General features: G+C 60.3%; 194 protein-coding genes, 1 tRNA gene, 1 rRNA gene and 2 pseudogenes (1 of these 198 cut by a window edge). 117 read left to right on the top strand and 81 right to left on the bottom strand.

All coding sequences use genetic code 11. From position 1 onward, the window contains the following. Window positions 1–82 (top strand): 5S ribosomal RNA (rrf, locus tag Q8X48_RS09425); the annotation flags it as partial. A gap of 131 nt (window positions 83–213) precedes the next feature. Here rrf and Q8X48_RS09430 read toward each other — a convergent pair. From Q8X48_RS09430 to Q8X48_RS09465, 8 genes and pseudogenes are all read right to left on the bottom strand, one after another. Next, window positions 214–579 carry an NIPSNAP family protein gene (locus Q8X48_RS09430; protein WP_126049464.1) on the bottom strand — a complete coding sequence of 122 codons (366 nt, stop codon included), beginning with the start codon at window positions 577–579 and terminating at the stop codon, window positions 214–216. Window positions 580–636: 57 nt separating this feature from the next. Then, window positions 637–1,589, bottom strand: a pseudogene (gene tnpC, locus Q8X48_RS09435) (IS66 family transposase); the annotation flags it as partial. A gap of 18 nt (window positions 1,590–1,607) precedes the next feature. Then, window positions 1,608–1,784 (bottom strand): hypothetical protein, encoded by a 177-nt coding sequence (locus Q8X48_RS09440; protein WP_407802660.1) that lies wholly within the window; start codon window positions 1,782–1,784, stop codon window positions 1,608–1,610. A gap of 61 nt (window positions 1,785–1,845) precedes the next feature. Further along, window positions 1,846–2,061: an IS66 family insertion sequence element accessory protein TnpB gene (tnpB, locus tag Q8X48_RS09445; protein ID WP_407802662.1), complete on the bottom strand. Its 216-nt coding sequence runs from the start codon at window positions 2,059–2,061 to the stop codon at window positions 1,846–1,848. 93 nt (window positions 2,062–2,154) lie between these two features. Further along, entirely contained in the window at window positions 2,155–2,487 is a 333-nt protein-coding gene (tnpA, locus tag Q8X48_RS09450; protein ID WP_205347564.1) for an IS66-like element accessory protein TnpA, read from the bottom strand. A gap of 149 nt (window positions 2,488–2,636) precedes the next feature. Continuing rightward, the gene (locus Q8X48_RS09455; RefSeq protein WP_407802661.1) at window positions 2,637–5,009 is read right to left on the bottom strand and encodes a TOTE conflict system archaeo-eukaryotic primase domain-containing protein; all 2,373 of its coding nucleotides are present in this window, start codon (window positions 5,007–5,009) and stop codon (window positions 2,637–2,639) included. A 349-nt stretch (window positions 5,010–5,358) separates the two neighbouring features. Continuing rightward, window positions 5,359–5,688 carry a hypothetical protein gene (locus tag Q8X48_RS09460; protein ID WP_015093616.1) on the bottom strand — a complete coding sequence of 110 codons (330 nt, stop codon included), beginning with the start codon at window positions 5,686–5,688 and terminating at the stop codon, window positions 5,359–5,361. A gap of 160 nt (window positions 5,689–5,848) precedes the next feature. Further along, window positions 5,849–5,933 (bottom strand) — tRNA-Leu (locus tag Q8X48_RS09465). Window positions 5,934–6,040: 107 nt separating this feature from the next. Here Q8X48_RS09465 and queA point away from each other — a divergent pair. The 6 genes from queA (at window position 6,041) to Q8X48_RS09495 (ending at window position 12,141) form a co-directional block, all read left to right on the top strand. Next, window positions 6,041–7,105 (top strand): tRNA preQ1(34) S-adenosylmethionine ribosyltransferase-isomerase QueA, encoded by a 1,065-nt coding sequence (gene queA / locus Q8X48_RS09470; protein ID WP_407800586.1) that lies wholly within the window; start codon window positions 6,041–6,043, stop codon window positions 7,103–7,105. Between the two features lie 14 nt (window positions 7,106–7,119). After that, window positions 7,120–8,235, top strand: a complete 1,116-nt coding sequence (gene tgt, locus Q8X48_RS09475; RefSeq protein WP_162139258.1) for a tRNA guanosine(34) transglycosylase Tgt — start codon at window positions 7,120–7,122, stop codon at window positions 8,233–8,235. Between the two features lie 43 nt (window positions 8,236–8,278). Beyond that, window positions 8,279–8,614, top strand: coding sequence for a preprotein translocase subunit YajC (yajC, locus tag Q8X48_RS09480; RefSeq protein WP_007956696.1), 336 nt, complete (start codon window positions 8,279–8,281; stop codon window positions 8,612–8,614). Between the two features lie 64 nt (window positions 8,615–8,678). After that, window positions 8,679–10,547, top strand: coding sequence for a protein translocase subunit SecD (gene secD, locus Q8X48_RS09485; RefSeq protein WP_015093620.1), 1,869 nt, complete (start codon window positions 8,679–8,681; stop codon window positions 10,545–10,547). Window positions 10,548–10,556: 9 nt separating this feature from the next. After that, window positions 10,557–11,471, top strand: a complete 915-nt coding sequence (gene secF, locus Q8X48_RS09490) for a protein translocase subunit SecF (RefSeq protein WP_126049479.1) — start codon at window positions 10,557–10,559, stop codon at window positions 11,469–11,471. Window positions 11,472–11,592: 121 nt separating this feature from the next. After that, a complete protein-coding gene (locus Q8X48_RS09495) occupies window positions 11,593–12,141 on the top strand; it encodes a glycine zipper 2TM domain-containing protein (protein WP_407800587.1) in 549 nt (182 codons plus the stop codon). A gap of 261 nt (window positions 12,142–12,402) precedes the next feature. Here Q8X48_RS09495 and suhB read toward each other — a convergent pair whose 3' ends face one another. Next, window positions 12,403–13,221 (bottom strand): type III secretion system regulator SuhB, encoded by an 819-nt coding sequence (suhB, locus tag Q8X48_RS09500; protein WP_007974015.1) that lies wholly within the window; start codon window positions 13,219–13,221, stop codon window positions 12,403–12,405. Window positions 13,222–13,367: 146 nt separating this feature from the next. On the opposite strand from suhB, the gene trmJ reads away from it, so the two are divergent. The 21 genes from trmJ to Q8X48_RS09605 all read left to right on the top strand — a co-directional run bounded on the left by trmJ (window position 13,368) and on the right by Q8X48_RS09605 (window position 32,315). Continuing rightward, entirely contained in the window at window positions 13,368–14,138 is a 771-nt protein-coding gene (trmJ, locus tag Q8X48_RS09505) for a tRNA (cytosine(32)/uridine(32)-2'-O)-methyltransferase TrmJ (RefSeq protein WP_007974014.1), read from the top strand. 2 nt (window positions 14,139–14,140) lie between these two features. After that, window positions 14,141–14,917 (top strand): serine O-acetyltransferase, encoded by a 777-nt coding sequence (gene cysE / locus Q8X48_RS09510; protein WP_407800588.1) that lies wholly within the window; start codon window positions 14,141–14,143, stop codon window positions 14,915–14,917. Between the two features lie 263 nt (window positions 14,918–15,180). After that, on the top strand, window positions 15,181–15,672 hold the full coding sequence (gene iscR, locus Q8X48_RS09515) for a Fe-S cluster assembly transcriptional regulator IscR (RefSeq protein ID WP_007974010.1): 492 nt from the start codon (window positions 15,181–15,183) through the stop codon (window positions 15,670–15,672). A 50-nt stretch (window positions 15,673–15,722) separates the two neighbouring features. Then, window positions 15,723–16,937, top strand: coding sequence for an IscS subfamily cysteine desulfurase (locus tag Q8X48_RS09520; RefSeq protein WP_007974008.1), 1,215 nt, complete (start codon window positions 15,723–15,725; stop codon window positions 16,935–16,937). Between the two features lie 101 nt (window positions 16,938–17,038). After that, window positions 17,039–17,425, top strand: coding sequence for a Fe-S cluster assembly scaffold IscU (gene iscU / locus Q8X48_RS09525; protein ID WP_007974006.1), 387 nt, complete (start codon window positions 17,039–17,041; stop codon window positions 17,423–17,425). A 28-nt stretch (window positions 17,426–17,453) separates the two neighbouring features. Beyond that, window positions 17,454–17,777 carry an iron-sulfur cluster assembly protein IscA gene (gene iscA, locus Q8X48_RS09530; protein WP_007974004.1) on the top strand — a complete coding sequence of 108 codons (324 nt, stop codon included), beginning with the start codon at window positions 17,454–17,456 and terminating at the stop codon, window positions 17,775–17,777. Between the two features lie 8 nt (window positions 17,778–17,785). Then, window positions 17,786–18,307 (top strand): co-chaperone HscB, encoded by a 522-nt coding sequence (gene hscB / locus Q8X48_RS09535; RefSeq protein WP_007974002.1) that lies wholly within the window; start codon window positions 17,786–17,788, stop codon window positions 18,305–18,307. 51 nt (window positions 18,308–18,358) lie between these two features. Continuing rightward, a complete protein-coding gene (gene hscA, locus Q8X48_RS09540; protein WP_407800589.1) occupies window positions 18,359–20,221 on the top strand; it encodes a Fe-S protein assembly chaperone HscA in 1,863 nt (620 codons plus the stop codon). Window positions 20,222–20,223: 2 nt separating this feature from the next. Next, window positions 20,224–20,565 (top strand): ISC system 2Fe-2S type ferredoxin, encoded by a 342-nt coding sequence (fdx, locus tag Q8X48_RS09545; RefSeq protein ID WP_015093626.1) that lies wholly within the window; start codon window positions 20,224–20,226, stop codon window positions 20,563–20,565. Between the two features lie 14 nt (window positions 20,566–20,579). Beyond that, window positions 20,580–20,780, top strand: coding sequence for a Fe-S cluster assembly protein IscX (iscX, locus tag Q8X48_RS09550; protein ID WP_007973999.1), 201 nt, complete (start codon window positions 20,580–20,582; stop codon window positions 20,778–20,780). Window positions 20,781–20,868: 88 nt separating this feature from the next. Beyond that, window positions 20,869–21,294 carry a nucleoside-diphosphate kinase gene (gene ndk, locus Q8X48_RS09555; RefSeq protein ID WP_007903599.1) on the top strand — a complete coding sequence of 142 codons (426 nt, stop codon included), beginning with the start codon at window positions 20,869–20,871 and terminating at the stop codon, window positions 21,292–21,294. 28 nt (window positions 21,295–21,322) lie between these two features. Further along, entirely contained in the window at window positions 21,323–22,471 is a 1,149-nt protein-coding gene (gene rlmN / locus Q8X48_RS09560; protein WP_015093627.1) for a 23S rRNA (adenine(2503)-C(2))-methyltransferase RlmN, read from the top strand. 12 nt (window positions 22,472–22,483) lie between these two features. Continuing rightward, window positions 22,484–23,242 carry a type IV pilus biogenesis/stability protein PilW gene (pilW, locus tag Q8X48_RS09565; RefSeq protein ID WP_407800590.1) on the top strand — a complete coding sequence of 253 codons (759 nt, stop codon included), beginning with the start codon at window positions 22,484–22,486 and terminating at the stop codon, window positions 23,240–23,242. Then, on the top strand, window positions 23,242–24,276 hold the full coding sequence (locus tag Q8X48_RS09570) for a RodZ domain-containing protein (protein ID WP_407800591.1): 1,035 nt from the start codon (window positions 23,242–23,244) through the stop codon (window positions 24,274–24,276). The genes pilW and Q8X48_RS09570 overlap by 1 nt, the downstream gene beginning before the upstream one ends. Window positions 24,277–24,279: 3 nt before the next feature. Further along, window positions 24,280–25,389, top strand: coding sequence for a flavodoxin-dependent (E)-4-hydroxy-3-methylbut-2-enyl-diphosphate synthase (gene ispG, locus Q8X48_RS09575; protein ID WP_003185136.1), 1,110 nt, complete (start codon window positions 24,280–24,282; stop codon window positions 25,387–25,389). A gap of 37 nt (window positions 25,390–25,426) precedes the next feature. Next, the gene (hisS, locus tag Q8X48_RS09580) at window positions 25,427–26,716 is read left to right on the top strand and encodes a histidine--tRNA ligase (protein WP_126049487.1); all 1,290 of its coding nucleotides are present in this window, start codon (window positions 25,427–25,429) and stop codon (window positions 26,714–26,716) included. Between the two features lie 41 nt (window positions 26,717–26,757). Further along, a complete protein-coding gene (locus tag Q8X48_RS09585; RefSeq protein WP_015093630.1) occupies window positions 26,758–27,399 on the top strand; it encodes a tetratricopeptide repeat protein in 642 nt (213 codons plus the stop codon). Further along, window positions 27,392–28,543, top strand: coding sequence for an outer membrane protein assembly factor BamB (gene bamB, locus Q8X48_RS09590; protein ID WP_015093631.1), 1,152 nt, complete (start codon window positions 27,392–27,394; stop codon window positions 28,541–28,543). Before Q8X48_RS09585 ends, bamB begins: the two co-directional genes overlap by 8 nt. Before the next feature lie 240 nt (window positions 28,544–28,783). Then, the gene (gene der, locus Q8X48_RS09595; protein WP_007973987.1) at window positions 28,784–30,256 is read left to right on the top strand and encodes a ribosome biogenesis GTPase Der; all 1,473 of its coding nucleotides are present in this window, start codon (window positions 28,784–28,786) and stop codon (window positions 30,254–30,256) included. 131 nt (window positions 30,257–30,387) lie between these two features. Further along, window positions 30,388–31,536 carry a pyridoxal phosphate-dependent aminotransferase gene (locus Q8X48_RS09600; protein WP_407800592.1) on the top strand — a complete coding sequence of 383 codons (1,149 nt, stop codon included), beginning with the start codon at window positions 30,388–30,390 and terminating at the stop codon, window positions 31,534–31,536. Continuing rightward, window positions 31,524–32,315 (top strand): amidohydrolase, encoded by a 792-nt coding sequence (locus Q8X48_RS09605; protein ID WP_407800593.1) that lies wholly within the window; start codon window positions 31,524–31,526, stop codon window positions 32,313–32,315. Before Q8X48_RS09600 ends, Q8X48_RS09605 begins: the two co-directional genes overlap by 13 nt. Window positions 32,316–32,522: 207 nt before the next feature. On the opposite strand, the gene leuA is transcribed toward Q8X48_RS09605, so the two are convergent. From leuA to Q8X48_RS09625, 4 genes are all read right to left on the bottom strand, one after another. Next, window positions 32,523–34,202: a 2-isopropylmalate synthase gene (gene leuA / locus Q8X48_RS09610; protein ID WP_095964827.1), complete on the bottom strand. Its 1,680-nt coding sequence runs from the start codon at window positions 34,200–34,202 to the stop codon at window positions 32,523–32,525. Between the two features lie 452 nt (window positions 34,203–34,654). After that, window positions 34,655–35,476 carry a peptidoglycan DD-metalloendopeptidase family protein gene (locus tag Q8X48_RS09615; RefSeq protein WP_407800594.1) on the bottom strand — a complete coding sequence of 274 codons (822 nt, stop codon included), beginning with the start codon at window positions 35,474–35,476 and terminating at the stop codon, window positions 34,655–34,657. A gap of 3 nt (window positions 35,477–35,479) precedes the next feature. Beyond that, on the bottom strand, window positions 35,480–36,859 hold the full coding sequence (xseA, locus tag Q8X48_RS09620) for an exodeoxyribonuclease VII large subunit (RefSeq protein ID WP_008053235.1): 1,380 nt from the start codon (window positions 36,857–36,859) through the stop codon (window positions 35,480–35,482). A 42-nt stretch (window positions 36,860–36,901) separates the two neighbouring features. Then, a complete protein-coding gene (locus Q8X48_RS09625; RefSeq protein WP_407800679.1) occupies window positions 36,902–37,792 on the bottom strand; it encodes a LysR family transcriptional regulator in 891 nt (296 codons plus the stop codon). Window positions 37,793–37,892: 100 nt separating this feature from the next. Between Q8X48_RS09625 and Q8X48_RS09630 the strand changes: the two genes are divergently transcribed. After that, a complete protein-coding gene (locus Q8X48_RS09630) occupies window positions 37,893–38,660 on the top strand; it encodes a sulfite exporter TauE/SafE family protein (protein WP_095964830.1) in 768 nt (255 codons plus the stop codon). A gap of 139 nt (window positions 38,661–38,799) precedes the next feature. On the opposite strand, the gene Q8X48_RS09635 is transcribed toward Q8X48_RS09630, so the two are convergent. From Q8X48_RS09635 to Q8X48_RS09645, 3 genes are read right to left on the bottom strand one after another with little or no spacing between them, the layout of a single operon-like run. Next, entirely contained in the window at window positions 38,800–39,207 is a 408-nt protein-coding gene (locus Q8X48_RS09635; RefSeq protein ID WP_407800595.1) for a DNA polymerase III subunit chi, read from the bottom strand. An 8-nt stretch (window positions 39,208–39,215) separates the two neighbouring features. Beyond that, window positions 39,216–39,644: a DNA polymerase III subunit chi gene (locus Q8X48_RS09640; RefSeq protein WP_015093639.1), complete on the bottom strand. Its 429-nt coding sequence runs from the start codon at window positions 39,642–39,644 to the stop codon at window positions 39,216–39,218. A gap of 60 nt (window positions 39,645–39,704) precedes the next feature. Then, window positions 39,705–41,195, bottom strand: a complete 1,491-nt coding sequence (locus tag Q8X48_RS09645) for a leucyl aminopeptidase (protein ID WP_102674875.1) — start codon at window positions 41,193–41,195, stop codon at window positions 39,705–39,707. Window positions 41,196–41,621: 426 nt separating this feature from the next. On the opposite strand from Q8X48_RS09645, the gene lptF reads away from it, so the two are divergent. The 8 genes from lptF (at window position 41,622) to pdxJ (ending at window position 50,015) form a co-directional block, all read left to right on the top strand. Beyond that, window positions 41,622–42,740: an LPS export ABC transporter permease LptF gene (gene lptF, locus Q8X48_RS09650; RefSeq protein ID WP_407800596.1), complete on the top strand. Its 1,119-nt coding sequence runs from the start codon at window positions 41,622–41,624 to the stop codon at window positions 42,738–42,740. Further along, on the top strand, window positions 42,733–43,794 hold the full coding sequence (gene lptG / locus Q8X48_RS09655; protein WP_095964833.1) for an LPS export ABC transporter permease LptG: 1,062 nt from the start codon (window positions 42,733–42,735) through the stop codon (window positions 43,792–43,794). The genes lptF and lptG overlap by 8 nt, the downstream gene beginning before the upstream one ends. Window positions 43,795–43,965: 171 nt before the next feature. After that, complete coding sequence (gene lepA, locus Q8X48_RS09660) at window positions 43,966–45,765, top strand: translation elongation factor 4 (RefSeq protein ID WP_007973962.1); 1,800 nt, start codon at window positions 43,966–43,968, stop codon at window positions 45,763–45,765. A 5-nt stretch (window positions 45,766–45,770) separates the two neighbouring features. After that, on the top strand, window positions 45,771–46,625 hold the full coding sequence (lepB, locus tag Q8X48_RS09665) for a signal peptidase I (protein ID WP_015093643.1): 855 nt from the start codon (window positions 45,771–45,773) through the stop codon (window positions 46,623–46,625). 185 nt (window positions 46,626–46,810) lie between these two features. Next, complete coding sequence (rnc, locus tag Q8X48_RS09670) at window positions 46,811–47,500, top strand: ribonuclease III (RefSeq protein ID WP_007973960.1); 690 nt, start codon at window positions 46,811–46,813, stop codon at window positions 47,498–47,500. Further along, complete coding sequence (era, locus tag Q8X48_RS09675) at window positions 47,493–48,395, top strand: GTPase Era (protein ID WP_007973959.1); 903 nt, start codon at window positions 47,493–47,495, stop codon at window positions 48,393–48,395. The genes rnc and era overlap by 8 nt, the downstream gene beginning before the upstream one ends. A gap of 131 nt (window positions 48,396–48,526) precedes the next feature. Continuing rightward, window positions 48,527–49,216: a DNA repair protein RecO gene (gene recO, locus Q8X48_RS09680; protein WP_407800597.1), complete on the top strand. Its 690-nt coding sequence runs from the start codon at window positions 48,527–48,529 to the stop codon at window positions 49,214–49,216. Between the two features lie 52 nt (window positions 49,217–49,268). After that, window positions 49,269–50,015 carry a pyridoxine 5'-phosphate synthase gene (pdxJ, locus tag Q8X48_RS09685; protein ID WP_407800598.1) on the top strand — a complete coding sequence of 249 codons (747 nt, stop codon included), beginning with the start codon at window positions 49,269–49,271 and terminating at the stop codon, window positions 50,013–50,015. A gap of 128 nt (window positions 50,016–50,143) precedes the next feature. Here pdxJ and mltF read toward each other — a convergent pair whose 3' ends face one another. After that, complete coding sequence (gene mltF / locus Q8X48_RS09690) at window positions 50,144–51,604, bottom strand: membrane-bound lytic murein transglycosylase MltF (protein WP_407800599.1); 1,461 nt, start codon at window positions 51,602–51,604, stop codon at window positions 50,144–50,146. A 285-nt stretch (window positions 51,605–51,889) separates the two neighbouring features. Here mltF and purL point away from each other — a divergent pair, with 285 nt between their 5' ends. Further along, window positions 51,890–55,786, top strand: a complete 3,897-nt coding sequence (purL, locus tag Q8X48_RS09695; protein WP_407800600.1) for a phosphoribosylformylglycinamidine synthase — start codon at window positions 51,890–51,892, stop codon at window positions 55,784–55,786. Between the two features lie 5 nt (window positions 55,787–55,791). Further along, window positions 55,792–56,103 (top strand): Nif3-like dinuclear metal center hexameric protein, encoded by a 312-nt coding sequence (cutA, locus tag Q8X48_RS09700; RefSeq protein ID WP_102674876.1) that lies wholly within the window; start codon window positions 55,792–55,794, stop codon window positions 56,101–56,103. Between the two features lie 186 nt (window positions 56,104–56,289). Here the strand turns inward: cutA and nagE are convergent, their stop codons facing one another. From nagE to Q8X48_RS09735, 7 genes are all read right to left on the bottom strand, one after another. Continuing rightward, a complete protein-coding gene (gene nagE, locus Q8X48_RS09705) occupies window positions 56,290–58,005 on the bottom strand; it encodes an N-acetylglucosamine-specific PTS transporter subunit IIBC (protein ID WP_407800601.1) in 1,716 nt (571 codons plus the stop codon). Between the two features lie 40 nt (window positions 58,006–58,045). Further along, entirely contained in the window at window positions 58,046–60,562 is a 2,517-nt protein-coding gene (gene ptsP / locus Q8X48_RS09710; protein ID WP_407800602.1) for a phosphoenolpyruvate--protein phosphotransferase, read from the bottom strand. A gap of 150 nt (window positions 60,563–60,712) precedes the next feature. Continuing rightward, window positions 60,713–61,723, bottom strand: a complete 1,011-nt coding sequence (locus Q8X48_RS09715) for an SIS domain-containing protein (RefSeq protein WP_407800680.1) — start codon at window positions 61,721–61,723, stop codon at window positions 60,713–60,715. Continuing rightward, window positions 61,716–62,822 carry an N-acetylglucosamine-6-phosphate deacetylase gene (nagA, locus tag Q8X48_RS09720; protein WP_126049513.1) on the bottom strand — a complete coding sequence of 369 codons (1,107 nt, stop codon included), beginning with the start codon at window positions 62,820–62,822 and terminating at the stop codon, window positions 61,716–61,718. The genes Q8X48_RS09715 and nagA overlap by 8 nt, the downstream gene beginning before the upstream one ends. A gap of 34 nt (window positions 62,823–62,856) precedes the next feature. Further along, window positions 62,857–63,588 (bottom strand): GntR family transcriptional regulator, encoded by a 732-nt coding sequence (locus Q8X48_RS09725; RefSeq protein ID WP_126049515.1) that lies wholly within the window; start codon window positions 63,586–63,588, stop codon window positions 62,857–62,859. Between the two features lie 470 nt (window positions 63,589–64,058). Beyond that, on the bottom strand, window positions 64,059–64,562 hold the full coding sequence (locus tag Q8X48_RS09730; RefSeq protein WP_007973946.1) for a L,D-transpeptidase family protein: 504 nt from the start codon (window positions 64,560–64,562) through the stop codon (window positions 64,059–64,061). 121 nt (window positions 64,563–64,683) lie between these two features. After that, a complete protein-coding gene (locus Q8X48_RS09735; RefSeq protein WP_108228019.1) occupies window positions 64,684–65,235 on the bottom strand; it encodes an NUDIX hydrolase in 552 nt (183 codons plus the stop codon). A 147-nt stretch (window positions 65,236–65,382) separates the two neighbouring features. Here Q8X48_RS09735 and Q8X48_RS09740 point away from each other — a divergent pair, with 147 nt between their 5' ends. The 8 genes from Q8X48_RS09740 (at window position 65,383) to guaA (ending at window position 72,816) form a co-directional block, all read left to right on the top strand. Further along, window positions 65,383–65,982: a CoA pyrophosphatase gene (locus Q8X48_RS09740; protein WP_007973942.1), complete on the top strand. Its 600-nt coding sequence runs from the start codon at window positions 65,383–65,385 to the stop codon at window positions 65,980–65,982. Window positions 65,983–66,027: 45 nt separating this feature from the next. Beyond that, window positions 66,028–66,552: a gamma carbonic anhydrase family protein gene (locus Q8X48_RS09745; RefSeq protein WP_095964847.1), complete on the top strand. Its 525-nt coding sequence runs from the start codon at window positions 66,028–66,030 to the stop codon at window positions 66,550–66,552. After that, on the top strand, window positions 66,549–66,764 hold the full coding sequence (locus Q8X48_RS09750) for a DUF1289 domain-containing protein (protein ID WP_126049517.1): 216 nt from the start codon (window positions 66,549–66,551) through the stop codon (window positions 66,762–66,764). The genes Q8X48_RS09745 and Q8X48_RS09750 overlap by 4 nt, the downstream gene beginning before the upstream one ends. Window positions 66,765–66,989: 225 nt before the next feature. Continuing rightward, the gene (locus Q8X48_RS09755) at window positions 66,990–67,457 is read left to right on the top strand and encodes a VUT family protein (protein ID WP_217837302.1); all 468 of its coding nucleotides are present in this window, start codon (window positions 66,990–66,992) and stop codon (window positions 67,455–67,457) included. Window positions 67,458–67,534: 77 nt separating this feature from the next. Continuing rightward, window positions 67,535–68,716, top strand: a complete 1,182-nt coding sequence (purT, locus tag Q8X48_RS09760; protein ID WP_007982831.1) for a formate-dependent phosphoribosylglycinamide formyltransferase — start codon at window positions 67,535–67,537, stop codon at window positions 68,714–68,716. Between the two features lie 185 nt (window positions 68,717–68,901). Continuing rightward, a complete protein-coding gene (locus Q8X48_RS09765) occupies window positions 68,902–69,450 on the top strand; it encodes a hypothetical protein (protein WP_007973932.1) in 549 nt (182 codons plus the stop codon). 219 nt (window positions 69,451–69,669) lie between these two features. Then, window positions 69,670–71,139: an IMP dehydrogenase gene (gene guaB, locus Q8X48_RS09770; RefSeq protein WP_095964851.1), complete on the top strand. Its 1,470-nt coding sequence runs from the start codon at window positions 69,670–69,672 to the stop codon at window positions 71,137–71,139. A 99-nt stretch (window positions 71,140–71,238) separates the two neighbouring features. Further along, a complete protein-coding gene (guaA, locus tag Q8X48_RS09775; RefSeq protein ID WP_008053207.1) occupies window positions 71,239–72,816 on the top strand; it encodes a glutamine-hydrolyzing GMP synthase in 1,578 nt (525 codons plus the stop codon). Between the two features lie 108 nt (window positions 72,817–72,924). Here guaA and Q8X48_RS09780 read toward each other — a convergent pair whose 3' ends face one another. Then, window positions 72,925–77,571 (bottom strand): membrane-targeted effector domain-containing toxin, encoded by a 4,647-nt coding sequence (locus Q8X48_RS09780; protein WP_407800603.1) that lies wholly within the window; start codon window positions 77,569–77,571, stop codon window positions 72,925–72,927. Between the two features lie 192 nt (window positions 77,572–77,763). On the opposite strand from Q8X48_RS09780, the gene Q8X48_RS09785 reads away from it, so the two are divergent. Then, window positions 77,764–79,140, top strand: a complete 1,377-nt coding sequence (locus tag Q8X48_RS09785) for a multicopper oxidase family protein (RefSeq protein ID WP_407800604.1) — start codon at window positions 77,764–77,766, stop codon at window positions 79,138–79,140. Beyond that, window positions 79,140–79,637, top strand: coding sequence for a tRNA adenosine(34) deaminase TadA (tadA, locus tag Q8X48_RS09790; RefSeq protein ID WP_116581923.1), 498 nt, complete (start codon window positions 79,140–79,142; stop codon window positions 79,635–79,637). The genes Q8X48_RS09785 and tadA overlap by 1 nt, the downstream gene beginning before the upstream one ends. A gap of 135 nt (window positions 79,638–79,772) precedes the next feature. Here tadA and cmoB read toward each other — a convergent pair whose 3' ends face one another. From cmoB to Q8X48_RS09830, 8 genes are all read right to left on the bottom strand, one after another. Beyond that, window positions 79,773–80,729 carry a tRNA 5-methoxyuridine(34)/uridine 5-oxyacetic acid(34) synthase CmoB gene (gene cmoB / locus Q8X48_RS09795; protein WP_407800605.1) on the bottom strand — a complete coding sequence of 319 codons (957 nt, stop codon included), beginning with the start codon at window positions 80,727–80,729 and terminating at the stop codon, window positions 79,773–79,775. Continuing rightward, complete coding sequence (gene cmoA / locus Q8X48_RS09800) at window positions 80,726–81,469, bottom strand: carboxy-S-adenosyl-L-methionine synthase CmoA (protein WP_217837307.1); 744 nt, start codon at window positions 81,467–81,469, stop codon at window positions 80,726–80,728. The genes cmoB and cmoA overlap by 4 nt, the downstream gene beginning before the upstream one ends. A 254-nt stretch (window positions 81,470–81,723) precedes the next feature. Further along, window positions 81,724–82,359, bottom strand: coding sequence for a lysoplasmalogenase (locus Q8X48_RS09805; protein ID WP_407800606.1), 636 nt, complete (start codon window positions 82,357–82,359; stop codon window positions 81,724–81,726). Window positions 82,360–82,361: 2 nt separating this feature from the next. Next, window positions 82,362–82,754 carry a protease inhibitor I42 family protein gene (locus Q8X48_RS09810; protein WP_407800607.1) on the bottom strand — a complete coding sequence of 131 codons (393 nt, stop codon included), beginning with the start codon at window positions 82,752–82,754 and terminating at the stop codon, window positions 82,362–82,364. Between the two features lie 181 nt (window positions 82,755–82,935). Then, window positions 82,936–83,394, bottom strand: a complete 459-nt coding sequence (locus Q8X48_RS09815; protein WP_407800608.1) for a hypothetical protein — start codon at window positions 83,392–83,394, stop codon at window positions 82,936–82,938. Between the two features lie 186 nt (window positions 83,395–83,580). Next, on the bottom strand, window positions 83,581–85,998 hold the full coding sequence (lon, locus tag Q8X48_RS09820; protein ID WP_095964857.1) for an endopeptidase La: 2,418 nt from the start codon (window positions 85,996–85,998) through the stop codon (window positions 83,581–83,583). 316 nt (window positions 85,999–86,314) lie between these two features. After that, entirely contained in the window at window positions 86,315–88,726 is a 2,412-nt protein-coding gene (locus Q8X48_RS09825) for a glucose/quinate/shikimate family membrane-bound PQQ-dependent dehydrogenase (protein WP_015093669.1), read from the bottom strand. A gap of 282 nt (window positions 88,727–89,008) precedes the next feature. Next, window positions 89,009–90,391 (bottom strand): carbohydrate porin, encoded by a 1,383-nt coding sequence (locus Q8X48_RS09830; RefSeq protein ID WP_407800609.1) that lies wholly within the window; start codon window positions 90,389–90,391, stop codon window positions 89,009–89,011. Window positions 90,392–90,740: 349 nt separating this feature from the next. On the opposite strand from Q8X48_RS09830, the gene Q8X48_RS09835 reads away from it, so the two are divergent. Continuing rightward, window positions 90,741–90,971, top strand: coding sequence for a VF530 family DNA-binding protein (locus Q8X48_RS09835; protein WP_007975135.1), 231 nt, complete (start codon window positions 90,741–90,743; stop codon window positions 90,969–90,971). 2 nt (window positions 90,972–90,973) lie between these two features. Next, the gene (locus tag Q8X48_RS09840; RefSeq protein ID WP_407800610.1) at window positions 90,974–91,615 is read left to right on the top strand and encodes a Pr6Pr family membrane protein; all 642 of its coding nucleotides are present in this window, start codon (window positions 90,974–90,976) and stop codon (window positions 91,613–91,615) included. A 174-nt stretch (window positions 91,616–91,789) separates the two neighbouring features. Here Q8X48_RS09840 and Q8X48_RS09845 read toward each other — a convergent pair whose 3' ends face one another. Both Q8X48_RS09845 and Q8X48_RS09850 read right to left on the bottom strand, forming a co-directional pair. Further along, complete coding sequence (locus Q8X48_RS09845) at window positions 91,790–92,575, bottom strand: siderophore-interacting protein (RefSeq protein ID WP_407800611.1); 786 nt, start codon at window positions 92,573–92,575, stop codon at window positions 91,790–91,792. Beyond that, the gene (locus Q8X48_RS09850; protein WP_015093673.1) at window positions 92,572–93,147 is read right to left on the bottom strand and encodes a PadR family transcriptional regulator; all 576 of its coding nucleotides are present in this window, start codon (window positions 93,145–93,147) and stop codon (window positions 92,572–92,574) included. Before Q8X48_RS09850 ends, Q8X48_RS09845 begins: the two co-directional genes overlap by 4 nt. A 519-nt stretch (window positions 93,148–93,666) precedes the next feature. Here Q8X48_RS09850 and Q8X48_RS09855 point away from each other — a divergent pair. The 6 genes from Q8X48_RS09855 (at window position 93,667) to Q8X48_RS09880 (ending at window position 100,681) form a co-directional block, all read left to right on the top strand. Then, on the top strand, window positions 93,667–94,143 hold the full coding sequence (locus Q8X48_RS09855) for a CS1 type fimbrial major subunit (RefSeq protein WP_015093674.1): 477 nt from the start codon (window positions 93,667–93,669) through the stop codon (window positions 94,141–94,143). Between the two features lie 110 nt (window positions 94,144–94,253). Further along, entirely contained in the window at window positions 94,254–96,776 is a 2,523-nt protein-coding gene (locus Q8X48_RS09860; protein ID WP_407800612.1) for a CS1-pili formation C-terminal domain-containing protein, read from the top strand. After that, entirely contained in the window at window positions 96,777–98,030 is a 1,254-nt protein-coding gene (locus tag Q8X48_RS09865) for a hypothetical protein (protein ID WP_407800613.1), read from the top strand. 59 nt (window positions 98,031–98,089) lie between these two features. Beyond that, window positions 98,090–98,833, top strand: coding sequence for a pilus assembly protein (locus tag Q8X48_RS09870; RefSeq protein WP_041474987.1), 744 nt, complete (start codon window positions 98,090–98,092; stop codon window positions 98,831–98,833). Window positions 98,834–98,896: 63 nt separating this feature from the next. Then, window positions 98,897–99,391: a CS1 type fimbrial major subunit gene (locus Q8X48_RS09875; RefSeq protein WP_218485942.1), complete on the top strand. Its 495-nt coding sequence runs from the start codon at window positions 98,897–98,899 to the stop codon at window positions 99,389–99,391. A 36-nt stretch (window positions 99,392–99,427) separates the two neighbouring features. Next, complete coding sequence (locus Q8X48_RS09880; protein WP_407800614.1) at window positions 99,428–100,681, top strand: hypothetical protein; 1,254 nt, start codon at window positions 99,428–99,430, stop codon at window positions 100,679–100,681. Window positions 100,682–100,744: 63 nt separating this feature from the next. Here the strand turns inward: Q8X48_RS09880 and Q8X48_RS09885 are convergent, their stop codons facing one another. The 3 genes from Q8X48_RS09885 to Q8X48_RS09895 form a co-directional block, all read right to left on the bottom strand. After that, complete coding sequence (locus Q8X48_RS09885) at window positions 100,745–105,397, bottom strand: dermonecrotic toxin domain-containing protein (protein WP_407800615.1); 4,653 nt, start codon at window positions 105,395–105,397, stop codon at window positions 100,745–100,747. 171 nt (window positions 105,398–105,568) lie between these two features. Further along, window positions 105,569–108,691, bottom strand: coding sequence for a transglycosylase domain-containing protein (locus tag Q8X48_RS09890; protein ID WP_407800616.1), 3,123 nt, complete (start codon window positions 108,689–108,691; stop codon window positions 105,569–105,571). A gap of 288 nt (window positions 108,692–108,979) precedes the next feature. Next, window positions 108,980–109,438: an REP-associated tyrosine transposase gene (locus Q8X48_RS09895; RefSeq protein ID WP_407800617.1), complete on the bottom strand. Its 459-nt coding sequence runs from the start codon at window positions 109,436–109,438 to the stop codon at window positions 108,980–108,982. Between the two features lie 526 nt (window positions 109,439–109,964). On the opposite strand from Q8X48_RS09895, the gene Q8X48_RS09900 reads away from it, so the two are divergent. After that, a complete protein-coding gene (locus Q8X48_RS09900) occupies window positions 109,965–111,386 on the top strand; it encodes an amino acid permease (protein WP_015093682.1) in 1,422 nt (473 codons plus the stop codon). A 147-nt stretch (window positions 111,387–111,533) separates the two neighbouring features. Here Q8X48_RS09900 and Q8X48_RS09905 read toward each other — a convergent pair whose 3' ends face one another. Continuing rightward, window positions 111,534–112,658: an OpgC family protein gene (locus Q8X48_RS09905; protein ID WP_407800618.1), complete on the bottom strand. Its 1,125-nt coding sequence runs from the start codon at window positions 112,656–112,658 to the stop codon at window positions 111,534–111,536. Between the two features lie 245 nt (window positions 112,659–112,903). Between Q8X48_RS09905 and Q8X48_RS09910 the strand changes: the two genes are divergently transcribed. From Q8X48_RS09910 to Q8X48_RS09920, 3 genes are read left to right on the top strand one after another with little or no spacing between them, the layout of a single operon-like run. Next, window positions 112,904–113,278 carry a GtrA family protein gene (locus tag Q8X48_RS09910; protein WP_407800619.1) on the top strand — a complete coding sequence of 125 codons (375 nt, stop codon included), beginning with the start codon at window positions 112,904–112,906 and terminating at the stop codon, window positions 113,276–113,278. Continuing rightward, window positions 113,275–114,216, top strand: coding sequence for a glycosyltransferase family 2 protein (locus tag Q8X48_RS09915; RefSeq protein WP_407800620.1), 942 nt, complete (start codon window positions 113,275–113,277; stop codon window positions 114,214–114,216). Before Q8X48_RS09910 ends, Q8X48_RS09915 begins: the two co-directional genes overlap by 4 nt. 1 nt (window position 114,217) lies before the next feature. Beyond that, a complete protein-coding gene (locus Q8X48_RS09920) occupies window positions 114,218–115,726 on the top strand; it encodes a glucosyltransferase domain-containing protein (RefSeq protein ID WP_407800621.1) in 1,509 nt (502 codons plus the stop codon). A gap of 27 nt (window positions 115,727–115,753) precedes the next feature. Here Q8X48_RS09920 and Q8X48_RS09925 read toward each other — a convergent pair whose 3' ends face one another. Together Q8X48_RS09925 and Q8X48_RS09930 are read right to left on the bottom strand one after the other, a co-directional pair. Next, the gene (locus tag Q8X48_RS09925) at window positions 115,754–117,373 is read right to left on the bottom strand and encodes an FMN-binding glutamate synthase family protein (RefSeq protein WP_407800622.1); all 1,620 of its coding nucleotides are present in this window, start codon (window positions 117,371–117,373) and stop codon (window positions 115,754–115,756) included. A gap of 165 nt (window positions 117,374–117,538) precedes the next feature. Continuing rightward, complete coding sequence (locus Q8X48_RS09930; RefSeq protein WP_407800623.1) at window positions 117,539–118,339, bottom strand: helix-turn-helix transcriptional regulator; 801 nt, start codon at window positions 118,337–118,339, stop codon at window positions 117,539–117,541. Window positions 118,340–118,463: 124 nt separating this feature from the next. Here Q8X48_RS09930 and Q8X48_RS09935 point away from each other — a divergent pair, with 124 nt between their 5' ends. From Q8X48_RS09935 to Q8X48_RS09960, 6 genes and pseudogenes are all read left to right on the top strand, one after another. Then, the gene (locus Q8X48_RS09935) at window positions 118,464–119,285 is read left to right on the top strand and encodes a carbon-nitrogen hydrolase family protein (protein ID WP_407800624.1); all 822 of its coding nucleotides are present in this window, start codon (window positions 118,464–118,466) and stop codon (window positions 119,283–119,285) included. 235 nt (window positions 119,286–119,520) lie between these two features. After that, window positions 119,521–119,799: pseudogene (locus Q8X48_RS09940) on the top strand (amino acid permease); the annotation flags it as partial. 35 nt (window positions 119,800–119,834) lie between these two features. Beyond that, window positions 119,835–119,966: a hypothetical protein gene (locus Q8X48_RS09945; RefSeq protein WP_256589444.1), complete on the top strand. Its 132-nt coding sequence runs from the start codon at window positions 119,835–119,837 to the stop codon at window positions 119,964–119,966. A 155-nt stretch (window positions 119,967–120,121) separates the two neighbouring features. Further along, complete coding sequence (locus tag Q8X48_RS09950; RefSeq protein ID WP_126049566.1) at window positions 120,122–120,556, top strand: NUDIX hydrolase; 435 nt, start codon at window positions 120,122–120,124, stop codon at window positions 120,554–120,556. Between the two features lie 23 nt (window positions 120,557–120,579). Further along, window positions 120,580–121,218, top strand: coding sequence for a LysE family translocator (locus Q8X48_RS09955; RefSeq protein WP_095964880.1), 639 nt, complete (start codon window positions 120,580–120,582; stop codon window positions 121,216–121,218). Window positions 121,219–121,220: 2 nt separating this feature from the next. Beyond that, window positions 121,221–121,718, top strand: coding sequence for a GNAT family N-acetyltransferase (locus tag Q8X48_RS09960; protein ID WP_407800625.1), 498 nt, complete (start codon window positions 121,221–121,223; stop codon window positions 121,716–121,718). Between the two features lie 177 nt (window positions 121,719–121,895). Here Q8X48_RS09960 and metR read toward each other — a convergent pair whose 3' ends face one another. Beyond that, window positions 121,896–122,813, bottom strand: coding sequence for a transcriptional regulator MetR (gene metR, locus Q8X48_RS09965; protein WP_015093694.1), 918 nt, complete (start codon window positions 122,811–122,813; stop codon window positions 121,896–121,898). A gap of 108 nt (window positions 122,814–122,921) precedes the next feature. Continuing rightward, on the bottom strand, window positions 122,922–128,156 hold the full coding sequence (locus Q8X48_RS09970; protein ID WP_407800626.1) for a dermonecrotic toxin domain-containing protein: 5,235 nt from the start codon (window positions 128,154–128,156) through the stop codon (window positions 122,922–122,924). Between the two features lie 218 nt (window positions 128,157–128,374). On the opposite strand from Q8X48_RS09970, the gene Q8X48_RS09975 reads away from it, so the two are divergent. Next, window positions 128,375–129,409: an alpha/beta fold hydrolase gene (locus Q8X48_RS09975; protein ID WP_407800627.1), complete on the top strand. Its 1,035-nt coding sequence runs from the start codon at window positions 128,375–128,377 to the stop codon at window positions 129,407–129,409. Window positions 129,410–129,608: 199 nt separating this feature from the next. Here Q8X48_RS09975 and Q8X48_RS09980 read toward each other — a convergent pair whose 3' ends face one another. The 7 genes from Q8X48_RS09980 to Q8X48_RS10010 all read right to left on the bottom strand — a co-directional run bounded on the left by Q8X48_RS09980 (window position 129,609) and on the right by Q8X48_RS10010 (window position 138,169). Next, window positions 129,609–130,937: a sigma-54-dependent transcriptional regulator gene (locus tag Q8X48_RS09980; RefSeq protein ID WP_015093697.1), complete on the bottom strand. Its 1,329-nt coding sequence runs from the start codon at window positions 130,935–130,937 to the stop codon at window positions 129,609–129,611. Next, window positions 130,934–132,847, bottom strand: a complete 1,914-nt coding sequence (locus tag Q8X48_RS09985; RefSeq protein WP_407800628.1) for a sensor histidine kinase — start codon at window positions 132,845–132,847, stop codon at window positions 130,934–130,936. Before Q8X48_RS09985 ends, Q8X48_RS09980 begins: the two co-directional genes overlap by 4 nt. 159 nt (window positions 132,848–133,006) lie before the next feature. Beyond that, window positions 133,007–133,741, bottom strand: a complete 735-nt coding sequence (locus Q8X48_RS09990) for an amino acid ABC transporter ATP-binding protein (RefSeq protein ID WP_015093699.1) — start codon at window positions 133,739–133,741, stop codon at window positions 133,007–133,009. After that, the gene (locus Q8X48_RS09995) at window positions 133,738–134,409 is read right to left on the bottom strand and encodes an amino acid ABC transporter permease (RefSeq protein ID WP_102699059.1); all 672 of its coding nucleotides are present in this window, start codon (window positions 134,407–134,409) and stop codon (window positions 133,738–133,740) included. Before Q8X48_RS09995 ends, Q8X48_RS09990 begins: the two co-directional genes overlap by 4 nt. Beyond that, on the bottom strand, window positions 134,409–135,155 hold the full coding sequence (locus tag Q8X48_RS10000; protein WP_007975080.1) for an amino acid ABC transporter permease: 747 nt from the start codon (window positions 135,153–135,155) through the stop codon (window positions 134,409–134,411). Before Q8X48_RS10000 ends, Q8X48_RS09995 begins: the two co-directional genes overlap by 1 nt. A 193-nt stretch (window positions 135,156–135,348) precedes the next feature. After that, a complete protein-coding gene (locus Q8X48_RS10005) occupies window positions 135,349–136,263 on the bottom strand; it encodes a glutamate/aspartate ABC transporter substrate-binding protein (RefSeq protein ID WP_046041277.1) in 915 nt (304 codons plus the stop codon). Between the two features lie 277 nt (window positions 136,264–136,540). Then, on the bottom strand, window positions 136,541–138,169 hold the full coding sequence (locus Q8X48_RS10010) for a glucan biosynthesis protein D (RefSeq protein WP_407800629.1): 1,629 nt from the start codon (window positions 138,167–138,169) through the stop codon (window positions 136,541–136,543). 419 nt (window positions 138,170–138,588) lie between these two features. On the opposite strand from Q8X48_RS10010, the gene Q8X48_RS10015 reads away from it, so the two are divergent. Then, window positions 138,589–138,774 carry a hypothetical protein gene (locus tag Q8X48_RS10015; RefSeq protein WP_007975077.1) on the top strand — a complete coding sequence of 62 codons (186 nt, stop codon included), beginning with the start codon at window positions 138,589–138,591 and terminating at the stop codon, window positions 138,772–138,774. Between the two features lie 306 nt (window positions 138,775–139,080). Here Q8X48_RS10015 and Q8X48_RS10020 read toward each other — a convergent pair whose 3' ends face one another. Continuing rightward, window positions 139,081–139,593, bottom strand: coding sequence for a BRO-N domain-containing protein (locus Q8X48_RS10020; protein WP_407800630.1), 513 nt, complete (start codon window positions 139,591–139,593; stop codon window positions 139,081–139,083). Between the two features lie 438 nt (window positions 139,594–140,031). Between Q8X48_RS10020 and Q8X48_RS10025 the strand changes: the two genes are divergently transcribed. Together Q8X48_RS10025 and Q8X48_RS10030 are read left to right on the top strand one after the other, a co-directional pair. Further along, the gene (locus Q8X48_RS10025; protein WP_015093707.1) at window positions 140,032–141,282 is read left to right on the top strand and encodes an AAA family ATPase; all 1,251 of its coding nucleotides are present in this window, start codon (window positions 140,032–140,034) and stop codon (window positions 141,280–141,282) included. 3 nt (window positions 141,283–141,285) lie between these two features. After that, window positions 141,286–141,912: an RloB family protein gene (locus Q8X48_RS10030; protein ID WP_102699055.1), complete on the top strand. Its 627-nt coding sequence runs from the start codon at window positions 141,286–141,288 to the stop codon at window positions 141,910–141,912. A gap of 40 nt (window positions 141,913–141,952) precedes the next feature. On the opposite strand, the gene Q8X48_RS10035 is transcribed toward Q8X48_RS10030, so the two are convergent. The 9 genes from Q8X48_RS10035 to Q8X48_RS10075 form a co-directional block, all read right to left on the bottom strand. Then, window positions 141,953–143,815 (bottom strand): NAD(P)-binding protein, encoded by a 1,863-nt coding sequence (locus Q8X48_RS10035; protein WP_407800631.1) that lies wholly within the window; start codon window positions 143,813–143,815, stop codon window positions 141,953–141,955. Window positions 143,816–143,877: 62 nt separating this feature from the next. After that, on the bottom strand, window positions 143,878–145,362 hold the full coding sequence (locus tag Q8X48_RS10040; RefSeq protein ID WP_407800632.1) for an APC family permease: 1,485 nt from the start codon (window positions 145,360–145,362) through the stop codon (window positions 143,878–143,880). 275 nt (window positions 145,363–145,637) lie between these two features. Beyond that, window positions 145,638–147,062 (bottom strand): gamma-aminobutyraldehyde dehydrogenase, encoded by a 1,425-nt coding sequence (locus tag Q8X48_RS10045; RefSeq protein WP_407800633.1) that lies wholly within the window; start codon window positions 147,060–147,062, stop codon window positions 145,638–145,640. 164 nt (window positions 147,063–147,226) lie between these two features. Further along, entirely contained in the window at window positions 147,227–148,036 is an 810-nt protein-coding gene (locus tag Q8X48_RS10050; protein ID WP_015093712.1) for an ABC transporter permease, read from the bottom strand. Then, window positions 148,026–148,973 carry an ABC transporter permease gene (locus tag Q8X48_RS10055; RefSeq protein WP_015093713.1) on the bottom strand — a complete coding sequence of 316 codons (948 nt, stop codon included), beginning with the start codon at window positions 148,971–148,973 and terminating at the stop codon, window positions 148,026–148,028. The genes Q8X48_RS10050 and Q8X48_RS10055 overlap by 11 nt, the downstream gene beginning before the upstream one ends. Before the next feature lies 1 nt (window position 148,974). After that, window positions 148,975–150,012: an ABC transporter ATP-binding protein gene (locus Q8X48_RS10060; RefSeq protein WP_095964999.1), complete on the bottom strand. Its 1,038-nt coding sequence runs from the start codon at window positions 150,010–150,012 to the stop codon at window positions 148,975–148,977. Window positions 150,013–150,228: 216 nt separating this feature from the next. Continuing rightward, window positions 150,229–151,380, bottom strand: coding sequence for a putative ABC transporter substrate-binding protein YdcS (gene ydcS / locus Q8X48_RS10065; RefSeq protein WP_126049592.1), 1,152 nt, complete (start codon window positions 151,378–151,380; stop codon window positions 150,229–150,231). Window positions 151,381–151,464: 84 nt separating this feature from the next. Continuing rightward, window positions 151,465–152,952: a gamma-aminobutyraldehyde dehydrogenase gene (locus tag Q8X48_RS10070; protein WP_407800634.1), complete on the bottom strand. Its 1,488-nt coding sequence runs from the start codon at window positions 152,950–152,952 to the stop codon at window positions 151,465–151,467. A gap of 102 nt (window positions 152,953–153,054) precedes the next feature. Next, window positions 153,055–153,969: a LysR family transcriptional regulator gene (locus Q8X48_RS10075; protein ID WP_007975056.1), complete on the bottom strand. Its 915-nt coding sequence runs from the start codon at window positions 153,967–153,969 to the stop codon at window positions 153,055–153,057. A gap of 183 nt (window positions 153,970–154,152) precedes the next feature. On the opposite strand from Q8X48_RS10075, the gene Q8X48_RS10080 reads away from it, so the two are divergent. From Q8X48_RS10080 to Q8X48_RS10150, 15 genes are all read left to right on the top strand, one after another. Beyond that, entirely contained in the window at window positions 154,153–154,845 is a 693-nt protein-coding gene (locus Q8X48_RS10080) for a tellurite resistance TerB family protein (protein ID WP_407800635.1), read from the top strand. A 310-nt stretch (window positions 154,846–155,155) separates the two neighbouring features. Beyond that, window positions 155,156–156,778, top strand: coding sequence for a methyl-accepting chemotaxis protein (locus Q8X48_RS10085; protein ID WP_407800636.1), 1,623 nt, complete (start codon window positions 155,156–155,158; stop codon window positions 156,776–156,778). Beyond that, window positions 156,778–157,314: a chemotaxis protein CheW gene (locus Q8X48_RS10090; RefSeq protein ID WP_217837343.1), complete on the top strand. Its 537-nt coding sequence runs from the start codon at window positions 156,778–156,780 to the stop codon at window positions 157,312–157,314. Before Q8X48_RS10085 ends, Q8X48_RS10090 begins: the two co-directional genes overlap by 1 nt. After that, window positions 157,311–158,582 (top strand): CheR family methyltransferase, encoded by a 1,272-nt coding sequence (locus tag Q8X48_RS10095; RefSeq protein WP_407800637.1) that lies wholly within the window; start codon window positions 157,311–157,313, stop codon window positions 158,580–158,582. Before Q8X48_RS10090 ends, Q8X48_RS10095 begins: the two co-directional genes overlap by 4 nt. After that, window positions 158,579–159,259 (top strand): chemotaxis protein CheW, encoded by a 681-nt coding sequence (locus Q8X48_RS10100; protein WP_126049604.1) that lies wholly within the window; start codon window positions 158,579–158,581, stop codon window positions 159,257–159,259. The genes Q8X48_RS10095 and Q8X48_RS10100 overlap by 4 nt, the downstream gene beginning before the upstream one ends. Then, window positions 159,256–161,550, top strand: coding sequence for a hybrid sensor histidine kinase/response regulator (locus Q8X48_RS10105; RefSeq protein ID WP_407800638.1), 2,295 nt, complete (start codon window positions 159,256–159,258; stop codon window positions 161,548–161,550). The genes Q8X48_RS10100 and Q8X48_RS10105 overlap by 4 nt, the downstream gene beginning before the upstream one ends. Further along, window positions 161,547–162,557 carry a chemotaxis response regulator protein-glutamate methylesterase gene (locus tag Q8X48_RS10110; protein ID WP_407800639.1) on the top strand — a complete coding sequence of 337 codons (1,011 nt, stop codon included), beginning with the start codon at window positions 161,547–161,549 and terminating at the stop codon, window positions 162,555–162,557. The genes Q8X48_RS10105 and Q8X48_RS10110 overlap by 4 nt, the downstream gene beginning before the upstream one ends. Window positions 162,558–162,605: 48 nt before the next feature. Further along, window positions 162,606–163,607: a response regulator gene (locus Q8X48_RS10115; RefSeq protein WP_126049610.1), complete on the top strand. Its 1,002-nt coding sequence runs from the start codon at window positions 162,606–162,608 to the stop codon at window positions 163,605–163,607. A gap of 208 nt (window positions 163,608–163,815) precedes the next feature. After that, window positions 163,816–164,911, top strand: a protein-coding gene (prfB, locus tag Q8X48_RS10120) for a peptide chain release factor 2 (RefSeq protein ID WP_095965010.1) whose coding sequence is annotated in 2 segments (ribosomal slippage) — window positions 163,816–163,887 and window positions 163,889–164,911 — 1,095 coding nt in all. Because the reading frame shifts where the segments join, the coding sequence is not laid out codon by codon here. Window positions 164,912–165,006: 95 nt separating this feature from the next. Continuing rightward, window positions 165,007–166,509, top strand: coding sequence for a lysine--tRNA ligase (gene lysS, locus Q8X48_RS10125; protein ID WP_407800640.1), 1,503 nt, complete (start codon window positions 165,007–165,009; stop codon window positions 166,507–166,509). A 99-nt stretch (window positions 166,510–166,608) separates the two neighbouring features. Continuing rightward, window positions 166,609–167,325, top strand: a complete 717-nt coding sequence (locus Q8X48_RS10130) for a TetR/AcrR family transcriptional regulator (RefSeq protein ID WP_041474790.1) — start codon at window positions 166,609–166,611, stop codon at window positions 167,323–167,325. Between the two features lie 158 nt (window positions 167,326–167,483). After that, window positions 167,484–168,038: a hypothetical protein gene (locus Q8X48_RS10135; protein WP_407800641.1), complete on the top strand. Its 555-nt coding sequence runs from the start codon at window positions 167,484–167,486 to the stop codon at window positions 168,036–168,038. A gap of 32 nt (window positions 168,039–168,070) precedes the next feature. Then, window positions 168,071–169,348, top strand: a complete 1,278-nt coding sequence (locus Q8X48_RS10140; RefSeq protein ID WP_015093729.1) for a flavohemoglobin expression-modulating QEGLA motif protein — start codon at window positions 168,071–168,073, stop codon at window positions 169,346–169,348. Window positions 169,349–169,492: 144 nt separating this feature from the next. Beyond that, window positions 169,493–170,407: an alpha/beta hydrolase gene (locus tag Q8X48_RS10145; RefSeq protein WP_126049612.1), complete on the top strand. Its 915-nt coding sequence runs from the start codon at window positions 169,493–169,495 to the stop codon at window positions 170,405–170,407. Then, window positions 170,404–170,733 (top strand): hypothetical protein, encoded by a 330-nt coding sequence (locus Q8X48_RS10150; RefSeq protein ID WP_008051386.1) that lies wholly within the window; start codon window positions 170,404–170,406, stop codon window positions 170,731–170,733. The genes Q8X48_RS10145 and Q8X48_RS10150 overlap by 4 nt, the downstream gene beginning before the upstream one ends. A gap of 128 nt (window positions 170,734–170,861) precedes the next feature. Here the strand turns inward: Q8X48_RS10150 and Q8X48_RS10155 are convergent, their stop codons facing one another. From Q8X48_RS10155 to Q8X48_RS10165, 3 genes are all read right to left on the bottom strand, one after another. Then, the gene (locus Q8X48_RS10155) at window positions 170,862–171,659 is read right to left on the bottom strand and encodes an OmpA family protein (protein ID WP_407800642.1); all 798 of its coding nucleotides are present in this window, start codon (window positions 171,657–171,659) and stop codon (window positions 170,862–170,864) included. A 46-nt stretch (window positions 171,660–171,705) separates the two neighbouring features. Then, window positions 171,706–172,119, bottom strand: a complete 414-nt coding sequence (locus Q8X48_RS10160) for a DUF4398 domain-containing protein (RefSeq protein WP_126049616.1) — start codon at window positions 172,117–172,119, stop codon at window positions 171,706–171,708. Between the two features lie 315 nt (window positions 172,120–172,434). After that, window positions 172,435–172,779 (bottom strand): hypothetical protein, encoded by a 345-nt coding sequence (locus Q8X48_RS10165; RefSeq protein WP_015093732.1) that lies wholly within the window; start codon window positions 172,777–172,779, stop codon window positions 172,435–172,437. A 201-nt stretch (window positions 172,780–172,980) separates the two neighbouring features. On the opposite strand from Q8X48_RS10165, the gene ppc reads away from it, so the two are divergent. The 6 genes from ppc to Q8X48_RS10195 all read left to right on the top strand — a co-directional run bounded on the left by ppc (window position 172,981) and on the right by Q8X48_RS10195 (window position 179,646). Beyond that, the gene (gene ppc / locus Q8X48_RS10170) at window positions 172,981–175,611 is read left to right on the top strand and encodes a phosphoenolpyruvate carboxylase (protein ID WP_126049618.1); all 2,631 of its coding nucleotides are present in this window, start codon (window positions 172,981–172,983) and stop codon (window positions 175,609–175,611) included. A gap of 287 nt (window positions 175,612–175,898) precedes the next feature. Beyond that, complete coding sequence (gene adk / locus Q8X48_RS10175; RefSeq protein WP_015093734.1) at window positions 175,899–176,546, top strand: adenylate kinase; 648 nt, start codon at window positions 175,899–175,901, stop codon at window positions 176,544–176,546. Window positions 176,547–176,640: 94 nt separating this feature from the next. Further along, a complete protein-coding gene (gene tsaB, locus Q8X48_RS10180; protein ID WP_407800643.1) occupies window positions 176,641–177,315 on the top strand; it encodes a tRNA (adenosine(37)-N6)-threonylcarbamoyltransferase complex dimerization subunit type 1 TsaB in 675 nt (224 codons plus the stop codon). A gap of 308 nt (window positions 177,316–177,623) precedes the next feature. After that, window positions 177,624–177,929, top strand: coding sequence for a hypothetical protein (locus tag Q8X48_RS10185; RefSeq protein WP_407800644.1), 306 nt, complete (start codon window positions 177,624–177,626; stop codon window positions 177,927–177,929). Next, window positions 177,929–178,789 (top strand): DUF72 domain-containing protein, encoded by an 861-nt coding sequence (locus tag Q8X48_RS10190; protein ID WP_407800645.1) that lies wholly within the window; start codon window positions 177,929–177,931, stop codon window positions 178,787–178,789. Before Q8X48_RS10185 ends, Q8X48_RS10190 begins: the two co-directional genes overlap by 1 nt. A 35-nt stretch (window positions 178,790–178,824) precedes the next feature. Next, on the top strand, window positions 178,825–179,646 hold the full coding sequence (locus Q8X48_RS10195) for an isocitrate lyase/PEP mutase family protein (RefSeq protein WP_407800646.1): 822 nt from the start codon (window positions 178,825–178,827) through the stop codon (window positions 179,644–179,646). Between the two features lie 3 nt (window positions 179,647–179,649). Here Q8X48_RS10195 and Q8X48_RS10200 read toward each other — a convergent pair whose 3' ends face one another. After that, window positions 179,650–180,270 (bottom strand): energy transducer TonB, encoded by a 621-nt coding sequence (locus Q8X48_RS10200; protein WP_126049628.1) that lies wholly within the window; start codon window positions 180,268–180,270, stop codon window positions 179,650–179,652. A 93-nt stretch (window positions 180,271–180,363) separates the two neighbouring features. On the opposite strand from Q8X48_RS10200, the gene Q8X48_RS10205 reads away from it, so the two are divergent. Then, complete coding sequence (locus Q8X48_RS10205) at window positions 180,364–181,146, top strand: class I SAM-dependent methyltransferase (protein ID WP_007995774.1); 783 nt, start codon at window positions 180,364–180,366, stop codon at window positions 181,144–181,146. 138 nt (window positions 181,147–181,284) lie between these two features. Here the strand turns inward: Q8X48_RS10205 and Q8X48_RS10210 are convergent, their stop codons facing one another. After that, window positions 181,285–181,923: a TetR/AcrR family transcriptional regulator gene (locus Q8X48_RS10210; protein ID WP_217837355.1), complete on the bottom strand. Its 639-nt coding sequence runs from the start codon at window positions 181,921–181,923 to the stop codon at window positions 181,285–181,287. A 93-nt stretch (window positions 181,924–182,016) separates the two neighbouring features. On the opposite strand from Q8X48_RS10210, the gene Q8X48_RS10215 reads away from it, so the two are divergent. The 3 genes from Q8X48_RS10215 to Q8X48_RS10225 all read left to right on the top strand — a co-directional run bounded on the left by Q8X48_RS10215 (window position 182,017) and on the right by Q8X48_RS10225 (window position 187,491). Continuing rightward, a complete protein-coding gene (locus Q8X48_RS10215) occupies window positions 182,017–183,117 on the top strand; it encodes an efflux RND transporter periplasmic adaptor subunit (protein ID WP_407800647.1) in 1,101 nt (366 codons plus the stop codon). A 6-nt stretch (window positions 183,118–183,123) separates the two neighbouring features. After that, window positions 183,124–186,189 (top strand): efflux RND transporter permease subunit, encoded by a 3,066-nt coding sequence (locus Q8X48_RS10220; RefSeq protein WP_407800648.1) that lies wholly within the window; start codon window positions 183,124–183,126, stop codon window positions 186,187–186,189. Between the two features lie 1,020 nt (window positions 186,190–187,209). Continuing rightward, a complete protein-coding gene (locus tag Q8X48_RS10225; RefSeq protein ID WP_218486295.1) occupies window positions 187,210–187,491 on the top strand; it encodes a DUF6124 family protein in 282 nt (93 codons plus the stop codon). 66 nt (window positions 187,492–187,557) lie between these two features. Here the strand turns inward: Q8X48_RS10225 and Q8X48_RS10230 are convergent, their stop codons facing one another. The 4 genes from Q8X48_RS10230 to plsB all read right to left on the bottom strand — a co-directional run bounded on the left by Q8X48_RS10230 (window position 187,558) and on the right by plsB (window position 191,778). Further along, window positions 187,558–188,247 carry a DUF4197 domain-containing protein gene (locus Q8X48_RS10230; RefSeq protein ID WP_407800649.1) on the bottom strand — a complete coding sequence of 230 codons (690 nt, stop codon included), beginning with the start codon at window positions 188,245–188,247 and terminating at the stop codon, window positions 187,558–187,560. A gap of 29 nt (window positions 188,248–188,276) precedes the next feature. Continuing rightward, window positions 188,277–188,675: a YbaY family lipoprotein gene (locus tag Q8X48_RS10235; protein WP_407800650.1), complete on the bottom strand. Its 399-nt coding sequence runs from the start codon at window positions 188,673–188,675 to the stop codon at window positions 188,277–188,279. A 99-nt stretch (window positions 188,676–188,774) separates the two neighbouring features. Beyond that, window positions 188,775–189,116 carry a YbaY family lipoprotein gene (locus tag Q8X48_RS10240; RefSeq protein ID WP_217837360.1) on the bottom strand — a complete coding sequence of 114 codons (342 nt, stop codon included), beginning with the start codon at window positions 189,114–189,116 and terminating at the stop codon, window positions 188,775–188,777. Window positions 189,117–189,285: 169 nt separating this feature from the next. Further along, window positions 189,286–191,778 carry a glycerol-3-phosphate 1-O-acyltransferase PlsB gene (gene plsB / locus Q8X48_RS10245; protein WP_407800651.1) on the bottom strand — a complete coding sequence of 831 codons (2,493 nt, stop codon included), beginning with the start codon at window positions 191,776–191,778 and terminating at the stop codon, window positions 189,286–189,288. 236 nt (window positions 191,779–192,014) lie between these two features. Here plsB and Q8X48_RS10250 point away from each other — a divergent pair, with 236 nt between their 5' ends. Continuing rightward, window positions 192,015–192,224 carry a cold shock domain-containing protein gene (locus Q8X48_RS10250; RefSeq protein ID WP_007954750.1) on the top strand — a complete coding sequence of 70 codons (210 nt, stop codon included), beginning with the start codon at window positions 192,015–192,017 and terminating at the stop codon, window positions 192,222–192,224. 146 nt (window positions 192,225–192,370) lie between these two features. Here Q8X48_RS10250 and Q8X48_RS10255 read toward each other — a convergent pair whose 3' ends face one another. From Q8X48_RS10255 to Q8X48_RS10270, 4 genes are all read right to left on the bottom strand, one after another. Then, window positions 192,371–192,748, bottom strand: coding sequence for a hypothetical protein (locus tag Q8X48_RS10255; protein WP_007978418.1), 378 nt, complete (start codon window positions 192,746–192,748; stop codon window positions 192,371–192,373). An 84-nt stretch (window positions 192,749–192,832) separates the two neighbouring features. Beyond that, the gene (locus tag Q8X48_RS10260) at window positions 192,833–193,642 is read right to left on the bottom strand and encodes a putative RNA methyltransferase (protein ID WP_407800652.1); all 810 of its coding nucleotides are present in this window, start codon (window positions 193,640–193,642) and stop codon (window positions 192,833–192,835) included. Further along, complete coding sequence (gene dapE / locus Q8X48_RS10265; RefSeq protein ID WP_407800653.1) at window positions 193,642–194,793, bottom strand: succinyl-diaminopimelate desuccinylase; 1,152 nt, start codon at window positions 194,791–194,793, stop codon at window positions 193,642–193,644. Before dapE ends, Q8X48_RS10260 begins: the two co-directional genes overlap by 1 nt. A gap of 237 nt (window positions 194,794–195,030) precedes the next feature. Further along, window positions 195,031–197,622: a glycosyltransferase gene (locus tag Q8X48_RS10270; protein WP_407800654.1), complete on the bottom strand. Its 2,592-nt coding sequence runs from the start codon at window positions 197,620–197,622 to the stop codon at window positions 195,031–195,033. Between the two features lie 209 nt (window positions 197,623–197,831). Here Q8X48_RS10270 and tcdA point away from each other — a divergent pair, with 209 nt between their 5' ends. Further along, window positions 197,832–198,650: a tRNA cyclic N6-threonylcarbamoyladenosine(37) synthase TcdA gene (gene tcdA / locus Q8X48_RS10275; protein WP_015093753.1), complete on the top strand. Its 819-nt coding sequence runs from the start codon at window positions 197,832–197,834 to the stop codon at window positions 198,648–198,650. Between the two features lie 118 nt (window positions 198,651–198,768). On the opposite strand, the gene Q8X48_RS10280 is transcribed toward tcdA, so the two are convergent. The 4 genes from Q8X48_RS10280 to Q8X48_RS10295 all read right to left on the bottom strand — a co-directional run bounded on the left by Q8X48_RS10280 (window position 198,769) and on the right by Q8X48_RS10295 (window position 201,944). Next, complete coding sequence (locus tag Q8X48_RS10280) at window positions 198,769–199,173, bottom strand: SufE family protein (RefSeq protein ID WP_407800655.1); 405 nt, start codon at window positions 199,171–199,173, stop codon at window positions 198,769–198,771. Next, on the bottom strand, window positions 199,170–200,375 hold the full coding sequence (locus Q8X48_RS10285) for an aminotransferase class V-fold PLP-dependent enzyme (protein ID WP_407800656.1): 1,206 nt from the start codon (window positions 200,373–200,375) through the stop codon (window positions 199,170–199,172). The genes Q8X48_RS10280 and Q8X48_RS10285 overlap by 4 nt, the downstream gene beginning before the upstream one ends. A gap of 139 nt (window positions 200,376–200,514) precedes the next feature. After that, the gene (gene dapD / locus Q8X48_RS10290; RefSeq protein ID WP_407800657.1) at window positions 200,515–201,549 is read right to left on the bottom strand and encodes a 2,3,4,5-tetrahydropyridine-2,6-dicarboxylate N-succinyltransferase; all 1,035 of its coding nucleotides are present in this window, start codon (window positions 201,547–201,549) and stop codon (window positions 200,515–200,517) included. A gap of 32 nt (window positions 201,550–201,581) precedes the next feature. Beyond that, entirely contained in the window at window positions 201,582–201,944 is a 363-nt protein-coding gene (locus Q8X48_RS10295; RefSeq protein WP_007978403.1) for an ArsC family reductase, read from the bottom strand. Between the two features lie 316 nt (window positions 201,945–202,260). Here Q8X48_RS10295 and Q8X48_RS10300 point away from each other — a divergent pair, with 316 nt between their 5' ends. Beyond that, complete coding sequence (locus tag Q8X48_RS10300; protein WP_407800658.1) at window positions 202,261–203,892, top strand: Na+/H+ antiporter; 1,632 nt, start codon at window positions 202,261–202,263, stop codon at window positions 203,890–203,892. 45 nt (window positions 203,893–203,937) lie between these two features. On the opposite strand, the gene Q8X48_RS10305 is transcribed toward Q8X48_RS10300, so the two are convergent. The 4 genes from Q8X48_RS10305 to map form a co-directional block, all read right to left on the bottom strand. After that, window positions 203,938–204,669 (bottom strand): M12 family metallopeptidase, encoded by a 732-nt coding sequence (locus Q8X48_RS10305; protein WP_407800659.1) that lies wholly within the window; start codon window positions 204,667–204,669, stop codon window positions 203,938–203,940. 154 nt (window positions 204,670–204,823) lie between these two features. Continuing rightward, window positions 204,824–206,023 carry a succinyldiaminopimelate transaminase gene (dapC, locus tag Q8X48_RS10310; RefSeq protein ID WP_015093759.1) on the bottom strand — a complete coding sequence of 400 codons (1,200 nt, stop codon included), beginning with the start codon at window positions 206,021–206,023 and terminating at the stop codon, window positions 204,824–204,826. 195 nt (window positions 206,024–206,218) lie between these two features. Then, complete coding sequence (locus Q8X48_RS10315; protein ID WP_407800660.1) at window positions 206,219–208,921, bottom strand: [protein-PII] uridylyltransferase; 2,703 nt, start codon at window positions 208,919–208,921, stop codon at window positions 206,219–206,221. A 41-nt stretch (window positions 208,922–208,962) separates the two neighbouring features. Beyond that, window positions 208,963–209,745: a type I methionyl aminopeptidase gene (gene map / locus Q8X48_RS10320; RefSeq protein WP_015093761.1), complete on the bottom strand. Its 783-nt coding sequence runs from the start codon at window positions 209,743–209,745 to the stop codon at window positions 208,963–208,965. A gap of 371 nt (window positions 209,746–210,116) precedes the next feature. On the opposite strand from map, the gene rpsB reads away from it, so the two are divergent. The 18 genes from rpsB to tilS form a co-directional block, all read left to right on the top strand. Beyond that, on the top strand, window positions 210,117–210,854 hold the full coding sequence (gene rpsB, locus Q8X48_RS10325) for a 30S ribosomal protein S2 (protein ID WP_007978390.1): 738 nt from the start codon (window positions 210,117–210,119) through the stop codon (window positions 210,852–210,854). 189 nt (window positions 210,855–211,043) lie between these two features. Next, window positions 211,044–211,907, top strand: coding sequence for a translation elongation factor Ts (gene tsf, locus Q8X48_RS10330; RefSeq protein ID WP_095965037.1), 864 nt, complete (start codon window positions 211,044–211,046; stop codon window positions 211,905–211,907). 209 nt (window positions 211,908–212,116) lie between these two features. Beyond that, window positions 212,117–212,860: a UMP kinase gene (gene pyrH / locus Q8X48_RS10335; RefSeq protein ID WP_003222124.1), complete on the top strand. Its 744-nt coding sequence runs from the start codon at window positions 212,117–212,119 to the stop codon at window positions 212,858–212,860. After that, window positions 212,857–213,414: a ribosome recycling factor gene (gene frr / locus Q8X48_RS10340; protein ID WP_007978385.1), complete on the top strand. Its 558-nt coding sequence runs from the start codon at window positions 212,857–212,859 to the stop codon at window positions 213,412–213,414. Before pyrH ends, frr begins: the two co-directional genes overlap by 4 nt. Window positions 213,415–213,427: 13 nt before the next feature. Then, entirely contained in the window at window positions 213,428–214,183 is a 756-nt protein-coding gene (gene uppS / locus Q8X48_RS10345; RefSeq protein WP_095965038.1) for a polyprenyl diphosphate synthase, read from the top strand. Beyond that, window positions 214,183–214,989 (top strand): phosphatidate cytidylyltransferase, encoded by an 807-nt coding sequence (locus Q8X48_RS10350; protein WP_015093764.1) that lies wholly within the window; start codon window positions 214,183–214,185, stop codon window positions 214,987–214,989. Before uppS ends, Q8X48_RS10350 begins: the two co-directional genes overlap by 1 nt. After that, entirely contained in the window at window positions 214,986–216,176 is a 1,191-nt protein-coding gene (gene ispC, locus Q8X48_RS10355) for a 1-deoxy-D-xylulose-5-phosphate reductoisomerase (protein WP_126053022.1), read from the top strand. The genes Q8X48_RS10350 and ispC overlap by 4 nt, the downstream gene beginning before the upstream one ends. A gap of 53 nt (window positions 216,177–216,229) precedes the next feature. Next, complete coding sequence (gene rseP, locus Q8X48_RS10360; RefSeq protein ID WP_015093766.1) at window positions 216,230–217,582, top strand: sigma E protease regulator RseP; 1,353 nt, start codon at window positions 216,230–216,232, stop codon at window positions 217,580–217,582. A 72-nt stretch (window positions 217,583–217,654) separates the two neighbouring features. Continuing rightward, window positions 217,655–220,030 (top strand): outer membrane protein assembly factor BamA, encoded by a 2,376-nt coding sequence (gene bamA / locus Q8X48_RS10365; RefSeq protein WP_015093767.1) that lies wholly within the window; start codon window positions 217,655–217,657, stop codon window positions 220,028–220,030. A gap of 45 nt (window positions 220,031–220,075) precedes the next feature. Beyond that, a complete protein-coding gene (locus Q8X48_RS10370; RefSeq protein WP_015093768.1) occupies window positions 220,076–220,579 on the top strand; it encodes an OmpH family outer membrane protein in 504 nt (167 codons plus the stop codon). Between the two features lie 3 nt (window positions 220,580–220,582). Then, on the top strand, window positions 220,583–221,638 hold the full coding sequence (gene lpxD, locus Q8X48_RS10375) for a UDP-3-O-(3-hydroxymyristoyl)glucosamine N-acyltransferase (protein ID WP_095965041.1): 1,056 nt from the start codon (window positions 220,583–220,585) through the stop codon (window positions 221,636–221,638). Between the two features lie 252 nt (window positions 221,639–221,890). After that, entirely contained in the window at window positions 221,891–222,331 is a 441-nt protein-coding gene (fabZ, locus tag Q8X48_RS10380; protein WP_007978374.1) for a 3-hydroxyacyl-ACP dehydratase FabZ, read from the top strand. Next, a complete protein-coding gene (gene lpxA / locus Q8X48_RS10385) occupies window positions 222,328–223,104 on the top strand; it encodes an acyl-ACP--UDP-N-acetylglucosamine O-acyltransferase (RefSeq protein WP_007978373.1) in 777 nt (258 codons plus the stop codon). The genes fabZ and lpxA overlap by 4 nt, the downstream gene beginning before the upstream one ends. Window positions 223,105–223,106: 2 nt before the next feature. Next, window positions 223,107–224,237, top strand: coding sequence for a lipid-A-disaccharide synthase (gene lpxB / locus Q8X48_RS10390; RefSeq protein ID WP_407800661.1), 1,131 nt, complete (start codon window positions 223,107–223,109; stop codon window positions 224,235–224,237). Window positions 224,238–224,248: 11 nt separating this feature from the next. Then, window positions 224,249–224,875 (top strand): ribonuclease HII, encoded by a 627-nt coding sequence (rnhB, locus tag Q8X48_RS10395; protein ID WP_407800681.1) that lies wholly within the window; start codon window positions 224,249–224,251, stop codon window positions 224,873–224,875. A 77-nt stretch (window positions 224,876–224,952) separates the two neighbouring features. Then, window positions 224,953–228,474, top strand: a complete 3,522-nt coding sequence (dnaE, locus tag Q8X48_RS10400) for a DNA polymerase III subunit alpha (protein WP_407800662.1) — start codon at window positions 224,953–224,955, stop codon at window positions 228,472–228,474. Window positions 228,475–228,613: 139 nt separating this feature from the next. Next, window positions 228,614–229,561: an acetyl-CoA carboxylase carboxyltransferase subunit alpha gene (locus Q8X48_RS10405; RefSeq protein WP_007978369.1), complete on the top strand. Its 948-nt coding sequence runs from the start codon at window positions 228,614–228,616 to the stop codon at window positions 229,559–229,561. A gap of 133 nt (window positions 229,562–229,694) precedes the next feature. Beyond that, a protein-coding gene (gene tilS, locus Q8X48_RS10410) for a tRNA lysidine(34) synthetase TilS (RefSeq protein ID WP_407800663.1) crosses the window boundary here: on the top strand, window positions 229,695–230,686 show its 5' portion. Its footprint extends 337 nt past the window's final position; only the first 992 of its 1,329 coding nucleotides appear in the window; the start codon lies at window positions 229,695–229,697; the stop codon falls past the right edge of the window.

Raw genomic sequence — 230,686 nt, forward strand, 5'->3', positions numbered from 1 at the left:
CCATCCCGAACTCAGCAGTGAAACGATGCATCGCCGATGGTAGTGTGGGGTTTCCCCATGTGAGAGTAGGTCATCGTCAAGATTAAATTCCGAAACCCCAATTGCGAAAGCAGTTGGGGTTTTGTTTGTCCTTGAAAAAAGGTAACCGTCCGGCCAACACATCTTCCTGATCCCCGCGTTTAAGGCTACGGGGTCTGCCTTTGTCGATGTCAGCTACGCGGATCGAGCTTCGGCTCTAGATCGATCTACGGAAGCTCTGATGGCATCAATTACGTCTTGAGCGAGCGCCATAACTGTCGTTGTACTGATTTCAATCCGACTGATAATGTCTTCTCTCGGGCCCTGTTTCCAGGCAGCGCTTGCGTAAAAAGCATCTTGAGATACTTGGCGATGGTTCTCGCTTTCATAGGAACGAATCAGGTGATAGCTGTCACAATCATGTAATGAGCTGCCATAAGAAACGACATCTATGCCAGCTTCTAGGTGAAGTGGAACACTTACATTCTGCATTATTTGATGAAAGTCCAATCCCGATCCTGGCTTTAAGGTGTACATCAGGATTTCAATAATTCGAGTCATTCCAAGTCTTCCATGTGGAGTTTCAACGTGAGCATCCGTACATCCCAGCTTACGTTATTAGACGGGAGTCCAGCTATGCGGTAGCAGTTGCGTAATCTCACTCGCTCGCTGCGTCGGCAGGCGCGTAAGGACGTCCTTCAAATAAGCATACGGTTCATGCCCGTTGAGCCGCGCAGACTGGATTAAGCTCATGATCGCCGCCGCCCGTTGTCCGCTGCGTAGCGACCCTGCGAAGAGCCAGTTCTTGCGTCCAAGAGCCCACGGCCGGATCTGGTTCTCTGCCCAATTATTGTCAATGGGTACGACCCCGTCATCAAGGTAGCGCGACAGCGCTGCCCAGCGTTTCAGGCTGTAATCCAATGCTCTGCTGATGGCTGAGCCTTCAGGCACGAGATCACGCTGGGCAATCATCCAGGCATGCAGCATATCCATCACCGGTACCGCTTTTTCTTGCCGTTTTCTGCGCCGTAAATCCGGCTCTAGATCGTGGACTTCACGTTCGATTTCGTAAAGCAACTGGATATAACCAGGGCCTGTTCGGCGAGCTGGCTCTTGTTGGTGGCGTGCAGCTCGAAAAACTTGCGCCGCGCATGGGCCATGCAACCGATCTCGGTGACGCCGAGTTCAAAACTGGCTTTGTAGCCGCCAAAATCGTCGCACACCAGCTTGCCCTTCCAGTCTTGCAGGAAGTTACGTGCATGTTCTCCGGCGTGGCTGGGGCTGAAGTCGTAAACCACCGCTGCCAAGTCCGAGAACTGGCTGGTGGCGTAGGCCCAAACATAGGAACGGTGGGTTTTCTTTGAGGCTGGAACGAGCATCTGCACGGGTGTTTCATCGGCATGAATAACCTGCTGCCCGAGCACTACGTCCCGCAGCGCATCGACCAGAGGCTGTAACTGCACGCCAGTCACGCCAACCCATTGAGCCAAAGTTGAACGTGGAATCGCCAAGCCAGCTCGACCGAAAATCGATTCCTGACGGTAAAGAGGCAGATGGTCAGCAAACTTCAAGCGCTTGAGTTGTGCGATCTAGTGGGTCAGCTTCTCGATAACCGTTTGGTCGCGGTTGATCTTCTGGCCCATGGTCTCGACCGTCTTGCCCATCGTCTCGACTTGCTGGTCGAGCGTCTCGACACGCTGTATCAACTGCGCCGCCAACGCGCGCAGTTGTTCAGGATTCAGGTGGTCGGGATTAGGGAGAGTCATGGTGCCGATTTTGCCAGAGCAGGCAGTTCGCGGCGATGGATCGATAGGATAATGGCAGCCGTTAAAGCAGTGTGATCGCGCCTCTGGAGCCCGCGCGTTGCCATGGCAGGCCCAATACCAGGGCTTGAAGTTGTTCGGTATCTAACTGCATTTCAGAGCCATGGTGAATGCCTAGCCAGTGGAACTTGCCTTGATTCAACCGGCGAGCAGCCAGCCAGATCCCGAAGCCGTCATGCACCAGAACTTTCATTCGAGTGGCGCGGCGGTTGGCGAACAGATAAGCACAGTGCGATCACTCTGGCCAACGCCGTCTCGGTACCGGCGCGCATGTCCATAGGCTCGGTGGCGAGCCAGATGGAGTCGATGCGAATCATCGCAGCAGGTCTCGAAGAAAGGTCGCGCAGGCAGCAGCACTTTCGGTTGGCCAGTTCACTTTGACGGTGCCGCGTGGGTGCTGGATCTCAACGCAGATATTCGATGATGCTGCGTGCGAATTAGCTCCGGCCAGCTGCATGGGTAACGGGATAAATGCAGGTTGCAGCGCTGTTTTTTTCTGCGCTTGCACCCGAATCCATTTGTGGACGAGGTTAGCGTTGAGGCTATGGCTGAGTGCGATACTGGCAATCGAAGCGCCGGGCTGGGCACACTCCTGAATGACCTGGGCCTTGAAGGACTTGGAGTAGGAACGGCGTTGTGGCTGCATGAAATACCCGCTTAAAAGGCTAGAACTGGTGCCCACTTAAATTTAAGTGCACACCATGTCCGGGCTTTGCGGGGCCGGGTAGATGACTTGGCCGGACGGATACGAAAAAAACATCCTGAGACTGGTGCGGAGGTTGACCGTCAACCACGTTAGAGTAGGTCCATGGTGGCCATGGAGTCAGCCATGCGGTAGCCCATCGCTTTGTAACCCGCCTGGCGCTTATCCCACATTCTCAGCAGCGCGACATTTCCCCCGTCAACGAAGTCAATCACTCGCACGTCGGCCTTATCGGCATGCGATCGATGCAACCGCCCCGCATATTGCTGAAGGATTCCCTTCCATGAGATGGGCATTGCCAGTACCAGCGTGTCCAACGGCGGGTGATCGAAACCTTCACCTACTAGTTTTCCTGTTGCCAGCAGCACCCGTGGAGCATCAGGGGGAAGGGACTCAAGCTCATGCATACGGGAAATGCGCTGTTTCTTAGGCACTCGCCCATGAAGCGTGAAAAGGTTATGCACGCGCTGCTTCAATTCTAATTCAAGGGCATCCACATGTTCCGTCCGTTCCGTTAGCACTAGAATTTTTCTACCCTCGTTGTACGCCAGTTCAATCTCCGAGACGATTTTGGCTGTCCGCTCAAAGTCGTCGGCTAGACGCCGAAAAATGTCCTGAATCCCAAAGCCGTCGGGAACCACTATTGGTTTGGACAGCAATCGAGGCACGACAGATAGGTCATGAGGCGCACTCGCTGGCCGAGCAGCAGAATGTCGGATCGGTCCGCACTGCATGAAAATAATAGGCTGTTGCCCATCTCGGCGCACTGGGGTTGCGGTGAGTCCCAGTACGTACCGCGCGGTCGCGCTCCTCAGTAGCGCCTCGAATGATACGGCTGATAGGTGATGACACTCATCAACGATGATCTGGCCGTAGTTTTTTACCTGATCGCTGATCTCGCCTTTTCGCGATAACGACTGCATTACGGCAATGTCGATGATGCCGGTAAGCTTCGCTTTTCCGCCCCCAAGGGTACCAACGACACCATTCTCGACTCCCAGGAACGCCTGCAAGCGCTCTTGCCACTGCCTTAACAGTTCCGTCCGATGCACAAGCACCAACGTGTTAATGCCACGAGCGGCAATCAATGCAGCAGCACTCACCGTTTTACCGAAAGCTGTCGGTGCGCAGAGGATACCGGTGTCATGACTTAGCATTGCGCTGACAGCAGCCTCTTGGTCAGAACGCAGGGTCCCGAGAAAACTCACGTCGATGGGGTCGCCCACGAAGCGCTCGTCTTTAAAAATAGGGGTAACCCCGTTTTCCTCTAAAAGCTCCAGCGCAGCATCCAAACAGCCACGCGGTAACGCAATATGTTTGGGGAAGTTCTGGGCGCAGCCGATAATCCTTGGCTTGTTCCACACTGACATGCGCATGGCCTGAGCTTTGTAGAACTCTGGATTTTGAAAGGCAGCGAGCCGGACAAGCTGGTTTGCCAATGGCTGTGGCAATTCCGACTTTTCAAAGTAAATTAAGTTAGCCAACGTGATGTTGACAGCAGCAGGCAACGGGCATGTCAATTTACGTGATCTCGATTCACGATCTTTCCAGGGTTCTGCATCACCTTCGTCATCGACATAGGCGACCCCTAGAGGGTCTCGATTACCCATCGCCTGGATAATAACGGGCTGGATATCTTCTGGACTCATGCGCTGAATCGATGCCAGAAAGGCCCATTGATCAGGATGAGGATCAAGCGTGTCGTCTACAAAAACGCTGTTGTTTTGGGCCCTGGCGCGCTTTTGCAAAGGGAGCGCGATGAGATTTCCAAAGCCGCCTTTGGGCATATAGTCCTGGTTTGGAAACAGTCGATCATAGGAGCTGAGCGCCAACTGGTGGGTGCGCTCACAGGCATGACTGATGATTGCGGCACCGAGGCGGCGCGCATCGCAGGCAGGAACATTACGCTCAAAGAAAATCCAGCCATGAGCCCCTTGGCCTGAGCGCGATATTTCCAGCGCCACCGGGACGTTCAGCTCATGGCATGACTGCACAAAAGCTTTGGAATCATCACGCCATTCGGCCTCATCGAAGTCGACCGCCAAAAAATAACAAGTGTCATCAGAGAGTAGGGGGTAGATACCAACGACCACTTCGCCCGCCAGATGGCGATAGACCACCTCATCTGTCAGCGGAAGCAGCTGGCGGTTACCGCAGTCGCCACATTTGATTTGGGGCTTCTCACAAACGCCTGGTCTCCATTCGTTTGCGCAAGCGGGTGCGTATCCTGATTTGCCTGTCTTGCTTTCCCAACGGATGGGGTAGACGTCCGTTCTACCGCGAAACAAGCTTCGGAATAGGGCAAGCTTTCCTTCAGTATCGAGTTGCTGTGATTGCTCTGCTTGGACAATCGCTATCTTGACTGGCTCAGCAGGCGGGCGCCAATCGATGCCATGAGCATCCAGCAAGGCAACCAATCTTGCATTCTCAGCCCTTAGTTGCGCCACCAGACTAGTGTCTATCACCGCCTTGAGCCTCTACGTCTCAGGTGAAGCCTGTAGCCTCGAGCTACAACCCTCAGTCCATCAGTAAAACATAGAGGTTAACAAACAACAGAGGTTCGGTTCAGGAGCTCAAGAGGTCCGCCCTAGTCCCAATCAAATCGTTGGCTGGCTCAATCTGCCGGTGAGGGATACAGAGCGCGCAGTTGCTGGCATTCGGCTTGCGTGGAAAGTTCCAGGATTTTCCTGGGCGCAGAGTGATCAGGTTTGTAGTCAGCAGGTAGTAGTAGCGCGTCGATTTCGAGTTTGAGTTCATGTGGTCGTTCAAAAACCAAACGAGATATTCAGTGCGGGCGCAACCCTCCCCATCACATCACAGGATGTCCTTCAGATAGTCCTTAAGCGCAATGAGAGGACCATCAAGCCCCTCCATCGCCCGAATCCCAGCAAATTCCCCCACCAACCGCCCTAACTCCCGCCCCAACGGCTTATCCACACCCCCAACCGCCTCCAACGCCAGCCCCACACACTCACCCACCTTCAACTGAATCCCCTCTACATCCCCACGCCGCACCAACAACTCAAACACATCCCGCTGGTAATCCCCCATCACCAGATCATCCCGCAAGATCGGGCTCTGGCCTTCCGATTCATAAGCCAGTTTGAGGGAGAAGAGGGCGACGGTTTCCAGGTGCAATTCCATGGGGGGGGAATCCTTGTGAAATGTTCCGGCGTTACGGGTGGTGGGGAAGAGCGGGGTCAAAAGCATCGCTGGCAAGCCAGCTCCCACAGGACGGCGGTGGGGCAGGGGCTTTTCTTTGGGCGAAAAAAAAGGCCTTGCTAAGCAAGACCTTTCTTAATTTTGGTGCCCCGAGGGAGACTCGAACTCCCACTCCTTTCGAAAACGGATTTTGAATCCGCCGCGTCTACCAATTCCGCCATCAGGGCTCAATGGCGGCGAAGTATAGAGATGAGATAACCGCTGGTCAATCAGGTACATGGAGAATTTTTGATAATTCCGCTAGACTTCCCGGCCCTGCTAGACGAACCCCATCATGCGCGTTGCTGACTTTACTTTCGAGCTCCCTGATTCGCTGATTGCCCGCCATCCTTTGGCCGAGCGTCGCAATAGTCGTCTGTTGACCCTGGATGGGGTCAGCGGCGCCCTGGCACACCGTCAATTCACTGATTTGCTGGAGCATTTGCGCCCCGGCGATTTGATGGTGTTCAACAATACCCGGGTGATTCCGGCGCGGCTGTTTGGCCAGAAGGCTTCCGGCGGCAAGCTGGAAATCCTGGTGGAGCGGGTGCTCGACAGTCATCGCGTGCTGGCCCATGTGCGTTCCAGCAAGTCGCCCAAGCCTGGGTCGAAGATCCTGATCGACGGCGGTGGCGAGGCCGAGATGCTGGCGCGGCACGATGCGTTGTTCGAGCTGGGGTTCACTGAGGAGGTGTTGCCGCTGCTCGACCGCGTCGGGCACATGCCGTTGCCTCCTTATATTGACCGCCCGGATGAAGGCGCCGACCGCGAGCGTTACCAGACCGTCTACGCCGAGCGTTTGGGCGCGGTGGCGGCGCCGACGGCGGGGCTGCATTTCGATCAGGTGCTGATGGAGGCGATTGCCGCCAAGGGCGTCGAGACGGCGTTCGTGACCTTGCACGTTGGCGCGGGTACGTTCCAGCCGGTGCGGGTCGAGAAGATCGAAGACCACCACATGCACAGCGAATGGCTGGAAGTCGGCCAGGATGTGGTGGATGCCGTTGTCGCCTGCCGCGCGCGCGGTGGTCGCGTGGTGGCCGTGGGGACCACCAGCGTGCGTTCGCTGGAAAGTGCTGCGCGCGATGGCGTGCTCAAGCCGTTCAGCGGCGATACAGACATTTTCATTTACCCTGGCCGGCCGTTTCATGTGGTCGATGCCCTGGTCACCAACTTCCATTTGCCCGAATCCACGCTGTTGATGCTGGTTTCGGCGTTCGCCGGTTATCCCGAGACCATGGCCGCCTATAAGGCCGCCGTCGACAACGGGTACCGCTTTTTCAGCTACGGTGATGCGATGTTCATCACGCGTAATCCTGCGCCGACTGCCCCTAAAGAATCGGGCCCAGAGGAAACAGTATGAGTCGCACCTGTCGTATGTCTTTCGAGCTGCTGGCCACTGATGGCAAGGCTCGTCGTGGTCGTTTGACCTTCCCGCGCGGTACCGTCGAGACCCCGGCCTTCATGCCGGTGGGCACCTACGGCACGGTCAAGGGCATGCTGCCACGGGATATCGAGGCGACTGGCGCTGAAATCATTCTGGGCAACACCTTCCACCTGTGGCTGCGCCCGGGCACGGAAGTGATCAGGAAGCACGGCGACCTGCACGATTTCATGCAGTGGAAAGGCCCGATCCTGACCGACTCCGGCGGTTTCCAGGTGTTCAGCCTGGGTGCCATGCGCAAGATCAAGGAGGAGGGCGTGACCTTCGCTTCCCCGGTCGATGGCGCCAAGGTGTTCATGGGCCCGGAAGAGTCGATGCAAGTCCAGCGTGACCTGGGCTCCGACATCGTGATGATTTTCGACGAATGCACGCCGTACCCGGCTGATGAAGACGTCGCCCGTATTTCCATGGAATTGTCCCTGCGTTGGGCCAAGCGTTCGAAAGAAGCCCATGGTGACAACACCGCGGCGCTGTTCGGCATCGTTCAGGGCGGCATGCACCAGGACCTGCGCATGCGCTCCCTGGAAGGCCTGGACAAGATCGGCTTCGATGGCCTGGCCATTGGCGGCCTGTCGGTGGGAGAGCCCAAGCACGAGATGATCAAGGTGCTGGATTACCTGCCGGGCATGATGCCGGCTGACAAACCTCGTTACCTTATGGGCGTTGGCAAACCGGAAGACTTGGTTGAGGGTGTGCGCCGCGGTGTGGACATGTTCGATTGCGTGATGCCAACCCGTAATGCCCGCAATGGGCATCTGTTCATCGATACCGGCGTGCTGAAGATCCGAAACGCGTTCCATCGCCATGATGATTCGCCGCTCGATCCGACCTGCGATTGCTATACCTGCCAGAACTTCTCCCGCGCTTATCTGCATCACCTGGACAAGTGCGGCGAAATGCTGGGAAGCATGCTCAATACCATCCATAACTTGCGTCATTATCAAGTGCTTATGGCTGGTTTGCGCGAGGCTATTCAACAGGGTACATTGGCCGCCTTTGTCGATGCCTTCTACGCCAAACGCGGGTTACCTGTTCCGCCTTTGGATTGAGTTTCCTGACCCCAAGATTCAACATTTGCAACTGGAGTGCTAAATGAGCTTTTTTATCTCTAATGCCATGGCAGACGCTGCAGCCCCTGCGGCAGCCCCTATGGGCGGCGGTTTCGAGTGGATTTTCCTGGTCGGCTTCCTGGTCATCTTCTACCTGATGATCTGGCGTCCACAGGCCAAGCGCGCCAAAGAGCAGAAAAACCTGCTGAGCAGCCTGCAGAAAGGTGACGAAGTTGTGACCACCGGCGGCATCGCCGGCAAGATCACTAAAGTGGCCGACGATTTCGTCGTTCTGGAAGTTTCCGACACCGTCGAAATGAAATTCCAGAAAGGCGCCATCGCCGCGACGCTGCCAAAAGGCACGCTCAAAGCGATCTAAGTTTCAACTTCATTTTCAATCGACGGGGCGCGCAAGGCGCCCCGCGTCATAAACGGGCGGCGTGATGCTGAACAAATATCCTCTGTGGAAATACATTCTGATCCTGGCGGTGCTGGCGGTCGGTCTGATTTATTCCGCTCCCAATCTTTATCCTGATGACCCGGCCATTCAGGTCAGCGGTGCAAGCACTGCACTGCAGGTCAATCAGGCTGATCTGGATCGTGTGAGCGCTGCGCTCAAGGAATCCGGGATCAACGTCAAGGCTGCCACGCTGGCAGAGGGCGGCAAGGGTGGTCTGATTCGCCTGACCAAGGCTGAAGACCAGTTGCCGGCCAAGGACGTTGTACGCAAGGCGTTGGGTGATGACTACGTCGTTGCATTGAACCTGGCGCAAACCACCCCGCAATGGCTGCGCAACCTCGCTGCGCACCCGATGAAGCTGGGTCTGGACTTGTCCGGTGGTGTGCACTTCCTGCTGGAAGTGGACATGGACAAAGCCCTCGATGCACGCCTGAAAGTCTACGAAGGCGACGTCAAGAGCCTGCTGCGTAAAGAAAAGCTGCGCTATCGCAGCCTGCCGCAACTCAATGGTGCCATCCAGCTGGGCTTCGCTGATGAAGACAGCCGTGAACAGGCCCGTGTGCTGATCCGCAAGAACTTCAACGATTTCGACATTGTTCCGGCCGACCTCAATGGTCAACCGGTGCTGCGTCTGGCGATGACCCCGGCCAAGCTGGCGGAAATCCGCGAATACTCCATCAAGCAGAACTTGACCACGGTACGTAACCGCGTCAACGAGCTGGGTGTTGCCGAACCGATCGTCCAGCGCCAGGGCGCCAACCGCATCGTGGTTGAGCTGCCGGGTGTGCAGGACACCGCCGAAGCCAAGCGTATTCTCGGCAAGACGGCCAACCTCGAGTTCCGTCTGGCCGCTGAGCCTGGTGCTTCGAAAGCCACTTCCGAATCCTTCGAGTTCCGTGAAGGCGGCCGTCCTCCAGCGCTGATCGAGCGCGGCCTGATCATCACCGGCGACCAGGTGACTGACGCCAAGGCCGGCTTCGACGAGCACGGCAGGCCAGAAGTGAATATCCGTCTGGATGGCCACGGCGGCGAGCTGATGAACCGTGCGACCCGTTCGAACGTCGGTCGCAGCATGGCGGTGATCTTCATCGAGCAGCGTCCGGTTACCACGTATACCAAGCAAGTGGTCAACGGCGTCGAGAAAGACGTGCCGGTTCAGAGCTTCAAGGAAGAGAAGAAGATCATCAGCCTGGCGACCATCCAGTCGCCGCTGGGTGCCCAGTTCCGTATTACCGGCCTGAACGGCCAGGGCGAGTCGTCCGAGCTGGCGCTGCTGCTGCGTGCCGGTGGTCTGGCTGCACCGATGTACTTTGCTGAAGAGCGCACCATTGGTCCAAGCCTGGGTGCCGACAACATCACCAAGGGTATCGATGCGTCGCTGTGGGGCATGCTGTTCGTCTCGCTGTTCATCATGGCCATCTACCGCTTCTTCGGCCTCATCGCCACCGTCGCTCTGGCGGTGAACATGGTGATGCTGCTGGCGCTGATGTCGCTGCTGGGTGCAACGCTGACCCTGCCGGGCATCGCCGGTATCGTATTGACCATGGGTATGGCGGTCGACGCCAACGTGCTGATCTTCTCGCGGATCCGTGAAGAGATCGCTGCCGGCATGACCGTGCAGCGTGCAATCAACGAAGGCTTCGGCCGGGCATTCACCGCGATTCTCGACGCCAACCTGACCACCTTGCTGGTCGGCGGCATCCTCTTTGCCATGGGCACCGGCCCGGTCAAGGGCTTCGCAGTGACCATGTCCCTCGGGATCTTTACCTCGATGTTCACGGCCATCATGGTGACCCGCGCGATGGTCAACCTGATCTTCGGCGGTCGTGACTTCAAGAAGTTGTGGATTTAAGGGGCTGCCATGTTACGTACAATCAACTTCATGGGCGTTCGCAACTTCGCGTTCGGCGTCACATTGTTCCTTACCGTGCTGGCCTTGTTCAGTGTCGCCACCAAGGGCATGAACTGGGGCCTGGACTTCACCGGCGGTACGCTCATCGAGCTGACCTACGAGCGTCCGGCTGATGTCTCCAAGGTGCGTGAGCAGCTGGTGAGCGCCGGTTATAATGACGCTGTCGTGCAGAACTTCGGTGCAACCACCGACCTGCTGGTGCGTATGCCTGGCGAAGACCCGCAACTGGGTCACCAGGTGGCCGAGGCCTTGCAGAAGGTCGGCGGCGAGAACCCGGCGACGGTCAAGCGCGTCGAGTTCGTCGGCCCGCAGGTGGGTGAAGAGCTGCGCGACCAGGGCGGCCTCGGCATGCTGATGGCGCTGGGCGGCATCCTGATCTACCTGGCGTTCCGCTTTCAGTGGAAGTTTGCGGTCGGTGCGATCGTGTCCCTGATCCATGACGTGATCGTGACCATCGGTATCCTGTCGTTCTTCCAGATCACCTTCGACCTGACGGTGCTGGCGGCGGTACTGGCGATCATCGGTTACTCGCTCAACGATACCATCGTGGTATTCGACCGGGTTCGTGAGAACTTCCGTGTACTGCGCAAGGCCAGCCTGATCGAGAACATCAACATCTCGACCACGCAAACCCTGCTGCGGACCATGGCAACTTCGATTTCCACCTTGCTGGCGATCGCGGCCCTGCTGTTCTTCGGCGGCGACAACCTGTTCGGTTTCTCCATCGCCCTGTTCATCGGTGTGCTGGCGGGTACTTACTCGTCGATCTACATCGCGAACGTGGTGCTGATCTGGCTGAACCTGAGCACGGAAGACCTGATTCCTCCTGCCAATACCGAGAAGGAAGTTGACGACCGTCCTTGAAGGACAATTCTTCTGGCGGTGTAGTCCAAAAAAGGCGCGAGTTGAACTCGCGCTTTTTTTTGTGCTCCAAGGCTGGGAGAAGCGCGGACATGTTCCGCATGTGATGGTCCAGGAGGTTCATGTGAACAAGTCGATGCTGGTTGGTGCTGTACTGGGTGCTGTCGGTGTGACTGCCGGGGGCGCTGTGGCCACCTACAGCCTGGTTAAAAGCGGTCCTGAGTTCGCACAAGTACTCGCCGTTGAGCCGGTCAAGACACAAATCAAGACTCCACGTGAAGTGTGCAAGGATGTAACTGTCACCCGGCAGGCGCCGGTGAAAGATCAACATCAGATCGCCGGTACGGTGGTCGGTGCATTGGCAGGTGGTTTGCTGGGCAACCAGGTCGGTGGCGGCACCGGCAAGAAGATCGCCACGGTCGCGGGTGCTGTCGGTGGTGGTTATGCCGGCAACAAGGTGCAGGAAGGCATGCAGGAGCGTGATACCTACACCACGACCCAGACCCGCTGTAACACGGTCAACGACATCAGTGACAAGGTTGTAGGTTACGACGTACGGTATTCGCTGGACGGCAAGGAAGGCAAGGTGCGCATGGATCGTGATCCAGGCAACCAGATTCCGGTGGATAAGGAAGGCAAGTTGATCCTGTCGGAGAATCAGGTGGCTCATTGATCTGCTGAAACCGGATTCAAAAAGAAGCACCCTGCGGGGTGCTTTTTTTGTGCCCGGGATTTATGCAGCACCGCAACCCCATGTAGGAGCGAGCCTGCTCGCGAAAAACCGAAGGACGCCGCGTTTATCCAGAATTCCCGCGTTATCGTTGACGACCATCGCGAGCAGGCTCGCTCCTACGTGGGGTTGTGGTGTTTTTGAGGGATGAATTCCAGGCATAAAAAAAGCACCCCGCAGGGTGCTTTTTCTGTCGCGGGAAGCTTAGCGCTTCAGCGAGGCCGGCAGGTGCGGCTGGATCGCCGTCAAAACTGCCTTGAAGCATTTGGTGTTGCCGGCAACGACGTGGCCTTTCTCGAGGAAGTCGTGACCGCCGGTGAAGTCGCTCACCAGGCCGCCTGCTTCCTGGATCAGCAGGGCGCCAGCGGCCATGTCCCACTCGGACAGGCCCGACTCCCAGAAGGCGTCGAAACGGCCGGCAGCCACGTAGGCCAGGTCCAGGCTCGCGGAACCGGCGCGGCGGATGCCGGCAGTCTGGCCAACCAGGGCGCGGAACATGCCCAGGTAGTTGTCGAGGTTGTCCATCTGCTCGTCACGGAACGGGAAGCCGGTACCCAGCAGGGCGCCGTCCAGGCTGGTGCGACCGCTGACGCGCAGGCGACGACCGTTCAGTTGAGCGCCGCGACCACGGCTGGCGGTGAATTCTTCCTGGCGAACCGGGTCCAGAACAACAGCGTGCTCCAGGCGACCGCGGTATTTGCAGGCAATGCTGACAGCGAAGTGAGGGATGCCGCGCAGGAAGTTGGTGGTGCCGTCCAGCGGATCGATGATCCACAGGTACTCTTCGCCTTCGATGCCGGTGCCGGCGTGCATGCCGGTCTCTTCACCCAGGATCGAGTGATTCGGGTACGCCTTGCGCAGGGCGTCGATGATTTTCTGTTCGGCGGCGCGATCCACCTCGGATACGTAATCCTTGGCGTCTTTTTCGTCGACCTTGATGGTATCCAGGCGCTCGATGGAGCGGAAGATCAATTCACTGGCGCTGCGGGCGGCGCGCAGCGCGATATTCAGCATGGGCTGCATGGATGTGTCACCTAAGGTTGTTAAAGAAAGCCGGGCATTCTATCAGAAAGTTTCTACAGGAGAAGGACGACGTTCGCTTTCATGGCTTAACGGTAGCTTCAGCTGTAAGATTCCGCTCCCGATTATCGTGTTCGAGAGCGCCTCCCTTGCTGCATAACATTCGTGTCGTCCTGGTCAATACCAGCCATCCGGGCAATATCGGCGGGGCTGCGCGTGCCATGAAGAACATGGGCTTGTCGCGGCTGGTGCTGGTCGAGCCTCGTCAGTTCCCGCATCACGAAGCCGACGCCCGTGCTTCCGGTGCCGGTGACATACTTGAAAACGCGCAAGTCGTCGCCACCTTGGAAGATGCCCTGGTCGGCTGCAATCTGGTGCTGGGTACCAGTGCCCGCGACCGGCGCATTCCCTGGCCGCTGCTCGATCCCCGCGAATGCGGAACGAAGGTGGTCGAGGAAGCCGGTCAGGGCGCGGAAATCGCTCTGGTGTTCGGTCGTGAAGATTCCGGCCTGACCAACGAAGAGCTGCAGCGATGTCATTATCACGTGCACATCCCATCCGACCCTGAGTTCAGTTCGCTGAACCTTGGGGCGGCGGTGCAGGTGTTGAGCTATGAAGTGCGCATGTCCTGGCTGGCCGCCCAAGGTCAGCCAAGCAAGGTCGAGAAGGAAGAGGTGGCTTCGGTCAAAAGCGCTGAGCTGGCGACCATGGATGAGCTGGAGCGATTCTATGAACACCTGGAGCAAACCCTGGTGGCCATCGAATTCCTCGATCCGGAAAAACCACGGCACTTGATGGCACGCCTGCGCCGGTTGTACGGACGCAGCTCGGTCAGTCGGGCGGAAATGAATATTTTGCGTGGCATCCTCACGGAAACCCAGAAAGCGGCCCGTGGTGAGCTTCTTAAGCGGAAGGATTAATGATGTTTGAGCGTTTGCGTGAAGATATCCAGAGCGTATTCCATCGAGACCCGGCGGCGCGTAACGCTTTTGAAGTCCTGACCTGCTACCCCGGCATGCACGCCATCTGGATTCACCGTTTGTCGGCGATGCTGTGGCGCGCGGACCTGAAGTGGCTGGCGCGCCTGGTGTCGAACTTCGGTCGCTGGCTGACCGGGATCGAGATCCATCCGGGGGCCAAGGTCGGTCGACGTTTCTTCATCGACCATGGCATGGGCATCGTCATCGGTGAAACCGCGGAGATCGGCGACGACGTCACTATTTATCAGGGCGTGACCCTGGGTGGCACCAGCTGGAACAAGGGTAAGCGTCACCCGACCTTGGGTGACGGCGTAGTGGTCGGGGCGGGCGCGAAGGTGCTCGGTCCGTTCACTGTCGGTGCCGGTGCCAAGGTGGGTTCCAATGCTGTCGTGACCAAGGAAGTGCCTCCGGGGGCAACCGTGGTCGGGATTCCGGGGCGGATCATCGTCAAATCCGACGAAGAGCAGGATGCCAAGCGCAAGGCCATGGCCGAGAAGATCGGGTTTGATGCCTATGGCGTGACTGAAGACATGCCTGACCCGGTGGCGCGCGCCATCAACCAGTTGCTCGACCACCTGCAGGCGGTCGATGGGCGTCTGGAGGGGATGTGCGGGGCGCTGAAGGATCTGGGCAGTAATTACTGTGCGAAAGATCTGCCTGAGCTGCGCGAAGAAGACTTCGCCTGCGTAAAAGACAAAGACCAGACCCGGGCCAGCTGATGCCTTTGTGTAGGAGCTGCCGCAGGCTGCGATCTTTTAAGGTCAAGATCAAAAGATCGCAGCCTTCGGCAGCTCCTACAGGGATAGGGGGTCGTATTTGGGTAATGGCGCTGCGCTAAGCGGTGTGCCATTAAGCCGGAGACCCTGCTATGATGCGCCCGCTCTTTTGCGGGTAATCCTGACTAAAGTACTAGGTCTTATAGTTGACTTAAATACTCGGGAATTGCATACTCGCCTCATTCCGAACTCCGTGGTAATTGTCCATGCGACTGACTACAAAAGGCCGATACGCCGTGACCGCCATGCTTGACCTGGCGTTGCATGCGCAGCACGGGCCCGTGTCCCTGGCCGATATCTCCGAGCGCCAAGGCATCTCCCTGTCCTACCTCGAACAGCTTTTTGCCAAATTGCGCCGCAGCAATCTGGTGTCCAGCGTGCGTGGTCCGGGCGGTGGCTACCAATTGTCCCGCGACATGCAGGGCATCCAGGTCGCCCAGGTGATCGATGCGGTGAACGAATCGGTCGATGCTACCAAATGCCAGGGCCAAGGTGATTGCCATCAAGGCGACACCTGTCTGACCCACCACTTGTGGTGCGACCTGAGCCTGCAGATTCACGAATTTCTGAGCGGTATCAGCTTGGCTGACCTTGTGACTCGCCGTGAGGTGCAAGAAGTAGCCCAGCGTCAGGACCAGCGCCGTTGCAACAGCAAGGTGCCACGCCTGGACAAGATTGAAGCGTCCGCCGTCGAATGAAAGCCAAAGAGCTAGCGGCACGCCAGCCAGCCTGATTTAGGAGATAGTCCATGAAATTGCCGATTTACCTTGATTACTCTGCGACCACCCCGGTTGATCCGCGTGTCGCGCAAAAGATGAGTGAATGCCTGCTGGTCGACGGAAACTTCGGTAACCCGGCGTCCCGTTCCCACGTGTTCGGCTGGAAAGCTGAAGAGTCCGTTGAAAACGCCCGTCGTCAGGTGGCCGACCTGGTCAACGCCGACCCGCGCGAAATCGTCTGGACCTCCGGTGCCACCGAATCCGACAATCTGGCAATCAAGGGTGCGGCACATTTCTACGCCACCAAAGGCAAGCACCTGATCACCACCAAGATCGAGCACAAGGCTGTCCTGGACACCATGCGCCAACTGGAGCGTGAAGGTTTCGAAGTGACCTACATCGAGCCTCGCACCGATGGTCTGGTAACGCCTGAGATGATCGAAGCCGAACTGCGCGACGACACCATCCTGGTGTCGGTCATGCACGTGAACAACGAAATCGGCACCATCAACGACATCGCGGCGATCGGCGAACTGCTCCGTTCCAAGGGCATCCTGTTCCACGTCGACGCGGCTCAGTCCACTGGCAAGGTCGAGATCGACCTGCAGAAGCTGAAAGTCGACATGATGTCGTTCTCCGCCCACAAGACTTACGGTCCTAAAGGCATCGGCGCCCTGTACGTAAGCCGCAAGCCGCGCGTACGTATCGAAGCGACCATGCACGGTGGCGGCCACGAGCGCGGCATGCGTTCCGGCACCCTGGCGACCCACCAGATCGTCGGCATGGGTGAAGCTTTCCGCGTAGCCAAGGAAGACATGGCTGCCGAAAACGCACGCATCAAGGCGTTGAGCGACCGTTTCTACAAGCAGGTCGAGCACCTGGAAGAGTTGTACGTCAACGGCAGCCTGACCGCCCGCGTTCCGCACAACCTGAACCTGAGCTTCAACTACGTTGAAGGCGAGTCGCTGATCATGGCGCTCAAGGATCTGGCGGTTTCGTCCGGTTCGGCCTGCACCTCGGCATCCCTTGAGCCTTCGTACGTACTGCGCGCCCTGGGCCGCAACGACGAACTGGCTCACAGCTCGATCCGCTTCACCTTCGGTCGTTTCACCACCGAAGAAGAAATCGACTACGCCGCGCAGAAAGTCTGCGAGGCCGTAACCAAGCTGCGCGCTCTGTCGCCGCTGTGGGACATGTACAAAGACGGCGTCGATATCTCGAAGATCGAGTGGGCGGCACACTAACTATAGAAGCCGCCGGATACAGGTCCTGTAGCAGCGCGGCGGTAAATGCAGCGCAACTACAGGGTCTCAAGAGCGGCCCTGATGAGTGAGGATTGAGAATCATGGCTTACAGCGAAAAGGTCATCGACCACTACGAAAACCCGCGCAACGTCGGCAAGATGGACGCGGAAGATCCTGATGTCGGCACCGGCATGGTCGGCGCTCCGGCGTGCGGCGACGTGATGCGCCTGCAGATCAAGGTCAACGACGCCGGCATCATCGAAGATGCCAAGTTCAAGACCTACGGCTGCGGTTCGGCTATCGCTTCCAGCTCCCTCGCCACCGAGTGGATGAAGGGCAAGACCCTGGACGAAGCGGAAACCATCAAGAACACCCAGCTGGCTGAAGAACTGGCCCTGCCGCCAGTGAAAATCCACTGCTCGGTACTCGCTGAAGACGCCATCAAGGCGGCTGTTCGCGACTACAAGCAGAAGAAAGGCTTGATCTAAGCATTTGGCGACGAGTAAGGAGTCAACGATGGCTATCAGCATGACAGAAGCGGCGGCCAAGCACGTGCGGCGCTCCCTCGACGGGCGCGGCAAGGGTGAAGGGATTCGTCTGGGTGTCCGCACCACGGGCTGTTCCGGCCTTGCCTACGTGCTGGAGTTTGTCGACGAGGTGGTTGCTGAGGACCAGGTGTTCGAAAGTCACGGCGAAAAAGTGATTATCGACCCGAAAAGCCTGGCCTACCTGGACGGCACCGAGCTCGATTTCGTCAAGGAAGGGTTGAACGAAGGCTTCAAGTTCAACAACCCCAACGTGCGCGGTGAATGTGGCTGCGGCGAAAGCTTCAACATCTGAGGCTTGTCGTGGGTACTCCTTGTCATTTCGCTTTATTCGAGCTGCAACCGAGTTTCGATCTGGATCTCGATCAGCTGGCTACGCGCTACCGTGAGTTGGCGCGCGGCGTTCATCCGGACCGCTTTGCAGACGCTTCCGAGCGCGAGCAGCGGCTGGCGCTGGAGCAATCCGCGAGCCTCAACGAGGCCTATCAGACGCTCAAGAGTCCACCCAAGCGCGCGCGTTACCTGCTCGCCTTGAATGGTGGCGAGCTGCCGCTGGAGGTCACGGTGCATGATCCGGAGTTCCTTCTGCAGCAGATGGAGCTGCGTGAAGAGCTCGAAGACCTGCAGGACAGCGCCGACCTCAATGGCGTTGCCGTCTTCAAGCGTCGCCTGAAGGCTGCCCAGGATGAACTGAACCAAAGCTTCGCAGCTTGCTGGAACGATGCCGCGCAACGTGAACGGGCCGAACGCCTGATGCGGCGCATGCAGTTCCTCGACAAGCTCACCTACGAAGTGCGCCAGTTAGAAGAGCGCCTCGACGACTAACCCAGTGCCGCTCCGGTCGCACGCCTGATATACAGATAAGTCCTGATAACGATGGCCCTACTGCAGATCGCCGAACCCGGCCAAAGTCCTCAACCGCACCAGCGTCGTCTGGCTGTGGGGATCGACTTGGGCACTACCAATTCGCTGGTCGCTGCATTGCGCAGTGGACTTTCCGAGCCTCTGGCTGACGCGCAAGGGCGGGTCATCCTGCCGTCTGCCGTGCGCTATCACGCCGATCGCGTCGAGGTTGGCGAATCCGCCAAGCTGGCTGCCGCCACCGATCCCTTGAACACCGTGCTGTCGGTCAAGCGCTTGATGGGTCGTGGCCTGTCCGACGTCAAGCAGTTGGGCGAGCAACTGCCCTACCGCTTTGTCGGCGGCGAGTCGCACATGCCGTTCATCGACACGATCCAGGGCCCGAAAAGCCCGGTCGAAGTGTCCGCCGATATCCTCAAGGTCCTGCGCCAGCGCGCCGAAGCGACCCTGGGTGGTGAACTGGTGGGTGCGGTGATCACCGTTCCGGCCTATTTCGATGACGCTCAACGTCAAGCCACCAAGGATGCGGCCAAGCTGGCCGGCCTGAATGTGCTGCGTTTGCTCAATGAGCCGACCGCAGCCGCTGTGGCTTACGGCCTGGATCAGCATGCCGAAGGCCTGGTCGCCATTTACGACCTGGGCGGCGGTACCTTCGATATTTCGATTCTGCGCCTGACCGGCGGTGTCTTCGAAGTCCTGGCCACCGGCGGCGACAGCGCCCTGGGCGGCGATGACTTCGACCACGCGATCGCGGGCTGGATCATCGAGAGCGCCGGTCTGTCCGCCGACCTCGATCCCGGTGCGCAGCGCAACCTGCTGCAAACCGCCTGTGCGGCCAAGGAAGCCCTGACCAATGCGCCTGCCGTTGAAGTGGCCTATGGCGACTGGAAGGCCGAGCTGACCCGTGAAGCCTTCAATGCGCTGATCGAGCCGATGGTCGCGCGCAGCCTCAAAGCCTGCCGTCGTGCGGTGCGTGATTCCGGTATCGAGTTGGAAGACGTGCACGCCGTGGTCATGGTCGGTGGTTCGACTCGCGTACCTCGCGTTCGCGAAGCTGTCGCCGAAGCCTTCGGTCGCCAGCCCCTGACTGAAATCGACCCGGATCAAGTGGTCGCCATTGGTGCTGCGATCCAGGCTGATACCCTGGCCGGTAACAAGCGCGATGGTGGCGAACTGCTGCTGCTCGACGTGATTCCGCTGTCCCTGGGCCTGGAAACCATGGGCGGCCTGATGGAGAAGGTGATTCCGCGCAACACCACCATCCCCGTCGCTCGCGCCCAGGACTTCACCACGTATAAAGACGGCCAGTCGGCCATGGCGATCCACGTGTTGCAGGGCGAGCGCGAGCTGATCAGTGACTGCCGCTCCCTGGCGCGCTTCGAACTGCGCGGTATCCCGGCAATGGTGGCGGGTGCGGCGAAGATTCGCGTGACCTTCCAGGTCGATGCCGACGGTCTGCTCAGTGTTTCTGCTCGCGAACTGGGTTCGGGCGTCGAAGCCAGCATTCAGGTCAAGCCGTCCTACGGCCTGACCGACGGCGAAATCGCCAAAATGCTCAAGGACTCGTTCCAGCACGCCAATGACGACAAGGTTGCCCGTGTACTGCGCGAGCAACAGGTCGACGCCCAGCGCCTGATCGAAGCCGTGCAGGCCGCTCTGGAGGCCGATGGCGAGCGCTTGCTCGACGCCGAGGAGCGCATGGTCATCGATGCGCAGGTGCAGGAACTGACCGAACTGATGAAAGGTACCGATGGTTACGCCATCGAGCAGCAGACCAAGCGTCTGTCGCAAGTGACCGACGCCTTTGCTGCCCGCCGCCTGGACTCGACGGTGAAAGCCGCGCTGGCGGGGCGCAACCTGAATGAGATTGAGGAATAACGATGCCGCAGGTCATTTTTCTGCCACACGAGAAGTTTTGCCCCGAAGGCATGGTTGTTGAGGCTGAGACGGGGGTTTCCATCCTCGAACTGGCCCATGAGCACCACATCGAGATGGAAAGCGCCTGTGGCGGCGTCTGTGCCTGCACCACCTGCCACTGCATCATCCGCGAGGGTTTCGACTCGCTGGAAGAGGCTGACGAGCTGGAAGAAGACTACCTTGATAAGGCCTGGGGCCTTGAGCGCGAGTCCCGCCTGGGCTGCCAGGCCAAGGTCGGTACCGAAGACCTGACGGTCGAAATTCCGAAGTACTCGCTCAACCACGCCGCCGAAGCGCCGCACTGATTCAAGGAATTGTCATGAAACTCAAGTGGACTGATGTGCTGGAGATCGCGATCCAGCTGGCCGAAAGCAAGCCCGACGTGGACCCTATGTCGGTCAACTTCGTCGATCTGCGCAAATGGGTAATGGAATTACCCGATTTCGACGACATGCCTGAGCATTGTGGCGAAAAGATCCTGGAGGCCATTCAGGCCCACTGGATCGAAGAACGCGACTGAGCCACGCCGCAGGTTAGGCAATACCCAAGAACCCGCGTATAATTCGCGGGTTTAATTTTTCGTAAATTACCGTTTCTGGAGTTACACCATGGCTGTTCAACGTACTTTCTCCATCATCAAGCCTGACGCCGTTGCTAAAAACGTGATCGGCGAGATCACCACTCGTTTCGAAAAAGCCGGCCTGCGCGTTGTAGCTTCGAAACTGAAGCAACTGTCCAAAGCCGAAGCCGAAGGCTTCTACGCTGAGCACAGCGCTCGTGGTTTCTTCAACGACCTGGTTGCCTTCATGATCTCCGGTCCGGTTGTCGTTCAGGTTCTGGAAGGCGAAAACGCTATCGCTCTGAACCGTGAGCTGATGGGCGCTACCAACCCTAAAGAAGCTGCTGCCGGCACCATCCGTGCTGACTTCGCTGACTCCATCGACGCCAACGCCGTACACGGTTCGGACTCCGAAGCCGCTGCCGCTCGCGAAATCTCGTACTTCTTCGCAGCTACTGAAGTAACCACTCGCTAAGCATTGGCTTAAGAGTGAAGGTGAATCCATGACTACATCGACTGTAAAAACTAACCTGCTGGGTCTGACTCAACAGGAAATGGAAAAATTCTTCGACTCAATCGGGGAGAAGCGTTTCCGTGCCGGTCAGGTAATGAAATGGATTCACCACTTTGGTGTCGATGATTTCGATGCCATGACGAACGTCAGCAAGGCCTTGCGCGAAAAGCTCAAGGCTGTTGCTGAGGTCCGTGGTCCGGAAGTGGTCAGCGAGGACATCTCCAGCGACGGCACCCGCAAGTGGGTGGTGCGCGTGGCATCCGGCAGCTGCGTCGAGACCGTGTACATTCCCCAGGGCAAGCGCGGCACCTTGTGCGTTTCGTCCCAGGCAGGCTGTGCCCTGGATTGCAGTTTCTGCTCCACCGGCAAGCAAGGCTTCAACAGCAACCTCACCGCCGCCGAAGTCATCGGCCAGGTGTGGATTGCCAACAAATCCTTTGGCAGCGTCCCGGCAACCGTCGACCGTGCCATCACCAACGTGGTGATGATGGGCATGGGTGAGCCGCTGCTGAACTTCGACAACGTCGTCGCGGCCATGCATCTGATGATGGACGACTTGGGCTACGGCATTTCCAAGCGCCGCGTGACCCTGTCGACCTCCGGCGTGGTACCGATGATCGATGAGCTCTCCAAGCACATCGACGTCTCCCTGGCGTTGTCCCTGCACGCACCGAATGACGCATTGCGTAACCAATTGGTGCCGATCAACAAGAAGTATCCGCTTAAGATGCTGCTCGAGTCGTGCCAGCGCTACATGTCGTCCCTGGGCGAAAAGCGTGTGCTGACCATCGAGTACACCTTGCTCAAGGACGTCAACGACAAGCTTGAGCACGCCGTGGAAATGATCGAGCTGCTCAAGAACATCCCGTGCAAGATCAACCTGATCCCGTTCAACCCGTTCCCGCATTCCGGGTACGAGCGTCCGAGCAACAACGCCATTCGTCGTTTCCAGGATCAGCTTCATCATGCCGGTTTCAACGTCACCGTCCGCACCACCCGTGGTGAAGACATCGACGCCGCCTGTGGTCAATTGGTAGGGCAGGTGCTGGATCGCACCCGTCGCAGCGAACGTTATATCGCCGTGCGTGAATTGAACGCCGACAGCGATGTTGCTTCGAGCACTGCGAACAACAATTAAGAGAGGATCTCTATGTCCCTGCGCTTTGCGCTGCTTTTGCTGTTGGCCAGCCTGTGTGCTGGCTGCGTGCTTTCGGGTGATTACAACCCGATGAAGACCAGCAAGGGCCGTGATGAAGCGCGTGAGGCGTATGTGCAACTCGGTATCGGGTATTTGCAACAAGGCATGACCGAGCGCGCCAAGGTTCCGCTGAGAAAAGCCCTGGAACTCGATGGCTCCGACCCGGATGCCAACGCGGCGCTGGGGCTGGTGTTCCAGGCCGAGATGGAGCCGGAGCTGGCCGACGAGCATTTTCGCAAGGCGCTGTCCTCCCGTCCGGGCGACGCACGAATCCTCAATAATTACGGCAGTTTTCTTTTCGAGCAGAAACGTTACAAGGAAGCCTACGAGCGCTTTGAACAAGCCGCTGCCGATACGCTGTATCCTGAGCGTTCGCGGGTGTTCGAGAACCTGGGCATGACCGCCGCGATGCTCGGCCAGCGTGATCTGGCCCTGCAGCAACTGGAAAAAGCCCTGCGCCTGAACCGGCAACAACCTCGTGCATTGCTGGAAATGGCTGAGTTGTCTTACGAAGACAGGCATTATGTGCCCGCGCGAGATTATTACGACCGTTTCAGCCAGCTCTCCGAGCAAAATGCACGTAGTCTATTGCTCGGCGTTCGGCTGGCAAAAGTGTTCGAAGATCGCGACAAGGTTGCAAGTAAAGGCCTGCAACTTAAAAGACTCTATCCCGGTACGCCGGAATATCAGCAATACCTGTCGGAGCAATGATGAAAGCGGCGCATCCCGAAGTTGTAGCAGCGAATCGCGTTAACCCCGGTGAGACTTTGCGCCAGGCCCGCGAAAGCAATGGCTGGTCGCTGGCCGAAGTGGCCCTCAAGCTCAACCTCACCACCACTTCCTTGAGCAATCTGGAAGCCGGCGCTTTCGACAAGCTGCCCGGGCATACCTTTGCCCGTGGTTATATTCGCGCCTATGCCAAGTTGCTCGGCATGGACCAGGCCGTTCTGGTCCAGCAATTCGATCAATCCACCGGTACCGACTCCCAGGGCAGCAATGTTCATAGCCTGGGTCGTATTGAAGAGCCGGTCCGGGTTTCCCACACCATTTTGCGAATCGTCAGCCTGCTGTTGCTGGTAGCGGTGATCGGTGGCGGTTTCGTCTGGTGGCAGGATCAGACCTCGATGCGCACCAAGGACCTGATCGGTCTGGCACCAGAGCACGTAGAAGTCGAAGGCGCCGACGGTACCACTCAGATTCATCCGCTGGACGAGCCGGAAGACCAGGCCGTCGTGGAAGGTCAGACCGAAGGCGGTACCGCTCTCGCGCTGCCACAGGCCGAGGCTCCGGCTGAAGCACCGGAGCAGGCTCAAGTGACTGCGCCAGTTGCCCCCGCAGCGCCGACCACGCCAGCTGCACCCGCGCACACTACCGCGCCCGTTGTCGCAGTGCCGGTGACCCCGGCAACTCCGGCCCCGGCAGCGCCTGCCGCCGCGGTCCCTGCGGTGACTGCACCGGTAGCCGCTGCGGCTCCTGCTCAAGCGCCAGCCGCACCTGTGGCCGGTCAGGGCCAGGTTCAGGTGCAGTTCACCTCCGATTGCTGGACACAAGTGACCGACGGTAGCGGCAAGGTGCTGTTCAGCGGTCTCAAACGCAAAGGCGACAGCCTGGCAGTCAATGGCAAACCACCGTTTTCCGTACGCCTGGGCTTTGCCCGTGGCGCTCAGGTCAGCTACAACGGCCAGCCAGTCGATGTCGCTCCGTTCACCAGTGGCGAGACTGCTCGCCTGAAGTTGGGTCAATAAGTCATGCACGGCGAATCTCCAATCAAACGTCGCGAATCCCGCAAGATCTGGGTCGGTAACGTGCCTGTTGGCGGCGATGCGCCTATCGCTGTGCAGAGCATGACCAACAGCGACACCAACGATGTCGCGGCCACGGTTGCGCAAATCAATCGCCTGGAAGCGGCCGGCGTCGATATCGTGCGGGTTTCCGTACCGGACATGGACGCCGCCGAAGCCTTCGGCAAGATAAAGCAACTGGTCAAAGTCCCCTTGGTCGCCGACATCCACTTCGACTACCGCATCGCGTTGCGCGTCGCCGAGCTGGGGGTCGATTGCCTGCGGATCAACCCGGGCAACATCGGTCGCGAAGACCGCGTGCGCGCGGTGGTCGATGCCGCCCGTGACCGCGGGATCCCGATCCGTATCGGCGTGAACGCCGGTTCCCTGGAAAAAGACCTGCAGAAGAAATACGGCGAACCCACGCCTGCTGCGCTGGTCGAGTCTGCCTTGCGTCACGTCGAGCACCTTGAACGCCTGAACTTCCAGGACTTCAAGGTCAGCGTGAAAGCCTCCGACGTGTTCATGGCCGTCGAAGCGTACCGCCTGCTGGCCAAGGAAATCGTCCAGCCACTGCACCTGGGCATCACCGAAGCCGGTGGTTTGCGTTCAGGCACAGTGAAATCTGCCGTGGGCCTCGGTATGCTGCTCGCCGAAGGGATTGGCGATACTATCCGCATCTCGTTGGCCGCCGACCCGGTCGAGGAAGTGAAAGTCGGCTACGACATTCTCAAATCCCTGCACCTGCGTTCCCGTGGCATCAACTTCATCGCCTGCCCGAGCTGCTCGCGGCAGAACTTCGATGTGGTCAAGACCATGAACGAGCTGGAAGGGCGCCTCGAGGATTTGCTGGTGCCGCTGGATGTCGCGGTGATCGGTTGCGTGGTCAACGGCCCGGGCGAAGCCAAGGAAGCCCATATCGGCTTGACCGGCGGCACGCCAAACCTGATCTACATCGACGGCAAGCCGTCGCAGAAACTGACGAATGACAATCTGGTGGATGAGCTTGAACGCTTGATCCGTCAGAAAGCGGCCGAAAAGGTCGAAGCTGACGCTGCCGTAATTGCGCGCGGCTGAACCTGACTGAAGAGCCGAACGAATTTAAGGATTTAAAGTGAGCAAGTCATTGCAAGCCATTCGTGGCATGAACGACATCCTGCCCGAACAGACCCCCCTGTGGCGTCATTTCGAAGGCACCGTTTCGCGCCTGCTGGATAACTACGGTTACAAGCAGATCCGCATGCCGATCGTCGAGTTCACCGAGCTGTTCAAACGCTCCATCGGTGAAGTGACCGACATCGTCGAAAAAGAGATGTACACCTTCGACGACCGCAACGGCGACTCCCTGACCCTGCGCCCTGAAGGCACGGCGGCTTGCGTGCGCGCGGTGCTGGAACATGGCATCACCGGCGGCGGCCAGGTTCAGAAACTCTGGTACATCGGTCCGATGTTCCGCCACGAGCGTCCGCAGAAAGGTCGCTATCGCCAGTTCCACCAGATCGGTGTCGAAGTGTTCAACCTCGACGGTCCGGACATCGACGCCGAACTGATCGTGTTGACCTGGCGCCTGTGGGGCGAGCTGGGCATCCGCGATGCGGTAAAACTCGAGCTCAACAGCCTGGGCACCAGCGAATCCCGTGGTCGTTATCGCGAAGCACTGGTCGATTACCTCTCGGCGCACATGGACAAGCTCGACGAAGACAGCCAGCGTCGCCTGAAAACCAACCCGCTGCGGGTTCTTGATACCAAGAACGCCGACACCCAGGCGGTATTGGTCGATGCGCCGAAGATGGCCGACTACCTCGACGAAGAATCCCGCGTGCACTTCGAGGGCCTCAAGGCTCGCCTGGACGCCGCCGGCATTCCCTACGTGATCAACCCGAAGCTGGTTCGCGGGCTGGATTACTACAGCAAGACCGTTTTCGAATGGGTCACCGACAAGCTCGGCGCCCAAGGCACCGTGTGTGCTGGCGGTCGTTACGACGGCCTGGTAGAGCAGATGGGCGGCAAGCCGACCGCCGGCGTTGGCTTTGCCATGGGCATCGAACGCCTGGTGCTGTTGCTGGAAACCCTGGAGCAGATTCCGGAGGAGATCTCCCGTCAGGTTGATGTCTACCTCTGCGCCTTCGGTGAAGCCGCCGAACTTGCCGGGCTGACCCTGGCGGAGCGTGTCCGTGACCAGTTGCCCAACCTGCGCCTGCAAGTGAATGCCGGCGCCGGCAGTTTCAAAAGCCAGTTCAAGAAGGCCGACAAGAGCGGTGCGCTGTACGCGCTGATCCTCGGTGACGACGAAATGGCCCAGCAAGTGGTAGGTTTCAAACCCCTGCGTGGCCAGGGCGAACAACAAAGCATTGCCTGGGATGCGCTTGCAGCGCACCTGGCCACCTGCGTCGTGCAGGGTTGAAGCTGTCTAAACAGCCGAATTAGCGATTAAGGAGTATTGGGGTGTCGAGTACCGAAGACGAACATTTGATGGAACTGAAGGAATGGTGGTCACGCAACGGTAAGCCCCTGGTCACTGGCGGCCTGTTGGCGTTGGTCATCGTGTTCGGCTGGCAGGCGTTCCAAAAGTATCAGAGCAATCAGTCGCAAGGCGCCTCGATTCTCTATCAGCAATTGCTCGAAACCACGCTGACGCCTGACGGCAAGCCTGATGCGGCTCGTGTTTCGGACCTGGCCGGCAAGCTTAACAGCGAGTACGGCGGCAGCGCCTACGCGCAGTACGGCAGCCTGTTCGTGGCCAAGGTCGCGGTCGACAGCGGCAAGCTGGACGACGCGGTCACCGAGCTCAAGGCCATTGTCGCCAAGCCGGCCAACCCGGCGCTGGGCGAAATCGCCCGTCAGCGTCTGGCCCAGGTACTCGGTGCGCAGAACAAGGCCGATGAAGCCTTGAAGCTGCTCGAAGGCGATGCCGACAAGGCATTCCTGGCCACTCGCGAAGAACTCAAGGGCGATCTGCTGGTGCAGTTGGGGCGTACCGACGAGGCGAGCACGGCGTATCAAAAAGCCAAGGCGGCACTGTCGGATGAAGCGGCGGTCGGTGGCCTGCAAATCAAGCTGGACGACCTGGCCAAAGGGGATGCGTGACGTGATTCGTTGGAAACATGCAGCATTGCTGGCCCTGGCCATTTTGGCCGCGGGTTGCAGCAGCAACAGCAAAAAAGAACTGCCTCCGGCCGAACTGGTCGACTTCAAGGAAGAAGTGGTTCTGCAAAAGCAGTGGAGTCGTTCGATCGGTGACGGTCAGGGCGAAACCTACAACATGCTGGTTCCGGCCATCGATGGCGATACCATCTATGCCGCCGATGTCACTGGCGTGTTGATGGCGATGGATCGCCACACGGGCGACGTCAAATGGAAGAAAGATCTCGAACTGCCTGTTTCCGGCGCTGTCGGCGTTGCTTACGGTCTGGTCACGATCGGTACGATCAAGGGTGAAATCGTTGCCCTGGACGCGATCAACGGTGAAGAAAAGTGGCGCGCTCGCGTGTCCAGCGAAGTGCTGGCGCCGCCAGCCAACAACGGTGACGTTGTGGTGGTTCAGACTCAGGACGATCGCCTGATCGGCCTGGATGCCTCCACCGGTGATCGTCGCTGGATCTATGACAGCACGCCTGCGGTTCTGACCCTGCGGGGCACCAGTGCGCCGATCGTGACCAACCGCCTCGCGGTGGCTGGCCTGTCGACCGGTAAAGTGGTTGCCGTGGACATCTCCAACGGCGTACCGGTGTGGGAACAGCGCGTAGCGATCCCGCAAGGTCGTTCGGAGCTGGAGCGCGTGGTCGATATCGACGGTGGCTTGCTGCTGTCGGGCGAGACGCTGTATGTCGCCAGCTATCAGGGGCGCGTTGCCGCTCTGGACCTGCAAAGCGGCCGTCAGCTCTGGCAGCGTGATGCTTCCAGCTACGCCGGTGTCGCCCAGGGCTTTGGCACCGTTTATGTAAGCCTGTCTTCGGGTACCGTTGAAGGCGTCGACGAGCGTTCCACCACAGCCTTGTGGAGCAACGATTCGCTGGCCCGTCGTCAACTGTCGGCCCCGGAAGTGTTCTCCAGCTACGTTGCAGTCGGTGACCTGGAAGGTTACCTGCACCTGCTGAGTCAGGTGGACGGTCGATTCGTCGGCCGCGAGCGCATCGACAGCGACGGCCTGCGTGCCCGTCCGCTGGTGGTGGGTGACACGATTTATGTGTATGGCAACAGCGGCAAACTGGAAGCCCTGACCATCAAGTAAAGGTTTGACTATGCTTGGGGTTAACCCCCCAGGCTGCTTCACTTGTGGGTATGAATGTGGGAGCGAGCCTGCTCGCGATGGACGTCAACGATAACGTTTGCGTCCTGAATGAACGCGGTGCCTTTGCGTTTATCGCGAGCAGGCTCGCTCCCACAGACAAGCGCGCAGTGTTGCCCCGAGCACCAGCCGCTGCCTCGCAGCGGCTTTTGTATTTTCTGAAATAACGAAGTGGAGAGCCGCATGGTTCCCGTAATCGCCCTGGTGGGCCGACCGAACGTCGGCAAGTCCACCTTGTTCAACCGCCTGACCAGGACTCGTGACGCCATCGTCGGCGACTTGTCCGGTCTGACCCGTGATCGCCAGTACGGTGAGGCCAAGTGGCAAGGGCGTTCCTACATTCTGATCGACACCGGCGGTATCTCCGGTGACGAGCACGGTATGGACGAAAAGATGGCCGAGCAGTCGCTGCTGGCCATCGAAGAAGCCGATGTCGTTCTGTTCCTGGTAGATGCCAAGGCCGGTTTTACCGCCGCCGACCAGATGATCGCCGAGCATTTGCGCAAACGTAACAAGCGTTCCCACGTGGTCGCCAACAAGGTCGACAACATCGACCCGGAAATGGCCCGCGCCGAATTCGCCCCGTTGGGCATGGGCCATGCGATCCCGATCGCCGGTGCCCACGGCCGTGGTATCACCCAGTTGCTGGAAGCGGCACTGAGTGAATTCCCGCGTGACGAAGACGAGCCGCAGGAAGGCGAAGAGGAAGAGGTTGTCGCCGAAGGCGAGGAAGCCAAGCGCATTCCTGGCCCAAGCGAAAAAGACGGGATCAAGATCGCGATCATCGGCCGTCCGAACGTCGGCAAGTCGACCCTGGTCAACCGCATGCTCGGTGAAGATCGGGTCATCGTCTACGACCAACCCGGCACCACCCGCGACAGTATCTACATCCCGTTCGAACGTAACGACGAGAAGTACACGCTGATCGATACGGCCGGTGTGCGCAAGCGCGGCAAGATCCACGAAGAAGTCGAAAAGTTCTCCGTGGTCAAAACCCTGCAGGCGATCAAAGACGCCAACGTGGTGATCTTCGTGATGGACGCCCGCGAAGGTGTGGTCGATCACGACCTCAACCTGTTGGGCTTCGCCATTGAATCGGGTCGTGCGCTGGTCATCGCGATCAACAAGTGGGACGGCATGACGCCGAGCGAGCGCGACTTCGTGAAGGTCGAGCTGCAACGTCGGCTGTTCTTCGTTGACTACGCCGATATCCACTTCATCTCGGCCTTGCACGGCACCGGCGTGGGCAACCTCTACGCGTCGGTACAGAACTCGTTCAAGTCTGCGGTTACCCGTTGGCCGACCAGCCGCCTGACCCAGATCCTCGAAGATGCGGTCAGCGAGCACCAGCCGCCGATGGTCAACAGCCGCCGGATCAAGCTGCGTTATGCCCACCTCGGTGGTGCAAACCCGCCAATCATCGTGATCCACGGCAACCAGATCGAGAAGGTGCCGAAGTCCTACGTGCGTTACCTGGAAAACACTTACCGCCGTGTCCTGAAGCTGGTCGGTACGCCGATCCGCATCGAGTTCAAGGGTGGCGAGAACCCGTACGAAGGCAACAAGAACACGCTCACCGACCGTCAGGTCAACAAGAAGCGTCGTTTGATGTCGCACCACAAGAAGGCCGACAAGAAGCGCCGCGATAAGCGATAAAAGCAGCTGCAAGCTTCAAGTCAAAGCGAAAAGGGGCCTTTCCAAGGCCCTTTTTTGCGTCTGGAGGTTTGGCGCTTGACCACTTGCAGCTTGCAGCTTGAAACTTGCAGCTCACCTGCAAGGGGTTATCGATGATCACCAGCAAGCTGCCGAATGTCGGCATCACCATCTTCACGCAGATGTCTCAGCTCGCGGCACAGACCGGCGCGCTCAATCTGTCCCAGGGCTTTCCCGATTTCGCGGCCCCGCAGGCCCTGTGCGATGCGGTCGGCCGGCATATCGCCAGTGGCCACAACCAGTATTCGCCGATGACCGGCCTGCCGGTGTTGCGTCAGCAGATTGCGGTGAAGATCGCCCGCAGCTATGGCACGCAGGTGGATGCGGATACTGAAGTGACGGTCACCCCAGGCGCGACCGAAGCGATTTTCTGTGCCATTCAGGCGGTTATCCACCGCGGCGACGAAGTCATCGTGTTTGACCCGGCATACGACAGCTACGAGCCCTCGGTAGAGCTGGCCGGCGGTCGTTGCGTGCACGTACAACTGGGCTTGAACGATTTCAGTATCGACTTCGAGAAGCTTGCCCAGGCACTGAGCCCGCGCACGAGGATGATCATTCTCAACTCCCCGCACAACCCCAGTGGCGCATTGATCAGTCGTGCCGAACTCGATCGGTTGGCCGCCTTGATCCGCGATCGCGACATCTATGTGATCAGCGACGAGGTCTACGAACACCTGGTGTTCGACGGCGTGCCCCATGTCAGCGTGCTGGCCCATGAAGAGCTGTATCAGCGTGCTTTCGTGGTCAGCTCGTTCGGCAAGACCTACCACGTCACTGGCTGGAAAACCGGCTACGTGGTCGCGCCGCCGGCCCTGACGGCGGAGTTGCGCAAGGTGCACCAGTACGTCAATTTCTGTGGTGTGACGCCGCTGCAATATGCCTTGGCCGATTTTATGGCCGAGCACCCTGAGCACGTCGAAGAGCTGCCGGATTTCTATCAGGCCAAGCGTGATCTGTTCTGCGATCTGCTGGCGCCGTCGCGTTTCAGTTTCACTCGGGCTTCCGGCACCTATTTCCAGTTGGTCGATTACTCGCAGATCCGCCCGGACCTCAATGATGTCGAGATGGCCCTGTGGATGACTCGCGAGCATGGTGTGGCCAGTATCCCGATCTCGGTGTTCTACCAGACACCGCCTGAAGGGCAGCGCCTGGTGCGGTTGTGCTTCGCCAAGCGTGAGGAGACCCTGCGTGAAGCGGCGGAAAAACTATGCGTGATCTGAGTGCATTGCCGAACCTGACCGTGGCGCTGATCCAGACATCCCTGGTCTGGCACGACCGTCAGGCCAACCTGGAGCATTTCGAGCCCTTGCTGGAGCAGGCTCGCGGTGCTGACCTGATCATACTGCCGGAGATGTTCACCACCGGTTTTTCCATGGAGTCCGAGACCCTCGCGGAATCGGAAAACGGCCCCACCAGCAAGTGGCTGCGGGTTCAGGCGGCAAGACTTGATGCCGTGATTACCGGCAGCGTGATCATCCAGGCCGCCGACGGCAGTCACCGCAATCGCCTGTTGTGGGCACGCCCGGATGGCGAGGTGCTGCATTACGACAAGCGTCACCTGTTCCGCATGGCCGGTGAGCACAACCACTACACCCCGGGCGAGCGTCAGGTGCAGTTCGAGTTAAAGGGCTGGCGCGTGCGGCCGCTGATTTGCTACGACTTGCGCTTCCCGGTGTGGAGTCGTGACGCTCAGGACACGGATCTGCTGCTGTACACCGCGAACTGGCCGGGTGCGCGACGCCAGCATTGGAACCGTCTGCTGCCGGCGCGGGCGATCGAGAACCTGTGCTACGTGGCGGCAGTCAATCGCGTTGGCACCGATGGCAAAGGCTTTGCCTATACCGGGGACAGCCAGGTGTTGGATTTCCAGGGTGAGACGTTGCTGAGCGCAGGAGAGGCGGATGGGGTGTTTCAGGTCGTTCTGAATGCCGCAGACCTTCAAGCTTATCGCACACGGTTTCCGGCGAATCTGGATGCCGATACCTTCGAGTTCACCTGAGATTTTCGCTGCCTGACAGGGCCTCTTCGCGGGCAAGCCCGCTCCCACAGTTGACCGTTGCGAACACAAATTTTGTGTACGCCCACATACCCTGTGGGAGCGAGCTTGCTCGCGATGGGGCCGGGACAAACAACACAAAAGCGGACAGGCAAACAAAAGGCCCCGAGGTGCAAACCCCGGGGCCTTTTGCATTTCAGTGAAGGCCGATTACGCCGCTTTCGCTTCCGGCTGGCTCAGCGAACGGTTCAGCGCGCTGAACAGGGCCTTGAAGCTGGCGGTGGTGATGTTTTCATCGATGCCGACGCCATGCACTGCACGTTCGCCGTTCACGCGCAGTTCAATGTAGGCCGCGGCCTTGGCATTGGTGCCCGCGCCAATGGCGTGCTCGTTGTAGTCCATGATTTCCACCGGGATCGGCAGGCCGGCCACCAGCGCTTCCAGGGCACCGTTGCCCTTGCCGCGCCAGTGCAGGTTGGTCTCGCCCTGGCCTTTGCTGGCCACTTCCACTTCGACGGCGCTGTGACCGTTTTCTTCCTGCAGGCGATGGCTGACCAGCGCGTACGGGGTGTTGGCTTGCAAGTACTCGCTGTGCAGCAGCGCGTGGATTTGCTGGGCGGTCATCTCAAGGCCCAGGCGGTCGGTTTCACGTTGTACGACCTGGCTGAATTCGATCTGCATGCGACGTGGCAGGCTGATGCCGTATTCCTGCTCCAGGAGGTAGGCGATACCACCCTTGCCCGACTGGCTGTTGACGCGGATGACCGCCTCGTAGCTGCGGCCGATGTCAGCCGGGTCGATCGGCAGGTACGGCACTTCCCACAAGGCATCGGATTTCTGCTGGGCGAAGCCCTTGCGGATCGCATCCTGGTGCGAGCCGGAGAACGCGGTGTGCACCAGGTCGCCGACGTACGGGTGACGCGGGTGTACCTGGATCTGGTTGCACTCTTCGACGACTTTGCGCACGCCGTCGATGTCGGAGAAGTCCAGCTCAGGGTTCACGCCCTGGGTGTAGAGGTTCAGGGCCACGGTCACCAGGTCGACGTTGCCGGTACGCTCGCCGTTGCCGAACAGGCAGCCTTCGACACGGTCGGCGCCAGCCATCAGGCCCAGTTCGGTGGCGGCAACGCCGGTGCCACGGTCGTTGTGGGTGTGCAGGCTGATGATCACGCTGTCACGACGGTTGATGTGACGGCCGAACCATTCGATCTGGTCGGCATAGATGTTCGGGGTCGCGCATTCGACGGTGGCCGGCAGGTTGAGGATCATCTTGTGCTCAGGCGTCGGGTTCCAGACTTCGATGACCGCGTCGCAGACTTCCTTGGCGAACTCCAGCTCGGTGGCGCTGAAGGTCTCCGGCGAGTATTCGAAGGTCCACTCGGTGTCCGGCTGCATGGCTGCGTATTTGACGAACAGCTTGGCGGCGTTCACGGCGATGGCCTTGACCCCGTCCTTGTCCTGGTTGAAGACAATGCGGCGGAAGGAAGGGGAGGTCGCGTTGTACAGGTGAACGATGGCTTTCTTCGCGCCGCGCAGGGATTCGAAGGTGCGCTCGATCAGGTCTTCACGGCCCTGGGTCAGCACCTGGATGGTGGTGTCGTCCGGGATGTGGTTGCCTTCGATCAGGGTACGGACGAAATCGAAGTCGGTTTGCGAAGCGGCCGGGAACGACGCTTCGATTTCCTTCACGCCGACCTGCACCAGGGTTTTCCAGAAGCGCAGCTTCTTGACGGCGTCCATCGGCTCGATCAGCGACTGGTTGCCGTCGCGCAGGTCGGAACTGCACCAGATCGGCGCGGCGGTGATGGTTTTCGATGGCCAGGTGCGGTCCGGAATATCGATGGTCGGGAACGCGCGGTATTTCGAAGACGGGTCTTTGAGCATGCTCATCGGGAAATCCTTATTGTGTGGGCCGAAAAAAGGCGGCCTGCCGGTGGATCAAAAGTTCTTGGACTAACGCTTGGGACGAGGCACCACGATTCAGCCCGGCAGTCGTGCACTGACAAGGCACAGGCTGCTGTGCTGACGGAGCTGAATGAGGGTGTGAGAGGTTTTCATGCCTTCAACCCTAACCTTGGGGGGGAAGGATGGCAAGCAGTCGAAAAAAATTGAGAGGAATACTCGTGGGTGGGTATTTATCGAGATTTTATTGCTGTGATTGGCAATGATTGTTCTGTTGTTTGCGCGAGGTTTGAGTGGTGCGCAATTGGAGAAAGCGGCAACTTTGGATTCTTCTGGTGACTGGAATGCCGTCTTCGCGGGCAAGCCCGCTCCCACAGGGATTGCGCTGTACCTGTGGGAGCGGGCTTGCCCGCGAAGAGGCCATCAGCCTCGGTGAAGGTTCAGGGCTGAAACGCCCCAATGAAAATGGCCGGATCCACCCGCGCATCGTTCAGGCTGACGTTCCAGTGCATATGCGGCCCTGTCGCCCGGCCGGTCGCCCCGACCTTGCCAACCACACCACCTCGGGCCAGCTGTTGCCCCACCTTCACGTCGATTTTCGACATATGGCAGAACATGCTGATGAAGCCCTGGCCATGGTCGACGAACACCGTATTGCCATTGAAGAAGTAGTTGCCGATCAGGATCACCTTGCCCGCGGCCGGGGTCTTGATCGGTGTGCCGGCGCCCACCGCGAAATCCAGACCCGAATGAGGATTGCGCTCCTCACCGTTGAAGAAGCGCCGCACGCCAAACTTGCTCGACAGCGGCCCGTTCACCGGTTTGTCCAGCAGCAGGTTGCTTGGCGTATTGGGGCTGAACGTGCGGTAAGCGGCAATCTGCTCAGCCAGTTCACGCTCGATGCGCTTGAGGTTTTCCGGGTCTGGATTGACCTGTTGGGTGTTTTTCAGGGTGATGCGCTGTTCCGGGTATTTCTTGTTGCCAACCGTAAAATTCAGATGGCGGCCGCCGCTGCTGATCGATTGGGCCCCCGGCTTGACCGTCAGCGGCACACCGACTATGGCCAGCCAGTTGTTCTGCTCCTTCACGACCAGCACGGGTTTGCCTTGATAACTGGCTTTTGGCGCCTGGGTAGACGGGCCCAGATCCACCACCGCCACGCCGCCCGGCACCGGTTTGTTCAACAGGCGGGTGATGTAGCTGTCGGCGTGGGCGTTAAAAGTCAGGAGCAGCAACAGCAATGGAGCCAGGAAACGTGGCATGGATCAGTCCAGTAAAGAAAGGGTGACAGGCGTCAGGTGGTTGTCTTCGACCCGCACTTGCAGTTCGCCTTCGCCCAGCTTGGCTTTCAGGCGCTGACCGGTATGGGTTTGCGCGGCGTTGCGGATCGCATTGCCGCGCTCGTCCAGCAAAATGCTGTAGCCACGGCCGAGGGTCGCCAGCGGGCTGACCACATGCAGGGTCTGCATCTGGCTGTGCAATTGCAGGCGCCGGTTCTTCAGCCCTTCGCGGATGGCACGCGGCAGGCGTTCGGCCAGGCTGTCGAGGCGCTGGCGCAACATTGCCAGTTGCCGGCCCGGATGTTGTGCGGCCAGACGGGTTTCCAGACGGATCAAGCGTTCGCGACGGGTGTTGAGGCTACGCTCGAACGCGCGGCGCATGCGCATGTCCAGGTCATCCAGGCGTTGCGCTTGCTGGCGCAGGCGCTCGCCGGGATGACGCAGGCGGCGAGAGATACCTTCCAGGCGCAGGCGGTCGCGCATCAAACGGTCACGCATGCGCATCACCAGCCGGCGGTGCAGGCTCTCGACCCGACGCACCAGGTCACTGGAGTCCGGAGCCAGCAATTCGGCGGCAGCGGAAGGGGTGGGCGCGCGAACATCGGCGACGAAGTCGCTGATCGACACGTCGGTTTCATGACCGACCGCGCTGACAATCGGCGTCACGCAAGCGTCCACGGCACGGGCCACGGCTTCTTCGTTGAAACACCAGAGGTCTTCCAGCGAACCGCCACCCCGGGCCAGGATCAGGGCGTCGAAACCCCGGGCATCCGCCAGTTTCAGCGCACGGACAATCTGTGCGGTGGCTTCGCGGCCCTGTACGGCGGTGGGGATCAGCGTCAACTGCACCTGCGGTGCGCGACGGCGGAACACGCTGATGATGTCGCGGATCACCGCCCCGGTGGGCGAACTGATGATGCCGATGCGTTGCGGATGCGCCGGTAGCGGGACCTTGCGCTCGGCACTGAACAGGCCTTCGGCGCTGAGCTTTTCCTTGAGTGCATCGAAAGCCAGGCGCAAGGCGCCATCGCCGGCCGGCTCCACGGTGTCGAGGATCAGTTGATAATCCCCGCGCCCCTCGAACAACGAGACCTTGCCGCGCACTTTGACCGCTAGCCCGTCCTTCAAGGCCTGGCGAACCCGGGCCGCGTTCTGCCGGAACAGCGCGCAACGCACCTGGGCGCCGCTGTCCTTGAGCGTGAAATACACGTGGCCGGACGCCGGGCGGGCGAGGTTGGAGATTTCGCCCTCTACCCAGATGTTGCTGAACACGTCTTCGAGCAACACCCGCGCGCGGCCGTTGAGCTGGCTGACGGTCAGGACTTCGCGGTCCAGGCCGAGTCTTGCAAAGGGATCTTTAATCATGGGGCGCAGTTTAAAGGCATTCTTCAAGTGAATGCACGACCCCTATATGACCAAATGCTCGAGGAACTGTTGAACCAGTGCTGTGGGGTGTTTGCGGTACGCCAGAGCGACGCAGCTATGGCTGCCGGGGTCTGCCAAAGGCAGGAAACGAACGTTGGGCGGCGCAATGTCTTGCATCGATTCCGGCAAGAGGGCGATACCAAATCCCGCCTGGATCAGTTGCAGTTGCGTGGTTTTACGCGAAATTACCCGAGCTGCTTTGGGAAAGAAGCCTTGGCGCATGCACAACTCGGCAGAAAGGTAGCTTAGACCGCCTCGCTGGGGATGAGGGATGGAAATAAACGCTTCGTCGCGTAGCTGCCCCAGGTTGATCTTCTGCCCGGATTTGTCCCTCGCCAGCCAGTGATCGGGTGGGACTGCCACCAGCAAAGGTTCGTCGTACAGCGGGGCGATTTGCACCTCTTCACACTGACGCAGCACTGGCAGGCGCAATAGGCCGATGTCCAGTCGGCCGTCTGCCAACTCTTGCAGCTGCGCCTCGGAAGACAACTGAGCGATGTCCATGGACACGCCAGGATGATGTTCGAGATAACGGCCGACGCTGCGCAGCAGTCGGCCGCTCATGGGCACAGTGCTGGAATGGCTCAAGCGTAAGGTGCCGTGTTGACCTTTGCCGATCCTGGTGGCCGTCTCGCTGGCTTTGATCAGCTCGCTCAACAGGTTTTTGGCGCGGGGTAAGAAAGCCTCACCCGCTGGAGTGAGCTGGGGCCGCCGTGCAGTACGTTCGAAAAGTGGGGTTTGCAGGTGGACTTCCATGTCCTTGATTTGCCGGCTCAGGGCCGATTGGGCGATGAACAGGCGCTCGGCTGCGGCGCCGAAGCTGCCGCATTCAGCGATTTCAACGAAGTAACGCAGTTGCCGGGTTGAAAGCACAAGGCATGCCTTTTTGAGATGGGTTAGTGGCTTTGATGATATTAGTCGCAACGCTCGGCGATGGCTAAAGTCAGCGAACTTAAAGTAGAGGAACGCTGCAATGAGCGTATTGACGTTGTTGAACCAATGGCCTTTCAGCGCCATGGACTGGCTGGTCATCGGCGCGGGCATCGCCCTGGCCTACATTGTATTCGGCATCGCCGGGTTCGGAACGGCGTTGATCGCGGGGCCGATTCTGATTCTGTTCATGCCGCTGTCGAAGATCGTGCCGTTGCTGGTGTTGCTCGATTTTGTCGCGGCATTCGGCAACCTGTTGCCTTCGCGGCGGGATGTCGCCCGGCCGGAGCTCTTGCGGTTGTTGCCCTGCATGGCGGTGGGCTGCACGCTGGGGGTGATTTTCCTGCTGAACCTCAAGTCCGATCTGTTGCTGTTGTTGATGGGGCTGTTTATCAGCGCCTATGCGATCTACAGCCTGTGGGTCAAAACCCGCCCGACGCAGTTGTCTGCCGTGTGGGCTCTGCCGATGGGCACGGTGGGCGGGATGTTTGGCGCATTGTTTGGCAGCGGCGGCTTTCTCTATGCGATCTATCTGAACAGTCGGTTGCCCAAGGAGGCGGCCCGGGCCACCCAGAGCGCACTGATCAGTTGCAGTACGGTGGTGCGATTGAGTCTGTTTGCAATCGCCGGTGTGTATGCCGATCTGCCATTGCTGGTGCTGGCGGTGTGTCTGTTGCCGGCGATGGTGCTGGGGCTGTGGATTGGGCGGCGCCTGACCATGCGGATGTCCCGCGAGGGGTTCGTGCGCCTGGTGACGTGGCTGGTGCTGGCCAGCGGGATCGCGTTGATCGGGCGATATCTCAGCACCTGAAGATTCAACCTGTTGCAGGGGGCTTTTTGTGGGAGCGAGCTTGCTCGCGATAGCGGTCGAACAGACACATCAATGTTGAATATGACGCCCTCATCGCGAGCAAGCTCGCTCCCACAGAAGAGCCCTCACCGCAAGTTGTTCAATCGTTGTACTGGCTCAACAACCGCTCCAGTCGTGCACTGAGGCGGCGTTTGATTTCGGTCTCGATGTGCGGGGCGAAATCGTCGATCACGTCTTGCATGATCAACTGCGCGGCGGCGCGCAGTTCGTTGTCCAAGTGCAACAGGTCATCCGGGTTCTTGCTGGCGGCAGGCGCCGGCGCAGCCGCGATGACCGGCTCTACGATCGGGGCGGGGGCTGTCGGTTCGACGGGCGGCGAAGGCTCGCTGACCGCGTCGAACAACATGGGAATCTGTTCCTGATCGCCTTCCTCGACCGTGTCGGTCAGCAGGGGCGGTTGCAGGTTGTCATCGCCGAGCAATTGGCGGATCGACTCAAGGTCGTCCAGCAGGTGCGCGGACTGTTGCAGCGGTTTTGGAGTGTCCATTGGAAGGCTCAGAGTCGCTGTAAACGGTGATCTTGCAGAGGATAGCCCTGTTCGCGGTAGAAACGGAAACTCTCCCGCGCGGCCTGGCGAATCGTCGGGTCTTCCACCACCACTTCCGCCACGCGGGCGAAACGCTGGGCGAAGGCCGGGACTTTCAGGTCGAGATTGACCAGCAAGTCCTGATGTTGACCGCAATCGTCACCCAGACCCAGGACAATCAAGCCATCCGGTTCGTTTTCGGCGGGGCCGTGGGGAACGAAGCTTTCACCCTTGAACGTCCAGAGGCGTGCGTCGAGATCGTTGCGTTGGGCCGCGTCACTGCAATGCAGGTAGACACGGTGCCCCATGCGCCAGGCCTTTTCGGTGAGCTTGCAAGCGAAATCCAGGCGTGCCGAAGGATCGGCGCTGGGCAGGATATAGAAGTCGACTTTGGTCATTGCGGTTCCTGAGCCCTTGGGGGCACTGCCCGAAAGCAATGCCCCCCAGGGTCATTGGTTTCAGGCTTTGGCGCGGTCCAGCAGGTATTGGGTCAGCAGAGGAACCGGACGGCCAGTGGCGCCCTTGTCCTTGCCGCCGCTGGTCCAGGCGGTGCCGGCGATGTCCAGGTGCGCCCAGTTCAGGTTCTTGGTGAAGCGCGACAGGAAGCAGGCGGCGGTGATGGTGCCGGCTTTCGGGCCGCCAATGTTGGCGATATCGGCGAACGGGCTGTCCAGCTGTTCCTGATACTCATCGAACAGCGGCAGTTGCCAGGCGCGGTCGTCGGCAGCCTTGCCGGCGCTCAGCAGTTGGCCGATCAGTTCGTCGTTGTTGCCCAGCAGGCCCGACGTGTGGGAACCCAGGGCGACCACGCAGGCACCGGTCAGGGTCGCGATGTCGATGACCGCTTGCGGCTTGAAGCGCTCGGAGTAGGTCAGGGCGTCGCACAGCACCAGACGGCCTTCGGCGTCGGTGTTGAGGATTTCCACGGTCTGGCCGCTCATGGTGGTGACAATGTCGCCAGGGCGCGAAGCGTTGCCGCTCGGCATGTTCTCGGCACAGGCCAGGATGCACACCAGGTTGATCGGCAGCTTCAGCTCCAGCACGGCACGCAGGGTGCCGAACACGCTGGCGGCACCGCCCATGTCGTACTTCATTTCATCCATGCCGGCGCCGGGCTTGAGGCTGATGCCGCCGGTGTCGAAGGTGATGCCTTTGCCGACCAGCGCATACGGCTTCTCGGATTTCTTGCCGCCGTTGTATTGCATGACGATCAGGCGTGGCGGCTGGGCGCTGCCCTGGCCTACGGCGTAGAACGAACCCATGCCCAGGGCCTTGATCTTCTTCTCGTCGAGGACTTCGACTTTCAGATCCTTGAATTCCTTGCCGAGGTCTTTCGCCTGCTCACCGAGGAAGGTCGGGTGGCAGATGTTGGGTGGCAGGTTGCCCAGGTTACGGGTGAAGGCCATGCCGTTGGCGATGGCAGTGGCGTGGGTCACGGCGCGCTGCACTTCAGCTTGAGCGGCCTTAATGGTCAGCAGGGTGATTTTCTTCAGGGCGCGGGGTTCGGCTTTCTGGCTCTTGAACTGCTCGAAGCTGTACTCGCCGTCCACCAGGGTTTCGGCCAGCAGGCGGGTCTTGCCATAGCTGTCGCGGCCCTTGACCACGACTTCGTCGAGGGCCAGTACCGCGTCGCTGCCGCCCAGGCCCTTCAGGGTATTGAGGATGCCGGCGATGATTTTACGGAACGGGCGGTCACCCAGCTCGTCGTCCTTGCCAGTGCCTACCAGCAGCACACGCTCGGCCTTGAGGTTCGGCAGGCTGTGCAGCAACAGGCTCTGGCCAACCTTGCCGGCCAGGTCGCCGCGCTTGAGCACTGCGCTGATCGCGCCGCCGCTCAGTTCGTCGAGTTGTCTGGCAACGGCGCCGAGCTTGCGGCCTTCGCCGACGGAGACCACGAGAGTGGCGGTCTTCAACGTTTCCGGGTTGACGCTTTTTACAACCAGTTCCATGTCCGGGTCCCTGAATTGATGGTTATCACGCATGCGCCCGACACCTTATGTGCGTCGATTGCTTATAAAAGAAAGGCGCCAGGATCGACCGGCGACAAAGGCCGCAGTTTGAACCTCGCTACCGGCGGCTGACAACCCTCGGTTGTACGATCTTCATGGAATTGACGACCCTGTAGGAGCGAGCCTGCTCGCGAAGAACCCGAGACCACCGCGGGGCTTCAGGCTCCCCGCGTTATCATTGACGACCATCGTCGGAACGCCGCCCGGAGCAAGCTCGCTCCTACACCTGCCCAACGCATTGCGCAGTGACAGGCGCACCCAATCACAGGATAATGCGCCATCTTTTTTCGGCGGCTCTGTCTTGCGGGCTGTCCGATATGTTTGCTTGTTTGGCCGCCTTAGCCTGACAACCCTGGAGTGTCTGGTTTGATCGTCTTCCGTTATCTGTCCCGCGAAGTCCTGTTGACCTTGAGCGCCGTCAGCGCCGTGCTGCTGGTCATCATCATGAGCGGTCGCTTCATCAAATACCTCGCGCAGGCGGCCTCGGGCCTGCTGGATCCGGGCTCGCTGTTCCTGATCATGGGCTTTCGCATGCCGGGGTTCCTCCAGCTGATCCTGCCGCTGGGGCTGTTTCTCGGGATCCTGTTGTCCTACGGGCGGATGTACCTCGAAAGCGAAATGACCGTGCTCTCGGCCACCGGCATGAGCCAGCAGCGGCTGGTCTGGATGACGATGTTTCCGGCCACCCTGGTTGCACTCGTCGTCGCGTGGCTGAGCCTGAGCCTGGCGCCACAGGGAGCCAATCAGTTTCAGTTGCTGCTGAACAAGCAGGATGCCCTCACCGAATTCGATACCCTGGAGCCGGGGCGCTTCCAGTCCCTGCGTGACGGCACCCGGGTCACCTATACCGAGCGCATGTCGGATGATCGCGTGAACCTGGGTGGCGTGTTCATCTCGCAGAAGAACATCAGTTCCAACAACAAGGATCGCGGAATTTCCGTGCTGGTGGCGGAAAAGGGGCGTCAGGAAATTCGCCCGGACGGAAACCGCTACCTGATCCTGGATAACGGCTATCGCTATGACGGTAGTCCGGGGCAGGCCGACTACCGGGCGATCAAGTACGACGAGTACGGTGTGTTGCTGCCAAAACCGGAAGTCAGCGACGAAGTCACCGACCGCGATGCGATGCCGACCCGTATGTTGATCGGGAGTGAAGACATTCGCATGCGCGCCGAATTGCAATGGCGCATCTCGCTGCCATTGCTGGTGTTCATCGTGACCTTGATGGCGGTGCCGCTGGCGCGGGTCAACCCGCGTCAGGGCCGATTCCTCAAATTATTGCCGGCGATTCTTCTTTATATGGCTTACCTGAGCATTCTGATTGCCGCCCGCGGTGCCCTGGATAAAGGCAAGATTCCCGCCGCGGTGGGCTTGTGGTGGGTGCACGGGATTTTCCTGACCATTGGCCTGGGCCTGCTTTATTGGGAACCTTTGCGCTTGAAGCGGGCGAGTCGCCGCAGCGCGCTGGAGGTGGCCCGTGGTTAAGCTGGATCGCTACATTGGTAGCAGCGTGTTCATGGCTATTCTCGCGGTGCTCGGGATCATTCTTGGTCTGGCGACGCTGTTTGCCTTCATCGACGAGATGGGTGAGGTCAGCGATACCTACACCCTGGTCGATGTGCTGGGCTATGTGACGCTGACGGCGCCGCGCCGGATGTACGAAATGCTGCCGATGGCCGCGCTGATCGGTTGTCTGATCGGCCTGGGCACTCTGGCCAGCAACAGTGAATTGACGATCATGCGCGCCGCCGGTGTGTCGATCGGCCGGATTGTCTGGGCGGTCATGAAACCGATGCTGGTGTTGATGCTGGCTGGCTTGCTGATTGGCGAGTACGTCGCTCCGCCCGCTGAAACCGCCGCGCAGGCCAATCGCTCGCTGGCCCAGGGCAGCGGCGATGCTCAAAGCGCCAAGCACGGCTTGTGGCACCGCCAGGGCGATGAGTTCATTCACGTCAACTCGGTGCAGCCTAACGGCATCCTGTACGGCGTGACTCGCTATCGTATCGACAGCGAGCGGCACATGCTGTCGGCGAGTTTCGCCAAGCGTGCCGAGTTCGACACGGATCACTGGCAGTTGACGGACGTCACGACCACGGTGTTCCACGAGCGCAGCACTGAAGTGGTGTCGACCCCGGTCGAGCGTTGGAACGTGGCCTTGAGTCCGCAACTGTTGAGCACCGTGGTCATGGTGCCAGAGTCGCTGTCGATCAGCGGTCTGTGGGGTTATATCCACTACCTGGCGGACCAGGGGTTGAACAACAGCCGTTACTGGCTGGCATTTTGGGTCAAAGTGTTGCAGCCGCTGGTGACTGCCGCCCTGGTGTTGATGGCGATCTCCTTCATCTTTGGTCCGCTGCGTTCGGTGACCCTGGGTCAACGGGTGTTCACAGGCGTGCTGGTGGGCTTCACCTTCCGCATCGTTCAGGATCTGCTGGGCCCTTCGAGCCAGGTGTTCGGCTTCCCACCGTTGCTTTCGGTGCTGGTGCCGGCGGGTATTTGTGCCGTGGCCGGGCTCTGGCTGTTGCGCCGGGCCGGTTGATGGCGGGCTTTTTCCGAGCGCTTTGACGATCAAAAACGCCCTTGTCGCAAGACCGGGGCGTTTTTGTAGGTGCCGTCTGACCTGCGAACGTGACGCTAGTGCCGTGGATCAGGTACAATTCCCGGCTATTTTTCGGCGGGCTATGCCTGCAGCCTTTTTGAGTGTTGATCCGTGAGTGATTTGAGTCATATCCGCAATTTCTCCATCATCGCCCACATTGACCATGGCAAGTCGACGCTGGCCGATCGCTTCATCCAGATGTGTGGCGGCCTGGCCGAGCGCGAAATGGAAGCCCAGGTCCTGGACTCCATGGACCTCGAGCGCGAGCGCGGGATCACCATCAAGGCGCACAGCGTTACTCTGTATTACAAAGCCAAAGACGGTATCAACTACCAGCTGAACTTCATTGACACCCCCGGCCACGTCGACTTCACCTACGAAGTCAGCCGTTCGCTGGCGGCCTGTGAAGGCGCGCTGCTGGTGGTCGACGCCGGTCAAGGCGTTGAAGCGCAGTCGGTTGCCAACTGCTACACGGCGATCGAACAGGGCCTGGAAGTAATGCCGGTGCTGAACAAGATCGACCTGCCACAGGCCGATCCTGAGCGCGTCAAGGAAGAAATCGAAAAAATCATCGGCATCGATGCCACCGACGCGGTCACTTGCTCTGCCAAGACCGGTCTGGGCGTCGATGAAGTGCTCGAGCGCCTGGTGACCACCATTCCTGCGCCGACCGGCAACATCGAAGATCCGCTGCAAGCGTTGATCATCGACTCCTGGTTCGACAACTACCTGGGCGTTGTCTCCCTGGTGCGCGTGCGCCACGGCCGCGTGAAGAAGGGCGACAAGATCCTGGTCAAGTCCACCGGCAAGATCCACCTGGTGGACAGCGTCGGTGTATTCAACCCGAAACACACTCCGACCGTTGACCTGAAGGCCGGCGAAGTGGGCTTCATCATTGCCAGCATCAAGGACATTCACGGTGCGCCAGTGGGCGATACCCTGACCTTGAGCTCGACGCCGGACGTCGACGTGCTGCCAGGCTTCAAGCGCATTCAGCCGCAGGTGTACGCCGGCCTGTTCCCGGTCAGCTCCGACGACTTCGAAGACTTCCGCGAGGCGCTGCAAAAGCTCACCCTCAACGATTCGTCGCTGCAATACACGCCGGAAAGCTCCGACGCCCTGGGCTTCGGCTTCCGCTGCGGCTTCCTCGGCATGCTGCACATGGAAATCATCCAGGAGCGCCTGGAGCGCGAGTACAACCTGGACCTGATCACCACGGCGCCTACGGTAATCTTCGAGCTGCTGCTCAAGACCGGCGAGACGATCTACGTCGATAACCCGTCGAAGCTGCCGGACCTGTCTGCCATCGAAGACATGCGCGAGCCGATCGTGCGCGCCAATATTCTTGTGCCGCAAGAGCACCTGGGCAACGTCATTACCCTGTGCATCGAAAAACGCGGTGTACAGGTCGACATGCTGTTCCTCGGCTCTCAGGTACAAGTGACCTACGACTTGCCGATGAACGAAGTGGTGCTGGACTTCTTCGATCGCCTGAAATCCACCAGTCGCGGCTATGCTTCTCTGGACTACCATTTCGATCGTTACCAATCGGCCAGCCTGGTGAAACTGGACGTGCTGATCAACGGTGACAAGGTCGACGCCCTGGCGCTGATCGTGCACCGTGACAATTCGCACTACAAAGGTCGCCAGCTGACCGAGAAGATGAAGGATCTGATTCCTCGGCAGATGTTCGACGTGGCAATCCAGGCCGCCATTGGCGGGCAGATTGTGGCGCGGACAACCGTCAAGGCGCTCAGAAAGAACGTATTGGCCAAATGCTACGGTGGTGACGTCAGCCGTAAGAAAAAGCTGCTGGAAAAGCAAAAGGCCGGTAAGAAACGCATGAAGCAGGTCGGCAACGTGGAAATTCCACAGGAAGCCTTCCTTGCAGTGCTCAGGTTGGATAGTTAGGTCCTATGTCACTAAATTTCCCGCTGTTGCTGGTCATCGCCGTATTTGTCTGCGGCCTGTTGGCGTTGCTCGATCTGTTGATCCTGGCCCCGCGTCGGCGTGCCGCCATCGCCTCCTATCAGGGCAGCGTCAGCCAGCCTGACATGGTCGTGGTCGAGCAGCTGAACAAAGAGCCGCTGCTGGTCGAATACGGCAAGTCGTTCTTCCCGGTGTTGTTCATCGTGCTGGTGCTGCGTTCGTTCCTGGTGGAACCGTTCCAGATTCCTTCCGGTTCGATGAAGCCAACCCTGGATGTCGGTGACTTCATCCTGGTGAGCAAGTTTTCCTACGGGATCCGCTTGCCGGTGATCGACAAGAAAGTCATCGAAGTCGGTGATCCGCAGCGCGGTGATGTGATGGTATTCCGCTACCCGAGCGATCCGAACGTCAACTACATCAAGCGTGTGGTTGGCTTGCCGGGCGACACGGTTCGCTACACCGCCGACAAGCGTCTGTTCGTCAACGGTCAGTCGATTGCCGAGCAACTGGTCGGCTCCGAGCCGGGCACGCTGGGCAGCGCCGAGCTCTACAAGGAAAAACTCGGCGCCGCCGAGCACATGATCCGTAAAGAGATGAGTCGCTACCGCGCCATGCCGGACCATTCGTGGACCGTGCCGGCCGGGCACTACTTCATGATGGGCGACAACCGCGACAACTCGAACGACAGTCGCTACTGGGATGATCCGAGCATTCCCAAGGATCTGCTGGGCATGGTTCCCGACAAGAATATCGTCGGCAAGGCCTTCGCGGTCTGGATGAGCTGGCCGGAACCCAAACTCAGTCACCTGCCGAATTTCTCGCGGGTTGGCCTGATCAAGTAATCAAACACGGCGCTGTTGAACACAGCGCCGAATGCATTTCTGGAACCTGAAGAAGGTGACGGAAAAAGCATGAAGCCAATGATATTCAGGACGTTATTTTTGAACACAGCGTTAATTGTCCCAAGCCTGCGCCGCCTCACGGCGATGGCAGTGCAATCGAACCACGAACTCAGCGTGGGTAAACCGTGAGCGTCTCCTTAAGCCGTCTAGAGCGTCAGCTCGGCTACACCTTCAAGGATCAGGAACTGATGGTCCTGGCCCTGACTCACCGCAGTTTTGCCGGGCGTAACAACGAGCGCCTGGAATTCCTCGGTGACGCCATCCTCAACTTCGTCGCCGGCGAGGCGTTGTTCGAGCGTTTCCCGCTGGCCCGCGAAGGCCAGTTGTCGCGTTTGCGCGCACGCCTGGTGAAAGGTGAGACCCTGGCCGTACTGGCCCGTGGTTTCGATCTGGGCGAGTACCTGCGTCTGGGCTCGGGCGAGCTGAAAAGCGGCGGTTTCCGTCGCGAGTCGATTCTGGCCGATGCCCTGGAAGCGCTGATCGGTGCGATCTACCTCGACGCCGGCATGGAAGTGGCCCGCGAGCGTGTGCTCGCCTGGCTGGCCGGAGAGTTCGAAGGCCTGACGCTGGTCGACACCAACAAAGATCCGAAGACCCGCCTGCAAGAGTTCCTGCAGTCCCGTGGTTGTGAGCTGCCGCGTTACGAAGTGGTGGATATCCAGGGTGAGCCGCATTGCCGGACGTTCTTCGTCGAATGCGAAATCATCTTACTGAATGAAAAAAGCCGAGGTCAGGGTGTGAGCCGTCGTATTGCCGAACAGGTAGCGGCCGCCGCAGCACTGATTGCCCTGGGTGTGGAGAATGGCAATGACTGATACAAACGCAACGCGCTGTGGCTATGTTGCCATCGTCGGCCGTCCGAACGTGGGCAAGTCCACGCTGCTGAACCACATCCTGGGTCAGAAGCTGGCGATCACCTCGCGCAAGCCGCAAACCACCCGCCACAACATGCTCGGTATCAAGACCGAGGGCGACGTGCAGGCGATCTACGTCGACACCCCCGGTATGCACAAGGGTGGCGAGAAGGCCCTGAACCGCTACATGAACAAGACCGCTTCGGCGGCGTTGAAAGACGTCGACGTGGTGATCTTCGTGGTCGACCGCACCAAGTGGACCGAAGAGGACCAAATGGTGCTCGAGCGCGTCCAGTACGTGACCGGTCCGCTGATCGTGGCGCTGAACAAGACCGATCGCATCGAAGACAAGGCCGAGCTGATGCCGCACCTGAGCTGGTTGCAGGAGCAGCTGCCGAATGCGCAGATCATCCCGATTTCCGCGCAGCACGGGCACAACCTCGATGCACTGGAGCGGGTGATTGCCGAGCACTTGCCGGAAAACGATCACTTCTTCCCGGAAGACCAGATCACCGACCGCAGCAGCCGCTTCCTCGCTGCCGAGCTTGTGCGCGAGAAAATCATGCGCCAGATGGGCGCCGAGCTGCCGTACCAGATCACCGTTGAAATCGAAGAGTTCAAGCAGCAGGGCAAGACCCTGCACATCCATGCCTTGATCCTCGTCGAGCGCGATGGCCAGAAGAAAATCATCATTGGCGACAAGGGCGAGCGCATCAAGCGTATCGGCACCGAAGCGCGCAAGGACATGGAGCTGCTGTTCGACTCCAAGATCATGCTCAACCTGTGGGTCAAGGTTAAGGGCGGCTGGTCCGATGACGAGCGTGCACTGCGTTCGCTGGGTTACGGCGACCTGTAATACCCCGAAAGCCCCCCTGTAGGAGCGAGCTTGCTCGCGATGGACTTGAGAGCGCCGCGTTCATTCAGAAAGCCCGCGTTATCGTTATCCACCATCGCGAGCAAGCTCGCTCCTACAGTATGTGAGACTTGATGTCCTCAACTCCGCCCCTCGCCCAACCCGCCTACGTCCTGCATTCGCGCGCCTACCGTGAAAACAGTGCGCTGGTGGATTTCCTGACGCCGCAAGGCCGGCTGCGGGCGGTGTTGCGCAGTGCGCGAGGCAAGGCCGGGACGCTGGCGCGGCCATTCGTGCCATTGGAAGTCGAGTTCCGGGGCAAGGGCGAGCTGAAGAACGTCGGGCGCATGGAAAGTGCCGGTGTTTCCACCTGGCTCAATGGCGAGGCGCTGTTCAGCGGTCTTTACCTCAATGAACTGCTGATTCGCCTGTTGCCTGCCGAAGATCCCCATCCCGCCGTATTCGAACATTACGCCGCGACCCTGCTTGCTCTGGCCGAAGGTCGGCCGCTGGAGCCGTTGCTGCGTTCGTTCGAATGGCGCTTGCTCGATGATCTTGGCTACGGATTCTCACTGACTGCGGATATCCACGATGAGGCCATCGCCCCCGACGGTCTCTACCGTTTGCAAGTGGATGCCGGGCTGGAGCGGGTCTACCTGCTGCAACCGGGTCTGTTCAACGGCACCGAACTGCTGGCGATGGCCGATGCAGACTGGAGAGCGCCGGGTGCGTTGTCGGCGGCCAAGCGTTTGATGCGTCAGGCATTGGCCGTGCATTTGGGTGGACGCCCACTGGTTTCCCGCGAGTTGTTTCGAAAGCCGTAATTTCCCCGTGTATGCTGTGCACCGAACTTTCTCTTCTTCTGGAGCGTTTTCCGTGACCACCAGCACCCGTATTCTTCTTGGCGTGAACATCGACCACGTTGCCACCCTGCGTCAGGCCCGGGGCACCCGTTATCCGGACCCGGTCAAGGCAGCGCTGGACGCGGAAGAGGCGGGCGCTGACGGCATCACCGTGCACCTGCGCGAAGACCGCCGGCACATTCAGGAGCGCGACGTTCTGGTGCTCAAGGATGTGCTGCAAACCCGCATGAACTTCGAAATGGGCGTCACCGAAGAAATGATGCAGTTTGCCGAACGCATCCGCCCGGCGCACATTTGCCTGGTGCCGGAAACCCGTCAGGAACTGACCACCGAAGGCGGACTGGACGTGGCGGGGCAGGAAGCGCGGATCAAGGCGGCGGTCGAGCGCCTGTCGAAGATCGGCTCCGAAGTGTCGCTGTTCATCGACGCCGATGAGCGTCAGATCGAAGCCTCGCGCCGTGTTGGCGCCCCGGCCATCGAACTGCACACCGGGCGTTATGCCGATGCCGAGACACCGACCGAAGTCGCCGAAGAACTCAAGCGTGTCGCCGATGGCGTGGCCTTCGGCCTGGCCCAGGGCCTGATCGTCAATGCCGGGCATGGCCTGCATTATCACAACGTTGAAGCCGTGGCGGCGATCAAGGGCATCAACGAGCTGAACATCGGGCATGCACTGGTGGCCCATGCGTTGTTCGTTGGCTTCAAGTCGGCTGTGTCGGAGATGAAGGCGCTGATTCTGGCGGCTGCGTTAAAGGGCTGAGATCGGCGGCGCTGCCATCGCGGGCAAGCCACGCTCCCACAGGTCCCGGTTGTACACAGTTATGTGAGCGACGCGGACCTTGTGGGAGCGGGCTTGCCCGCGATGGCGTCATCAAATACAACGAAGATTCAGAGCGGCGCAGGCTCTTGAGCCGGTTTGCTCTTGTCGATCCCCGGAACCAGCAGTTTGCCCTCGGCGACCTGGTCGCCTTCAAGCTGTGGCTGGGTTACCCAGGTCAGGATGTCGTAGTAGCGACGGATGTTCGCCACGAAATGCACCGGTTCGCCGCCTCGGGCGTAGCCGTAGCGGGTCTTGCTGTACCACTTCTTCTCGGACAGGCGCGGCAGGATCTTCTTCACGTCCAGCCATTTGTCCGGGTTCAATCCTTCCTTGGCCGCCAGTTTTCGCGCGTCGTCCAGATGGCCGCTGCCGACGTTGTAGGCCGCCAGGGCAAACCAGGTACGGTCCGGTTCCTGGATCGAGTCGTCGAGCTGGTCTTTCATGTAGGCCAGGTACTTGGCACCGCCCATGATGCTTTGTTTCGGATCGAGGCGGTTGGACACGCCCATGGCCTGCGCGGTGTTCTGGGTCAGCATCATCAGGCCGCGCACACCGGTCTTGGACGTGACGGTCGGTTGCCACAGGGATTCCTGATAGCCGATGGCCGCCAGCAGGCGCCAGTCGACTTTCTCTTTCTTGGCGTAGGACTTGAAGTGCTGTTCGTACTTGGGCAGGCGTTGCTGCAAGTGCTGGGCAAAGGTGGTGGCGCCCATGTAGCCGAGCACGTCGACGTGCCCGTAGTAACGATCCTTGAGGCGTTGCAGGGTGCCGTTTTTCTTGACCTTGTCGAGGTAGTCGTTGATTTCGTTGAGCAGGCTGTTGTCGTCGCCCAGCCCGACGGCCCAGCTCTGGTTGCTGGCGTCACCGAGGTCGAAGGCGACCCGGATGTTGGTGAAGTACACCTGGTTCATCGCGACTTCGTTGGAGTCGACCAGCGTCAGGTCGATCTGACCTTCGTCGACCATGCGCAGGAGATCGACGACCTCGACTGCGTCAGACTCTTCGTATTCGATGCCGGGAAATTTCTGTTTCAGCTTTGCCAATTGTTCGGCGTGGGTGCTGCCCTTGAGCACCATGATTTTCTTGCCCACCAGGTCCTTGGCGTCGGTCGGCCGTGACTGGCCGTTGCGGTAAATGACCTGCGGGGTGACTTCCAGATAAGAGTGCGAGAAGCGCACCTGCTTCTTGCGTTCTTCGCTGCTGACCAGACCGGCAGCCGCCAGCACCGGGCCGTTGGGCTTGCCTACCTGGTTGAACAGGTCATCGAGGTTGTCGGCGGTCTCGATCTTGAGCTCGACCCCCAGATCGTCGGCGAAGCGCTTCACCAGCTCGTATTCGAAGCCGGTTTCACCGTTGCGATCCTGAAAGTAGGTGGCGGGGCTGTTTCGGGTAACCACCCGCAGCACGCCATCCTCCTTTACGCGCTCGAGCGTGTTGGGTTTATCAACACAGGCGCCGAGCATCAGGAAGAGTCCGGTTGCGATCAGCCATTTGGCGTACCGCGGACGCAAAGCCATTGGGAAAAACATCTGCGCAGTATACGCAAAGGACCACGGGCGCCATATCTCGACAGTGAAGGGCGAGTCTGCTAGAGATCACAAAACCGGCCGAAACCCCGCAGGAACGGGCCTTGTCTGCATTTTGTGACAGTAAAAATAAGCTGTCGTCACACGCCCGGTTAACCTGACTTTCGGGGCAGAAACACAGATCGACACCCGAGTGCAACCGTGCGTAGCGTTTCGGGTGATGTCGCGGGCTGTTTAGGCTAGAATGCACGGCCTCAAAGCACACCCCTTCCCGAGGCTGTCCCGAAGATGTTGATCCTGCGCGGCGCTCCTGCCCTTTCCGCCTTTCGCCACAGCAAGCTCCTTGAGCAACTGAGCCAGAAGGTTCCGGCTGTCAGCGGCCTGTATGCTGAATTCGCTCACTTCGCCGAAGTTACCGGCGTCCTGACCGGCGACGAACAGCAGGTGCTCGCGCGCCTTCTGAAGTACGGTCCAAGCGTTCCGGTACAAGAACCGACCGGTCGTCTGTTTCTGGTACTGCCGCGCTTCGGCACCATCTCGCCGTGGTCGAGCAAGGCCAGCGACATCGCCCGCAACTGCGGCCTGGCGAAAATCCAGCGCCTGGAGCGCGGTATCGCGTTCTACGTGGCCGGCCAGTTCAGCGATGCTGAAGCCCGGTTGATCGCTGACGGTCTGCACGACCGCATGACCCAGATCGTCCTGGGCAACCTCGAACAGGCCGCCGGCCTGTTCAGTCACGCCGAACCGAAACCCCTGACCGCCATCGACGTGCTGGGCGGCGGCCGCGCCGCGCTGGAAAAAGCCAACACCGAGCTGGGCCTGGCCCTGGCCGAAGACGAGATCGACTATCTGGTCAACGCCTTCGTCGGCTTGAAGCGCAACCCACATGACATCGAACTGATGATGTTCGCCCAGGCGAACTCCGAGCACTGCCGTCACAAGATCTTCAACGCCAGTTGGGACATCGACGGCCAGAGCCAGGAAAAAAGCCTGTTCGGCATGATCAAGAACACCTATCAGATGCACAACGAAGGTGTCCTGTCGGCTTATAAGGACAACGCTTCGGTGATCGTCGGCTCCGTGGCCGGTCGCTTCTTCCCGGACCCTGAAACCCGCCAGTACGGCGCGGTGCAGGAACCGGTGCACATCCTGATGAAGGTCGAGACCCACAACCACCCGACCGCGATTGCTCCGTTCCCGGGCGCGTCCACCGGTTCCGGTGGCGAAATCCGCGACGAAGGCGCCACCGGTCGCGGTGCCAAGCCGAAAGCCGGCCTGACCGGTTTCACCGTGTCCAACCTGCAGATCCCGGGCTTCGAACAGCCGTGGGAAGTGCCATACGGCAAGCCTGAGCGCATCGTTACCGCGCTGGACATCATGATCGAAGGCCCATTGGGCGGCGCTGCGTTCAACAATGAATTCGGTCGTCCGGCCCTGACCGGCTATTTCCGTACCTTCGAACAGTCGATCACCACCCCGCACGGTGACGAAGTTCGCGGCTACCACAAGCCGATCATGCTGGCAGGCGGCATGGGCAACATCCGTGAAGAGCACGTCAAGAAAGGCGAGATCGTCGTTGGCTCCAAGCTGATCGTGCTCGGCGGCCCGGCGATGCTGATCGGCCTGGGTGGCGGCGCGGCTTCCTCCATGGCCACCGGCACCAGCTCGGCGGACCTGGACTTCGCTTCGGTTCAGCGTGAAAACCCGGAAATGGAACGTCGCTGCCAGGAAGTCATCGACCGTTGCTGGCAACTGGGCGACAAGAACCCGATCAGCTTCATCCACGACGTGGGTGCGGGCGGTCTGTCCAACGCCTTCCCGGAACTGGTCAACGACGGCGACCGCGGTGGCCGTTTCGAACTGCGCAACATTCCAAACGACGAGCCGGGCATGGCCCCGCACGAAATCTGGTCCAACGAATCCCAGGAGCGCTACGTTCTGGCGGTCGGCCCGGCTGACTTCGAGCGTTTCAAGGCGATCTGCGAACGTGAGCGTTGCCCGTTTGCCGTGGTCGGCGAAGCCACTGCTGAACCCCAGCTGACCGTCACCGACAGCCACTTCGGCAACAGCCCGGTGGACATGCCACTGGAAGTATTGCTGGGCAAGGCGCCGCGCATGCACCGTTCGGTGGTACGTGAAGCCGAGCTGGGCGACGACTTCGATCCGTCGACCCTGAACATTGCCGACTGCGTCGAACGCGTCCTGCATCACCCGGCCGTGGCGAGCAAGAGCTTCCTGATCACCATCGGCGACCGCACCATCACCGGCCTCGTGGCCCGTGACCAGATGGTCGGCCCGTGGCAGGTTCCGGTGGCCGACGTTGCCGTCACCGCCACCAGCTTCGACGTCTACACCGGCGAAGCCATGGCCATGGGCGAGCGGACTCCGCTGGCACTGCTGGACGCTCCGGCGTCGGGCCGCATGGCCATCGGCGAAACCCTGACCAACATCGCGGCCTCGCGCATCGGCAAGATCTCCGACATCAAGCTGTCGGCGAACTGGATGTCCGCTGCCGGTCACCCGGGCGAAGACGCGCGTCTGTACGACACCGTGAAAGCGGTCGGCATGGAACTGTGCCCTGAGCTGGGCATCACCATTCCGGTGGGCAAGGACTCGATGTCCATGGCCACGCGCTGGAACGATGAAGGCGTGGACAAGTCCGTCACGTCGCCGATGTCCCTGATCGTGACCGGTTTTGCGCCAGTGACTGACATCCGTCAGACCCTGACCCCGCAACTGCGCATGGACAAGGGCACCACCGACCTGATCCTGATCGACCTGGGCCGCGGCCAGAACCGCATGGGCGCCTCGATCCTCGCGCAGGTTCACGGCAAGCTCGGCAAACAGGCTCCGGACGTCGACGACGCCGAAGACCTGAAGGCCTTCTTCGCCGTGATCCAGGGCCTCAACACCGACGGTCACCTGCTGGCTTACCACGACCGTTCCGACGGTGGTCTGCTGACCTCCGTCGTCGAAATGGCCTTCGCCGGTCACTGCGGCCTGAGCCTGAACCTCGACAGCCTGGCGGATTCCTCCGCCGACATCGCAGCGATCCTGTTCAACGAAGAACTGGGTGCGGCGATCCAGGTTCGCCAGGACGCCACCCCGGACATCCTCGCGCAGTTCAGCGCTGCCGGCCTGGGCGATTGCGTGTCGGTGATCGGTCAGCCAATCAACAATGGCGAGATCGGTATCACCTTCAACGGTGACACCGTGTTCGAAGGCCAGCGTCGTCTGCTGCAACGCCAGTGGGCCGAGACCAGCTACCAGATCCAGCGCCTGCGTGACAACGCCGATTGCGCCGAGCAAGAGTTCGACGTGCTGCTGGAAGAAGACAACCCGGGCCTGAGCGTCAAGCTGAGCTACGACATCAACCAGGACATCGCCGCGCCTTACATCAAGAAAGGCATCCGCCCACAGGTTGCCGTGCTGCGTGAGCAGGGCGTCAACGGTCAGGTGGAAATGGCGGCGGCGTTCGACCGCGCCGGTTTCAACGCGATCGACGTGCACATGAGCGACATCCTGGCCGGTCGTGTCGACCTGAACGAGTTCAAGGGCATGGTCGCTTGCGGTGGCTTCTCCTACGGCGACGTATTGGGTGCCGGTGAAGGCTGGGCGAAATCCGCGCTGTTCAACAGCCGCGCCCGCGATGCGTTCCAGGGCTTCTTCGAGCGCAACGACAGCTTCACCCTCGGCGTGTGCAACGGTTGCCAGATGATGTCCAACCTGCACGAGCTGATCCCGGGCAGCGAGTTCTGGCCGCACTTCGTGCGCAACCGTTCCGAGCAGTTCGAAGCCCGTGTTGCCATGGTGCAGATCCAGGAGTCGAATTCGATCTTCCTGCAGGGCATGGCCGGTTCGCGCATGCCGATCGCCATCGCCCATGGCGAAGGTCATGCCGAGTTCGCCAGCGAAGAAGCACTGCTGGAAGCCGATCTGTCCGGTTGCGTGGCGATGCGTTTCGTCGACAACCACGGCAAGGTCACCGAAAGCTACCCGGCCAACCCGAACGGCTCGCCGCGCGGTATCACCGGTTTGACCAGCCGTGACGGTCGCGTGACCATCATGATGCCGCACCCGGAACGTGTGTTCCGCGCCGTGCAGAACTCGTGGCGTTCGGATGACTGGAACGAAGATGCACCGTTGATGCGCATGTTCCGTAACGCTCGCGTGTGGGTGAACTAAGCGCCGTGTACAAGCTCAGCTTCTTTGTTCCCGACAGTCATGTCGACATGGTCAAAAGTGCCGTATTCGCCGCCGGTGGCGGACGTATCGGTGCTTACGATCACTGTGCATGGCAAGTGTTGGGCCTGGGCCAGTTTCGTCCACTGGACGGCAGTCAGCCGTTCATTGGCGAGGCAGGGCAGGTCGAACAGGTCGAGGAATGGAAAGTCGAGCTGGTAGTGGCTGATGAGTTGATTCACGCGGTGGTGGCGGCTCTGAAACAGAGCCATCCCTACGAGACACCGGCTTATGAAGTGTGGCGCCTGGAGGATTTCTGATTCTCGTGCCGCTGAAATGAAAAACCCGCTGAAAGAGATTTCAGCGGGTTTTTTATTACCCACAACTATTGTGGTGTTTGTGATGGCCTCTTCGCGAGCAGGCTCGCTCCCACAGTGGATCGATGTACACCGGACCCTTGTGGGAGCGAGCCTGCTCGCGATGGCGGCCTGTCAGGCACCGAGGATCTAAACCTTGGCACTGACCTCACTGCGATTGACCAACGCTTCCAACGCCCCACTCAAACTCGCCGCCTTGTCGCCAACCAGCAGATGCCAGATCCCGCCGTCCAGCTGACTCACACCCTGGCAACCCAGCGCTTTCAAATCACACTCCGACAATGCCTTGCCATTGGCCAGTTGCAGGCGGATGCGCGTCATGGCGATGCAGTCGAGTTGCAACACATTGTCGCCACCCCCCAGCGCATTGAGCCATTGCTGCGCTTCAGGTGTCGCCACGGCGGCCGGTGCACGCGCATCGATTTCCACTACCGGCGACGACACCATGGCACGACCCAGCGCCGGCATCGCCAGGCGAATTTCATCGGCAATCGCATCGGCCATCGGCCCCACCACTACCTGCAGACTCCCGCCCTTGCCCGGACGTACCACGGCCATGGCGCCGAGCGCTTTCAGACCGGTATCCGAGGCCTTGTTGCGATCCACCATGTCCAGGCGCAACCGCGTGGTGCAGGCACCAACGGTGATCAGGTTTGCGGCACCGCCCAAGGCCTTGATGTAAGCCCCGGCGCGTTCATTGTCGGCCACCGCCACTTGCGGGGCGGCAGCGCTGGTTTCGCGGCCCGGCGTCTTCAGGTCGAAACGCCGGATGCAGTAATCGAACACCACGTAATAGATCACGGCATACGCCAGGCCCACCGGGAACACCAGCCAGCCGTTGGTGGATTTGCCCCAGCCCAGGACCATGTCGATGAAGCCGCCGGAGAAGGTGAAGCCCAGGTGAATGTTCAGCGCATTGGTGATGGCCATCGACAGGCCGGTCAGCAACGCATGCAGCAGAAACAGTAGCGGCGCGAGGAACATGAAGGCGAATTCGATCGGCTCGGTCACGCCGGTCAGGAACGCGGTCAGGGCCATCGACAGGAATATCCCGCCCATCACCTTGCGCCGTTCCGGCAGGGCGTTGCGGTACATCGCCAGGCACGCGGCGGGCAGGCCGAAGATCATCACCGGGAACATGCCGGTCATGAACTGGCCGCCTTTCGGGTCGCCGGCGAAGTAGCGCGACAGGTCGCCGGTGACCAGCGCACCGGTGGTGGGGTCGGTGAAATTGCCGAACACGAACCACGCCATGTTATTGAGGATATGGTGCAGGCCGGTGACGATCAGCAAGCGGTTGAACACGCCGAAGACGAACGCACCAATGCTGCCGCTCTCCATCATCAGTGTGCCGAAGCTGTTGATGCCGTGCTGGATCGGCGGCCAGATATAGCCGAACACCACGCCCAGGCCCACGGCGGCGAACCCGGTGACAATCGGCACGAACCGTCGCCCACCGAAGAAGGCCAGGTATTCCGGCAACTTGATGTCCTTGAAGCGGTTGTACAGCGCGCCGGCCATCAGGCCGCTGACGATCCCGGCGAGCATGCCCATGTTGATGCTCGGGTCGAGCACCTTGAGGGTGGCGATCATCACCAGGTAGCCGATCACCCCGGCAAGCCCCGCCGTACCGTTGTTGTCCTTGGCGAAACCGACCGCGATGCCGATGGCGAAGATCATCGCCAGGTTGGCAAAGATCACCTGCCCGGCGTCGTGGATGATCGCGATGTTCAGCAGGTCGGTATCGCCCAGGCGCAGCAGCAGGCCGGCAATCGGCAGGATCGCGATCGGCAGCATCAGCGCGCGGCCGAGGCGTTGCAGGCCTTCAATGAAAAGTTGGTACATGGCGGATCTCCCTGGATTTTTGTTCTTCTTTTGTAAAGAGTTAGCTCAGAGGCCAGTGCTGGTGACAGGCATGACGCACGGCACTGGCGCTGCTCAGCTTGAGCAGGCCCTGACTGATGCGCCGGCATTCGCTGGCGTCGAGATGACGCACGCGGTCCTTGATTTCACCGATCTGTACCGGGCTCACCGACAGCTCGCTGACCCCCAGGCCGATCAACACCGGCGTGGCCAGCGGATCGGACGCCAGTGCACCGCACACGCCGACCCAGCGTTTGTGCTGCGCCGCGCCAGCGCAGGTCTGGGCGATCAACCGCAGCAGGGCCGGGTGCAGCGCATCGACGCGCGCGGCGAGCCCGGCGTGGTCGCGGTCCATGGCCAGGGTGTATTGCGACAGGTCATTGGTGCCGATGGACAGGAAGTCCGCGTGCTCCGCCAGTTGCTCGGCCAGCAGCGCGGCGGCCGGCACTTCAATCATCACCCCCAGCTCCGGGCGCTGCGCCAGGCCCAGTTCGGTGCACAAGGCGTCGAGGCGCTGGCGGATGTGCAGCAGTTCATCGACCTCAGTGATCATCGGCAGCAGGATCCGGCAGCGTGACAACGGGCGCAGGTGCAGCAGCGCGCGCAGTTGCTGGTCGAGCAGTTCCGGGCGGACCTGGGCCAGGCGAATGCCGCGCAGGCCGAGCACCGGGTTGGCCTCGGCGGGCAGTGGCAGGTAGTCGAGTTGCTTGTCGCCACCGACGTCGATGGTGCGGATGATCACCGACTTGTCGCCCATGGCATCGAGCACGGCTTGATAAGCCTGGTGTTGTTCCTGTTCGTCCGGGGCCGTCTGGCGGTCGACGAAGAGAAATTCGGTGCGCAGCAAGCCGACGCCGTCGGCGCCATTGGCCAATGCGTCTGCCGCTTCCGTGCTGGACGCCACGTTGGCGGCGACTTCGATGCACAGGCCATCGGTAGTCAGCGCCGGTGTGTGCGCCTGGGTCTGTTGTTCGGCCCGACGTTGTTGCTGTTGCTGTTGCAGCTGGCGCACGTCGGTCAGGCGCTGTGTGCCGGGGGTCAGTTCGAGGCGGCCGCCGTCGGCGTCCAGCACCACCGGTTGCCCCTGTTGCTGATCGAGCAGCGTCGAGCCCAGTGCGACCATGCACGGCAGGCCTTTGCCCCGGGCCAGAATCGCTACGTGGGAGGTCGCACCGCCCTCGGCCATGCACAGCCCGGCGACGCCTTGCTGGCTCAGTTGCAGCAGATCGGACGGAGTCAGTTCATGGGCCGCGACGATGGCGCCGGCCGGCACGTCGTAATGCCAGGTATCGCCGAGCAATACGCGCAGCACCCGTTGCTTGAGGTCGCGCAGGTCGTTGGCGCGTTCGGCGAGCAATGTGCTGCCGGTTTGCTGGAGCACTTCGCATTGCGCCTCGATGGCCTGGCTCCAGGCGTGGGTCGCGGCGGTGCCCTGGTCGACGGATTGACTGGCAGCGTCGAGCAAGGCCGGATCTTCGAGCAGCGCCAGGTGCGCGGCGAAAATGGCCTCTTCAGCGCTGTCCTTGTGTTTTTTTGCCTGGGCCAGGGTGTGGTCGATTTCGCTGCGCACCTGGCTCAGGGCCGCGTCCAGAACCTGCCGTTGCTGTTGCGGATCATGCTGGCCGGCATCCACTGGCAGGCTGATCGCATTCAGGCGAAACAGCGGCCCGCCGACCAGGCCCGGCGCTGCGCAGACACCGTGCAACACACCGGCTTCGGCGGGGCGATTGCGTTGGGCGATCATTGGTGGCGCGACGGCGTGACTGTCTTCGGCCAGGGTTGTGGATAACGCGGTGAGCAAGGCTTGCAATGCAGCTTCGGCGTCCGGGCCCTGGCAACTGACCTGGACTTCTGCCTGTTCGCCGATGGCCAACCCCATCAGGCCGATCAGGCTGTCGCAGGTGGCCGATTTGCCGGCGAAGTGCAGCTGCGATTTGCTTTTGAAACCTTGTGCGGTCTGACGGATCAACGCGGCCGGCCGCGCGTGCAGGCCGCCACGGTGCGCAATGCATACGTGGCCGACAATCTCGGCACCGGCAAACTCGATATCAACCTCTGCGGTCGATGTCTGTCGACGAATGATGTGCAGCAATGGCTCACCGACTTTCACCGATTTGAGGGTGATGGGCCGCGCCTGAAAGTCCTGGCTGTTAGTAAGGATCAGCAGGCTGACCAGGCTTTTGCACTGTTGCGCGACCTTGTCCAGGTCGTAGCGCAGCAGGGGTTGGCCATTGGCGACGCGCGCCCCTTCCTTGACCAGCATCGAGAAGCCCAGGCCCTGCAACTCGACCGTGTCGAGGCCCAGGTGCAGGAGCAATTCCGCGCCGTTGTCGGCACGCAAGGTCACCGCGTGGCCGGTGCGCGCGACATGCACCACCACACCCGCACAGGGGGCATGGAGCGTGTCGTTGAGCGGATCGATAGCGATGCCGTCGCCCATGGCGCCGCTGGCAAACACCGGGTCCGGGACTTTGGCGAGCGTGAGCACCGGGCCGCTGAGCGGGGCGCTTAAAGTCAGCTCTTTATTGTTGTTATGCATGGCTCGGTCTCATAAAAAGTTCAGATCAGCTCGCCACCTGTAGGAGCGAGCTTGCTCGCGAAGAACCTGAGAACAACGCGTTCATTCAGGAAACACGCGTCATCGTTGACGTCCATCGCGAGCAAGCTCGCTCCCACAGGGGACAATGATTCAATGGGTGCGGGTGACTTTGCTCAAGTGCCGCGGCTGGTCCGGGTCCATTCCGCGGGCCACGGCCAGGCCGGCGGCCATCACGTAGAAACTCTGGATCGCCAGAATCGGGTCGAGGGCCGGGTGTTCGGCGCGGGTCAGGGTCAGGTCGCGCTCAAGCACGTCATCCGGTGCGGCCAGCAGGACACGAGCGCCGCGCTGGCGCATGTCGGCGGCCAGGCTCAACAGACCGGCCTGTTCGGCGCCCCGTGGGGCAAACACCAGCAACGGGTAGTTGTCGCCGATCAGGGCCATCGGGCCGTGGCGGACTTCGGCGCTGCTGAAGGCTTCGGCCTGGATCGCCGAGGTCTCTTTGAATTTGAGCGCCGCTTCCTGGGCGATGGCGAAACCGGCGCCCCGGCCGATCACCATCAGCCGCTGGCAATCGCGCAAGGCCTCGATGGCCGGGCTCCAGTCCTGTTGCGCAGCGTTGCGCAGGCCGTCGGGCAAGGCCAAGCCCGCTTCGAGCAGTTCGGCGTCTTCCTTCCAGTGCCCGATCAACCGCGCGCTGGCGCTCAGGGTGGCGATGAAACTCTTGGTCGCGGCGACGCTGCTTTCAGTGCCGGCACACAGCGGCAGGCTGAACTCACAGGCGGCTTCCAGCGGTGAGTCCTCGGCATTGACCAGCGAAATGCTCAATGCGCCGCGCTTGCGCAACAGGCGCAGGCTGTTGACCAGGTCCGGGCTTTGCCCCGATTGCGAGAAGGCAAATGCCACCTGGCCGCTGACCTTCAGCGGCGCCTGCTGCATGGTCACCACCGACATCGGCAACGACGCCACCGGAATGCCCAGCAGCTGCATGGTCAGGTAGGCGAAGTAACTGGCGGCGTGGTCGGAACTGCCGCGTGCCACGGTCATGGCCACTTGCGGCGGCTGACGACACAGGCGTCCGGCGATCTCGATCATCTGTGGGTCAAGTTGCTGCAATTGGGCTTGCACGGCCTCGAACGAGGACAGCGCCTCTTCAAGCATTTTTGAAGTCAATGTCTTCTCCTTCGACCATGACGGCGGTCAGTTTCAGTGAGCGATCCAGCCGCACGCAGTCGGCCCAGGCCCCTGGTTGCAGGCGCCCGCGTTCGGTGAGGCCGAGGTAGTCGGCGGGGAATTGCGACAGACGCTGCGAGGCTTCGGCGATGGGCAGGCCGATTTTCACCAGGTTGCGCAGGGCCTGATCCATGGTCAGGGTGCTGCCGGCCAGGGTGCCGTCGGGCAGGCGCACGCCGCCCAGACACTTGGTCACGGTGTGGCTGCCGAGTTTGTACTCGCCGTCGGGCATGCCGGCGGCGGCGGTCGAGTCGGTGACGCAGTACAGGCACGGGATCGAGCGCAGGGCGACGCGGATGGCGCCGGGGTGCACGTGCAGCAAGTCCGGGATCAGTTCGGCGTACTTGGCGTGGGCCAGTGCAGCGCCGACGATCCCCGGCTCGCGGTGATGCAGCGGGCTCATGGCGTTGTAGAGGTGGGTGAAACTGCTGGCGCCAGCCTCCAGCGCCGCGACGCCTTCCTCGTAACTGCCCAGGGTGTGGCCGATCTGCATGCGGATGCCGCGGCGGCTGAGGTCGCGGATCAAGGCATCGTGACCGGCGATTTCCGGGGCAATGGTGATCACCCGGATCGGCGCCAGTGCCAGATACGCTTCGACCTCGGCCATCAACGCGGTGTGGGCGAAGTTGGGTTGCGCGCCGAGTTTGCCGGGGTTGATGTAGGGGCCTTCGAGGTGCACACCGAGCACCCGGGCGCAGCCTTGTGGCCGCTGCTCATAGAATTCGCCGACGGCTTTGAGTACGTTGGAGATTTCTTCGCTCGGCGCCGTCATGGTGGTCGCCAGCAGCGACGTGGTGCCGAAGCGCACGTGGGTTCGGGTGATGGTTTCGAAGGCGGGCGTGCCTTCCATGATGTCTTTGCCGCCACCGCCGTGAACGTGCAGGTCGATGAAACCCGGCAGCAGATAAGGCAGGTCGTTGTCTACCGGATCGCAGGGTACGCCTTCGATGGACACGACTTTGCCGTGGGCGTGGACCAGTCGGCCGCGAACCCAGCCGTGGGCGGTGAGGATGTTGTCTTCGGACATGTCGGGATCTCGGTTTTTAGCGGCCGGCTGTTTGTCAGCGACGCAGCTCTGCCACAAAGTCGTAGTAGTCGTTGCGGCAATAGGTGTCGGTGACTTCGATGGGCGTGTTGTCTTCCAGGTAGCCGACCCGGGTCATCAGCAGCATGGCGGTGCCGGGGGCGATGCCGACCAGCGCGGCGAACTCGTCCGAGGCGTTGATCGCCTGGATGTGCTGCAAGGCGCGCACCACCGGCTTGCCGATGCCATCGAGAAATTCGTAGAGGGAATCACCCACCAATTGCGGCTTGGGAATGATCGAGGCGGGCAGGGTGCTCATCTCGATGGCCATCACGGTGTCGTCGGCCTTGCGCAGACGTTTGAGCCGCGCGACCTTGTCGTTGGGCGACAGGCCGAGGCGGATCAGCTCTTCGTGGGTCGGCAGGGTGATTTCCCGCTCCAGCCATTGCGAACCGGGCACGAAACCCTTGAGGCGGAGCATTTCACTGAAACCGGACAGACGCGACAACGGTTGTTCGAGGCGCGGCGTGATGAAGGTGCCGGAGCCTTGGTTACGGCGGATAAGGCCTTGTTCGAACAACACTTCCAGCGCTTTGCGTGCAGTGACGCGGGAGATGCCCAGGGTCTCGCTCAGATGGCGCTCCGACGGCATGGCCTGTTCGGCTTTCCACTGGCCGGCATGGATCGCCGCTTCCAGATTGCGTGCCAGTTGCAGGTACAACGGCGTGGGTTGGGTGTCGTCGGGGCGCAGGGCCTGTAGGTCGTTCATGTAGGCATTGTCCGATGCGGATATAGGATTGTTGTCGCCCGGTTGTGAGGCGAAACTAATACCACTTGCATACCATGTCAACGCGGGTGTTTTACAGGAATGTGCCATTTGTGGCTGGTTATAGGCTTGGTGGTTTTAAGTGGTATTAGCGGTGGGCTTTAAAACGACAAAGATCGCAGCCTGCGGCAGCTCCTACAGAGCGAAATGGTATTCACCCCGTAGGAGCTGGCGCAGGCTGCGATCTTCTGATTTTTTTTTTTGATGCCGACCAATGGTCGTGTTCAGAATTGTGCAATCGTTGTGGCGAGGGGGCTTGTCGGATCGCCGCACCGCCCCGTTCGGCTGCGCAGCAGCCGTGAAGTCAGCAGATCAGTTGAGTCAGACAACATGTGTTTGCAGGGTTTGGCACTGCTGCGCAGCGCAACGGGGGCAAGCCCCCTCGCCACAGAATCCCTTGCAGGGGCAGGGAATTACGGACGAATCTCGATCATCGTGCCGTCCGGCACCAGGTTCCAGACTTCGCGCATGTCCATGTTGCGCATGGCGATGCAGCCGTCGGTCCAGTCCAGGGTGTGGAACAGGTCTTCCGGGGTGTCTTCGGTATCCGGGGTGCCGTGGATCATGATCATGCCGCCGGGCTCGACGCCTTCACGACGGGCGCGGGCCGAGTCGCTGATGTTCGGGTAGGAAATGTGCATCGCCAGGTTGAATTTATCGCTGACCTTGCGCCAGTCGACCCAGTAGAGGCCTTCCGGGGTGCGCTTGTCGCCTTCCATCAGTTTCGGCCCCTTGGGACGCTTGCCCAGGGAAATGCGATAGGTTTTGAGCGGCTTGCCGTCATTGATCAATTGCAATTGATGGGAAGACTTGAGAACCAGGATTTTCTCGATGACCTTGCCGTCCAGGGGTTCCAGGGCAGAAGCCTGGGACACCGCGACGAAAGACAAACAGAACAGGGCAAGCAACCAGCGCATTGAAACGATTCCCCAGGAGGTGTCGCGACTATTTATTTATAGATGTTTTTGTGGGAGCCGCCGAAGGCTCGGGCCGCGTTCGGGCAATTTTTCAGCGGCTACGAATGATACCAATATGGCATCAGATAATGGCAGGCTGAGCAAGCGGCGGAATCGATTCAGACCGTACGGGATAGACCTCGGTCCGCCGGTCAGCGAAGAAGCATTCTAAGGTACGGCCCACCGTGCGGAAAGCCAGCTCATCCCAAGGAATGTCCGCTTCGTCGAATAGTTGCACTTCCAGGCTCTCGGGGCCGGCAGAAAAATCCAGGTCCGCAAGCTCGGCACGGAAGAACACATGCACCTGGCTGATGTGCGGCACGTCGATCAGGGTATAGATGCTCAGGTTGCGCACCCGGGCGCAGGCTTCCTCGGCGGTCTCGCGAATGGCGGCCTGTTCGATGGTCTCGCCGTTTTCCATGAAGCCGGCGGGCAGGGTCCAGTAACCGCGGCGCGGCTCGATGGCCCGCCGGCACAGCAACACCTTGCTGCCCCAGGTCGCCACGCAGCCGGCGACGATATTGGGGTTCTGGTAGTGGATGGCCTGACAGCTGTCGCAGACAAAACGCAGGCGCGAATCGCCCTCGGGAATGCGCTGGGTCACCGGGTTACCGCACTGGCTGCAAAATTTCATGCTGGGGTTCCTGAATGCTGGGCCTATCTTGGCGTGCGGCAGTGCCGGTCGGCAAGTTGTCGTTTCGCGACATGGGGCGGTTGCGGGGGTTGGGCGACCGCAGCGATTGGTGCATGATGCCGGGTAAGGCACAAATCGAGAACACTCATGCTGGACGAGCTACTGCATCGGGTTAGTAACCACACTCCACGCACACTGGAGACCGATCGTCGTTTTCCCGAGGCCGCGGTGCTGGTGCCCATCACCCGCAGTGACGAACCCGAGTTGGTGTTGACCCTGCGTGCCAGCGGCCTGTCGACCCATGGCGGCGAAGTCGCCTTCCCCGGTGGTCGCCGCGACCCCGAAGACTCCGACCTGATTTTCACCGCCCTGCGTGAAGCCGAGGAAGAAATCGGCCTGCCACCGGGGCTGGTCGAGGTGATCGGCCCGCTCAGTCCGCTGATCAGCCTGCATGGCATCATGGTCACGCCCTATGTCGGGGTGATCCCGGATTTTGTCGAATACCGGGCCAACGATGCCGAGATCGCCGCGGTGTTCAGCGTGCCCCTGGAATTCTTCCGCAAAGACCCCCGCGAACATACCCATCGTATCGACTATCAGGGCCGCAGCTGGTACGTGCCGAGCTATCGCTTTGGCGAATACAAGATCTGGGGGCTGACGGCGATCATGATCGTCGAGTTGATCAACCTGCTGTATGACGCCAAAATCAGCCTGCATCAACCTCCCAAAAGCTTTATCAATACCTGAAGCCATCGTTCGAATGGCACTGCCCGAGCCCTGAGGAAAACAACAATGAAATACCGCCTGGGCGACGCCCGTGTCCAAACCCATCCACAGAGCTGGGTCGCCCCCAATGCTGTGCTGGTGGGCAAGGTCAAGCTGGAAGAGGGCGCCAACGTCTGGTTCAACGCCGTGTTGCGCGGCGACAATGAGTTGATCCTGATCGGCAAGAACAGCAACGTCCAGGACGGCACCGTGATGCACACCGACATGGGCTATCCGCTGACCATCGGCACCGGCGTGACCATCGGCCACAACGCCATGCTCCACGGCTGCACCGTCGGCGACTACAGCCTGATCGGCATCAACGCAGTGATTCTCAATGGCGCGAAGATCGGCAAGAACTGCATCATCGGCGCCAATTCGCTGATCGGCGAAGGCAAGGAGATTCCGGACGGATCGCTGGTCATGGGTTCGCCCGGCAAAGTGGTGCGCGAATTGACTGAACCGCAAATCAAGATGCTGGAAGCCAGCGCCGCCCACTATGTGCACAACTCGCAGCGTTATGCCCGCGATCTGGTCGAGCAGGAAGAATGACGGCCACCGAACGCCCGGTAGCATCGCCCTGCGTGAGTATTTGTGCGCTGGATGACGATGACATCTGCACCGGTTGCCAGCGCACGGTTGAGGAAATCACCCGCTGGAGCCGCATGACCAACGACGAACGGCGCAAGGTGCTGGGGTTGTGTCATGAGCGGGCCAAGGCCAGTGGGTTAGTGTGGATGTTGCCCACCAAGTCCAATAACTAAGTCGGTCGCGCTTTTGTGGCGAGGGGGCTTGCCCCCGTTCGGCTGCGCAGCAGTCGTAAATTCAGCGGGCCAGGTTGGTCAGACAGAATGTGATTGCAGGATTTGGCGCTGCTGCGCAGCGCAACGGGGGCAAGCCCTCTCGCCACAAAAGCGCTTCGCCACAGGTTATTTGTGTACCGGAGATGGAGTACCCTGTGCACAAAATTGACAGGTACTACTGCTCCGATGCTCTTCCTGATCACCTACATCAGCAGCGTCGTGCTGATCAACTTCGCCTTTTCCACCGCGCCACACCTGGACATCCTCTGGTCGGCCTGGGGCGGGCTGGTGTTTGTGTTGCGCGACATGGTGCAAACCCGTTTCGGGCATGGCGCCCTCGTGGCGATGCTGGTGGCGCTGGTGTTGTCCTACGCCACCTCCGATCCGTCCATCGCCCTGGCCAGCGCCACGGCGTTCGCGGTTTCCGAGTGCATCGACTGGCTGGTGTTCAGCATCACCAAGCGCCCGCTGCATGATCGCCTGTGGATAAGTTCGGCCCTGAGCATTCCCCTCGATACCTTTATCTTCTTCGGCATGATCGACGCCCTGACGCCGGGGGTGATCCTCACCGCCCTGGGTTCGAAATTCGCCGGGGTCACTGCCGTGTGGCTGATCATGGCCTGGCGCCTGCGCAAACAGGCTGTCGTCAGCTGAAGTTCATGTAAAATGCCGCGCTTTCTCCCCATGGGAAGCGTGCTTCCCTCGATGATCCGCTTCTTGAGGACCTTCAGATGACCCGTATCGGAACTCCATTGTCGCCCACCGCGACCCGCGTATTGATGTGTGGCTGTGGCGAGTTGGGCAAGGAAGTGGTGATCGAGCTGCAACGCCTGGGCGTTGAAGTGATTGCCGTGGATCGCTACGCCAACGCGCCGGCCATGCAGGTGGCGCACCGCAGCCACGTGATCAACATGCTCGATGGCGCTGCCCTGCGTGCCGTGATCGAGGCCGAGAAGCCGCATTTCATCGTCCCGGAAATCGAAGCGATCGCCACCGCGACCCTGGTGGAGCTGGAGGCTGAAGGTTTCACCGTGATCCCGACTGCCCGCGCCGCGCAACTGACCATGAACCGCGAAGGCATCCGTCGCCTGGCCGCTGAAGAGCTGGACCTGCCGACCTCGCCGTACCACTTCGCCGACACCTTCGAGGACTACAGCAAAGCCGTCGAAGACCTCGGTTTCCCGTGCGTGGTCAAGCCGGTCATGAGCTCCTCGGGCAAGGGCCAGAGCCTGCTGCGCAGCGTCGATGACGTGCAGAAAGCCTGGGACTACGCCCAGGAAGGTGGCCGTGCCGGCAAAGGTCGGGTGATCATCGAAGGCTTCATCGATTTCGACTACGAAATCACCTTGCTGACCGTGCGCCACGTTGGTGGCACCACCTTCTGCGCGCCGGTCGGTCACCGTCAGGAGAAGGGCGACTACCAGGAATCCTGGCAGCCGCAGGCCATGAGCCCGATTGCCCTGGCTGAATCCGAACGCGTCGCCAAAGCCGTGACCGAAGCCCTGGGTGGCCGTGGTCTGTTCGGCGTCGAGTTGTTCATCAAGGGTGACCAGGTGTGGTTCAGCGAAGTCTCGCCGCGCCCGCACGACACCGGCCTGGTCACGCTGATTTCTCAGGACCTGTCGCAGTTCGCCCTGCATGCACGGGCCATTCTCGGCCTGCCGATCCCGTTGATCCGTCAGTTCGGGCCATCGGCCTCGGCGGTGATTCTGGTGGAAGGGCAGTCGACCCAGACCGCATTCGCCAACCTGGGCGCCGCCTTGAGCGAGCCGGATACCGCGCTGCGCCTGTTCGGCAAGCCTGAAGTCAACGGCCAGCGCCGCATGGGCGTGGCCCTGGCGCGCGACGAATCGATCGAAGCCGCCCGCGCCAAGGCGACCCGTGCTTCGCAGGCGGTTGTCGTCGAACTGTAAAAACAGCTATGGCGGGCCTATACCTTCTATAGGCATCGCGCCATTGCCTTACCTGTAGGAGCGAGCCTGCTCGCGATGGACTCAAGAACACCGCGGGGAACCAGACTCCCCCGCGTTATCGTTAACGACCATCGCGAGCAGGCTCGCTCCTACAGGTCATTTATCAATGCTCCAGGCCTGTACCCATGAATTCCCAAAGCATCATCGTCCCGAAAATCTCCACCCTGCCGGTGCACGAGCCCCGGGCCCGGGCCGTTGTGCGCTGGCTGGTGCGCAAGAACATCATCCAGGAAGAGCTGACCACCTGCGGCCGCACCGGCAATCGCATGGCCCATGCCATCGCTGACGGTGCCCGCGCAGTGGTCCTGCACCCCGAAGCCCTGCCGTTCGGTGAGCCGGTCAATGGCCTGGAGATCATTACCAAGCGCTGCATCTATACGCCGGCCAAGGGTTTCCTTGAGGAAGCCGGCTGCGCCGAGTGCCGCAAGGAGGTCGGTGAGGCGCTGTTCGAAAGCCTGGAAGACTGGATGCCGGGACGCACCGATAACTTCACCTGCCCGGAATGCGGGCATGAAGACGACATCAACGGCTTTCTGTTCCTGCAGGAATGCGGTTTCTCCAACCTCGGATTCATCTTCAACAACTGGGCCGAAGCCGGGTTCAAGCAAAGCTTTCTCGACGAGTTCGCCGACTGGCTCGATCAGCCGGTCAGCTGGGTCAAAGTCGAACTCTGAACTTCTGCAGGAGTGAGCTTGCTCGCGATGAACTTTCAGGTCACGCGGGTTTCCAGGCAACCCGCATTATCGTTCACGACCATCGCGAGCAAGCTCGCTCCTACAAAAAAGCGCCCCGTATGTCAGTAATGCCAATAATAGTCAGAGTTTTACATTGAACCCGAGGGGGTGTCTGACTATAATGGCGCGCTTCCATTTTCCCGCTCGGGAGCCCCCGCGATGCTGCGTATCAGCCAAGAAGCTCTGACATTCGACGACATTCTCCTAGTGCCCGGTTATTCCGAGGTGCTTCCTAACGAAGTCAGTCTCAAGACCCGCCTTACCCGTGGCATCGAGCTGAATATTCCACTGGTCTCCGCTGCCATGGACACCGTCACTGAAGCCCGTCTGGCAATTGCCATGGCTCAGGAAGGTGGTATCGGCATCATCCACAAGAACATGACCATCGAGCAGCAAGCTGCCGAAGTGCGCAAGGTCAAGCGTTACGAAGCCGGTGTGGTCAAGGACCCGATCACCATCGTCGCCGACGCTACCGTGCGCGAACTGTTCGAATTGACCCGCATGCACAACATCTCCGGCGTTCCGGTGCTGCACAATGGCGACCTGGTCGGCATTGTCACCTCCCGTGACGTGCGTTTCGAGAACCGTCTGGAAGCCACTGTCCGTGAAGTGATGACGCCTAAAGAGCGTCTGGTCACGGTCAAGGAAGGCGCCGACAAGAACGATGTGCGTGAACTGCTGCACAAGCACCGCATCGAACGCGTGCTGATCGTCGACGAAAAATTCGCCCTCAAGGGCATGATGACCGTCAACGACATCGAAAAAGCCAAGGCTTACCCGCTGGCCAGCAAGGACGATCAAGGTCGTCTGCGCGTGGGTGCTGCAGTCGGTACCGGTAAAGACACCGGTGACCGCGTTGCCGCGCTGGTCGCCGCCGGCGTTGACGTGGTGGTGGTCGACACCGCTCACGGTCACTCCAAAGGCGTGATCGACCGCGTTCGCTGGGTCAAGCAGAACTTCCCTGAAGTGCAGGTCATCGGCGGCAACATCGCCACCGGCGCTGCCGCCAAGGCCCTGGCCGAAGCCGGCGCTGACGCGGTCAAGGTCGGTATCGGCCCTGGCTCGATCTGCACCACCCGTATCGTCGCCGGTGTCGGCGTACCGCAAATCAGTGCCATCGCCAACGTCGCCGCTGCCCTCGAAGGCACTGGCGTTCCGTTGATCGCCGACGGCGGCATCCGTTTCTCCGGTGACCTGTCCAAGGCCATCGTCGCCGGTGCTTCCTGCGTGATGATGGGCTCGATGTTCGCCGGTACCGAAGAAGCGCCGGGCGAGATCGAACTGTTCCAGGGCCGTTCCTACAAGGCTTATCGCGGCATGGGTTCGCTGGGCGCCATGTCCCAGGCCCAGGGTTCCTCCGACCGTTACTTCCAGGACTCCTCGGCAGGCGCCGAGAAGCTCGTTCCGGAAGGCATCGAAGGGCGTGTTCCGTACAAGGGCACCCTGAGCGCGATCATCCACCAGTTGATGGGCGGCCTGCGTTCCTCGATGGGCTACACCGGTAGCGCCAACATCGAAGAGATGCGTACCAAGCCTGAGTTCGTGCGGATCACCGGCGCCGGCATGGCCGAGTCCCACGTCCACGACGTGCAGATCACCAAGGAAGCGCCAAACTACCGCGTAGGTTGAGCCTTCAAGCAACACGTTAAGCAACCGGGGCTGTTTTATTCAGCCCCGAGTTGTTTCTGAATCACGACTGTTTCCGAATTTTTTAGACGAGACTGAATCATGGCCCTCGACATTCACGCTCACCGCATCCTGATCCTCGACTTCGGTTCCCAGTACACCCAGCTGATCGCCCGCCGCGTGCGTGAAATCGGCGTGTATTGCGAACTGCATCCGTTCGACATGGACGAAGATGCGATCCGCGAATTCGCTCCTAAAGGCGTCATCCTCGCCGGTGGCCCGGAGTCGGTTCACGAAGCCAACAGCCCTCGCTGCCCGCAAGCCGTTTTCGATCTGGGCGTGCCGGTTTTCGGTATCTGCTACGGCATGCAGACCATGGCCGAGCAACTGGGCGGCAAGGTTGAAGGTTCCGAGCTGCGTGAGTTCGGTTACGCCCGCGTGGACGTGGTCGGCAAGAGCCGTCTGCTCGACGGCATTGAAGACCACATCGACGCCGACGGCCTGTTCGGCCTCGACGTATGGATGAGCCACGGTGACAAGGTCACCCGGATGCCGGAAGACTTCCACATCCTGGCCAGCACCCCGAGCTGCCCGATCGCCGGCATGTTCAGCGACGAGCGTCGCTACTACGGCGTACAGTTCCACCCGGAAGTGACCCACACCAAGCAGGGCGGTCGCATCCTGTCGCGCTTCATCCTCGACATCTGCGAGTGTGAAGCCCTGTGGACCCCGTCGAAGATCGCTGAAGACGCCATCGCCCAGGTTCGCGCCCAGGTCGGCACCGACAACGTCCTGCTCGGTCTGTCCGGCGGTGTCGATTCGTCCGTGGTTGCCGCACTGCTGCACAAGGCCATCGGCGACCAGCTGACCTGCGTGTTCGTCGACAACGGCCTGCTGCGCCTGCACGAAGGCGAGCAAGTGATGGCCATGTTCGCCGAGAACATGGGCGTCAAGGTGATCCGCGCCAACGCCGAGGAGCAGTTCCTGGGCAACCTGGCCGGCGAAGCCGACCCGGAGAAGAAGCGCAAGATCATCGGTCGCACCTTCATCGACGTGTTCGATGCCGAATCCTGCAAGCTGGACAACATCAAGTACCTGGCCCAGGGCACCATCTACCCGGACGTGATCGAGTCGGCTGGCGCGAAAAGCGGCAAGGCCCACGTGATCAAGTCGCACCACAACGTGGGCGGCCTGCCGGAAGAAATGAACCTGAAACTGGTCGAGCCACTGCGCGAACTGTTCAAGGACGAAGTCCGTCGTCTGGGCCTGGAGCTGGGCCTGCCGTACGACATGGTCTACCGTCACCCGTTCCCGGGTCCGGGCCTGGGCGTGCGCATCCTCGGGGAAGTGAAGAAGGAATACGCCGACCTGCTGCGTCGTGCCGACCACATCTTCATCGAAGAACTGCGCAAGGCCGACTGGTACCACAAGGTCAGCCAGGCCTTCGTGGTGTTCCAGCCGGTGAAATCGGTTGGCGTGGTCGGCGATGGCCGTCGTTACGCCTGGGTCGTGGCCCTGCGTGCCGTGGAAACCATCGACTTCATGACCGCGCGTTGGGCGCACCTGCCTTACGAACTGCTGGAAACCGTATCCGGCCGCATCATCAATGAAATCGAAGGCATCTCTCGCGTCACCTACGACGTGTCGAGCAAGCCGCCGGCGACCATTGAGTGGGAATGATCGTATTTGAGCCTGTGAACCCGGGCTCAAAACGATAGCGGTAAAGGAAGCCCCCGGTTGCGAGACCGGGGGCTTCTTGCATGCAGGCGTGGCAGAAACAGGCACGAACTACAGAGGCAGACGCCCTTCGAGGTCCATGCCCATGCGGCTCAGGGCCCAGGACAGTTCGACGATACTGGCGTATGGCACCTGATGCACATCAGTCCATGTCGGGCGATTGATCAGGTATTTGCCGTCAACCGTACGCTCGACCAGCGTTCGCGCAATCTGGCGGTCTCTGCCGCGATGAATCAAGGTCCAGGTTCCATCGACCTTCTCGAAGGTGAACATGCCTTGCCGGAACAGCAGCCGATTGAGTTCCGCCGGTGTTCGCTCGAGCAGCGGTAGCGGCATCTGCAGGCTCAGGTCGGCGTACAACGTATCGTATTCGCCACTGACATGGTCCGGTTGCGTGGTGAAGCCCCGTCCCACTTCGATGCCCCGGTCTGTCTCGATCAGCAGGCGTTGTTCGGGCAACACTTCTTCGATGCGCAAGCCGATACCGCCCTGTATTTCACTGATGCCGGCCATACCGCGAAAGGTATTGATGTTTTCCTGGTCGGTCAGTACCACCCATTTACCTGCGCCATTGAGGGATTCGTTGGCCTGCATGATCGTGTGGGTGAGGTAGTTCTTTATGGCTTGCTCATGCATGTCGGGCAGTGGCGAGGTGGGATAGCGATAGCTCGCCAGACAGTCCGTCGCCTGAACCCGAATGCCGTTGAGTCGCGCAGCCCTGACCACTTCAAGCGGCGTATATCGCCCTGACGGGTCGCTTTGCAGTTGTTGCAGCGTTTCCTCCAGGTCATCGGACATTTCCCCGGTGCTGAAGAATGTGTTCAAGTCCAGTTGACTGAAATCGTTGAGCAGGCGATGGAAATACAGTGTTTTGACCCCCTGTCTGGCGAGTGTCGGCATGTTCTCGATGAGAAAACGCATACTGGCAATGCGATCCTGACTCTCACCGATGACCAGGCCATTTGCTGCATCCAGCGCCTGCCCGATCAGTTCTGTGGCGGTGGTCGAGGGCGTGACGGCGGGGATGGCCGGGCGGGTAGGCAGGGAGGTGGAGAAACCGCTGCGGGCAAAGAAGCTTCGAGCGTCCCGTGACAACTCGGCACGAGGGGCGGCGACGTATTCGTCGTAGGTGGTTATCCCTTTCATTGTGCCGTCGGGCAAACGGCTGACTTTGACATGGGTCTCCGGTTTGCCCATCGCCAGTTTCCTGAGGCTGTATCTGGCAGGTGCGTCGTATTTTGTGGCGGGTTTGCGTAGCGACACTCCTTCCAGGTCGTTACCGCCACCCTTGAGTCCATATCGTGGCATCGTTTCCCACTCACCTTCGGCATTCAGTCTTACTGGAATCGAGCCGACGAACGTTGATGGTCGCTGCGGATCAACTACGGCCCAGTGCCCGGATCCGGCGCCATCGTTTTGAAAGCGAACGTAGAAGGGAGTCTCGTTCACCATGATGGCCGTCGAGGGCTCGGAATCGAGTCGATAGATACCCTGGAATTTCCCGGGCGTTGTTTCGGGTGTTATCCCTTCCAGCAATTCGTTGGCTTGCCAGTGCTGGGGTATGCTCGGCCGCTGGACTTCAGGTCGTACCCGGGCAAGCTCCTCGAGCTCCGATGCCGCACCCTCGGCCTCTCCAGCCACTGGCGGCCAACCCATCGGTTGCATGCCATTTTCAATCAGTGCCTGTTTCAGTTCCCCCAGGTTATCCACTGTCATGGAGTCATAGGCCGGCCCAAGCGGAGTATCCAGGTTGATCCTGCCACCGGGTGTCATTCTGATCACAGTGTCGGCCATTCGGTTCTCGGCATTGCGATAGACCACCAACAGGCTGCTTCTGTAGCGCTGAAAGGTGAACATCCCCGGTTCCGGTAACAGCGTTCGCAGCTCTTGTGGCGTCCGGTAGGCCCACGGGGTTTGCATTTGTACACGCCAGTCGCCTTGGATGCTGTCTCGGATGTGGTCGAAGCCAGTGATGCCGGACCCTTCCTCCTCGACAGGCGAGCCCGGATAGTCTGCATATTCCACCGCTAATCCCGGATCGGAACCAATGGGCAGTGCCTGACCCGGTGTCACGTCTTCGATTCGTACACTCAAGGCGTCAGTCTGTTCACTGATGCCTTGATAGCCTCTGAAACTGGTCATGTGCTCCTGATCGACCAAGGCAATCCATTTGGCGGGCCCCTTCAATTCTTCATTGAGCTGAATGACCTCGCCAGCAAAGTAACTCCTTGCCATTTGGCTGTCCGGATGCCGGGAAAACGAGTCTTCGTTGATGTTGTAGGTCGTTGTCATATCGATGGCCTGCACCCGCACACGCTGGGCGTTGGCAGACCTCACCAGCGCCAGCAGGTTGAATCTGCCCTCGGGATCGTTGCCGGCCTTGAAGTCGAGTTTTCTCAGGTAGTTCTCCAGCTCTTCGGGCATTTCGCCGGTCCTGGCAAAAGTGTCCAGATCGAGCTGATTGACGTTGGCCAGCAGTTCCTGCAAGTACAACGTCTTCACGCCGCGGCGGGCCAGGGCGGGCATGTTTTCGATCAGGAACTGCTTACTGCCGACACTGCCGCGGCTCTCGCCAACGATCAGTCCCGGTTTTTCCGCGAATGCGACGTCGAGCAGTTCGGTCGATGTGTTTAACACCCGTGCAGGGACTGGAAGGCGAGGGGGCGGGGGATTGAGCTCGTAGTAGGCGTTTGCATCGCTGATCAATTCATTGCGTGGCTCTTCCTGATCCAGCTGGAACTCGCTCAAGGACTCGGTGAGTTCTGCTTCGATCCCAAGCTCGCTACGTGCATCTATGCTGCCCATGCTCCGTAAACGTCTGTACAAATTACGTACATCGGGTCCACCGAGTGCCCAGGCCCTCATTTGCGGGTCTTCGAGGCCGGGCACATGAATGCCCGGTGTACGCGCCCATTCTTCGATGACGGGCTCGCTTGTCGCACCAGTGCTGGAAGCCGGCGGTACGATCATGCCGCCCCTCAGTCCCAGGCGCGGGGTGATTTCCCAGGTGCCAGCAGCATTTAAACGCACGGGGATCGAACCAGAGAATGCATGGGGGTTGGCCGGGTCGATGATGGCCCAGGTGCCACGGCCATTGATATCGGATTCATAGCGCACGAAGTACGCGCTGTCGTTGAGCTTTATCGCGGACGAAGGGTTGGAAGCAAGCTGATAGGTGCCTTGAAACTTGCCCGGTTGGTGAACCAGTGTGTCGTCACTGAGCGATACCTTGATCTTGAAGGATTCCGGCACCTTCACCGTAGGTCCGGCATTATCCGGTGTTCCAACGGCCACCTCGGTCGGTGCAGGTTTGGGGGCTTTGGGCGGTGGTGTCGTCTCCTTCAGCTCAGCCATTTCCTTCGCCTCGGCGGCGTCGATTTCGGGGCCGGCTTCTTCCAGCGAACCGGGACCTTTGAGGACGAGCAGGTTGAACACTATGTCGATACCGCTGAGCACCGCGCCAAGCACACCGGCCTTGCGTTCCTCGGCGGTTTTGCCGTTGACCGCCTGATCGATGTTCAACCCCATGTTGGCGATGCTGGCGCCGATCACCGGCAGTGCGACCGGCCAGCCGACGACCGCCATCGGACCGAACACTTTCACGCCGGCGCTGAGGTAACCGATCCACAGTTTTTCCCGCAGATCGCCATTGGAGGTCAGTGACAGCGCGGCCTCGGCGGACATCGCAGCCTTGCTCGAGTCTCGCAACCAACTGAAAACGTCACCGTCAACGCCGCGGTTTTCCTGATTGATCAACTGATGGTCGTACACACTCCAGCTGCCCACCAAGCGGTTCATCAGGTCCGTGAGGTTATCAGCGATGTCCTGGCGATCGGCCATGGAAAAGTGCGCCATGAATGCCTGGCGTCGCGCCTCGTCATTCATTTGCAGCAACACCCAGAAGTGCATGTCCGTTTCGGTTTCCAGCACCTTGAAGGCTTCGGCCTCTCCGGGAAGGTAGAGAATCTGCCGGCCTTTGGGCGCCTTGATGCGCACAATGTTGTTCGACAGGTAGCCGGCCACATCCAGCATTCGTACCTGGGCATGCGTATCGGGGTATTGCGTTTGCAACATCTGCAGGCTGACCGGCCAGGTGATGGGGCCCATGACGGCCGTGACGGCGACATTGAAGTCCGCGTCACTGAGCTTTCTACGGTCGCGGGCCCGCAAGGCGTTGATGAGAAAATTGCACTTGGCCAGGGTACGGAAGTCGGCGCCGGATTCGCTCCAGAAGCTCGTCAGCCGTTCGTTGTAGACCGCGCTGAAGTCGATGCTCCAGAAGTCTGTCAGCACGTCGTTGCCGTGCAGGCGCACTTCGTTGGTTTCATTGAAAGTCCCGGTGCGCGGTCCAACGGTATAGAAACCCGCATACACATCCAGCAGATCGGCATTGTCCTGATCGGCGGCGCGGAAGCGGTGGATCACCAGTTGGGTCAGGGTCATGGACGACGTCGGGGTGGCGTTGACATGCTCCCATCCGGAGAAGGCCTTCGAGCTGCTTTGCGACGCGTCGAAGCGGTGGAAATACACCCGGTCCGGATCGAGGCCGGTGATGCCGTACTTCTTCAGCAGGTTAAGGGCGACGTCATGAGCGGTGTCTTGCAGGCTGGGGCAGGTCTTGATGATGCGGGTGGCGATGGCCTTGAGGGCGGCCTTGTCGTCTGCATTGGGCAGGGGCCGGTTTTGATTCGGATTCATGCAGTCTCACTCCTTGAGAAACGAGTATTGAGCATGACCCGTTCGTTCAGAGGAGGTGTACTACATAGTTATATGCATGGGCGATCCGGCATGCGTCACTGTATCGCCCTTACTGTTTCGCAGTTGCAGGTGTATCGTATTCGCCTTTTCCGGGTCGCTGGCCTGTCGTTGATTTGTGAGGTAGTTGAGTTCATGTCCTTTACCCGTCGCCAAATACTCGGTGGCCTGGCCGGTCTTGTTGTCGTTGGCGTGGGAGCCGGTGGTGCGTCGCGCTACTGGCTGGGCAAGATGGCCGATGCGGATGCCGGTCACGACTATGAGCTGATTGCGGCGCCGTTGGACGTGGAGTTGGTGGCCGGGCACAAGACCCAGGCCTGGGCCTTTGGCCCGTCGGCGCCGGGCACCGAGTTGCGGGTGCGCCAGGGTGAATGGCTGCGGGTGCGCTTCATCAATCACTTGCCGGTGGCGACCACCATTCACTGGCACGGCATCCGCCTGCCGCTGGAAATGGACGGCGTACCCTACGTCTCGCAATTGCCGGTGCTGCCGGGCGAGTACTTCGACTACAAATTCCGCGTACCGGATGCCGGCAGCTACTGGTACCACCCGCATGTGAACAGCAGCGAAGAGCTCGGCCGTGGCCTGGTGGGCCCGCTGATCATCGAAGAGCGCGAGCCCACCGGTTTCAAGTACGAAAAGACCTTGAGCCTCAAGAGCTGGCATGTCGACGAGGTCGGCAATTTCGTCGAGTTCAGCATTCCCCGGGAAGCGGCCCGTGGCGGCACGGCGGGACGCCTGGCGACCATCAACGGTGTGCCGCAGGCGGTGATCGACTTGCCGGCCGGGCAGATCACCCGGGTGCGCATTCTCAATCTCGATAACACCCTGACCTATCGCCTGAATATTCCCGGCGTCGAAGCGCAGATCTATGCGCTCGACGGCAACCCCGTCGAACCGCGCCCGCTGGGCAAGGAATACTGGCTCGGCCCCGGCATGCGCATTTGTCTTGCGATCAAGGCGCCTGCGGCCGGTGAAGAATTGTCCTTGCGCAACGGCCCGGTGCGCCTGGGTACCTTGCGTTCAGTGGCCAATACCGACGCACCAAGCCAATGGCCGCCGGCACTGCCGGCCAACCCGATTGCCGAGCCGGACCTGGCCAATGCCGTGAAACTCAACTTCAATTTCGAGTGGGTCGGCTCGGTGTCGGTCAACGTCGACAACGGCAAGCCGCCGAGCCTGTGGCAGATCAACGGCAAGGCCTGGGACATCACCGACAAGACCTGCGCCGACCGCCCGATTGCCAAGCTGGAAAAGGGCAAGAGCTACATTTTCGAATTGAAGAACATGACCCAGTATCAGCACCCGATTCACCTGCACGGCATGAGCTTCAAGGTCATCGCCTCGAACCGGCACAAAGTGATTCCGTACTTCACCGACACTTATCTGCTGGGCAAGAACGAGCGCGCGCAAGTGGCGCTGGTGGCGGATAACCCCGGGGTCTGGATGTTCCACTGCCATGTGATCGATCACATGGAAACCGGCCTGATGGCCGCCATCGAGGTGGCGTGATGCGTCAGATTCGTCCCGCCGCCATCATCGACCGCAGCCGTGATCGCGAATTCATGCGTGAAGCCCTGGCCCTGGCCGCCCAAGGCGCAGCCCTGGGCGAAGTGCCGGTGGGCGCGGTGCTGGTGCAGGACGGTGAAATCATCGGGCGTGGCTTCAATTGCCCGATCAGCACCAGCGATCCCAGTGCCCACGCCGAGATGGTCGCGATTCGCGCCGCCGCCGAGGCCGTCAGCAACTATCGCCTGCCCGGCAGTACGCTGTATGTGACGCTGGAGCCGTGCAGCATGTGCGCCGGGCTGATCGTGCATTCGCGGATAACGCGGGTGGTGTATGGCGCGCTGGAGCCCAAGGCGGGGATTGTGCAGAGCCAGGGGCAATTCTTTACCCAGGGCTTTTTGAATCACCGGGTGTTGCATGAGGGTGGGGTGTTGGCGGAGGAGTGCGGGGCGGTGCTCAGCGAATTCTTCAAGGCTCGACGGGCAAAGCCCGCCCTCTGAACCACGCCACCATTCCCTGTGGGAGCTGGCTTGCCAGCGATGGCGTCGGTACATCAAACATTGATGTCGACTGAACCACCGCTATCGCTGGCAAGCCAGCTCCCACAGGTTTTTGCATTGTCTGGGAGAGATCGGTTACTTCTTCGCCACAATCACCGCCCGCATCGGCGCCGGCAGCCCTTCAACGGTCTTGCCGTGATCTTCCGGATCGAGGAAATCGCTCAGCGACTGGTACTTCATCCACTCCGTCCCGCGCTGTTCCTCGACGGTGGTGGTGCTCACATCCACGCACCTCACATCGCTGAACCCGGCACGTCGCAGCCACAATTCCAGCGCCGGCACCGACGGCAGGAACCATACGTTGCGCATCTGCGCGTAGCGGTCTTCCGGCACCAGTACCTGGTGCTTGTCGCCTTCGACCACCAGCGTTTCCAGCACCAGCTCACCGCCCTTGACCAGACAATCCTTCAGCGCCAGCAAATGCTCGATGGGCGAGCGGCGGTGGTAGAACACGCCCATGGAAAATACTGTGTCGAAGCCTTCGAGGTTCGGCGGCAGGTCTTCGAACGGGAAGGGCAGGTGCCAGGCGTTCGGCTCGGACAGGTAGCGCTGCACCGCCTGGAATTGGCAGAAGAACAGCCAGTTCGGGTCGACACCGATCACGCTGTCGGCACCGGCGCCGAGCATGCGCCACATGTAATAGCCGTTGCCGCAGCCGACATCGAGGATGCGCTTGCCCGCAAGGTCCAGATGCGGGGCGACCCGCGACCACTTCCAGTCCGAGCGCCATTCGGTGTCGACGTGCACGCCGAACAGGTCGAACGGCCCCTTGCGCCACGGCGACAGGCCCATCAAGGCGGAACGCATTTGCGCGCGGGTTTCATCGTCGCAATCGGTGTCCAGCTTCAGGCCGTTGAGCAAATCGACTTCGCTCGGCTGGATCTTTGGCAGGGCGTCCAGCGCGCTTTGCCAGCGCTCCAGGTCGCCATGGCCCTTTTCCATTTTCTTGTCGAGTTGCGCCTGCAGGGTGTTGGCCCATTCGGCCAGCGGCGTGCCGGCCAGACGGCGGGCGAGGGGAGACAGATCAATCATGGCAGGGCAATCAACGAGGCAAAGTTAAGACACTGGAACCATGGCACGACTTTCGAGAACCCGGCGGCCAACAGGCGCTCGCGGTGTTCTTCGAGGCTGTCGGGCTTCATGACGTTTTCGATGGCGCTGCGCTTCTGGGCGATTTCCAGCTCGCTGTAGCCGTTGGCGCGTTTGAAGGCGATGTGCAGGTCGGTGAGCAACGCGTGTTCCTGCTCGTCTTCGAAGCGCAGTTTTTCCGAGAGGATCAGGGCACCGCCGGGCAACAGCGACTGACGGATGCGCGTCAACAGCGCGGTGCGTTGGTCCGGGGCGATGAATTGCAGGGTGAAGTTCAGCGCTACCACCGAGGCCGGCTGGAATTTCAGCGCCAGGATGTCGCCCTCGATCACCTCGACCGGCAGCAACTCCTGGAACATCGAGTCCTGGCCATTGAGGTATTCGCGGCAGCGCTCGACCATGGCTGCCGAGTTATCCACAGCGATCACCCGGCAACCGTCGGTGCGCACATGCCGGCGCAGGGCCTGGGTCACGGCACCCAGCGACGAGCCCAGGTCGTAGAGCACGCTGCCCGGTTGGGCGAACTGCGCGGCGAGCACGCCGAGGTTTTCGACAATGGTCGGATAGCCCGGCACCGAGCGCTTGATCATGTCCGGGAACACCCGCACCACGTCCTCGTTGAAGGCGAAGTCAGGCACCTGGGCCAAAGGCTGGGCGAAAAGGCGATCGGGTTCTTTGCTCACGGCGGTTCCAGCAGTATCGGTGAAAAGGCCGGCATTTTAGCCAAGTTGGCGCGGGGATGCGCGGGTTGTCTGATAAAGCGGGTGGGTTGATGCAGTTCGAAAGCCGAGAGTGCTCTTGTGGCGAGGGGGCTTGCCCCCGTTGGACTGCGAAGCAGTCCCAAAACCATGCAACCGGGTAATCACAGATACACCCGACTAACAGGGTTTACGACGGCTGCGCCGCCCAACGGGAGCAAGCTCCCTCGCCACAGGGTTCAGCGTGATCTTTGGGTGAACGCCGATGCCGTGATACCCCATTGCCCCAGCCAATAGCTGAGGATGATCACATAGGGCGCCGCATCGAACGGCACCACAAAACGGCTGATGCCAATCACACTGTCCGAAAACACAAAGGCCACCGCACCACCGGCAGCCAGCAAGGCCGAACGCTTGGGCACATCACTGCCAAGCCGCGCCAGCGCGCGCCAGAGCATGGTGCTGATCGCCAGGCCGTAGACGATCACCGGAACCAGTAGTGGCCCCAGTCCATGAGAAATCAGAATCCCCAACAGCACCGCACCAACGCCGAGGGCGATGATCAGGGGTAAAAGAGCCAGGCGCCGGCAATCGCTCAAGTAGGCTTTCAGATACGCCAGGTGGGCGACCAGAAATGCGCCGAGGCCGAACACGAACAAATCCCCCGGCCACGCCAGCAACACGTCGCCGAGCAAGGAGAAAATCAGGCCCAGGCTGATCCAGCGCCGGTACTCGCCGGGTGGTGCGTCGTGCAGCCAGCCGAGCAAGGCCAGCACCGGCAGCGGCTTGACCAGCAGGCACAGCATCGAGGCATGCACGCTCAGGCCATAAAGAAAGGTCACTGCGCCCATCAGCGCCAGAATCAGCCAGCCCACGGTCAGTTAACCGAAATCGCGCAGTCGAACGAGTCCACTGGCAGCACTTCCGGCGCCCATGGCTGTTGCGAGGTCAGGCGCAGACGTCCCGTGCCGGTCGCAAAAGCCTGGAAGCGCCAGGTCGAAACCCCGGCCGAACCGACGATGCCGGCATCTTCCGGATTTCGATACACCTCTGGCCCCAAGGCGTGCAGTACGCCGCCGGCCGAATCCTGGATCGCCCAGCGATAACCCGTGGTCGGATTGCTCGGCAGGGTCAGGATCAGGTTTTGTCCGTTGCTGAGCTGCACCGGGCATTCGCTCTGTTTTTCCACGGTCACGTTGTGTGCAGGTTGCGTGGCGCACGCGGCCAGCAAGGCGAGGGCGAGGGGGACAAACAGGCGAGTGGGGGACATGAGATCAGTGGCTCCGGCGTTGGCGACGAACGGCGAGCATAACTGAAGATGAGACAAAGTGTGACGATCACACGCATGGGGAGGGTAGGGCTGACGCTATTACGAGGGGACGTCTACATGAGGAAGAGGATAATTTTGTAGGCGAACCCGCTAATTATATTAACGGGTTAGTGCTGTGCCGTTAGACCGAAAGAGAAAAACAGAATTGGCTTTCGGATGTAAATACAACACCCTGTCGAGTTTTGAACTTCATAACGGTTTTGCCAGAGTATTGTTGTTTGTCATCGCTCACAATCAAGTCAATGACACCCTCGAATGCCCAGTGAGAGGTATAGGCCGGAAAGTTCTCGGTATAAGCGATTTCTATCAATTGGCCAGGGGTATTCAGTGGATAGATGCCCGTCTCGATGTCTTTTGGCATGTAAATGTCAAAGGCACGGTCGAGTGGGGTGTTGTGTGCACCGGTCTTGAAAATGGCGATGATTTCCCTGTTTCCGACGCTGGCGTAAAACTCTTCGGAGTGGAAGTCTTCACGGTTCTCCAGAGTGGCATTCAAGTGGTTTTTTGGGCAGCAGCGGCGAAACAGCATGTTGTGATTGATATGCTCATTGACAAGGCGTCTTCGCTGGTTGATTTCCATGGAGCTCTCCTGCGTGCTTTACGCACAAATGATTTGAGCCCTGAATGTATAGAGTGGGAATGCCTGGAAGTACTGTCTGAACTAACAGGTTTCAACTTGATGGAAAGGCATGTCGAATTCATTGCTGAAGCTGGATTAAAAAAGACCAGGTTATGAACCTGGCCTTTTTGATACTGCACAGTTTTATCAGAACAATACTTTTGCCACATCCGCAAAGCGCTTGGCAAAGTGCACGGTAATCCCCTCCTTCAGGTACTCCGGCAGTTCCTCGAAATTACCCCGGTTGGCCTCCGGCAGGATCAGCTCGAAAATCTTCTGCCGCCGCGCTGCAATCACCTTCTCGCGAACCCCGCCAATCGGCAGTACATGCCCGGTCAACGTCAGCTCACCGGTCATGGCCACGCCTTTTTTCGGTGGCTGGTTGCGTGCCAGCGACAGCAGGGCGCTGGCCATGGTCACGCCGGCGCTCGGGCCGTCCTTCGGCGTGGCGCCTTCCGGTACGTGCAGGTGCACGAAGGCTTCGTCGAAGAACTTCGGATCGCCGCCATAGGACTTCAGGTGCGAACTGACGTAGCTGTAGGCGATCTCCGCCGATTCTTTCATCACATCCCCCAACTGCCCGGTGAGCTTGAACCCACGGTTGAGGGTGTGGATACGCGTGGCTTCGATCGGCAGGGTCGCGCCGCCCATGCTGGTCCAGGCAAGGCCGGTGATCACGCCGACCCCCGCCAGCACCTGCTCGTTGCGGAACACCGGTTTGCCGAGCGACGCTTCGAGATCTTTCGGGCCGAGCTTGATCACCGCTTTCGGTTCGTCGAGCAGTTTCATCACCGCTTTGCGCACCAGTTTGCCGAGGTTTTTTTCCAGCTGGCGCACGCCGGCTTCACGGGCATAGCCGTCGACCAGCGCCTTGAGCGCGCTGTCGCTGATGCTCAGGCTGCCCTTGGACACGCCGGCTTTCTCAAGCTGCTTGGGCCACAGGTGACGCTTGGCGATGGCGACTTTTTCTTCGGTGATGTAGCCCGACAGGCGAATCACTTCCATGCGGTCGAGCAACGGGCCGGGGATCGAGTCCAGGGTGTTGGCGGTGCACACGAACAACACCTTCGACAGGTCCATCCGCAGGTCCAGATAGTGGTCGAGGAATTCGACGTTCTGTTCCGGATCGAGGGTTTCCAGCAAGGCCGAAGCCGGGTCGCCCTGGTAGCTCTGACCCATCTTGTCGATCTCGTCGAGCATGATCACCGGGTTCATCACTTCGACGTCTTTGAGCGCCTGCACCAGTTTGCCCGGTTGCGCACCGATGTAGGTGCGGCGGTGGCCCTTGATCTCGGCTTCGTCGCGCATGCCGCCAAGGCTGAAGCGGTAGAACGGCCGGCCCAGGGATTCGGCGATGGATTTGCCGACGCTGGTCTTGCCCACGCCCGGCGGGCCGACCAGCAACACGATGGAGCCGCTGATCTCGCCTTTGTAGGCGCCGACTGCGAGGAATTCGAGGATGCGGTCCTTGATGTCGTCGAGGCCGGCGTGGTGTTTGTCCAGCACCTTGCGCGCATGCTTGAGGTCGAGTTTGTCCTCGCCGTACACGCCCCACGGCACCGAGGTCGCCCAGTCGATGTAATTGCGGGTGACCGCATACTCCGGCGAGCCGGTCTCGAGGATCGACAGCTTGTTCATTTCCTCTTCGAGGCGTTTCTGCACCTGCGCCGGCAGGACTTTGCCCACCAGCCGCTGCTCGAACTGTTCGAGGTCGGCGCTACGGTCGTCCTTGGTCAGGCCCAGCTCCTGCTGTATGACCTTGAGTTGCTCCTTGAGGAAGAATTCACGCTGATGTTCACCGATCTTGCGGTTAACTTCGGCGGAAATCTCTTTTTGCAGGCGCGCGACCTCGACTTCCTTGCGCAGCATCGGCAGGACTTTTTCCATGCGCTTGAGCATCGGCACGCAGTCGAGCACTTCCTGCAGCTCACTACCGGTGGCCGAAGTGAGGGCGGCGGCGAAGTCGGTCAGCGGCGACGGGTCGTTGGGGCTGAAGCGGTTGAGGTAGTTCTTCAACTCTTCGCTGTACAGCGGGTTGAGCGGCAGCAGTTCCTTGATCGCATTGATCAGCGCCATGCCGTAGGCCTTGACCTCGTCGGTCGGCTCGGTGGGCTGGTGCGGGTATTCGACTTCCACCAGATACGGAGGGCGATGGTGCTTGAGCCAGGTTTTCAGACGCACACGGGTCAGGCCCTGGGCGACGAATTGCAGTTTGCCGTTTTCGCGGCTGGCGTGGTGCACCTTGACCAGGGTGCCGTAGAGCGGCAGGGCCGAGGTGTCGAAGTGGCGCGGATCTTCCTGGGGGCTGTCCATGTAGAACAGGGCCAGGGAGTGGTGTTCAGACTTGGCCACCAGGTCGAGGGTCTCGGCCCACGGCTCTTCGTTGACGATGACCGGCAGGACCTGGGCCGGGAAGAATGGCCGGTTGTGGATCGGGATGATGTAGACCTTGTCCGGCAGGTTCTGGCCGGGCAGGGCCAGGCCTTTGCCGGGTTTGTGCTGTGGAGCGCTTTGTGGATCGGCGTATTCGCTCGGGTCTTCGGGGAATTCTTGCTGGTCGCTCATGGGGGCACCTGCACAATGGGTATGGGTCTTAGATGGGGCAGGTTGGCGGTGGTTTCAACGGTCATTTTCTGCAACGCCGTGTTTCGAAGGCGTGTTCAGCGCAGAGACAGGTTAGCTGGATTTTGCGGCGACACTATCCCCTGTGGGAGCGAGCTTGCTCGCGATGGGGGCATGACAGACACCCTTGAAGTGACTGTCAGACCGCTATCGCGAGCAAGCTCGCTCCCACAGGGGGTCGGGGGTGATTTGAAATCTGCGGCCACAAAAAAGGCGACGTCCTCACGGGCATCGCCTTTCGTTTTACTGCCGCTAAAACTTACTCGGACAGTTTGTACGCAATCACATAGTCACCCATTTTGGTGCCCAGTGAGCCGTGGCCACCGACGACCAACAGCACGTACTGCTTGCCGTCCTTGCCGGTGTAGGTCATCGGCGTAGCCTGACCGCCAGCCGGCAGGCGCGATTTCCAAAGCTCCTTGCCGGTATTGACGTCATAGGCGCGCAGGTACTGATCCAGCGTGCCGCTGAGGAAGCCGACGCCGCCGGCGGTGACTATCGAGCCGCCCATGCTTGGCACGCCGAGTGGCAGGCCGATAGGCAATGGCGAGCTGTCGCGGCTGGTGCCGTTCTTGCGTTTCCACACGACTTTGCCTGTGGTCAGGTCGATGCCGGCCACGTAGCCCCAGGCCGGCGCCTGGCACGGTACGCCGAGCGGCGACATGAACGGGTGCATGATCACCGCATAAGGTGCGCCGGTGTTCGGTTGCACACCCGCTGTTTCGCTTTCGCGTTTGCTGTCGGCCGCGACTTCGGCGCGAGGCACCATTTTCGAGACGAAGGCCATGTAGTTCGGGCTGGTGAACAGCATCTGGCGAACCGGGTCGACCGAAACGCCGCCCCAGTTGAAGACGCCGACGTTACCCGGATAGATCAGGCTGCCTTGTTCCGACGGAGGGGTGTACTGGCCTTCGTAGCGCAACTCCTTGAACTGGATACGGCACAGCATCTGGTCGAACGGGCTGGCACCCCACATGGCTTTTTCGGTGAGTTCCGGGGCCAGCAGGTTCAGGTCCGAACGGGCCTGTGTCGGTGCGGTGTGGTCACCTTTCACGGCGCCTTGCGGAACCGGGATTTCCTTGATCGGGATGATCGGCGTGCCGTCACGACGGTCGAGGACATACAGGCTGCCCTGTTTGGTCGGGGCGATCAGCGCAGGTTTCACGCCGTCGGCGGTTTTCATGTCCAGCAGGGTTGGCTGGCTGCCGACGTCCATGTCCCACAGGTCATGGTGAGTGAACTGGTAGTTCCAGCGCACCTTGCCGGTAGCCAGGTCCAGCGCGACCAGGCCGGCACTGAACTTCTCGGCGCCCGGGGTGCGGTCTGCGCCCCACTGGTCAGGGGTCTGGTTGCCCAGTGGCAGGTAGACCATGCCGAGTTTTTCGTCGACGCTGGCCAGCGACCACATGTTCGCCGAGTTGCGGCTGTAGTGTTCGCCTTCTGGCAGCGGTTCGGTCGCGTCTGGATTGTTGCTGTCCCAGTTCCACACCAGGTGGCCGTCGTGTACGTCAAAGGCACGGATCACGCCGGATGGCTCGTTGGTCGACTCGTTGTCGGTGACGTGGCCGCCCATGATCACCAGGTCACGGGTGATCGCAGCCGGCGAGGTGGCGTAGTAGCCACCGGGGGTGAACGGCCCGATGCCTTGGGTCAGGTCAACCACACCGTTTTTACCGAAACCTTCGCAGACCTTGCCGGTGTCGGCGTTGAGTGCGATCAGGCGTGCATCGGCGGTTGGCAGGTACAGACGACGCGGGCAGGCCTGGGCGACGGCTTTTCCGGCTTCAGAGATGACGGCGGAGGCAGCGTTTTCAGACTGGGCGTAGGCCGCTTCGTCGTAGTACGACACGCCGCGGCAGGTCATGTGGGCGAAGCCCTTGAAGCCCACCGGGCTCTTGATCTGCGGGTCGAAACGCCACAGTTCCTTGCCGGTGTCCGGGTCCAGCGCCAGCACCTTGCTATGGGCGGTGCAGGCATAGAGCATGCCGTTGGCCTTGAGCGGGGTGTTTTCGTTGGTCAGTTCCACCGGGTCATCGGCGGTTGGCAGATCGCCGGTCTGGATACGCCAGGCTTCTTGCAGCTTGCCGACGTTGGCCGGGGTGATCTGCTTGAGCGGCGAGTAGCGGTCGCCGAATTCGCTGCGGCCATAGGCCTGCCAGTCACCTTCGGGCATCTGCGGCGCGGTGCTGGTCATGTCCGCGGTGTCGCGGCCCAGTTCGCCCAAGGTCTCGCCCGGGTGGGTGAACTGGCTGGCCACGGCGGTGACACCGGCCAGGACCACGGCCACGCTCAAGGCGCCAGTGCCCACAGGGGCAGGGCCGTTGATCAGCAATGGACGACGGAACCACGGCAGCAGCATCACCACACCGAGGGCGAACCACAGCGCCAGGCGCGGCACCAGTTGCCACCAGTCGAGGCCGACTTCCCACAGCGCCCAAACAGTACTGGCGAACAGCACCAGTGCGTACAGGCCCAGCGCCGCGCGGCGGGCGGCGATCAGCAACACGCCGCTCAGCACAATGCCAATGCCGGCCAGCAGGTAGTACAGCGAGCCGCCGAGCATGCTCAGCTTGATCCCCCCGGCCAGCATGGCCAGGCCCATTAGCAGAAGCAGTATGCCGAGCAGGGTCGGCAACAGACGGCTTCGACCCAAGGCACCATCAGTGCTCATAAGTGTGATTCTCCGTGATGTTTCAAGTAGTCCTGCGCCAGTTCACTGTAGATGACGATCCGGCGCGGGCATGGTTCATAAAACCGGTGTGGTTGACGTAGTCCTTGTAGGAGCGAGCTCTGTGGCGAGGGGGCTTGCCCCCGTTGGGTTGCGAAGCGACCCCAATACCTGCAACTGCGGCGTGTCAGGCACACCGAGTGCAATGCTTTGCGACTGCTTCGCAGCCGAACGGGGGCAAGCCCCCTCGCCACATGTCGCTCCTACAGGGGGTTTCGGTGTTTTTTAGAACGACGACTGGACCTTGATCCCGCCAATCAGCGCGTCGTCGACCTCGTTCACGCCGCCGGGATGGCGGATGTATTGCAGGTTCGGGCGCACGGTCAGCCAGTTGGTCACGTGCACGCCGTAATAGAGTTCGGCGCTGTATTCGGTGTTCTGGGGCGGCAGGTAGGACGGATTGTCGTAGTCGAAAACGACATTGGCCTGGTTGGTCGCCTCGGCGTTCTTGCGATAGGCCGGGTTGACGTGGACGCGGGCCATGGCAAAACCGATGTCGTCCCTGGACCGGGCGTCGAACAGACCTTTGTAGACGAGACCGGCCTGGACGTAGTTGTCGATGGCGTTGGTCTTCTTGTCGTGCATCGTGCCGTTGGCGAACAGGCTCAGGCCGCGGGAATGATCGCTGGCCAGGCTGGTGACTTGCTGCTGGAGGCCCAGCCACATGCCGTGCTTGCTCGAGGCGCTGCGGTAGGCTTCGCCACTCAGGGCGGCAGGCTGGCCATTGCTGTCCTTGTAGACGTCGGTGGCGTTGGCGCTGCTGTAGTAGTAACCGGCGCGGTATTCACCCGGCAGGCCGTTGAGTTTCGGCGTCCACACCAGTTCCACCGGCAGGACCGCGCCCTGAGTGCCGCTGCCGCTGAGCTTGAAGCCGTTGTCGCGATCCAGGTTCGACGGGTTCTGCTCGTACGCGCCGACCTGTGCATAAAGCTCTGGCGTCAGGTGATATTTGACCCGCAGTGCCCACTGGCTGACCGGCCAGTTGTACCAGATGTCGCCCGCCCAGTTGCCAACCTGGGAGCCGCAGAACGCCAGGTTCTGGAAGTCGCAAGGGAAGCTGTTGAAGTCTTCGCCTTCGCCGAAACGGCCGACCTTGATGTCGAGTTTTTCGTCGAGGAACTTCTGCTGATACCACATCTGCGTCAGGCGCCAGGTCTGGCCGCGGCCCCAGACTTCCTGGGCCGAGGTGAAGCCGCCGACGCGCGGATCGTTGATGCGGTCGTTGCTGATGTTGTTGCCGCTGCGTTCGGTGATGGTCAGCTGGAACTCGGCGTCGTCCCAGCCGAGGATTTTCTGCAAGTCCAGATGGGTGCCCAGGCCGAACTGGTCGCTGTAGCGGGCGGTGCGGTCGTGATCGTAGCCGCCGTGCAGATTGCTGCCCATTTCACCGGTGTAATCGACTTTGAAGTTGTAGCCTTTTTCCGCAAGTTCGCTGCGAGTGCCGTTCCAGTCGCCGAGCATCCACGGTGAATCGCTATCGAAGGCCGGAGCCGAGTGAGCGCAAGTGGCAAGGCCCAAAGCGGTGAGTCCGCCTATCAGGTTCAAGGTGTTTCGGCAGGAAACAGGTTTGAAGACAGCGCTGTCTTTCGAAAGCTGGAAATCAGGCATAGAGAAGAAATTCTTGATCTTTTTCTGGGGATTAAACGGAAGAAATGGCTAGCAGAAGCGTTTCAGCTAAAGCGGGCGCAAGGATAATGATCTGTTACAAATAGAGAAAGGGCTTTTACTGACATGCAGCCTTTCGGATTCGGTAACAGTTGTAGGTGCGAGCTTGCTCGCGATGGTCGATAACGATAACGCGTTCATTCTGGGTTGACGCGTTTTCGTTCGAGTCCATCGCGAGCAAGCTCGCTCCTACATCAACAGATTCACCTACATTTGATAGATCGCTTCCACCCGACGAAACCCTCGGCTAAGGTGCGCGACTTCCAATTCCTACTCTGCTTGAAGGCCCGGCATGACCGAACACAACATCGACCCGCTGCACGGCGTGACGCTGGAGCAAATCCTCAACGCCCTGGTTGAACACTACGAATGGTCGGGGCTGGCCGAACGCATCGATATCCGCTGCTTCAAGAGCGACCCAAGCATCAAGTCGAGCCTGACGTTCCTGCGTAAAACCCCGTGGGCGCGGGAGAAGGTCGAACGTCTGTATGTGAAGTTGATGCGCACCAAACGACCACTCTGAACATGGTCGATCCTTGCGCGATGCGCCGCCGTTTTGTAGTCGTGGCTGCCATGCTCGGCTGGGCGGGATTGAGCATCCAGATGTACCTGATTTTCTATTCGCGCTGGACCCTGGGGGCCAGCCTGATCGGTGGGCTGATGAGTTTTTTCAGCTATTTCACTGTGCTGAGCAACACCCTGGTGGCGACGGTGCTGACCTGTGAACTGACGTCCCGCGAGTCCGCCGCACGCCGCTGGTTTTTACAGCCCTGGGTCAGTAGTGGCGTTGCTGTGAGCATCACTGTCGTTGGCCTGGCGTACAGCGTATTGCTTCGCCATCTATGGCATCCCGAAGGCTGGCAATGGCTGGCCGATGAGCTGATGCATGACGTCATGCCGCTGCTGTTCCTGGGGTATTGGTGGTTCTGTGTACCGAAAGGCTTGGTGCGCTGGGGGCATATCGCGTTGTGGGTGATTTATCCGTTGGTGTACTTCGCTTACTCGTTGCTGCGCGGGCATTTGCTGGCGACTTATCCGTACCCGTTCATTGACGTGGACAAACTGGGTTATCCACAGGTGTTCATCAATGCCGGGGGATTGTTGCTGGGGTTTGTGGTGATTGCGTTGTGGGTGGTGGCGCTGGATCGGTGGCGCGCTCGAATGTAACCGCGGATAAGGCGGTGTGGAGTGCTTTTTGTGGCGAGGGGGCTTACCCCCGTTCGGCTGCGTAGCAGTCGTAAAATCTGCTCATACGGTGATTCAGAAACACCTCGTTGCTGGTTTTAGCACTGCTGCGCAGCGCAACGGGGGCAAGCCCCCTCGCCACACAGGGTAACCCTGTCACTCCTCGTCAGTGCCATCCAGCCGCCAGTAACCCACCGCCTTGACGAATTGATCATCCAGCCCATGCTCATCGAGCAACACCCGACGAATCCGCCGCGACACCTTGCTCTCGGTCGCCACCCACGCGTACAGGCTGCCGCCGGGCACCTGGATCTGGCGCACGGTGGTCAGCAGGTTGTCCTTGCCACCTTCGCGCAGCACCCAGATCACATTGACCTCGGCAGCGCTTTCCAGCACTTGCTGCTCCTTGCCGTTCTCCACTTCCACGATCACCAGCGCACGGCGGTTGGCCGCCAGGCTTTCGAGCCGCCGGGCGATGGCGGGCAGGGCGGTTTCGTCACCGATCAGCAAGTAGCTGTCGAACATGTCCGGCACGATCATCGAGCCCCGCGGCCCGCCGATGTGCAGGAACTGCCCCGGTTTGGCCTGTTCGGCCCAGGTCGAGGCCGGGCCGTCGCCGTGCAGCACGAAGTCGATGTCCAGTTCCAGGGTGTTCAGGTCATAGCGGCGCGGCGTGTAGTCGCGCATCTCGGGCAGCGGACCGTGGTCCTTGCCGGCGCCCAACACCAGGGTTTCCAGTGCCGCAGCCTGCTCGGCGTTCTGCGGGAACAACAGTTTGACGTGATCGTCCGTACCCAGGCTGACGAACCCCGCCAACTCCGGCCCGCCCAGGGTAATCCGGCGCATGCGCGGGGTCAGGTCGACCACGCGCAACACCTCCAGGCGACGGCGTTTGATTTCGTGCATGACACGGTGAATGGTTTGCGCGATCACTTCAGTCATTCGGCTTTCTCCTGAACGGGTTGAACGGCAGGGCCGTCGACGATGGCTTTGGCGGTGTCGTTGAGCAGGGCCGCAACGCGCTGGATTTCTTCCGGGCTCCAGCGGCCGTGATGCAGTTGCAGGGCATGGCGCAGGTTGTGCACCGCCTCGTGGATTTCGGCCGGGCGATCATGGCCGCGTAACGAACGCTTGCTGACATCGATGCGCACCCGCACACCTTCTAGGGCGACGGCTTGCTCGGTCAGGGACTGGCGTCCGGCGTCGGTCACGCTGTAGCGTTTTTTCCCGCCTTCGGCGTCGCCGGTAATCAATTCGCTTTCTTCAAGAAACGTCAGGGTCGGGTAGATCACGCCGGGGCTGGGACTGTAGGCGCCGTCGAACATGCCTTCGATCTGGCGGATCAGGTCGTAGCCGTGGCACGGCTGTTCGGCGATCAACGCCAGCAGCAGCAGTTTCAGGTCGCCGGGGGCAAATACTCGCGGGCCACGCCCACCGCGTTCGCGGCCAGGGCGTTTCTCGAAGCCATCACGGCCGTCGCCGTGTTCGCGGTGGGGGGAATGATGGTCTCTCATTTTTTGCGTTCTCTTTCGTCGTGTTTAGATACAACTTAAGATATATCTTAAGAGGTCCGCAAGCCCCCCCGACCAACGGCTGATCACCACGCCAGGCGAAACCGCCACTGAAAATGGCGTTTTTGCGGCTCCGAAAAAGGCTTTTAACACGCGCGAACAAGTTGAAATTAGTGTTAACTCTCTAAATTGACGATTTACGCCTTAATACATTGGTTTTGTAATATCCCTCCTACAGAAGTTACTGTGTCGTTGTCGACCTTAATGGCCTGTGTATTGGCTTTATGTAGTCTGAATCTGACAGCCGAACAGTGACTTTATAAATATTCAAGTATTTTTCATGCTGCTGTCGTGGCCCTTTGGCTACGCGCTTTGAGGAACTTGCCTGCTTACTTTCCAGATTGTTTGAACGATCATCTTTCGGCGTTGAGAGTTGCGCTGGAACATCACTGCTCGTGACTGTTTTGCTTCAGCGAAACTTTCAATACTTAGATCCTTTTTTTAAACGACAGGTACTGAAAGATGTTCAAGAAAATCGCGTTCGCTGCTCCTCTGGCTGTTTTGGCACTGAGTTCCTCGATGGCGTTTGCCGCCACCGAAGCCAAACACTCCATCAGCATTGTGGCCCATGTTCCATCCGACGATTTCTACGCGGTGCCGGTTGATGCGGACCTGGTCAACAAAGATCAGGACATGAGCTACAACCCGGGCACTGACTCCATGAAGACCGTCGACGGGCACTTTGATGTGCTGCACACCGCCGGCAAGGTGAACGCCCGCCTGGAAGGCGTACCGAAACTGATCGCCGGGAACAAGACCATCGACTTGAAAGTCGAGCTCAACGGTAAAACCCTGACCACCACTTCGCAGGAAGTTGTTGGTGAAGCTGAATCCAACGTCCGCTATCGCGCGCCGTTCAAGATCAGTGCACTGGGCGGTAAACCTGATGCGGGTGATTACACCGGTGTCGTCATGCTGGTCGTTGAACCTTCCGTATAAGTAACAACTGCGACGGTAAGCGTTTACTTGCTCAAAGTAACGTAACCGGTCGGCAAACTATCAAGTTTGCCGACCGGGCTTTGACTTCCTTGTAATCAGAGTATTTGTTCATGTTCCCGATGACGCCCATCGCGGCAACGCTTGCGTTGCTGTTATGTAGCAGCGCATTTGCGGCGCCGACTTCCGTTGATAATACGCCTCGAAGTTTACTGGCCCAGGCCAAGGGTCTGCCGGCCGATTTCGAGGAACATTTCTTCGATGTGCCATTGGCCGTGCGGGTCGAGCTTGATCAACAACCCCTCGGCGAGGCGATGATCGTGTTGTCCCGCGATGACCGGGTCACCTTGCTCGATTTCACCGACACTAGCGACAGCCGTTTCAGCGCTGGCGAACGCGACACCTGGGCCAGCATTCTGAAACCCGGCGTGGCTTTGGGCACCTGCAGCGGCCAATGCCCCGAGCAGATGTTGGCGGTGCACTACAACCTGGAAAACTCATTGCTGTCGATCGTCACTGAAAATGCCGAGCGCGACACTGAGGCCAAACGTTTCTACGACCAGCCCGAAGGCGGCAGCAGCGGCCTGATGGTGCGCAACCAGCTCAACCTCAACGGCGGCCAGGATCAGAACCTCGGCGGACGCTATGGCCTGGAGGCCAGCGGCAGCCTGGGCAACTGGAGCCAGACATTCAACATGCAACTGGCGCGTCTCGGCGGGCCGGATGACAAGACTTATCACGCGGTGCATGAGCTCTACACCCAGCGCGAACTGCAAGGCAGTTTTTTCCGCCTGGGCTACTTCACCCCCAATTCCGAAGGCCTGACCCGTCAGCCCCGTTCGTTCGGCACCAGCCCCGACACCGCCGTTGGCGTGATGTACGGCAGTTCCGACAGCCTGGCGATAGACAGTCCCAAACCCAGCGTTTATCCGATCTATGTCACCGCCAATCGCCAGGCGTCGGTGGAGATTTATCGCGATGGTCTGCTGCTCAACACCCAATCGGTGCCCGCCGGTTTGCAAACCCTCGATACCCGCCCGTTGCCCGGCGGCATCTATGATGTGGAAGTGCGCTTGATAGAAGACGGCCAGGTCACCTCGACTACTCAGGAGCTGATCTACAAACCGACCAACTGGCGCAACTTTGAGGAGCGCTGGCGCTACAACCTGTTCGTCGGCCAGGAAAGCAAACTGCTGAGCAACTGGGATCAACAGTACAGCGGCGATGCGACCGCGGGCGCGGCGATCAACTACCTGCTGCATCCACGGATAATCCTCGGGCTGTCGGCACGTCAGGTGCGTAACACGCTGCAGTACGGCAGTTCCATCGACTGGAGCCTGGCCAACAGCGTCAGCCTCTATGCCAATCTGTACCAGACCGAAGACCACGGCACCGGCGCCGATCTGCAAGCGCTCTACAACTATGGTTCCGGCAGTCTGGTGGTGAGCCACAACCGCAGCTGGCTCGACACCACCAACACCTACGACACGCTGCCCGATGGCACCCGCGTGCGCCAACGCAATGTGTTCACCGGCGAGACCAGCAATTCATCGCTGGCGCTGAACCACCGCATCAGCCGCAAGAGTTCGCTCAACGCGCGGGTCTCCCACAGTGATGGCAACGTTGAAGGCGTCGGCGTCGACCTGGGCTGGACGCAGCGCACGATGCTGCTGGGCAGCGACGCCAACTGGCGGTTGTCACTGTTCGATCGTCCCGGCAGTTACAGCAGCGGTGACGCGCGCAATCGCGGGGTCGACCTGAGCATCAGCGTGGCGCTCGGCGGGCCGGGTCAGCAGGTTTCCGGCAGCATCGGCAGCCGCACCGCCCGTGATGGCAGCCGCGACACCAACGCCTCGCTCGGTTATCGCAAAGACCTGCAAGACCACATCCTGCAGAGCGTCTCGGTGACCGCGCTGACCGACACCTACGGCGTCGGCCTGTCGAGCCTGGCGAACTTTCGCACCGACGCGATCAACGGCGACGGTTTTATCCAGCGCTCGTCGTTCAACGACAACTTCACCGGCGGCTTGAACCTGGACAGCACCGTGGTCGTCGGTGGCCAGCGCATGGCCCTGACCAGTCAGCATCAAGGACGAGGGGCCGGGATGATCGTCGATGTCGAGTCTGATATCGACGGCATCGCGTTACGCGCCGACGACCTCAGCGGCGGCAGCGCGGCATTGCGTCCGGGGCGCAATTTCATACCGCTGACGGCCTACAGGAACAGCTCGGTGAGCTTCGATTTCGAAGGCAATCACGCGCCTGCGGCCAGCATCGAGCCGGCACGCACCCGTTATCACCTGAACAAGGGCGGCGTGGAGTACCGCAAGGTCTACGTGATGAAAACCCTGACCGTGCTCGGACGTCTGGTCGACCCACAAGGCCGGCCGCTCAAGGGCCACCACGTGATCAACCACGCCAGTCGTGGGGTGAGTGAAGTCGATGGCTTCTTCTCGATGGAAATGAACGCCGGTTCACCGACGCTGGAAGTGCGTTACGCCGACCAGTTGCTGTGCCAGTTCCGGCTCGATACCGACAAGCACCGCAGTGAAAACAACGTGTTGATGATCGGTGATCTGCGGTGCACGCCGGATACGTTGGCGGATGCGTCATTGATTCGCCAGGAGGCCAGTTGAATGGTTAATTTCAAGACGTGTATACCGCAGTGGCTGTGCTTGTTGGCACTGTTTGTGACGCCTACGGCCGAGGCGGTCAATCAGGAGATCAGGGCGTTGTTCCGGCCTGACCCGGCAAACCCGCAACGTAATACGTTCATCAACAAAACCCCGGTCAGCGGTTACTGCGCGGACTATCCCGATCAGTGCGAACAGAACGCGACCTTCAGCATCCGCCTGCCCATACGCTTCGATTCCGCAAGGGCCATGCAACCCCATGACTCGCAGCGCAACAGTTCGATGTTCACCGTGCCGGCGCAATGGCGTGCATTGACAGTTACGAATGCCGAAACCGGTGAGGCGGAACAGGTCGAGATGCGCATTGCCGGATTTGGATCGCGGTACGTGCTCGACGACAAGGTCACCAACCTTACAGGTGCACCCAATACGCTTGAAGGGCACCGGGCCTTGTGGGGCGGCCCGTATGGCAGCTGGGTGAACCCCCCGTCACCGTGTCAGTACAGCGGCGTCGGTTGGTACACCGATGATTATTACCAGTTTTTCTGGAAAACCCCGATTCAGGGTACCTGCGTAAAAACCGCCAGTTTCAAGATTCCAACCATGTACTACGAGTACCTGGATTTCGCCTATGAACTGCGTACGCCCAATCCGCTTGGTATGTCTTCAGGGCTCTACACCGGCGACCTGACTTATCGCATCGGGCCGGGCGGTGACTTTGACATGGGCGACGTGATGGTGCCCAACGATTCCGATCTGACCCTGAGTTTTGTGCTTGATGTTCAGCACACCCTCAAGGTCGATATCCCTCCAGGTGGCAACAAAATCCGATTGGAGCCGCAAGGCGGATGGCAAAGCTGGCTGCAAGCCGGACGCCGGCCGGTGCGACTGTTCCGTGACCAGACTTTCAATATATCGGCCTCGACGCGATTCAAGATACTGATGCAATGCGGGCCCGGAATAGGTGGCGAATGCGGACTGGAGAACAGTGCGGATAACGGTCGTCGAGTCGTCTTACACATCAGCGTAAGCCTGCCTAATGGCATAACCGACCTCTCAGGCCAACCCGTGAGACGCCTGCGATTGAGGACCGGTGCGGGGAATGAGCAGCAGTTCAAGCCCGGCTTCTATGTGGACCGGGCACCGGGAACCCTGCATTTCGAAGTTGAGCAATCGTACATGGAATCCATGCTGAGGCCCGGTGTTGCCGGCACCTATACCGGCATTGTCATTGTGATCTGGGACTCGGAAATCTGATGGCCAACGCATCGATCAGTCGTACCGGCAGTGTGTTCAATGACCAAGGACTAAAAGTTATGAAGCGTGTGTTTTTATTGATCGGTTTGAGCGGATTTTCCCTGGGCCTTCAAGCCGGGCCGCAAATCAATGTCGGAACGGTGTACGACTATCTGGATGGCGACAAAAGCACCTACCTCAAGCGCGTGTTCAACAGCGGCGACAGCACGGCCTTCGTCAAGGTCAACATTCTGGAAATCGTCTACGACGCCGATGGCAACGCCACTGAAGTACCGGTCAAAAGCGACCCTGGCGCGACATCGCGCGACGGGCTGATGGCCAGCCCCGCACGCCTGATCGTTCCGGCCAATGGCATGCAGGGCACGCGGCTGTTGTTCATGGGCGAGCGCGACACCGAGCGTTACTTTCGCGTGCGCTTCATCCCGGTGGTGCCGGAAAAGGAAGACGAATTCGCGGTGTCCAGCGACGAGCGCGAGGACTACAAAAAGAACCTCTCGGCCGGCGTCAACGTCATGACCGGCTTCGGCACGGTGTTCTTCGTCAGGCCCAACAACAGCCGGTACGACAGCCAGATCGACAACGGCGCCAGTACTTATCGCATTCGCAACAACGGCAACACGTCGGTGGTCGTCGACGAATTCCGCAACTGCTCGATCAAGCAGGAAAACGAGTGCGAGCCCACCACCAAGCACCACATTCGTGCGGGAAAAGAGTTCGCATTCGACAAGAAGCCGGGACGGGAATACCGCTTCAACCTGGTCGAGGGCGCATCGAAAAAGGCCTTGCGCATTGCCAGCCAATAACCGCCGGTACACACGCGTGGCCGTTATTGCCCGCTGCTTTTTTGGACGTAACAGGTACCTGAAATGATCAAGCTTTCGGCCATCGCCCTGTCGACAGGCGTCGCGGCACTGATGAGTTCCCTGGCATTCGCCGCCCGCGAAGAGCACCGATTCGAAGTGTCGGTGGATATTCCGACGTTGGGTTTCTACGTGATACCGGCCGAGTCGGACTGGATTCATCGCGAGCAAGTTTTGCCGTGGAACATCCACAGCCGGTCGCTGGAGGGGCTGCGCAAGAACTTCGACGTCAAGCACGACACCAGCGCCATCCACGCGCGGCTGGAGAGCGAACCCTATCTGTCCAACGGCCGCGATGAGCAAAACATCTACCTGCTCGTCAGCTTCAACGGCAAGACGTTGAGCCACGACCCGCAACCCCTTGAAGTGCTCTCGCGCGAGCAGGCTGTCGCGGGCGGGCGCTTTGCCCTGCAGATCCAGCCGAAGGTGCCCGCGGGCGGGTACAAGCCGGGTCGCTACTACGGCAACGTGAATCTGGTCTTCAGTGCCGCAGCGCCTTGAACCCGGCCATTCGCTGTAATATCGGAGAGAGCTTTCATGAATCTCAATACTTGTCTGCCGGGATGGCTGTGCTTGCTGGTGTTGCTTGTGCCGACTTCGGCCGAGGCGGTGAATCAGGAAATCAGGGCATTGTTCACGCCCGACTCAGCCAATCCGCAAAGCAACAAGTTCATCAATAAAACACCGTCCAGTGGCTACTGCGCGGATGCACCCAGTGAATGCCGGGACAACGAGATGTTCAGCATCCGGTTGCCCATGCGCTTCGAATCGATCAGAGCGATGCAACCTGATGATGTGTCGCGTAATAGCGCCATGTTCAAAGTACCTGCGCAGTGGCGGACGTTGACGGTGACCAACGTGGCTACGCAAGAATCTGAAAAAGTCGAGGTGCGCATTGCCGGCATCGGTTCCCGATACGCCCTGAGCGATACGGCCGCGAATCTGACAGGCGCACCGAGTGCGGCGCAAGGACACCAACGCTTGTGGTCGGGGGGCGTGGCAGGTGCCTGGGTCAACGCGTCACCTCCCTGCCTCTACAGCGGTGTCGGGTTCTATACGGATCATGCGTTTCGTTTTTTCTGGAAAACCCCGGTTGAAGCGGCTTGCGTCAAAACGGCGAAATTCCTGATACCGGAAATGTCCTATGAGTACCTGGATTTCGCCTACGAGTTGCGAACGCCAAATCCTCTTGGCATGTCGTCGGGGCTTTACACCGGTGACCTGAGCTATCGTATCGGTCCCGGCGGGGACTTCGACATGGGTGATGTGATGCTGCCAACCGACAGTGATTTGACCTTGAGTTTTGTACTGGACGTGCAGCACACCTTGAAAGTCGATATTCCGCCGGGTGGCAACAAGGTCCAACTGGTACCTGTGGGTGGCTGGCAGAGCTGGCTGCAGGCAGGCCGCCGGCCAGTGAGCCTGTTTCGCGACCAGACCTTCAATATCTCGGCCTCATCGCGCTTCAAGATGCAGATGGAATGTCAGTTCGGCGGCTTTCCCTACGAATGCATGTTGAATGATCCCGTCTCCAGGCGATCGGTCGAGCTTCAGGTCAGCGTCAGTCTGCCCAATGGCCTGACGGACCTGTCCGGGCAACCGGTCAGGCGTCAGCGACTGCGAACCGGGCAAGCCAATTCGCAACAGTTTCAACCTGGTTTCTATGTTGATCGGGCTCCCGGGACTCTGCATTTCGAAATTGCAAAAAACCAGATGGAGTTCATGCTGCAGCCGGGCGTGGCCAGCCGCTATTCCGGCAATGTCACGGTGATCTGGGATTCGGATATCTGACGTGGTTGCGGCAAACCTGACCGCAACGAATGCCGTCAGGTTTGCCTCACGATGCCGCCGCTATTACAACCCGGCCCTGCTCAACGCCGCGCGCGTCAAACGCCTGGACAGTTCTTTTTCGGCGTCCCCCAGATCGACGAGGAACCGGTCGAAGTTCGCTTCGCTTATCGGTTCATCGGCAAAGACAACCGTCTCGGCGACCGGCAGTTTGTTGGCCAGATCTTTAAGCCTGTTGCGCAGTGCCGCTCGTTCCACATCCGTCAATTGCGTGGATTCGACCCATTCGCGCTGGGTGGATCGCAGGGTCTCCAGCAACTCGTATTTGTTCAGATACTCCCGTTTATTCGCCTCGATCTGAATCGGGTAAGTTTCACCCAGCCAGGTTTCCCAGAATGCCTGCTCAAGCATTTTATTGACCAGGCCATCACCTTCGCCCAGCGCCAGCACCGTGTCGTACGCCTGATCGATCATGGCGTCGGTGACACCGGATACTGGCCTGTACAGCATGCCTTTTGATTGCCAGGGCAGCTGCAAGCGATCCGCCAGACCCGTCTGATAGGCCAGATAGACCTCGACATCGTCCGGGTTGCCGCCACGACTGGCGACATCGGCGCGGGCGATCTCGTTGACGTGCTCCAGCCGCGCGGCACCTTGGGCCAGGGTGACCAGCTTGCGTTCCAGCTCCGCAGAGTCCGTGGAGTAGGAGTAAGCCTCGGATGCGAGCACCTGTATGCCCATGTTGTTGAACAACTGCGCCCCTGCATCGGCGCAATCGACCGGGGCGATGGCCATGGTGTAGAGCTTTTCCCGCAGTGCGGTGTCGATGTAGACGGCATCGAGCATGCGTACCACGCGTTGCATCAGTTGCCTGCGGGGTTCACCGCCGACGAGATAATCGGCAGAGTTTTTCGTTTCGTGCACCACGGTCAGGAACCGATGGGCCTGCGGGTCGTCGGTCAGTTCAAGCCAGTTTGCCGTCCGCTCCACTCCCCAGCCGGGCACATCGGTCCAGTTGTTCGGGTCGGTGGCGTGGATGACCACATTTATCAGACTGGTGGATGCCTCGAGGGGCGTCGGCGGCAAATTCACTGAGTGTCGGATTTGCTGGTATTGCAACTGATTCAGCTCCGACAGATCCGCGACATCCAGCAGGGTACGCGCGATCACCCAGGCTTTTGCCGAGCCGGGGACAACTTCGGGAATCAAGTCGAGGGGGTTTTCCCGCAGGTCCAGCAAGAAACCGCGTGGTCTGGTTTTCGCCAGCGTGCCCTCGGGCCATGTGGTCAGCCCGGTTTTGTTCAGGGCCACGACTTTCAGCCTCGGCATGCGGCTGATGTCTGGTGACAGCCCCAGTGGATTACCGTCGAGCCTGAGGATTTCCAGGTAGGTCAGGTCCTTGAGTTGTTTGACGGCAGCGGCATCCAACACGATCGCGTTATCGCTCAGCTGCAGGCGTTCCAGTCGGTGCAGGGAACCGATGCTGTGTGGAAGACTGGTCAGGTCGCAACGCCTGGCGCTGAGTTCGCGAAGGTTCGGGAAGGCTTTGAGCAAGCCGTTCGGCTCACTGGAAAAACGTGTGTTGGCGAGTTTCAGAACCGTGATCTTGTCGAGGAACTTTTGCAGCTCCGGGGGGCGCTTTGACCACCAGGTATCCAGGTTCAGGGGCTGCATCTCGGTGGAGAGATCCAGCGCGTAACTGTCCGGGTCGCTACGGTTGCCGATGTCCCTGTGCTTTCGCTCGAAGCTCTTGAGCAGGCATTCGGCGATATGTTGGCCGCCTTCATCACGAAAAGCCGTGCTGCCCGGTCCCCAGGTGGGTTCCTGCTGGTATTCCCAACGATTGAGGATCACGCGCAGTTCATCGAGATCGTCTTCCCGCTGCTCGATGGCTTGCATCGGCTCGCCTTTGGCGATCAGGGCATTGGCGAAGGCGTCGACTTCGCGGTCGCTGAAATCCTCGTGCAGGTCCAGGATTCGCTCGTGCAGGGTTTCGCCGGCCCGGCTGGTGAATGGGCCCCGCACCAGCAGCAGTGTCTGATGTTCGGGCACGGCGCGGATGGGCGGCGCGGCGAGTATCGTTCGACGTTCGCCGAGAGGCTCGATCTTGACCATGGCCCACTGCCTGAGGCGTTCGGCGTCCCCCGGCTTGAAGCCCAGCGCGTTTTGCCCATTGTGCTGGGTCGCCTGCAGCAAGGCTTCGAAAAAGCCCTGCGCTGCATGGATTGGCTGATTCGACCCGTCACGCACCTCATATTTTCCCGCGTCATCATGAATCAACACCCGGACCCGCGCTGCGCTCTCGGGCCCGGCGCTGCAGCGCAGTTCACCGTCGAATGTGCCTTCCCTGATCTCGATGCGCAGCTCACCGAAGGTGTCGCTGTTGATGCGCAAGGTGCCCAGCACCAGGCGTTCTGTGTCGATGTTGATCAACGCGTCATCGTACAGACCGTGGGCGGCGCGCACCGATTGCGTCTCGAATTGCAGTTCTCGCGCCTGGCTTTTCAGACGCAGCGGCAGGCGCTTTTTCTGCTCGATCTGTTGGCGTTCCGCGGCGCTGGCGTTGGCGAGAATGCCTTGCGCCACCGTGTCGGGCAGGTCGGGGAATTCGCTGAACAGCGCAACGCTGTCGGCGGGTAGCGGGGTGCTGGCAGGCACGGGTGAGCCCAGGCGTTGCAGGGTATCGGTCAGCAATGGCGGTGGTGCCGAGCTGTCCATGTGCATCCGCCGCAGTGCGGCTTCATGGGTACCGCTGATCTGGCGAATCTGTTCCAGTTGTTCATTGTTGAAACCATCGACGCTGTGACCAAGTCGCCGCATCAATGTCGAGCCTTCCCACTCGCGCGGGTTTTCCGTTTCGCAGACCCAGGCCCCGTGACCATTGTGGCGCAAGGTCGGTGCGTAGGCATCGAAACGCTGCGGATGGCGGATGCGCTGTTGTCCGGTGACCGGATCTTCCAGCACTTCGAAGTGTTGATCGTTCAGGGGCAGGATGCGCCGGCCCTGATGCTGGTGAATACCCTGTCCATCAGGCCGGGCGTCCGCGGGTAAATCCACGTCGGTTCGTTGATAGGGGCTGAGGTCTGGGTTCCATAGGCGGGTCTCACCGTTTGCCAACTGCACCGGTTTCAAGCTTTCGAAAAACGGCGAGAGTTTCGCCCTTGCGACGTTGCCTATCGCGCCTCCCGCGGCGAACGCACCCAGTTGCACAACGCTTTGCAGCACGCCGATGGCTTGTTCGCCAGCCTCGGCGACGCGGCCTTCGGCCAGATCGACGAGGCCCTCGACCACCTCATCGGTCAGTTGATACGCGGTGTAGGCCAGCATCAATTCGCCCATGCCGGGCACCAGTGGCGTCGCCACCAGCAACGCGGCATTGAGAATGTCCGAGAGCATTTTTTCCAGGTTGTCCCACCAGGCCCAGCGGGCCATGCGGTCGGCGTACTCGGTGGAAATCGCGATGTCCCATGCGTCGTTGAGTACCTTGTTGATTTTTTGTCGGTGGAAGTAGCCCCACAGGTCGCCGTTGAAAACAGTGTCCCGATCGTTCCTGATGCTCGACAGCTGAAATTGCAGGTTGGGGTTATCCACCGGCGTATCCCGCCAGCTCGGCAAGTTGGAACCGGCCGGGGCCGGTTGCCATTTGACCTTGCTCAGTCGGTCGTTCAACCCGGCAAAAAAATGCCCGCGCTGCTGATGGGGTACGAACTGGCTGAAGAATTTTTGGTAGCTGCGAGGGGCGCTGGCATCGCGCAGTTGGCGTGTCAGTTCGGCCATGAACTCGAGCAACGACGGGTACTGCTTGAGAGGGTGCTGCGGGTCATGGGGAACATAGGCGATCACGGGCACGGTATCGGTCGCGGTATTGGCATCAGGGGTGATCAGCACGATGCCGGTCAGGTGAATGTCCATCATCGACAGGTTGTAGCAGTCGACGGAGCGGCCCCTCCAGCGCAGGTTCTTGCGGTCATCGAGCAGTCCCTGCACCAGGTCAAAGGCATCCTGCCCGATGTCGTTTTTCATCAGCGCCATGTTCGCCGCGATGTTGAGCGCGGTCTTGTGGCTGAGGCTGACTTTGTGGCGCAGGACGTTGCTGGCCACCCGGTTATGCGGCAGCAGAAAATCTCTCAGGTGTTGTTGGTAACGTCTGCCGATATTCAGGTCGCGGCACAGTGACTTGAACTGCTCGATACTCAGCTTGTGCTTGAGCTGTACCACGCTGAAATGCCCGCGTACGTCGGGGCGGGTGATGAATTCTGAGTCCTGGGTGAACACCTCCTTACTGGAAAAATTGTGCAGGGCAGCATCCAGCAGCGAGACGGTACGGCTGGTGGTTGCGCCGGTAAAGTTATGACCCCATGACGTTTCTGCCGGTGCATACAGCCGCAACCAGGTATCTTCGACGTCATCTTCAACGCCGAAACGTTCGTTCAGTGCCTGTTGCAACAAGGGTTTGGCGAAGGCGTAGACATCCTGCAGTTTGCTGAACACTCTATCGACATCGTTTTGCGCGTTCCAGCCGAGCTTGATGCTCTGTTTCAACCGCTCCTGTAACGCTTTTGCGGCGTCAGCCTGCCAGTCGGGAATGCTTACCCGGTCAGTTTTCAGTGCGTTGATACGGGGGAGTGAAGCCTCTGATAGCCAGGAGGGGATGGCCTTCCTGACGAGGTCGAAGTGGATGCTTTGATCCGGGTTTGAAATTCGATGTGGGTGGGGCATTGCCTGATCGTCCTTTGATCATGGATGGAGCGATCAGGCTAGGCAGGCGGCAGCCCCAAAAAAAGCGCAAAAACCGGTTCGTAACGACGTCGATTGCGCCCCGAACCCGGTAAAAATCAGGAGTGAAAAATACATAGTTACAGCCACTCGGGCGCATCTGCCGATCCATGCCTAGCGGCGAGCGGTTGTCTCGGTTGCTGCCTTTGGCTGACACATCGTGTGGGTGCCCGGTTGCAGGTACGGCGTCAGGATCGGCGCCATGCCTTTGAGCACCTGCACCGGCAACGCCGAGGTGAAGGTGAAGTTCTCCGCCGAGCGGCCCGGCACGAACGCTGTCAGCGTGCCGAAATGGTGATCGCCGATGTAGAACACGAACGTGGCCGTGCGGTTGAGCGATTTGGAACTCAGGATCCGCCCGCCCGAACCGACGGCTTCGATGCGGTTGTCACCGGTGCCGGTCTTGCCGCCCATCGCCAGCGGGCTGCCGTCGGCGAGTTTGAAACTGCCGGACACGCGTTTGGCCGTACCGGCATCGACCACTTGCGAAAGGGCTTCGCGCATGGCCGTGGCGACTTCGGATGGCATCACCCGTTTGCCGACGTCGGGGTCATTGACCAGTTGGGTTTCATAGGGTGTATGTGCGGCGAAATGCAGGCTGTCGATACGCAGGGTCGGCATGCGCACGCCATCGTTGAGGATGGTGCCGATCAATTCGGCCAGGGCTGCCGGGCGGTCACCGGAGCTGCCGATGGCGGTGGCCAGCGACGGCACCAGGTGGTCGAACGGATAACCGACTTGCTGCCAGCGCTGGTGAATGTCGAGGAATGCCTCGATCTCCAGCATGGTGCGGATGCGACTGTCTCGGGCGCCTTTGTGCCTGCTTTTGAACAGCCAGCTGTAGACTTCCTGGCGCTCGAACTGGCTGGCTTTGACGGCGTCGGCCCACTTGGCGTCGGGGTGATTGAGCAAGTAGCCCATCATCCACAGGTCCAGCGGGTGAACCTTGGCGATGAAGCCCTGGTCCGGCAAGTCGTAGGCGCCGGGACCGTAGGCTTCGTAGAGCCGCACGAGACGTTCGTCAGTGAGTTTTTCCGTGAGCTTGGCACCCGTCAGGTGCGAGCGCACGAAGGCGTTGAAGCTTTCCTGGCTGGCCTGTGGCAACAGGTAGCGATGTACGGCGGCCATGCGGATCGGCGTAGGGCGCATGCCGTCCAGGAAGGTTTCGAGCCGTTCCTGGGTGTTCTTGTTCCTGTACTTCTTCCAGAACTTGAGCAGGAACGAAGTGCCTTCGCGGTCGGCGAATTCGGCCAGGTATTCCTGGCGCCGCGGGTCGCGGTCGTCCTTGAGCAGTTCGGCACTGCTGTTGGGGCCGGAGTAGGTGGTGTAGCGCACCAGGTCACGCATCAGGCGAATGAACGGCAGGTTGATCGACTCGCGCAGGGCGTCGCGCAGGGTCGGTATCCGACCGTTGTCTTCCTTGCGGAAGTTGTTGAACACATGCAGGCCGCCCCCGGTGAAAAACGCCTCGCCGGGGCTGGCGGAATATTTGCGGTCCAGGGCTGCGCCGAGCATTTTTTTCAGGTCGCGGTCCTTGTTTTCAACCAGGTAATCAACCGCCCAACGGCTCAGGCGGTCCTGATCCGGCACCTCGACTTTCTTCAGTTCCGCAACGGCCATGCCGGCGTATTTGTCGTGCAACTCGGCGATGATTTGCAGGTAGGTGGTCAGCACGCGCATTTTCGCGGTGGAGCCCAGTTCCAGTTTGCTGCCTTCATTGATGTCGAAGGGCTGGTCGGTGCTGTCGGTCTGTACCCGAACCCGCGAGCCGTCCGGTGTCAGTTCGAACAAGGTGAAGCTGTAGCGCACCTGGGTGGTGCTGGTGGTGGTCAGGAGGCGCTCGCCGATCAGGCCGATTTGCGTGGCAAATTCAGGGTCTGCGAGCTTTTTCAGGTACTCGGTGGCCTCGGATTGCAACTCGCCTTGCAGGGTGCTGGTGGCGGAGAGGTCAAGGCGGTCGAGGTCATACAAAGGGCGATTGAGCATGCCGGCCAGACGGCTGCGCGCCACGCTGATGCCCTTGTTGGTTTCGATCGGTTGCATGGTCGGCTGGGTGGCCCAGTCGCGGTAGGTCACTTTGCTGGCCAGGGCGGCGGCGGCGAACTCGGCGTCGATCACATGGTTTTGCGCCAGCAGGCGAATATGGCTGTCGGTGAGGTCGGCCAGTTCATCATGGCCCTTGGTCAGGTAATGCGACGGGCGGCGCTGCGCAATCATCAATGACAGCACTTCACGCAAGACCAGGCCTTTTTCCGCCATGGTCTTTGGATCCGTTGCCGGGCTGTTCAGCACCTTGTTGGCGCTTTCGAAGTCGGAGCCGTACCACACACGCAAACCCTCAGCCATGCCATGCACTTCACCGTGGCCCGGTACGGCTGACAACGGCACGCTGTTGAGGTAGTCGCGAACCACGTTCTGCCGCGCTTCCAGGGTTTGTGGCCCGGCCTGATAGGCGCGTACGGTGGCAGAAATCATCTGGCGAATTTTTTCCGCGCCGTTGACCGTCAAACCATCGGGGGAGTGCCGGTACTTCTCCAGTTGCGTGGCCAGGGTACTGCCACCGGCGGACTGGCCGGGCACGTGCAACATCTTGGCCAACTGGGACCACGCCGCCATGCCGAACCGCGGCCAGTCCACCGCCGGGTTGGCCAGCGGCTGCCTGGGGTCGAGCAGGAAGCGGTTCTCGATGAACAGCAGGCTGTTGACCACCACCGGCGGGATCGAGGCAAAGGTTGAGTAAAGCTGCTGCGGGTAGTTGTACTGATACAGCGGCGCTGCGCGGCAATCGGTGATCGACAGCCCTGCCTGGATTTTCTCGGCATAAGGCACGAACAGGCCCTTGTCGGTGTACTTCAACAGCTCTGGAGAAAAGCGGGATTGCGCTTCAACGACGAAGTTGCGCTTGATCAGGCGCGGCAGGAACTCATCCAGCGAGCTGTAGCCCAGGCGCCGATCGAACGGGCCGTCGCCCGGATAGCGAATCGCATCGCTGGGGCCGGGTTTGAGCTCATAGTTCAGTGACGCGGCATATTTGCTGACTTCCCGGGCCTGGAACTTCGAGGTGCGCATCTCCCTCATGGCGGCCAGCCCCACGACAATCGCGATAATCAACAGCAATAGCCAGAACGCTCCCCATCCGTGCCTGGAACGACGGGGTTTTTCAGGTATAGGCGCTTCATCCACACTATCAGTCGGAACCACGGTTTTACTCGAATCGGTTTGCCACAAAGCGCCCATAGTCGATTGATCCATTCACGCAGATTGATCGGACTTGACTCAAGCTTAGACGGTGGTTGGCTAGGGTGAAAAAAATGTGAAGGGCAAAATGATGCACGGACGCACCAATAATCAGGCCAATTGAAGCACTTGTGGCGAGGGGGCTTGCCCCCGTTCGGCTGCGAAGCAGTCGCAAATCCGGTAACCGCGGTGTGCCAGACCTTTATCGGTTGCAGGTTTTAGCGCCGCTTCGCAGCGCAACGGGGGCAAGCCCCCTCGCCACAAAGAGTTTGGTGTAAGGGCGTCCGTTTACAGCCAGCACGCATCCCAGAGCGGGTAGTCGCCAATTTTATCCACAAGCCCAGCCCTGAGTGGATTGGCAACAATGTAGCGGGCGAAGGGCAGAAGATCTTCTCCATCGCGAATGGCCCGGTCGTGGTAGCCGGATTGCCAGAGCGGACCACGGCGGCCGGTGATTTCGTTCACTTCACGGGTGCACCGTGACTTGATGGCTCCGATAACGGGCCCCAGATTGCTTACTTCCAGCTGCATCAACCAATGAAAATGATCGGGCATGATCACCCATGCGATGGAATTCACTACGTTGGTTTCATGAGCTCGGCGCAGTTCTGCAACCAGTAAGCGTCCCAAATGCCAATCCGAAAAGACAGGTTGACGATCATGGACAACGGCGGTGATGAGATATGCCCGACCGCTTTCGGAATATCGGCCCTGACGCAAGCGGTGGGAGTTGGGTTGAGTTGGCATTCCATTGCTTCCCTTGAGGTTATCAATTGCACATTCAAGGCTAGTTCCCGGCTGTCCAGGGTAGATCCGCATGCGTTGAGTGAAAGTGCTGATACCTGTGAAGGAATGACGGCATGAGAAGGCTGTTGTTGTTTGTGGCGAGGGGGCTTGCCCCCGTTGCGCTGCGAAGCGGCGCTAAAACCTGCGACTGGTGATTGTCTGGTACACCGCGTTTTCCTGTTTTGCGACTGCTTCGCAGCCGAACGGGGGCAAGCCCCCTCGCCACAGGTACTGCTGTGGCTGGAAAGGGGTGGTGTCTGAAATAGCTGATTTAGACATGTCGAAGGGGTAAATACGGCTTTGGCAGGGGCATGACGATGCACCATTGTTGTGCAATACTCGGCGCCGCTTTTCCCACTGATCTTGCGGGTTTTTCCTACAGGACGGCGTTGCCCACGAGGCAGGGCCGGTTCGGGAAGCGATGGCTTATCGGCCTGCGCTTCGCCCCTCGGTGGTCATATCCAATAACAAGACGAGGTTGTACCCAATGCCCGTAGGCAATCACCTGCCCCAAGGAGAGACCGCTCAGGGCGGTCCGCTCAAACGTGAACTCGGCGAGCGGCATATTCGCCTGATGGCACTCGGTGCCTGTATCGGCGTCGGCCTGTTCCTGGGCTCGGCCAAGGCCATCGAAATGGCCGGCCCGGCCATCATGCTGTCCTACATCATCGGCGGTCTGGCGATCCTGGTGATCATGCGCGCCCTTGGCGAGATGGCCGTGCACAACCCGGTTGCCGGCTCGTTCAGCCGTTACGCCCAAGACTATCTGGGCCCGTTGGCGGGTTTCCTGACCGGCTGGAACTACTGGTTCCTGTGGCTGGTGACCTGCGTCGCGGAAATCACGGCCGTGGCGGTATACATGGGTATCTGGTTTCCCGATGTACCGCGCTGGATCTGGGCGCTCGCTGCGTTGATCAGCATGGGCTCGATCAACCTGATCGCGGTCAAGGCTTTTGGTGAGTTCGAGTTCTGGTTTGCTTTGATCAAGATCGTCACCATCATTGCGATGGTGTTCGGCGGCATCGGCATCATTGCTTTCGGTTTCGGCAACGACGGTGTGGCCCTGGGGATTTCCAACCTGTGGACCCATGGCGGCTTCATGCCCAACGGCGTGCAAGGCGTGTTGATGTCCCTGCAAATGGTGATGTTTGCCTATCTGGGCGTGGAGATGATCGGCCTGACCGCCGGTGAGGCGAAGAACCCGCAAAAGACCATTCCGAACGCCATCGGCTCGGTGTTCTGGCGGATTCTGCTGTTCTACGTCGGCGCGTTGTTCGTGATCCTGTCGATCTACCCGTGGAATGAAATCGGCACTCAGGGCAGCCCGTTCGTGATGACCTTCGAGCGCCTGGGTATCAAGACCGCCGCCGGCATCATCAACTTCGTGGTGATCACGGCGGCGCTGTCGTCCTGCAACGGTGGCATCTTCAGTACCGGGCGCATGCTCTACAGCCTGGCGCAGAACGGCCAGGCCCCGGCCGGCTTTGCCAAGACCTCGAACAACGGCGTGCCGCGTCGTGCATTGCTGCTGTCGATTGGCGCCTTGCTGTTGGGCGTGTTGCTGAACTATCTGGTGCCGGAAAAAGTGTTTGTCTGGGTGACGGCCATTGCCACCTTCGGCGCGATCTGGACCTGGGTGATGATCCTGCTGGCCCAGCTCAAGTTCCGTAAAGGGCTGAGCGCCAGCGAAGCGGCCGGCCTGAAATATCGCCTGTGGCTCTACCCGGTCAGTTCGTACCTGGCGCTGGCGTTCCTGGTGCTGGTGGTCGGCCTGATGGCGTACTTCCCGGATACCCGCGTGGCGTTGTATGTGGGGCCAGCGTTCCTGGTGCTGCTGACGGTGCTGTTCTACGTGTTCAAGCTGCAACCGACCAATGTGTCGCAGGGTGCGGTGCGTTCGGTTTCCTGAGTTGTAACGCTGAAACCTGTAGGAGCGAGCTTGCTCGCGATGGTCGTTAACGTTTACGCGTCCTTTCTGGCTAAACGCGGCGCTCTTGAGTCCATCGCGAGCAAGCTCGCTCCTACATAAGGCAGTCCAGTGACCGGGGCTTTTTCATCAGGCGGGTACAGTTTGCGGCGATCGATTCAAACGCTTGTTGAACTCAAGCCACATCGCCAGTAACGCCATCAACCCGGCACCCACCAGCGCCGTGAAGATCTGCATGGCAAACGCATCGTCGGTCAGGGCATTGACCATGTCCGCCAGGGGCGCCAGCAGCACGCCCAGGCAGAAAATTTCCAGCGAGAAACGGCCCATGCGGCAGCTTTGCTGCGCCAGCCAGTTTTGCGTCCATCCGCTGTCGGGAATCAGTTTCGCCGTGACGTAGGCCAGTGCGAGGAAGTGCAGCAGGCGCACGGGGGACAGGTTGGTCTTGCTGATGGGGTAGAAGAAGTTTTGCAGGCTCGCCGGCACCACGGCATCGTGCAGGTCCGGCCAACGCCACAGGACGGTCAACACACCCGCGACCACGACATACAGCGCCGCACTCACAAACAAGGGCTGGCGTATCAATGGGCGGGTTTCGGGCAGGCGTGGTCGCTGGCTGTGAATCGCAGCGGCGCCGCCGAGCACGAACAGCAACTGCCAGGCAACCGGGTTGAAATACCACACGCCGTCCTTGATGGCCGCCAGGTTCCAGCCCGCCAGTGGCACCATCAGGTACAGCGCCACTGACATCGTGACCACCACCCAGGCCTTGCGCACCAGTATCGGCAGCACCAGGGGCAAGCCCGCCAGCAGCACGATGTACAGCGGCAACGGGTCCATCAGGTTCGGCTTGAAGCGCAACAGCAGTTCATCGATCAGGGCCTGCTGTGGGTTGCTGATGAAATGATGCATGCCCATTTCCTCCACCAGATCCCGTGTTTCCACGTGACTGTTGGCGAAAAACACAATGCCCATCAGCATCGCCAGCAGGAAGATATGCACCACGTAGAGCACCCACGCCCGGCGCAGGATCTTCACGCAGGCGATCAGAAAGCCTTCGCGCGCCAGGACTTTGCCGTACGCGAGCACCGCCGCAAAACCTGCCAGAAACACGAAAACCTCGGCCGCATCGCTGAAACCGAAGTTACGCAGGGTGATTTGCCCCAAAGGGTTGTGGGGCACGTGATCCCAAAAGATGAAGATCAGTGCCAGGCCACGAAAAAAGTCGATCCGGTGATCGCGCGCTAACGTCATGACAGCAGGCTCGTATCAGCGAGTGAAAATGGGATTGGCTGCGGGCGCAAACGGCCGCGCGCCAAGTCGGCGGCGCGCAGGGTGGCGTGATTCGCAGTGAATTGCAAAACCGGGATATTACCGGATGTCTCTGGCGTTGCTCCAAGGCTCAACCGCTGGTCTGAAAGGTCCGTCAATCTGCGATTTCTGACAGCAGACAGGCTCAAATACTAATAAGTGCAACGTTCTTGAAACGGGAGCCTCACATGAGACTGTTGTGGAAAGGGCTGTCCAGCTACACGGTGATCGGGGTCGCCAACACCCTGATTCACTGGCAGGTCTTTTTTCTACTGAGCGTGGCGGCCGGCCTCAGTCAGGCACTCAGCAACCTGGCAGCCTTCTGCGTGGCTGCGTCATTTTCGTTCTACATGAACGCGCAATTTACCTTCGCCGCCAGTGCCACGATCGGCGGTTATCTGCTGTTTCTTCTGGGCATGGGGACACTGAGCCTGGGCATCGGTCACCTGGGTGATGTGTGGCGCCTGCATGGCCTGCTCACCGTCGTGCTGTTTTCGGCGTTGAGCCTGGTGTTTGGTTTCCTGTATGCCAAATACGTGGTGTTTCGCGAGCGTGATCAATGAAAATCTCGCTCATCGTCCCGGTATTCAACGAGGAGCAGTCGATCAACCTGTTTTACCAGGCGGTGCGTCGCGAGTTGAAACTGGGCGATGCTGAGGTTGAAATCGTCTTCATCAACGACGGCAGTTCCGACCGCACGGCCGAACAGGCCACAGCACTGGCCGAGGCCGATGAGCAGGTGCTGCTGATCAATTTCTCGCGCAATTTCGGCAAGGAGCCGGCCCTGTTTGCCGGCCTGGAGCACGCCAGCGGCGATGCCGTGATTCCTATGGATGTCGACCTGCAGGACCCGATCAGCGTCATCCCGTTGTTGGTCGAGCAATGGCAGAAGGGCGCCGATGTGGTGCTCGCCAAGCGCCGCAATCGGGACGTCGACGGCTACCTCAGGCGCCACAGCGCGTCGATTTTCTACCACGTGCTCAATCGCATTGCCTACACCCGGATCGAGGAAAACGTCGGGGATTTCCGGCTGATGGATCGCAAGGTGGTCGACGTGATCCGTTCCCTGCCCGAGCATCAGTTGTTCATGAAAGGCGTGTTGTCGTGGGCCGGGTTCAACTCCGTGGTGGTGGAATACGAGCGGGCCGGGCGGGTGGCGGGGAACAGCAAGTTCAATGGCTGGAAGCTGTGGAACCTGGCCCTGGAAGGCGTGACCTCGTTCAGCACCGTGCCGCTGCGCTTGTGGACCTATGTCGGTGGCGGCATCTCGATTTTCGCGGTGTTTTACGCGGTGTACATGGTGCTGGACAAGATTTTCTTCGGCAACAACGTCCCCGGGTACCCGTCGCTGATGACCGCGATCCTGTTTCTCGGCGGCGTGCAACTGATCGGCATCGGCATCCTCGGCGAGTACATCGGTCGCATCTATATCGAGGCCAAGCACCGGCCGCGTTATGTGATCAAGGACATCGTCGGCGGTAAAGACCGGGGCGGGCACTAGCATGGGCCGGTTCAGCGACTTTTTCGTCCGCGAGCTCAGCCAGCATGAGGTCTGGCGGTTTTTTCTGCTCGCCACCCTGGTGTATGTCCTGCCGTTGATCCTCGCGGATTATCCCTACATCGATGACAACTGGCGCTCGCTGGCGGCGGGCATGGCCTGGTCCGAACAGGGCCGACTCTTCGCCCAACTGTTCTACAACGCGCTGACCTTCAGCCATGCCGCGCCGAACATCTTTCCCTTGCCCCTGTTGATCGCCACGCTGGCCATGGCGGCCGCGCTGACCAGCCTGACCTTCCATTATTTTCGCCAGCCGACCGTCGCTTGCTGTCTGGTGCTGTTGCCGCTCTGGTACAACCCCTTCTTCCTGCAGAACCTGTCCTATCAATACGACGGTCCCACCACGACCTTGAGCCTGGTGGCGGTGATCTACGCGATCACCTTTCGTCATCCGTGGCGCAGCGTGCAATGGCTGGTGCCCTCGTTCCTGATTGCACTGGCGCTGGGGTTGTATCAGATCAGCCTGAATGTGTTCCTGGGCCTGTGTTGCCTGGAATTGCTCAGGACCGCCAACGATAAAACCGCCCCGGTGCCATGGCGCGACCTGCTGGGCTGGAAAGCCGCCCAGGTCATCCTCGGCGGGTTGATCTACAGCGTCAGCGCTTATCTATTCATGGATTCCAAGCGCACGTTGCTGCTGGACTGGACGGCGCATCCTTTATTGCAGATCCAGATCAACATGGCCCGGGTCCTGGAAAAAGTCGTGCTGCTGTTCCATGGCGGATGGCTCTGGGTGTTCGGCGGCTTGCTGTTGCTCGCGATAGCCGGGGCGGTGCGGTTGGGACTGAACGTAGCGGCGCGTCAGGACGACGGGCCGAAGAAACTGTTGATCGGTTTGATGTGCTTGCTGACAGTGCCGGTGGTGACACTGCTGGTGTCCGGTGTCGCGCTGTTTTTCCGCGATTTCAATGAGGGTGCCCGCACCTTGATGGGGTTCGCCGTGCTGCTGGTGTTGCTGTGCTATTTGAGCCATCTGGCGCTGGCGTCGATTCATCAGCGACTGCCACTGTTGCTGATCATTGCGCTGCTGGCGATGCTGTCGTTGTCGTTCGCCTATGGCCGGGTACTGACGCTGCAGAAAACCTTTGCGTCCACGGCACTGGCCAGCCTTGCGTACGACATCGCCAGCCATCAGTCGCTGCGCGAGGCCAGGCGGATCTACCTCTCGGTGACTTACTCCGACTATTGGTTGGTGGCGGCGGCAGGCACGTTCAAGCAGATGCCGGTGCTGCACTACCTGCTCAATACCGATTTTTACATGCTGGCCGAGAATCTGCCGAAAGCGGGCATCACCAATGTGGTGGCGGAGCGCGAGCGCCGCAACGCGACGCGGGTTGGCTATCAGGGCTATCCGCCGTTGGTGGACAGGCAGTTCTACCGGATTTACCTGATTGGCGATTACGGTTTTATCGTGATGAAGGAGCCGGCCCCGAGCAAATCGCTGCGTTGGTGATGTGCGATTTCGATCGGTGCAGCGAGGTCATGCCGCTTCTATTTCATTGGGCTCAAAACTGTCCGCTCGCGCCATCTGCCACATCCGCGAGTAGAACTCGCCATTCACTTCACCGGTCAGCAGCTCGCCGGGTTTGAGGAATACATGTAACTGCGAGAACAGCTTGATCTCGGTTGCCGACATACGTCGCACCAGATGCTTGGCCGACAACTGCGACGGATGTTCGAGGCCGGCGGCGGCGAGCATTTCCGCCAGGGCCTTGAGGGTGTTGCGGTGGAAGTTGAATACGCGCTGGGCCTTGTCCGGCACCACCAGCGCGCGTTGGCGCAGGGTGTCCTGGGTGGCGACGCCGGTCGGGCATTTGTTGGTGTGGCAGCTCTGCGACTGGATGCAGCCAATGGCGAACATGAAGCCGCGCGCCGAGTTGGCCCAGTCGGCACCGATGGCCAGCACGCTGGCGATGTCGAAGGCGCTGACGATCTTGCCGCTGGCGCCGAGTTTGATCTTGTCCCGCAGGTTCAGGCCCACCAGGGTATTGTGCACGAACAGCAAGCCCTCGCGCATCGGCACGCCGATGTGGTCGGTGAACTCCACGGGCGCGGCGCCGGTGCCGCCTTCCTTGCCATCGACCACGATGAAGTCCGGGAGGATGCCCGTCTCCAGCATGGCTTTGGCAATGCCCATGAACTCCCACGGATGGCCAAGGCAGAACTTGAAGCCCACCGGTTTACCGCCGGACAGTTCACGCAATTGTGCGATGAAATGCATCATTTCGATCGGCGTCGAAAACGCCGTGTGGCGCGAGGGTGATACGCAATCTTCGCCCATGAGGATGCCGCGGGTTTCGGCGATTTCTTTGGTGACCTTGTGCTTGGGCAGGATGCCGCCGTGGCCGGGCTTGGCACCCTGGCTCATCTTGATTTCGATCATCCGCACCTGTGGCGTGCGGGCTTGCGTGGCGAAGCGTTCCGGGTCGAAACGACCGTCGCTGGTGCGGCAGCCGAAGTAACCGCTGCCCAGCTCCCAAGTCAGGTCACCGCCGTGTTCCCGGTGATAGGGGCTGATGCTGCCCTCGCCGGTGTCATGGGCGAAATTGCCGAGCCTGGCGCCCTGGTTCAACGCGCGGATGGCGTTGGCGCTGAGAGAGCCGAAACTCATGGCTGAAATGTTGAACACCGACGCCGAATACGGCTGGGTGCACTGCGGGCCACCGACGGTGACACGAAAACTGCTCGGGTCGCTCAACGGCGCCGGGCGCATGGAATGGCCGATGAACTCGAAACCCGACTGATACACATCGATCAGGGTGCCGAAGGGTTTGTCGGCGGTTTCGTTCTTGGCCCGGGAATAAACCAGCGAGCGCTGGGCTCGGGAGAAGGGCAGGGCTTCACTGTCGGATTCGAGCAGGTACTGGCGGATTTCCGGGCGGATGCCTTCGACCAGATAACGGATATTGCCCAGGATCGGGTAGTTGCGGCGCACCGCGTGGGGGCTTTGCAGCAGATCGAACAGGCCGATCAGGCTGAGGACGCCGGTGACGGCGGTGATCGGCCAGAGCCAGTCATAGTCAAGAAAGGGCAGGCTGGCGAGGGTGAATATCACGCAGACGGCAAAGAAGGCGTAGCGGCTCAGGAGTGACAGGCTCATACGGTTTCCTTGGGTTCGGACTCAATGAATTTGGCTAAACACAAAACACTGTGGGAGTGGGCTTGCCCGCGAAGACGGTGTGTCAGCCACTATCAATGTTGAATGTAATGGCCTCTTCGCGGGCAAGCCCGCTCCCACAGAAAAGCAAAGCGTTCCACAGGCCATTCAGGCATTTTGTGCCTGGAGAAAAATCGAAAACAGCTCGGACTGGGACTTGATCCCCAGCTTGCTGTACATGTGTTTCTTGTGGACTTTCACGGTTTCGACAGAGATTTCCAGCTTACGGGCGATTTCTTTGCTGGAGCAACCGCTGAGCATCAGGCGCCCGACATCCAGCTCCCGGGCGGTCAACTGCGCGCCTTTGAGCTGCTGTACCGACGCCTCCAGTTGCACCCGCCAGTCGGCTTGCGGCGGTGCGGGAGCGAGGGCCACCGCTTCGTTGATTTCATAGGGTAGACGCTGGCGCAACAGGCCGAGCACCCACGGCTGGATCAACGACAACAAGGCGATCTGCTGGCCGCTGAAACGCTGGGTGCTGCCCAGGGACAGGCACAGCGTGCGGTCGCCTTCGAGCTGGCAATTGAACTGGATTTCGTCGGCCACCACATTCAGACGAAAGTAGCGCTGGTAATACTCGGTCAGCTCGAAGTGCTCCGGGGCCACTTCCGACAGTCGATACAGCCCGGTGCGCGACTGCTCGCGGCAGGCGATGTAGAAGGGGTCGAGCAGGTACAGGCCGCGCAGGTAGTCCTGGAACAACTGGTCGGGGCTGCCGTCATCGCCTGGGCATTCGGCGAACACCTGCGGGCGCTGATCGGCGCTGAAAAGCAGGGCCACCCAGCTGTCGAAGGGCACGTACTGATCCAGCAAACGCACCAGCTGGGTCCAGAAATTGGGCTTGTCCAGGGCGTCGATCAGTTGCCCCACCGAGCGGTGCCAGGCGATGTCGTCCAACGAGAGTGTCATGCATCTACCCCTATCGTGTTACCCCAGCGGCGTGATTCCCCGCCCGGTTGCTTGCTGCGCATACTGGCGCACAGACACCGACCGGGCAATCTTTCTGCCGCCCGGGCCACAACAAGGAGTACCCATGAAGGTCGAACTCGCCCAATTGGCAGGCCGTGACAACGACACGGCCTACAACCTCGAACGCACCCTGGCGGCCATCGCCGCGTGCGCAGCCGGCACGCAGCTGATCATGTTCCCTGAAGGCCATTTGATGGGCTTCCCTTCGGCGGAGTCCGTGGCTGATGTCGCCGAACCAGTGGACGGTCCGTCCGTCAGTGCGGTGCTCGACGCCGCCCGCCAGCGCAAAATCGCCGTGGCCATCGGCATGGCCGAAATCGACAACGGCCGCTTCTACAACACCACGCTGCTGATCACCCCTGAAGGCATCGCGCTGAAGTACCGCAAGACGCACTTGTGGGCCTCGGATCGCGGTGTGTACGAGGCGGGTGATCGCTACGCCACTTGCCTGTGGAACGGCGTACGCGTGGGCCTGCTGATTTGCTACGACATCGAATTCCCCGAAAGCGCCCGCGCCCTGGCGCAACTGGGCGCCGAGCTGTTGATCGTCACCAACGGCAACATGGACCCCTACGGCCCGACCCACCGCACCGCCATCATGGCCCGCGCCCAGGAAAACCAGGCGTTTGCGCTGATGGTCAACCGGGTGGAAGAGGGGGATGGCGGTTTGTTGTTTGCCGGTGGCAGTGCGCTGGTTGATCCGCTGGGCACGCTGCTGTTCGAGGCCGGGCGCGAGGAAGGGCAGTTTGCCGTTGAACTGGACCTGAGCCAGTTGACGGCGGCGCGTCAGGATTATCGGTATCTGGATGATCAGCGGCTGAAGTTGCCGGGGGAGGTGGTCGAGCATGCATCTGGATTGCTGGAGCTGCTGATTCCTTCGCGCTGACCCCGGTTCTGTGTTGGCTGGACTGACGCCTTCGCGAGCAGGCTCGCTCCCACATTTGATTGCAGTCGTTCACCGGGTTTGTATTCACCGAAGATCCACTGTGGGAGCGAGCCTGCTCGCGATGAGGCCCTCTTGGATGACACACCTGTCTGACCGAAGAGCTACAACGCAACACCCGTAATTTGCGCCGAACTCGGCTCTGCCATAAATCCAATAAAATTCGGAGTAGTCGCTCATGGCTCGTTTGCAACGCACCCTGTCACTGGGGGCGGTGGTGCTTTTTGGCATCGCCTGCATGACGCCGATCATTGTGATCGGCACCTTTGGCATCCTCGCTCAATCTACCGTCGGCATGGTACCGGCCGCGTACCTCGCGGCGTTGGTGGCGATGTTCTTCACCGCAATGAGCTACGGCCGCATGGCCTCGGCCTTCCCGGTGGCCGGCTCGGCCTATAGCTATGTGCGCAAGGCCATTAGCCCGAAACTCGGGTTCATCGCCGGTTGGGCCGTGCTTTCCCGTTCATCGGCCTGGCAGCGGATTTGTGGTTGATGGTCAGCCTCGATCACCTGGCGGTGTATCTGGGGTTGAGCTGGCTGGCGATCGGCGTGTTGTACCTGGCGGTGTTGACCGGCGGTTTCCGTCGGCAGCCGCCGGAGATGGATTTCCAGGAAGCCACGTAAAGGAAACTGTAGGAGCGAGCTTGCTCGCGATAAACCTGAGGGCGCCGATGGGCAACTGGTTCTACGCGTTTTCGTTCACGACCATCGCGAGCAAGCTCGCTCCTACAGGGCGGACATGTGATCCTTAGCGCTTTTGAGTCAAAGGCCTTCTGTTTATGACGACGTTTTCCATACCTGCCTCCCGGACCATCCGCATCGCCGCAGCCCTGCTGATCGGTCCTGACGGTCGCACATTGCTGGTGCGCAAGCGCGGTACCACGGCGTTCATGCAGCCCGGTGGCAAGATCGAACCCCATGAATTGCCGGTTCATGCGCTGGCCCGGGAGCTGGAGGAAGAGTTGGGTCTGGACATCGACCCGGCGCAGGCCGTTTACCTCGGTCACTTTTCGGCACCGGCGGCCAATGAGCCGGGTTTTGTCGTACACGCCGAGCTGTTTCAGCTGAAGATTGATTCAGACGTCACCCCGGCGGCGGAGATCGAAGAAGTGATCTGGATCGACCCGGTGACCGACGGCGGTGTCTGTCTGGCGCCATTGACAAGGGACCTGATCCTGCCGTTTTATCGAGCATCGCTGACTGCGATCGCCTGATCATCACGCAAAGGACCTCGCCCATGATCCCGCTTCAAGACCTGCTGATTTTTGCTGCTGCCGCGTTGCTGATGGTACTGACCCCGGGGCCGAACATGATCTACCTGATCTCCCGTTCGATCTGCCAGGGGCGCAAGGCCGGGGTAATCTCCTTGCTCGGCGTGGTCGCGGGTTTTTTCGTGCACCTGTTTGCTGCGGCCGCCGGTCTGACTGCGGTGTTCCTGGCGGTGCCGATGGCCTATGAGGTGTTGAAGTGGGCCGGTGCGTTGTACCTGTTGTGGCTGGCCTGGCAGGCGGTCAAACCCGGTGCGCGCTCGCCGTTCGAGGCGCAGCAGTTGCCCCCGGATTCGTCGCGCAAGCTGATCACGATGGGCTTTCTGACCAGTGCCCTGAACCCGAAAATCGCGGTGTTCTATCTGTCGGTGTTTCCGCAGTTCATTACGCCGGAGCATGGCTCAGTGTTCAGCCAGAGCATCATCCTGGGCCTGACCCAGATCAGCGTCAGTTTCAGCGTCAACCTGCTGATCGCCATGTTTGCCGCGGGTATTGCCTCGTGGTTCGTCAACAATCCGACCTGGCTGGCGATGCAGCGCTATTTCATGGGCTTCGTGTTGTCGGCACTGGCGCTGCGGCTGATGCTTGAGCAAAAACGGATGGCCTGAGCATGTGGATCGAGCGACTGGATGCCAGCCATGCCCTGGACTATCGGGCGCTGATGCTCGAGGCTTTCGATCTGCATCCGCAGGCCTTTACCTCGAGTGTGCGTGAGCGGGCGGCGATGCCGCTGGGCTGGTGGGAGTCGCGCCTGACGAGCAAGCTGGACGTGGTGCTCGGGGCATTCGAGGACGGCCGGTTGGCCGGCATTGTCGGCCTCGCGTTCGAGCCTCGGGAAAAGGCCCGGCACAAGGTGACGCTGTTTGGCATGTACGTCTCGCCAACGGTTCGCCAGCGCGGGCTCGGCTATCAACTGGTTCAGGCGGCACTGACCGAGGCGCAGCACCATGCGGGTTTGCGTCTGATCCAGTTGACCGTCACCGCCGGCAACGATGCCGCGTTCAACCTCTACCGGCGCTGCGGTTTCGTCCAGTTCGGCCTGGAACCGATGGCCGTGCGGGTTGGAGAGGATTACTTCGACAAAATCCACATGTGGCGCGAGCTCTGAAGCCACCGCAGATTCCCTGTGGGAGCGGGCTTTTGTGGAGAGGGGGCTTGCCCCCGTTCGGCTGCGAAGCAGTCGTAAAACCTGTGCTTACGGAGTCACTAATGGAATGCAGGGGAGCGCTTCGCACTCCAACGGGGGCAAGCCCCCTCGCCACAAAGACCGCATCGTCAGATGGTTTCAGCGTACGGCGCTGACACCATCCAATGTAGAAAACGACGTGTCCTTGGCCGTCAGCAAGAAGTCGCGCATGTACGGTGCATCGAGCATGTCGGCGCGGATCGCCGCATACAGCGTGGCGAACAAACCTTTCTCACCCAGCCGCTTGGCTTTCACATAACCCCGCGAACTGTATTCATGCAGCGCCCAATGGGGCATGCCGCACACGCCACGACCGCTGGCCACCAGCTGCATCATCATCACCGTCAGTTCCGAGGTGCGGACCTGGGCCGGTTCGATGTCGGCGGGTTCGAGGAAGCGGGTGAAGATGTCCAGCCGGTCCCGTTCCACGGGGTAGGTGATCAGGGTTTCCGGGAGCAAGTCTTCGGGGACGATATAGGCCTTGCCAGCCAGGCGGTGCTGGTTGGCCACCGCCAGCATCGCTTCATAAGTGAACAGCGGTACATAGGTGATCCCGGCCAGATCCAGCGGATCGGAGGTCACCACCAGGTCCAGATCGCCACGGGCCAGGGCCGGCAGCGGGGCGAAGGAAAAACCCGAGGCCAGGTCCAGCTCGACTTCCGGCCAGGCATCGCGGAACTGGTCGATGGTTGGCATCAGCCACTGGAAGCAACTGTGGCATTCGATGGCCATGTGCAGGCGCCCGGCGGTGCCCCCGGCCAGGCGACTGATGTCGCGTTCGGCGGCGCGCAGCAATGGCAAGGTGGCGTCGGCCAATTGCAGCAGGCGCAAACCGGCGCTGGTGAAGCGCACCGGTTTGGTCTTGCGCACGAACAACGGCATGCCCATGCGCTCTTCCAGCTCCTTGAACTGGTGAGACAGGGCCGACTGGGTCAGGTGCAGGCGATCGGCCGCATCCACCAGGCTGTCGGCTTCACGCAAGGCGTGCAGGGTCTTGAGGTGACGGATTTCAAGCACCGGAGGCTCCATGAGTAAAACTTGTAGATAAATCGAAAAGGTTGAGTTTGTCTCATGTTGGTGCCGCTGTCCACGACGGGACACATTGCGTGCCCCGTCGTTGTCATTTTACAGCGTGGAAAAGTGTTTGTTGCCCAGCGGTTTGCCGATGTCGCCGCGCCAGATCGCCTCGACCGTACCGCCACTGGCGGCCACGTCCTGCTGCCATTTCAAGCCGAGGTTGCGTTGTTCCGGCAGTTTCAGATGGCCTTTGACGAAGTCGCTGAACTGAGGCTGGGCCGAGGTGTAGTGGAAGTGGGCGTACCACAGGGTTTGCGCCGGTTCGTTGCGCAGGTCGCGCACTTCGTACTCCTGCAGGAAATCCCGTCGTCCGTCGGCGCGTTTGCCCAGGTCGCGCAAGCCACCTTCCTTGCGGATGTCCACCACTTGTTGTTCAAGCAGATAGTCCAGATAGCCTTCGGTCGGGGTTTTGCTGCTCATGCTTTGATTGATGCGCAGGGTGCGCCCCGTGCGCAACATCTCATCCGCCCGATTGCGCAGTTGCAGCGCTACGGCATCGGTGGGGGATAAGCGTTCGATGGCCTGGGCACGCATGGTTAACTCCGTGGCCTCGCTGCCCATCATGTGCTCAAGGTCGACCGGGAGCATGTCCTGCCGCGCATAGCCTTCGACTTTGCGGGTATAGGCGTTTGCCGCCTCCAGCCTGTTCCTGGCTTCTGTCAGCAGTGGCCCGACATCGGTGGGCAGTTCCGGCTGCACGGAGCCCGTTGGCTCGCTGAGGTGATATTTGCCGCTTGAGCGCGGCAGCCAGGTTTCCGTGTGGCCATCGACCCCTTCGATGGTGATGCGCTTTTGTCGGGTGACGGCGTCGGTGCTGGCGATGCCGATCAGCAACTGATTGTCTTCGGTCTCGAACAGTTGCTGTCCGGGCCGGCCTTCTTTGGGCACCACCGAAGGTCGCGTCTTGATGGCCCGGCGTGCAAATTCTTCAACCTTGTCCAGGTTGTCCAGAAACGCGGTGACCTGTTCCAGGTCCAAATGCTGCGGATAACCGAGGGTCCAGGCGCCCAGCTGACGCCGGAACTCGGTATAGGTGGCCAGGCAGTCTTTGAGGACTTTACTGCGCTGACTGACGCTGGCGCTCACCTGGGGTAGCTGATGTTGTGTCAGCAGCGCGCGGCCGACCTTGTTGCGGGCTGTTTTCAACTGCACGTGGAAGTACATCCAGGACAGGTCGGTCACCGCGTCATAACGGGTGATGATTTCCAGGGTGTGCGCCGTTTTCAGGTAGTAGTGATTGGCCTCGCTGAGTTTCTCATTCATGTTCGTCATGGCCTTCGCAATCTCCTTTTTTTGCGCCGGGTTAGTGATACGGCGGTTCCAGCGATTGGCTTCCTCGACCGTCGTATGCAGCTGATCGAAATCTTTGAGAAAGTTTTTGCGGATCTCCTTGCGTTGCGCCATGAACTGCAAGTGCGCGGCGGTATCGGTGATCGCTGTGGCATCTGACCGGGCGATCAGCTGATCGATACGATTGAGGTGTTCCACCAGCCGTTCCTTGGCCAGGTTGATCCGCCGCACTGAACGGTCGACGATGATCCAGGCGCAGCGACTTTGGATGTCTTCGATCTGCACGCGTTTGCGGCCATGGCTATACAGCATCAGCTCATCGAGATTCAGGTATTGGGCCTGGGCAAGGTCGATATCGTTCGCGCAGGCGACATCGGCACGGGAGCGAAGGGCTGGGCGCTGCTCGAGTTCGAGGCCGAAATAGTGCTCAAGCAGGGTGTTGCTGCTGCGGGTCTGGGTATCGAGCCGCGCCCTGTAGGCCTCTGCGGTATGGGTCAGGGTCAATTGCCGGCGCAAGGCGCGGTCGGTCCACCAGCGCGGCAGCCAGCGGCGAATGGCGGCAGGCCAGAGTGGGTCAAGCCCGTCGGCCATGTGCCCGAGCACCGCGCCACCGCCCACGCCTCCACCCTCGATCACGGTGCCGTACACCGCGTAGTGGGTGTTCCAGTGGCCTGACTCATCGAGGGCGACTGGCTGTTTGTAGGTCCGGCTGCTGGTGCCACTCAAGCGCCAGCGGGGTGGTTCGCCTTCCAGTTCGATGCGATAGATTCTTCCCTGGCTGAGCATGAAGTCGCCGTCGGCGTGGCGATACACGTCGCGATAAATGCCTTCGCTGCCCGGTTGCAGGTCCGCGAGGGAAATCGGTTTTTCATATTCATAACCCTTGAAGCGCTCCAGCGACCGCCGCGCCTGGGGTTGCGTCGATAGCTGCAGGGCTCGCGGACTTTTGCCCAGCGCCCGCCACTGACGACTGCGCGTGGCGACGCGGGCAGTAGCAGGGGTGGCAGTGGTGCCGGGGAGAATGTCCATGGCCGCGTCGATCAGCGACAACAGCACCGCCTCCACCTCGGCCAGGCCATGGCCGACATCACCGCGCAGGAAGGCCGCCACCGCCAGGTTGGCGCTGTTCCAGGCGTCGTACAGGGCGATGGTCGTACCGACAAAGGGCAGCATGCCCACAGCCATTTTCAGGTAGTTGAACATTGCGCCGGACTCCAAGGCGACCTGCTCCAGGTACAACGCATCATTGGAGCGCGACGTCGCCCGATGGGCCTCCAGCAAACGGCCCATGTGTACATTCAGCAGATGCGCTGCCAGGGAGGTGCTGGCTGGCCAGGGCGTACCGACGCCGATCAGCCCGTCGAAGTTTTTCAATAGGGCCTGGTTGATCCGACTGACGTGGTGGGCGACATCACCCGTCAAGGCGCGGCCGGCCAGGTAGTTGACCATCGGACTGCGCAGGCAATCGTTGAACAGGCGCATCCGTGCCTGTTCAAGGCTGTCGAACTGGCGCAGATAAATGCCGTCGGGGCTGTCGGGCAGATACAGCAGGGTCAGGCCGCTGACGTGCTCCACGATAAAGGTGACGCCGGTCAAGGTGCTCGGTCCCTGGGCGTGGGTGTCCTTGCCGCCCACGGTCAGGTGCGCGGGCAGCAACTCGATGCGCTTGCCGTCGCTGGCAAAGGCTTCACGGCTGTTGGCGTCGATGGCGATTTCCAGCACTTGCCGGCCGTTGGCATCGATGTCCTTTGCCAACTCGGCGAATTCGCCTTGCAGGCGAAGCATCAGGCGCCACGGCTCACTCAGGCATTCGCGCCGATGTTCATTACTGAACATCGATGCCGTCGAGGTGCCGAGGAACGTCTCGCGGATCAGCCTTTCATATTGCCCGGCCAGATCCAGCTCGGTGACCAGCTTGCTCAGCCAGGACGTCGTGATGGCGCCTTTCAGTTTCTGCTGTTGTGCGGCGTCGGCACCGCTGACCTCGACCTGCATGAACGACAGTCGCCACCCCATTTCCTGATCGATGTTGCCCAGCGCCAGCTCACCCAGGGACAGCTTGCTGCGCTGCTCGCTGGCGACCAGCACATTTTGTTGAGGGGTGCCCGGAGCTGCACCTTCAATGACTACTTTGCGCCAGCTGGTTGAGTCCGGAACGTCGAGCAGCACCTGTACCGCTTGAGTGAGGTCGAAGTCCTCGCGCAGCCGGGCGTCGACAGCCTTGATGGCGAAGGCTTCCCGTGGCGGCAGTTCACGTTCGAGCCACGCGTGGGAGCGCTGCATCGCGCCGATCCAGGATTTGAACAGCGTCTTGAGCCGGCCACGCTGCACGGCAGGCAGTTCGCGATGCCACGACGGCAATTGAGCGGCCAGCGCACTGCTCTGGTTTTGCTCGACGATGCGTGCGTATACCCAGTCCCGGGCGGCGGATTGGGGGACGGTCAGGCAGGCGAGGGTCTGCTCGCGCAGTTTTTCCAGTTCGGCCGCACGCTGGCTGGTACGAAGCGGAACAGGATTGGCTGCAATGATCCGGGCCGCTTGTTGTTCACAGCTGTGGAGCTGGATTTGCAGGGCGTATTCAAACGGCGAGCCGCTCAGCGGCAAAACGTGCACGGCCAGGGCAGGGTCGTTGACCGGGCGTTTGAACAGCGATTGTTCCAGCAGCTGTCGAGAGGCAAACCGTTGCAGTCCACCGAAGCGTCCGGGCCAGTACAGCAACAGGCTGTCGGTCGAATTCGCCAGTAGCGCCGAGGGTTTGGCAAACAGCAGAACGCCGTCCAGTTCCTCGGTTTGCGTGCGGCGGGTGTCGCCTTCGGTGTCGGTTGCCGACAGTTCCAGCCGCGCGACCACGAGGTCGGCCGCTCGGGGCTGATCGGGGGCATCCAGCACACTGATGAGCCATTGATGCTCTTCACTGTTGATCTGATTCAGGCTCAATTGCAGTTCGGCTTCGGCGCGCAAACCGTCTTGGCGTGCCTGGAGCAGGGCTGCGTAATGCGGGCCCGGCTGGTGGCGCAGCTCCAGCCATTTGAGGCCATCGGCGGCGTCCAGTAGCGCCGTCGCGGCGGCGCTGCTGGCCTGCTCGGCAGCGCTGAGGGTCTCGAGTTGCTGTTGCAGGCGTTGCAGACGTGGATCCTTGGCATCACCCGCAAAGTCATCGCCGAGCAGACTCTCCAGGGCCGTCCGCTGTTGTGCCAGCGCGCGGTGACGCACGCCTAAGGGAATATCGGGGCTGAGCTGGCCGAACAGGGCCGCGTTGTCGTCTGTCTCCACCCGTGGCAGGTCGGGGGGCGCGGCCAGCACGGCGGCATTGCCGGGCCGGTCCGCGGGGGCGACGGACAATCGGGACAACAGGGCTTCGGCGCCAGTGCGCAGCACAGCTGTGTCGAGGACCGTGTAATCGACGCTGCCCTTGTCCATCGACAGCCGGCGCTGGTCGAACCGCTGTGGTTGATGCTCGGTCAACCAGCGCTCCAGCTCAATCCGGTTTTGAAAGGTCATCCAGACGGATGAGTGCGAAGGCAGATACAACAGCTGAGCGACCGGTTGATCGGTATCCCGGGTGATGACCAGCGCGCCCGACAGCGGGGTAGACAGGCCATTGTCATCTATGAGACTCAGCTGTTCGACGTACACGGGGTGCTGGTCAGGCGTTGGTGTTGGCGCTGGCGGGTCGATGAGCGCCAGTAAGGTTTTGATCTGCCCGGCATCGAGGATGCCTTGGGCAAACGCCCATTGGCTCGACACCTCGAAATGCTGACGATACAAGCGGATGGCTTGTTCCCGACGCGAGCGATCGGTGCCGAATGCACGTGCGCTCCACCAAGCGGTGTCGAGCCGGGCTTGCGAGCTTTGCGCCATGAGGCTGAGCCACTGCTCGCAGCACTCTTCCCAGCGCGCCGAGGCGCTCAGGCTCAGGCCTTGGTCCGGGTTGGCGGGCAATGGGTAGATGAGGCCGAAATCGGCCGTAAGGGGGGTGGTTTCGTCAACCATGACGATGAGTCTCCAGAAAGCCGAACCGTGCCGGCGGTACGGGCATTAGGCGGCAGTCGACAGGAGGAGGGGCGGTACATAGTTATCGCGAAACCGGCTGTGACGCCGGATGACCGCCCGGCGCTGTTCATCAAACTGTCATGGAACTGTGGCAGCGCGCTTGAACAAACTTCATCAGACTCGCGCTCTACTGGGGTTCTGCGTTTTGGTGTTTTTCCATGGGTGCTGCATTCTTTTCACGAATCATATTTCTGGCCGCATTGTTGTTCGGCCTGCCGTCTTTGGCGGCCTCGCGTTGTGACGTCAATGTTCCGACCGAACGGGTGGATCTGGCCCAGGTAAGCCTGGCGTACCAGAGCATCGGTCGTGCGTCGGATCCGGCCTTGCTGCTGGTGATGGGCCTGGGCGGGCAGTTGATCCACTGGCCGGACGAGGTGGTGGTCGCCCTGTGTCAGCAGGGCTTTCGGGTGATTCGCTATGACAATCGCGATGTCGGCCTGTCGACCTGGCGGCAAGCACCGGCCGAAGGCAACCTGACGTTCGAAGTGCTGCGCTACAAACTCGGCTTGCCGGTGTCGTCGCCGTACTCGCTGACCGACATGGCCGACGATGGCCTGGGCTTGATGGATGCCTTGCACATCGATCAATTCCACGTGTTGGGCGCCAGCATGGGCGGGATGATCGCCCAGCACATGGCGGCCATGGCACCGCAGCGGGTCGAGAGCCTGACCCTGATCATGACCAGCTCCGGGGCCGAAGGCTTGCCGGCGCCGAGTGCGGCGCTGGTGCAATTACTGGCGCGACGTGGCGCACCGAACCGCGAGGTGGCCCTGGAACAACAGGCCGACTTGCTGGCGGCGCTCGGCAGCCCGATGGTGAGCGATGATCGTCAGGTGCTGTTGCATCAGGCGGCGCAGTCCTATGACCGGGCGTTCAATCCCGAGGGCGTGAAACGCCAGATCATGGCCATTCTCGCCGAGCCGAGCCGGGTCGCGCTGCTCAACCGGTTGCGGGTGCCGGCGCTGGTGGTCCATGGCACGGCCGACCCCTTGCTGCCGGTGATGCACGGGGTGCATCTGGCGGCGCATCTGCGTGGCAGCCAGTTGGTCTTGATTCCGGGCCTGGCCCATCGTTTCCAGGAGGCGTTCAAGGTGCCGTTGCTGGGGGCGGTGTTGCCGTACTTGCGCGAGCACCGTGAAGACACTTCGCACTGGGCGCAGATCGAGCCGGTGGCTGATCACAATCTCCTCTAACTCCCTCGGTCCAATGTGGGAGCGGGCTTGCTCGCGAAGAGGGAGTATCAGTTGGCATTTGAGTTGACTGACACACCGCTTTCGCGAGCAAGCCCGCTCCCACAGGAGAATGTATTTCTCTGTGAAAGCGTAGCCAGGCCAGCGAGGCTCACCACCACCGCCGCGCCCAGGGGGGGGGTGAGAATCAGGTCCACACAGCTCAATGGCTCAGGCCGTACTTTTTCACTTTGTCGAACAGCGTGGTCTTGGCCATGCCCAGTTCCTGGCTGGCCTGGGTCAGGTTGCCGCCGCTGCGTTGCAAGGCATCGCTGAGCAGGTTGCGCTCGAAGGCTTCCACCGCTTCGGCAAACGCCAGGCCTTGATTGCTGCCGCCGGCACCGGTTTTCTTGAACGCCGGCAGGCCCAGGGCAAAGCGCTCTGCAACGTTGCGCAGCTCACGCACGTTGCCCGGCCAGTCGTGGCTCATCAGGTTTGAAAGGGTCTGGTTGTCCAGCTCCGGCACCGCGCGGTCGAAACGCAGGGACGATTGCTGCAGAAAGTGTTCGAACAGTTGCAGGATGTCCTCGCGGCGCTCGCGCAGCGGCGGCAGTTCCAGGGTCACCACGTTGAGGCGGTAATACAGGTCGCTGCGGAATTCGCCGGCCTTGCTCGACTCTACGAGGTCGGATTTGGTCGCTGCGATAACGCGGCAATCTACCGCCACGCTCTGGTTCGAACCAAGGCGTTCGAGGGTGCGTTCCTGCAATACCCGCAGCAATTTGATCTGCAAGGGCAGGGGCATGCTTTCCACTTCGTCGAGGAACAGCGTGCCGCCGTCGGCGTGTTCGATCTTGCCGATCCGCCGTTTGCCCGCACCGGTAAAGGCGTTGGCTTCGTGGCCGAAAATTTCGCTTTCGAAGAGGTTTTCCGGCAGGCCGCCGCAGTTCAACGCGACGAACTGCTTGGTGTGCCGCCGACTGAAATCATGCAGGCAGCGAGCGACCAGTTCCTTGCCGGTGCCGGTCTCGCCTTCGATCAACACGTTGGCCGACGTATCGGCGACGTTGGCGATCAGTTCCCGCAGGTTCTGCATGGCCGGCGAGCGCCCGATGATCCGCCCTTCGAGGGAGTCGCGCTCGGCCAGTTGCCGGCGCAGCGACGACACTTCCCGCGCCAGGCTGCGTTGCTCGAGGGCGCGGCGGGCCACGTCCACCAGGCGCTCCGGGGAGAACGGCTTTTCCATGAAGTCGTAGGCGCCTTTCTGCATCGCGCCGACGGCCATGGAGATGTCGCCGTGACCGGTGATCAGCACCACCGGCAGGCTGCGGTCGCGCTCCTTGAGCCGGGTCAGCAACTCCAGGCCATCGATGCCCGGCAGGCGAATGTCGCTGACGACGATGCCGGCGAAATTGTCGCCGACCCGTTCCAGGGCTTCTTCGGCGCTGCCCACGCCAATGCAGGGAATGTCTTCCAGGGTCAGCGCCTGTTGGCAGCCGAGCAGCACATGGGGGTCGTCTTCGACGATCAATACACTAAGGTCGTTGTTCATATTGGCTCGGCGGGAGTGGGGCTTACCAACGGTAAACTGAGGACGAATGCGGTACCACCGCTGGCCGGGTGCTCGACACCCAGGTGACCGCCGGTGGCGGCGGCCAGGCTGGCGGAAAGGGTCAGGCCAAGGCCCAGGCCCTGTTCGCCGGGTTTGGTGGTGAAGAAGGGTTCGAACAGGTGCTTGCGCGCTTCGGCGTCGATGCCGTGGCCGTTGTCACGCACGCGCAGGCGGTATTTGCCATCGAAGGTTTCGCCTTCGAGCCACAGCTCGGGTTGCGGCTGCGCTTGCATGGCGTCGAGGGCGTTGCCGATCAGGTTGACCAGAATCTGCTCCAGGCGGGTCTGGTCGATTTGCACCTGCACCGCGTCAAAATGGCGGTGCAATTGCAGAGGTGTGTTTTCCACCCGTGCGCCGTGCAATTGCAGGGCCGCGTCCACCGCTTTGCCAAGGCAGGCCTGACCCTTGTCGTCACCGCGCCGGGCGAACGAGCGCAGGCTGGCGGTGATGCGGCCCATGCGGTCGATCAGTTCGTTGATGGTCTTGAGGTTGGTGCTGGCGACATCGAGCTGGCCGCGTTCGAGGAAGCGCACGGTATTGCCGGACAAGGTGCGCAGCGCCGCCAGCGGCTGGTTCAGTTCGTGGGCGATGCTGGTGGACATCTGGCCGATGGCCGCGAGTTTTCCGGCCTGTACCAGTTCGTCCTGGGCGCGGCGCAAGGTCTCTTCGGCTTGCCGGCGTTCGCGGATCTGCCCCTTGAGCCGCTCGTTGCTGGCGCGCAGGTCGGTGGTGCGTTCGGTAATCCGACGTTCCAGCTGGTTGTTGGCCTCCTGCAAGGCTTCCCGGGCCGCGAGGCGGGTGGCGATCACCTTGCGCCGCTCGTTCCAGGCGATCAACAGAAAGGCGCAGAGGGCAAACGCCACGGCCACCAGGATCCCCTGGTTGATCGCTTCGCGACGCAAATCCTGTAGCGGTGTGAGCAGGGTGAAATTCCATGGCGTATCGCTCAATGGCCGGGTTTGCGACAGGTAGCTGATGTTTTCATCGTCGCGATCTTGTTGGAGCAGCAGTTCACTGTTGGCCGGGAACGTGAGTTTTTCCACGCCTTCGGACAGGGTTTCCCGGGCCAGCGGTTGCAATTCGTTGAGCGGGAACCAGTAGTACTGCAGGCTGCGGGCAAGTTTTTCCTTGGTTTCTTCGCTCAGCGGCACCACCGATTTCAAGCGTCGAGCCGGATCGCTGGAGAGAATGATGATGCCGTTCTCGTCGCTGACGAAGGCTTCCAGGCGCGCCCGTTGCCAGCGCTCTTCCATGGCTTCCAGACGCACCTTGACCACTGCGACGCCGATGATCTTGCCGTGTTCTTCCAGGCCATGTGCCAGGTAGTAACCGGGTTCGCCGTTGGTGCTGCCGATGCCGTAGAAACGCCCCGGCTGACCGCGCACGGCGTTCTGGAAATAGGCGCGAAAGGACAGGTCTTCACCCAGGTAACTGTCGACATCGCGCCAGTTGCTGGTGGCCATGACGCGGCCGGTGGTGTCCATCACGTAGATGGCCCGACTGCGGCTGCGCCGGTTCAGGCCTTCGAGGTAGTCGTTGACCGTTTGCCGGTGTTCCGGGGTCGGGTCGGCCAGCAACTGCGAAACACTGGTTTCGAGCTCCAGCAGGCTGGGCAGGTAGGTGTATTTGCTGATTTCGCTTTCGACGGCACGGGCGTGCAGTTCCAGCTGACGCTGGCCGTTCTCGCCAAGGCTGCGAATGCCGTAGTGCTCACTGATCCAGAAGCCGATATAGCCCAGGCCGATCATCATGGCGATGATCAGTGGCGGCAGGAACAAATGACGAACCAGACGGGGTTTCACGGCGAGTGACGGCGACGCTGCGCGATAAAGGTTAGGGTCGCATTTCATCACAGATGCCTTGGGTCAACCACCACTTGCCTGCCTACCTCTACTGTAGGAGCGAGCTTGCTCGCGAAGAACTCAAGGACAACGCGTGCATTCAGGATGAACGCGTCATCGTTAACGACCATCGCGAGCAAGCTCGCTCCTACAGGCGGCGGTGTGGCTTTAGTGCTGCAGAATCTTGTTGAGGAAGTGCTGCGTACGCTCGGCACGGTGGCTGATGTCGCCGAAGAACTCTTCTTTCTTGCAGTCTTCGATGATCTTGCCCTGGTCCATGAAGATCACCCGGTCGGCCACTTTACGGGCGAAGCCCATTTCGTGGGTCACGCACATCATGGTCATGCCTTCGTGGGCCAGTTGCACCATCACGTCGAGCACTTCGTTGACCATTTCCGGGTCCAGCGCCGAGGTCGGTTCGTCGAACAGCATGACGATCGGGTCCATCGCCAGCGCACGGGCAATCGCCACGCGCTGCTGCTGACCACCGGACAATTGGCCCGGGTGCTTGTGGGCGTGAGCCGAGAGGCCGACGCGCTCGAGCAGTTGCAGGCCTTTCTTGGTGGCTTCTTCCTTGCTGCGGCCCAATACCTTGATCTGCGCGATGGTCAGGTTTTCGGTAATGGTCAGGTGTGGGAACAGCTCGAAGTGCTGGAACACCATGCCCACGCGCGAACGCAGCTTCGGCAGGTTGGTCTTCGGGTCGGCGATGGAGGTGCCGTCGACCACGATGTCACCCTTCTGGAACGGCTCCAGGGCGTTGACGCACTTGATCAGGGTCGACTTGCCGGAACCGGATGGCCCGCACACCACGATCACTTCGCCTTTTTTGACCTCGGTGCTGCAATCAGTCAGAACCTGGAAGTCCCCATACCACTTGTTGATGCTTTTGATAGAGATCATACGGCGAACCTTTTTTGCAGACGCTTGACCAGCTGCGAGGCGGCAAAGCTGATGATGAAGTACACGAGACCCGCGAAAATCAGGAACTCATTGGAGCGGCCAATGATGTCGCCACTGGCGCGCGAAGCATTGAGGAAGTCCACCAGGCCGACGGCGTAGACCAGCGAGGTGTCCTGAAACAGGATGATGCTCTGCTGCAGCAACAGCGGTGTCATCTTGCGGAACGCCTGCGGCAGGATGATCAGGCGCATCATCTGGCCGTAGGACATGCCCAGGGCCTGGGCAGCGCCCATCTGACCCTTTGGAATCGACTGCACACCGGCACGGACGATTTCGCAGAAGTACGCCGCTTCGAACATCATGAACGCCACGATGCACGAGGCGAACGCGCCGATCGGGGTGTCTTCGCCGGTGATCCAGCGCAGCACGAACGGTACCGCCAGGTAGAACCAGGTGATCACCAGCAGCAACGGAATCGAACGGAAGTAGTTAACGTAGGCGCCGGCGATGTTTGACAGCAGCTTGTTGTGGGACAGGCGCATCAACGCCAGGATGGTGCCGAGGATGATGCCGCCGACCACACCCATGGCCATCAGCTTGAGGGTCATGACCATGCCGTTCCACAGGCCCGGCAGGGACGGGATGATGCCCGAGAAATCGAATTCCATCATTTACCCCCTACGGAGATCAGGCCCGGTACGGCGACTTTCTTCTCGACCAGGCGCATCAGCAACATCAGGCTCATGTTCAGGGTGAAGTAGATCAGCGTGGCCAGGGTAAAGGCTTCGAACAGGTTGGCGGAGAACTCGGCGGTCTGTTTGGTCTGCGCGAGCAATTCCATCAAGCCGATCAGCGAGGCCACGGAGGTGTTCTTGAAGACGTTCAGGAATTCCGAGGTAAGCGGCGGAATGATGATCCGGTAAGCCTGGGGCAGCAGCACGTTCCAGTAGATCTGCGGCAGCTTGAAACCCATGGCGCGGGCCGCGGATTCCTGGCCTTTGGGCAGGGCCTGGATACCGGTGCGCACCTGTTCGCACACCCGGGCGGTGGTGAACAGGCCCAGGCACACGACAACGCTGAGGAAGGCCGAGGTAGTCGGGTTCAGATCCTGCTTGTACCACTCTTGCAGGTCCGCCGGCAGCAGGTCGGGTACCAGGAAGTACCAGATGAACAGCTGAACCAGCAGCGGCACGTTACGGAAGAGTTCGACGTAGCAGGTGGCGATGCCCGATACGATGCGGTTCGGCACGGTACGCATGACGCCCAGGATCGAGCCCAGTGTCAGGGCGATGATCCAGGCCGCGATGGCGATGCCGATGGTCCAGCCCAGACCGGACACGTACCAGTCGAAATAGGTCTCGCTGCCCACGCCGGTGGACTTGAAGAACACGCCCCAGTCCCAGTTGTAATTCATTAGGGTCTCCCCTCGGATTCGATCGATGTACAAATGCCCGCTTGGGGGAAGCTCCGTTCCCGCCTGTCCTTGGGGGACAGGCACACGCGCCCGGCTCGACAGCCACCGGTTCGAGTGTTTCCAGAAATGCCAGCAGGGAGTGCATTCCCCTGAAAGGGCTACGGCCCTTTCAGGGGATAAGGTTAGTCAGAAATCAGGACTTCTTGTCGTCAGCCGCTTTATCAGTCGGTTTGGCGATCAGGGCCTTGAGTTCGTCGCTCATCGGGAAGTTCAGGTTCAGACCTTTTGGCGGGATCGGCTGCATGAACCATTTTTCGTAGATCTTATTGATCTCGCCCGATGCGTAGGTGGCCTTGATGGCGTCATCCACAGCCTTCTTGAACGGCTCGTCGCCTTTGCGCACCATGCAGCCGTAGATTTCGTAGGACTGTGGAGTACCGGTCACGGCCCAGTCGCTTGCCTTCTTGGCCTTGGCCGCTTCACCGGCCAGCAGGGCGTCGTCCATCATGAACGCAACGGCACGGCCGGTTTCCAGCATCTGGAACGACTCGCCGTGATCTTTGGCGGAGATGACGTTCATGCCCATCTGCTTGTCGGCGTTCATCGCCTTGAGGATGCGCTCGGACGTGGTGCCGGCGGTGGTCACGACGTTCTTGCCGGCCAGGTCAGGGAAATCCTTGTACTTGGAGTCTGCCTTGGACAGCAGGCGAGTACCGATTTCGAAGATGCCGACGGAGAAGTCAACCTGCTGCTGACGCTCGACGTTGTTGGTGGTGGAACCGCACTCGAGGTCCACGGTGCCGTTCTGCACCAGCGGGATACGGGTTTGCGAAGTCACCAGGTTGTATTTGACCTGGAGGTTTGGCATGTCGAGGTCTTTTTTCAGGGCTTCGACGACTTTCAGCTGGATGTCGTGGGAGTAGCCGACCGGTTTGCCGGAAGCATCCGCGATATAGGAAAACGGAATGGAAGCGTCGCGATGGCCCAGGGTGATGGTGCCGGACTCTTTGATCTTCTTCAGGGTGCCGGTGAGTTCGGCGGCGAAAACTGGCGTGCTGATCAGAGCGGCAGCAATGGCTGCGCCCAGGATATGGGGAACGATGCGCATCAAATTTTCCTCGACATTGTTTTTTTTATGGAGCCAGTTCATCGGCCCTTTTGTGCTGCAAAACACCTGAGCGCTACGATGAGTGAGCGCAAAGGACATTCGTCGAAGAAGTGTAGAGCATGACTCGTGCCAGACCAGTCGATATTAGTCAAAGTATTGATTTACAAGGAAATTAAATTTTTCTTGCGCTGAAATTTCAGTGGAGCGATCCGGTTAACCGAACCGACCCGCAGGTCGCGTTCGGAAAACCGAATGGTGGCGGGGTGCTACCCGATCATCAGGTGTACTTGCGTTTGTCCGGCGCTGGCGGGAAGTACTGGTACAACCAGGTTTCACTCAGTGTGCGGTCGTTGGTGCGGATGAACAGGCGCAGTTCGACGGGCTCCACGCTGTCATTGGTCGGGTACCAGTCAAACAGGATGCGGTAGCCCTTGATGTCATCGAGCTTGAGCACGCTGAAATCCTTGACCTCGCCGTTCGAGCAAGTGACCACCGGCTCGATGCCTGTGCCTTCAGGCAAGCGGTCCAGGCCACCACCGGTGAAGTCCACGGCAAAACGACGGGCCCAGACGGGTGGGTAATGCTCGCCCGGCGCCCAGCCTTCGGTGAAACCGCCCATCCCGGAACGGGTGGCGTTGACCCGTGCCAACGGCGTTCCGACTGGCGGCAATGCGCTCCAGTACAGCTTGTAGCCGTAGTTCAGCGAATCGCCGGCAGCCACCGGTTTCTTCGGGGTCCAGAAGGCGACGATGTTGTCCATGGTCTCGCCGGTGGTAGGGATTTCCAACAGATCGACCGAGCCTTCGCCCCATGCGGTGGTCGGCTCGACCCACAGGCTCGGGCGGCGGCTGTACCAGTCGACGGTGTCCTGATAGCTGGCGAACTCGTGGTCGGTCTGCACCAGGCCGAAACCTTTCGGGTCCTTGTCGACGAAGGCATTGAATTGCAGGGTCGCCGGGTTGTTCAGCGGACGGCAGATCCACTCGCCGTTGCCGCGCCACATGGCCAGGCGGTCGGAGTCGTGGATTTGCGGGTGAATGGTGTCGCACATGCGGCGCTCGTGGGTGCCGCAGCTGAACATGCTGGTCATCGGTGCGATGCCCAGTTGGTCGATGGCGGTACGTGCGTTGACGTGGGCATCGATCTCCATCACCACGCGCTCGGCCTGGCAATCGATATCGAAGCGGTAGGCACCGGTGGCGCTCGGCGAGTCGAGTAGGGCGTAAACCACGAAGCGGGTGCTGTCCTTGTCCGGCGTCTCGAACCAGAACTTGGTGAAGTCGGGGAATTCTTCGCGCTTCTTGGCGTAGGTGTCGATGGCCAGGCCGCGGGCCGACAAGCCGTACTGGCCGGTGGCGTCCACCGCACGGAAGTAACTGGCGCCGAGGAAGGACACGACATCGTGCTTGTCCAGTTCCGGGGCCTTGAACAACTTGAAGCCGGAGAAACCCAGGTCGCCCTTGAGCTGTGCGGTGTCGACCGTAGTGTTTTCATAGTTGAACAGCGACGGACGGAAATGCACCTCGCGAGCCATCCGGGTTTTCGGATCGACGCTGTACATGCGCACCGGCTGCTTGAACCCCATGCCGACGTGGAAGAACTGCACGTCCAGCTGACCCTTGAGTTCTTTCCACAACGAATGATTGCCGTCGTAGCGGATCGCATTGAAGTTCTGCGGCGTCATGGTCGCCAGGGTCGGTGGCAACTGTTGCTTGGTGTCCTGGTAGCGATTGCTGGCGAGCTGTTTGGCCTGGAGCTTCAGCGCCTCGAAATCGAATGCGCTGGCCTCGCCATCAGCGGTGCCGCCGCTGGCGGCCCAGGCTTGGGCGGCCAACAGGCCCGTGGCGGACAAACCGGTGTAGGCCGCGATGGCCATGGAGGCTTTGAGCAAGTTCCTGCGGTGCATAAATACAACCTGTCGTGAGCAATCCCGCGCCGTTCCTGGCACGTGCTGGATCAGAAAATACGGTTCGGACATGCCTTCGGCCAAACGCAACGGACTGTAGAACAGATGCCCGACAGCTTAAACCGTTCGATTGCAGAGCAGAATTGATTGATGGCACAGCGCTGGCTCGGCAATGAAACAAGACATGTCGGGAAACAATTCCGACAGGGGTTTCTGATTTACAGGGCATTTCTGCTTTTTTCGACTAATTACTCTAAAAACCGCTTTTCAGCGCCCGGAATATTTCTATTCTGTGCACATGACCGGTTTATGCCCTTCGGACCGGTGCGGTTCAGCGGGCACCCAGCGGCTGCTGAAAAAGGGATAGGGCGATGCAGTTTTTTGCAGTTTTCTTTGACGTATAGAGAAGGACATCGTCCATGTCGAAAGTACAAGGCATCACCGAAATGTTGGGAATCTTTCCGTGCCTGGCCATCGGGCGACGCAGGCGCCGGCTTAATAACGAGGAAATGAAACTGGTGGAGCGCTATAGGGAGCTGTCGGAAAGCGACAGGATCGCGATGAGGTATCTGGTGGATGCGATGAGGAGTGTTTCGCGGTTTTGAAGCAGGGCGGGTTACCGTGAGAGCCATTTGGCCTTCACGGTGGCCAGACTGGTTAACCTGCCTGCATCAGCGTCGGCTATGCCAGCGTCTATTGCTTGCTGTCGGGCAGATTGTTGGTCGAGCTTATGGAGATACGCTTCTGCAAACGAGCTATCACATGGAATCATTTCTATGATGTTTCGTTTGACGCTGTGAGTCTCGTTCATGTGGATATAGCTCATTCAGCAGGACAATTAATTGAGAGGACTCAAACCAAAGGGACGGACTGTGAAGTCTGTCCCTTTTTAATCAGCTCGATTTATCCCTTCAACGGCAAGTGCCCGAGATTGGGAAGGGGCGCTGCACCTGCATCAACTCAGGCATGTCTCGCCACTTGATCCAGGCGTGATGTTGGTAATGCAGCAAGGGCACCGAAACTCCCGCCCAATTCAAGGAGCTCAGGCTTGGCAGGTTTTCCACAGGCTCTGATTTCGCATCACGCAGCGAGGGTATGACTTCGTTGCTCAACCACTGGCGCAGGTTACGGTTTTCCGGGACGAAGTGGTGAACCAGCAAGGCGTACATGCCTGATTCGCTGACCATCAGTGTTTCGACCGTTTTGCCGTCCTTGAGCAGACAGACGCTGCGACGTTGGTCGGGATCGAGTTTCAGGGTCAGGCGTTCATTGAGTGGTTTGCCCATCAAGCGACCCAGATCCTGGACGCAAAACCAGGCTTGTCTGTCTTGCATGAAGGCATGGAGGAAACGGTTGTGGCGGGTGAAGACTTTAGGGATGAAGCAGGAAGGAATTTCAGTCGGATGTGATGTGTGCTTGTGCATTTTTCGACTCCATGTTGAAAAAGGAGCCGCCACTAATCCTTCGACAGATTTGGGTGGCGGACCGTGCGGCGTTCGAAGTCGGAACATTCTCGATCAACATGGAAGCCGAGAGGCCCGCGCCACACGGCCCGCCATAACGCGAAACTGAAAGGCAAAAAAATGCCCCAGCTCATATGGGGGCGCGGATGCGCCATGTTGATATGTTCCGGCTTCGACTCCGGGCCGCTGATTTGGCAGCGACGGAATGAAGCCTATCGGTCAGGCGCTCGCGGCGCCAAGTCTACTCTGGCGACGCTTGTTGTAGGAATCGGCGCCGGTATTCGAAGGTTCGATCTGTAGGATTTTCCTGTTTTTGCATTGGCTGCAGAGAAGCGGCACCTGAAGCGCATTTTTTCCTTTATGTATTCGAGTCCAGCAAACGAACTGCAGGTTTTTTCCATGCTGATCGAATTCTCGGTTTCCAATTACCGCTCGTTCCGTGACAAGCAAACCTTGTCCATGGCGGCGACTCCTCTCCTGAGCAAAACGCGTAATACATTCAAGCCGCCCTGCGCAGAAAAACTCCCCGACCTGTTGAAGGTGGCTGCGATTTATGGCCCAAATGCTTCCGGCAAGTCTTCATTGGTCCGCGCGATGGGGGTCGTAGGGCGCTTGCTTGTCATGGAAACCAATCCAAGTGACGCGTTGCTATCGGTTTCGCCTTTTCGTTTTGATCGCGCGTTGAAGGATGCGCCCAGTGTATTTGAATACAACTTCATTCAAGGAGGGCAGCGCTATCGGTTTGTGCTGGGGTTAACTGGGCAGCGGATCGTCCAAGAGCAGTTGCTCTCTTATCCAGGAGGGACCGAAACGCTTCTGTATGACCGCCAATTCGACGCCGAAGGGGAGCGTTATGTTTTCGGGACGGCGCTGGAGGGCGGGAAAGAAGTGCATGGCGCCTGGCGGCGTCTGACGAGCCCAAAAATGCTCTTCCTCGCGCAGGCCGTGAAGAACAGCAATGAAGAAATGACTCAGTTGCGAATGCCGTTCAGTTGGTTCCAAACCGGACTTCTCGTGGTCGAGCAGAACAGCATGATGGAGCTGTCGACGGCGTCGATCCGATTTCTTCAGATGGTATCGAGCCATACGAACGATCTTCGGGACTTTCTCAAGGCATTGGACATTCCGGTCTCTATCATTGAGCTAAATTCAGACGAGGTCGATGCCATTCAGAACAATAAAGAACCTACCCTGAAGGAGATCTTCGCGGCAGTTCAAAAGAACAAGGTGACCCTCACACATTCCAGTCATTTAGGTACTGCGGAGTTTGATTTTTCGGAGGAGTCGTGCGGTACAAAGAACCTGATTGGCTTTTGGTTGCCCTGGTTCATGATGAATCAAGCGGGGGGCAGTGGAGTGCTTTGTGTCGATGAACTCAACAGCAGCCTTCATCCCGACATCGTCGCTGACTTGATCGACAAGCATCTGGACAGTGGCCTCGATACTCAGCTGATTTTTACAACGCACGACACTCATCTGATGAACGAAAAGATTTTGCGGCGGGATCAGTTCTGGATTACCGAACGTGATGCCAACGGCGCGACCAGTTTGTTTTCCATTCACGATTTTGAGGGGGGCGAAAGTGAGGATGTCGAGAAGCGCTACTTTGAAGGCCGTTATCGCGGGCTTCCGTTGATAAGGCAGGGCTGAGCAATGGTGAGTTCAGGCAAGTCATTTGATCGCAGGAGTTCAGGGTACAAGCCTCAACCTAAGGTGTTGGTGCTCTGTGAAGACAGCAAGTCAGGAAAACGCTATCTGGAGGAGGCTGCCTTTTATTTTCGGGCCAAGGCCCAGGTGGAAATTGCTCACTGCGGCGTCACACATCCGAGTGGCATTGTTGAGCGAGCAATCAGCCGGCAGAAGTACTTCGACAAAGTGTTTTGTGTATTGGATCGAGATACACACCTTTGCTTTCAGCGTGCATTGAATGTTGCGCAGCCTCATCCAAAGATCAAAGTCATTGCATCGTATCCCTGTTTTGAGTTTTGGCTACTGCTGCACTTTGGATTCAACCGAAAACCCTTCAGAGCTGTCGGGAAACATTCCCCTGGCGAGTTGGTGAGCAAGAGTTTGCGAGAAAAGCCAACCATGGAAAAATATGAGAAGGGCAAAGACATCAACTACTTTGCCCAGCTGTTGGGAGCGCCGTTCCAAACGGCAAGAACCTTGGCACCGAAGATCCTCGAGGACGTTGCCATCAGCGGCGAGCCAAACCCCAGCACCGAAATCCACTTGCTAATGGATGAATTCGAAAGCCTCTCCAAGCCGCAACCGATTTAACATCAAACCCTGCCCGCATCGCTGCGGGCAGGGTGCTCAATCAGCCCACTTCCCCCACCGCCCGATACGCCTCATCGATCGCCGCATGGGCATACGCACTCCACGCCGCGTCCGAGTTGGCGATGCTCACCCGTCCAACCGGCTGACGGGCCAGGTTCATCAGTTTTTCGCTTTCGTCGGCATCGTCGTACAGGCTGTTGGAGAAGTACGCGTAGCCGTGTGACCAGCGGTTGACGGTGATGGCGAGGATGTCGGTTTCGTGGTTGAAGCCGCCGGGCCCGAGCATGCGTTGCAGTTGGTCGCGCAGTTGCGCTTCCAGTTGTTCGAAGCTCTGGCCGTACAGGCGACCACGGCCGGCGCGGGCCTGGTCGCGGGCGTTCATGCCGCTGTTGGGGCTGGTGGGCACGTAGACCATGTGCAGGCCGATCGGCTGCGTCGGGTCTTTCGGGTGGTCGTAGCCGCCCATGCTTACCGGGTAATCGAGTTTGATCCGGCTGTAGGGTTGGGTCGCCGCATAGATTTCGTGCACGCCGAGTTTCTGGAACGACTGCCAGTTGCGGATCACGACCTTGGTGTACACCAGCGGGAACTTCACGTTCTGGCTCAGGGCGTGGGATTGCTCCGGCGGCAGGTCGCGCAGCAGGTACGGAATGATCATGTTGTAGCAGGCCATGATGCAGTGCTTGCCGCGCACCTGGCTGAGCTGGCCGCCGCGGCTGTAGCCGACGTTCACGCCGCTGCCGACGTTGCGCACGCTCACCGCTGTGCTGTTGAGGCGGATGCGCACCGGGGCTTTGGCCTGATCGAGTTTGGCGTAGTCGAACGGGGCGAGGACCATATCGTCCATGGTGTGCCCCGGTGCCACGGCCGGGATCAGGCTGCGCACCAGCAAGCGCGCCAGCGAGGCGTTGCCGTCGGGGAAGTGGTAGATGTAGGGCTCTTCCATTTCCGCCCGGGCTTCTTCGCTGATCGGCTCCAGGTTCATCGCGCTGAAGCCTGGGAAACCGACTGAGTAGGCGTCGGACGCGGCAACCGCATCGATGCTCAGGGCCATGAAGTCGTTGGTGCGGCTTTGGAAATACTTCACCGCTTGAGCTGACAAGCCTACGTCCTTGAGCAGGAAGTCCTGGTAGCTGATGGCTTCCAGGTGCGCGGTTTTTTCCTCGGTGGTTTTGCCGGGCAGGTAATCCTTGGGCGTCATGTGCAAGGCGATCAACGCCTGGCGGTCGGCTTGCGGCAGCGGGAAGTCGTTGATGAAGTCCGGGATGGAGCGGGCGTGCAACTGGTCCGGGGCGATGTCGTCGGCCACCATAGGCGTCGGGTCACCGGTCACCAGTTTGTCTTCGCCGAAGTTTTCCTTGTCGAAAAACACCCCGCGCGACAGGCCCAGGCCCGGGTAGAACTGGCGGTCAAACGCGGTCTCGAAGCGTTTGATGTTCACCCCGAGTTTCTTCAGCAGGCCGTTCACTTCCTGGCTGTACAGATGATTTGGCGACTGGAAGGCTTCACTGCCGCCGTAGCCGATGATCATGCGACCACCGGCGGAGAATTCGTTGCGCTTGGCGTGGCCGCCGAAGTCGTCGTGGTTTTCCAGAATCAGGATGCGCGCTTTCGGATGTTTCTCACGGTAGAACCACGCAGCGGACAGTCCGCTGAGGCCGCCTCCTACCACCACCAGGTCATATTCCTCGGTGATCGGCAGCTTGTCGGTGTCGAAGACCTTTTTCTCCCAGCCCATCTGGTGGGCCATTTCGAACGAGCCGACGTGGTTACCCCGCAGGCCGGTCAGTGCCGGAGGGTAGTAGCGCCCGTCAGGGGCGGCCTGGAGAAGTTGCAGAGGGGTCATGCCGGCAGCGATGGTGACAGCGACGCCGTTGAGAAAGTCGCGGCGGGTGATATCCATATTCATTCCTTGTTGGTTTTTCAGATCGCCCCGGCGCCACGACGGCACCGGGGCGAATGCCGTTACCGGCTGACTTTCCACGCATCGCCCGCCGGGGCGGTGCCGTGGTCATACGGCTTGGCGATCCACATGTAGAGCAGGCCCAGGCCAATGACGATGGCCGTGCTCAGTACCATGGCGTAGTTGATGTACCAGGCGGCATCCGGTGTCCGTGGCCAGGCCATGTTGATAATGGCCCCGACACCATAGACCAGTGCGCCGATGTTCACCGCCCAGCCCCAGGCGCCGAGGGTGAATTTGCCGCTCGGTTTCCAGCCCTTCATGCGGGCGTACAGGGCCGCGAGCACGATCATCTGGAACGCCAGGTAGATGCCGATGGCCGCGAAGCTGACGATGGTGGCGACCGCATCCTGCAGGAAGAAGCCGAGGATGATGATAAGCGCCGGCAGGACACCGGACACGAACAGCGCGGCAACCGGAACCTGCGTCGTAGGGGAAATCTTCTTCAGCAGTTGGCTGCCGATGACCATCTCGTCACGGGCGTAGGAATACAGCAGGCGACTGGCTGCCGCTTGCAGGCTTATGACGCAGGAGATGAAGGAAATCATCACTACGCCCATCACCACTTTCGAACCCACTGGCCCGAACGCGTTGTTGAGGATGGTGCTGACCGGGTCCTTGTCGGTGCCATTGATCACCGCTTGCATGTCCGGCACGGCGAGGATTAGCGCCAGGCAGGCGAACATCGCCGCGATGCCGCCGATGTAGATGGTCATGCGCATCGCCACCGGGATCTGCTTGCTCGGGTTCGGGGTTTCTTCGGCCACGTCGCCGCAGGCCTCGAAGCCGTAGTACAGGAACATCCCCGCCAGCGACGCGGTGAGGAAGGCCGGCAGGTACGATCCGTCGACGCTGATATCGAAGGTGTTGAACAACACACTGATCGATTGATGACGCTCGAAGATCAGCAGGTAAACGCCGACGATCACCGCGCCCACCAATTCGCAGAGGAAGCCGAACATGGCAATCCGCGCCAGTACTTTGGTGCCGCTGAGGTTGACCAGGGTGGCGAAGAGCGTCAGGAACAGGGCGATGATGATGTTGGTGTTGTTGCTCGGTTCAAAGCCCATCATGGCGGCGAGGTACGGACCGGCACCCACGGCAACCGCCGCGATGGTCACGCACAGGGCGATGGAGTAGATCCAGCCAACCATCCACGCCCAGCGTTTGCCCACCAGGCGGCGGGCCCAAGGGTATACGCCGCCGGAAATCGGGAACTGCGAAACCACTTCGCCGAAGATCAGGCACACCAGCAACTGGCCGCAACCGACCAGCAAATAGGCCCAGAACATCGGTGGCCCGCCCGCGGCCAGGCACAGGCCGAACAGGGTATAAACCCCGACGACCGGGGACAGGTAGGTGAAGCCCAGGGCGAAGTTTTCCCACAGGCTCATGCTGCGATTGAAGTTGGAGGTGTAACCCAGTTTGCGCAGTTGCTCGGCATCGCTGTCGGCAAGGGCTGCAGAGAGATCGGGTGATGCACTCATGTGTGATTGCTCCGGAAAATCGGCAGATTTCGGATGTCCGAAACCGTGACGGGGCCTTGAGGGCACCGCCAGGATCGGTGGTTATTGTTTTGTCTTCTTTGGGGTGAAGCCTGATGGTGCGTACTGCCGGTTTCTGCCTTGAAACCGAGGTGACCCATTCGCTGTAGGAGCGAGCTTGCTCGCGAAAAAACCGAGGACACCGCGGGGCGTCAGGATCCCCGCGTCAACGTTGACGTCCATCGCGAGCAAGCTCGCTCCTACAGGCGATGCGTTTCTTAGTGCTTGAACATCACATGCCGCACGACGGTGTAATCCTCCAGCCCGTACATGGACATGTCCTTGCCATACCCGGACAACTTCTGACCGCCATGAGGCATTTCGCTGACCAGCATGAAGTGCGTATTGACCCAGGTGCAGCCGTACTGCAAGCGCGCCGACATCCGATGAGCGCGACCGACGTCGGCGGTCCACACGGAGGAGGCCAGGCCGTAGTCCGAATCGTTGGCCCAGCCCAGCACCTGCGCTTCATCGCTGAACCTGGTCACCGACACCACCGGCCCGAACACTTCGCGCCGCACGATCTCGTCATCCTGCTGGGCATCGGCCAGCACCGTCGGTTCGAAGAAGAAACCGCTGCCCTCGACAGCCTTGCCGCCAGTGATCAGGCGAATGTGCGGCTGGGCGATGGCGCGTTCGACGAAACCGGCCACGCGGTCGCGGTGTTGTGCGGTGATCAGCGGGCCGAGTTCGGTCGACGGATCGTCCTGCACGCCGTACTTGATGCTGCTGACGGCGGCACCGAGTTTCTCGACGAATTTCTCGTAGATGCCTTCCTGCGCGTAGATGCGGCAGGCGGCGGTGCAGTCCTGGCCGGCGTTGTAGAACCCGAAGGTGCGGATGCCTTCGACGGCCGCGTCGATGTCGGCGTCGTCGAAGATGATCACCGGAGCCTTGCCGCCCAGTTCCATGTGCATGCGTTTGACGCTGTCGGCGGTGCTGGAAATGATGTTCGAGCCGGTGGCGATCGAACCGGTCAGCGACACCATGCGCACTTTCGGGTGGGTGACCAGCGGGCTGCCGACGCTAGGACCACGGCCGAACACCAGGTTGAGCACGCCGGCCGGGAAGATGTCCGACGCCAGTTCGGCCAGGCGTAGCGCAGTCAGCGGGGTCTGTTCCGACGGCTTGAGCACCACGGTATTACCGGCGGCCAGGGCCGGGGCGATTTTCCAGGCGACCATCATCAGCGGGTAGTTCCACGGCGCGATGGAGGCGATCACGCCCACCGGGTCGCGGCGGATCATCGAGGTGTGGCCGGGCAGGTATTCACCACCGGCCGAACCGCTCATGCAACGGCTGGCGCCGGCGAAGAAGCGGAACACGTCGGCAATCGCCGGGATCTCGTCGTTCAGCGCGGCGCTGTAAGGCTTGCCGCAGTTGTCCGATTCCAGTTTGGCCAGCTCTTCGCCGTGGGCCTCGATGGCATCGGCGAGTTGGAGCAGCAGCAGCGAACGCTCTTTCGGCGGGGTCTGCGACCAGCTGGTGAAAGCGGCGTCGGCGGCACGTACGGCGGCATCGACCTGGGCTTCGCTGGCTTCGTTGATTTCCACCAGCACACGACCCAGCGCAGGGTTGAACACCGGTTGGGCGGGGCCTTCGCCGTCTTGCAGTTGGCCGTTGATCAAGAGTTTGGTTTGCATGGCGTTGTCCTCATTGAAACCATTATTTTTCTGCCTGAACCTGGAACCCTGTGGGAGCGGGCTTGCCCGCGAAAGCGGTGTGTCAGCCGACATCAATACTGAATTTGACGGCCTCTTCGCGGGCAAGCCCGCTCCCACAGGGGGTGGTGGTGTCTGTTATTGATTTATTTCCCGCCACTGCCCGCAACGCTTTCACCGCCACGGGTCAGGTAATAGGCGCCAAGGATCGGCAACATGGTCACGATCATCACCAGCATCGCCACGACGTTGGTCACCGGCACGTCCCGTGGGCGGCTCAGCTGGTTGAGCAGCCACAGCGGCAGGGTCCGTTCATGGCCGGCGGTGAAGGTGGTGACGATGATTTCGTCGAACGACAGGGCAAACGCCAGCATGCCGCCGGCCAGCAATGCCGAGCCGAGGTTCGGCAGGATGATGTAGCGGAAGGTCTGCCAGCCGTCGGCGCCGAGGTCCATCGAGGCCTCGATCAAGCTGTGGGACGTACGGCGCAAGCGGGCGATGACGTTGTTGTAGACGATCACCACGCAGAAGGTCGCGTGGCCGACGATGATGGTGAACATCCCCGGCTCGATGCCCAGTGTCTTGAAGGTTGCCAGCAACGCGATCCCGGTGATGATCCCCGGCAGGGCGATCGGCAGGATCAGCATCAGCGAGATGCCCTGCTTGCCGAAGAAGTCCCGGCGGTACAGTGCCGCCGAAGCCAGCGTGCCAAGGACCATGGCAATCAGCGTGGCAATCGAGGCGATCTGCAACGACAGCTTGATGGCTTCGAGCACGTCCGGCCGGGAGAACGCCACGCCGATCCACTTCCAAGTGAAGCCCTTGGGCGGAAAGCTGAACGCCGCGTCTTCGGTGTTGAAGGCGTACAGGAAGATGATCAGGATCGGGAAGTGCAGGAACACCAATCCGCCCCAGGCCGCGATGCGTAGCCCGAGAGATGCTTTTTCAGAGTGCATCGAAGGCCCCCAGACGTTTGACGATGGACAGGTAGATGGCGATCAGCACGATTGGCACCAGGGTGAACGCGGCAGCCATTGGCATGTTGCCGATGGCGCCTTGCTGGGCGTAGACCATGCTGCCGACGAAGTAGCCGGGCGGGCCGACCAGTTGCGGCACGATGAAGTCGCCCAGGGTCAGCGAGAAGGTGAAGATGGAACCGGCGGCAATGCCCGGGATCGACAGCGGCAGAATCACTTGCATGAAGGTCTGGCGCGGCTTGGCCCCGAGGTCGGCGGAGGCTTGCAGCAGCGAGGGCGGCAGGCGTTCCAGCGAAGCCTGGATCGGCAGGATCATGAACGGCAGCCAGATGTAGACGAACACCATGAAGCGGCCCAGGTGCGAGGTCGACAAGGTGCTGCCGCCGACGCCTGGAATCCCCAACACGAACTGCAGGACCGGTTCCAGCCCCAGGTGCTGCACGAACCACTGCGCCACGCCGCCCTTGGCCAGCAGCAGCGTCCAGGCGTAGGCCTTGACGATGTAACTGGCCCACATCGGCATCATCACCGCGATGTAGAAAAACGCCTTGGTCTTGCCCGTGGTGTAGCGCGCCATGTAGTAGGCGATCGGGAATGCGACGATGGCGCTGGCAATCGACACGGCAATCGCCATGCCCAGGGTGCGCAGGATGATGTCGAAGTTCGACGGCTGGAACAGCGCGGTGAAGTTGGCCAGGGTCAGGTCGGGAGTGACCGCCATGGTGAAGTCATCGAAGGTGTAGAAACCTTGCCACAGCAGAACCAGCAATGAACCCAGGTAGATCGCGCCGAACCACAGCAGCGGCGGTACCAGCAGGAGCGACAGGTAAAAATTCGGCCGGCGATACAACAGGTTGGAAAACCTGCGCAACAGCGAGCCGCTGGCCGGAGATTGAGGGATAGCCACGGTGTTCATCTCACACCCCGCCTGCAACGGTGTCGTGCAACGGAATCATGGCTTCGCGTGCCCAACGTGCGCTGATGCGCTGACCGGTCTGGTGTTGCGCGCTGGTGTCCAGCCACTGGTTGTTGGCCTGGCTGATGTTCAGGGTCTGGCCGTTTTCCAGTTTCAGTTCATAGCGGGTGGCGCTGCCCTGGTATTGGATATCGTGGAGCAAGCCGGTGACTTCGATTTCGTGGCTGGCCAGCGGGCCTTCGGCGAAACGCACATGTTCCGGGCGAATCGAGAACGGCTGTGGATTGCCACTGAGCTGCCTGGCCAGGTCACCGCGAATCACGTTGGAGGTGCCGACGAATTCCGCCACGAAGGTGGTGGCCGGTTTCATGTACAGGTTGCGCGGGCTGTCGACTTGTTCGATGCGGCCCTTGTTGAATACCGCCACGCGGTCGGACATCGACAGTGCTTCGGTCTGGTCGTGGGTGACGAAGATGAAGGTGATGCCGAGCTGGCGCTGCAGTTTTTTCAGCTCGCTCTGCATTTGCTCGCGCAGTTTCAGGTCGAGTGCACCGAGTGGCTCGTCGAGCAACAGTACCCGAGGACGGTTGACCAGGGCGCGGGCCAGGGCCACACGCTGGCGCTGACCACCGGAAAGCTGCACCGGCTTGCGGTCGCCATAGCCGCCGAGGGCGACCATATCGAGGGCTTCTTCGGCGCGTTTCAGACGTTCGGCCTTGCCCACGCCTTTGACTTTCAAACCGTAGGCGACGTTGTCGCGAACGTTCATGTGCGGGAACAGCGCGTAATCCTGGAACACGGTGTTCACGTCACGCTGGTACGGCGGCAGGCCGGCGGCCTCTTCGCCATGAATACGGATGGAGCCTGCGCTAGGTTGTTCAAAACCGGCGATCAGGCGCAAACAGGTGGTCTTGCCCGAGCCGGAAGGCCCCAGCATGGAGAAGAACTCGCCGTCCTGGATGTCGATGGAAACCCGGTCTACGGCTTTCACTTCGCCGAATTGACGGGAAACGTTGGTGAACTGGACTGCAAGCGTCATGGTGCGGTGCTCCAAAAAGGCGAAGGCCGTCGCAGCGGCCCTGCCTGGACTTCTGAAAAAACAAAAACTTTTATCTGTCGGCCGAGCGCGGTAGCGGCAACGACGGTGATCTACTGTGGGAGCGAGCTTGCTCGCGATGGCGGAGTGTCAGTCAGTAACAATATTGACTGGAGTGCCCTCATCGCGAGCAAGCTCGCTCCCACAGGGGAGAGTGGGTTATCTACCGCCCATGATCGCGATGTAGTCCTGGGTCCAGCGGCTGTACGGCACGAACTTGCCGCCTTCAGCCTGCGGGGTTTTCCAGAAGGCGATCTTGTCGAACTGGTCGAAACCGTTGGTCTTGCAGCCTTCGGCGCCGAGCAGTTCGCTCTCCTTGCACGCCGCAGGGACGGCTGGCAGCGAGCCGAACCACGCCGCTACGTCGCCCTGGACTTTCGGTTGCAGCGACCAGTCCATCCACTTGTAGGCGCAATTCGGGTGCTTGGCCTCGGTGTGCATCATGGTGGTATCGGCCCAACCGGTGGCGCCTTCTTTCGGGATGGTCGAGGCGATTGGCTGTTTCTCGTTCATCAGACCGTTGACCTGATACGGCCAGGCGCCGGAGGCGACCACGCCTTCGTTCTTGAAGTCACTCATTTGTACGGTGGTGTCGTGCCAGTAGCGGTGGATCAACGGCTGCTGGGCGCGCAGCAGGTCGAGCACGGCCTTGTACTGGGCTTCGGTCAGTTCATACGGGCTCTGGATGCCCAGTTCCGGTTTGGCGGTCTTGAGGTACAGCGCCGCGTCGGCGATGTAGATCGGGCCGTCATAGGCTTGCACGCGACCCTTGTTCGGCTTGCCGTCCGGCAGGTTTTCGGCATTGAACAGCACGCCCCAGCTGGTGGGCGCGGTCTTGAACACGTTGGTGTTGTACATCAGCACGTTCGGGCCCCACTGATACGGGGTGCCGTAGGTCTGCTTGTTGACCACGTACCAGGGTGCATCCTTGAGGCGCGGGTCGAGGTTTTTCCAGTTCGGGATCAACGCGGTGTTGATCGGCTGCACACGCTTGCCGACGATCAGGCGCAGGGAGGCGTCGCCCGACGCCGTCACGAGATCGTAACCACCCTTGGCCATCAGGCTGACCATTTCATCGGAAGTGGCTGCGGTCTTGACGTTGACCTTGCAGCCGGTTTCCTTCTCGAAACCGGTCACCCAGTCGTAGGCCTTGTCGCTCTCGCCACGTTCGATGTAGCCAGGCCAGGCCACAATATCCAGTTGGCCCTCGCCAGCCCCGACAGCTTTGAGCGGCTCGGCGGCCTGGAGGCTGGCACTGGCCAGCAGCGCGGTGGTGATTGCACTGAGCAGTGCGGTCTTGTGCACGAACATGGGAATTCCCTCTTCTTTAATTATGGTCGGGGCAGTGTTTTGAACGTGGTGAAGCATGCCGTTGGTGGCTTGTTATTAGCGTAGTCAGAGATGCTCGCCATGGCGGGCCATGATGTGCCGCACCACGCTGTAGTCCTGAAGCGAATCGCTGGACAGGTCCTTGCCGTAGCCCGAACGCTTCAGGCCGCCATGGGGCATTTCGCTGACCAGCATGAAATGGCTGTTGATCCAGGTGCAGCCGTATTGCAGGCGCGCCGCGACCTGCATGGCCTTGTCGAGGTTCTGGGTCCAGACCGACGACGCCAGGCCGTATTCCGAATCGTTGGCCCAGTCCACCGCTTGTTCCAGTTCATCGAAACGGGTCACGGTGACCACCGGTCCGAACACTTCGCGCTGGACGATCTCATCGCCTTGCTTGCAGCCGGCCAGCAGGGTCGGCTGGTAATAGAAACCGGCGCCGGAATGCACGGCCGCGCCGGTCACCCGCTCGATGTGCGGCTGGCCGAGGGCGCGTTCGACAAAGCTGGCCACGCGGTCGCGCTGGCGGGGGCTGATCAGCGGGCCGATTTCGTTGTCGGCGTCGCGTTTGCCGGCAAAGCGCAGGCTGCTGACGGCCGCGCCCAGCTCGGCCACCAGACGGTCGTGAATCCCGGCCTGGGCATAAATGCGGCAAGCGGCGGTGCAATCCTGACCGGCGTTGTAGTAGCCATAAGTGCGCACACCTTCGATCACGGCCTGAATGTCGGCATCGTTGCAGACGATCACCGGAGCCTTGCCGCCGAGTTCGAGGTGGGTACGCTTGAGGGTTTTCGATGCGGCCTGGAGGATTTTTTGCCCGGTGACGATATCGCCGGTCAGCGACACCATGCGCACTTTAGGGTGGCTCACCAGGTGGCTGCCGACGCCTTCGCCACCCCCGCAAACGATATTGATCACACCCCGTGGCAGGATCTCGGCGAGCGAGGGTGCCAGGGCCAGGATCGACAACGGCGTGTGTTCCGACGGTTTGAATACCAGGGTGTTGCCGGCGGCGAGGGCCGGGGCGATTTTCCACGCGGCCATCATGATCGGGTAGTTCCACGGCGCAATCGACGCCACCACCCCGATAGGGTCGCGGCGCACCATGCTGGTGTAGCCCGGCAGGTATTCGCCGCTGAGCTGGCCGGTCTGGCAACGCACGGCGCCGGCGAAGAAGCGGAACACGTCGACCGTGGCACTCAGGTCATCCTGACGGGCCAGGTGCAACGGCTTGCCGCAGTTCATGGATTCGAGGCGGGCCAGCAGGTCGGCGTTTTTTTCGATGGCGTTGGCGATGTCCAGCAACAGGTTGGAACGTTGCTGTGGCGTGGTCCGTGACCAACCGGCAAAGGCGCGGTGGGCGGCGAGGATCGCGGCTTCGACTTGCTCGGTGCTGGCTTCGGCGATTTGCGTGATGACTTCGCCAGTGGTCGGGTTGAGAATCGGCTCGGCACAGCCTTGACCGGCGACTAATTCACCATCGATCAACAATGCGGTGAACAACGGGGTCTGCGCGCCGGCCATTTTTCGGGTTCTCTTTTCTTGTGTGGCCATGGTGTTCCCAGTGGTTGGGACCCGGCCGTCTTATATAGATGTAACAAGACTAGTTCGCGGGCCCGAGGACAACAAATACTAAATACTGAAGGTTGCGTTCGATTAAATAGATGGCTTGCGCCCGCCATGGGGTTGTTCGCGGGCGACCGTCAGGAACGGGTCCACCAGCGCCGGTCGCGCCGTGCCGCGACGCCAGGCGAGGCCGACGTCCAGGGTCTGGCTGAGGTCGGCAATCGGCCGCGCTTCGATGATGTCGCCCTCAAGTGACCACGGGCGATAGGTCATGTCGGGCTGGATCGATACGCCCAATCCGGCGGCCACCAGGCTTCGCACCGCTTCGGTCGAGGCCGTGCGCAGGGTAATGCGCGGTTGCAAAGAGGCTGCCGACCACATGCGCTGGGCATTGCGGTCCATTTCATCGACGTTCAGTTGAATCAATGGCTCGCGGGCCACATCGGCGAGGTTGATGCTGTCGTGTTCCAGCAATGGATGCTGGGCCGGCAGCCATAGCCGGTGCGGCGAGTGGGTCAGCACTTCGGTCTGCAAGGCGTGGCGGTCTTCGAGGTTGGAGAGGATCAGCACGCCGACATCGATCTCGCCGCTGACCAGCAAATGCTCGATGTACGGGCGTTCGTCTTCCATCACGCGGATTTCCACGTTGGGGTAGGCGCGCTGGAAGCGAGTGAGCAAATCCGCCAGGTAATAACCGGCCACCAGACTGGTCACGCCGACGATCAACTGTCCGGCAACCTGGTCGGTGCTCTGTTGCAGGCTGCGCTTGGCGTTATCCACGGTGGCCAGGATCAAGTGCGCCTGGCGCAGGAATTGATGGCCCTGGTGGGTCAGGGTCATGCCCTTGGCGTGGCGGCTGAACAGGCTGACGCCGATTTCCTCCTCCAGTTGCTGGATGGCCAGGGTCAGGGTCGACTGGGAAATGAACGCGGTTTGTGCGGCGGCGGAGATCGAACCGGTCTCGGCCACAGCGATGAAATGGCGGATCTGACGCAAGGTCATCATGGGGGAAGCACCCGGTGGGCTGTTTTTATCGATTTGTTGGAGTGTATATCTTTTTTTTCGATGGTCAGCGCCAGGTGCCCTGGCGATGCAACATCTGGAAGCACTCTCGCGTACGGGGCGTCGGCACTTTCGATCTAGTCTGGTGCCCTTGATTTCAGGTTAAACGTCCTGTGGAGGCAGCAAATGAACACCCGTGGATTGCTCGATCAACTACTCAAGTCCGGTCAGGACCTGCTTCAGAACAAGGCCGGTGGCTCACAGCCAAAGGGCGCGAGCGGTGGCACCGGTGCCCTCGGCGGTTTGCTCTCCGGCGCGAGCGGTGGGGCATTGGCGGCAGGCGCCATGGGCTTGCTGCTCGGCAGCAAGAAGGCTCGTAAAGTGGGCGGCAAGGTTGCGGTCTACGGCGGCCTCGCCGCGTTGGGCGTGCTGGCCTACAAGGCCTACGGCAACTGGCAGGCCCAGCAGGGCACTGCGCCAGAAACGGAACCACAAACCCTCGACCGCTTGCCTGCCGCGCAAGTCGAGCAGCACAGCCAGGCGATTCTCAAGGCGCTGGTGGCCGCGGCCAAGGCTGACGGGCATGTCGACGAGCGTGAGCGCGCACTGATCGAGGGCGAGTTCATCAAGCTCGACAATGATCAGGAGCTGCAACACTGGCTGCACGCCGAACTCAACAAGCCGCTGGACCCCGCCGACGTCGCCCGTGCCGCGCGCACGCCGGAGACCGCCGCCGAGATGTACATCGCGAGTGTGATGATGGTCGACGAGGAGAACTTTATGGAGAAGTCCTACCTGGATGAACTGGCGCGGCAACTCAGGCTGGAACCGGGGTTGAAGGCTGAGCTGGAGAAGCAGGTTCGCCAGGCTTCGATGTAATTGTGGGAGCTGGCTTGCCAGCGAAGGCGGTCATTCAGTCGGTAATCGGTTGTCTGACACGACGCTTTCGCTGGCAAGCCAGCTCCCACAGGGTCCTGGTTTTCAGCCACGCCACACCCCCAATGGCCGATCCGTCGCCCGATTCTACCCAATCACCCCTAACACCCATTCCCTCAATTAGCGGACAGTCCCACCCAGAGCCAATCCCGCTTTTTTCAACGGGATGGGAAGTGGATTGCATCTGTCTTATAAATGAAACACAGCCCTCGGCTATACTCCCCGCATTTCGAATCAGGCCCGAGGATTGACTGTGAAGAATTGGACGTTACGCCAACGCATTTTGGCGAGCTTTGCGGTAATTATCGCCATCATGTTGTTGATGGTGGTCGTCTCGTATTCGCGGCTGTTGAAAATCGAAAGCAGCGAAGCCAGCGTTCGCGAGGATGCTCTGCCGGGGTTGTATTACAGCTCGATGATCCGCGGCGCCTGGTCCGACAGTTATTTGCGGATGATGAGGATGCTGGGACTGGAGCAGGGACAGGGCTTCACCGACAAGGATGCGTCGGACTTCAAGGATTTCTCCGAGCGTCTGCAAGAGCAGATGGAGTTTTATCGTCATACGATCACGACGGAAGAAGACAAGGTCGAGTACGCCGCGTTTGAAGCCATCCAAAGGGATTACCACCGGATCCTGCTTGCCGTTGCCGAGTTGCATAAACGCAACCAGGACGCCGAAGCCATCAAGATGTTCAATGAAGAACTGACCCCGCTCTGGACGGCTGGTCGAACGAATCTCAGTGAGATTCTGCGTCATAACAAAGCAGTGGCGGACCAGGATGTTGCGGCCATCGATGACGCGGTGCTCACCGCAAAAACCATCATGGGCATTTCCCTGCTGGTGGCGGTGCTGGCCGCCGGTCTCTGCGGTCTGTTGTTGATGCGCGCGATCATGGCGCCGATGAGCCGTATCGTGCAGATCCTCGAAGTCATGCGTACGGGCGATCTCAGCCGCCGTCTCAACCTGGAGCGCAAGGACGAATTCGGTGCGGTGGAGACCGGTTTCAACGACATGATGGCCGAGCTCACTTCGCTGGTGTCCCAGGCACAGCGCTCGTCGGTGCAGGTGACCACGTCGGTCACCGAGATCGCCGCCACCTCCAAGCAGCAACAGGCAACTGCCACGGAAACCGCCGCCACCACCACGGAAATCGGCGCGACCTCCCGTGAAATCGCCGCCACCTCCCGGGATCTGGTGCGCACCATGACCGAGGTTTCCACCGCTGCCGATCAGGCTTCCGTGGCCGCCGGCTCCGGGCAACAGGGCCTGGCGCGCATGGAGGAAACCATGCACTCGGTGATGGGCGCGGCCGATCTGGTCAATGCCAAGCTGGCGATCCTCAACGAGAAGGCCGGCAACATCAATCAGGTGGTAGTGACCATCGTCAAGGTTGCCGACCAGACCAACCTGCTGTCGCTCAACGCCGCCATCGAGGCCGAGAAGGCCGGTGAGTACGGGCGCGGTTTTGCCGTGGTCGCCACCGAAGTACGGCGCCTGGCGGACCAGACGGCGGTGGCCACCTACGACATCGAGCAAATGGTGCGCGAGATCCAGTCGGCGGTATCGGCCGGGGTCATGGGCATGGACAAGTTTTCCGAAGAAGTGCGTCGCGGCATGTCCGAGGTGCAGCAGGTCGGCGAGCAATTGTCGCAGATCATCCATCAGGTTCAGGCGCTGGCGCCGCGGGTGCTGATGGTCAACGAAGGGATGCAGGCCCAGGCTACCGGCGCCGAGCAGATCAACCATGCGCTGGTGCAGTTGGGTGATGCCAGCAGCCAGACGGTCGAGTCTCTGCGCCAGGCCAGTTTCGCCATCGATGAACTGAGCCAGGTGGCCGTCGGGCTGCGCGGCGGCGTTTCGCGATTCAAAGTCTGATGAGCGAAATCACGGCCAAGCGCTCTGCCGTGAAGCAGGCGCTGCATGCATTGTTTCTGGTGTTTCGCATCGGCAGCGAGCGCTATGCCTTGAAGGCTGTCGAAGTGGCTGAAGTGCTGCCGCGCCTGCCCTTGAAGCCCATTGCCCATGCCCCCGCCTGGGTCGCCGGGGTGTTCGCCTATCGGGGTGCCGTGGTGCCGGTGATCGACTTGAGTGCGCTGACGTTTGGCGCGCCGGCACAGGCCCGTACCAGCACCCGGCTGGTGCTGGTCAACTACTGCCCGGATGAAACCGGCGAGACACAGCTGCTCGGGCTGATTCTGGAACAGGCGACCGACACCTTGCGCTGCGATCCGGCGGATTTTCAGCCCTACGGCCTGGACAATCGCCAGGCGCCTTACCTGGGGCCGGTGCGCAAGGACGAGCAAGGCTTGCTGCAATGGGTGCGGGTCAGTGATCTGCTGAACGATCAGGTGCGCGCCTTGTTGTTTCCTTCGCCGCCAATGGATCCGGCGCTGCTGGAGGTGCGGCCATGAGCAGCGATCAGCGTTTTTTCGACTTCCTCAAGGAGCGAATCGGACTCGACGTGACCTCGGTGGGGCCGGCAATCATCGAGCGGGCGGTGCGCCAGCGCAGCGTGGCTGCGCAAGCAGTCTCGGCCGATGAGTATTGGCTCACCTTGCAGGGCTCACGGGACGAGCAACAGGCATTGATCGAAGCGGTGATCGTTCCGGAAACCTGGTTCTTCCGGTATCCGGAATCCTTCGCCACCCTGGCGAAACTGGCGAGCAAGCGTCTGGGCGAAATCAACAACCTGCGCGCACTGCGGATTCTCAGCCTGCCGTGTTCCACCGGTGAAGAACCGTATTCAATCGCCATGGCGTTGCTCGATGCCGGGCTCAAGCCGCACCAGTTCAAGGTCGACGGCATGGACGTCAGCCCGTTGTCGGTGGATAAAGCCAGGCGAGCCTTGTACGGCAAGAATTCCTTTCGGGGCGACGACATTGCGTTCCGCGACCGCCATTTCATTGCCGAAGGCGACGGCTATCGCCTGGACCCGCGTGTGCAGGAACAGGTGCGCTTGCAGGTCGGCAATCTGCTGGACCCGGCCTTGCTGGCTGGTGAACCGCCATTCGATTTCGTGTTTTGTCGCAACCTGCTGATCTATTTCGACCAGCCGACCCAGAAGCAAGTCTTTGAAGTGCTCAAGCGCCTGACCCATGATGACGGCGTGCTGTTTATCGGCCCGGCCGAAGGCAGTCTGCTGGGGCGTTTGGGGATGCGCTCGATCGGTATCGCGCAGTCCTTCGCCTTCAGTCGACAAGGGGCTGCGGAGCCTGAACCCCTGCCGACATTCGTTCCAACCCCCTTGCCTGTGCCGCAACCGTTGCGCAATCGACCAACTGCGCCGGTGCGCAGTCGTCCGTTCGCCGCTGTTGTGCCATTGGCGCCTGTGCCGAAATCCTCTGGCGCCGATACGGCCGTGCTGCTGGCGAACATTGCCGGGCTGGCCAACGAAGGCAAAAGCGCCGAGGCAAAGGCTGCGTGTGACAGCTATTTGCGCAGTCATGAACCGGTAGCCCAGGTGTTCTATTGGCTGGGACTGCTCAGTGATGTAGCGGGAAACGTCCTGGAAGCCCAGGGCTTTTATCGCAAGGCGTTGTACCTCGAACCGCAACATCCCGAAGCGTTGATGCATCTGGCCGCCTTGCTGCAGGCCCAGGGTGACGCGGCGGGGGCCAGACGATTGCAGGAACGTGCCGCCCGCAGCGCACGCGCCGCCGACAGTGAGCGTAAACGATGATCGCCTCTGACACCTTCAGCGTCACCCGGGATGCCCAGGTCATCGACGATTGCTGGAACCGCATCGGTATCCACGGCGACAAGTCCTGCCCGTTGCTGGCCGAACATATTCATTGCCGCAATTGTGCGGTGTATTCGGCCGCCGCGACGCGTCTGCTCGATCGTTATGCCTTGCAGCAGCAAGAGCGCGGGCCAGTGTCCGTCGGGCTCGAGAGTGAGGTGAAAACCCGCTCGTTGTTGATGTTCCGTCTAGGAGAAGAGTGGTTGGGCCTGGCCACGCGCAGCCTGGTGGAAGTGTCGCCGTTGCAGGCGATTCACTCTTTGCCGCACCAGCGCTCCCGGGCCTTGCTCGGCGTGGCGAATGTGCGCGGCGCGCTGGTCGCCTGCCTGTCGCTGGTGGAGCTGCTCGGGCTCGACGGAACCGGCAATGTGGCACCGGGTGCGCGGGTCATGCCGCGCATGCTGATCATCGCGGCCCACGGCGGGCCGGTGGTGGTGCCGGTGGACGAAGTCGACGGGATTCACGCCATCGACGAGCATATCCTCGATAGCGCATCGCGCTCGGGGGCCCAGGCCAGCGCCAGATACACCCGTGGCGTGTTGCAATTCAAAGGTCGCAGCCTGCGTTGGCTGGATGAAGAACAGCTGTTGTCCGCCGTGACCCGGAGCCTCACATGACCCCCGAGCAAATGCGCGACGCCTCTTTGCTGGAGCTGTTCAGCCTGGAGGCCGAAGCTCAGACCCAGGTCTTGAGTGCCGGCCTGCTGGCGCTTGAGCGCGATCCGACCCTGGCCGATCAGCTTGAATCGTGCATGCGTGCGGCGCACTCGCTCAAGGGAGCGGCGCGGATCGTGGGCGTCGATGCCGGGGTCAGCGTCGCCCACGTGATGGAAGATTGCCTGGTCAGTGCCCAGGAAGGGCGCCTGTTGCTGCGCCCCGAACACATCGATGCGTTGCTGCAAGGCACCGATCTGCTGATGCGCATCGCCACGCCGGACAACAACCCGCAGGCTGTGGACATTGAGGCTTACGTATCCTTGATGGCACGCTTGCTGGATCCGACAGCACCGCTGGTTGCGCCTGCCGAACCGGTCATGGCCGAACGGATTATCTCCGAGCTCATGCTCGAAGCACCCGCGCCCGAGGTCGAGCCGCCGGCGCCTGTCGTCGAACCGCCTGCGGCGCCCGCCCTGCGCAAGACCAAACGCACCACCGAAAATGGCGAACGTGTGTTGCGCGTCACCGCCGAGCGCCTGAACAGCCTGCTCGATCTGTCGAGCAAATCCCTGGTGGAAACCCAGCGCCTCAAACCGCACCTGGCGACCATGCAACGACTCAAGCGTATGCAGAGCAACAGCCTGCGAGCGCTGGAGAATCTCAACGTTCACCTCAAGGATCACGCCTTGAGCCTGGAAGCCCAGGAAGCCCTTGAGGATGCGCGCCGCCTGCTCGCGCAATCCCAGCAATTGCTCATGGAAAAGAACGCCGAACTCGATGAGTTCGCCTGGCATGCCAGTCAGCGGGCGCAGGTGTTGTACGACACGGCGCTGGCCTGTCGCATGCGGCCCTTTGCCGATGTGCTGACCGGGCAGGTGCGCATGGTCCGTGATCTGGGGCGTGACCTGGGCAAACAGGTGCGACTGGAAATTGAAGGCGAGAAGACCCAGGTCGATCGCGACGTGCTGGAAAAGCTCGAGGCGCCGCTGACTCACCTGCTGCGCAACGCGGTCGACCACGGCATCGAGCTCCCGGAACAACGCCTGCTGGCCGGCAAGCCGGCGGAAGGTTTGATTCGCCTGCGCGCTTCGCATCAGGCTGGTTTGCTGGTGCTTGAGTTGAGCGATGACGGTAACGGCGTGGATCTGGAAAAGGTCCGTCGCAGTATCGTTGAACGAAATCTGTCCCCCGCAGAAACCGCCGCGCAGTTGAGCGAAGAAGAGCTGCTGACGTTCCTGTTCCTGCCCGGTTTCAGTCTGCGCGACAGGGTCACCGAGGTGTCCGGTCGTGGCGTCGGCCTGGATGCGGTGCAGCACATGGTCCGGCAATTGCGCGGTGCGGTGGTGCTGGAGCAGACGGCGGGCGAGGGCAGTCGTTTCCATCTTGAAGTGCCGTTGACCCTGTCGGTGGTGCGCAGTCTGGTGGTGGAAGTCGGCGACGAGGCCTATGCCTTTCCGCTGGCGCACATTGAGCGCATGTGTGATCTGGAGCCGGCGGACATCGTGCAGGTCGAAGGTCGCCAGCATTTCTGGCACGAAGGCCGGCATGTCGGGCTGGTGGCGGCCAGCCAGTTGCTGCATCGCCCGGCCAGCCAGAACAGCGGGCAAACCCTGAAAGTCGTGGTGATTCGCGAGCGCGATGCGATCTACGGCGTGGCCGTGGAGCGGTTTATCGGGGAGCGGACATTGGTGGTGCTGCCGCTGGATGAGCGTCTGGGCAAGGTGCAGGACATTTCCGCCGGGGCCTTGCTCGACGACGGCTCGGTGGTGCTGATCGTCGATGTCGAAGACATGCTGCGGTCTGTGGAAAAGCTGCTCAACACCGGACGCCTGGAGCGCATCGCCCGCCACAGCAATCAGGTGGTCGAGGCCGCCCGCAAACGAATTCTGGTGGTGGACGATTCCCTGACCGTGCGAGAGTTGCAGCGCAAGCTGTTGCTCAATCGCGGATACGACGTGGCGGTTGCGGTAGACGGCATGGACGGCTGGAACGCGTTGCGTTCGGAGGATTTCGATCTGTTGATCACCGACATTGATATGCCGCGCATGGACGGCATCGAACTGGTTACGTTGCTGCGTCGGGACAATCGCCTGCAATCGCTGCCGGTGATGGTGGTGTCCTACAAGGATCGTGAGGAGGACCGGCGCCGTGGACTGGATGCCGGGGCCGACTATTATCTAGCCAAGGCCAGTTTTCATGACGACGCCTTGCTCGATGCAGTGGTCGAGCTCATCGGAGGAGCGCGGGCATGAGGATTGCAATCGTCAACGACATGCCCATGGCGGTAGAGGCCCTGCGCCGCGCCCTGGCATTCGAGCCGACACACGAGGTCGTCTGGGTCGCCGGCAATGGCGCCGAAGCGGTGCGCTTGTGCGCCCAGGACACGCCGGACCTGATCCTGATGGACCTGATCATGCCGGTGATGGATGGCGTCGAGGCCACGCGGCGGATCATGGCTGAGACCCCGTGCGCCATTGTCATCGTCACCGTGGATCGCCAGCAGAACGTGCACCGGGTGTTCGAGGCCATGGGCCACGGTGCGCTGGACGTAGTCGACACCCCGACCGTCGGCGCCGGCAATGCCCAGGACGCGGCTGCGCCGTTGTTGCGCAAGATCATGAACATCGGCTGGCTGATCGGCGACAAGGGCAATCGCCCGCGCCCGGCGCCGGCACCGTTGCGCAGTTCGGGTTCACGCCAGAGCCTGATCGCCATCGGCTCATCCGCCGGTGGGCCGGCGGCGCTGGAGGTCTTGCTCAAGGGCCTGCCGCGTGATTTCTCCCCGGCCATCGTGCTGGTGCAGCACGTTGACCAGGTGTTTGCCGCCGGCATGGCTGAATGGCTCGGTAGTGCCAGCGGCCTCAACGTGCGCCTGGCCGAGGAAGGCGAGCCGCCGCAAAGCGGCACGGTATTGCTGGCCGGCACCAATCACCATATTCGCTTGCTGAAAAACGGCACGCTGGCCTACACCGCCGAACCGGTCAACGAAATCTACCGGCCCTCCATCGATGTGTTCTTCGAAAGCGTGGCCAGTTACTGGAACGGTGACGCCGTGGGGGTTTTACTCACCGGCATGGGGCGTGATGGCGCCCAGGGGCTTAAACTCATGCGCCAACAGGGCTACCTGACCATCGCACAAGACCAGGGCAGCAGTGCGGTGTATGGCATGCCAAAGGCGGCCGCAGCCATCGACGCTGCCGTGGAGATTCGCCCGCTGGACAAGATAGCGCCACGATTGCTGGAGATTTTCGCCAAATGAGCACATTTTTCCTCATTCCTGGCTCAAGTAGTACTCAGGTGACCGCACATGAATGAATTACAGCTCGACGACTTCAAGACCGACGAAAACGCCGCCATGGTGTTGCTGGTGGACGATCAGGCCATGATCGGCGAAGCCGTGCGCCGGGGCCTGTCGAACGAAGAGAACATCGATTTCCACTTCTGCGCCGACCCGCACCAGGCCATCGCCCACGCGGTGCGCATCAAGCCGACGGTGATCCTGCAGGATCTGGTCATGCCCGGCCTTGACGGCCTGAGCCTGGTGCGCGAATACCGCAATCACCCGGCGACCAAGGACATTCCGATCATTGTCCTGTCGACCAAGGAAGATCCGCTGATCAAGAGCGCGGCCTTTGCCGCCGGGGCCAACGATTACCTGGTCAAGCTACCGGACAACATCGAACTGGTCGCGCGCATTCGCTATCACTCGCGGTCCTACATGACGTTGCTGCAACGGGATGCGGCCTACCGCGCGTTGCGGGTCAGCCAGCAGCAACTGCTCGACACCAACCTGGTCCTGCAACGCCTGATGAACTCCGATGGCCTGACCGGGTTGTCGAACCGTCGGCACTTCGACGAGTACATGGAACTGGAGTGGCGCCGCTCGCTGCGTGAGCAGAGCCAGTTGTCGTTGCTGATGATCGATGTCGACTACTTCAAGACCTACAACGACAGTTTCGGCCACCTGGAAGGCGATGAAGCCCTGCGCAAGGTCGCCACGGCGATCAAGGAGGCCAGTGCCCGGCCTTCGGACTTGCCGGCCCGCTACGGCGGCGAAGAGTTTGCCCTGGTGCTGCCCAACACCTCCCAGGGCGGCGCGCGGCTTGTCGCCGAGAAGCTGCGCCAGACCGTGGCAGCCCTGAAGATCCCGCATAACTCGCCAACCGAAGGGTCGAGCCTGACCATCAGCATCGGCCTGTCGACCATCACCCCGAAAGCGGGCAGCAACTGCCGCGACCTGATCCTGGCGGCGGACAAGGGGCTGTATTTGGCGAAGAATAATGGGCGCAATCAGGTGGGGATCGGCTGAACAGCCTCCCCCCTGTAGGAGCGAGCCTGCTCGCGATGGCCGTTAACGATGACGATGGCTATCTGAATAAACGCGGTGCCTGAGCGTTTCTCGCGAGCAAGCTCGCTCCTACAGGGACTTGGCATTTCGGCCAAGCGGACTGCCGTTTTCGGCTGTTTCCCGGTATACTCGCCGGCTTTCAAAAGTTCGCCAACGAGTGCTGCCCGTCATGGAAATCAACCCGATCCTGAACACCATCAAGGACCTGTCCGAGCGCTCCGAAACCATTCGGGGGTATCTTTGACTACGATCAAAAGCATGAGCGTCTGACCGAAGTCAATCGCGAGCTTGAAGATCCGAGTGTCTGGAACAAACCTGAATACGCCCAGGAGTTGGGCCGCGAGCGCGCTGCGCTGGCGCAGATCGTCGATACCCTGGACGAACTGAACACCGGTCTGGCCGATTGCCGCGACCTGCTGGACATGGCCGTCGAAGAAAACGACGAAGGCGCAGTGGACGATGTCGTCGCCGAGCTGGCCCGACTCGAGGAAAGTCTGGCCAAGCTGGAATTCCGTCGCATGTTCAGCCACGAAATGGACCCGAACAACGCCTACCTGGACATCCAGGCCGGTTCCGGCGGCACCGAAGCCCAGGACTGGGCCAACATTCTGCTGCGCATGTACCTGCGCTGGGCCGACAAACGCGGTTTCGACGCGACCATCATGGAATTGTCCGCCGGTGAAGTCGCCGGGATCAAGGGCGCGACCGTGCACATCAAGGGCGAATACGCGTTTGGCTGGTTGCGCACCGAGATCGGCGTGCACCGCCTGGTGCGCAAGAGCCCGTTCGACTCCGGCAACCGTCGCCACACCTCGTTCTCCGCGGTGTTCGTCTCGCCAGAGATCGATGACAAGGTCGAAATCGAAATCAACCCGGCAGACTTGCGGATCGACACCTATCGTTCCTCGGGTGCCGGTGGTCAGCACGTAAACACCACCGACTCGGCCGTACGTATCACCCACGTACCGACCAATACCGTGGTCAGCTGCCAGAACGAACGTTCCCAGCACGCCAACAAGGACACCGCCATGAAAATGCTGCGGGCCAAGTTGTACGAGCAGGAAATGCAGAAGCGCAACGCGGCGTCCCAGGCGCTGGAAGACACCAAGTCCGATATCGGCTGGGGTCATCAGATCCGTTCGTACGTGCTCGATGCCTCGCGGATCAAGGATCTGCGCACCAACATCGAACGCAGCGACTGTGACAAGGTGCTCGATGGCGACATCGACGAATACCTGGAAGCGAGCCTGAAGTCCGGGCTGTAAGTTACTGACACACCGCGATCACCTGTAGGAGCCGGCTTGCCGGCGATCCCCGGCCGCAGGCCGGGGAAAACGAACCAGATGGAATATTTAAAGACATGAGCGACCTAGAACTCGACCCGCAAGCCCTGCAACAGGAAGAAAACTCCCTGATCGCCCTGCGCAAGGAAAAGCTTGCTGCCGAGCGCGCCAAGGGCAATGCCTTCCCGAATGACTTCCGCCGCGAAAACTACTGCGAACAACTGCAGAAACAGTACGCGGACAAGACCAAGGAAGAGCTGGCAGAGGCTGCGATCCCGGTCAAGGTTGCCGGTCGTATCATGCTCAACCGTGGCTCGTTCATGGTGATCCAGGACATGACCGGTCGTATCCAGGTCTACGTCAATCGCAAGACCCTGTCCGAAGAAATCCTGGCCGCGGTGAAAACCTGGGACATGGGCGACATCATTGCCGCCGAAGGCACCCTGGCCCGTTCCGGCAAGGGTGACCTGTACGTTGAAATGACCAACGTGCGCCTGCTGACCAAATCCCTGCGCCCGCTGCCGGACAAGCACCACGGCCTGACCGACACCGAACAGCGCTACCGCCAGCGGTACGTTGACCTGATCGTCAACGAAGACGTGCGCCAGACGTTCCGCGTGCGTTCGCAAGTCATCGCCCACATCCGCAGCTTCCTGATGAAGCGTGACTTCCTGGAAGTGGAAACGCCGATGCTGCAGACCATTCCGGGCGGCGCGGCAGCCAAGCCGTTCGAAACCCACCACAACGCGCTGGACATGGAAATGTTCTTGCGCATTGCGCCTGAGTTGTACCTCAAGCGGCTTGTTGTCGGCGGGTTTGAAAAAGTGTTCGAGATCAACCGCAACTTCCGTAACGAAGGCGTTTCGACTCGTCACAACCCTGAATTCACCATGTTGGAGTTCTACCAGGCCTACGCCGACTACGAAGACAACATGGACCTGACCGAAGAGTTGTTCCGTGAACTGGCGCAGCTGGTTCTGGGCAGCACCGACGTGCCGTACGGCGACAAGGTGTTCCACTTCGGCGAGCCGTTCGTGCGCCTGTCGGTATTCGACTCGATCCTCAAGTACAACCCCGAGCTGACCGCTGACGACCTGAACGACATCGACAAGGCTCGCGCAATTGCCAAGAAAGCCGGCGCCAAGGTGCTGGGCTTCGAAGGACTGGGCAAGCTGCAGGTGATGATTTTCGAAGAGCTGGTTGAGCACAAGCTGGAACAGCCGCACTTCATTACTCAGTACCCGTTCGAAGTGTCGCCGCTGGCACGTCGTAACGACGACAACCCGAACGTCACCGACCGATTCGAGCTGTTCATCGGTGGTCGTGAAATCGCCAACGCCTACTCCGAGTTGAACGACGCAGAAGACCAGGCCGAGCGCTTCATGGCCCAGGTGGCCGACAAGGACGCCGGCGACGACGAAGCCATGCACTACGACGCCGACTTCGTGCGTGCGCTGGAGTACGGCATGCCGCCAACGGCGGGTGAAGGCATCGGTATCGACCGTCTGGTGATGCTGCTGACCAACTCCCCGTCGATCCGCGACGTGATCCTGTTCCCGCACATGCGGCCGCAAGCGTAAGTGTTTCAATTAAAAAACCGCCTTTTCAGGCGGTTTTTTATTGCCTGTCTGGTACAAACGTATCAACTTGTTAGTTTCATCTGAGAGGAAATACCTGTCGTGATTCGTGCAATGGCTCAAGAAGGTGCAGCGGGTATCGCCACTGCGGTCGCTGAAAGTGTTCAGTACCAGGGCCGCAAGGCCAGCCGACAGGGCAGCGAGCAGCGTCGACAGGACATTCTCGACGCCGCGATGCGCATTGTCGTACGCGATGGCGTGCGCGCCGTACGGCACCGTGCGGTTGCTGCCGAGGCGCAGGTGCCGTTGTCGGCGACCACTTACTATTTCAAGGATATCGATGACCTGCTCACCGATACCTTCGCCCAATACGTGGAACGCAGTGCCGCGTACATGGGCAAGCTGTGGGTGAACAACGAGGGCCTGCTGCGTGACATGATCGCCAGTGGCGATGGCAGCCCGCAGGCGCGCTCGAAACTGGCGGACGATATCGCACGGCTGATGACCGACTACGTTCACCGGCAACTGATCAATCGCCGCGAACACCTGATGGCCGAGCAGGCGTTCCGTCAGGAAGCGTTGCTTAACCCGCGCCTGGCCGAACTGGTGCGTTCGCATCAGCAAATCCTGTTGCAGGGCTCTTGCCAGCTGTTCCAGGTGCTGGGCTCGCGCGAGCCGCATCAGGATGCCAAGGTGTTGACGGCGATTATCGGCCGGATGGAATATCAGGGCCTGCTCAACGTAGACGAGCCTGCCGCCGAAGAGGAAATGCTCGGCATCCTGACGCGCTACATGCACCTGGTGCTGGCGTCGGTGTAGTCCCGGCTGGTGCTTTCCCCTGTGGGAGCGAGCTTGCTCGCGATAGCGGTTTACCATTCAACATTAATGTTGTCTGACACACCGTCATCGCGAGCAAGCTCGCTCCCACAGGGGAATGTGTCCACCTTAGGGCGGTGTGTGTTCAAAGGGAGTATTGAATGAAAGCCTGGCGTGTCGTTGTGATCGCCTTGTCGTTCTTGCTGCTCAGTGGCTGTCTGGTGTCCTTCAAGGAGCCGCTGCCTGCAAGCGACCCCGCGCCCAAAGGGTTACTCGGCAAATGGACCAGCACCAATGCCTGGGGCGAAGCGCTCAACCTCGAACTGACTCGCATTGGCGACAATCGTTATCAGGCAGTCAGCTATTACCGGGCCAGGCCCGGGGAGCGGGAGGCCTATCCTTTCACGGTGTCGCGTCATGGCAGCCGCTGGTACCTGTCGGCGAAGGTGCCGGCGCAGTTCGGCGGGCATTTCACCCTCGGCGGTTTTGAGCTGACCGACAAACATGAGTTGGTGGTTTACAACCTCGACCTCGAACAGATCAATCAGGCCATCAAGCAAAACGTCCTGAGCGGTGAAAGTTTCCAGACCAGCGATGGCGATGGCGTATTGATCGACAGCCATATGGATCAAGTCGCCGCCTACCTCGACGACCCGGCCAATTCCGATGTGTTCGTCGAAGCGGTGCGCTATCAGCGCCAGGCCAAAGCCAAGTAAGCAGCACCCACAGGTTTCTACAGGAGTTTCGCGTGGACGATTACCAACAGTCGATACGCATTTTGTCTGATCGCATCGTGTTGGCGCAGACGCCGATCCGCGTCCTCGATGCGGTCAAATGGGACGACAACATTCGCAAGGGTTTCCTCAAGGCCAAGGGCAAGGAAATGCCGGCGGTGGACCGCGACTACTACCTCAACCGGCCGCTGGCGTTCGACTCCAGCAAAGTGAAGCTGGAGTTCCAGAACATCGAGCGTGACATCACCCGCCAGCTCGGTCAGTTCAACCCTGTCGGCCAGATCATGCGGCGCATGTGCAAGGAGTACCGCATGGTGGTGCGCATGCTCGAAGCGCGCGGCACCGAGGATTTCGGCTTGATTTCCCAGGAATTGTACGGCGCCGCGTCCGATGCGTTCCATGCCGGCGACCCGACCCTGTCCGACCTGGGCATGATGCTGTCCGAATACCTGAACAACATCGACGGTCGTGGCGACCTCAAGGACGAACCGAAGACGCTGACGGCCAAGGAGGCGGTCGACCTGTTGCAGCACCGGTTGAACAAGGTGTTTGGCGAAGCCGAGGAAACCATTCGGGTGTTCGAGTCCGACGGCATCGTCGCCGATGCGGCGGCCGGCGCCGACTACATCAAGATCCGCTCCGACGCGATGTTCAACCAGCGCGATGTGCGCGCCCTGGAGGTCCACGAAGGGCTGGTGCACGTCGGCACCACGCTCAACGGCCTGAACCAGCCGATCTGCACCTTTCTCGCCAAAGGCCCGCCCTCGTCGACGGTCACTCAGGAAGGCCTGGCGATCCTGATGGAAATCATCACCTTCGCCTCCTACCCCAGTCGCCTGCGCAAGCTCACCAACCGAACTCGCGCGATTCACATGGTGGAGGAGGGCGCGGATTTCCTGCAGGTGTTCGAGTTCTTCCGTGAACAAGGCTTCGAGATGCCCGAGAGCTACAGCAACGCCAGTCGCGTTTTTCGCGGCTCGGTGCCGACCGGTCTGCCATTTACCAAAGACTTGTCCTACCTCAAGGGCTTCATCATGATTTACAACTACATTCAACTGGCCGTGCGTAAAGGCAAGCTGGAGCAGATACCGCTGCTGTTCTGCGGCAAGACCACCCTGGAGGACATGCGTACCTTGCGTCAGTTGGTGGACGAAGGCCTGGTGGTGCCGCCCAAGTACCTGCCGGAACAGTTCCGCGACATGAACGCGTTGTCGGCGTGGATGTGCTTCTCCAACTTCCTCAACCACCTGAGCCTGGACCGGATCGAGGCGGATTACTCGAATATCTTGTGAACAATGAATTCCCCTGTGGGAGCGAGCTTGCTCGCGATAGCGGTCTCACATTCAACAATTCTGCTGTCTGATACACCGCCATCGCGAGCAAGCTCGCTCCCACAGGTGATGTGTTCCAGCTCAATACTTGCGAGGTTTCAACGGATGAGAATCCTCGGCATCCTCTGCCTTCTCCTGACCTTGAGCGGTTGCAGCTCGCTGCTGTTCTATCCGGAACCCGGCCAGTTGTTCACCCCGGAAAAGGCCGGGCTTGAATACCGCACCGTCACCCTGAACACCGCCGATGGCCTCAAGCTGAATGCCTGGTGGCTGCCGGTGAAGCAGGGAGTTGAGGTCAAGGGTACGGTGCTGCACCTGCATGGCAATGGCGGAAACCTGCCCATGCACCTTGGCGGCAGTTTCTGGTTGCCGAAAAATGGTTACCAGGTATTGCTTGTGGACTATCGCGGTTACGGCCTGTCCGAAGGCGAACCCAGCCTGCCGGCGATCTACCAGGACATCGATGCGGCGTTCGCCTGGCTGGACAAGGCGCCGCAGGTTCAAGGCAAGCCGCTGATCCTGCTCGGCCAGAGTCTCGGTGGCTCGATGGCCGTGCATTACCTGGTCCAGCACCCGCAACGGCAGAAACAACTCAAGGCGTTTGTCCTCGATGGTGTACCCGCCAGTTATCGCAGTGTCGGCCGCTATGCGCTCAGTAATTCATGGGTGTTCTGGACGTTCCAGGTGCCCTTGTCGTGGCTGGTGCCGGACGGCGACAGCGCGATCAACTCCATGGCGCAACTTAAAGATGTGCCGAAACTGATCTACCACAGCATCGACGATCCGATCGTGCCTCTTTCCAACGGCATCCGACTGTATCAAGCTGCGCCGCCGCCGCGGGTGCTGCAACTGACCCGTGGCGGTCATGTGCAGACATTCGCCGACCCGGTCTGGCGTAACGTCATGCTGCGCTATCTCGATGACCCGCAGCATTTCAACGGCCTGCGCCGCCTGGGTGAAATCCCCAATTACCCGGCACCCCCGAATTCTGAAGATGAACCACCAGAGAGTCCGCAATGAGTGAAGAACGCAACGCCATCCCGCTGATCATCACCGGTATCTGCAGCATCCTCGGCACCGTCGGTGCCCTGTGGTGGTACGGCTACCTGCACTTCGCCAAGCCTGAGGATGCGTTGCTGCTCAACGAATTCACCATGCTCAAGACCATTCCGGGCGAAGACTACAAAGTCTCACTGGAGCCAGCCGCGCAAGTGGCGCAGTGCATCGATGGCGTGCTGGTGCTGTTTGACATGGAACAGAAAGGCCTGACCGGTGTACTGGTCGACAGCAAGAAAAAAGCGGTGCGTTGCATGGGGCAGGAGACGCCGCAGAAGCTGGAGCAGTAAGGACAGTACAGATCCAAATGTGGGAGCGAGCCTGCTCGCGATAGCGGTGTAACAGTCAACATGGGTGTTGAATGTTATGGCCTCTTCGCGAGCAGGCTCGCTCCCACAGATATTTGTGTTGTGGTTGATTATTGGGTGTATGAACTCACCGCCGAACGCGGCATCACCGGCTGGTTATCATTGGAAATAGTCACCTCCACCCGGCGGTTCATCGCCCGGCCCGAGGTGCTTGAGTTATCCGCCACCGGATACTCCTTGCCGTACCCCTGGGCAACGATGCGCGTCGGATCGACGCCCATCTTCACCAGGGCTGCTCGCACGGAATCCGCACGACGTTCCGACAGCGACTGGTTGTGCGATGCCGTACCGGTGCTGTCGGTGTAGCCCTCGACAATCACTTTGCGGTCGGGGTTTTCCTGGAGGTACTGCGCCAGTTTGTTGATGTTCATCAGGCCGTTGGATTTCAGCTCGGCCTTGTCGGTGGCGAACAGCACATCCCCGAAGGTCACCAGCGTCCCGCGCTCGGTCTGCCTGGCGTTGAGGCTGTCCTTCAGTTGCTTGATCTGCTGATCGCGGCCTGCCAGGCGGGCCTCGGCCCGTTGTGCCGAGGTGTTTTTCAGATTGGCTTCGGCGGTGCGCAGGGCAATGGTCTGCTTGGCCACTTCAACCCTCTGGTTGGTCAGATAGGCGAGCTGGTCAACATTTGCTGCGTCTTCCTTGTCCCTGTAGGCCTGGTCGGCCTTATCCAGATAATCGCTGGCCTCCTTGGTTTCCAGGGCTGCCACTTTGCTGGCCTGCGGGTCGGCTTGCAGGCCGGTGTAGTTGGTGCGGGCCTGTTCGAGGTTGGCGTTGGGCGGCGTGGAGCAGGCCGCCAGGGCTACGGTGGCAGCCAGCAGGGTTGGGATCATCAGTTGAATGCGTTTCATGATTTCGTCCTTTTAGTCGAGTGGGAATGCGTGGGGGCCGCGCCGCTTACTGAACGGTGCGCTGGCTTTCCTGACGCAATTCCTGAACGCCTTTCTGCGCGTCCTTCACGGATTGTTCGGCCTTCATCGCCTGGGCCTTGCGCTCTGCGACACGAGCGTCCCACTCGGCCTGTTCGGCGAGCATCCGGGCCTGGTCATATTTTTTGTCGTGCATGGCGATTTCGGCTTGCTTGAGCTTGTCCTGGGCCGACTTCATTTCCACAGCGGCGAACTCGGTGCCGCCGGCGCTCACGGCGTCGTTGACGGCCGATTGGGTGACCGCGTACTGCTCGGTTGGCGGGTTACCGGCGCAACCGGACAGGATCAGGCTGCTGCCGAGGGCAAGCGCCGCCAGCTGGAGGCCGCGCGAATGAGTAAACGAGGATGTGCCGGTTCGGGTTTTCATGGTCTTCAACTCCATTGGGCTAACTCCTGAAAAGCGTTGAATCCATCCTGGGCAGGGCGCTGAAGCCATCAATTGCGGGGTGTTTTGAAACGCTCGTCCCAGGCGTGGTTACTTGGGTTGACCCGAGGCGTTTTTTGAAAGTTCAGAGAATTTAGCCAGCTATCGAAAAAACTTTGACCGAGTCGACAGGGCTCTAAATCGCATAGTTGCAGGAACGAGCCTGCTCGCGATGGACTTCACTACGCCGCGTTTACTCAGTCATCACGCGGTTTCGTTAACGATCATCGCGAGCAGGCTCGCTCCCACACAGGGACGCGTGCGGGCAAGGAATCAGTGTTTCTGTTTGTCGTCAGGCACCGACATATCGTGCAGATGCCGGCGGGACAGTGCCAGAAAACGCGGGGTCGGCCCGATGTCTTCGTACAGCGGATCACCTTCTTCGTCAGTGGCGACCACGGTCGAGCCCTTGACGTATGGGAAGCTTCTTTCCAGCTCTTCGAGCGCGGCGCCGATCAGATCGCCGAGCAGTTCTTCGGGATGCCGCTTGGGGTACATCTCGACGAGCGCGGCCAGCCGTGCGGCAGACTCCACATCCAGATGAATCGAGTAGCCGGTGTCGGTCAGGCGACCCTTGGCGTTTTCTTCCCAGTGGTGGGCAAGCTCGCGGATTTTCATAGTGACCTCATGGCGCGACCGCTCGTGGCAGGCAGGGTGAGTGTCCGGTGTTGGCCGGCGACAACCGTTGTACGGCTTATCTTCAGACTAGCTTCAACAGGCAAGGTTTGAAGGCCCTTCGTCGTCTTGCTTGTAAGAACCTGTCTGGGGCGGCACTCTCTAGGTTCCAAGCCGCCCGGATTTTTTGCTGGAGACCTGCTGATGACCGATATTGATGCACGCTTGCGCGAGGACGTTCACCTGTTGGGTGAGCTGTTGGGCAACACCATTCGTGAACAATATGGCGACGGTTTTCTCGACAAGATCGAGCAGATCCGCAAGGGCGCCAAGGCGGACCGGCGCGGCTCCATGGACGCCGAGCTCAGCGCCAGCCTCAACCAGTTGACCGAAGATGAACTGTTGCCGGTAGCGCGGGCGTTCAATCAGTTTCTCAACCTGGCCAATATCGCCGAGCAATACCAGTTGATTCACCGTCGGGAGGAGTCTCAACAGGCGCCGTTCGAAGCCCGGGTGTTGCCCGAATTGCTCGCTCGCCTGCGTGCCGAGGGTCATGGTGCCGAAGCACTGGCCCGGCAATTGGGGCGACTGGAGATTGAGCTGGTGCTGACCGCGCACCCGACTGAAGTCGCGCGTCGCACGCTGATCCAGAAGTACGACGCCATCGCCGCGCAACTGGCGGCTCAGGATCACCGCGACCTGACCAGTGCCGAACGCGAGCAGATAAAAACCACCTTGCAGCGCCTGATCGCCGAAGCCTGGCACACCGAGGAAATCCGCCGCACGCGTCCGACACCGGTGGACGAAGCCAAGTGGGGTTTCGCGGTGATCGAGCATTCGCTGTGGCAGGCCATTCCCAATTATCTGCGCAAGGCCGACCAGGCCCTGCACGCCGCTACCGGCCTGCACTTGCCACTGGAGGCGGCGCCGATTCGCTTTGCCTCGTGGATGGGCGGCGACCGCGACGGCAACCCCAATGTGACGGCGGCGGTTACCCGAGAGGTTTTACTGTTGGCGCGCTGGATGGCGGCTGATCTGTACCTGCGCGATGTCGATCACCTGGCGGCTGAGCTGTCGATGCAGCAGGCCAGCGATGAATTGAAGGCCAAGGCGGGTGACAGCGCCGAACCTTACCGGGCCGTGCTCAAACAGCTGCGCGAACGCTTGCGGGCGACGCGCAACTGGGCGCACACCTCGTTGGCGACGCCCACGCCGGCACCGGCCGACGTGCTGCAAGACAACCGCGAACTGCTCGACCCGCTGGAGCTGTGCTACCACTCGCTGCACGAGTGCGGCATGGGCGTGATCGCCGACGGGCCGTTGCTCGACTGCCTGCGTCGGGCGGTGACCTTCGGACTGTTCCTGGTTCGTCTGGATGTGCGCCAGGACTCGTCGCGACACAGCGCCGCCATGACCGAAATCACCGACTACCTCGGCCTGGGGCGCTACGAGGACTGGAGCGAGGAAGAGCGCATCGCCTTCCTGATGCGCGAACTGAATAACCGCCGGCCGTTGTTGCCGGCGTACTTCAAGCCCTCTGCCGATACCGCCGAGGTGCTGGCGACCTGCCGGGAAATTGCCGCTGCACCGGGGGCGTCCCTTGGTTCCTATGTGATCTCGATGGCCGGTGCCGCTTCCGATGTGCTGGCTGTGCAATTGTTGCTCAAGGAATCCGGCGTGCTGCGGCCGATGCGCGTGGTGCCGCTGTTCGAAACCCTGGCGGATCTCGACAACGCCGGCCCGGTGATCGAGAAACTGCTGCTGTTGCCGGGCTATCGCTCGCGTCTGCAAGGGCCGCAGGAAGTGATGATCGGCTATTCCGATTCGGCCAAGGACGCCGGCACCACCGCGGCGGCCTGGGCGCAGTACCGGGCGCAGGAACGACTGGTGGATATCTGCCGCGAACAACAAGTGGAGTTGCTGCTGTTCCACGGTCGCGGCGGCACCGTGGGGCGTGGCGGCGGACCGGCCCACGCGGCGATTCTGTCGCAGCCGCCGGGTTCGGTGGCGGGGCGGTTCCGCACCACCGAACAGGGTGAAATGATTCGATTCAAATTCGGCCTGCCGGACATCGCCGAGCAAAACCTCAACCTGTACTTGGCCGCCGTGCTTGAGGCGACCTTGCTGCCGCCGCCACCACCGACGCCCGAGTGGCGCCATTTGATGGACGAACTGGCCGCAGACGGTGTCAGCGCTTACCGCGCCGTGGTGCGGGAAAATCCGCAGTTCGTGGAGTATTTCCGCCAGTCCACGCCGGAACAGGAACTCGGTCGTTTGCCCCTGGGCAGTCGCCCGGCCAAGCGCCGGGCCGGGGGGATCGAAAGCCTGCGGGCGATTCCGTGGATCTTCGGCTGGACCCAGACGCGGCTGATGCTGCCGGCCTGGCTGGGTTGGGAAGCCGCCCTGAGCAAGGCGCTGGAGCGTGGTGAAGGTGAACTGCTGGGGCAGATGCGTGAGCAATGGCCGTTCTTCCGCACCCGCATCGATATGCTGGAGATGGTCCTGGCCAAGGCGGATGCCGACATTGCCCGGTCCTATGACGAGCGTCTGGTGGAGCCGAATCTGTTGCCATTGGGGGCGCACTTACGCGACCTATTGTCGCAGGCGTGCTCCATCGTTCTCGGCCTGACCGGGCAGTCGCAGCTGCTGGCACATAGCCCAGCGACCCTTGAATTCATCCGCTTGCGCAACACCTACCTCGACCCGCTTCATCTATTGCAGGCCGAGTTGCTGGCCCGTTCACGATTGCAGGATGTAGCGCAGGACAGCCCGGTAGAACAGGCCCTGCTGGTGTCTGTCGCGGGGATTGCCGCCGGTTTGCGTAACACCGGCTAAGGTTTTTGCCGCAGGGTCAGGCATCCGGCAGGTGAGGCGGATGCCGCCGCAGGACGGGTTGAAAAGTGCTGTCAGGCGACAGTTAATGTTGGGGTTGCGACTTGGGGAACCGTGCGCAATGGTCGCAGGAGGCAGCGGTTTCTCCGACTTTTGGCGTCTTGTGTGGGCGCAGCCTGCTGTGTATCTTGATCAGCCTTTGGCCGTTTGGGCGGCCACGACCCTTTTTTGAGATTGGCCCCACGAGGCGAATCTGACGTTATCCATATAAAAAATTGAGGAGCACATCGATGCGCGTCATTCTGCTGGGAGCTCCCGGGGCCGGTAAAGGTACTCAGGCTAAGTTCATCACCGAAAAATTCGGCATTCCGCAAATCTCCACCGGCGACATGCTGCGTGCAGCGGTCAAGGCCGGCACCGAGCTGGGCATCAAGGCCAAGAGCATCATGGATGCCGGTGGCCTGGTGTCCGATGACCTGATCATCGCACTGGTCAAGGACCGCATCGCCCAGTCCGACTGCGCCAACGGTTTCCTGTTCGACGGCTTCCCGCGCACCATTCCCCAGGCTGAAGCCCTGGTGACTGCCGGTGTCGAGCTGGACGCAGTGGTTGAAATCGCCGTCGAAGACGAAGAAATCGTCCAGCGTATCGCCGGTCGTCGTGTTCACGAGGCCAGCGGCCGCGTGTACCACATCGTCTACAACCCGCCGAAAATCGCCGGCAAGGACGACATCACCGGTGAAGAGCTGGTACAGCGCAAGGACGACACCGAAGAAACCGTGCGTCATCGCCTGTCGGTCTACCACTCCCAGACCAAGCCGCTGGTGGATTTCTACCAGAAGCTGTCGGCCGCCAATGGCAAGCCGCAGTACAGCCACATCGAAGGCGTCGGTTCGGTTGAAGCGATCACCGCCAAGGTGCTTGAAGCCCTGAGCTGAAAAGTCTGAATCGCTTCATCTTCCACGGCCCGCTTGCGGGCCGTAGTTGTTTATACTGACGCACTTTTTCTGACCTCTTGTTACGGATACATCGATGAGCACCTTGCTGGCCCTGGACACCGCGACTGAAGCTTGCTCCGTTGCCTTGCTGCATGACGGCAAGGTCACGAGCCATTACGAGGTGATCCCGCGCCTGCACGCGCAGAAGCTGTTGCCGATGATCAAGCAATTGCTGGCCAATGCTGGCACCACCCTGCAAGCGGTCGATGCCATTGCGTTCGGTCGTGGCCCGGGAGCCTTCACCGGTGTGCGCATCGCCATCGGCGTGGTGCAAGGCCTGGCGTTTGCCCTGGATCGCCCGGTGCTGCCGGTGTCGAACCTGGCCGTGCTGGCGCAACGTGCATTGCGCGAACACGGCGCCACTCAGGTCGCTGCTGCCATCGATGCGCGCATGGATGAAGTGTATTGGGGTTGCTACCGCGAAACGGCCGGGGAGATGCGCCTGGTGGGCGCCGAAGCGGTACTGCCGCCGGAGTCCGCGGCATTGCCGGCCGATGTCGGCGGCGAGTGGTTCGGCGCCGGCACTGGTTGGGGTTATGGCGAGCGTATCGCCGTCAACCTGACTGGGCAGGACGCAGGCATGCTGCCTCACGCTGAAGATTTGCTGACCCTGGCGCGGTTCGCCTGGGAACGTGGTGAGGCGATCGTGGCCGACGAGGCGCAGCCGGTTTATCTGCGCGACAAAGTGGCGACGCCCAAGGCGCGTTGATTCACCCGATTTTGTGGCACGGGAGCTTTTGTGGCGAGGGGGCTTGCCCCCGTTGGGCTGCGAAGCAGCCCTGAACCCGACGCCCGAGTTTTATCCGACATGCCACATTGAATGGATTTACGACTGCTGCGCAGCCGAACGGGGGCAAGCCCCCTCGCCACAGTAAGCATTTCGGACGCAGCCAATCGTCATTTTCTAACCCCGGCTTTTAAACCTTTTGCCTTTTATGTGTTCTAGTTATCACTCGGCGGTTTGCGAAGTGGGGTTTGCGCCACTAAACTGCCATCACTGATTCCGAGTATGCACGTATGCGTATCGACGGCGTTTCCTCTCAGTCCTACCCCATCAAGCGCAAGCCACGCAAAGACCGTGTGGTGGAAGACGACGCCATTGATATCGAAGGCGAGCTGGAATTCCCGACTGAAGAGCAACTGGCTGCCCGCGCCGCCAAAGCCTCTGCGCAAAAACTGAGCAATCTTCCCGCCCGTCAGCAAGACATGATTTACCACCGTGCCATGAGCAAAAGCGTGGCGACGGCGCTGGCCAGCTACCTGAGTACCGCCGGTTTCGTCGATTGGGAGACGGATGTGTTGGGTCTCGACCTGTACATCTGATGTTGCTGCCGTATTACCTCGGTTGCCCGTCCTGGAGCGAGAACGCCTGGCGCGATTACCTGTATCCGCCGCACGCCAGACCCGCCGAGTTTCTTGATCTCTATTGCCAGGTATTCAATGCCGTAGAAGGCAACACGACCTTCTACGCCAGCCCTGCTGCCAGCACCGTGCAGCGTTGGGCCCAAACCATGCCGCAGCACTTTCGCTTTACCGCCAAGTTTCCCGGCGAGATCAGCCACGGTGGCGATTTGCGCGAACAGCTGACCGCCGCCGAAACCTTCCTGCAATTGCTCACTCCGCTGGGTGATCGGGTGTCGCCATTGTGGTTGCAGCTGTCGAAAAACTTCACGCCCCAACGCTTGCCCGAGCTGGCCGGATTTATCGATTCCCTGCAACGCCCGTTGGCCGTTGAAGTACGCCATGGTGATTTCTTCACCAAGGGTGACAGCGAGCGGATGCTCAATCGTCTGCTGCTGGATCGCGGTGTTGAACGCATCTGTCTTGATCCCCGCGCGTTGTTCAGTTGCACATCGACCGAGCCGTCAGTGCTTCACGCTCAATCGAAGAAGCCCCGGGTGCCTCCGCGTCCGGCAGCGTTCACGCAGTGTCCGCAGGTGCGTTTTATCGGCCATCCGGTGCTTGAGGCCAACGATCCGTTCCTGGAGCCCTGGGCCGAGAAAATCGCGCTGTGGATCGAAGAAGGACGCACGCCGTATATCTTCCTGCACACCGCCGACAACCTGCTGGCGGCGAAACTGGCGCAGCGTTTTCACGCCAGGCTGATGCGGCGTCTGCCTGGCTTGCCGGCGCTGCCTGAGCTATACAGAGAACCCGCCGCCGAGCAACTTGATCTGCTCTGAGGCGGATTCCTTCCCCCTCTTCAGGAGCCTGCCCCATGGATGCGCAACCCCTTCGAGCCCAGGCGTTCAAAGCCCTTCACGAACGCTCCGGCGCTTTTGTGATTCCCAATCCGTGGGATGCGGGTTCAGCGAAGATGCTCGCCAGCCTCGGCTTCGAGGCGCTGGCGACCACCAGTGCCGGTTATGCCTTTTCCCAGGGTCGTGCCGATGGCGGCTTGAGCCTCGACGATACCCTGATGAACGTTCAGGCGATTGTCGCCGCCACTGACTTGCCGGTTGCCGTGGACCTGGAAAACGGCTTTGCCGACAACCCGGCCGACTGCGCGAAAAGCATTTTGCGCGCGGCAGAGGCAGGAGCCGTTGGAGGTTCTATTGAAGACGCCACCGGTCGCGAAGAAGGCCCCATCTACTGCTTCGACCACGCGGTGGCGCGCATCGAGGCCTCTGTGGCTGCCGCTCGCAGTTTGCCGTTCCCCTTCACATTGACCGCCCGGGCCGAAAACTTCCTGCACGGCAATCCTGATCTGGCCGACACCATCCGCCGCTTGCAGGCATTCGCCGAGGCCGGTGCCGATGTGCTCTACGCACCCGGTCTGCGCAACGCCGAGGATGTGCTGGCGGTGGTGCGCGCGGTGGCGCCCAAACCGGTGAATGTGTTGATGTCGGGCGGCTTGAAGCTGACGGTCGCGCAGTTGGCTGAAATGGGCGTCAAACGCATCAGCGTCGGTTCGGCGCTGGCGTTGGCGGCCTATGGTGAATTCTTCCGTGCCGCCGAAGAAATCCAGACATCAGGCACGTTCGGCTTCACTTCGCGGTCGATGCCGTACCAGAAGGCCAATCAGTTCTTCAAGGGCTGAGGGTCAGGCGGCGATGCGCAGGTTTTGCAGGATGATCGGGCGCGCCCAACCATTGTCGAAATCCAGTTGTTTCTGCTGTTCGATCCGTTCTTCCGGGGAGAACGGCGGGAACGGCTTGTCGAGCAGATCCAAGTCGAATTCGGCAATCGGCAGGTGCAGCGGACGTGGTTGCGGGGCAGGGCTGGCTTGCGGCAGTGGCTGACCGGCGTTGAGCACGATCGGGCGAACCCAGCCGCTGTCGAAGTCCTGGTGTTTTTGCTGGGCGACGATTTCATCTGCCGGGAACGGTGGGAATGGCTTGTCGGCCAGGTCCATTTCGAATTCGGCAATGGGCAGGAACAGAGGTTCTGGCGGGCGGACCTGGGTCTCTTTGACGTCGCACTCACGCTGGGAAACGATGTGTTCCAGCAGCTCGCTGCCAACGGTCGGCTCGACCGGGCTTTCGAGATCGACCGGTGGGAAATTCAGTGATTCAGGCAGCACATCACCCGACTGATCGGCCAGCGCACGGGCAAAGAAATCCTGCCAGATGTGACTGACACCGCTCAGTGCCTGGGTGTTTCGCAGGTTGTAATTGCCGTAGGGCGATATAAAACCTGTGATTGTGGGTTGAATGTCTGACATTTCTCTCGGTCGACGCTCAGCTCTGGCAAAATGCTCGATAGTTTTGTTATCGGCAGTTTTTGCCGATCATTAATTTTTTGAGCGTGTTTTCCGATGATTGATCAACCCGCGGCCTGCCGCATCCATGTCCAGGCCCTGGACGCGGCTTTCGAGCCACAAGCCGAGCAATGGGCCGAGCGCCTGGGCTTGCCGATGCAAGTGGCGGACGGCGAATTTGCCTTGCAGGTGGGTGACCAGGGTTTGCAGTTGCAACAGCTGGGGCCGGACGCGCCGGGGCCGGTGCGGGTGGACTTCGTCGAGGGCGGTGCGGCCCATCGCCGTCTGTACGGCGGCGGCAGCGGGCAGATGATCGCCAAGGCTGTTGGCGTCGCCCAGGGCGTGCGCCCGCGGGTACTGGATGCCACGGCAGGGCTGGGCAAGGACGCGTTCGTGCTGGCCAGCCTCGGTTGCGAGATGAGTCTCATCGAGCGTCAGCCGCTGATTGGCGCCTTGCTGGAAGATGGTCTGGCCCGTGGCGCGGAAGACTTCGACGTGGCGCCGATCGTGGCGCGCATGCGGCTGCTCAAGGGCAACTCGATCGAGGTGATGCGCAATTGGGAGGGTGAACCGCCACAGGTGATCTACCTGGACCCGATGTTCCCGCACCGTGAGAAAACCGCGCTGGTGAAGAAGGAAATGCGCCTGTTCCGGCCGCTGGTGGGCGATGACCCGGATGCGCCGGCCTTGCTCGAAGCGGCGTTGGCCCTGGCCAGCCACCGGGTAGTGGTCAAGCGCCCGCGCAAGGCGCCGTGCATCGACGGGCCGAAGCCGAGCCATGCGCTGGATGGTAAGTCCAGTCGGTACGATATTTATCCGAAGAAAGCGCTCAAGCCTTAAGACCGAGTCGCCTTCATCGCGGGCAAGCCACGCTCCCACAGGTTTTGTGCCGGGTTCAAAATTCGAGTACACCTCGGACCCTGTGGGAGCGGGCTTGCCCGCGAAGGCGTCGGTACAGTCAACGCAATGCTGTCAGGCTCACTGAGGCCGATAAGCCCGCATAAACAACCCCACCACTTCCCGCACATGGCTCTCCGCGGCCTCGCCGACCGGCGGCTCGCCGCAGCCATACAGCAAGCGGAAATTCCCGGCGCCCTTGAGCAGGCAAAAGAAGTGCTCGGCGGCGTTGTGCGGCTTGTCGATGCTCAGCACGCCACTTTCGTCGATCCGTCTCAGCAAGCGTTCCATGCCATGCAGCATGCGCTCCGGGCCCGCCTCAAAGAAGATTTGCGCGAGTTTCGGGTCCTGGCTGCCCAAGGTCATCATCAGTCGGTGCAGGTTCACTGATTCGTCACTGTTGATCAGCTGATGAAAGCCGCGCGCGATATTCAGCAGCACGGTTTCCACTGCCACGCCTTCAGGCAATTCGAAGAACAGCGGGGGCAACTGCTCCTCGCACTTGGCCACCACGGCGGCGGAGAACAGCGTCTCCTTGTCGTTGAAGTGGCTGTAGACCGTCAGCTTCGACACACCGGCCTCGGCTGCGACGGCATCCATGCTGGTATTGGCATAACCCTTACTCAGAAACAGCACTTTTGCCGCATCGAGAATGGCCTGGCGTTTCACCAGATCCTTGGGTCTGCCTGGGCCATTGGGTGCTGAAAGATTGTTTGGCATATTCGCTTTTATTACTGGACTGGTGAGTTTGCTATTAATAACATACTGCTCAGTATAATTATTCAAAGCACCATTAGCGAAAGGTCCTTCACCATGTTCCGCTATGCCTTGCCCCTCGCGTTGCCAGTCACCCTGGCTTTTTTATTGTCAGCGTGTGGCTCCGACGAAGTGCCGCCAGTCGGCGTGCGCCCGGCCATGGTGGTTCAGCCAGAGCCTTCGGCACAGGCCATGGAAAGTTATCCAGGTGAAGTCCGCGCGCGTTATGAGCCGGACCTGGCGTTCCGCATTGGCGGTAAAGTCAGCCGACGACTGGTCGAGGAAGGGCAGCGGGTCAAGGCCGATCAACCTTTGGCCGAGCTCGATCCTCAGGACGTGCGCCTGCAACTGGAGGCCACCCGGGCTCAGGTCGCTGCAGCTGAAGCCAATCTGAGCATGGTGCGTGCCGAGCGTGATCGCTACAAAACCCTGATGGAGCGTCAGTTGGTCAGCCGCTCGCAGTACGACAATCACGAAAACCTCTACCGCTCCGGTGAAGCGCGCCTCAAGCAAATCAAGGCCGAATACAACGTTTCCAATAACCAGGCCAGCTACGCCGTGCTGCGTGCGCCGCAGGACGGCGTCGTGGCCAAGCGTCTTGTGGAAGTCGGGCAAGTCGTGGCCGCGGGGCAAACGGTGTTCACACTGGCGACCGATGGCGAGCGTGAAGTCTTGATCAGCCTGCCGGAACAGAACTTCGGCCGCTTCAAGGTCGGTGAACCGGTGGCGGTGGAACTCTGGACCCAGCCCGGCCAGCGTTTCGAGGGGCGCATCCGTGAGCTGTCGCCGGCGGCTGATCCAAAGTCCCGCACCTTCGCGGCGCGCATCGCCTTCACCTCCGGCAAGGTGCCGGTGGAGCTGGGCCAGAGCGCCCGGGTGTTCGTGCAGGCCGCCGACGTGGTGCCTCTGTCCGTTCCACTGTCGGCGTTGACCGCAGAAAACGGCGTGACCTATGTCTGGGTCGTCAGCGCCAACAACACCTTGAAGAAAACCCCGGTGCGAGTGGGTGCCTTCGGTGAGAAAACCGTACCGGTGCTCGAGGGGCTCAACGCCAGTGACTGGGTCGTGGCCGCCGGTGTCCATGTGCTTCTCGAAGGGCAGCAGGTGCGCCCGGTGGATCGCTCCAATCGCGTGGTCAATCTGGCGGACAAGGAGTAAGCCCCGATGCGCTTCAACCTTTCCGAATGGGCGCTGCGTAATCGCCAGATCGTACTGTTCCTGATGCTGTTGCTGGCCATCGTCGGCGCACTTTCCTACACCAAGCTTGGCCAGAGTGAAGACCCGCCGTTCACCTTCAAGGCCATGGTGATTCGCACCAACTGGCCGGGCGCGACCGCCGAGGAAGTTTCGCGCCAGGTCACCGAACGCATCGAAAAAAAGCTGATGGAAACCGGCGAGTACGAGCGCATTGTTTCGTTCTCGCGGCCCGGGGAATCCCAGGTCACCTTCATTGCGCGTGATTCCATGCACTCCAATGAGATCCCGGAGCTCTGGTATCAGGTGCGCAAGAAAATCAGCGACATCCGTCATACCCTGCCGCCGGGGATTCAGGGGCCGTTCTTCAACGATGAATTCGGTACCACGTTCGGCAACATCTACGCCTTGACCGGCGAGGGCTTCGACTACGCCGTGCTCAAGGATTACGCCGACCGCATCCAGATCCAGCTGCAACGGGTCAAGGATGTGGGCAAGGTTGAACTGCTGGGGTTGCAGGACGAGAAAATCTGGATCGAGCTGTCCAACGTCAAGCTCGCCACCCTCGGCTTGCCGCTGGCGGCCGTCCAGCAAGCCCTTGAAGAACAGAACGCGGTGTCCACGGCAGGTTTCTTCGAAACCAGCAGCGAGCGATTGCAGCTACGGGTGACGGGGAATTTCCAGACGGTCGACGAGATCAAGAACTTCCCGATCCGCGTCGGTGATCGCACCTTCCGCATCTCCGATGTAGCCGATGTGCGGCGTGGTTTCAATGATCCGCCGGCGCCGCGCATGCGCTTCATGGCGCAAGACGCCATCGGCCTGGCGGTGGCGATGAAGGACGGCGGTGACATTCTGGTGCTGGGCAAGGCACTGGAAGTCGAATTCGCCCGCATCCAGAAAAACCTCCCGGCCGGTATGGAGCTGCGCAAAGTCTCCGACCAGCCGGCGGCGGTGAAAACCGGGGTTGGCGAGTTCGTGCAAGTGCTGGTCGAGGCGCTGGCCATCGTGTTGCTGGTGAGCTTCTTCTCCCTCGGCGTGCGCACCGGCATGGTGGTGGCCCTGGCGATTCCGCTGGTGCTGGCGATGACGTTTGCCAGCATGTATTACCTGGGCATCGGCCTGCACAAGATCTCCCTCGGCGCGCTGGTACTGGCGCTGGGCTTGCTGGTGGACGACGCGATCATCGCCGTGGAAATGATGGCGATCAAAATGGAGCAGGGGTTCGACCGGGTCAAAGCGGCGAGTTATGCCTGGACCAGTACCGCGTTCCCGATGCTCACCGGTACGCTGATCACCGCGGCTGGCTTCCTGCCGGTTGCCACGGCGCAATCGGGCACTGGCGAATACACCCGTTCGATCTTCGAGGTGGTCACCATCGCGCTGTTGGCGTCGTGGGTGGCCGCGGTGGTTTTCGTACCGTATCTCGGGGAAAAACTCCTGCCGGACCTGGCAAAAATTCACGCCGCCAAGCACGGTGCCGGCCAACCCGATCCCTATGGCACGCCGTTCTACCAGCGCGTCCGGCGTCTGGTGGAGTGGTGCGTGCGCTGGCGCAAAACCGTGATCGCCGCGACCGTGGTGTTGTTCATCGCTTCCATCGTGCTGTTCAAGTTTGTACCGCAGCAGTTCTTCCCGGCATCGGGTCGCCTCGAGTTGATGGTCGACCTGAAACTGGCCGAAGGTGCTTCGCTGAGCAACACCGCCGACGAGGTCAAACGCCTCGAAGCGCTGCTCAAGGACAAGGCGGGGATCGACAATTACGTGGCCTACGTCGGCACCGGTTCGCCGCGTTTCTACCTGCCGCTGGATCAGCAACTGCCGGCGGCGAGCTTTGCCCAGTTTGTCGTCCTGGCGAAAACCATCGAAGAACGGGAAGCCCTGCGCACCTGGTTGATCTCAACCCTCAACGAGCAATTCCCCGCTCTGCGCTCGCGGGTCACGCGTCTGGAAAACGGTCCGCCGGTTGGCTACCCGGTACAGTTCCGCGTGACCGGGGAGCACATCGAGGAGGTGCGGGCGCTTGCGCGCAAAGTCGCGGCCAAGGTTCGCGAGAACCCGCATGTGGTCAACGTCCACCTCGATTGGGAAGAACCGAGCAAGGTGGTGTACCTGAACATCGATCAGGACCGCGCGCGGGCGCTGGGCGTGAGCACGGCGAACCTGTCGAGGTTCCTGCAAAGTTCTCTCACCGGTTCCAGCGTCAGCCAATACCGTGAAGACAACGAGTTGATCGAGATCCTGTTACGCGGCACCTTGCATGAACGCACCGAGCTGTCATTGCTGCCGAGCCTGGCGGTGCCGACCGATAACGGTCGCAGCGTCGCGCTGTCGCAAATCGCGACCCTGGAGTACGGCTTCGAAGAGGGCATCATCTGGCACCGCAACCGCCAGCCTAACGTGACGGTTCGCGCTGACATCTATGACAAGCAGCAACCGGCGACACTGGTGCAGCAGATCATGCCGACCCTCGATCCGATCCGCGCCGAACTGCCCGACGGTTACTTGCTCGATGTCGGTGGCACGGTGGAAGACTCGGCGCGCGGACAGAACTCGGTGAAGGCCGGCGTGCCGTTGTTCATCGTGGTGGTGTTGACCTTGCTGATGCTGCAGCTACGAAGTTTTTCGCGCACGGCGATGGTGTTCCTGACGGCGCCGCTGGGGTTGATCGGGGTGACGCTTTTTCTGTTGGTATTTCGCCAGCCGTTCGGTTTCGTGGCGATGCTGGGGACTATCGCCTTGTCGGGGATGATCATGCGTAACTCGGTGATTCTGGTGGATCAGATCGAGCAGGACATTGCTGCCGGGTTGAAGCCTTGGCAGGCGATCATCGAGGCCACGGTGCGGCGGTTCCGGCCGATTGTGTTGACGGCGCTGGCGGCTGTTCTGGCGATGATTCCGTTGTCGCGCAGTGTGTTCTTTGGGCCGATGGCGGTGGCGATCATGGGGGGGTTGATTGTTGCTACGGCGTTGACGCTGCTGTTTTTGCCTGCGCTTTATGCGGCTTGGTTTCGGGTCAGGAAGGAGTCCGTTTGATCGGGGGCATATCCGTTTCTTCGGTAACGGCTACTTATGGTTTCGCCCTTACGGCGACTCCCTTTTTTACAAGCGCCTAAAAAAGGAAGCAAAAAACGCTCGCCCCTTACGTACGGCCCCTCGCTGAGGCTCGGGGTTCCTTCGCTCCGGCATTCATCCGGGGGCATTGCCCTCCGGTCGGCTTCGCTTCGACCTACATGCAATGAGTTCGACTGCGTCGAACGGCGCTGCGCGCCCATCCCCGGATGAACACCTCCGCTCAGCCTGCCGAGGGGGCGGGTGGATCAAGATCAAGAGCGGCAGGCGAGCTAACGCTCGGCCTGTTGAGTGGTGAAGAGCGTGGGGGTACACCGATCGTCCTTTGCACTTCTGTGGGAGCGAGCCTGCTCGCGAAGACGGCCTGACAGCCGACCAATTTCTTTCAGATGTACTCGGTCAAATTGTGGGAGCGGGCTTGCTCGCGAAGACGGCCTGCCAGCCAACCAATTTCTTTCAGGTGTTCCCGGCCCAACTGTGGGAGCGAGCCTGCTCGCGAAGGCGACCTGACAGCCGACCAATTTCTTTCAGATGTACTCGGTCAAATTGTGGGAGCGGGCTTGCCCGCGAAGACGGCCTGCCAGCCAACCAATTTCTTTCAGGTGTCCCCGGCCCAACTGTGGGAGCGAGCTTGCTCGCGATGGCTGCCCAACAGTCAACAACGTTTATCGCCCAAGCCAACCATTCAGACCATTCCCACAAGACTTTCAGGTTGCCTGTCGGAAGCACGCTCACTAGCCTCTGACGGTCGCTGCCAATTCAGCGACCGGGACTGCAAGCCCGCCAATAGTTTGTTAGGCGCCCACTGGCGCACCTATAATCATGGCGCTTTTTTAGCGACCACCGATTTATGGTGGCTGTGTGCGGGAGATCTTCGGGTCTGCCGGGTTTGCCTAACAACTCGGTCTTGCAGACCCGCATACAGCTGCCACCCATCATCTGCAAGTGATGCTGGCTGCTCCAACTTTCGTTAGGAGCTTCACAATGATCAAACCCAGCCCCAACCCCCCGGCTCCAGAGTCCGGAGAAAATGCCGGCACTTCAAACCGCCCCTGCCCAATTTTCACCATCCACCCAGGCGTCGACTCCGAAACCTTGCTGGTCCATGCCTACGAAACCCTCGCCTCAGCCAACGTAATGGCAACCGAGTTGTCGTCCATCCTGACCGGCCCAACCTGCAATCTGACACTCGGCATTCAGCAGATGATTGTCTTGGCGCAGCTATCGGTGAATCGCGTGCTGGATCAATTGGATTCGCCTCGATAGCACAACGAAAAAACCCGCTGAACCTTTGAAGGTCAGCGGGCTTCGGTTGTTGCCGTCAGCTAAAGGTTACAAGGTCCCAAACACTTTCTTCGCCAAACTGGTCGCCGCCGCCGCCGGGTTCTGGCGGATGGTTTCTTCCTGTTTGCCGATCATTTCGAACAAGCCATTCAACGCCTGTTCGGTGACGTAGTTTTCGACGTTGGCATTCTTCGCGTCCAATACGCCCATGGTCGCCGCTTGCCCTGCGAACGAATTGTACTGCTGGGCCAGGCCCACCTTGTCGGTGGCTTGTTTGACGATCGGCAGGAACTTGGCGCGGATCTGCTCGCGGCTGGTCTTGTTCAGGTATTGGGTGGCCGAGTTGTTGCCGCCGCTGAGGATGCCCTTGGCGTCTTCCACGGTCATTTTCTTCACGGCATCGACGAGGATTGGCTGGGCCTGGGTCACGGCGGTTTCGGCCGCTTTGTTCATGCTGGCTTCCAGTTCATCGACCTGGTCACCCATGCCGAACTGTTTCATTTTGCTGGCGACCTTGCCCAGTTTGCCCGGCAGTTCGATTTTTACTTCCGGGTTGTTGCTGAAACCGCCCGGGGTGCCGAGTTGTTTCACGGCCAGTTGCGCGCCTTGGGTGAGTGCGTCCTTGAGCCCGCCGGTGGCGTCTTTCTGCGACAGGTCGCTGAGGGACAGCGCCAGGGCGTTGGCACAGATCATCAAACCTGCGCACAGGCCGGCAAAACGAAGGGTAGGGCGGAGCATGGCAGCTTCCTTGTTCAGAAAAGAGAGAGTTAGCGAACGGCGTCGACGCGGATTTTCAGCGGTTGCGGGTCCTTGCCATCAAGACGCACGGCATGGTGTTCGGTGGTGATGAACATCAGCTTTCCGTCGACTTCGATGCGCGCGCTGACTGAATAGCGATGGCCGGGTTTGACCTGTGCCGGATCGTAGCTCAGATGAAACGGCAGTGGCACCTGGCCTTTGACCGGGCCGTTCTGTTCGTCGAGGACAATGGCCGGTGCGTCGGCCAGAGACACGTCCTGCAAGCTCACGTTCAGGGTAGCGGTGGGCGGCAGGGCACTGCGTTGCAGGTAAAAGACTTCGCCGTCGAGGCTGGCTTTCGGGGCAGGTTGCAGGGATTGGCAGGCGCCGAGCAAAACCGTAAGCCCGAGGAGAGAGAGTTTTTTCATGAAGCGGATCCTTGTCATCGGCGCCCGAAGAAGACCGGCGCCAACGACAATTTAACGGATTTTACCGAGGATATCGCCCAGCATGCCTCGGGGGTGTTCTCAGACAAGCTGGACCAGCACTTCCTGTTCCTTTACATGATCGACACCCAGTTCCACCGGGTGATGTTGAGTGGAGATGAAGTACAGATGGTCCTCGTGGGTGATGCGCGCGCTGATTGCATAGCGATGGCCGGGCAGGACATCAGCAAGCTTGTACGTCAGGTTGAAGTTCAGCCCGGCTTTTTCTGCGTTGGTAATGATCTGTGCGGCCAGCTCTTTTGCTGCGACATCTTGCAGACTGTCATCCTCCAGACGGACATGAAGAGTCGAGTTACGCGGCAGCGCCATCTTTACCGCGTAACTCACTTTGCCACTAATGGTCTTTACGGTTTCGTTGCTCATATTGATTTCCTTATCAATTGATCGTCGGTAGTGACGAGCGCCCAGCATAGGGTCGAGATAGCGATTTCTATGTAGGGGGATTCCTGCGGATAGGGGCAAAGTTGGAGTGACGTGAGTCAGAAGCGTCCTTGCTTCAGCCATAAAACCCACGCGCAGTGATCTGAGTGATTCAGACTGGCGTCACCAATTCCGCCGCATCTTCACTGCGATGCAACGCCACCTGCCGGATCGACAAGCGGATCTCCGCCGGCAACACCCGTTTGGCCGCGCCTTCAGCCAGTTCGCCGAGCAGTTCGTGGTAGCTCAACTTGCCCGCTTCGTCGCGCTTGAGCACTTCGAGGTCGAGCAGGGTCTGGATGAAGTGGCGGAACAGGCTCTTGTCGAAGAATTCCGGGGCGTTCAGGCCATGCAGGATCGACAGGCGCTGGGCCATGACCGTGCACAGGTCTTCCAGTTCTTCGGCGCTGATGCTGTTCTGGCCGCTGTTGAGCAGCAGGGACACGGTCATGTAGAAACGCTGCAGGGTCTGGGCGATGCTTTTCGACAGCAGCGTCAGCAACACGAAATGCCGTGAGCTTGGCGCCGGGCGCAGGTACACATCGTTCTCGACGCGCAGCAGGCCTTGCTCGACGAACGCCTCCAGCCATTGATCAATCACCGCATCCAGTTCGTCCAGCGACCAGCGAATGAACAGCTCCGCTTGCAGGTACGGGTACAGCGCGCGGGTGTAGCGCAGGATCTGTTCGCGACTCATGCGCGAGGCACTCTGGAAGAAGCTCGCCAGCAGTGCCGGCAGGGCGAAGATGTGCAATACGTTGTTGCGGTAGTAGGTCATCAGGACGGCGTTCTGTTCGTCCAGATACAGAATCTTGCCCAGGGCATCGCTCTGCTCGGACAGCAGGTCCATGTCCTTCACGTGCTCGATCAGCGCCCGGCCGTCACCTTCCGGCAGGGTGGTGTGTGGCGAGTACGGCACCTTGCGCAGCAGCGCCAGATACAGGTCGAGCACCCGTGCCATGGCGCGGTCGTCCAGGGCCAGGCGGCTGGTGGACAGCAGAGCCAGGGCGACGAGGTTGACCGGGTTGATCGCTGCCGCTTCGTTCAGATGCCGCGCGACCTTCTCGCCGAGGCGGTTGGTGGTCTCGTTGAGCCAGGCGGGTCTGAACTGCGGGCCGAGTTCCTGCTGGCGCCAGTCCGGCTGTTCGTTGTCGAGAAATTCCGCGAGTTTGATCGGCTCGCCGAAGTTCACCGCGACCTGGCCGAAGCGCTGCTTGAGTGCGCCGATGACTTTGAAGATGTCGAAGATCGATTCTTTCTTCTTGGCCGCACCGCGTAACTCGCCAAGATAGGTCCGGCCTTCCAGTACGCGCTCGTAGCCGATGTACACCGGCACGAAGACAATGGGCATGCGCGACGAACGCAGGAAGCTGCGCAGGGTGATCGCCAGCATCCCGGTCTTCGGTTGCAGCATGCGCCCGGTGCGCGAACGGCCACCCTCGACGAAATACTCCACCGGGAAGCCCTTGGTGAACAGGGTGTGCAGGTATTCGTTGAAGACCGAGGTGTACAGCGGGTTGCCCTTGAACGTGCGGCGCATGAAGAACGCGCCGCCACGGCGCAGCAGGCCGCCGATTACCGGCATGTTCAGGTTGATCCCGGCGGCGATGTGCGGCGGGGTCAGGCCGTTGCGGAACAGCAGGTAGGACAGCAGCAGATAATCGATATGGCTGCGGTGGCAGGGTACGTAGATCACTTCGTGACCCTGGGCGACCTTCTGCACGCCTTCGATGTGGTTGACCCTGATGCCGTCGTAGATCTTGTTCCAGAACCAGCTCAGCACCACTTCCATAAAACGGATGGCCGTGTAGGTGTAGTCCGAGGCGATTTCGTTGCCATAGCGCAGGGCCTGGGCCTTGGCTTTTTCCGGTGAAATGTTCTCGCGTTCGGCTTCGTCGAGGATCGCCTGTTTGACCTGCGGCTGGTTCAGCAGGCCCTTGACCAGGTTGCGACGGTGGGAAATGTCCGGGCCGATCACCGCCGCCTTCAGGTTGCGAAAGTGTACCCGCAGGATGCGCTGGGCCATGCGCACGGTGCGCTCGTGGCCCTTGTTGTGTTCGATCAGTTCGCGCAGGTGGATCGGCGCGGAGAACTGCACGCGGGTCTTGCGGCCCAACACGATGATGCTCAACAAGCGACGCAGGCGCCCGGTCACCGCCCAGCTATCGGCGAACAGGAGTTTCCACGGGCTGTTTTCGCTGTCCGGCGACTGACCCCAGAACACGCTGACCGGAATGATCTGCGCGTCTTCGGCAGCGTTCTGGCTCAGGGCGCTGACCAGGCGGGTCAAAGTTGGCGGCGCGCCGCGCTTGTCCTGGCGGCCGAGCCAGTCCGGGTCCGGTGTCAGGTAGAAGAACGCGGTCGGTTCCAGCAGGTTGCCCACCGATACCGGCAGCACGGGGCGCGGCAGGCCGGCCTTGCTGCACTCGGTATCGACCACGGCAAGGTCGGTCAGCGAAGGGTTTTGCAGGACGTAGAACACCGGACGACTGCGGTCGAGGTTGAGGGTGAACGACGACTGGTTGATCGTCTCCGAGCGAACCCAGAGGTACAGCAGTCGACGCAGGGTGCCAAACACAAGACGGCGGAACGGGGAACGGGTCATACGGCTTCTGCGTGAGTGAATGAAACCAAGCGTTTGCTCGGGCGCTGCGTAGTGTGCCGGATTCGTCGAAAATCGGCAAAAAAGCGGCGAAGTAAACTGCTATTGAGAGTTTCAGCGTCTGTCATATACTCGGCGCTCTGTCGCCGTTGCCCTCATGGGACCGGTATGCGCAGGCTGACGTTCCCGAGGCTTTCCTGCGAAAAGCCCGATCAATAATAAAAAGGGAGTATGAACAAATGGCAACACGCGAAACCGGCAACGTGAAGTGGTTCAACGACGCCAAGGGCTACGGCTTCATTCAGCGCGAGGACGGGGTGGACGTGTTCGTGCACTACCGCGCGATTCGTGGCGAGGGGCACCGCTCACTGACCGAAGGCCAGCAGGTTGAATATGCGGTGGTCGAAGGGCAGAAGGGGTTGCAGGCTGAGGATGTGGTGGGTCTGTAAACCGGATCTTCAGTTCACTCAAAAACCACTGTAGGAGCGAGCTTGCTCGCGAAGAACTCAAGGACGCCGCGCATACTCGGAGTTGGCGCGTTATCGTTGAAGACCATCGCGAGCAAGCTCGCTCCTACAGGGGCGGTGTTCAGGCTTTAAGCCGTTTTCCAGGTGATCTCTTCTTCACCATCGGCGCTGATGCGAATCCAGCGGTCCGCCGTCTCTTCACCTTCTTCCTCGACCCAGGTGCCCGGCGCGCAACGCACTTCGACGTTCAGCGCGGCAAACGCGGCGCGGGCGCAGGCGATGTCGTCGTCCCATGGGGTCTGGTCGCTTTCCAGGTACAGGCTGTTCCACTTGCCGACCGCTTTTGGCAGCCAGGTCACCGGCACATTGCCGGCCTTGCACTTGTAGGTCTGGCCCTTCTGCACCCAATCCGAACACGGGCCAAGTGCCGCGCCTAGCCAGGCGGCAATGGCTTTGTGATCGACGTCGGCGTCTTTCAGGTAAATCTCGATATCGGGCTGGCGCATGGATGTCCTCACTGCGGGTCTGAAAAATCCATTCGCGGATTTAGCCGGCCTTGAGCCGTTGCCCAAGACCAAAAATGTTTGAAGTTATTGAAGAACGAAATAATCGTAGCGCATCGACACGGTGACCTCGAACGGCTCGGCCTGCTCGATAACGGCAGCACGGCGTTCGGCACTGGCGCGCCAGCCGTGAGGTGTCATCGCCAGCAGGTTCGCCCGGTCCTGACCACTGTGGAGCGTCAGTTTGAATTCCAGGGTTTCGCTGTGCGCCAGCGCCATGCCTTCCGGCACCAGGTCCAGGTGCTTGTCGTCGATGTACTCGCGGACTTCATCGTACAGCCGCTCGCGCAATTCCATCAGGTGGCCGCTGGTCGGCCCGACTTTCATCAGACCGCCGCCGACGCTGAGCAGGCGTTTGGCTTCTTCCCAGTCCAGCGGGCTGAAGACGCTGGCGAGGAACTGGCAACTGCCGGAAGCCAACGGCACCCGCGCCATGCTGGCGATCAACCAGGTGAGCTGCGGGTTGCGTTTGCAGGCGCGTTTGACCGCTTCGCGGGAGATGTCCAGGGCATAACCTTCGGCCTCTGGCAGCGCCTCGGCGATCTGCGCGGTGTAGTAGCCCTCGCCACAACCGATGTCCAGCCAGCGCTGCGGTGCATAGCGGGCGGCCAGCTCTGCCAGACGCCTGGCCACCGGCGCATAGTGCCCGGCATTCAGGAAGTCACGGCGCGCTTCGACCATCGCCTGGTTATCCCCGGGGTCGCGGCTGTTCTTGTGCTGCACCGGCAGCAGGTTCAGGTAACCCTGGCGCGCACGGTCGAACCGATGCCCTGCGGGGCAGACCACACCGTTGTCCACCGCGTTGAGCGGTGCGCTGCAGATTGGGCAGGCAAGCATCAGGCGAGCAACTTGATCAGGGTCTGGTAGTAGATTTCGGTCAGCACATCGAGGTCGGCTGCCAGCACGCGCTCGTTGACCTGGTGGATGGTCGCGTTGACCGGGCCCAGCTCAACCACTTGCGTGCCCATGGTCGCGATGAAGCGCCCGTCGGAGGTACCGCCGCTGGTGGACGCCTTGGTGTCGCGACCGGTGATGTCCTTGATGCTCGACGACACCGCGTCCAGCAGCGCGCCTGGCTCGGTGAGGAACGGCAGGCCGGACAAGGCCCAGTCGACGTGCCAGTCCAGGCCATGCTTGTCGAGGATGTCGGCGACGCGTTTTTGCAGGCCTTCGACCGTGGACTCGGTGGAGAAGCGGAAGTTGAACACCGCCACAAGGTCACCCGGGATCACGTTGGTCGCACCGGTGCCGGAGTTGACGTTGGAGATCTGGAAACTGGTCGGCGGGAAGAAATCGTTGCCGTGGTCCCAATGCTCGGCGGCCAGTTCTGCCAGGGCCGGAGCGGCGAGGTGGATCGGATTCTTTGCCAGGTGCGGGTAAGCCACGTGACCTTGTACACCGCGCACGGTCAGCTTGGCGCCGAGGGAGCCGCGACGGCCGTTCTTGACCACGTCACCCACCAGGGTGGTGCTCGACGGTTCGCCGACGATGCACCAATCCAGACGCTCCTTGCGTGCGGCGAGGCGTTCGACCACTGCCTTGGTGCCGTGGTGCGCCGGGCCTTCTTCATCGCTGGTGATCAGGAACGCGACTTTGCCCTTGTGATGCGGGTAGTCGGCGACAAAACGCTCGGACGCGACGGTCATGGCGGCGAGGCTGCCTTTCATGTCGGCGGCGCCACGGCCGCAGAGCATGCCGTGTTCGTCGATCAGCGCGTTGAACGGTTCGATCTGCCAGGCTGACACCGGGCCGGTCGGGACCACGTCGGTGTGGCCGGCGAAGCACAGCACCGGACCGTCGTCCTGACCGTGGGTGGCCCAGAAGTTATCCACATCTTCGATGCGCATCGGTTCCAGGGTGAAACCGGCATCGCCCAGGCGCTGCATCATCTGCTTCTGGCAATCGGCGTCGACCGGCGTCACGGACGGACGGCGGATCAGGTCGATGGCGAGTTGAAGGGTCGGCGAAAGGTCGGCGTGGGCCGTCATGGAAAACTCCGGAATCATGGAATATGGGCTTGGGGTTGAATGTGGGAGCGAGCCTGCTCGCGAAAGCGGCGCGTCAGTCAACATAAACATTGATTGTGACAACGCATTCGCGAGCAGGCTCGCTCCCACAGGTCTCGGGTCCGGTTGGAAACCGCATGCCGCCAAGCCCCGCAAAATGGCGGTTATCTTAAAGCAAAACGGCGACCATTGGCCGCCGTTTAGTGCATCCGCAAAGATTTAGACGACAGGTGCCGTTTCAGGCTCGGCGGCCGGTTTCGGCAGCGACGACAGGAACGCCATGATCAGCGCCGCCAGATACGGCAGCGACTGCACCAGCAGCATGGTGACCCAGAAGCGCATGTCGTTGCTCGGCATGCCGTTGACCAGATAAATCCCCAGCGCCGCGCTCCACAACAGCAGCATGATGAACAACTCTTCGCGCGCTTCGGAAATCGCTACCCAGAAGCCATGGTTGTCGGCATTTTTCGGTGTGCGGAAGAACGGAATGCTGCTGGTGAAGAAGCCGTACAGCACCGCTTTGGCGATGGTGTGGGACAACGCCAGACCGGCCAGCGCCGCGCAGAAGGCATCCTTCAAGTTCACCCCGACCGCACGACGGTAGAGGAAGATGATCTTGGCGACCTTGAACACGAACAGCGCCAACGGCGGGATTGCGAAGATCAGCAGCGGTGGATCGACCCGTTGCGGCACGATGATCATTGCCGCCGACCACAACAGCGCACCGACGGTGAAGAAGATGTTCATGCCGTCCGCCACCCACGGCAACCAGCCCGCGAGGAAATGGTAGCGCTGGCCGCGGGTCAGCTCGGTGTCCTTGCCGCGCAGCAGGCTGGCGGTGTGGCGCTTGATGATCTGAATCGCTCCGTAGGCCCAGCGGAAACGCTGTTTCTTGAAGTCGATGAAGGTATCGGGCATCAGGCCTTTGCCGTAGCTGGTGTGGTAGTACGCCGCCGACAGGCCTTTCTCGAATACGCGCAGGCCCAGCTCGGCGTCTTCACAGATGCACCAGTCGGCCCAGCCCAGCTCTTCGAGCACTGAGCGGCGGGTCATGGTCATGGTGCCGTGCTGGATGATCGCGTCGCGGTCGTTGCGGGTGACCATGCCGATATGGAAGAAGCCCTTGTATTCCGCGTAGCAGAGCTTCTTGAAGGTGCTTTCGTTCTGGTCGCGGTAGTCCTGCGGCGACTGCACCACGGCGATTTTCGGGTCGGCGAAATGCGGCACCATGTGCTTGAGCCAGTTGCGGTCGACGCAGTAGTCCGAGTCGATCACGGCAATCACTTCGGCGTCCTTGGCGGTGTGCGGAATCAGATAGTTCAGCGCGCCACCCTTGAAGCCGGCCAGCGGTGCCACGTGGAAGAACTTGAAGCGCGGGCCGAGGGTGGCGCAGTAGTCGCGCACCGGTTCCCAGACCGCCGGGTCCTTGGTGTTGTTGTCGATGATCAGGACTTCGAAATCCGGATAGTCGAGGTTGGCCAGGGCGTTGAGGGTCTGTTTGACCATCTCCGGCGGTTCGTTGTAGCAGGGCACGTGAATCGACACTTTCGGGCGGTAGCCGGAATCGCCTTCCACCGGCAGGAACTCGCGGCGGCGCTTGTGCACCCAGACCGCTTCGGCCAGTTCATGGGCTTCGGTCAGCAGCACGATGAACACCCCGAGCGCACCGAGGGCAAGCAGGAAACCCACTGTCAGGCTGAACCAGGTGCTGTACTGCTGGCTGTAGTCGTAGCCGATCCATACCAGCACCGAACCACAGAGGAACGCAATGAAGGTCAGGAAGGTGCGACCACGCTGGCGCAGGGCCGAGCCGTCGATCATCAGCAGGGTCAGCGACAACAGCGCCAATACCACCGAACCGATGGCCAACACGCGCCACTGCGGAATCGCCACCACCGGGCCTTCGAAGTTGAACTTCTGCTGGCGCGCGGCGTTGAATACGCCCCAGTAGGCGCCAACGGAACCTTCGTCGCTGACTTTCCACGGCTGGTCAAACGCTTCGATCACGAAGTAGTTGAAACCCTGGCGATTGAGCTTGTTGACCAGGGTTCGCAGGTAGATCGCCTGGTCTGCTGGCGAAGCATCGGCGCCGCCGCGCATGCGGCCATTGCTCGGCCAGCCCACTTCGGACAGCAGCAGCGGCTTTTTCGGGAACATCTTTTTCAGGTCGCGGGCGCGGTCGAGGACGAACTGTCCGGCCTTGTCCATCGGGATGAATTCCCAGTAAGGCAGGACGTGGGCGGCGATCAGGTCGACGTGCTTGGCCAGTTCCGGGTGTTCTTCCCAGACGTGCCATTGCTCGGACGTGGTCACCGGCACCTTCACGGCGGCGCGGACACGATCAAGCATCACGCTCAGTTCGGCGGCGGTGATTTCCTTGCGGAAGATCGCTTCGTTGCCGACCACCACACGAACCACGCTGCGCGAAGAGTTGGCTATTTCGATGGCGCGGGTAATTTCACGTTCGTTGCGTTCCTGGTCCGGACTGATCCAGATCCCCAGTGTCACCCGCAAACCAAACTCTTCCGCCAGTTTCGGGATGTCTTGCAGGGTGCCATCGACCGAGTAGATGCGGATGTTATCCGTCAGCTTGCTCATGATCTCCAGGTCGCGACGCATTTGATCGTCGGTCGGGTACTGGTCTTTCTGCGGGAACTGGCCCTGCTGGAATGGCGAGTACGAGAAGCCGGAGATCTGTTCAGGCCAGTTGGGGGCGGTGACCGGGCGGTTGATCAGCGCCCAGAAGCCGGTAAACAAGGCCGCGATGGCGAGCACCACGACCAGGTTGAGTCCAAATTTACGCGATGACATAGCTATTTCGGGTTCCAAAGACTGTGGAACGGAGGAACGGTTGGCCGTCGCCAATGGGCGCGCATCCTACACCGGGCATTCTCTGGTCCTGCAGCGGACAGGGAATTGCCGGACGTTGGGCAATCTGAATTCGTTAAAGTTCTTTCTATTTTTCATGTAACTGATTTTGTCTTCATATCGCCATATAATGCCCGCCGGTTTTTGGGGTAATGGTCATGAGTACTGAAGATCCGCGTTTTGCCGGCATTGCTCGTTTGTATGGCATCGAAGGCCTTGAACGCCTGCGCGCAGCCCATGTGGCGATTGTCGGCGTCGGTGGTGTCGGTTCCTGGGCGGCGGAAGCCATGGCCCGTTGTGGCGTGGGCGAGATTTCGCTGTTCGATCTGGACGACGTCTGCGTCAGCAACGCCAACCGTCAGTTGCACGCGCTGGACAGTACCGTCGGCAAACCCAAGGTCGAGGTGATGGCCGAGCGTCTGCGCGGGATCAACCCGGACTGCACGGTGCACGCGGTGCCGGACTTCGTCACCCGCGACACCATGGCCGAGTACATCACGCCGAACATCGACTGCGTGATCGACTGCATCGACAGCGTCAACGCCAAGGCTGCGCTGATCGCCTGGTGCAAGCGTCGCAAGATCCAGATCATCACCACCGGCGGCGCGGGCGGGCAGATCGACCCGACCTTGATTCAGGTCTGCGATCTGAATCGCACGTTCAACGACCCGCTGGCGTCGAAAGTGCGCTCCACGCTGCGCCGCGACTACGGCTTCTCACGCACCGTGACCCGCCATTACAGCGTGCCGTGCGTGTTTTCCACCGAGCAGCTGCGTTATCCGAAACCGGACGGCAGCATTTGCCTGCAGAAGAGTTTTGTCGGTGATGGTGTGAAGCTCGACTGCGCCGGCGGGTTTGGCGCGGTGATGATGGTGACGGCGACCTTCGGCATGGTCGCGGCGACCAAGGCTGTGGACAAGATCGTGGCCGGAGTGCGGCGGCCGGCGGAGCGGGTCAAGCCTCAGATTTAAGTGTTGCTACTGATGGCCTCTTCGCGAGCAAGCCCGCTCCCACATTCGATCTTCAGTGAATACAGTTTTTGTGTACGACCGAAATCCAATGTGGGAGCGGGCTTGCTCGCGAAGGCGATTAACCGGCCAACTCATTCATTCGCTGAAGTACGGCATTGAGGCCATTGCTACGAGACTGGGACAACTGCCGCCCCAATCCCAGCTGATTGAACCAGTCCGGCAAATCCACCTGCTGCAATTGAGCCGCCGACAAGCCGTTGACCCGCGCCAGCAGCAACGCCACCAACCCGCGAATCAACCGTGCATCGCTGTTGGCGCTGAACTGCCAATGGTCGTCGCGCAATTCGCCCACCAGCCAAACCTGGCTTTCACAACCGTGCACCCGGTTGGCGTCGCACATCTGCGCATCACTCAAGGCAGGCAGGCGCTCGCCCCATTGCATCAGCAGGCGTGCCCGTTGTTCCCAGCCGGCGGCTTTGCCAAAGGTATCGAGTGCGGTCACGGCATCGGCAGGCAGGTTCATCGCAGCATCTCCAACGCCTGATCCAGGGCTTCAAAAAACCGTTCCAGGTCTTCGGAGTCGTTGTACAGCGCCAACGACACCCGAATCGCCCCCGCCAGTTCAAAGCGTTTGAGCAACGGCATGGCGCAGTGATGGCCAGCGCGCACTGCAATCCCTTGCTCAGTCAGCAAGTGCGCCAGGTCAGAGTTATGCACACCCTCGACGGTAAAACTGGCCAGTGCCACTTGCGGCCTGCCCAGCAAGCGGATGCCGTGACGTGCCTCAAGCCCCTTGAGCAGACAGGCATGCAGCGCCGCTTCATGGGCGGACACGGCGTCCTGATCAAGCCCGGCGAGGTAATCCAGGGTCGCTCCCAGGCCGATCACACTGGCAATCGGCGGCGTCCCGGCCTCGAAGCCCAGAGGTGCCGGGCGAAAGCGGGCGTCGTGATAATTGGCATCGAGCACCATTTCACCGCCGAACTGCCAGGGACGCAGCTGTTGCAGCGCCGTATTGCGCCCGAACAGCACGCCCAGGCCATCGGGACCGTAGAGCTTGTGGCTGGAGAACACATAAAAATCGCAGCCCAATGCTTGCACGTCGTGGCGGCCATGGACCACGCCCTGGGCGCCATCGATCACGGTCAGGGCATTTTGCGCCTTGGCCAGTGCCAGCAATTGAGGCAACGGCTGCCACGCGCCAATCACGTTGGACAGCTGACTGACGGCCAACAGACGCGTGCGGGGGCCGATCAAACCGGCGGCAGCTTCAAGGTCGATCACGCCGTCGGCGTCCAGCGGCAGGATCACCAGCTTCAGCTCGCGACGGTGCGTCAGTTGCTGCCACGGCAAAAGGTTGGCGTGATGCTCCAGGGCGCTGATGACAATTTCGTCGCCCGGATTGAAAAGGTGTTCCAGGCCATAGGCCAGGAGATTCAGCGCGGACGTCGCGCCGTGGGTAAAGATGATCTGCCCGCAATCGCCAGCATTGAGCCATTGCGCGGCTTTGCGACGGCTGTCCTCGAACGCCTGGGTGGCGTGGGCGCCGGGCAAGTGTTGCGCCCGATGCACGTTGGCAGCGCCATTGGCGTAGTAGTGCGCCAGGGCATCCAGCAGGGCTTGGGGTTTTTGCGTGGTGGCGGCGTTGTCCAGATACGTCTGGCCTTGTCGCTGCAGGGCAGCGATGGCCGGAAAATCGGCGCGCCAGGGAGAGAGAATCATCATGTTGTTCGCCTGTACGCCTGACCCCTGTAGGAGCGAGCCTGCTCGCGATGGACCTCAACGATAACGCGGGGTACCAGACAGCCCGTGTCGTTCATTTGATCATCGCGAGCAGGCTCGCTCCTACAGGTACAGGTGACGCTTAGTTGTGAGCGTGCAGCGCTTCGTTCAACTCGATGGCCGATTTGTGGGTTTTGCATTCCACGGCACCGGTCTCCGAATTGCGACGGAACAGCAGGTCCGGCTGGCCGGCCAGTTCACGGGCCTTGACCACTTTGACCAGTTGATTGTTCTCGTCCAGCAGGGCGACTTTGGTACCGGCGGTCACGTACAGGCCCGACTCGACGGTGTTGCGGTCGCCCAACGGGATACCGATACCGGCGTTGGCGCCGATCAGGCAGCCTTCGCCGACCTTGATCACGATGTTGCCGCCACCCGACAGGGTGCCCATGGTCGAGCAGCCGCCGCCCAGGTCCGAACCCTTGCCGACGAATACGCCAGCGGATACGCGGCCTTCGATCATGCCCGGGCCTTCGGTGCCGGCGTTGAAGTTGATGAAACCTTCGTGCATCACGGTGGTGCCTTCGCCCACGTAAGCGCCCAGGCGCAGACGCGCAGCGTCAGCGATACGCACGCCAGCCGGAACCACGTAGTCGGTCATTTTCGGGAACTTGTCCACCGAGAACACTTCCAGCAGCTCGCCGCGCAGGCGGGCTTCGAGTTGCAGTTCGGCCAGTTCGCCCAGGTCGACAGCGCCCTGGCTGGTCCAGGCCACGTTCGGCAGCAGCGGGAAGATTCCGGCCAGGTTCAGGCCGTGAGGCTTGACCAGGCGATGGCTCAGCAGATGCAGCTTGAGGTAGGCCTCCGGGGTGGACGACAGCTGGGTGTCTTCAGCCAGCAGGGTGGCGACCAGCGGCTTGTGGCTCTCGGCCAGTCGGGTCAGCAGGGCAGCCTGGGCGGCGTCGACGCCTTTGAGGGCTTCGGCCAGTTGCGAGGCCTGGGCGGTGCTGAATGCGATGGCCTGATTGCCTTCGGTGTAGCTCAGGATCGGTGCGATAGCGGCGACGACTTCAGCCGATGGCTTGAGAACCGGGGCGGCGTAGAACACTTCCAGCCATGCACCTTGACGGTTTTGAGTGCCGACGCCGAAGGCCAGGCTGAACAGGGTAGCGGACATGTGAATACCTCTAACAAAATTGAACGGGCTGCTTACTTGAGCGCGGCCGCGTAGATATCTGGCTTGAAGCCAATCAGGGTTCGGTCACCGAGATCGAGCACCGGGCGCTTGATCATCGAAGGTTGTGCGAGCATCAGTTCGATGGCTTTCGTCTGGTCGAGATCGGCTTTGCGTTCGTCGTCGAGCTTGCGAAAGGTCGTGCCTGCACGGTTTAACACCACTTCCCAGCCGTGCTCGCTGCACCATTGGGTCAGGTGTTCACGGTCGATACCGACCGCTTTGTAATCATGAAAGTCATAGCTGACAGCGTGTTCATCGAGCCAGGTGCGCGCCTTTTTCATGGTGTCGCAGGCTTTGATGCCGAAAAGGTGCAACGTTTTGCTTGAAACGGTCAAGGAATTGCCCCCTTTGCAGGTGCTGGAAATAAAAGGTGGAGGATTATGCCATGGCCGGACGGTTTCGCGGCGGCTGTGGTCGGGTTTGTATTTTTGTCATGCCATAAATCCCTTGTAGGAGCGAGCTTGCTCGCGATGAACCTGAGAGCGCCGCGGGGAATCAGGCATGCCGCGTAATCGTTAACGACCATCGCGAGCAAGCTCGCTCCTACGGAGGGCGGTATTCCGTTGTGCGACATTGGTGCAAGGGTCCCCAAACAGTCTAAGCAGCTAATATGGCACTTCAATGTTGTCGATTGTCCGGGAACCACGCTTTATGCAAACCGCCTACACCGTCCTGATCCTGTTGATGCTGGTGGGCGTTTCGCGCCTGATCGGACGGGTGATCCCGCTGCCGTTGCCGCTGGTGCAAATCGCCGCAGGGGCATTGCTTGCGTGGCCGACTCTGGGATTGCATGTGGCCCTGGATCCCGAGTTGTTCCTGTTTCTGTTCCTGCCGCCGCTACTGTTCTCCGACGGTTGGCGCATGCCCAAGCGCGAATTCTGGCACCTGCGCGGACCGATCCTGACCCTGGCGGTGGGCCTGGTGTTGTTTACCGTGGTTGGCGCCGGCTATTTCATTCATTGGCTGCTACCCGGTGTGCCATTGCCGGTGGCGTTTGCCCTGGCGGCCGTGCTATCGCCGACGGATGCGGTGGCGGTGTCGGCGATCTCCCGCAATCGACTGCCCACGCCGTTGATGCACATCTTGCAGGGTGAGGCGCTGATGAACGACGCCTCGGGCCTGGTGACGTTCAAGTTTGCCTTGGTGGCGGCGGTGACCGGCGTGTTCTCACTGGCCAATGCCAGCCTGACGTTCGTGCTGGTCGCGGTGGGCGGTCTGGCCGTGGGAGTGGCCTTGAGCTGGCTGGTTGGCCGTCTGCGGGCGTGGATGATCGCTCGCGGTTGGGATGATCCGGCGACGCACGTGGTGTTCATGTTGTTGCTGCCGTTTGCGGCCTACGTGCTGGCCGAGCGCATGGAAGTGTCGGGCATCCTCTCGGCGGTGGCGGCGGGGATGATGCAGAGCTGGCTCGATCTGCTGCCGCGCCAGACCAACACGCGCCTGCTCAATCGCAGTGTCTGGTCGTTGTTGGAATTCGCCTTCAACGGCTTGATTTTCCTGCTGTTGGGCCTGCAGTTGCCGGACATCATCAAGGCGGTGGCCAGTCACGAAACCTCGCTATGGCCGACGTTGTTGTATCGCGGGCTGGATGTGGTGGCGATTTTCCTGGTGCTGCTGGTTTTGCGGTTCGTCTGGGTGCAAAGCATCTGGCGGCTGTCCATTTTGGTGCGGCGCTGGCGTGGCAAGGCTGAGATAACCCGGGTGCCAAGCGCGCGTTCCTGCTGGTTGCTGACTGTCGGTGGCGTGCGTGGGGCCGTGACGCTGGCGGGGGTAATGTCGGTGCCGATGCTCATGGGGGACAGTGCGTTTCCCGAGCGCGATCTGCTGATATTCATCGCCGCCGGGGTGATTCTGCTGTCGTTGATTGCGGCCTGCATCGCGCTGCCACTGTTGTTGCGCGGCATCGAAGCCAGCCCGGACGACAAGCGCCGCAACGAAGTGCGCGACGCCTGGCGCAAGACCGCCGAAGCGGCCATTCATGCGCTTGAGACAGAAGAAATCAACCCGCAGGACGCCGCCCAGTCCGCGCTGGCGGCCGAACTCAAGGCGCGGATCATGTCCGAGTACCGGCACCAGTTGGAGGTGTTCAACGATTCAGTCGAAGCCCAGGCCCTGGCCTATCAAATGGACTTGCTGGAGCGGCGCCTGCGCTTGAAGGCGCTGCGGGCGCAGCGCCTGGAGTTGTACAGCCTCAGTCGTCAGCACCAGATTGGCGATGACGTATTGCGTGAGGTGTTGGGGGAGCTGGATTTGAGTGAAGCCAAGTTGGGATCGGTGAAATAATAAAGAGGTTCGTTGTTTGGTTTACGCTGAGTGATAATTGATGTCTTAATCTGGCTTTGGATATGCTTTGCGCATTAGTCGGCGATCGTTTTGGCTTATTGTTGTATTTTTATATACCGCCCAATCCCCGATTGTCAGTTCGTTGGGTATGGGGTAGTGCATTATTGAGGTTGGATCATAAGCAGTGGTTCGAGCAGTTGCTGTTTCCAGCAATCTAAACAGATTGTGATCAACTTCCTCCTTGCTCCATTGAAAAGCGGTCCAGTAGTGCTCATATACCGCAGGTTTGTTCCACGGGATATTAGCTTTTGGATGTTGATGTTCATGCTCCATGCCGAGTGCATGGCCGAATTCGTGCAATACCGCAGCTTCAAACCAAGGATGGTCGGGAGCGGTGCCAATGTTCATGGTGTTTTCGCCAGGGCCGCGCAGCGTGGCGTCGGTGCCGATGGCTGAGTAGTTTAAGGGGGCTTCCATGGTGATCCGAATGTCACCCTCGGAGCCGTTGACAAACTCCAGATTCAAGTTGATAGACGGTTGCCATAGCATGATGGCTTTTATGGCGGCCTCACGATGTGTGTCGGACGGCGGGTTGAGAAATGCTACTTTGAGTGTCCTCTGGTTAGCCCAAAATTTGGAGTGAGTTGCTACTCCTCTTTTTTTTCGACTTCCAGTGGTCGCAATGTTGGCATTGTCAGGGTTTTCATTAATGGCGGCGTCATAAGAGGCTTGTATGTCTGCTGGTTCGATAACTTTGCAGGGATGTGAATGCGACATTGACTATCTCCTTGTCATGTTTTTTAGTTGAATCGGTTGATTCAGCTTGGAGATTAGTTGTCGTGCTGTTGTGGGTAAAGTTACTGCCTGTCAGGGGATGTTGCGATAACTAAGCATGGCCTGCACCGCGTTGCACGGTGCAGGCTTGGAGCGCTTACTGGTTTCTCGTAATAAATGCACGGATTCGTTCGGCAGCCTCGACACACTCAGCCAACGGCGCAACCAGCGCCATGCGCACGCGCCCGGCGCCCGGATTGACGCCATCGACATCCCGCGACAGGTAAGAGCCCGGCACCACGGTCACATGCTCCTGCTCGAACAGGTCGCGGCAGAACGCTGCATCGTCACCGGCCACATTCGGCCACAGGTAGAAACTGCCATCCGGACGCTGTACGTCCAGCACCGGGCTGAGAATTTCCAGTACCGCATCAAATTTCTCGCGATACAACGCTCGGTTGGCGCGCACATGCACTTCGTCATTCCATGCAGCAACGCTGGCCAGTTGGGTTTGAACCGGCATCGCGCAGCCGTGGTAGGTGCGGTAAAGCAGGAAGCCTTTGAGAATGTCTGCGTCGCCGGCGACAAAACCCGAACGCAGGCCTGGCAGGTTCGAACGCTTGGACAGGCTGTGGAACACCACGCAGCGCTTGAAGTCCTTGCGCCCCAGTTCTGCGCAGGCGCTGAGCAGGCCTGGCGGCGGCGTTTGTTCGTCGAAGTAGAGTTCGCTGTAGCACTCGTCCGCGGCAATCACGAAGTCATGCTCATCGGCCAGGGCGATCAGCTTTTTCAGGGTCTCGACCGGAATCAATGCGCCGGTCGGGTTGCCTGGCGAGCACAGGAACAGGATCTGGCAGCGTTTCCAGATGTCCGGCGAAACGGCGTCGAAATCCGGATTGAAGCCGTTTTCGTCCAGGCATGGCAGGTAATGCGGCTTGGCCCCGGCGAGGAACGCCGCGCCTTCGTAGATCTGGTAGAACGGGTTCGGGCTGACCACCAGTGCGTCATCGCCACGGTTGACCACGGTCTGGGTGAAGGCGAACAGTGCCTCGCGGGTGCCGTTGACCGGCAGCACGTTGCGCGCCGGATCGATCCAGCCTTTGGGGACATCGAAGCGACGTTCGCACCAGGCGGCGATGGCTTCGCGCAGGGCCGGGATGCCGAGGGTGGTCGGGTACACGGCCATCTGATCGAGATTGCTGGCCAGCGCTTCGGCGACGAAGCTTGGCGAGCGGTGTTTGGGCTCGCCAATGGACAGCGCAATAGGGCGCTTGTCCGGGTTGGGCGTGACGCTGCCGAGCAAGGCACGGAGTTTTTCGAACGGGTAGGGTTGGAGCTGGGACAGAGCGTTGTTCATGAGGGCCTCATTCAATGTGGGAGCCGATTAATGTGGCGAGGGGGCTTGCCCCCGTTCGGCTGCAAAGCAGTCGTAAAACCATCGTGTGCGGTGTACCTGATACACCGCGGTTGCAGGTTTTAGGTCCGCTTCGCGGCCCAACGGGGGCAAGCCCCCTCGCCACACAAGCGCATTCCCACAGGGGGATCTGTTAATTCAAATGCTGATGCGCGACAGTTTGATATCGGGTTCCTGGTTGACGCTCAACTGTTCGACGATTGCATCTTGTAACCGGCTGCACAGCAGCGGGTCGGACAGCGGCTGATTGTGGGCGTCGGTGATGAAGAACACGTCTTCCACGCGCTCGCCGAGGGTGGCGATCTTGGCGTTTTGCAGCGATAGATCGAACTCCAGGAAAATCGTGCCGATCCGCGCCAGCAGGCCCGGGCGGTCGGGTGCCGTGAGTTCCAGTACCGTCACCGGCCTCTGGGCGTCGTTATGGATCGTTACCTGTGGTGCAAAGGCGAAATGCTTGAGCTGGCGCGGTACCCGGCGCTGGATGATGGTCGGGTAGTCGTCCGGGTTGCGCAGGGCCTCGGTCAGGCCGTCGCGGATCTGTTTGACCCGTGCCGGGTTGTCGCCAATCGAGTCGCCGTCGGTGTCGAGCACGATGTAGGTGTCGAGGGTGAACTGGCTGCTGGAGGTGATGACCCGGGCGTCATGGATGTTCAGGTTGAGCTGGTCCATCGCGGCCACGGTCACGGCGAAGAAGTCGTGCTGGTCGGGGGCGTAGATGAAGATCTGGGTTCCGCCTTCGAACTCGCGCTGGGTAGTCTCCTTGATCAGCACCAGCGGCCCGCCATCGGCCGGTTGCTGGAGGATCGCGTCGCTGTGCCAGGCCACATCGCCGGCGGTATGGCGCAGGAAATAGTCATCACCCAACTGCGCCCACAGCTGCTCGACATCGTCCGGGTCGGTGCCGCCGCGCACCAGTATGTCCAAGGCGGCGCTCTGGGTCTGGCGGATCTGCTCTTCGCGATCCACCGGATTCTCCAGGCCCCGACGCAGGGCACGCTTGGTTTCGGTGTAAAGCTGGCGCAGCAGGCTGGCGCGCCAGGAATTCCATAGCGTCGGGTTGGTGGCGTTGATGTCGGCGACGGTTAGCACATACAGGTAGTCAAGGCGGGTTTCGTCACCGACGATCTGTGCGAAGTCGTGGATCACCTGCGGGTCGGACAGGTCCTTGCGCTGGGCGGTGGTCGACATCACCAGATGGTTTTGCACCAGCCACACGATCAGGCGGCTGTCCCACAATGGCAGTTGATGGCGCTGGCAAAACGCTTCGGCGTCGACCGCGCCGATGTCCGAGTGGTCGCCATGGCGGCCTTTGCCGATATCGTGGTACAGGCCGGCCATGTAGATCAGCTCGGGTTTGGGTAACTTACCCATGAGCTTGCTGGCCAGCGGGAATTTTTCCGACACCTGAGTGTACTGCAGCTTACGCAGGTGCTTGATCAGGTTCAGGGTATGGGCATCGACCGTATAGATGTGGAACAGGTCATGCTGCATCTGCCCGACGATAAAACCGAATTCGGGCAGATAACGACCCAGGATGCCGTAGCGGTTCATTCGTCGCAGGTTGCGATGGATGCCGATCTTGCACTTGAACAGCTCGATAAACAGGCTGGTGTTGCGAATGTCGTTGCGGAAGTCGTCGTCGATCAGGTGACGGCTTTCCCGCAGCATGCGAATGGTGTCGGCGCGCACGCCCTTGATTTCCGGCTGCTGGGCCATCAATACGAAAATTTCCAGCATGGCGAACGGCGTGCGGCGGAATACGTTGTGGTTGCGTGCTTCGATATAGCCATCATGCAGCTGGAAGCGCGAGTTGATCGGCTGCGGTGGTGCCTCGTCTTCCGGTGCGAGGATGACTTCCTCGAAGTGCTGGATGATCAGGTCGCTGAGCTGGGCGATGCTCATCACCACCCGGTAATACTGCTGCATGAAATTTTCGATGGCTTGCTTGGCGTCGTCGCCTTTGAAGCCCAGCAGCCCGGCAATGGTGCGCTGGTGATCGAACAGCAGGCGGTCTTCGGCGCGACCGGCGAGCATGTGCAGGGCATAGCGAACTTTCCACAGGAATTCCTGGGAAGAGGCCAGCAGGGCGTTTTCACTCTCGACCAGGAAGCCTTCGCCGGCCAGTGCCCGCAGGTTCAGGGTGCCGTACTCGCGACGGGCCACCCACAGAATCGTCTGGATATCCCGCAGGCCGCCGGGCGAGCCCTTGACGTTGGGTTCCAGGTTGTATTCGGTGTCGTTGTACTTGTGGTGCCGGGCCTTTTGTTCGGCACGCTTGGCCAGGAAGAAGTCCTTGCTCGGCCACATGTGCCCGGTGCTGGTGACGTCCAGCATGCGCTGGCGCAAACGCTCGGGGCCGGCGATGGTGCGGCTTTCCATCAGGTTGGTGACGACCGTCAGGTCGGCGCGGGCCTCGACGGCGCATTCGTCGACCGAGCGAACGCTCTGGCCGACCTCCAGGCCGATGTCCCACAACAGTGTCAGAAAGCGCTCGATGGAATCGCGGAAAACTTCGTGGTCCGCGCTGTCCAGCAGGATCAGCAAATCGATGTCGGAATAAGGGTGCAATTCACCGCGGCCGTAGCCGCCGACCGCGACCAGCGCGATGTCGGCGTCCTCGCTCCAGCTGAACTGTTCCCAGGCCTTTTGCAGGATGTTGTCGACGAACCAGGCGCGATCCTCGATCAGCCGGCGAATGTCCCGGCCATTGCGAAAGCGTGCGTCGAGCACCTCGCGGGCCTGGCGGATCGCCTTCTTGAAGGCCGCGATCGGGCTTGCCTTCAGGGCCAGTTCAGCCTGGAACTGGCCACGGTCGAAGAGTTCGGGGTCCACCTGCGGCATCGATTGGCTTTCCTTTCTATAGGCGAGATACGCTGGCGAGATCAGGCCGAAACGCGAGGGATGGTGTCATCGCTGCGCAGGGTGAAGATCTCGTAACCGGTTTCGGTCACCAGCAGGGTGTGTTCCCACTGTGCCGAGAGCTTGCGGTCCTTGGTGATCGCGGTCCAGCCGTCGCCCAGAACCTTGGTGTCGGCGCGGCCCTGGTTGATCATCGGCTCGATGGTGAAGGTCATGCCGGCCTTGAGTTCCATGCCGGTGCCAGCGCGACCATAGTGCAGGATCTGCGGCTCTTCGTGGAACACCTTGCCGATACCGTGGCCGCAGAATTCGCGAACCACCGAGAATCCGTTCTTTTCAGCGTGCTTCTGGATGATTTCACCGATATCGCCCAGGCGGCAGCCGGGCTTGACGATTTCAATCGCCTTGTACATGCATTCCTGGGTCACCTGGGACAGGCGCTCGGCCCAGACCGGCACGGTGCCGACGTGGAACATGCGACTGGTGTCGCCGTGGTAGCCGTCCTTGATGACGGTGACGTCGATGTTCAGGGTGTCGCCGTCTTTGAGCGGCTTGTCGTTCGGGATGCCGTGGCAGACCACATGGTTGATCGACGTGCAGATCGACTTTGGATAGCCCTTGTAGTTGAGCGGGGCAGGGATGGCTTTCTGCTCATTGACGATGTAGTCGTGGCAGATCTGGTTCAGTTGATCGGTGGTAACGCCCGGCTTGACATGTTCGGCAATCATTTCCAGCACATCGGCGGCCAGTTTGCCGGCGATACGCATTTTGGCGATATCCTCGGGCGTTTTGAGGGTTACGGTCATACAGGCTCTCTCTGCGCCAGGCGGCGCTTTCTGAACGGAAAGGGCATTGCGCGATGGGTCTTCGCAGCCCTGAAAAATACGATTCTACCAGACGACCAGCGCAAATCTGCGCCTGTGTGCATCGCTTCTCTCTATAGAATGGTGCATTCTTGGAGGATTCCAAGGGATGGCGCAAAGCGCTCGCCAGGATTTCAGAATCCGGGTTCCGTTTTGCCCTGCCTTGTGATATAAAATGCGCCGCTTTCCGGGGATGTCCCGAAAAGCCTAAATCCACACACGTGTCGACACGATGACCTGGGTGCCTTCAGCTGATGCTGCTGGTTGGTCATTGGGATACGTGGAGGCCAAACCCGACTTATTAAGGAACTATCATGTCCCAAGTCAACATGCGCGATATGCTGAAGGCCGGTGTGCACTTCGGTCACCAGACCCGTTACTGGAACCCGAAAATGGGCAAGTACATTTTCGGCGCGCGTAACAAGATCCACATCATCAACCTTGAAAAAACCCTGCCAATGTTCAACGAAGCTCTGACTTTCGTAGAGCGTCTGGCCCAGGGCAAAAACAAGATTCTGTTCGTCGGCACCAAGCGTTCCGCTGGCAAGATCGTTGCTGAAGAAGCAGCACGTTGCGGTTCGCCGTACGTCGATCACCGCTGGTTGGGCGGCATGCTGACCAACTTCAAAACCATCCGTGCTTCCATCAAGCGTCTGCGTGACCTTGAAGTTCAAGCCGAAGACGGTACTTTCGCCAAGCTGACCAAGAAAGAAGCGCTGATGCGCACTCGTGACCTGGAAAAGCTGGATCGTTCCCTGGGTGGTATCAAGGATATGGGCGGTCTGCCAGACGCTCTGTTCGTTATCGACGTTGATCACGAGCGCATCGCGATCACCGAAGCCAACAAGCTGGGTATCCCGGTTATCGGCGTAGTCGATACCAACAGCAGCCCGGAAGGCGTTGACTACATCATCCCAGGCAACGATGACGCAATCCGCGCTATCCAGCTGTACATGGGTTCGATGGCTGACGCTGTGATCCGTGGCCGCAACAATGTTGCCGGCGGCACCGAAGTTTTCGTTGAAGAAGCTCCGGTAGCAGCAGCTGAGTAATTGACGCCTTGGCGTTGACTCAGTAAGCAAAAAGGGGGCTTGGCCCCCTTTTTGCCACCTCGAAAACCATTTGTCGGCGCCCACTGCTCTATCTGTAATGTGCGGCAGCTAACAAGGGTGGTTCGGGAAGAATTGATCGCCCGTTCGATCGGGTGGAATGGTTGAAAACCTATCCAAGAGGATTTTGAAATGGCAGAGATTACTGCAGCGTTGGTCAAAGAACTGCGCGAGCGTACTGGCGAAGGCATGATGGACTGCAAAAAGGCCTTGACCAAGGCTGGCGGCGACATCGAGAAAGCCATTGATGACATGCGTGCTTCGGGCGCCATCAAGGCCGCCAAGAAAGCCGGCAACGTTGCCGCTGAAGGCGCTATCGCCATCAAGGCTGACGACAAGGCAGCCGTGCTGCTGGAAGTCAACTCGCAGACCGACTTCCTGGCCCTGCAAGACGACTTCAAGAACTTCGTTGCTGCCAGCGTAGAGAAAGCCTTCGACGAAAAACTGACCGACGCAGCTCCGCTGATCGCCGCTCAGGAATCGGCTCGTGAAGCACTGGTTGCCAAAGTTGGCGAAAACGTCAACATCCGTCGCCTGGTGCGTGTAGAGGGCGACGTTGTCGGCACCTACCTGCACGGTAACAAGATCGGTGTTGCTGTTGTTCTCAAGGGTGGCGATGTTCAGCTGGCCAAAGAGATCGCCATGCACGTGGCTGCAAGCAACCCTGAGTTCCTGCTGCCATCGCAGGTTTCGCCAGAGGCCATCGAGCGCGAGAAGGGCGTTTTCCTGACCCTGAACGAAGACAAGATGAAAGGCAAGCCAGCTGAAATCGTCGAGAAGATGATCGCTGGCCGTATCACCAAGTTCCTGGCCGAAGCCAGCCTGGTCGAGCAAGCTTTCGTCATGAACCCGGAAGTCACCGTAGGTGCTCTGGCCAAGAAAGCCGGCGCTGAAATCGTTTCCTTCACTTACTTCAAGGTAGGCGAAGGCATCGAGAAGCCAGTGGACAACTTCGCAGAAGAAGTTGCTGCCCAGCTGGCTGCTGCCAAGCAATAAGACGGTTTTTTAACTGTCGCCCAGAAGAGGCTGCCCGCTCACGCGCGCAGCCTCTTTTCAGATGGGGCACCAATTTTTATTGGTTTCCTTTTGGAACTGGCTTACAAAGCCATGTTCCGATGGCGCTGAAGCAGCGCCAAGCTAGAGTGAACGCCAGCTGTAAACAGCTCGCAAAGAATTTTTAAAATACGCCGCAGGAGAGATTCGCAATGGCTCAGCAGGGCAGTGGTTATCAGGCTCGCTATAAACGCATTCTACTCAAGCTCAGCGGCGAGGCCCTGATGGGCTCGGAAGAGTTCGGGATCGATCCGAAAGTTCTGGATCGCATGGCATTGGAAGTTGGCCAGCTGGTCGGCATCGGTGTTCAGGTCGGTCTGGTTATCGGTGGTGGCAACCTGTTCCGCGGTGAAGCGCTGAGCAAGGCGGGCATGGATCGGGTGACCGGTGACCACATGGGCATGCTGGCCACTGTGATGAACGCCCTGGCCATGCGCGACGCCCTTGAGCGCGCCAACATCTCGGCCATCGTGATGTCCGCTATTTCCATGGTTGGCGTGACTGATCACTATGATCGCCGCAAGGCTATGCGCCACTTGAACTCCAAGGACGTGGTGATTTTCGCGGCCGGTACCGGCAACCCGTTCTTTACGACGGATTCGGCTGCCTGCCTGCGTGCAATCGAAATCGATGCCGATGTCGTGCTCAAGGCGACCAAGGTCGATGGCGTCTACACCGCTGACCCGTTCAAAGACCCGCATGCCGAGAAGTTCGATCATCTGACTTACGATGAAGTGCTGGATCGCAAGCTGGGTGTTATGGACCTGACGGCCATTTGCCTGTGCCGCGACCACAAGATGCCGCTACGCGTATTTAACATGAACAAGCCCGGCGCCCTGCTGAACATCGTGCATGGCGGCGCTGAAGGAACACTGATCGAGGAAGGCCAACAATGATCAACGAAATCAAGAAAGACGCTAAAGAGCGCATGCAGAAGTCCGTGGAATCGCTCGCGCACAACTTCGGCCGCATTCGTACCGGTCAAGCGCACCCGAGCATCCTGGAAGGCGTGATGGTGCCGTACTACGGTTCCGACACCCCGATCAAGCAAGTGGCCAACATCACCGTCAAAGACGCTCGTACCCTGCAAGTCGTTGCCTTCGAGCGCAACATGCTGGGTGCCGTCGACAAGGCGATCGGCAGTGCAGGTCTGAACCTGAACCCGACCAACCTTGGTGAGCTGCTGCTGATCAGCATGCCGGCCCTGACCGAAGAAACCCGTCGCGGTTTCACCAAGCAGGCTCGCGATGTGGCTGAAGATGCCCGTGTTGCCGTGCGCAACATCCGTCGCGATGCGAACAGCTCGCTGAAGGATCTGGTCAAGGAAAAGGAAATCAGCGAAGACGAAGAACGTCGCGCCACTGGCGAGATCGACGATCTGACCAAGAAGTTCGTAGCTGAAATCGACGCTAAGTTGGCGGAGAAAGAAAAAGACCTGATGGCCGTATAAGAGTCGCGTTTTCATGGATAAGACTAAACAGACTGCACCGTCCGCGGTGCCGCGCCATGTCGCGATCATCATGGATGGTAATAATCGCTGGGCAAAAAAACGCTTTATGCCAGGTGTCGCCGGGCATAAAGCGGGCGTGGATGCGGTGCGTGCGGTCATTGAGGTCTGTGCCGAGGCCAAGGTCGAAGTGCTGACCCTGTTCGCCTTCTCCAGTGAGAACTGGCAGCGTCCGGCCGATGAGGTCAGCGCTTTGATGGATCTGTTCTTCAGGGCGCTACGTCGTGAGGCCAAGCGCCTCAACGACAACAACATCAGCCTGCGCATCATTGGTGACCGCTCGCGTTTTCATCCCGAGCTGCAGGCTGCCATGCGCGAAGCCGAGGCCATGACGGTTGGCGCCAATCGTTTTGTCCTGCAGATCGCCGCCAATTACGGCGGTCAGTGGGATATCGCGCAAGCGGCGCAACGACTGGCACGAGAGGTTCAGGCCGGACACTTGCGTCCGGAAGACATCACGCCTGATCTGTTGCAGACCTGCCTGGTCACAGGCGATCTGCCGTTGCCTGACTTGTGTATTCGTACTGGTGGCGAGCATCGCATCAGTAATTTCCTGCTCTGGCAACTGGCCTATGCCGAGCTGTATTTCTCCGACCTGTTCTGGCCGGACTTCAAACACGGTGCCATGCGCGATGCGCTGGCCGATTACGCTTCCCGCCAGCGCCGCTTCGGTAAAACGAGCGAGCAGGTCGAGGCTGGAGCCCGGGTTTAATGCTTAAACAACGAATCATCACCGCGCTGATCCTGCTGCCGATTGCCCTGTGCGGGTTTTTCCTGCTTGAAGGTTCCGGTTTTGCACTGTTCATCGGGCTGGTAGTTACCCTCGGTGCATGGGAATGGGCGCGTCTGGCGGGTTTCGCCGGGCAAGCGTTCCGCGTCGGCTTTGCCGCTGTGGTCGCCTTGATGTTGTTCGTCATGTACATCTTGCCTGGGCTGGCGCCTTGGGTATTGGGCGCTTCGGTGCTGTGGTGGGCGGTGGCGACGTATCTGGTACTGACCTATCCGCGTTCGAGCGAGCATTGGTCCAGTGCGGCGACCAAGCTGGTGATCGGCCTGTTGATTCTCCTGCCGGCCTGGCAGGGGCTGGTGCAGATCAAGCAGTACCCGCTGGGTAACTGGCTGATCATGGCGGTGATGGTGCTGGTCTGGGGTGCCGATATCGGTGCCTACTTCTCCGGTCGTGCTTTCGGCAAGCGTAAACTCGCGCCACAGGTCAGTCCGGGCAAAAGCTGGGAGGGCGTGTACGGTGGTCTGGCGCTGAGCCTGGTCATTACCACGCTCGTTGCTCTGGTGCGCGACTGGACGGTGGCGCAGCTGTTCAAAGGGCTGATCTGTGCTGCGCTGATCGTGTTCATTTCGGTAGTGGGTGATCTCACTGAAAGCATGTTCAAGCGTCAATCCGGGATCAAGGACAGCAGCAATCTGCTTCCGGGGCACGGTGGTGTGCTGGATCGTATCGACAGCCTGACAGCGGCCATTCCGGTGTTCGCCGTGCTGTTGTGGATGGCGGCACCATGAGCCGCCCGCAACAGATTACCGTTCTGGGGGCAACCGGTTCGATTGGCCTGAGTACGCTCGACGTCGTTGCTCGTCATCCTGATCGTTACCAGGTCTTTGCCTTGAGTGGATTCACTCGCTTGAGTGAATTGCTGGCGCTCTGCGTGCGCCATATCCCGCGATTTGCCGTAGTGCCTGAGGTCGCGGCTGCCCGCACCTTGCAGGATGATTTGCGCGCGGCGGGCCTTCCAACCCGTGTTCTGGTGGGGGAGGAAGGTTTGTGTCAGGTCGCTTCCGATCCGGAAGTCGATACGGTCATGGCGGCCATCGTCGGTGCGGCGGGATTGCGCCCGACACTGGCGGCGGTCGAGGCGGGCAAGAAGATCCTCCTGGCCAATAAAGAAGCGCTGGTGATGTCCGGCGCGCTGTTCATGCAGGCGGTGCGCAAGAGCGGATCGGTATTGCTGCCGATCGATAGCGAGCACAACGCCATTTTCCAGTGCATGCCGCACGATTATGCCCGTGGCCTCGAGGCAGTCGGCGTACGCCGGATTTTGCTGACGGCTTCCGGCGGTCCGTTCCGTCAGACGCCACTGGCTGAATTGGCGCATGTTTCACCTGACCAGGCGTGTGCGCATCCGAACTGGTCCATGGGGCGAAAGATCTCCGTGGACTCGGCCAGCATGATGAACAAAGGGCTTGAGCTGATCGAAGCCTGCTGGCTGTTTGATGCCAGGCCATCCCAGGTCGAGGTGGTGATTCACCCGCAAAGTGTGATCCATTCGCTGGTTGACTACGTCGATGGTTCTGTCTTGGCGCAGCTGGGTAATCCGGACATGCGCACGCCCATCGCCAATGCTCTGGCCTGGCCGGAGCGGATCGATTCGGGTGTGGCGCCGCTGGATCTGTTTGCCATTGCACGGCTGGACTTCCAGGCGCCCGATGAAGAGCGTTTCCCTTGTTTGCGTCTGGCCCGTCAGGCGGCCGAAGCGGGTAATAGCGCGCCAGCCATGCTCAATGCGGCAAATGAAGTGGCGGTGGCGGCATTTCTCGACGAGCGGGTTCGTTACCCGGAAATCGCGAGTATCATCGAGGAAGTACTGAGTCTGGAGCCCGTCGTGGCAGTGGATGATCTCGAGGCAGTGTTCACGGCAGACGCGAAAGCGCGATTGCTGGCCGGACAATGGTTGAGCCGTCACGGGCGGTAAACGCTGCAGATAGTCAACCCAGGCAGCAGCGAATAGGATTGCGGAGAAAGTAGATGAGCGCGCTCTATATGATTGTCGGCACCCTGGTCGCTCTGGGTGTGCTGGTTACCTTCCACGAGTTCGGCCACTTCTGGGTCGCGCGTCGCTGTGGGGTCAAGGTGCTGCGCTTCTCCGTAGGCTTCGGCACGCCTTTGCTGCGTTGGCACGACAAGCAGGGCACCGAATTCGTCGTTGCCGCCATCCCGTTGGGTGGCTACGTGAAAATGCTCGACGAGCGCGAAGGCGAAGTGCCGTCCGATCAGCTTGATCAATCCTTCAATCGTAAATCCGTTCGTCAGCGCATTGCCATTGTAGCGGCGGGGCCGATCGCCAACTTCCTGCTGGCATTGGTGTTCTTCTGGGGGCTGGCAATGCTCGGCAGCGAGCAGGTGCGTCCGGTCATCGGGGCTGTCGAGTCTGGCAGCATCGCGGCCAAGGCGGGTTTGAGTCCCGGCCAGGAAATCGTGGCCATTGATGGTGAGCTGACTTCCGGCTGGGCGGAGGTGAATCTGCAACTGGTTCGTCGTCTGGGCGAAAGCGGTTCATTGCAGGTGCTGGTTCGCGAGCAAGGCTCGACGACCGATTCGCCACGTGAACTTGCGCTGGATAAATGGCTCAAAGGCGCTGACGAACCCGACCCCATTCATTCGTTGGGGATTCGCCCGTGGCGCCCGGCATTGCCGCCTGTTCTGGCCGAACTTGATCCAAAGGGGCCGGCCCAGGCTGCCGGCCTGAAGACCGGTGACCGGTTGCTGGCGCTCGATGGTCGTGCGCTGGATGATTGGCAGCAAGTCGTCGATACCGTCCGTATGCATCCTGATACCAAAATCATGCTGCGGGTCGAGCGAGACGGTGCTCAAATCGACGTCCCGGTGACGCTTGCCGCTCGCGGCGAGAGCAAGTCACCCAACGGCTACCTGGGGGCAGGGGTGAAGGCTGTCGATTGGCCGCCGGAGATGCTCCGCGAGGTCAGTTATGGGCCATTGGCAGCGATTGGCGAGGGGGCTCGGCGCACCTGGACCATGAGCGTGCTGACCCTCGATTCACTGAAGAAAATGTTGTTCGGCGAGCTCTCGGTAAAAAACTTGAGTGGACCGATAACCATTGCTAAAGTGGCGGGCGCTTCGGCCCAGTCGGGTGTTGCTGATTTCCTGAATTTCCTTGCTTATCTGAGTATTAGCCTGGGAGTTCTGAATTTGCTGCCCATTCCTGTGCTGGATGGGGGGCATTTGTTGTTTTATCTGATCGAGTGGGCGCGTGGTCGTCCCTTGTCGGATCGGGTGCAAGGTTGGGGGATACAGATCGGCATCAGTTTGGTGATCGGAGTGATGTTGCTCGCTCTGGTTAATGATCTGGGTCGTCTGTAACGTCGCTGAATTGCGAATCTGCCGCATTTTGCGGCAGTTTGTTTATTGCCAGTTGGAATAAGAAAGGACTTCATGAAACGTCTGCTGCTAACTGCGGTTCTCACCGTATTGATGATCGCCGAAGTTCACGCCGAGTCCTTCACTATCTCTGATATTCGCGTCAATGGCCTCCAGCGGGTCTCCGCGGGTAGCGTCTTTGGTGCTTTGCCGTTGAACGTCGGTGAACAGGCGGATGATCGTCGCCTGGTGGAATCCACTCGTGCGTTGTTCAAAACCGGTTTCTTTCAAGATATCCAGCTGGGCCGCGATGGCAACGTCCTGGTCATCACGGTAGTCGAGCGCCCGTCGGTCGCCAGTATCGAGATCGAAGGCAACAAGGCGATCTCTACCGAAGACCTGATGAAAGGCCTCAAGCAATCCGGTCTGGCCGAAGGCGAGATCTTCCAGCGTGCCACCCTTGAAGGTGTACGTAACGAACTGCAGCGCCAATACGTCGCCCAGGGTCGCTACTCGGCTACCGTCGACACCGAAGTGGTGCCGCAGCCGCGTAACCGCGTTGGCCTGAAGGTCAACATCAACGAAGGTACCGTTGCGGCTATCCAGCATATCAACGTGGTGGGCAACACGGTCTTCCCCGATGAAGACCTGATCGACCTTTTCGAACTCAAGACCACCAACTGGTTGTCGTTCTTCAAGAACGATGACAAGTACGCCCGTGAAAAACTGTCCGGTGACCTGGAGCGTCTGCGTTCCTACTACCTGGACCGTGGCTATATCAACATGGATATCGCTTCGACCCAGGTTTCCATTACGCCGGACAAGAAACATGTCTACATCACCGTCAACGTCAACGAAGGCGAGAAATACACCGTTCGTGACGTCAAGCTCAGCGGCGACCTGAAAGTCCCTGAAGACCAGATCAAGTCCCTGTTGCTGGTGCAAAAAGGCCAGGTGTTCTCGCGCAAGCTGATGACCACCACTTCCGAACTGATCACCCGTCGCCTGGGTAACGAAGGCTACACCTTCGCCAACGTCAACGGCGTGCCTCAGCCGCACGATGAAGATCACACCGTGGACATCCTGTTCGCGGTCGATCCGGGCAAGCGTGCCTACGTGAATCGCATCAACTTCCGTGGCAACACCAAGTCCGAAGACGAAGTGCTGCGTCGTGAAATGCGTCAGATGGAAGGCGGCTGGGCTTCGACCTACCTGATCGATCAATCCAAGACCCGTCTGGAGCGTCTGGGCTTCTTCAAGGAAGTCAACGTCGAAACCCCGGCCGTACCGGGTGTCGATGACCAGGTTGACGTCAACTACAGCGTTGAAGAGCAAGCCTCCGGTTCGATTACCGCCAGCGTCGGTTTCGCCCAGAGCGCCGGTCTGATCCTCGGTGGTTCGATCACCCAGAACAACTTCCTGGGTACCGGTAACAAGGTCAGCGTCGGCTTGACCAAAAGCGAATACCAGACCCGCTACAACTTCGGTTTCGTCGACCCCTACTGGACCGCCGACGGCGTGAGCCTGGGTTACAACGCCTTCTACCGCACCACCGACTACGATGACCTTGATACTGACGTCGCCAGCTACGCCGTAGATAGCCTGGGTGCCGGTGTGAGTGTCGGTTATCCAATCAGCGAGACTTCGCGTCTGACCTTCGGCCTGAATGCGCAACAAGACGAAATCAAGACCGGCGTTTACACCGTTGACGAGATCTTCGACTTCGTTAACAAGGAAGGCGACAAGTACCTGAACTTCAAGGCTTCGGCCGGTTGGTCCGAGTCCACCCTTAACAAGGGCGTGCTCGCTACCCGTGGTCATTCCCAGAGCCTGGTGCTGGAATCCACGATTCCAGGCAGTGACCTGTCGTTCTTCAAGCTCGACTACCGTGGCCAGTTGTTCCAGCCATTGAGCGAGAACTACACCATGCGCCTGCACACCGAACTGGGTTATGGCGATGGTTACGGTTCGACCGACGGCTTGCCATTCTATGAAAACTACTATGCTGGTGGTTTCAACTCGGTACGCGGCTTCAAGGACAGCACCCTGGGTCCTCGCAGTACGCCAAGTACCGGTAAGAACCCTGGTACAGCGTTCGACCCGGACCAGGATCCACTGCCGTTCGGTGGTAACGTCCTGATCCAGGGCGGTGTGGAAGTTCTGTTCCCGCTGCCGTTCGTCAAAGATCAACGCTCCCTGCGTACCTCGGTATTCTGGGATGTGGGTAACGTGTTCGATTCGTCGTGCTCGGATACCACAAACGCTGATGGCACGAAGTCCGACACTAAGTGCAACGACATTAGCCTGAGCAATATGGCCAGTTCTGTTGGTGTAGGTGTGACGTGGGTCACTGCACTGGGTCCTTTGAGTTTTGCATTGGCCATGCCGGTCAAGAAACCGGATGACGCCGAAACTCAAGTGTTCCAATTTTCCCTCGGCCAGACGTTCTAAGCGTCTGACCCAAGATAACGACAATGAATTTTGTAGGAGTGCATCGTGCGTAAGTTGACTCAATTGGTTCTCCTGGCCAGCGTATTGGTCGCTGGTCCGGCATTTGCCGACATGAAAATTGCAGTTCTGAACTATCAGATGGCTCTGCTGGAGTCCGACGCGGCCAAGAAATACGCCGTGGATGCCGAGAAGAAGTTCGGTCCTCAGCTGACCAAGCTCAAGACGCTGGAAACCAGCGCCAAGGGCATTCAGGACCGCCTGATGGCCGGTGGCGACAAAATGCAGCAGGGCGAGCGCGAGCGTCTGGAGCTTGAATTCAAGCAAAAGGCCCGTGACTTCCAGTTCCAGTCCAAGGAGCTGAACGAAGCCAAAGCCGTTGCCGACCGTGAAATGCTGAAGCAGCTCAAGCCGAAACTGGACAGCGCTGTGGAAGAAGTCATCAAGAAAGGTGCTTTTGACCTGGTCTTCGAGCGTGGCGCAGTGATTGATGTCAAGCCTCAGTACGACATCACTCGCCAGGTTATCGAGCGCATGAATCAGCTGAAGTAATCCATGACCGTGACCATTAAGCTCGGCCAGCTGGCCGAGTTCCTCGGCGCCACGCTACGTGGCGACCCGGAGAGAGAAATTACTGGGCTAGCCACCTTGCAGGAGGCTGGCCCAGCTCAGTTGAGCTTTCTCGCAAACCCTCAATACCGTAAGTACCTGGCGGACAGCCGGGCCGCAGCACTGTTGCTGAAGGCTGCTGATGCCGAAGGTTATGCCGGTAATGCGCTGGTGGTGCCTGATCCGTATCTGGCCTATGCGCGTGTTTCCCATCTGTTCGATCCAAAGCCGAAAGCGGCTGCCGGCATTCACCCGACAGCCGTTGTGGCCGAGGACGCGGTGGTTGACCCGGCTGCGAGTATTGGCGCCTTTGCGGTGATCGAAAGCGCGGCACGAATTGCTGCCGGCGTGACCATCGGTGCGCATTGCTTCATCGGCGCCCGTTGCGAAATCGGCGAAGACGGCTGGCTGGCCCCGCGGGTCACGCTGTACCACGACGTGCGCATCGGCAAGCGTGTGGTCATTCAGTCGGGGGCCGTGCTCGGCGGTGAAGGCTTCGGTTTTGCCAATGAGAAAGGTGTCTGGCAGAAAATTGCCCAGATTGGTGGTGTGCTGGTCGGTGACGATGTCGAAATTGGCGTGAATACCGCTATTGATCGCGGCGCATTGGCCGATACCATTCTCGGCAATGGTGTGAAACTCGACAACCAGATCCAGATCGCCCACAACGTTCAGGTCGGCGATCACACCGCCATGGCCGCCTGTGTCGGGATCTCCGGCAGCACCAAAATCGGCAAGCATTGCATGCTCGCTGGCGGTGTAGGGCTGGTGGGGCATATCGAAATTTGCGATAACGTTTTCATCACCGGGATGACCATGGTGACCCACTCGATTACCGAAAAGGGTTCCTATTCTTCCGGTACGGCCATGCAACCAGCAGCCGAATGGCGCAAAAGCGCGGCTCGCATCCGTCAGCTCGATGACATCGCGCGGCGCCTGCGACAGCTGGAAAAGCAAGTAGGGGAAGTGACCCCTGACGGTAATGCTTCATCAGATGGCTGATACCATTTCCATATCAAGTGTGCACAGCCGCAAAACAGGCTGCATGGAAACGTAGCGAGCGAAGACAAGACAAGGCAAAAACAGGCGAGGAAGCGGAGTTTACTGGCTGTAAATGAGCATTCCGAGCCTGTTTTTAACGCAGTATTGTCGAGCGCAGTAGTTTCCATGCAGTCTGTAGACTGGCTCCTTGATTTGCTAGCGGAACGTGCATCAGTCGCGCGCTCCCAATCTTTACATAGGCTTCCCCCCGAAATGATGGACATCAACGAGATTCGCGAATACCTGCCTCACCGTTACCCGTTCCTGCTGGTGGACCGGGTAGTGGAGCTGGATGTTGAAGGCAAGCGCATTCGCGCCTACAAGAATGTCAGCATCAACGAACCGTTCTTCAATGGTCACTTCCCCGCGCATCCAATCATGCCGGGCGTATTGATCATCGAAGCCATGGCTCAGGCTGCCGGGATCCTTGGTTTCAAGATGCTCGACGTGAAACCGGCCGACGGCACCCTCTATTACTTCGTCGGTTCCGACAAGCTGCGCTTCCGCCAGCCGGTTCTGCCAGGCGATCAGTTGATCCTTGAAGCCAAGTTCATCAGCTGCAAGCGTCAGATCTGGAAATTCGAATGCCAGGCTTCGGTCGATGGCAAGCCGGTCTGCTCCGCTGAAATCATCTGCGCGGAACGCAAACTATGAGTTTGATTGACCCTCGTGCAATCATCGATCCGACAGCTATTCTGGCTGACGGCGTCGAGGTCGGCCCGTGGTCGATCGTCGGCGCAGGTGTGGAAATCGGCGAGGGGACAGTCATCGGGCCGCACGTGATCCTCAAGGGCCCGACCCGAATCGGCAAGCACAATCGCATCTACCAGTTTTCCTCGGTGGGTGAGGACACGCCTGACCTGAAGTACAAGGGCGAGGAAACCCGCCTGGTGATTGGTGATCACAACGTCATTCGTGAAGGCGTGACGATCCACCGCGGCACCATCCAGGATCGTTCGGAAACGACCCTGGGCGATCACAACCTGATCATGGCCTATGCCCACATCGGCCACGACAGCGTGATTGGCAACCACTGCATCCTGGTGAACAACACCGCACTGGCGGGCCATGTGCATGTGGAAGACTGGGCGATCCTCTCCGGTTTTACCCTGGTTCACCAGTATTGCCACATTGGCGCCCACAGCTTTTCCGGCATGGGTACGGCGATCGGCAAGGATGTTCCAGCCTACGTCACGGTGTTCGGCAACCCTGCCGAAGCCCGCAGCATGAACTTCGAGGGCATGCGCCGTCGGGGTTTCAGCGAAGATGCGATCCACGCGCTGCGTCGTGCCTACAAGGTGGTGTACCGCCAGGGCCTGACCGTGGAGCAGGCGCTTGCCGAACTGGCAGAGCCGTCCGCCCAGTATCCGGAAGTGGCGGTGTTCCGTGACTCCATTCAGTCTTCGACCCGCGGCATCACCCGCTAACCATGGCCAATCTGCGTATTGCGCTGGTAGCGGGTGAGGCTTCCGGTGACATTCTGGGTGCGGGCCTCATGCGCGCGCTCAAGGCTCGCCACCCGGCGGTCGAGTTCATCGGTGTCGGTGGTCCGTTGATGCAGGCTGAAGGCCTGACCTCGTATTTCCCGATGGAGCGTCTGTCCGTCATGGGCCTGGTGGAAGTGCTGGGCCGGTTGCGCGAGTTGCTGGCGCGGCGCAAGAAGCTGGTCGCCGACCTGATCGCCGCGAAACCCGATGTGTTCATCGGTATCGATGCGCCGGACTTCAACCTCAATATCGAACTCAAACTGCGTCAGGCCGGTATCAAGACCGTGCATTACGTCAGTCCGTCGGTGTGGGCCTGGCGGCAGAAGCGCGTGCTGAAGATTCGCGAAGGCTGCGACCTGATGCTCACGCTGTTCCCGTTCGAAGCCAGGTTCTATGAAGAGAAAGGCGTGCCGGTGCGGTTTGTCGGTCATACCTTGGCCGATGCCATTCCACTCGAAGCCGATCGCGCGGCTGCGCGGGCCGAGCTCGGTTTGCCTGATGGGCCGCTGGTGGCGTTGATGCCAGGCAGCCGTGGCGGTGAAGTTGGCCGGCTAGGTGCGTTGTTTCTCGATACCGCGCAGCGCCTGCGGGCGTTGCGCCCGGGTGTGCGGTTTGTCATGCCTTGCGCCAGTGCACAACGTCGCGCACAGCTTGAAGAGCTGTTAGCCGGTCGCGACCTGCCACTGACCCTGCTCGATGGACAGTCGCATCTGGCCTTGGCAGCGTGCGATGCGGTGTTGATTGCCTCCGGTACCGCGACGCTTGAAGCATTGCTGTACAAGCGGCCTATGGTGGTCGCCTATCGCCTGGCGCCGCTGACGTTCTGGATTCTCAAGCGCATGGTGAAAAGCCCCTATATTTCGTTGCCGAATTTGTTGGCTCAGCGTCTGTTGGTGCCCGAGTTGTTGCAGGACGATGCGACGGTCGAAGCGCTGGCCCAGACCTTGTCACCCTTGATCGAGGGTGGGGAAGAGCAGACCCGTGGCTTTGACGAGATTCACCGGACCCTGCGTCTGGATGCCTCCAACCAGGCGGCGGACGCCGTGCTGAACCTGATCGGCCAAGTAGAATGAGTAAAACGAACATGCAGATGGGGCTGGACTTTACCTTGGTCGCTGAAGTCGAAGAGTTGGTTGCCGGCGTCGATGAAGTCGGTCGCGGCCCGCTCTGTGGCGCGGTAGTGACGGCGGCGGTCATTCTTGATCCGAACCGCCCGATCCTCGGCCTGAACGACTCGAAGAAACTCACCGAGGCCCGTCGCGAAAAGCTCTACGACGAAATCTGCGAAAAAGCCCTGAGCTGGTGCATCGCTCGCGCCGAAGTCGAGGAAATCGACGAACTGAATATCCTGCACGCCACCATGCTGGCCATGCAGCGCGCGGTCGCCGGGCTGCACATCCAGCCGAAACTGGCGATGATCGACGGCAACCGCTGCCCGAAACTGCCGATGCGCTCCGAGGCAGTGGTGAAGGGCGATAGCAAGGTTCCTGCCATCGCCGCCGCATCGATTCTGGCCAAGGTCAGCCGCGATCGCGAAATGGCTGCGTTCGAATTGATCTATCCGGGTTACGGCATTGGCGGGCATAAAGGCTACCCGACGCCCGTTCATCTGGAAGCGCTCGCCCGTCTCGGCCCAACCCCGATTCACCGGCGTTCGTTTGCTCCTGTACGGCAAGCATATGAAGCGCGAGAAAGCCTGATCGAGAGTTAGTCGCAAGGCTGATTTTTTTTAGCAGGGCCCGGTACAATCCGGGCCTTGTTGTTTTCAAGTTCACAGACAGGATCACTATGCCGGCTTCATTCGTTCACCTACGCCTGCACACTGAATACTCCCTGGTCGACGGTCTGGTGCGGATCAAGCCGCTGGTCAAGACCCTGGTCGGCATGAATATGCCTGCCGTGGCGGTCACCGACCAGAACAACATGTGTTCCCTGGTCAAATTCTATAAAAACGCCATGGGTGCCGGGATCAAGCCGATCTGCGGCGCCGACCTGTGGCTGTCGAACAAGGATCCGGACAACCCGCTGAGCCGGATCAGCCTGCTGGTGATGAACGCTGAAGGCTATCGCAATCTCACCGAGCTGATTTCCCGCGGCTTTATCGAAGGTCAGCGCAATGGTGCCATCATCATCGAGCGCGAATGGGTCGCTGAAGCCAGCGCCGGCTTGATCATGTTGTCGGCGGCCAAAGAGGGCGAGATCGGCCAGGCCATGCTCAGCGGCAACCCCGCCGAGGCCGAAACCCTGGCCCGCGAATGGATGGACGTGTTTCCGGATCGTTTCTACCTGGAGATCCAGCGCACCAACCGCCCCAACGATGAAGAACAGTTACACGGCGCCGTGGCCCTGGCCGAGAAGCTCGGTGCGCCGCTGGTGGCGACCAACGACGTGCGTTTCATCAAGCAGGAAGACTTCGCCGCCCACGAAACCCGCGTCTGCATCGGTGAGGGCCGTGCCCTCGACGATCCGCGGCGTTCAAAGAACTACAGCGATCAGCAGTACCTCAAAAGCGCCGAGGAAATGGCCGAGCTGTTCAGCGACATTCCCGAGGCGCTGGAAAACACCGTCGAGATCGCCAAGCGTTGCAACATCGAAGTGAAGCTGGGTACGCACTTCCTGCCCAACTTCCCGATCCCCGATGGCATGACCATTGACGAGTATTTCCGCAAGGTGTCCTTCGATGGCCTGGAAGAGCGCCTTACCGTCCTGCTGCCCAAGGACACCACCGAAGACTATGAAGCCAAGCGTCAGGTCTATGTCGACCGGCTGAATTTCGAGCTGGATATCATCATCCAGATGGGCTTCCCCGGTTACTTCCTGATCGTGATGGACTTTATCCAGTGGGCCAAGAACAACGGCGTACCGGTCGGGCCTGGTCGTGGGTCGGGTGCCGGATCGCTGGTGGCCTATGTGCAGAAGATCACCGACCTCGACCCGCTGGAATATGACCTGCTGTTCGAGCGTTTCCTCAATCCGGAACGGGTATCGATGCCCGACTTCGACGTCGACTTCTGCATGGACGGTCGCGATCGGGTGATCGACTACGTGGCCGAGAAGTACGGCCGCAACGCGGTAAGCCAGATCATCACCTTCGGTTCCATGGCGGCCAAGGCTGTGGTCCGCGACGTGGCGCGGGTGCAGGGCAAGTCCTATGGCCTGGCGGACCGTCTGTCGAAGATGATCCCGTTCGAAGTCGGCATGACCCTGGAAAAGGCCTACGAGCAGGAAGAGATCCTGCGTGACTTCATCAAGGTCGATGAAGAAGCCGCGGAAATCTGGGAGATGGCCCGCAAGCTCGAAGGCGTTGTGCGTAACGTCGGCAAGCACGCTGGTGGTGTGGTTATCGCGCCAACCAAGCTGACCGACTTCTCGCCGATCTACTGCGACGAGGCGGGTGACGGTCTGGTAACCCAGTTCGACAAGGACGACGTTGAAGCGGCCGGTCTGGTGAAGTTCGACTTCCTCGGTTTGCGGACCCTGACGATCATCGATTGGGCGCTGAAAACCATCAACCGCGACCGCGCCAAGGTCAACGAGCCGCCGCTGGATATCGCGTTCATTCCGCTGGACGACAAACCGACCTACACCTTGCTGCAAAAAGCCGAAACCACGGCGGTGTTCCAGCTTGAATCCCGGGGCATGAAAGAGCTGATCAAAAAGCTCAAGCCCGACTGCCTGGAAGACTTGATCGCACTGGTGGCCCTGTTCCGTCCGGGTCCGCTGCAATCGGGCATGGTGGACGACTTCATCAACCGCAAGCACGGTCGCGCCGAGCTGGCGTATCCGCACTCGGACTACCAGTACGAAGGCCTCAAGCCCGTACTGGCACCGACCTACGGCATCATCCTGTATCAGGAACAGGTGATGCAGATTGCCCAGGTCATGGCCGGTTACACCCTCGGTGGTGCGGACATGTTGCGTCGCGCCATGGGTAAGAAAAAACCCGAGGAAATGGCCAAGCAGCGCGGCGGTTTCATTGAAGGTTGCGCCACCAACAATATCGATGCCGACCTCGCCGGCAACATCTTTGACCTGGTGGAAAAGTTCGCCGGTTACGGCTTCAACAAATCGCACTCCGCTGCCTACGGCCTGGTGTCGTACCAGACCGCGTGGCTGAAGGCGCACTACCCGGCGCCGTTCATGGCCGCGGTACTCTCGGCGGATATGCACAACACCGACAAGGTCGTGACCTTGATCGAAGAAGTGCGGACCATGAAGCTGCGTCTCGACGCGCCGGACGTAAACACTTCCGAGTTCAAGTTCACGGTGAACGACGAAGGCCGGATCATCTACGGCCTGGGTGCCATCAAGGGCGTGGGTGAGGGACCGGTCGAGGCCATCACCGAAGCGCGTCTGGCCGGGCCGTTCAAGGATCTGTTCGATTTCTGTGCCCGGGTCGACCTCAAGCGCATCAACAAGCGCACCCTCGACGGCTTGATCCGCAGCGGTGCCCTGGATCGCCTCGGGCCGTACTTCCACGATGAGCAGAAAGCCTACCAGGCCAACATCGACCGCAACCGCGCAGTGCTGCTGACGGCCATGGAAGAAGCGATCAAGGCGGCCGAGCAGACCGCGCGGACCCAGGACAGCGGTCACTCGGACCTGTTTGGCGGTCTGTTTGTCGAAGAAGACGCCGACGTCTACGCCAACCACCGCAAGGCCAAGGAGCTGACCCTCAAGGAGCGCCTCAAAGGGGAGAAAGATACCCTCGGCCTGTACCTGACCGGTCACCCGATTGACGAGTACGAGGGTGAAATCCGTCGCTTCGCCCGCCAGCGCATCATCGATCTGAAACCGGCGCGTGATACCCAGACCGTTGCCGGGATGATCATCGCCTTGCGGGTGATGAAGAACAAAAAGGGCGACAAGATGGGGTTCATCACCCTCGACGACCGCTCCGGACGGATCGAGGCCTCGCTGTTTTCCGAGGCGTTCCATTCGGCGCAGTCACTGTTGCAGACCGACGCGATGGTGGTGGTCGAAGGCGAGGTCAGCAATGACGACTTCTCCGGTGGCCTGAAATTGCGGGTCAAGCGGGTGATGAGCATGGAGGATGCGCGCACCAACCTGGCCGAAAGCCTGCGTCTGAAGTTGCATGCCAAGGATCTCAAGGGCGATCAGCTACGCTGGCTGGGCGAACTGTTGAAGCGTCACCGCGGTGCGTGCCCGATCACCATGGACTACACCAGCCCTGATGCGAAGGCCTTGTTGCAGTTCGGCGAGGGCTGGCGAATCGATCCGGCGGATGCGTTGATTCAAGCCCTGCGTGACCAGTTCGGGCGAGACAACGTCTTCCTCCAATACCGTTGACGGTCAGTGCTATCAGATTGCCCTGACCCAGACCTGAATTTTTAATCTCGACCTCAACGCGCCTGTCCCTTAAGGTAGGGCGCGAATAGACAACCGGCCGGCCCAAGATCCCTTGGGACTCGACCCAAGACGGACGCCTATGAACCCGAATTTTCTAGATTTCGAACAGCCGATCGCCGACCTGCAAGCCAAGATCGAAGAGTTGCGCTTGGTCGGTAATGACAATTCGCTGAATATCGGCGATGAGATCTCCCGCCTGCAGGACAAGAGCAAAACGCTGACCGAAGACATTTTCGGCAAGCTGACCAGCTGGCAGATCGCACGCCTGGCACGTCACCCGAAACGTCCGTATACCCTGGACTACATCGAACACATCTTCACCGAGTTCGACGAACTGCACGGTGACCGTCACTTCTCCGACGACGCGGCCATCGTTGGCGGCATCGCCCGTCTGGACGACAAGCCAGTCATGGTCATCGGCCACCAGAAGGGCCGTGAAGTGCGCGAGAAGGTTCGCCGCAACTTCGGCATGCCGCGTCCGGAAGGCTACCGCAAGGCTTGCCGCCTGATGGAAATGGCCGAACGCTTCAAGATGCCGATCCTGACCTTCATCGACACCCCGGGCGCTTACCCTGGCATCGACGCTGAAGAGCGCAACCAGAGCGAAGCGATTGCCTGGAACCTGCGGGTCATGGCGCGCCTGAAAACCCCAATCATCGCCACCGTGATCGGTGAGGGTGGTTCCGGTGGTGCACTGGCAATCGGTGTCTGCGACCAGTTGAACATGCTGCAATACTCGACTTACGCGGTGATTTCGCCGGAAGGTTGCGCTTCGATTCTGTGGAAAACCGCCGAGAAGGCACCGGATGCCGCAGAAGCGATGGGCATCACCGCCGAGCGCCTAAAAGGCCTGGGCATCGTGGACAAGGTGATTGGCGAGCCATTGGGCGGCGCGCACCGTGATCCGGCTGCTGCCGCTGCATCGATCCGCGCCGAGCTGAGCTCGCAGCTGGCGATGCTGAAGAAGTTCGACAACGACGCGCTGCTCAAGCGCCGTTACGATCGTCTGATGAGCTACGGTCTCTAAGCCGAACGCGCAGTGCCCATGTGGGAGCGAGCTTGCTCGCGATGAGGGTGTAACAGTCGACGAATGTGTTGAATGTTAGGCCGCTATCGCGAGCAAGCTCGCTCCCACATTTGATTTGTGCATAGAGGCAGATATGAGTCAGTCCGCGATTGATTTGCCTTCCAGGCTTTTGCTGAATCTTAAACCGTGGCGCAATGCTGCGACCTGGCGCATCGCCTTCTCCGGCGGCCTGGACTCCACTGTCCTGCTGCATCTGCTGGCACATCTTGCAAAAACCGAATCCCTGCCGGCGCTGTGCGCCATCCATGTTCATCACGGCCTTCAAGCCGTGGCCGATGCGTGGCCGGAACATTGTCGTTCTGTGTGCGCTACGCTGGGCGTCCCGTTGCAGATCGTTCGGGTGCAGGTGCAGCCCGGTGCCAGTCTGGAGCGTGCGGCGCGGGACGCGCGTTATCACGCGTTCACCGAAGTGATACTGCCCGAGGAGGTCCTGCTGACAGCCCAGCACCGCGACGATCAGGCGGAAACCTTGTTGTTCCGTATGTTGCGTGGGGCCGGCGTGCGCGGGCTGTCGGGTATGCCGCGTCAGCGCTCGTTGGGCAAGGGCCATCTGCTGAGGCCATTGCTCGACGTCACGCGGGCTGAACTGGAGGCCTATGCCAACGAGCATGGCTTGAGCTGGATCGAAGACCCTTCAAACGAAGATCGGCAGTACTCGCGCAACTACCTGCGGCATCAAGTCTTCCCCGCCTTGACCCGGCGCTGGCCACAAGCGGTGGCAACCATGGCCCGCAGTGCGGCGCATCTGACTGAAGCGCAGGGGTTGCTCGAAGAACTGGCAGACATGGATTTGCGTAACGCCAACTCTGTCAGTGAATTCGCCTGGCTGGGCTTGCGATCCCTTGAACTGGCGTCGCTTGCGCAACTCTCCGCTGCCCGGCAGCGCAATGCCCTGAGTCATTGGCTCGAACCGCTGACCCGTCTGCCGGACACTGACCATTGGTCGGGTTGGGAGGATTTGCGCGACGCCAGCGGCGATGCCTGCCCGGTGTGGCGGCTGGCCGATGGTGAACTGCATCGGGCGGGCGGGCGGATCTGGTGGTTGTCGGGCCGCTGGTTGCGCCC

Origin of the sequence: Pseudomonas sp. QLc11A (genome assembly GCF_052112305.1) — a bacterium.
Classification (GTDB): Bacteria; Pseudomonadota; Gammaproteobacteria; order Pseudomonadales; family Pseudomonadaceae; genus Aquipseudomonas; species Aquipseudomonas laurylsulfatiphila.

Excerpts from the sequence above, each read along its gene's own strand:
- Q8X48_RS10090 (WP_217837343.1), top strand. The coding sequence starts at position 156,778 with ATGAGCGAAATCACGGCCAAGCGCTCTGCCGTGAAGCAGGCGCTGCAT.
- frr (WP_007978385.1), top strand. The coding sequence starts at position 212,857 with ATGATCAACGAAATCAAGAAAGACGCTAAAGAGCGCATGCAGAAGTCC.
- iscA (WP_007974004.1), top strand. The coding sequence starts at position 17,454 with ATGGCTATCAGCATGACAGAAGCGGCGGCCAAGCACGTGCGGCGCTCC.
- Q8X48_RS10080 (WP_407800635.1), top strand. The coding sequence starts at position 154,153 with ATGAACACCCGTGGATTGCTCGATCAACTACTCAAGTCCGGTCAGGAC.
- Q8X48_RS09835 (WP_007975135.1), top strand. The coding sequence starts at position 90,741 with ATGACCGAACACAACATCGACCCGCTGCACGGCGTGACGCTGGAGCAA.
- Q8X48_RS10250 (WP_007954750.1), top strand. The coding sequence starts at position 192,015 with ATGGCAACACGCGAAACCGGCAACGTGAAGTGGTTCAACGACGCCAAG.
- ispG (WP_003185136.1), top strand. The coding sequence starts at position 24,280 with ATGCACGGCGAATCTCCAATCAAACGTCGCGAATCCCGCAAGATCTGG.
- dapD (WP_407800657.1), bottom strand. The coding sequence starts at position 201,549 with ATGTCCGCTACCCTGTTCAGCCTGGCCTTCGGCGTCGGCACTCAAAAC.
- Q8X48_RS09810 (WP_407800607.1), bottom strand. The coding sequence starts at position 82,754 with ATGTCCCCCACTCGCCTGTTTGTCCCCCTCGCCCTCGCCTTGCTGGCC.
- iscU (WP_007974006.1), top strand. The coding sequence starts at position 17,039 with ATGGCTTACAGCGAAAAGGTCATCGACCACTACGAAAACCCGCGCAAC.
- rlmN (WP_015093627.1), top strand. The coding sequence starts at position 21,323 with ATGACTACATCGACTGTAAAAACTAACCTGCTGGGTCTGACTCAACAG.
- Q8X48_RS10210 (WP_217837355.1), bottom strand. The coding sequence starts at position 181,923 with ATGCCAAACAATCTTTCAGCACCCAATGGCCCAGGCAGACCCAAGGAT.
- Q8X48_RS09735 (WP_108228019.1), bottom strand. The coding sequence starts at position 65,235 with ATGAAATTTTGCAGCCAGTGCGGTAACCCGGTGACCCAGCGCATTCCC.
- fdx (WP_015093626.1), top strand. The coding sequence starts at position 20,224 with ATGCCGCAGGTCATTTTTCTGCCACACGAGAAGTTTTGCCCCGAAGGC.
- Q8X48_RS09640 (WP_015093639.1), bottom strand. The coding sequence starts at position 39,644 with ATGACCAAAGTCGACTTCTATATCCTGCCCAGCGCCGATCCTTCGGCA.
- Q8X48_RS09900 (WP_015093682.1), top strand. The coding sequence starts at position 109,965 with ATGCCCGTAGGCAATCACCTGCCCCAAGGAGAGACCGCTCAGGGCGGT.
- Q8X48_RS10070 (WP_407800634.1), bottom strand. The coding sequence starts at position 152,952 with ATGGCCACACAAGAAAAGAGAACCCGAAAAATGGCCGGCGCGCAGACC.
- Q8X48_RS09855 (WP_015093674.1), top strand. The coding sequence starts at position 93,667 with ATGTTCAAGAAAATCGCGTTCGCTGCTCCTCTGGCTGTTTTGGCACTG.
- Q8X48_RS10105 (WP_407800638.1), top strand. The coding sequence starts at position 159,256 with ATGACCCCCGAGCAAATGCGCGACGCCTCTTTGCTGGAGCTGTTCAGC.
- Q8X48_RS10350 (WP_015093764.1), top strand. The coding sequence starts at position 214,183 with ATGCTTAAACAACGAATCATCACCGCGCTGATCCTGCTGCCGATTGCC.
- iscR (WP_007974010.1), top strand. The coding sequence starts at position 15,181 with ATGCGACTGACTACAAAAGGCCGATACGCCGTGACCGCCATGCTTGAC.
- Q8X48_RS10135 (WP_407800641.1), top strand. The coding sequence starts at position 167,484 with ATGAAAGCCTGGCGTGTCGTTGTGATCGCCTTGTCGTTCTTGCTGCTC.
- Q8X48_RS09895 (WP_407800617.1), bottom strand. The coding sequence starts at position 109,438 with ATGCCAACTCAACCCAACTCCCACCGCTTGCGTCAGGGCCGATATTCC.
- Q8X48_RS09935 (WP_407800624.1), top strand. The coding sequence starts at position 118,464 with ATGAAGGTCGAACTCGCCCAATTGGCAGGCCGTGACAACGACACGGCC.
- Q8X48_RS09960 (WP_407800625.1), top strand. The coding sequence starts at position 121,221 with ATGTGGATCGAGCGACTGGATGCCAGCCATGCCCTGGACTATCGGGCG.
- tcdA (WP_015093753.1), top strand. The coding sequence starts at position 197,832 with ATGGTCATGAGTACTGAAGATCCGCGTTTTGCCGGCATTGCTCGTTTG.
- adk (WP_015093734.1), top strand. The coding sequence starts at position 175,899 with ATGCGCGTCATTCTGCTGGGAGCTCCCGGGGCCGGTAAAGGTACTCAG.
- pyrH (WP_003222124.1), top strand. The coding sequence starts at position 212,117 with ATGGCTCAGCAGGGCAGTGGTTATCAGGCTCGCTATAAACGCATTCTA.
- Q8X48_RS10015 (WP_007975077.1), top strand. The coding sequence starts at position 138,589 with ATGTCGAAAGTACAAGGCATCACCGAAATGTTGGGAATCTTTCCGTGC.
- Q8X48_RS10405 (WP_007978369.1), top strand. The coding sequence starts at position 228,614 with ATGAACCCGAATTTTCTAGATTTCGAACAGCCGATCGCCGACCTGCAA.
- Q8X48_RS10150 (WP_008051386.1), top strand. The coding sequence starts at position 170,404 with ATGAGTGAAGAACGCAACGCCATCCCGCTGATCATCACCGGTATCTGC.
- Q8X48_RS10075 (WP_007975056.1), bottom strand. The coding sequence starts at position 153,969 with ATGATGACCTTGCGTCAGATCCGCCATTTCATCGCTGTGGCCGAGACC.
- Q8X48_RS10255 (WP_007978418.1), bottom strand. The coding sequence starts at position 192,748 with ATGCGCCAGCCCGATATCGAGATTTACCTGAAAGACGCCGACGTCGAT.
- recO (WP_407800597.1), top strand. The coding sequence starts at position 48,527 with ATGTCCTCAACTCCGCCCCTCGCCCAACCCGCCTACGTCCTGCATTCG.
- Q8X48_RS09930 (WP_407800623.1), bottom strand. The coding sequence starts at position 118,339 with ATGACACTCTCGTTGGACGACATCGCCTGGCACCGCTCGGTGGGGCAA.
- hscA (WP_407800589.1), top strand. The coding sequence starts at position 18,359 with ATGGCCCTACTGCAGATCGCCGAACCCGGCCAAAGTCCTCAACCGCAC.
- Q8X48_RS10270 (WP_407800654.1), bottom strand. The coding sequence starts at position 197,622 with ATGTCATCGCGTAAATTTGGACTCAACCTGGTCGTGGTGCTCGCCATC.
- ydcS (WP_126049592.1), bottom strand. The coding sequence starts at position 151,380 with ATGTTCGTGCACAAGACCGCACTGCTCAGTGCAATCACCACCGCGCTG.
- Q8X48_RS10040 (WP_407800632.1), bottom strand. The coding sequence starts at position 145,362 with ATGAGTGCATCACCCGATCTCTCTGCAGCCCTTGCCGACAGCGATGCC.
- cmoB (WP_407800605.1), bottom strand. The coding sequence starts at position 80,729 with ATGATTGATCTGTCTCCCCTCGCCCGCCGTCTGGCCGGCACGCCGCTG.
- Q8X48_RS10185 (WP_407800644.1), top strand. The coding sequence starts at position 177,624 with ATGCGTATCGACGGCGTTTCCTCTCAGTCCTACCCCATCAAGCGCAAG.
- Q8X48_RS09955 (WP_095964880.1), top strand. The coding sequence starts at position 120,580 with ATGATCCCGCTTCAAGACCTGCTGATTTTTGCTGCTGCCGCGTTGCTG.
- Q8X48_RS10280 (WP_407800655.1), bottom strand. The coding sequence starts at position 199,173 with ATGAACCTGCCTGCCGATGCCGTGACCGCACTCGATACCTTTGGCAAA.
- Q8X48_RS10235 (WP_407800650.1), bottom strand. The coding sequence starts at position 188,675 with ATGAAAAAACTCTCTCTCCTCGGGCTTACGGTTTTGCTCGGCGCCTGC.
- Q8X48_RS10220 (WP_407800648.1), top strand. The coding sequence starts at position 183,124 with ATGCGCTTCAACCTTTCCGAATGGGCGCTGCGTAATCGCCAGATCGTA.
- lepB (WP_015093643.1), top strand. The coding sequence starts at position 45,771 with ATGTCACTAAATTTCCCGCTGTTGCTGGTCATCGCCGTATTTGTCTGC.
- Q8X48_RS09830 (WP_407800609.1), bottom strand. The coding sequence starts at position 90,391 with ATGCCTGATTTCCAGCTTTCGAAAGACAGCGCTGTCTTCAAACCTGTT.
- Q8X48_RS10000 (WP_007975080.1), bottom strand. The coding sequence starts at position 135,155 with ATGAATTACAACTGGGACTGGGGCGTGTTCTTCAAGTCCACCGGCGTG.
- lysS (WP_407800640.1), top strand. The coding sequence starts at position 165,007 with ATGAGCGACCTAGAACTCGACCCGCAAGCCCTGCAACAGGAAGAAAAC.
- Q8X48_RS09990 (WP_015093699.1), bottom strand. The coding sequence starts at position 133,741 with ATGATCTCTATCAAAAGCATCAACAAGTGGTATGGGGACTTCCAGGTT.
- bamA (WP_015093767.1), top strand. The coding sequence starts at position 217,655 with ATGAAACGTCTGCTGCTAACTGCGGTTCTCACCGTATTGATGATCGCC.
- Q8X48_RS10035 (WP_407800631.1), bottom strand. The coding sequence starts at position 143,815 with ATGGATATCACCCGCCGCGACTTTCTCAACGGCGTCGCTGTCACCATC.
- Q8X48_RS09860 (WP_407800612.1), top strand. The coding sequence starts at position 94,254 with ATGTTCCCGATGACGCCCATCGCGGCAACGCTTGCGTTGCTGTTATGT.
- secD (WP_015093620.1), top strand. The coding sequence starts at position 8,679 with ATGCTGAACAAATATCCTCTGTGGAAATACATTCTGATCCTGGCGGTG.
- Q8X48_RS10240 (WP_217837360.1), bottom strand. The coding sequence starts at position 189,116 with ATGAGCAACGAAACCGTAAAGACCATTAGTGGCAAAGTGAGTTACGCG.
- Q8X48_RS10050 (WP_015093712.1), bottom strand. The coding sequence starts at position 148,036 with ATGCACTCTGAAAAAGCATCTCTCGGGCTACGCATCGCGGCCTGGGGC.
- Q8X48_RS09615 (WP_407800594.1), bottom strand. The coding sequence starts at position 35,476 with ATGCCACGTTTCCTGGCTCCATTGCTGTTGCTGCTCCTGACTTTTAAC.
- iscX (WP_007973999.1), top strand. The coding sequence starts at position 20,580 with ATGAAACTCAAGTGGACTGATGTGCTGGAGATCGCGATCCAGCTGGCC.
- dapC (WP_015093759.1), bottom strand. The coding sequence starts at position 206,023 with ATGAACAACGCTCTGTCCCAGCTCCAACCCTACCCGTTCGAAAAACTC.
- tsaB (WP_407800643.1), top strand. The coding sequence starts at position 176,641 with ATGAGCACCTTGCTGGCCCTGGACACCGCGACTGAAGCTTGCTCCGTT.
- guaA (WP_008053207.1), top strand. The coding sequence starts at position 71,239 with ATGGCCCTCGACATTCACGCTCACCGCATCCTGATCCTCGACTTCGGT.
- fabZ (WP_007978374.1), top strand. The coding sequence starts at position 221,891 with ATGATGGACATCAACGAGATTCGCGAATACCTGCCTCACCGTTACCCG.
- Q8X48_RS09970 (WP_407800626.1), bottom strand. The coding sequence starts at position 128,156 with ATGGTTGACGAAACCACCCCCCTTACGGCCGATTTCGGCCTCATCTAC.
- Q8X48_RS09570 (WP_407800591.1), top strand. The coding sequence starts at position 23,242 with ATGAAAGCGGCGCATCCCGAAGTTGTAGCAGCGAATCGCGTTAACCCC.
- Q8X48_RS09645 (WP_102674875.1), bottom strand. The coding sequence starts at position 41,195 with ATGGAACTGGTTGTAAAAAGCGTCAACCCGGAAACGTTGAAGACCGCC.
- Q8X48_RS10230 (WP_407800649.1), bottom strand. The coding sequence starts at position 188,247 with ATGCTCCGCCCTACCCTTCGTTTTGCCGGCCTGTGCGCAGGTTTGATG.
- Q8X48_RS09995 (WP_102699059.1), bottom strand. The coding sequence starts at position 134,409 with ATGGAATTCGATTTCTCGGGCATCATCCCGTCCCTGCCGGGCCTGTGG.
- leuA (WP_095964827.1), bottom strand. The coding sequence starts at position 34,202 with ATGAGCATGCTCAAAGACCCGTCTTCGAAATACCGCGCGTTCCCGACC.
- guaB (WP_095964851.1), top strand. The coding sequence starts at position 69,670 with ATGCTGCGTATCAGCCAAGAAGCTCTGACATTCGACGACATTCTCCTA.
- Q8X48_RS09905 (WP_407800618.1), bottom strand. The coding sequence starts at position 112,658 with ATGACGTTAGCGCGCGATCACCGGATCGACTTTTTTCGTGGCCTGGCA.
- Q8X48_RS09845 (WP_407800611.1), bottom strand. The coding sequence starts at position 92,575 with ATGACTGAAGTGATCGCGCAAACCATTCACCGTGTCATGCACGAAATC.
- suhB (WP_007974015.1), bottom strand. The coding sequence starts at position 13,221 with ATGCAGCCCATGCTGAATATCGCGCTGCGCGCCGCCCGCAGCGCCAGT.
- ptsP (WP_407800602.1), bottom strand. The coding sequence starts at position 60,562 with ATGCATAACAACAATAAAGAGCTGACTTTAAGCGCCCCGCTCAGCGGC.
- Q8X48_RS09850 (WP_015093673.1), bottom strand. The coding sequence starts at position 93,147 with ATGAGAGACCATCATTCCCCCCACCGCGAACACGGCGACGGCCGTGAT.
- Q8X48_RS09910 (WP_407800619.1), top strand. The coding sequence starts at position 112,904 with ATGAGACTGTTGTGGAAAGGGCTGTCCAGCTACACGGTGATCGGGGTC.
- Q8X48_RS09975 (WP_407800627.1), top strand. The coding sequence starts at position 128,375 with ATGGGTGCTGCATTCTTTTCACGAATCATATTTCTGGCCGCATTGTTG.
- Q8X48_RS09635 (WP_407800595.1), bottom strand. The coding sequence starts at position 39,207 with ATGGACACTCCAAAACCGCTGCAACAGTCCGCGCACCTGCTGGACGAC.
- cysE (WP_407800588.1), top strand. The coding sequence starts at position 14,141 with ATGTTTGAGCGTTTGCGTGAAGATATCCAGAGCGTATTCCATCGAGAC.
- Q8X48_RS10315 (WP_407800660.1), bottom strand. The coding sequence starts at position 208,921 with ATGCCGCAGGTGGACCCCGAACTCTTCGACCGTGGCCAGTTCCAGGCT.
- Q8X48_RS10300 (WP_407800658.1), top strand. The coding sequence starts at position 202,261 with ATGCAAACCGCCTACACCGTCCTGATCCTGTTGATGCTGGTGGGCGTT.
- purL (WP_407800600.1), top strand. The coding sequence starts at position 51,890 with ATGTTGATCCTGCGCGGCGCTCCTGCCCTTTCCGCCTTTCGCCACAGC.
- Q8X48_RS10095 (WP_407800637.1), top strand. The coding sequence starts at position 157,311 with ATGAGCAGCGATCAGCGTTTTTTCGACTTCCTCAAGGAGCGAATCGGA.
- lon (WP_095964857.1), bottom strand. The coding sequence starts at position 85,998 with ATGAGCGACCAGCAAGAATTCCCCGAAGACCCGAGCGAATACGCCGAT.
- Q8X48_RS09950 (WP_126049566.1), top strand. The coding sequence starts at position 120,122 with ATGACGACGTTTTCCATACCTGCCTCCCGGACCATCCGCATCGCCGCA.
- Q8X48_RS10145 (WP_126049612.1), top strand. The coding sequence starts at position 169,493 with ATGAGAATCCTCGGCATCCTCTGCCTTCTCCTGACCTTGAGCGGTTGC.
- purT (WP_007982831.1), top strand. The coding sequence starts at position 67,535 with ATGACCCGTATCGGAACTCCATTGTCGCCCACCGCGACCCGCGTATTG.
- Q8X48_RS09980 (WP_015093697.1), bottom strand. The coding sequence starts at position 130,937 with ATGAACAACGACCTTAGTGTATTGATCGTCGAAGACGACCCCCATGTG.
- tgt (WP_162139258.1), top strand. The coding sequence starts at position 7,120 with ATGTCTTTCGAGCTGCTGGCCACTGATGGCAAGGCTCGTCGTGGTCGT.
- Q8X48_RS10225 (WP_218486295.1), top strand. The coding sequence starts at position 187,210 with ATGATCAAACCCAGCCCCAACCCCCCGGCTCCAGAGTCCGGAGAAAAT.
- map (WP_015093761.1), bottom strand. The coding sequence starts at position 209,745 with ATGACCGTAACCCTCAAAACGCCCGAGGATATCGCCAAAATGCGTATC.
- era (WP_007973959.1), top strand. The coding sequence starts at position 47,493 with ATGACTGATACAAACGCAACGCGCTGTGGCTATGTTGCCATCGTCGGC.
- Q8X48_RS10155 (WP_407800642.1), bottom strand. The coding sequence starts at position 171,659 with ATGAAACGCATTCAACTGATGATCCCAACCCTGCTGGCTGCCACCGTA.
- ppc (WP_126049618.1), top strand. The coding sequence starts at position 172,981 with ATGACCGATATTGATGCACGCTTGCGCGAGGACGTTCACCTGTTGGGT.
- Q8X48_RS09890 (WP_407800616.1), bottom strand. The coding sequence starts at position 108,691 with ATGGGCGCTTTGTGGCAAACCGATTCGAGTAAAACCGTGGTTCCGACT.
- Q8X48_RS10060 (WP_095964999.1), bottom strand. The coding sequence starts at position 150,012 with ATGACGCTTGCAGTCCAGTTCACCAACGTTTCCCGTCAATTCGGCGAA.
- Q8X48_RS09780 (WP_407800603.1), bottom strand. The coding sequence starts at position 77,571 with ATGAATCCGAATCAAAACCGGCCCCTGCCCAATGCAGACGACAAGGCC.
- Q8X48_RS09815 (WP_407800608.1), bottom strand. The coding sequence starts at position 83,394 with ATGGAAATCAACCAGCGAAGACGCCTTGTCAATGAGCATATCAATCAC.
- queA (WP_407800586.1), top strand. The coding sequence starts at position 6,041 with ATGCGCGTTGCTGACTTTACTTTCGAGCTCCCTGATTCGCTGATTGCC.
- Q8X48_RS09600 (WP_407800592.1), top strand. The coding sequence starts at position 30,388 with ATGATCACCAGCAAGCTGCCGAATGTCGGCATCACCATCTTCACGCAG.
- Q8X48_RS09460 (WP_015093616.1), bottom strand. The coding sequence starts at position 5,688 with ATGGAATTGCACCTGGAAACCGTCGCCCTCTTCTCCCTCAAACTGGCT.
- Q8X48_RS09520 (WP_007974008.1), top strand. The coding sequence starts at position 15,723 with ATGAAATTGCCGATTTACCTTGATTACTCTGCGACCACCCCGGTTGAT.
- Q8X48_RS10030 (WP_102699055.1), top strand. The coding sequence starts at position 141,286 with ATGGTGAGTTCAGGCAAGTCATTTGATCGCAGGAGTTCAGGGTACAAG.
- yajC (WP_007956696.1), top strand. The coding sequence starts at position 8,279 with ATGAGCTTTTTTATCTCTAATGCCATGGCAGACGCTGCAGCCCCTGCG.
- Q8X48_RS10025 (WP_015093707.1), top strand. The coding sequence starts at position 140,032 with ATGCTGATCGAATTCTCGGTTTCCAATTACCGCTCGTTCCGTGACAAG.
- tsf (WP_095965037.1), top strand. The coding sequence starts at position 211,044 with ATGGCAGAGATTACTGCAGCGTTGGTCAAAGAACTGCGCGAGCGTACT.
- Q8X48_RS09865 (WP_407800613.1), top strand. The coding sequence starts at position 96,777 with ATGGTTAATTTCAAGACGTGTATACCGCAGTGGCTGTGCTTGTTGGCA.
- Q8X48_RS09605 (WP_407800593.1), top strand. The coding sequence starts at position 31,524 with ATGCGTGATCTGAGTGCATTGCCGAACCTGACCGTGGCGCTGATCCAG.
- Q8X48_RS10285 (WP_407800656.1), bottom strand. The coding sequence starts at position 200,375 with ATGATGATTCTCTCTCCCTGGCGCGCCGATTTTCCGGCCATCGCTGCC.
- Q8X48_RS10055 (WP_015093713.1), bottom strand. The coding sequence starts at position 148,973 with ATGAACACCGTGGCTATCCCTCAATCTCCGGCCAGCGGCTCGCTGTTG.
- nagE (WP_407800601.1), bottom strand. The coding sequence starts at position 58,005 with ATGTACCAACTTTTCATTGAAGGCCTGCAACGCCTCGGCCGCGCGCTG.
- Q8X48_RS09730 (WP_007973946.1), bottom strand. The coding sequence starts at position 64,562 with ATGCGCTGGTTGCTTGCCCTGTTCTGTTTGTCTTTCGTCGCGGTGTCC.
- der (WP_007973987.1), top strand. The coding sequence starts at position 28,784 with ATGGTTCCCGTAATCGCCCTGGTGGGCCGACCGAACGTCGGCAAGTCC.
- Q8X48_RS10165 (WP_015093732.1), bottom strand. The coding sequence starts at position 172,779 with ATGAAAATCCGCGAGCTTGCCCACCACTGGGAAGAAAACGCCAAGGGT.
- pilW (WP_407800590.1), top strand. The coding sequence starts at position 22,484 with ATGTCCCTGCGCTTTGCGCTGCTTTTGCTGTTGGCCAGCCTGTGTGCT.
- Q8X48_RS10190 (WP_407800645.1), top strand. The coding sequence starts at position 177,929 with ATGTTGCTGCCGTATTACCTCGGTTGCCCGTCCTGGAGCGAGAACGCC.
- Q8X48_RS09755 (WP_217837302.1), top strand. The coding sequence starts at position 66,990 with ATGCTCTTCCTGATCACCTACATCAGCAGCGTCGTGCTGATCAACTTC.
- Q8X48_RS10020 (WP_407800630.1), bottom strand. The coding sequence starts at position 139,593 with ATGCACAAGCACACATCACATCCGACTGAAATTCCTTCCTGCTTCATC.
- Q8X48_RS09715 (WP_407800680.1), bottom strand. The coding sequence starts at position 61,723 with ATGCTTGAAGAGGCGCTGTCCTCGTTCGAGGCCGTGCAAGCCCAATTG.
- Q8X48_RS09870 (WP_041474987.1), top strand. The coding sequence starts at position 98,090 with ATGAAGCGTGTGTTTTTATTGATCGGTTTGAGCGGATTTTCCCTGGGC.
- Q8X48_RS09880 (WP_407800614.1), top strand. The coding sequence starts at position 99,428 with ATGAATCTCAATACTTGTCTGCCGGGATGGCTGTGCTTGCTGGTGTTG.
- lpxA (WP_007978373.1), top strand. The coding sequence starts at position 222,328 with ATGAGTTTGATTGACCCTCGTGCAATCATCGATCCGACAGCTATTCTG.
- lpxB (WP_407800661.1), top strand. The coding sequence starts at position 223,107 with ATGGCCAATCTGCGTATTGCGCTGGTAGCGGGTGAGGCTTCCGGTGAC.
- Q8X48_RS09750 (WP_126049517.1), top strand. The coding sequence starts at position 66,549 with ATGACGGCCACCGAACGCCCGGTAGCATCGCCCTGCGTGAGTATTTGT.
- lpxD (WP_095965041.1), top strand. The coding sequence starts at position 220,583 with ATGACCGTGACCATTAAGCTCGGCCAGCTGGCCGAGTTCCTCGGCGCC.
- Q8X48_RS10005 (WP_046041277.1), bottom strand. The coding sequence starts at position 136,263 with ATGCGCATCGTTCCCCATATCCTGGGCGCAGCCATTGCTGCCGCTCTG.
- Q8X48_RS09915 (WP_407800620.1), top strand. The coding sequence starts at position 113,275 with ATGAAAATCTCGCTCATCGTCCCGGTATTCAACGAGGAGCAGTCGATC.
- Q8X48_RS10305 (WP_407800659.1), bottom strand. The coding sequence starts at position 204,669 with ATGTCGCATTCACATCCCTGCAAAGTTATCGAACCAGCAGACATACAA.
- Q8X48_RS09785 (WP_407800604.1), top strand. The coding sequence starts at position 77,764 with ATGTCCTTTACCCGTCGCCAAATACTCGGTGGCCTGGCCGGTCTTGTT.
- mltF (WP_407800599.1), bottom strand. The coding sequence starts at position 51,604 with ATGTTTTTCCCAATGGCTTTGCGTCCGCGGTACGCCAAATGGCTGATC.
- rseP (WP_015093766.1), top strand. The coding sequence starts at position 216,230 with ATGAGCGCGCTCTATATGATTGTCGGCACCCTGGTCGCTCTGGGTGTG.
- tnpA (WP_205347564.1), bottom strand. The coding sequence starts at position 2,487 with ATGCAGCCACAACGCCGTTCCTACTCCAAGTCCTTCAAGGCCCAGGTC.
- Q8X48_RS10215 (WP_407800647.1), top strand. The coding sequence starts at position 182,017 with ATGTTCCGCTATGCCTTGCCCCTCGCGTTGCCAGTCACCCTGGCTTTT.
- uppS (WP_095965038.1), top strand. The coding sequence starts at position 213,428 with ATGGATAAGACTAAACAGACTGCACCGTCCGCGGTGCCGCGCCATGTC.
- Q8X48_RS09985 (WP_407800628.1), bottom strand. The coding sequence starts at position 132,847 with ATGAAATGCGACCCTAACCTTTATCGCGCAGCGTCGCCGTCACTCGCC.
- rpsB (WP_007978390.1), top strand. The coding sequence starts at position 210,117 with ATGTCCCAAGTCAACATGCGCGATATGCTGAAGGCCGGTGTGCACTTC.
- ndk (WP_007903599.1), top strand. The coding sequence starts at position 20,869 with ATGGCTGTTCAACGTACTTTCTCCATCATCAAGCCTGACGCCGTTGCT.
- bamB (WP_015093631.1), top strand. The coding sequence starts at position 27,392 with ATGCGTGACGTGATTCGTTGGAAACATGCAGCATTGCTGGCCCTGGCC.
- Q8X48_RS09725 (WP_126049515.1), bottom strand. The coding sequence starts at position 63,588 with ATGAACGACCTACAGGCCCTGCGCCCCGACGACACCCAACCCACGCCG.
- Q8X48_RS10195 (WP_407800646.1), top strand. The coding sequence starts at position 178,825 with ATGGATGCGCAACCCCTTCGAGCCCAGGCGTTCAAAGCCCTTCACGAA.
- plsB (WP_407800651.1), bottom strand. The coding sequence starts at position 191,778 with ATGACCCGTTCCCCGTTCCGCCGTCTTGTGTTTGGCACCCTGCGTCGA.
- Q8X48_RS09945 (WP_256589444.1), top strand. The coding sequence starts at position 119,835 with ATGGTCAGCCTCGATCACCTGGCGGTGTATCTGGGGTTGAGCTGGCTG.
- Q8X48_RS10115 (WP_126049610.1), top strand. The coding sequence starts at position 162,606 with ATGAATGAATTACAGCTCGACGACTTCAAGACCGACGAAAACGCCGCC.
- Q8X48_RS09440 (WP_407802660.1), bottom strand. The coding sequence starts at position 1,784 with ATGACTCTCCCTAATCCCGACCACCTGAATCCTGAACAACTGCGCGCG.
- Q8X48_RS09765 (WP_007973932.1), top strand. The coding sequence starts at position 68,902 with ATGAATTCCCAAAGCATCATCGTCCCGAAAATCTCCACCCTGCCGGTG.
- Q8X48_RS10260 (WP_407800652.1), bottom strand. The coding sequence starts at position 193,642 with ATGCTTGCCTGCCCAATCTGCAGCGCACCGCTCAACGCGGTGGACAAC.
- Q8X48_RS10010 (WP_407800629.1), bottom strand. The coding sequence starts at position 138,169 with ATGCACCGCAGGAACTTGCTCAAAGCCTCCATGGCCATCGCGGCCTAC.
- Q8X48_RS10110 (WP_407800639.1), top strand. The coding sequence starts at position 161,547 with ATGAGGATTGCAATCGTCAACGACATGCCCATGGCGGTAGAGGCCCTG.
- Q8X48_RS09840 (WP_407800610.1), top strand. The coding sequence starts at position 90,974 with ATGGTCGATCCTTGCGCGATGCGCCGCCGTTTTGTAGTCGTGGCTGCC.
- nagA (WP_126049513.1), bottom strand. The coding sequence starts at position 62,822 with ATGTCCGAAGACAACATCCTCACCGCCCACGGCTGGGTTCGCGGCCGA.
- Q8X48_RS09885 (WP_407800615.1), bottom strand. The coding sequence starts at position 105,397 with ATGCCCCACCCACATCGAATTTCAAACCCGGATCAAAGCATCCACTTC.
- xseA (WP_008053235.1), bottom strand. The coding sequence starts at position 36,859 with ATGATTAAAGATCCCTTTGCAAGACTCGGCCTGGACCGCGAAGTCCTG.
- tadA (WP_116581923.1), top strand. The coding sequence starts at position 79,140 with ATGCGTCAGATTCGTCCCGCCGCCATCATCGACCGCAGCCGTGATCGC.
- Q8X48_RS10160 (WP_126049616.1), bottom strand. The coding sequence starts at position 172,119 with ATGGAGTTGAAGACCATGAAAACCCGAACCGGCACATCCTCGTTTACT.
- secF (WP_126049479.1), top strand. The coding sequence starts at position 10,557 with ATGTTACGTACAATCAACTTCATGGGCGTTCGCAACTTCGCGTTCGGC.
- Q8X48_RS09825 (WP_015093669.1), bottom strand. The coding sequence starts at position 88,726 with ATGAGCACTGATGGTGCCTTGGGTCGAAGCCGTCTGTTGCCGACCCTG.
- Q8X48_RS09875 (WP_218485942.1), top strand. The coding sequence starts at position 98,897 with ATGATCAAGCTTTCGGCCATCGCCCTGTCGACAGGCGTCGCGGCACTG.
- Q8X48_RS09745 (WP_095964847.1), top strand. The coding sequence starts at position 66,028 with ATGAAATACCGCCTGGGCGACGCCCGTGTCCAAACCCATCCACAGAGC.
- ispC (WP_126053022.1), top strand. The coding sequence starts at position 214,986 with ATGAGCCGCCCGCAACAGATTACCGTTCTGGGGGCAACCGGTTCGATT.
- dapE (WP_407800653.1), bottom strand. The coding sequence starts at position 194,793 with ATGACGGCCCACGCCGACCTTTCGCCGACCCTTCAACTCGCCATCGAC.
- Q8X48_RS09920 (WP_407800621.1), top strand. The coding sequence starts at position 114,218 with ATGGGCCGGTTCAGCGACTTTTTCGTCCGCGAGCTCAGCCAGCATGAG.
- Q8X48_RS09740 (WP_007973942.1), top strand. The coding sequence starts at position 65,383 with ATGCTGGACGAGCTACTGCATCGGGTTAGTAACCACACTCCACGCACA.
- Q8X48_RS10205 (WP_007995774.1), top strand. The coding sequence starts at position 180,364 with ATGATTGATCAACCCGCGGCCTGCCGCATCCATGTCCAGGCCCTGGAC.
- Q8X48_RS09430 (WP_126049464.1), bottom strand. The coding sequence starts at position 579 with ATGACTCGAATTATTGAAATCCTGATGTACACCTTAAAGCCAGGATCG.
- Q8X48_RS10200 (WP_126049628.1), bottom strand. The coding sequence starts at position 180,270 with ATGTCAGACATTCAACCCACAATCACAGGTTTTATATCGCCCTACGGC.
- Q8X48_RS09925 (WP_407800622.1), bottom strand. The coding sequence starts at position 117,373 with ATGAGCCTGTCACTCCTGAGCCGCTACGCCTTCTTTGCCGTCTGCGTG.
- dnaE (WP_407800662.1), top strand. The coding sequence starts at position 224,953 with ATGCCGGCTTCATTCGTTCACCTACGCCTGCACACTGAATACTCCCTG.
- Q8X48_RS10100 (WP_126049604.1), top strand. The coding sequence starts at position 158,579 with ATGATCGCCTCTGACACCTTCAGCGTCACCCGGGATGCCCAGGTCATC.
- Q8X48_RS10045 (WP_407800633.1), bottom strand. The coding sequence starts at position 147,062 with ATGCAAACCAAACTCTTGATCAACGGCCAACTGCAAGACGGCGAAGGC.
- Q8X48_RS09630 (WP_095964830.1), top strand. The coding sequence starts at position 37,893 with ATGAGCGTATTGACGTTGTTGAACCAATGGCCTTTCAGCGCCATGGAC.
- rnhB (WP_407800681.1), top strand. The coding sequence starts at position 224,249 with ATGCAGATGGGGCTGGACTTTACCTTGGTCGCTGAAGTCGAAGAGTTG.